Genomic DNA, 229,840 nt, shown 5'->3' with positions numbered 1-229,840 from the left:
ATCATCGGCATCTTGCTGTTCCAGGACTTGGCCGTCGTGCCCCTGCTGATCCTCATTCCCGCCCTCACGCGCGATTCGGACAACCTGGCCGAAACCCTGGCCTGGGCCGGCGGCAAGGCCCTGGTGGTGCTGATCTTGCTGCTGTTCATCGGCCAGAAGATGGTGCGCGGCTGGCTGACCATCGTCGCCAAGCGCCGCTCGCAAGAATTGTTCATGCTCAACCTGCTGCTGATCACCCTGGGCGCGGCCTGGATCACGGAGCGGGCCGGGCTGTCGCTGGCCCTGGGCGCGTTTGTTGCCGGCATGCTCATTTCCGAGACGGAATTCAAGCACCAGGTGGAAGAAGATATCAAGCCCTTCCGGGACGTGCTGCTGGGCCTGTTCTTCATCACCGTCGGCATGCTGCTCAATATCCGCGTGGTGCTCGATAACTGGTGGCTCGTGCTGCTCTTGCTGTGTGGCCCCGTGCTGCTGAAATTCGCCCTGATCGCGGGCCTGGCCCGGCTGTTCGGGTCCAGCAACGGCGTGGCCTTGCGCACGGGGCTGGGACTGGCGCAGGCGGGCGAGTTCGGCTTCGTGCTGCTGAACCTGGCCGGCGGCATCAAGCTGATGGACCCGTTCGTCGTGCAGGTGGTGCTCGCGTCGATGGTGCTGTCGATGCTGGTGGCGCCCTTCCTCATCGCCAAGTCGGACGCCATCGTCATGAAACTGGCAGCCAACGACTGGATGATGCAGTCGCTGGCCCTGACCAAGATCGCCACGCGCACCATGGCGTCGCAGAAACACGTGCTGATTGCCGGCTTCGGGCGCAGCGGACAAAGCCTGGCCACCCTGCTGGCGGAAGAAAAAATCGAATACCACGCGCTGGACCTGGACCCGGAGCGGGTGCAGGAAGCGCAGCTGGCCGGCGCGCATGTCTCGTATGGCGACGCGGGACGGCGCGAAAGCCTGGTGGCGGCCGGCATCTACCGGGCCAGCGCCGTGGTGATCACGTATGCGAACACGCCTTCGGCACTGAAGTTATTGCATTTGCTTAACGAAATGGCCCCGACCTTGCCCGTCATCGTGCGCAGCCACGACGATACCGACCTCGACCAATTGAAGAAGGCGGGCGCTGCCGAAGTGGTTCCGGAATTGATGGAAGGCAGCCTGATGCTCGCTTCGCATGCGCTGATCATGATGGGCGTGCCCCTGCGCCGCGTGGTGCACCGGGTGCAGGCGGCGCGCGAGGAGCGCTATGCGTCACTTCGCGGCTATTTCCACGGCTCCAGCGACGCGGGCGACGATGCCGAACTGGAACGCCTGCATACGGTCACCGTCAGCGAAGGCGCGCACTGCGTGGACTTGCCCTTGAGTGCGATCGACGTGGCCGGCTGCGGCGCGTTTGTCACGGCCATCCGCCGCGGCCGAGGCCGCCTCGATGTCACCCCCGAGACGCAACTGGCCAGCGGCGACGTGGTGGTGCTGCGCGGCACGGCCGACGCCGTGGCCAAAGCAGAAACATTACTACTTAAATAATTAACCTGACTGCGCCTGCCAGCTGATGACCTTGTTGCGGCCATCGGCCTTGGCCTGGTACAGGGCCTGGTCGGCGTGCGCCACCAGTTGCTGCGCCACCGTTTCGATGGGGAGTAGCGCCGCGTCCGCTTCCAGGCTGGCCACGCCGATCGACACGCTGACCCACGCTTGCGCGCTGCCCGGCAAGTCGAACATGGTGCCGGCGATGCTGGCGCGGATGCGTTCGGCCACGAACGTGGCACTGTCGAGGTCGGCGTCGATCAGCAGCACGACGAATTCCTCACCGCCGAAGCGGCCCAGCGCATCGGAGCGGCGCAATTCCGTGCGGATGCGCGTGGCCACTTCGCGCAGCACTTCATCGCCGCCCTGGTGGCCATGCGTGTCATTGACCAATTTGAAATGATCGATGTCGATGTACATGCATGAGATGCAATAATTCTGGCGCCGCGCGCGGGCGATTTCTTCCAGCAGGCGGCGGTCGATATAGCGGCGGTTGTAGACGCCCGTCAGGGAATCGGTCAAACCGATGTATTTGAGCATTTCATTGCTGATCACGTTTTCCAGGCAAATGGCGATGATGGACGCCATGTGCTTGATGAAATCCGTCCCCAGCGCGGGGGTAAAGCGCGTCACGTCGCTGCTGGCCAGGTTCAGGCTGCCAATCAGGCGCTTGTTGCGCAACAAGGGCACCAGCGCCACGCTGCGCAGAGCGTCGATCTGCGGAAAACGCGGGCCATGCACGGTCGCATCAAAGGCGCCCAGCAGCGGCAGCGGCGGCAAGGCCGCTTCCCCCTCGGCCACGGGCTTTGGTGCGGCAAAACCCAGCTCCCCCACGGCATGCACGAACAGCAACTGCGGGAAGGCGCTGAAATCGACGCCCAGCTTTTCCATCACCAGCACGATATCGTCATCCTCGTCGAGCAGGCTCAAGGTAACGCCGTCGAGGTCGGAAATCACGGGCAAGGTGCGGAAGATGGTGCCGATCAGTTCGGGAAACGTGGACGCGCTGACAATTTCCAGGTCAAACGCCTGGTGGCGGCACATGATGTCGTGGTTGCGCTCGACCTGTTCCAGCAGGAAAGCCATGCGCGCCCGCAGGGCCTGGTTTTCGGCTTCGAGGCTGGCAATGCGCGGGTCCGGCGGTATTGCTTGATTCATAGAAACCTTAAACCCTTCTGTGCGGGCGCCATGCTTAAAATGCCAGTTCGAAACCGATGTCCTGCCCCACCACGATACGCTCATCGCCGCCATCGGTGACGATGGCGTTCATGCCGAAGCAGATGGCGCCGTCGAGCTCGGGCTTGGCGCGATAGCCATGCATGACGTCGAGCGGGTCCGGTCCGGGCACGCCCGTGGCCTGGTCCACCGACGGGATCGGGCAGCGCGAGCACGGCTTGACGGGTTTTAACACGGTCGCGCCGAATTGCAGGAAGTCGGCGTAGTCTTCCTCGAAGGCGCCGATCTCGCCGATGACGAGGTTGGGGCGGAAACGGTTCATCGGCAGCACTTCGCGGCCGGCGGCGCGCAGCTTGTCATTCACGTCGGCTAGCGAAGCGGCACCGGCGATCAGCACCGGGTAGCCATCGGCAAACATGGTCGCGGCAGCCACGCCGTCCGTCCATTTGGTGCTGGTGGCGCGCACCACGTCCGGGTGAAAGCGCACCAGGCGGCACGGCACGCCGATGGCGTTGGAAAACCAGGTGGCCGTGACGTCGTCGCAATCGTAGGCGCGCACGCTATCGTCCCACACTTGCACGTCCAGCATCGGTGCCAGTTGCGGATGCGGCAAGCCCAGCTCGATTTCCAGCCGCAACATGCCCGGCGCGCGCAATTCCAGCGTGGTGGCCTTGATGGATGGCACGATCAGCGCCATGCGCGGATGTTCGCGCTGGGTCAGGAAGCGGCCTTGCGCGTCCACCACCATCCATTCGCGGTCGAACACGTGCTCGCTCATCAGCCCTGAACGCGTCAGGACGGCCTCGCGCAAATGGATGCCGGCGCACGATTTGATCGGATACAGGATGATGTCGGACAGGATAGCCATGAACCAGTGACAAGGAACAGTGTTGCTGCTTCTGCCAGGAAGTTATTCAGAAGCGAAGTATGGCAGCAAAGCGGGCAAGCGTAAATCGGCCAGGCTCAGCCAATAAGGCTGGCCTGGCATGAGAAGGATCAATACGTGTAGAAAATACGCTGGATTTCTTGCGTGCTATTCGTTTTGGTCAAAGCCAGCATCAGCAGGATACGGGCTTTTTGCGGGTTCAGGGTGTCGGACACGACACTGTCGAGTTCATCGTCGTTGGCTTCGCCATTGCGCGCCACGATGCCCTGGCCGACACGGCTCGAACGCACGATCAGCACGCCCTTCTGGCGCGCTTCCACCAGGGCCGGTTTCATTTGCGCGGCCACGCTGCCATCGCCCACGCCCGCGTGGATGATGCCCTTGGCGCCGGCGGCAATGAAGGCGTCCATGCCGACACGGTTCATGTTGGCGTAGCCATACACAATGTCCACTTGCGGCAGGGCATCGAGCTTGCTGATGTCAAATTCCGATTCCAGCGTGTGCTTGCGCGTCGACTGGCGGTAGAAAAAGGCCTTGCTGCCCTGGATATAGCCGAGCATGCCCAGTTCCGGCGACTTGAAGGTGTCGGTGGTCGAAGTGTTGGTTTTAGTCACTTCGCGCGCAGCGTTGATCTGGTCGTTCAAGGCCACCAGCACGCCCTTGCCCACGGCTTCCTTGCTGCCTGCCAGCATCACGGCGTTGTACAGGTTGATCGGACCGTCAGCCGAGATGGCCGTCGACGGACGCATGGCGCCCACCACGACGACCGGCTTGTGGCTTTTCACGGTCAGGTTCAGGAAATACGCCGTTTCCTCGATGGTGTCGGTGCCGTGCGTCACGACCACGCCATCGACATCGTTCGAGGCCAGCAGCACGTTGATGCGCTTGGCCAGGGCCAGCCAGTGGCTATTGCCCATGCTTTCGCTGGCGATCTGGAACACTTGCTCGCCTTTCACGTTCGCCACTTTTTTCAATTCCGGCACGGCCGCGATCAGGCGCTCGACGCCCACGGTGGCCGAGGTGTAGCCGACGGTGGTGGTGCTGTCGGCACCGCTGCCGGCGATGGTGCCGCCCGTGGCCAGAATCACCACATTCGGCAATTTGACGGCCGCCTGCTGCGCGCGCGCGGGGGACGCGGCGATAAAGCCCATCAGCATGGTAGCCAGCATCAGCTGTGCACAAGAATGGAATTTGCGTGAAAACATGGTGCTCCCGTGAGGTGTACTGTCAAAAATAACAAAGTCGTGTGCAAATTATATGTCATCAGTGCCGCACGAATCCCCCAATTCATGCGTCCCGCGCAAACGTGTGCGCCTTCCCATGCGCTACAGTGGCGCCATGTCCACACTACTCCCCCTCCGCGCCTGCCTCGTCCTGCCGCTCGTCCTGATGGCGCTGAGCGCCTGCTCCACGCAAATCGAACTGCGCACGGCGGCGCAACAGGAACAGTTCGCGCAGGAGGCGGCCAGCCAGGGCGACTGGGAGCGGGCCATGCGCAGTTACGCGGCCGCGGCCGACAATGCCGAACTGGGTCACGGAGATGCCGCCTGGCAAGCTCACCTGCACCACCAGGCGGGACGCGCCGCCAGCGGGGCCTGCCGCTACGATGCGGCCGAATTTCATTTCCGCCAGGCCATCGCGCTGGCAAAGAAAAGCGGTCAATCAAGCGCGCTCAGCGACAAGGCGCTGGAATCGCTACAGGCCGGCAAACCCTGCGGAGTTCCTCGATGAATATCGCACGCACCTTGCTGGCCGCCGGCGCCCTCTTCGCGGCGATGGCGCCGGCGCGCGCCGCCGAACCACCGCTACCCTTATGGGAAGCGGGCGTGTTTGGCGGCACGGCCGTCACGCCCGCCTATCCGGGCGCCAGCGAACGCTCGACGCGCAGCCTGGCCCTGCCCTATCTGATTTATCGGGGGAAAGTGTTACGCGCCGACCGCTCCGGCGTGGGCGCGCGCCTGCTCAATACGGAGCGATTCGATTTCGATATCGGTTTTGCCCTGTCCTTGCCGGCCCGCTCCAGCGACGTGCCGGCCCGGCGCGGCATGCCGGACCTGGGCACCCTGGTGGAGTTTGGCCCGCGCCTGAAAATCAAGCTGGCCGAGCCGACGCAGCACAGCCGCCTGGGTCTGGAACTGCCCTTGCGCGCCGTCATCGAGGCGCGCGGCGGCCTGCGCCGCCAGGGCGCCACGTTCGAGCCGCGCCTCGTGTACGGGCTGCAAGGCGAGCAGCAGGCGTGGCACGTCGATGCCAGCCTGGGCGCCGTGCTGGGCAATACCGCCATCAACGATTACTTGTATGGCGTCAGCCCCGCGTTTGCCACCGGTCAGCGCCCCGCGTATGCGGCAAAAAGCGGGCTGATGCTCACACGCGTGGGCCTCGGCGGTTCGTACCGGCTGCAGCGGGACTGGCGTGCCTTTGCCTTTTTGCGCTACGACAACTACTCAGGCGCCGCCAACCGCGCCAGCCCCCTGCTGCGCCAGAACAGCGGCACCTCGGCCGGCATCGGCCTGCTGTGGACGTGGCGCCGCTCGGACAGTCTGGCAAGGGGCCCGGACGAGTAACGGCAAGACGGCTTAAAACTCCGTCGTGGCCGACAACATGACGGTGCGCGGTGCGCCCAGGCCCAGGCTGGTCCATTGGGGCAGCGCCCAGTACGCCCGGTTGCCGACGTTCGTCATGCTGGCGCGCACGGTCAGGGGCCGGCCAGCCGCCTGCGTCGCATAGCGGGCGCCCAGGTCAAACACGGTGCGGCCCGGCACGGACATCGAATTGTCGGCATTGATGTATTGCTTCGATGCCGCCGTCGCATTCGCCGTCAGGGTCACGCCGGGGATGGCGGGCGTATCCCACTCGACGCCCAGCTTGGCTTGCAGCTTGGGCACGCCCGTGGCCTGCTTGCCCTGGTTGCTGCCGCCCACGGTCTTGCTCAAGACGGGGTCGACATACGCCACGCCGCCCATCAGGCGCACATCGCGCAGGGGCGAACCGAAGAAGCCCCAGTCGACGCCACGGTTGCGCTGTTCGCCACCGAAGGAAAAGAGATTGCTGACAGGATCGACATAGCTGCTGGGCCGCTTGATTTCATACAAGCTGAGCGTATGCGCGAACTCGCCCAGGTCGACCTTGACGCCAAGCTCCGCCTGCTTCGACTTGTAGGGCGCAAAGACTTCGCCCGAGTTGGCCGCCGTCAGCGGCGCCGTGGCGCCCTGGCTCAAGCCTTCGATGTAATTGCCGTACAGAGAGATAGTCTTGCTGGCCTTGACCAGCAGGGCGACGGCCGGCGTGGTGGCGCCTTCGTCATAGCGCGAAGTGCGCGCGCCCGTCTTGATGTTGAAGTTATCGCTGAGTACTTCCTGGCGGCGCAAGCCCACCGTCAGCTGCACGGTATCTTGCGCAAAAGAAAGCGTGTCGACCAGGCCGACACTGGCCAGGCGCAGTTCCGCCTTGGAAATTTGCGGCGCGTCGAAGCGCGTCGCCGGTCCCCAGACGGGGTTATAGATATTCGTGATCCAGTCTTTCGCCAGGGTATTGCGGCGTCCGTACTGCTTGTCCGTGTGGTGGTAATAGGTGGCGTTGACGGCCCATTGATGGCCGATATCGCCCGTGCGCAGCTTGCCCCGCAAACCCGCTTCCGCCGACTGCTTTTCCACGTCAAAACCCAGGTCGGCAAGATTGGTGCGGTAGTCGCCGGCCGTATTGAACACCTGGATCAGGTACGCGCCCGTCGACTGGTAATCGGCCCGGCTGGCGCCCACGGCGGCATACGCCATCACCTGCGCGTTCAAGTCCAGCTCGCCACGCAGCATGGCACCCTTGTCCTTGGTATCGTAAAACGCCCAGCTGGGATTCAACAAGGTTTCCGCTTTCGGCGGACGCGGCACGGGCAAGCCTGGCGCCAGGTTGACGCCCCGGTTCAAGCCATCGGCGCGGTCCTCGCTGTGATACAGGTCGGCGGACAGGCGCGCGCCGTTGCCACGCCAGTCCAGGCCCACGGAAACGAGCCGGGTCTTCTTTTTCTGGTGGTCGATGGCGCCGTCGCCATCGCGGTAGACGCCGTTGACGCGGATGCCGAACTGTTTATGCTCGCCAAAGCGCTGACCCAGATCAATATGCCCACCGAACTGCGAATCCGACATATACGATGCCGTCATGCGCGCCAACGGCACGTCACCCGCGCGCTTGGGCACGAGGTTGATGCTGCCGCCTACCGAGCCGCCCGGTGGCATGCCATTGAGTAATGCTGACGGTCCCTTCAGCACCTCGATGCGCTCGAACATTTCAGGCGAGGTGCGGTAGTAGGGCGAGATGCCGTACAGCCCGCCAAACGCCACATCGCCGATATTCGAGCTGAAGCCCCGTATCGAATAATTCTCGCCGATGATGCCCGTCATGCCGCTGCTGAAAACGGTAGGGTCGGTGGCGGAAATCACATCGGTGATGTCGCGCGCCTGGCGGTCTTCGATGAATTTATCCGTATAGCTGATGGTGTTGAACGGGGTTTCCATGAAATCCTTGTCGCCCAGGAATCCCACGCGGCCACCGGACGCCACTTGCCCGCCTGCATAGGCATCCGTCACCGTGTTGCCCTTGCCCCACACCGTCACGGCCGGCATGGTCGCGGCGGCCTCGGCGGCGGCGCTGTGCGCCGGTTCACGGCGCAAGGTATAGCTGCCATTACCCTCGCGCACAGCTTGCAAGCCGTGGCCGCGCAGCAATTCGTAAAAGCCTTCGGGCACGCTGTAACTGCCGGACAAGCCGGCGCTGTTCTTGCCTTGCAGCAGGCTAGCCTCGACCGTCAATTCCACGCCCGCCTCGGCGGCAAAGGTATTGAGCGCCTGGCCCAGCGAGCCGGCCGGCACGCTGAACGCTTGCCGGGCCTGCCCCGCCCCCGCTTGTGCAAAGGCCGGCGGAGCCGCCACGCCCAGCGCCCCCACGGTCAAGCCCGTAATGAGCGCCAATTGCACGGCGGTGGCGATGCGGCTCAAATTCAAGGCGGGAAGGTGGCGCGTTGCCATGCGGTGTGTCATACGATAAATCCTTTCAGATGGGATGATTGCTTGTTCTCACCCTATCTCCCGAACGAAAAGGCAAAACCCTCAATCTAAATACGACTCATTACGAAATATGGCGATTACTGATAGCCTTTCAGCACATCGTCGATCACCCGCTTCAGCGACGTCACGCTGGCCGCCGTGATGTACCAGGCGTCCGCATCGACGAAGACCACGCGGCCGTTCTTCCAGGCATTGGTCTGGCGCAGCAGCGGATTGGCCATCTGCTCGGCCGTCATGACGGGACGGTGTTCCATCACGGCCGTGCGGTCCACCACATAGATGATGTCGGGGTTGGCTTGCTGGATGAACTCGCTGGAAATCGGCTGGCCATGCAAGCCCGCTTCGATGGCCGAACTGGCAGGTTTCACGCCCAGCGCATCGAAGACAAAACCGTAGCGCGACTGCACGCCGAATGAACTGAAGGCGCCATTGTTGTGCAAGACGATCAGCGCCTTCTCGGGACGTTCCTGCGTCACCTTGCGCGCGTCCGCCACCTTCGCGTCAAGCTCCTGCGCTTTCTGGCTGGCGAGGTCTTCCTTGCCGAAGATGCGCCCCAGGGCCAGCAAGTGTTGCTTGACCACCTCGATGTGCTTGCTCTCGCTGTTCTGGTAATCCACGTCGAAATGCAAGGTCGGCGCGATCTGGCTCAGTTCCTTGTAATGGTTGGCCTGGATCGACGTCATCAGTATCAGATCGGGCTGGAGCGCGTGGATATGCTCGAGATTGGGCTGCACGATGGCGCCCAGGTCGCGGATGTTCGCGTCATCCTTGTAGCGGGTGAGGAAATGCGGCACGTAATCCTTCACCATGCCGGCCACTGGCACGCCCAGCTGGTCGAGGAAATCAACTTCGTTCATGTCCAGCACGGCCACGCGCTGCGGACGCTGTTTGATCACCGTCGTGCCCAGCTTGTGCTCGATTGTGATCGGAGTAAACGCCGAGGCAGGCGCTGCTGCCGTCGTCGTGCTCTTGTCGGTGCAGCCTTGCAGGGCGGCCATGGCGGCGAGCAGCACGGCGATTGCCAGACGGGGTTTGTTCCAGATCATCTCAAGCTCCTGTGGGGGTAAAGTAATTACAGACGCAGCCGCGCTCATTGCGCACAATGTGGAAATCGATGTCGTACAGCGCGCGCAAGCGCTCCTCGGTGACGACCTCATGCGCGGGGCCACTGAAGCGCACGGTGCCGCCCTGCATGGCGACGATGTGGTCGGAATAATTGGCTGCGAAATTGATGTCGTGGATCACCAGGATCACGGTGCGGCCCTGCTCGTCGCACAGGCGGCGCAGCGCGCGCATGATCTGCACGGCGTGTTTCATGTCGAGGTTGTTGAGCGGCTCGTCGAGCAGCAAAATATCCGTCTGCTGGGCGATCGTCATGGCCAGGAAGGCCATCTGCCGCTGGCCGCCGCTCAGTTCATCGACGTAGGCGGCGCGCAAATTTTCCAGCGACAAAAAGGCGATGGCGTCATCGATCGCTTGCCCGTCCTGCGTCGTCAGTGCGCCACGGCTGTAGGGAAAGCGGCCAAAGGCGACCAGCTCTTCCACCGTCAGGCGCAAGTGAAAATCGGGCGACTGGCGCAAGGTGGCCACTTGCCGCGCATAGTCCTGGATCTTGATGGCCGCGATGCTACGCCCGTCTATCGTGATCTCGCCGCCATTCGCTTCCTGCAGGCGCGCGATGAGCATCAGCAAGGTGGTCTTGCCGGCGCCATTCGGGCCGATCAGGGAAGTCACTTTTCCCTTGGGAAACTGCGCGCTGACCTTGTCCAGCACGCACCTGGCGCCGTAGCTTTTTTCAATCTGTTTGACGTGGATCATGCGGTGCCTCGGGTGCGGACCATGAGCGCGAGGAAATACGCGCCACACACCAGATTGACGAGGATGCCGACCGTGGTCCGGTAATTGAAAACGTGCTCGACCAGCAACTGGGCGGCCAGGAAGATGGCGATGGCGATGGCGCAGCCCAGCGGCAAGGTGACGCGGTGGCGCGCCGTGCGGGCCAGGGCATACGTTGTGTTCGCCACAAAGATACCCATGAAGGCCGTGGGGCCCAGCAAGCTGGTCGACACGGCGACCAGCACGGCGATCAGCGCCAGCTGCAGCTGCACCATGCGCCGGTAATCGATACCGAGCGATATCGCCTGCTCGCGCCCCAGCGCCAGCACGTCGAGCGCCGGCAAGGTTTTCAGCACAGCCATGCAGGCGGCGCCCGCCAGCACGGCCGAGGTCAGCAATTGTGCGGGCTGCGCCTTGTTGAACGAGGCCTGGCTGAAGCCTTGCAAGATGGCGAACTCGCCCGGACTGATGCGCAGCTGGATGAACTGGGTAAATGTGCCGATCACCATCGTCAGCACGAATCCCAGCAGCAACAGGAAATACACGTTGTTCTTGCCATCACGAAACAACCAATAGTGGATGGCCCAGGAATACGCGAGCATCAGCGCGATGGACACGACAAAATTGCCGTTCTGTCCCAGTAGCACCACGCTGTGCATGCCCATCGCCAGGATCAGCAACGATTGCAGCAGCAGGTAGACGGCTTCGTAACCCATGACGGCCGGCGTCAGTATCCGGTTGCCGGCGATGGTCTGGAACACGATCGAGGACACGGCCACGCAAACGCCGCCGATGGCGATGGCAGCCAGCCGCGACAGGCGCTTCGGGATGACGTAATCGAAGTCAAGATTGGCGCCAATGCAGAGGAAAGCCACGGCCAAAACAAGCACGGCCAGCCACAGCGTCCGCTGCTTGAATAGCCGCCTCATCGCCGCCCCCGGATGATCAATGTGAGGAACAGCAGCCCACCCACGCCGCCCGCCGTCAGGCCAATCGGCACTTCGAACGGGTAGATCAGCAAGCGCCCGGCGATGTCGCAAGCCAGCAGCAGCGACGCGCCGCACAGGGCGACGAGGGGCAAGGTGCGGCCCAGATTGTCGCCGTAGCGCAAGGCCACCAGGTTGGGGATGGCGAGGCCGACAAACGGAATCGCCCCTACCGTGATCACCGTGGCCGCCACCGTGACGGCCACCAGCATCAGGCCCAGCGCCACTGTGCCCGCATAGTTCAGGCCCAGGCTGGTAGCCATGCCCTCTCCCATGCCCAGCACGGTAAAACGCTGCGCGTACACATACGTGAGGACAACGATGGGCAGGATCAGATAAATGATTTCATAGTTGCCCTGCACGATGCGGGAAAAATCGCCGAGCAGCCAGCCCTGCATGCTTTGCAACATATTGTTGCGATAGGCATAAAACTCGGCCACGGCGCCGAGCACGCCGCCATACACGAGACCGATGACAGGCACCAGGATCGTGTTCTTGAAGCGAATGCGGCGGATCAGGGCCACGTACAGTACGCTGGCGGCAAGGCAGAAGGCCAGCGCGAACGCCATCTTGCCGGCCGTGCCCGCCGCGGGCGCCACGGTCAGCGCCACGAGGATGCCCAGCTTGGCCGCGTCGAGGCCGCCCGAGGTGGCCGGCTCGACGAATTTGTTGCGCACGATGTGCTGCAGGATGACGCCGCACACGGACAGGCCGACACCTGTCAGCACCAGCGCCGCCAGACGCGGCAGCCGGCTGGCCGTCAGGGTCAGCCAGGTATCGTCGGACAGCGCGCCGGAAGACAACGATGGCGACCACAGCTGTGCCCACTCCATCTGCCTGGCGCCGACCAGCAGCGAGGCGCAGCACAGCAGGAAGAAGACCAAAAACAAACGTGCGCGTGTCAAATGCCGGACTCCGGCGCAGGCGCGGCGATGCGCCAGCCCTTGGCCGCCTGGCGCTGGGCCAGGAAGTGGGCATACAGGCCGCCCTGCTCACGCAAGGTGGCTGGCGCGCCCTGCTCACGGAGCATGCCGCCATCGAGCACGACGATCTGGTCGGCCATGGCCACCGTCGACAGCTGGTGGGCGATGACGATCACCGTGCGCTTGCCGCGCAGCCGCGCCAGCGCTTCGGCGATGGCGGCCTGGTTTTCCGCGTCGAGCGCGGCCGTCGCTTCATCGACCAGCAGAATCGGTGCATCCTTGACCAGCGCGCGGGCAATCGCGATGCGCTGGCGTTCGCCGCCGGACAGGCGCGCGCCGCCCTCGCCGACCAGGGTATCGAGTCCCTGCGGCAAGCGGGCGATGATCTCGGCCACGCCCGCCTGGCGCGCCGCTTCCAGCACCTCGGCCTCGGTCGCATCCGGTTTGCCGATGCGGATGTTGTCGCCGATGCTGCCCTGGAACAAATAACTGTCCTGGAATATCTGGCTGATCTGGCCAGCCAATTGCTCGCTGGACATATTCCGCACATCGACGCCGCCCACCTGCACCGTGCCTGCACTGGCGTCAAAGAAGCGCGCCATCAGGCGCACCAGGGTCGTCTTGCCGGAGCCGGAGGCGCCGATCAGCGCCGTCATGCTGCCCGGTGCGATGTACAGGTTGATGTCCGTCAAGACGTCCGGCTGATCCTGTGCATAGCGGAAAGCCACGTCGCGCAACTCAACGGAACCATCGCGCGGCGCTTGCGGCTCGTGTACCTCCGGCAGCGGTTGCACGGCGAAAATATCGCGCGCCGCATCGAGCGGACCGCGCGCGCCGCGCAGCACTTCGCCATAGCTGGCCACTTCCTGCAGCGGGTCGACAAAGCGCACCACCAGCAGCAAGGCCACGATGATGGCGATGGCGTCTGCCACCGCTACCGTACCGAGCAGGCTCGCGGAGGCGGCCAGCAAGGCGGCGAAGATGGCTTGCACGGTCCAGGCATTGAGCACGGAAGACAGCGCGGAAAGATAGATCAGCCGCGTGCCTGAGTGGCGCTGCGCGTCGATGGCTTGCTTGAGGAAACGCGTGCCACCATCCACATTTTCACCGTTAAATGCACGCAGTACCGACTGGGCTTGCGCAAACTCCACAAGGCGCTGGCTGGTCTGGGCAAAATGATGGTGGTAGGCATCGTCCGCGCGCTGGCCCAGGTGCGCCGTGAGCCGCAAGGCGCCCGCCAGCAGGGGTAGCGCCAGCAGCGCGATGAGACCCAGGTGCCAGTGCAGCGCAAACAGCGCAGCGGCCATCACGACGGGCGTGACGGCGCCGCAGATGACGGGTGTGAGCACATGGGCAGGCAGTTGCGCCACATTCATCATGCCTTGCGTAATGACGTGACCGAGTTTCGCCGTGTTGTCCGGCGTGAACCAGCCGACGGGCAGGCGCGCCACATGGTCGCCCAGGCGCTGGCGCGCGCCCTGCAAGACCGTCACGCCCACGCGCACGCCCGCCTTTTCCACCTGGCGCCGCCAGGCCCAGCAGGCGACCAGCCCGGCCAGCAGCACCAGCAGCCACAGGGCCGCGCCGTCCAGGTCGCCAGCCAGCAGCCGGCCCAGGGCCAGCACCAGCGCCGTGATCGTCAGCCCGCTGAGCACGCCATACGCGAGTGCCATGGCAACATAACGGCGGAACACGGGTGCATCATCGCCCAGCAATTGAATGAATGTTTTCAGCATGGGAGCACCGTTTCTTCCGAGGTGGCTTGGTAGCCGCCCAGCGCCCACAGTTGCGCATAGCGGCCCTGGTGGGCAAGCAAGCCGGCATGGCTGCCCTGCTCGACGATGACGCCGTTCTCGACCACGACGATGTTGTCGGCATGCATGATGGTGTCGAGCCGGTGCGCGATCACCAGCAAGGTGCGGCCTTGCGCAAAGCGCGACAAGGCGTCCTGGATTGCCACTTCGTTTTCCGCATCGGCCGCCGCCGTCGCTTCATCGAGCACCAGCACGTTTGGATCGAGCAGCACGGCGCGGGCAATGCTCACGCGCTGCAACTCGCCGCCGGACAGTTGCGCATCCTCGCCGATGACGGAATCGTAGCCGCGTGGCAAGGCCAGGATGCGCTCGTGGATATTCGCCAGGCGCGCCGCCGCTTCGATCTCATGCGTGCTGGCAGATGGCCGGCCCAGCGCGATGTTTTCGCGCACGCTGGCATGGATCAGCCGCACTTCCTGCAGCACGAAACCGATGCGCCGGTACAACTCGGGCGTGGCGATGTGCCGCAGGTCGACGCCACCCAAGGTGATGCGTCCTTCGGTCGGATCAAAAAAGCGCAGCAGTAGCCGCGCCAGGGTCGACTTGCCGGAACCGGAAGCGCCAACGATGGCCGTCACCGTGCCAGGTTGCAAGGTCAGCGTGATGTCCGACAGCACCTTGTTCTGGCCATCGTAGGCATAGCCCAGGTTCTCCATGCGGATCTCCGTGCCGATGGGTAACTGCTGCTGCCCGGGCGCCGGCTGCGCCAGCACGGGCGTATCGAGCAAGGCTTGCACGCGCTGGGCCGCGCCCGTGGCGTTGTTGAGGTCATGCGTGAGGTAGTGCAGCAGCAGCATCGGTGCGGAAATGCCGGGCGCCACGAGGGCGAACGGCAGGATATCGACGGGCGCCATCCAGTCCAGGGCCACGAAGGCCGTGCCGGCAAGCACCACCACGCCCAGCACGGCGACGGGCGCGATCAGCGCGTTGGCGTTGGCCATGGAACCGACCAGCGGACGCGTAAATGCGGCAAACGCGTCGGCAAACGCATCGACGGCCGCGCGGTAGCTGCCGTGTGCGCGTCCTGTGGCGCCAAAGGCCTTGACCACGGGAATGCCGTTGACGAACTCCACCACGGCATTGTTGATGCGTCCCATGCCGGCGACGAATTGTTCCATGTTGCCGCCGCTGGCCTTCATGGCGCGGCCGAAGAACAGGAAAAAGCCGGGAAATGGCAATATCGAAACGATGGCCAGGCGCCAGTCCATGGCGAACAAGTAAATGACGGAGATGGCGATGGCGCCCACGGCTCGCCCCGTCGTCGTATAGAAGTGGGCGGTAAGGCTGTGCAAGGTATTGATGTCGTCCTGCATCGCCTGCTTGACCTCGCCCGAGGCGCGGCTGGTGAACCAGCCCAGCGGCACCTGCCCCAGGCGCTGCATGGCTTGCAGGCGCAATTGATGGGTGAGGCGGTTGTCGGCCAGGTGTGCGGCCAGCTCGCCCAGCGAGATCAGGGCCATGCCGGCAAACAGGCAGGCGACGCTGACGAGGATGATCTGCCACACATCGCCCTGCGCCAGCGCGGGGTTCAGGGCGATGTGCGCGAGCTGCGCGATGCCGGCCAGCGGCACCAGGGTCAGCATGGAACCCGTGCCGGCCAGCACGGCGGCGGCGATCAGGCGTCCGCGGATGGGCTGGAGTATCCGGCTGATCGGGCCGGCCTGGCGGCTTGGGCTACTCATGGGAAAGGCGGGGGAAAACGTGCATAAGGTCAATGATTAAGGGTGGCTCTCACCCTATATCCCGAACGAGAATGCGAAACCCTCAATCGGGCCCGCGAAATTGTCAGGCAGAGGCTTAGGGTATGGCTTGCACGGTCACCCAGTAGCGCGTGCGCGCGACGATTTGCACGGGCAAGGCCAGCGCCAGGTTGTGCAGGGCGCGGTCCGTGTCGCGCAGGGAAAACACGCCGTTGACGCTCAAGCTGGCCACGGCCGGGTCGCAGCGCAGCAGGCCGGGGCGGTAACGGGCCAGTTCCGCAAGCAGATCATCGAGGCGCATGTTGTCGGCCACCAGCACGCCCTTCGTCCAGGCCGCCGCGCTGGCAGGCGCGGGGGCGGCCGATTGCACGATGTCCGCCGAGAAGATGGCACTGTAGCCCGTGGCGATGCCCACGGCGTGGCCCGGCGCATGCGCGAGGCGTATTTCGACGGCGCCCTCGAAGACGGCCACGCGCGACGTGTATTCGTCTTGCCGCAAGGTAAAACGCGTACCCAGCGCCTGCACCGTGCCGTGGCGGCCCTGCACGCGGAAAGGCCGCTGCGCCGGGTCGGGATCGTGCGCCGTGGTGACGAGGATTTCGCCGCTGCGCAGGATCAGCAAGCGCTCGCTGGCGTCGAAGCGCACATCGATGGCGGAAGCGGAAGCGAGCATCACGCGCGTGCCGTCAGGCAAGGTCATCTCGCGGATCTCGCCCGTGTCGGTGCTATGCCCTGCCGTGGCCACTTGCCAGGCATCCGTGCCGCGCAGCAGGTATGCCATGCCGCCCACGGGCAGCAACACGGCCAGCAGTTTCAGGGCACGGCGGCGGTTCAGGTAGGCGGCCGGCGCCGGTTCGCGCAGCGCGTGCCGGGCCGCGTCGCGCGGCACGCTGTGCAGCTTGCCTTCGAACGCCTGCAAACGCTGCCAGGCGATGGCGTGATGCGGATGGGCGGCACACCAGCGGGCACAGGCATCCCGGTCCGCGTCGCTGACGTCATCGGACCACAGGCGCGCCATCCACTGGGCTGCCTGCTGCACGATGGCCGGTGCAATCACCACCTCCATGGCTCAGGCTACCTGGGCGTGCATGGCCTGGTAGCAGGCCAGCAAACCGGCGGCGATGTATTTTTCGACGGACGAGACGGACACCTGCAATTCGGCGGCAATGTCGCGGTAGCTCAGGCCATCAAGTTTGCACAACAGCAAGGCCTTGCGCGCCTTGGCGGGCAGCTGGTGCAGCACCGCGTCGATTTCCGTCAGCGCCTCGATCACCAGCGCGCGCTCCTCCTCGGACGGCGCCAGCGCTTCGGGCACCAGGGCCAGCACTTCCAGGTAGGCCGTTTCGATCTGGCGGCGGCGGTACAGGTCGATGACCATGCCGTTGGCGATCTGCGTCAGGTGGCGGCGCGACTCCCCGGCCGGCGGCACCCTGCCCGTCTTCATCAGGTGCAGGTACACATCGTGCGCCAGGTCGGCCGCATCGAAGGCATTGCCCAGTTTACGGCGCAGCAAGCCACGCAGCCAGTGATGGTGGTCGGTGTACAGACTGCTGACTTGCTGCTGAAGCGCTAACTCGGCGGTGCTCACGATACCCTTCCTGTCGCCAACGGCCGGCAAGCACAGGCGCATCGGATTATAAATGAGAATTATTCTCATTGTACGCGGAGTAAGCAGGAAAACGCAAGACGGCGACAGGCGGCAAACGCTGTCAGCCCTGCTGGCGGACGGGCTTGAGCAGCCTGAACGCGGCCTGCAGCGAAGGCCGGCAGACGTACAGTACGGCCACCAGCAGCACGCCCCACGCCAGCGGAGCAAGGGCCCCCAGGCGCTGGGCAAAAACCGCGTGGCCCGCCGCCAGCAGCGACAGCAGGAAGGCGCTCAGGTACAGCGAACGGCGCGGCAGCGGACGCCAGACGCGCATGCCCAGCTCCGTCTTGACGACAAAATACACGAGGAAACCCAGCAGTTGCGAGACGGCGGCGCCCGTGGCGCCACAACGTGGCACCAGCACGGCGCCCGCCAGCAAGGTGCCCAGCAAGCCTGCCGCAAAGGCGGCGATGGAGCATGCTGGACGGCGGGCCAGATTGATGCCGACACCGCTCACTTCGGCCAGCGCATACAACAGCGGCTGTCCCACGGTGGCCACCGCCAGGTAGGCGACGCCATGATAGTTGGAAGGCAAGACCCAACCGATCAGCCAGGCCAGGGCGCCCGCCAGGCAAAAGCCCACCACCACGACGGCTTGCGCATGACGGCAAATGGCCGCGATATTCGACAGGTCGCCGCCGGCCGCGGCCCATTTGTGTACTTGCGGTATCCACACAATCGTAAAAATCGACTGCACCAGCCAGGCGCCGGCGGCCACGCGCGTGGCCAGTGCATAAATACCGAGCTCGTCAAAGCCGGCAAAGAAACGCAGCAAGCCCATGCCGGCCGACAACATGGAAAGGTGGCCAATGGCGCTCACCAGCAGGGGCGCCGCCTCGGAAAGCAGGCGCCGCAGCAGCACCCGGTCCACGGCGGCGCTCCACGCTTGCGCCAGCGATGCGCGCGCATGCCACAACAGCCATAGCGTGACCAGCCAGGTGCTGGCCACGACCAGGCTTGCCAGGTGCACGAAATTGCGCTGCGGATCCCACCACAGCACAGGCAGCAGCAACAGCAGCGACATTTTCGGCAAGACCTGCGCCAGGCTGAATACCCAGGCGCGTTCCTGCATGCGGAAGAGCTGCGCGATCAGGCGATTGGTCAGGGCGCTCAGCATGCCGGCAGCGAACAGGACAGCCAGTGCAGGTTGCGCCACATCAAATAACAGTTGTGCTACCGGCGCGGCAAACACGAGTATCACGGCCAGGGCCACGGGCGCGAGCAGCAGGGCCGGCAACAGGCACGCTTTCAGCAAGCCGCTACGCGTGGTGCTGTAATGGTACTCATGCAGGAAAGCCTTATCCAGCCCCAGCGACAGCAACAAACCGGCCACCGTGCACGCGGTCATGAAGAAATCCAGCTTGCCGATGTCGGCAGGCGGAAACAGCCAGGCCACGGCAGGCACGGTGGCAAGCCCGCACAGCAGCGACAAGATGGGGCCGGCTGAAAAACCCGCGAGACGGATCAGGCGCATCGTTCAGCCGGGCCCGGCATCTCAGCCATGCCTGTCGTTGGAGAAACGATACGGCACCGTGTCCGAATCGGCCGGCACGCGCCAGTGATCCGGCGCATCATAGCGATACGCATGGTCCACCGCATTGACGAGGATGGCCGGCGTGCTGCAGTAATTCTGCACGCCATGCCAGACGCGCGGCGGCACGACGAGCAGGCCGGGGCGCTTGGTGCCCAGCTTGAATTCGTTGAGCATGCCAAAGGTCGGCGAATCCGCGCGCGCGTCGTACAGCACCACGCGCATCTGGCCCGCCGCCACGAACAGGCGGTCCGTCGTGATGGCATGCGCATGCCAGGCGCTCAGTCCGCCCGGCTCCAGGGTCGAGGCGAATATCTGGCCTATCTGCGCCGCACCAGGCACCCATTCAGTACGGAAAATTTCAGTCAGACTGCCGTACGCCGTCAACACAGGCTTGATTTCCTGAAAGATCACGCCATCGATCAAGGACGGCGTCGTCGGCTTCCATTCCTTGGTAATGCTTTCGCCATCCTGCTTCGCGCCAGCCAACAACCAGTTATCTTTCTCAGCCACCAGATCTACCCCCAGAAATTTTATAAAAATGCTCTTATCTATCGCCGCGGCATATCCTTCAATCCCCTGCGGCGGCGTAATTCACGCAAGTATGTACCTTTACGCCAATACTTGAGCCAGAAACTGGGACGCGGCGGCCACAATCCCAACAGGTAACAGAGGCGGCGCGACAGTGCTTTCATGGTCGTTATGGCAGACTGTAGCGGCGCAATCAAGCGCTCCTGCCCCACCTTGCCATGGAGTTTGGAGACGGCCTGCAGGATATTGAGCGGATCTTGCATTTGCGCCCACCAGAACGCATGCTCGCTGTGCTGCCGCTCCAGATAGGCATTGCTGCGGCTGCCAGACTGGATCAGGATGGCGCCGATGCGGGGATGGGCCAGCATCGGCCGACCCGCGCGATACACGCGGTGCAACCAGGCTTGCGATGGCCAGCACCGCACTTCCCATGATGGCTGCCATGGGCCGATCTGCCGGGCCAGCTCACGCCGCATGACCCACAGAGTGGCCGGCACGTCCATCCACGGACGGTAAGGCTGCACACCGTCAGCCAGCGCCCCAACCATGTGATATTCCATTGGCAAGACCACCAGTCCCTGGCCAAAAACCAGGTCAGCCCCGGTGCGCTCGAGGACATCGATACTGCTTTGCAAATGATCGGGCAACCATAGGTCGTCGTGGTTCAGGAATGCGAGATAGGTGCCGCGCGCCAGGCTGACGCCGAGATTGTTGGGCCCCGTCTGTTCGCCGTAATTGGTTTCCAGATTCACAAAGCGGATGCGCGCGTCGCCGAACGCGGCGACCACCTCGGCGGTATCGTCGGTGCAGCAATCGCCGACAATAATCAGCTCCCAATCCTGCACGGTGCTGGCGAGTACCGATTGAATCGCATACCCGAGGATATTGCTCCGGTTATACGTGGCCATGACAATGGAAACGAGCGGTTGTCTCTCTGACTGCATGGCAAGCCTTTCACATCACAGACAAAAAAATGCCGCGCAGGTCACTGAGCGGCATTTCGCAATGGACGAATGCAGTATGTTGCTGGCGCTCGCCAGCAAGCATCTGTCCTTAGACGTTGAACAGGAAATTCAGCACGTCGCCATCCTTGACGACATATTCCTTGCCTTCGGCGCGCATCTTGCCCGCTTCCTTGGCGCCCGCTTCGCCCTTGTAGGCGATGAAGTCGTCATAGGCGATGGTTTGTGCGCGGATGAAGCCGCGTTCGAAGTCGGTGTGGATCACGCCGGCTGCTTGCGGCGCCGTGTCGCCCACATGGATGGTCCAGGCGCGCACTTCCTTCACGCCAGCCGTGAAGTAGGTTTGCAGGCCCAGCAGTTTGTAGGCGCCGCGGATCAGGCGGTCCAGGCCTGGCTCTTCCATGCCCATGTCGGCCAGGAAAGCGCCCTTGTCGGCGTCGTCCAGGTCGGCGATTTCCGCTTCCAGCGCCGCGCAGATGGCGACGATAGGGGCGTTTTGCGATTGCGCATACGCCGTCAGCTGGTCCAGCAAAGGGTTATTCGTGAAGCCCGTGTCGGACACGTTGGCCACGAACATGGCCGGCTTGGCCGTGATCAGGCACAGCGGCTTGATCAGTTCCATTTCGTCGGCGTCCAGGCCCATGGCGCGCACGGGCTTTGCATCGTTCAGGTAAGGCATCATGCGTTCCATGATGGCCAGCAGCTTGGCCGCGTCCTTGTCGCCCGAACGGGCTTTCTTGTTTTCGCGGTGGATGGCTTTTTCCACGGTGCCCATGTCGGCCAGTGCCAGTTCGGTCTGGATGACTTCGATATCGTCGAGCGGATTGATCTTGCCGGCCACGTGGATGACGTTGTCATCTTCGAAGCAGCGCACGACGTTGACGATGGCGTCCGTTTCGCGGATGTGCGACAGGAACTGGTTGCCCAGGCCCTCGCCCTTCGATGCACCAGCCACCAGGCCGGCGATATCGACGAATTCCACGATGGCGTTGACCATGCGTTCCGGCTTGACGATGGCAGCCAGCGCATCCATGCGTGGGTCCGGCACTTCGACGACGCCGACGTTCGGCTCGATGGTGCAGAACGGATAGTTTTCAGCCGGGATGCCGGCTTTCGTCAGTGCATTGAACAGGGTGGACTTGCCGACGTTCGGCAAGCCGACGATACCGCATTGGAGACTCATGGAAAACCTTTAATAATCAAAGCACATGGCGCCGTCTATCGGCGTGCTTGCCGTGCTGTTAGGGAAAACGGGACGATGCTTCGCCCTTTTCCGGGGATAGTGCGTGTGCTGCATTTCAAGGGGTCAATTGTACCCGTGTCGCGCGCGCTTCAAAAGCCCGATGATGGGCAAATGACGCCAAAACAGCCGTATCGTGACGCCATCAGGCCCTGTTCTCAGGCAGTATGCAGCTTCATGGTTGCGGCCTCGAACTTGCCTTCGATGATCTGCGGCATGACCTGCAAGGATTTTTCTATCGCTTGCTCGATCAGTTCCTGGTCTTCGCGGCGCGGGCGGTGCAGCACGAAGTCGGCCACCTGCTGCTGCAGGCTGAGGGTGCGCGGGTGACCGATACCCAGGCGCAAGCGCCAGTAATCCTGCGTACCCAGCGCGGCCGTGATGTCTTTCAAACCATTGTGGCCACCGGCCGAGCCGCCCTTTTTCAGGCGCGCGATACCGGGCATCAGATCAAGTTCGTCGTGCACGACCAGCACTTCATCGGCGGCGATCTTGAAGAAACGCGCCAGCGCGCCCACGGACTGGCCCGAGCGGTTCATGAAGGTCAGCGGTTCGAGCAGCCACACTTCGTTGCCGCCAATGGAAGTCTTGGCCAGCATGGCGTTATAGCGCGAATCGCGCTGCAAGCGCGTGCCGGGCAAGCTGTTGGCAAGGTTGTCCACCAGCCAGAAGCCGGCATTGTGGCGGGTTTGTTCGTATTCGGGTCCCGGGTTGCCGAGGCCGACGATCAGGCGTATGGGCATGGCTGTGTCTGCAGTGTAAAAACGTATTATCGGTGAAAACGGGCAGAAAAAAACCCGTCCGGAGCGAACCGGACGGGTTTTTCCTTGCGACTACCGCATTGCTGCGGCAGCAGAATTACTTCTTGTCAGCAACAACTTCAGCAGCAGCGGCTTCAGCAGCAACGTGGCCAGCCGGTACCGAAGCGGTAGCGATGGTCAGGTTGGCGCCGTGGGTGACAGCGGTCACGCCAGCTGGCAGGACCAGGTCGCCAACGTGCAGCGAGTGACCGACGTCGATGTTCGACAGGTCAACGTTGATGAATTCTGGCAGTTGGCCTGGCAGGCACGAAACTTCGATTTCGTTGGCTACGTGGCTGATGGTCGCGCCGTGCAGTTTGACTGCTGGGGAAACGTCAGCGTTTACGAAGTGCAGCGCCACTTTCACGTGGATAGCTTGCTTAGCATCAACGCGCTGGAAGTCAGCGTGCAGAACCAGTTGTTTGTATGCGTGGACTTGGAAGTCGCGCAACAGAACTTGCTGGGAAACGCCGTCGATTTCCAGATCCAGGATCGACGAGTGGAACACTTCTTTTTTCAACGCGTGGTACAGGGCGTTGTGATCCAGCGAGATCAGCACAGGGGCTTCAGCGCCACCGTAGACGATACCAGGGGTTTGGCCGGAAATGCGCAGGCGGCGGCTCGCTCCGGAACCTTGCAATTCGCGTTTAAATGCGATAACTTTCATGTGAAACTCCAAGAAGAACAAGGCTTGCGCCTTGTGTTATGAAGACTCCCGCGACCAGGAATCCTCGAAAATGGGTGCAAAACACCCCGAAAACTAAAACACTGCGGCGCAACAGGCAAAAAGCCGGTCGCGCCGCAGGCATTACGTCTGTTGCTGCTCTTACCGAATTAATCGATGAACAGCGAGATGACCGAGTCACCCTTGATGATGCGTTTGAACGTCTCGGCCAGCAGCGGCGCGCACGTCAATTGACGGATCTTGCCGCAGGCCAGGGCCGCTTCGGACAGGGGGATCGTATCGGTCACGACCAGCTCATCGAGTGGCGAGGCCGAAATACGGTCGATCGCCGGGCCCGACAGCACTGCGTGCGTGCAATACGCCACGACTTTTTTCGCGCCGCGCTCTTTGAGCACTTCGGCAGCCTTGGTCAAGGTGCCTGCCGTGTCGACCATGTCATCCATGATCACGCAGTTGCGGCCTTCGACTTCACCGATGATGTTCATCACTTCGGACACGTTCGCTTTTGGACGACGCTTGTCGATGATGGCCAGGTCGCAGCCCAGGCGTTTTGCCAGGGCGCGCGCACGTACCACACCACCGACGTCCGGCGACACCACCAGCAGATCCTGGTAGTTTTTCTTTTGCAGGTCACCCAGCAAAATTGGCGAAGCGTAAATATTGTCGACTGGGATATCGAAGAAACCTTGAATCTGGTCAGCGTGCAAGTCCATGATCAGGACGCGCTCGACACCGGCTTCTTCCAGCATGTTCGCCACCACCTTGGCCGAAATCGCCACACGCGCGGAGCGGGGACGACGGTCTTGGCGGGCATAGCCGAAGTAAGGAATTGCGGCGGTGATACGGCCAGCGGAAGCACGTTTCAAGGCATCAACCATCAGCATGATTTCCATCAGGCTGTCGTTGGTTGGAGCACAGGTGGATTGCAAAACAAAAACATCCTTGCCGCGTACGTTTTCGTTAATCTCGACCATTACTTCGCCGTCGGAGAATTTCGAAACGTTTGCTTTACCGAGAGGGATGCCGAGGTTTTTTGCGACCCCCTCTGCCAACGCTGGATTCGCGTTGCCGGTAAAAACCATCAGGTTTTCGTAAGCCATGGGAGTCCCAAGAGGTGATATAGAAGTCTTGAAAAGCACTAACCGGGCATAGGCCCGGTCAGTCATTGTTTAGAATATGCCGCGTGGCGACACATCTGCTTTTTCCCGTACTGGACGCTAACTTCGCATCGACAGACTACGGTGAAATGGTGGCAGGGGAAGAAGGATTCGAACCTTCGCATGCTGGAATCAAAATCCAGTGCCTTAACCAGCTTGGCGATTCCCCTACGTTACTGACTGCTTGCCGTCATGTTGGCCAGTATTATACCGACTATTTGACGCTAAGCAAAATCTTTTTTTGCTCTCTACAACATGGTGAGCATCGGGTGGTGATTCAGCGCTTTTGCCTTCCAGGCGATCCAGACTGGTGGCACATTGCTGAGCACCGCATCCGCTTCTTCCTGACTATCAAACGCACTAAACACACAAGCACCGGAACCAGTCATCCTGGCCTCACCGTAAGCACCCAGCCATTCTACCGCATCTGCTACCGGCTTGAAAAGACTGCATGCCACTTGCTGTAAATCATTCTTACCAAACCCGCCCGCATCGTTTCCTTCTGCGAGGTGCCTGGAAAAGTCCGCTATTGTGACGGGTTCGGTATTTCTCGTCAAGCCTTCCGCGCAAAAAATTGCGGCGGTAGGCACTTGCACGCCCGGCTCGATCACCACATACCAGCATTCGGGCGTGGCGACGGACTGCAGGGCTTCGCCCACGCCTTCGGCAAAGGCGTTTTCGCCAAAGATGAAAAACGGGATATCGGCGCCCAGCGGCAAGCCCAGCGCCATCAATTCCTCGCGCGTCAAACCGGCCTGCCACAGACGATTGAGCGCCATCAGGGCCGTGGCCGCGTCGGACGAACCGCCACCGAGCCCGCCGCCCATCGGCAGCACCTTGTCGATGGCGATATCGACGCCGCGCGGCAAGGCGCCCGTACGGCACAACACTTCGGCCTGCAACAGTTTCGCGGCGCGGATGATCAGGTCTTGCTCTTGCGGCACGCCGGACAGTTCCGTCACGCGGTGGATCGCCGTGTCGTCGCGCAGCGCGAAGTGCAGGGTGTCGCCATGGTCGAGCAACTGGAACACCGTCTGCAGCAGATGGTAGCCATCGGCGCGGCGGCCGTTGACGTGCAGAAAGAGGTTCAGTTTGGCCGGTGCCGGGCAGTTATTCAGGGTCGTCAATGTCATGGTGCAGGTACGGATGGGGCGGGATCGAGCACGATGCGCAGCGAGACGGCATCGGCCTGGGCGCTGGCATTGCGTTCGGCATCGATACGCCGCGGTTGGGGCAAGGCGCCCGGTGTATTGTCGGCCGCATTTTGCCCTACTTCTTGCCACGACACATAGCGCAGGCGCCAGCCGTCTTTGGTCGTCACGCTGTCGTTGGCCGGTGAAGCGACGAAGCGCTTGCCATCGGCGCCCACGGCATAACCTTGCAGCCAGTCGCGCAAGCCCGACACGGGCAAGGACCAGCCCAGCATCTGCGCGCTCAGGGTATCGACATCGGGCGCGCTGCGCGGCGCCTTGCCGCTTTGCGTCAACACGGCTTGCTGCGGCGTGACGGCGATCGTCGCCAGGGTGCTGCCGACGGGCGAGTACAAGGTCACATCCGTGCGCTGCGCCGTCTGCTGCCAGTTGAAATTGACGGTGGCCGATTCCGGCTTGTCATCTTTCTGGTACACCACGTTTAAACGGCCCGTCAGCTCGACCTGTTCGCGGTAAGCAGCGACGGTTTTACCGGAGGGTGCGGCGCCGGACGAAAAGGGGGCGGTCAGGGTCGAGCAGGCCGAGAGGGACAGGCAGACCAGTGTGAGGGGAAGGAGTTTTTTTAACATGGGCACAAGGAAAAACCAGCGCCATGGCGCTGGTTTTTTATAGTTGAGTTAATCGGTTCAATCACAAACTGACATTCAAGCGCGCCAGGGTACTTTTCAGCGCGTCGTTTTTCGGGTCCTTGCTGCGCGCTTCGCGCCACAGTTTTTGCGCTTCATCCTTGTCGCCCTTCTGCCACAGCACTTCGCCCAGGTGGACGGCGATTTCCGGGTCGCTGCGCACGGCATACGCGCGGCGCAGCGCGTTTTCCGCGGCGGCCAGGTTACCCATGCGGAACTGCACCCAGCCCATGCTATCCATGATGAACGGGTCGCCCGGCGCCATCTGCAACGCTTTTTCGATCAACGCATGGGCCTCCTCAAGGCGGATGCCCCGTTCGGCCAGCGAGTAGCCCAGGGCGTTATACGCATGCTGATTGTCGGGCGCCAGCGCCATCACGCGGCGCAGGCTCGCTTCCATCAGCTCGAGTTTATCCAGGCGCTCGGCCAGCAAGGCGTAGTCGTACAGCAGTTCCGGATTGTCGGGGAAGCGCAGCAAGGCGTTTTCCAGCACCGTATAGGCGCTTTGCACGTAGCCGGCATCGCGCAGGAATTGCGCGTCGACCAGCAGCACCTGCGCCTGGCTTGCCGGATCGTCCGTTTCGATTTCCGTCAGCGCCTTGCGCGCCGCATCGAGATTGCCGCCACGGGCGATCAGCTGGGCGCGGCGCAAGCGCGCCTCGACATAACCAGCGGAAGCGCTGTTGTCGACCTTGTCCAGCCAGGCGATGGCGCCGGCCGTGTCGCCGCGCGTCTCGGCGATCTGCGACAGTATCATCAAGGCCTTGAACGGATCGCGCGCGTCGCCAGGATTTTTATCCAGCACGGCCAGGAAGCGCTTGAAGTACTGCTCCGCGCCCTTGGTGTCTTCCAGCTGCAGCGCCACGATGCCCAGCGCATACAGGCCGCCCACGTTATCGGGCTGGCTTTTCAACAGCAGCAGGAACTGGTCGCGCGCCGGCTCCAGCTGTTTTTGCTCGACCAGCAGGCGCGCGTACGCGCCGCGCACTTCGACGGCGTCCGGATTCTTTTGCAGGAACGTGGCCAGCACCTTGTTTGCCGCTTCGGGTTCGCCCGTCACCTGCGCCAGGGTCAGTGCGGCCAGCTCGGAGTTCGGCTTGATCGACAGTGCCTTGTTCGCTTCGCCGATGGCGCGTTCACGCTCGCCAAGCGACAAGGCGCCCTGCGCCAGCACCAGATGCGCTTCGAACATGTCCAGGTAAGGCTGCACCAGGCGCGTGAGCATGGCATACGCAAACAGCTTGTCATTCGAGCGCGACAGGATCTGCTGCATCTGGAACAGGGCCACGCCGCGCGCCCCCCCTGGCGCATTGGCCAGGCGCTCGGCGAAGATCGGTTCCGCTTCTTCGATCTTGTCCGTCAATACGACGAAGCCGAGGAAGAACTGGGTCGCCTCATCGGATTCGGGCGCCAGGTCGCGCCACAGGCGGATGGCCGCCAGCGCCTCGCTGCCCTGCTTGGCGGCCAGCGCCATTTCGGAAGCGCGGCGCGCCAGGCGCGGGTCGCGCGTCTGCTGCGCCGCCACCATCATCGTCACGTACGGCCCTTGCCACTGGCCGCTCTTGAATTCCATTTCAGCCTTGGTCAGCTTGTACAGCAAATCGCTGCTCAACTCGACCTTGGGCAGCTTCTCGCCCTTGGCGTCGTCGCCGGACTCGGTACCGGGCGCTTGCGGCGCAGCGGCCGCAGCGGGACTGGCCGCCCCATCGACAGGGGCAACAGGCGTCTGTGCCATGGCATGCGTGGCCATCAGGGCGGACAAGGTTACAATGGCGAAAGCGTTTTTCAAAGGCGGATCCTGGCTAAACGGCAAAGTCTGATTCTACGCCCAACGCGGCTATCGCGTACTTCACGTATGTAACGAAATATATACGTCGTGGCGGCGTAGCCTGCCCGGGCCAGCCATCGGCCGGCGACCCGCCTGTTTTTTACCCGGTTTTCCACCATTCGAGCCCTATGCCAGAATTGCCAGAAGTCGAAGTCACACGGCGCGGTGTCGCGCCCCATCTCGAAGGGCGCGCCGTGCGCTCCGTCGTGCTGCGCCGCGACGGCCTGCGCTGGCCCTTTCCCCCTGCCCTGGGCGAACAATTGTCCGGGCAAACCATCGGTCTGACGGGACGGCGCGGCAAATACCTGCTGATCCACTTCCGCCACGGCACCCTGATCATCCACCTGGGCATGTCTGGCCATTTGCGCGTGCTGCCCACGGGGACGGAAGCGCAAAAACACGACCATTTCGACCTCGTCGTGGAAGACGCGGACGGTGGCAGCCAAGTGCTGCGCATGACGGACCCGCGCCGCTTCGGCGCCGTGCTGTGGCATGACGAAGCCGACGGCCCGCTGGACGGCCACGCGCTGCTGCGGGGACTCGGCACGGAACCGCTGGAAGGCGGCTTCACGGGCCAGCTGCTGTTCCAGAAAACGCGCAACAAGGGCACCAACATCAAGCAGGTGCTGATGGCGGGCGACATCGTCGTCGGCGTGGGCAATATCTATTGTTCCGAAAGCCTGTTCCGCGCGGGGATCAACCCGAAGACGCCAGCCCGGCGCATCGGCCTGGCCCGCTATGAGAAACTGGCGCAATCGATCCGCGACGTGCTGGCCGAAGCCATCGTGCAGGGCGGCAGCACCCTGCGCGACTTCATCGGCGTGAACGGCCAGTCCGGCTACTTCCAGCAGACGTACTTCACGTACAACCGCGCGGGCAAGCCCTGCCGCGTGTGCGGCGCACCGATCCGCCAGATCGTGCAGGGACAGCGTTCCACGTTTTACTGCGTGAATTGTCAGAAATAGCGGTCAAAAGTAAGTCATGGAAAAAGGGAGCCAGATGGTCAGGGACTTGGAACAATACAGCGCGTGGCGCCAGGACGTGCAGGCCGCCTTGCAGGCATACCGGCAAGCCGCCAGCGCGGCGGGCCTGGTCGACGGCGCCTCCGCGCTGCGCCTGGCGCGCTGTGTCTCCCGCCTGACTGACGACCGTTTATCTGTTGCCTTCGTGGCGGAATTCTCGCGCGGCAAATCCGAGCTGATCAACGCCATCTTCTTTGCCGGCTACGGCCAGCGCATCCTGCCCTCGGGCGCGGGCCGCACCACCATGTGCCCCACCGAGCTGCTGTACGACGCGGCCTGGCCGCCATCGATCCGGCTGCTGCCCATCGAGACGCGCGCGCAAAACCTGTCGACCAGCGACTACCGCGACCTGCCCGCCGCCTGGACCGTGCTGTCCCTGAACATCGAGGCGGGCGGCGACATGCAGGAAGCCATCCGCCAGGTGAGCCTGACGAAAAAAGTCAGCGTCGAGGAAGCGGCACGCTACGGCCTGTACGACGCCGACGACGCGGACGCCCCCGCCATGCTCGACGAGGACGGCCAGGTGGAAATCTCCATGTGGCGCCACGCCATCATCAACTTCCCCCATCCGCTGCTGAAACAGGGCCTGGTGATCCTCGACACGCCCGGCCTGAACGCCATCGGCACGGAACCGGAACTGACCCTGAACCTGATCCCGAACGCGCACGCGGTGCTGTTCATTTTGGCGGCCGACACGGGCGTCACGCGCAGCGACATCGAGGTATGGCGCAACCATATCGGCGCCGGCGCGGGGCGCCTGGTGGTGCTCAACAAAATCGACAGCATGTGGGACGAATTGCGCGGCGATGCCGAGGTGGCGCAAGCGATCGAACGCCAGCAGGCCAGCGTGGCGCATCTGTTGACACTGGACCCTGGCCAGGTATTCCCCGTCTCCGCGCAAAAAGCCCTGGTGGGCAAGATCAACCACGATGCGGCGCTGCTGGAAAAGAGCCGCTTGCAGGCGCTGGAGACGGCCCTGTTCGAGGAGCTGATCCCCGCGCGCAAGGACATCATCCGGCGCCAGCTGGCGTTCGACCTGGACGCCATCGAAGCGGCGCAGCAGGTGCAGGCGGCGGCCCGCGCGCGCGGCATCGCCGAGCAGCTGCACGAGCTGCACAGCCTGCGCGGCAAGAACCAGAGCGTGATCGCACACATGATGCGGCGCATCGATATCGAGAAGAAGGAATTCGACAGCAGCCTGTTCAAGCTGCAAGCGACGCGCGCCGTATTTACGCGCCTGTCGACGGAGCTGTACACGAGTCTCGGCATGGACATCGTGCGCGACGATATCGATGGCGTGCGCGCGGCCATGCAGCGCAGCCGCTTTTTCACGGGCCTGCGCGAAGCCGTGCGCCAGTATTTCGAGCGCATCGCCAGTAACCTGGACCGCTCGGAAGGCAAGACGTCCGAGATCACGGAAATGATGAACGTGATGTACCGCAAATTCGCTTCCGAGCATGGCCTGGCGCTGGCCTTGCCGATGCCGTTTTCACTGGCCCGCTACCGCCAGGAAATCGCCGACATCGAAGCCGTCTACCATAAGCAATTCGGCACGGCGACCCTGCTCACCACCAGCCGGGTCGTGCTGATGGAAAAATTCTTCGACACCATCGCCTCGCGCGTGCGCCGCAGTTTCACCAACGCCAACGACGACGCCAGCGCCTGGCTGAAAGTCATCATGGCGCCACTCGAAGCGCAGATCGTCGAATACAAGGAACAGCTGAAACTGCGCTTTGCCTCGATCCAACGCATCCACGACGCCACGGGCAGCCTGGAACAGAAAATCGCCGGCTTTGAAGCGAGCCTGGCGGCGCTTGAACGCGACAAGGCGCAGCTGGTGCAATTGCTGGCCACCTTGCGCGCCGCCAGCGCAAGCTGAGCGCAGCACCAGCACCAGCACCAGCACCAGCAACATCCAACAACAGAACACTGGAACCCTGCATGAAACGTTTGCTGCATCCGCTCTCGCCCGTCACGGGCGCGGCACTTTTTGAAGATTACGTCGACCCGACTTTTTCCGCCACCATCATCGCCTGGCAAAAGCAGCACGGCCGCCACGCGCTGCCATGGCAAAACACGCGCGATGCCTACCTGATCTGGCTGTCCGAAATCATGCTGCAGCAAACGCAGGTCACGGCCGTTCTGGGCTACTACGCGCGCTTCCTCGAACGCTTCCCCACCCTGCGCGACCTCGCTAGCGCGCCCGTCGAAGACGTGATGGCGCAATGGAGCGGCCTTGGTTACTACACGCGGGCGCGCAACCTGCACAAGTGCGCGCAGCGCGTGGTGGCCGAATACGACGGCGTGTTCCCCAGCGACCCGGCCCTGCTGGCCGACCTGCCCGGCATCGGCCGCTCGACTGCGGCCGCCATCTCCGCGTTTTCCAGCGGCACGCGCGCGGCCATCATGGACGGCAACGTCAAGCGCGTGTTCGCGCGCACGTTCGGCATCGATGCCTATCCCGGCGAGAAACGGGTCGAGGAAGCCATGTGGCGCCGCGCAGAAGCGCTGCTGCCTGAAACAGGTATCGAAGCCTACACACAGGGCTTGATGGACTTTGGCGCCACCCTGTGCACGCGCAGCAGTCCCGACTGCGGCCGCTGCCCCTTGCAGCCGCGCTGCGTGGCCTACGCCACCGGCCGCACCAAGGATCTGCCGGTACGCAAACCGAAGAAAACCAGCCCGGAAAAGCACGCCGTCATGCTGGTCATCATCGACGATGGTCAGGTGCTGCTGGAGCAGCGCCCCGGTTCGGGTATCTGGGGCGGCTTGCTGTCCTTGCCCGAACTTGATGGCCACGTGCTGGCCGGAGAGGAGTGTCCGCGAGAAATAAACGAGGATGCTCTCATGCGCGCCGTGGCCCCGTTTGGCGCAATCGAAACGCAGGAACGGCTGCTGCCCATCGTGCACGTGTTTACGCACTACAAACTGCACATCGTCCCCTGCCGCATCACCCTGGCGCGGCGTTTGGCGCTGGCCGGGGAAACCACGCACGTCTGGTATGACGGCGCGAAAATCGCGGACGCGCCGCTGCCCGCCCCCATCAAAAAACTGCTGCTGGATCTGTTCGGCGATGCGCGTTCGGCGCAGCGCAGCATGTTCTAGTGCGCAGGCTTGTCCTACTGGCGCTGGCGCTCCTGCTCGCGCCAGTGCATGCCGACACGGCACTGCCGGAGGTACGCATTGGCGTGCTGGCCTACAAGGGCGGCGACGCCGTGCAGCAAGACTGGTCGTACGTGACGCGCCACCTGCAGGCCAGCATCCCCGGCATCCGTTTCATCCTGGCCGACTATGACCAGGCGGGCCTGACGCGCGCCGTGCAGTCGCAAGCGATTGCCTTTGCCATCACCAGCAGCGGCCACTACGTGGCGCTCGAACACAGCGACGGCGCCAGCCGCATCGCCACCCTGGAATCGCCGTGGACGGAGTCACCGCGCCAGGCCATCGGTTCGGCCATCGTCGTGCGCAGCGCGTCGCCCCTGCATGACCTGGCCGACCTGGCGGGCAAGAACGTGATGGCCGTGGCACCTGACGCCTTTGGCGGCTACCAGATCGCCGCGCGCGAATTGCGCGAAGCGGGCATCGACCCCACGCATGATTTTTCCAGCCTGCGCTACAGCGGTTTTCCCTCGCAGCAGATCATCGACGCCGTGCGTGCGGGGCGCATGGATGCGGGCATCGTGCGCACCTGTTTGCTCGAACAGATGGTGACGCGCGGCGAAGTGCGCGCCGATGAACTGCGCGTGATCACCACGCGGCCGATTCCCGGTTTTCGCTGCGCCAGCTCGTCGCGGCTGTATCCGGACTGGCCCTTTGTGGCTCTGCGCCAGACGCCGCCCGCGCTGGCGAAAAAAGTGGCGCAGGCCCTGCTGGCCATGCCGCGCACCGAAGAAGGCTATAGCTGGACGGTACCCAGCGATTACCAGATCGTCGATGAACTGTTCCGCGACTTGCACATCGGCCCCTACGCCTATCTGGACAAGCTGACATTCGAGACGGCGCTCCGCCGCTACTGGGGCTGGATGCTGCTGGTGCTGGCCCTGCTGGTCGCCTGGGCCGTGCACACGGTGCGCGTGGAATACCTGGTCAGCCGGCGCACGGAGCAATTGCGCGCGGCCCAGCACCAGCAGCGCGCGCTGGAAGAGCAGGCGCGCCAGCGCCAGGCCACGCTCGATCACACGGCGCGCCTGGCGATTCTGGGCGAGATGGCCAGCGCCATCGCGCACGAATTGAACCAGCCGCTGGCGGCCATCGGCAATTTCGCGCGCGGCATGGCGCGCCGCATCACGGCGGGCAGGCTCGATGCGGCGCCGCTGCTCGACGGCGCGCAGGAAATTGCCACGCAAAGCGAGCGCGCGGGCGCCATCATCCGCCACATCCGCGCCATGGCGCAAAAGCGTCCCGCGCACAGCACGGCCTTCGCCCTGGCCGACGCTGTGGAGCAAGCGGTATCGCTGTTCCGCGCGGCCCATCCGCAAGCGAAGATAGCCTGGAGCCACGACAGCGCCAGCCCTGACGCACGCGTGCTGGCCGACCCGCAGCAAGTGCAGCAGGTACTGCTCAATTTATTGAAAAATGCGCTCGACGCGCAGGTGGAAGGCGACAATCCCGTACACCTCATCGGCGTGCTGCTGCACCGTGAAAACGGCGCCTGCACGGTGGCCGTGCGCGATGCCGGCTGCGGCCTCGATGCGGCGCAGATGGCCCGCCTGTTCGAACCGTTTTTCACCACCAAGGCCGAAGGCCTGGGTCTGGGCATGTCGCTCAGCAAAAGCATCATCGAATCGTTCGGCGGCAGCCTGTCGGCGCACGCCAATGCCGATGCGCCCGGCTTGACGGTCTGGTTCCGCCTGCCCGAAGATAGCGGCATGGACGCGCACAAGGAAAGACAAGAGAAAACACCATGAATGAAAGCGATGCGATCATCTTTGTCGTCGACGACGACGCCGCCATGCGCCGCTCGCTGGCCTATCTGTTCGATTCGGCTGGATGGAAAGTGGAGACGTTCGAGTCCGCGCGCGACTTCCTGCAGCGCTACGAGGGCCATGCGCCTGGCTGCTTGCTGCTCGACGTGCGTATGCCCTTGATGAGCGGGCTGGAACTGCAACAGGAGCTGTCGCGCCACGCCATCGCGCTGCCCGTGATTTTCCTCAGCGGTCACGGCGACCTGGCCATGGCCGTGCAGACGATGAAGGCAGGCGCCTGCGATTTTCTGGAAAAACCGTGCAAGGACCAGGTACTGCTGGATGCCGTCTCGCGCGCCGTAGCCCGCAGCGTGGCAGAAAGCCGCAGCGCCGCCAGCGCGAATACGGCGCAAGCGGCGCTGGCGACACTGACGGCGCGCGAGCGCGAAGTGGCGCTGCTGATGGCCGAAGGCAAAGCCTCGAAAGTCATCGCCCGCGAACTGGGCATCAGCGACAAGACGGTGCAGGTGCACCGCCATAACACGATGGAAAAACTGGGCCTGCATTCAGCAGCCGAGGTGGCACGGCTGCTGATGGCCAGCGGAGAGATTTAAGCCCGCACGATGCGCGCCGGCAGTCCCTGCCGCACCGACGTGCCCGAGACGGGATCGACAAACACGTTCTTGTCGCCGCGGCTCGGATCCGTCAAGCCCAGGTCGTTGAGGTTGATGCCGGCGCCGATGGCCGGTTCATCGGGCTGGCGTGACTTGCCGATACGGTGGGCGCGCGCGCCGTGCTCCTTGTGGCCAAAACCGTGTTCGATGGCGATCACGCCCCGCTGCACGCCATGGCGCAGCATTACCGTGGCCCTGGCCCTGCCGCCCGGCGTTTCCAGGTAAATTTCATCGCCATTGTGCAGCTTCAAGCGCGCCGCATCGTCGGGGTGCACAGCGACCGGGTTGTCGGGATGGATGCCGCGCAAACGCCGCGCGCCGATGCTGTACGAGTTTTGCAGCGCGGATTTAAAACTGATCAGTTCGAACGGCCATTCGCTGGCCGGATAAGTCTTGCGCACGGGCGTGCCGTCGGCAAACGCCGCGACCCGCCACGCGGGCGTACCGGGGAAACGCTTGCCGCTCAGGCTATTCTTGCTCACACCCAGGCCCTCGTTGTACAGCATCATCGGTTTCAGATAGCGGTGCGTGGACCAGTCCTGCGGATATGGCGTCTCGTCGATCACAGGTGCAGGAGCTGCCGGCGCCTTGGCATTCGCCGGTGGCGGCAGGCGCAGGCCGAACATCTCGCCATAGCTCTGGTAGCGGCCTCCCCGCGCCAGCATGAAGGCCACCTTGCGCCACTCTTCCGGCTTCAGGGTGCGCTCCAGTTCGGGGCGGATGCGCGCCACGCCGGACAGGTCGATATCGTCGTCGCTGGCGTCAGGCACGGACGTTTTCCCTTGCCAGGCGATGTTGGCGCCGCCGCGCAGATACCAGTCTTCCGCGCGCTGCAGGGGGAAGCGCTGGCCATCCATGTCTTGCAATGCGTCCGGGCCAAAGCCGGGCAAGGCCATCGTTTTCGCCAGCGCGATGAAGAACGACTCCATGCAGATGGTCTGGCCGTCCGGTGTCTTTTGCACGCGCGGTTCGACCACGGGCCAGCGTGCCGTACTCATTTTGACGGGCATGCCGCCCCAGGCGCCGGCCCAGCCCCAGCTTTCATACAACAAGGTATCGGGCAGCAGGTAGTCGGCAAACGCCGAGCTTTCATTGATGAAGGGGTCGATGGCGACGATCAGGGGAATCTTCTTCGGATCGGCCAGTTCCTTGCCGATCTGCGCGCGCAAGCCCGTGATGCCGTAGACGGGATTGCAGCTCCACAGGATCAGCGCCTTCAAGGTATACGGATAGCCGTTCATGGCGCTGGTAAGCCATTCGGTCGCCAGCGCGGGCGCATTCGGATACCACGGCGCCTTGGCCGGATACGCCTTGCCCGCTTCTTTCTTCAGCTTGAATTCCGACGTTTTTTCATACGGCACATTGCGTCCGATCGGCATGCCGGCCGCCTTGATCTCGCCGTCGAAACTCTCGAGGTTGTAGCGCGGACCGGGTCCCGCATCCTTGAAGCTGCCGCCATTGACGAGGGTGCCGCCCTTGCGGTTCAAATTGCCGATCAGGGTATTGAGCATGACCAGCGCATACGCGTTATAAAACCCGGCGCCCGACATCATGCCGCCGTGCGCATTGACGGCCGCGCGCTTGCCATGGCTGGTCAGTTCCTGCGCCAGGCCTTCGATGATGTCGCGCCCGATGCCACAGGCAGCCGAGTATTCGTCCATGCTGTGGCGCTGCGCTTCTTCGTTCAGCATCGTCATGGCCGTCTTCAGGTGCAGCGGCGCGCCAAGCACGTCCAGCGGGCCGTCGAAGAACAAACGCCCTTCTCCCTTGGCGGCATTGTGCGGCACGATGGCTTGCGTGGCGGCGTCGATCACGCAGTAGGCGTCGCCATCCTTGTAGCGCTCTTCTTCCGCCAGTTCCACGGCGCCGATGTCCGACGCGCGCAGGTAGCGGCCGTCGCGCGCGTGGCCCTTCTCGCTGATGATCAGGTGCGTAGCATTGCACCAGGCGGCTTCGCCCGCCGCTTCCGCCACCTTCAGGTTCGGCTGCACGAGGAAGTTGCGGTCATAGCGTTCGTGCTCGATGATCCAGCGGATCATTGCCATGGCCAGCGCGCCATCCGTGCCCGGCTTGATCGGCACCCAGCGGCTGCGGTCGCCCGCGGCCAGGCTGTCCGCATTCGTCAGCACGGGGTCGACGACGACGTAGCTGAATTCGCGCTTGCCTGAACGGGCCTTGGCGATCAAGGTGCCCTGGCGTTTGAACGGGTTGCCCGCATTGCCCGGCGCCGTGCCGACGAAAATGCAGAACTCCGTGTTTTCCAGATCCACTTTCGCGTGCGGCATTTTCTTCATGTCGCCGAACATGGCGCCCGAGCCGCTGCGGTAGGCGCCACCGCAATACGAGCCGTGGTTGACCAGGTTCAGACTGCCGTACGACTGCTTGAAAAAGCGCGTGCCGAACGCCAGGCGGCCATCATCGGTGCTGCACATCAGGCCCACCTGATTGACTTGCGGGCCCAGTTCCGGCTGCGCCGGATCGATCTGCTTTTCCAGCTCGCGCAAGGCGCGCAGTCCCTGCACATGGCCTTCGCCAAACAGGTCGCCGCCTTCCGTCACTTCCTTGACCAACTGGTCAAAAGCGATCGGCTCCCACTGGCCGCCGCCGCGCGGACCCACGCGCTTCATGGGTGCCAGCACGCGGAACGGCGACTCCATCTGTTCCAGCACGCCGTTGCCGCGGCCGCAAGCGGTGGAGCGCCCTTTCAAACCCTTTTCCTGGAAGCGCGACAGCGACACAAAGCTGTCGCGTATCGAGGTTTGATATGGCAGCGCCGGGTCGGCCGACAGGGGGCTGTATGGATTGCCCGCCACGCGCAAGACCTTGCCGCTTTTTTTATCGAGGCGCACGCGCACGCCGCAAAACGTGGTGCAGCCCATGCACATGGTGTAGCTGACCTGCTGGTCCGGATTGACGGTCAGCTTGCCCGTGGCCGTGTCGACGGAAAACTCGGGCGGCAGGGAATTGCCATGCAGTTTCTGCACAGGCTTGTCCTTGCCCAGCGCGTGGTCGACCATGCGGCCGGCCGTCGTGGAAAAGCTGGCGGCAAACGCGGCCAGGCCGCCGCCGATGGCGCCGTAGCGCAGCAGCTTGCGGCGCTTTTCGTTTTCGTCTTCAGGGCCGTCGTTGCGGTCGTCGTTGTTTGTGCGTTCGTTCATTTTTGACTCCTCAGTGCGTGGCCATGGCGGGACGGTTGCGCAGCATGCGTCCCGCCCATGGCAAAAATTCCAGCATCAGCAACAGCAGCGCGATCCACAGGCCGGCCGTGCCGATAATCCCCATCAAGCCATCGTTCCCCATCGGCAGGTGGTAGTCATACAGGCCGGCGCCCGTTTTCGGGATCGTCTGGCCGCCGATGAAAATCGTCCAGCGCATCATCCAGGCGCTATGCAGCGCGATCAGGCCATTGGCCAGGCCGCTCGTGGCCGGGCGCCAGATGGCCAGCGCCATCGGCACGATGGACGACAGCACGGCCCAGACGGCCGTGAACTGCCATTGCGGCATGCCAGCCACCTGGGTAAAGGCCATGCTGTGGCTGGCGCTCACGCCAGAGAGGCTCACGAACAGCCAGCCGCCGCCCAGGGCCAGCACCAGCGCCAGCGACAGGGCCAACGCCCGGTTCAGCGACACTTCCAGCGCCTTGTCGCGACCCGGCAGGAAGCGGTTGAACAGCAGCGCCAGACCCACCGCTCCCACGAATGCCGTGGCGGCAAATTGCGCCGGCAGGAATGGCGTGAACCACAGGGGCCTGGCACGCACCACCATCACTTCCATGCCCGTGTACAGTCCCACCACGAAGGCGGCCAGCAAGGTGAAAGCGGCGGCGGTGACGATGGCCTTGCGCGATGCGGCGCCACCGCGCCCGGCCAAGCGGTAAAGGAAGGCCAGACGGTCCTGTCCCTGCCCCCGCGTGGCGAAGTCCACGCGCAGCGCCAGCCACGCGTACAGCATCAGACAGCCCAGATACAGGGGAATGAAGAACGAGCCCCACGACATCCACGACTGCGGCTGGAAGTAAATATAGAAATGGTAGAAGCGGCCCGGCCCGTGCAGGTCGGCCAGCAGCGCCACGGGCGCCGTCATGCCGCAGACGAGGGAGGCCAGCAGCGCGATGCGCCCTAGGCGTTCATACGCCTTGCGGCCGAAAACGAAGTACGGCAGGGTCAGCATGAAGCTGCCGTAACTGAGGCCGATGAGGAAAAAATACTGCACCGCCCACGGCAGCCATGCCGCCTCGCGCGTGACGTTGAGAATTTCGGTGATGTGGCTGTCCATGGTTTATTTCCCGTGTTTGCTCGGTTGCCAAAGAGTCGCTTCGCCTTCGACGTGGCCGGCGAAGCGCGTGTCCAGTCCCAGGTAGAACACGTGGGGCTGGGTGCCCTGCTCGGGTTTCAGCACCTTCACCTTGTTCTCGGTCAGCAGCTGGTGCACCATGCTTTCCGGGTCATTCAGGTCGCCGAAGATGCGCGCGCCGCCCACGCAGGTTTCCACGCAGGCCGGCAGCAAGCCTTCGTCGACCCGGTGCGCGCAGAACGTGCATTTGTCGGCCTTGCCCGTTTCGTGGTTGATGAAGCGCGCGTCGTACGGGCACGCCTGCACGCAGTAGGCGCAGCCCACGCAGCGGTCGCCATCGACGACGACGACGCCATCCTTGCGCTGAAAGGTGGCGCCCACGGGACAGACGGGAATGCAGGGGGGATTGGCGCAGTGGTTGCACAGCCGTGGCAGCATATAGGTGCCGCAGCGGTTTTCTTCCTTGACTTCATAGGTCGAGACGACGGTGCGGAAGCTGTTTTCCGGCACGGCGTTTTCCATGATGCAAGAGACCGTGCAAGCCTGGCAACCGATGCATTTCTGCACATCGACCACCATCGCCCAGCGCTGGCCGCCTTCGCCCTTCGTTGCGGCCTTGCTGGGCAGCGGCGCGATGGCCACCCCGATGGTTACGGCTGGCAAGGCGCGCAAGAAACTGCGGCGCGATTCAATCATGACACTCTCCTTGACTATGGGCGGCAAGCCCTTGTTGACTTGCTGCCATGATAGAAAAGAAGGTGCTGCGGGGATATTGGGGTGATCGGGTGGGGACCTAGATGATCATGCCAATTGACAGAGGAGAGGAATGGGGGTAATGCGCTTACAGCTCGTCGAGCGAATACAGCCTGCGGTGCTCGCGAATCGCGTAGCGGTCTGTCATGCCGGCGATGTAGTCGGCGATCTTGCGCGCCTGGTGCGTGACGTCGCCATCCTTGAGTTGATAGTCGGGCGGCAGCAGGGCAGGTTCGGCCATGAAGCTGTCGTACAGTTCGCGCACGATGCGGCTCGCTTTGACGCGCATGCGGTTGACCTGGTAATGGCGGTACAGGTTCGCCCTTAAAAAGCGTTTCAGTTCCGTCGCATCCTTGCGCATGGCATCCGAAAAACGGATCAGTGGGGCACTGGCGCGCACTTCACTGACGTCGCGCGGCGCCGCGTCGAGGATCAACGCATTCGATGTGACGATCAGATCGTCGGCCAGGGCCGTGATCAGGCGGCGCAGGGTTTCGTAGATGGCGCGCCGGCCCGACAGACCCGGGAACGCCTGCTGCACCTCGCGCCACAGGCGGCCGAAGAATTCCACCTCTTCCAGCTGGGCGATGGTGATCAGGCCGGAACGCAGGCCGTCGTCGATATCGTGGCTGTTGTAGGCGATTTCATCGGCCAGGTTGGTCAGCTGTGCTTCCAGGGTCGGTTGCGTGCGGTCGATGAAGCGCTGTGCCACGGGGCCCAGTTCGCGCGCATGCGCCAGCGAGCAGTGTTTCAAGATGCCTTCGCGCGTCTCGAACATCAGGTTCAAGCCATCGAAGGCGCCGTAGTGTTCTTCCAGCGTGTCGACCACGCGCAGGCTTTGCAGGTTGTGTTCGAAGCCGCCATGCTCCTGCATGCATTCATTGAGCACGTCCTGGCCCACGTGGCCGAACGGCGTGTGGCCCAGGTCATGCGCCAGCGCGATGGCTTCGACCAGGTCTTCGTTCAGGCGCAGGTTGCGTGCGATCGAACGCCCCACTTGCGCCACTTCCAGGCTGTGCGTCAGGCGCGTGCGAAACAGGTCTCCCTCGTGGTTGAGGAACACCTGCGTCTTGTATTCGAGGCGGCGGAAGGCCGAGGAATGGATGATGCGGTCGCGGTCACGCTGGAACTGGCTGCGCGAGGCGTGCGGCGCCTCGGCAAAGCGACGTCCCTGCCCCTGTGCCGAGTGGGCCGCATAGGGAGCGAGGAAGTCTTCGGGCATCATGATCAAGCCACTCCGGCGGCCAGTGTGGCCAGCACCAGTTCATGCGGTGCGGACGTGATGCTCGGGCTGCCCAGGGGTTTCAACAGGATGAATTTGATGGCGCCGCCCTCGTTCTTCTTGTCGACCTCCATCAGTTCCAGCCAACGCTCGACACCGAGGTCCGGCGCCTTGACGGGCAGGCCGGCGGCGGCGACGAGTTTGCGCACGCGTTCGACGGCCGCCTGGTCGATATAGCCCATGCGGCACGACAGGTCGGCCGCCATCACCATGCCGCAGCCGACGGCTTCGCCGTGCAGCCAGTGGCCGTAGCCCAGGCCCGCCTCGATGGCGTGGCCGAAGGTGTGGCCGAAGTTCAGGATGGCGCGCAGGCCGCCTTCACGTTCGTCCTGGCGCACCACATCAGCCTTGATTTCGCACGAGCGGGCGATCGCATACGCGAGGGCGCCCTTGTCGCGCGCCATCAGCTTGGCCATGTTCGCTTCGATCCAGTCGAAAAACGCGGCATCGATGATGGCGCCATGCTTGATCACTTCGGCCAGGCCCGCCGACAGCTCGCGCGCCGGCAGGGTTTCCAGGGTCGAGGTGTCGGCGATCACGGCGCGCGGCTGGTAGAAGGCGCCGATCATGTTCTTGCCCAGCGGGTGGTTGATGCCCGTCTTGCCACCGACGGAGGAATCGACCTGCGCCAGCAGGGTGGTCGGCACCTGCACGAAGCCGATGCCGCGCATGTAGCTGGCCGCCGCGTAGCCGGTCAGGTCACCGATCACGCCGCCGCCCAGGGCCACGAGGGTGGTCTTGCGGTCGCATTTATTGGCCAGCAGCGCGTCGAATATCTGCATCAGGCTGGCCCAGTTTTTATACTCTTCGCCGTCAGGCAGGACGATGCTGATCACTTCGCGGCCATCGCTGGCCAGCGCCGCCTGCAGGCGGCCCAGGTACAGGGGCGCGACGGTAGTATTGGTGACGATGGCCACCTTGTGGCCGCTGATATGGCGCAGCAGCGCATCGGCGTCGGCCAGCAGGCCGGGACCGATGGCGATCGGATAACTGCGTTCGTCGAGGTCTACGCTCAACAACATTTTGGATTGCTCGTTCATCGAAGGCTCTGCATGAATGACGCAGTTGGGCGAAGCCTCGCATTCGAGGCTGGCCAGCTGCATCAGGATGGTCTGAACCATCGATTGTACGTTAGGACGGCCCGTGTCGATCACAATGTCGGCCACTTCCATGTAATGGGGTTCGCGCTGCGACGTCAATTCTTCCAGCTTGCGGCGCGGGTCGGCCGTCTGCAGCAGGGGGCGGTTCTTGTCATGGCTGGTACGCGCCAGGATGTTGCTGACGCTGGCGCGCAGGTAGACGACCGTGCCCCGTTCCTTCAGGTAAGCCCGGCTGTCGGCGTTGAGGATGGCCCCGCCGCCCGTGGCCATGACGATGCCTTCCTGGGCGCTCAGGTCGCGAATGACCTCGGCCTCGCGCCGGCGAAAGCTGGCCTCGCCCTCGATTTCAAAGATCCACGGGATGGTCGCCCCCGTGCGTGCCTCGATTTCGTGGTCGGAATCGACAAAGCGCAAGCCCAGCTTGCGGGCCAGGATGCGCCCGATCGTGGTTTTGCCTGCACCCATGAGGCCTACTAAAAACAGATTTTGCATGTGCTGCGACAATTAATTTGGATTACGACAATCAGTGGCTTGCCCATACGGACTAATGACGCCTGGAGGTGAAACATCCACGCGGTTAAAGTCCGTCGCCAGCCCCGGAAGCAAAGTGTAACCGACATAAGTTGCCTCCGTCCCGGAACTATTGCCACGAATCGTCAATTCGACGTCCAGCCAGTTCGCTCTGTCGCGCGGATAAGTCAGGGTGACGATCGCTGTTCCCGAGCTGTCGGTCTTGCCGCCGGTCGACAGATTGAGCGGAATGCCCGGGTCGAGACGGCCGTTGAGGTTGAAGTCATTATTCGGATTGAAGGTGCCGCTGCGGTCCCGGTCTTCATTGTCACATGCGTTCGCTGTCCTCACGACCAGCCACGACTGGGCAGCCTGGGAATACTGCAAATACCCCTTGTAATAATAGCGGGGCCAGGCGGCGGCCGTGATGATCACGTCCGGCACAGGGTTGCCGGCGGCGTCCGTCACAAACACGCTATACGATTTGCGATAGGTGCTGCTGTCGGAGGCGTCGAGCGCATTGCCGCTGCCGGCGCTGATGAACAGCGATTTTTTCGTCACCGTCAGCTTGACCGTGGCGGCATTGCTCGACACGCCCTGCAGTTGCGCCTTGACAACAACGCCATCGACACCGGTGGTACCCTGCCCCGCGATATAGCTGACCGTGGCCACGCCATCGCTGTCGGTGGCGACCAGAGAAGGCGAACTCAGGGAACCATTGCTGGCATCGGACTGGATCGAGAAGCTCACCTGTGCATTTTTGACCAGGTTGTTTTCCACCGTGCCATCGCGCACGATGGCGCGCAAGGCGCTGCGCTGCGCGGTGCTGCCGGCCGTATTGGCGCCGATGACCGCCGGGTCGGCTTGCAAGCTGATCGTGGCCTGCGCCGTCAGTGGCGCAACAAACTCCACTTCTGACTGCACCGAGGCGCCGCTGCCTTCATACTTCGCCGTCAGGGCGGTCAGGCCGGCGCCGCTGGCCTGCACGTAAGCGATGGCATTGCCTCCCACCAACGCCAGCGGCGCCAGCAATGGCGTTCCGCAGGCGGCATCCTGATAGATGGCGCCGCGCGACGTGCTGAAACGCACGCTGCCCGTTTGTGGCACGCCAGCCACATCGCTATGCACCGTCACCGCATAGCAGGTATTCGTGCTCAAGGTGGTCAACGCCACGTTGCCGCCCGACACGGCATTGATCGTGAAGTTCGATGCATTAATTGCAATAGGCAACACAACGCTGTCGCCCTGCGCCTTGACGCTGATGCTGTCGCTGCTGCCCGCCTGGGCGTTGTAGCTCAACACCAGTTGGCCGTTGTTGTCGGTCAGCGCGGGACTGGCGCCGCCACCCTTGACCGTAATCGCATTGCTGCGGGCGCTGAAGGTCACCGGCTTGCCGACGAGGGGATTGCCGCTCGAATCGACCAGCTTGACCACCATGTCGGTGTTCGTATTGAGGTTCACCGTCGAAAAGGCACTGATGACCAGCCGGGTGCCGCTGACGCCAATGTCCGTGCTGGCCGTCTGCGCGCCGGCGCTGGCCGTGACCTTGATCGTGCGCAAGCTGGCGTCGCCGCCTGTATTCAGGCTGACCTGAGCCTGTCCCTGCGCATTGGTATTCACCTTGGTCGCGCCCAGCGCGCCCGAATCAGCACTGAATGTCACGCTGGCATTGGGCACGACGGCATTATTGGCGTCCTTGACAAAGGCGATCATGTTGACGGCCGTACCGCCCGACGAGGCCAGGGTGCCGCCGGAAGACGTCAGCAGCAAGCTGGCAATGCCGGAGGTCACGGGCACCACTTTCACCACCACGGGGACCGATTCAACGCCGCCGCTGCTGGCCTTGATGGTAATGTCGCGCAAGCTCGCATCGCCTTTGACGCTGAGCTTTTCCGTCACCGTGCCATTGGCATCCGTCACGCGGTTGGTGTTGCTGATGATGCCGGAACTGGCGGTGAAGGTCACCGTCTGGGCTGTCATGGCATTGTTGCCGGGATTTTTCACCACTGCCGTCAGCACGACTTCCGTGCCGTCCGCGCCCGAGGCAGCAATCGTTGTTGCGCCAGCAACCAGTACCACACTGCCGACGCCGGCATTCGCGCCATCCTTGACGCCCAGGGTCGGATCACCGCCACCGCCGCCACATGCGGCCAGCAAGGTGCCCAGCGCCAGCAAGACCAGCCAATTCGATACCCTACTCCAATAAGTGTTGCCACAAGATACATTCCGCATAGTCGCCATCAGTCCGCTTTCGTTTGCATTGTTACTTAAACGTAAAGATGTGACATTAACGTGTTGCTGGCCGATCTGCCACTATTTTCGGCGTAATAAACACCATCAGTTCCGTTTTTTCTTGACTGCGGCCCGTGCTGCGAAAAAAAACACCGAGCACGGGGATGTCGCCCAGCAGCGGCACCTTGCTGTCCGTACCCCGCTCGGATTGCTGATAAATGCCGCCCAGCACCACCGTGCCGCCGTCTTCCACCATCACTTGCGTGCGCACATGCTTGGTGTCGATGGCAAAGCCGGAACGGGTTTCCTGGCCCACGCTATCCTTGTTGACGTCCACTTCCAGCACCACGTTGCCGTCCGGCGTAATCTGCGGCGTCACTTCCAGGCGCAGGTTGGCTTTGCGAAACGTGATCGACGTGGCGCCGCTGCTGGTGGCCACCTGGTACGGCAGCTCGATGCCCTGCTCGATCAGCGCCAGCACCTTGTCAGCCGTCACCACGCGGGGACTGGAAATAATCTTGCCCCTGCCATCTGCTTCCAGCGCGGACAGTTCCAGGTTCAGAAAACGGTTGGCGCCCGCCGAAAACAGGCTCAGGGCGAAACTGGCCGGCTGCAAGCCATTGATGCTGGCGGCCGGCAAGTTGACGAATTGCGTGTTCGGCACGAAAGCGCCGGCGCCGGCCACCGTTTGCCCCGTCGCCTCGCCCACGCCCTGGTAACTGCCGCCGATGGCCGCGCGGCGCCCGCTGCCGCCCAAGGAAAAGCCGGGCAGCTGGCCCGCCGCCAGGCGCTGGTCCGTAAAACCCAGGCGCGCGCCCAGGTTACGGCTGAAGCTGTCATTCGCCTCGACGATGCGCGCCTCGATCATCACTTGTCGCGTAGCAATATCTGTCTTCGCGATCAGCTGACGAATCTGCTCCAGGCGGGCCGGTACGTCGGTGACGAACAGCTGGTTCGTGCGCGGCTCGATCAGCACGCTGCCACGGCGCGACAGCAGCCGGCTGCGCCCTTCCCCCGCGTCCAGGCCGAATACGCTGCGAAACGCTTCGGCCTTCTGGTAATTGAGCTGAAAGATGGCCGACTGCAAGGGTTCCAGTTCCGCGATCTGCGCGCGCGTTTCGAGCTCCAGCTTCTCGCGCGCCAGCATTTCCTCGCGCGGTGCGATCCACAGCACGTTACCATTGCGCCGCATGTCCAGCCCTTTCGCCTGCAGCAACACATCGAGCGCCTGATCCCACGGCAAGTCGCGCAGACGCAGGGTCACGTTGCCCGCCACGCTGTCGCTGGCAACGATATTTTGCCCGGACGCATCGGCCAGGATATGCAGGGCCGCGCGCACGCCCACATTCTGAAAGTCGACGGAGATTTTCTCGCCCGCATACAAACGCGGCGCCGTCACCAGCACCACGGCTTCCTGGGCAAGGCTGCTGGCATGCCAACACAGCATGGCGGCCAGGAGCATGCGGCGCGGCCTCATGGCGCCGCCTCGGGCAAGCTGGCCTTCGCACTGGCCCCCGCCACCTGCAAGGCCAGGCTGCCGCGCCGCTCGCGCCAGGGGCCATCGGCCTCGCGCAGCAGTTCACGGTAGTGCACGGCCTGTTCAGTGATGTCCGTCACCACGCCGTGGTCTTGCCCCAGGTACTGGCCCACCGCCACCCGGTACACGCGCTGGCCCGCCAGCAGCAGCGCGTTCAGGCGCCCGTCCTGCTGCACGCTGCCGACCATGCTAATGGCCGGCAAGGCCACGCTTTCCAGCGCTTCGCGCACACGGCGCGCATCAGGCCCCGCCACGCCGCCACGCTGACCGGACTCGGGCGTTGGCGGCAATGCATGAAAAGGATCGGCCAAGGCGGCCGCCGCGTAGGGATGCGGCGCGACAGCGGCAAGCGGGCGCCATGCCGCTGCAGCTGCGGGCGCACCCGTCTTGTTCAACAATGCCGCTTGCGCCGCCCGTTCCCCCGCTTCGGGCAAGCGATACGCGTGCAGCACGGCATCAAGGGTCAGCAAACGATCCTTGCCGAGGCTCAAGGCCAGCTCATGCACCGTGACGATGCGCGGCAGGCGCGCCAGGTCCGCCAGCAGCGCGCCCATGGCGTGGTAGCCGCCGCGCAACTGTATAGCGATCGGCAAGGCGACATACGGCGCTTGCGGCTGGGCCGCACCGGGCTTGAACAGGGAAAATTGCAAGCCGCGCGACTGGCCTGCAGCATTAATCTGCGTCAACAGCAGCGCCATCGCCTGCTGGTCGGGCAGTTGCTGTTCCAGCAGGGCCAGCTCGGCGCCGGCCTGGCGCTGCTGTGCGCGCCAATGCGGCAACTGTTGCGCCCTGGCTTGGGCCGACAGATAAGCGGCGCGCACGCGGGCCTCCTCGCCTTGCCCCGCCTGCACGGCCGCCAACAGTCCATCAAGCCACGCAAGGTACAGCAGGGCCGTCACCAGCGTACCGGCCAGGGTGGCGCAAGCGAGGCGCGCGGGTAGCGGCCACAGCGACGCGGTCTTCAAGCTCAGCATGATCAACCTCCACCACTAAGATTGCCCATCGGGTGCCAAAGCCAGCCGTATCGTCCATTCCACGGCGCCATCGGCCGCGCCGCGCACTTCCAACACTTCCGGGCGGGACCAGGGCGCCGCCTGTTCGAGCGCCAGCAGCAATGCCGCGACCTTGTCCTGCGACGCAGCGTGCCCCTGCAAGCGCACCATCGCCGTTTCCTGGCGCACACTGTGCAAGGCCACGCCGGCCGGCATCGCCCGCGCCAGCGCGTCCAGCATGCGCACCCAGGCATTGCGTTGCTCTTGCAAACTGGCAATGGCTTGCTGGCGCAGCAACAGCGCCGCCGTCTCGCCCTGCACCCGCTGGCCAGCGACAAGCATGGCATCGACTTGCTGCATGGCACTGCGCCAGCCTTCCTGGCGGCGCGACTGCGCGTCGAGCTGGTAGCGCAGCCAGGCGCCTGCCGCCACGGCCAGCAGCAATCCCAGCAGCGCCCCGCCCGCCAGTTGCCACAGCAGCAGCTGAATGCGCCTGCGCCGTGCCGCGGGGCGATGCGGCAACAAGTTGATGCGCTGCACTGGCGCCCGGCCCGTCATCGGGCGTACCGGTGCAAGGCCAGCCCCCAGGCCAGCTGGTAGGCCTCGCCACCGTCGGGCAAGGCTTGCCAGCCACCTTGGGCGAGCGCCGCCTGCAAGGCCAGCGCCTCGCTATCCATGACGACGGCCAGCAAGCCCGCCGCCCTGGCCGCATCGAGACGGCGCTGCACGCTAGCGCGCCGCGCCGCCACCAGCAGCACGTCGACTTCCTTGCCTGTGGTGCCGGGCAGCGGCGGCGCGGGGCCGAGAATGAAAAAATCCAGGCTGGCGTCTTCCAGCGCGAACGGCATGTATTGCGCCGCTTCCAGTTCCACGAGGATTTCCAGCTGTTCTTCCGGCAATCCGGCAGGCAGGCGGATCGCATGCGTGATCAGGGCCGTGGCCGGCATGGCCAGCGCCACCCGCGTGCAGGCGCTGCCACTGTCGCGGCAGGCCTGGCGCAGGGCATCGGCCAGGCCCTGCAAGTCTTCGACATTGCCCTCCAGTATCACGCCGGGCGCCAGCGCGGCGGCAGCGCAATGCCGGCACGACAGTTTTCCACGCCGGCGCCGCAACTCGACCACGCGCACGGCATCGTCCGCGATGTCGACGCCCAGCAAGCCGATGCCAAGCAAACTGCTGATGGACATGTTTTTCATAGAGAAACGTCAGCGTGGGAGGGGTTCCTGCCATCCGAAAGCCTAGTCCCGGCAGCGCTGGCTTGTAAACGGATTTCACGCCGGAGTCTGCGGCGTGTGGCGCCTATCTGGCCAGACCGTGATCTGGCGCAGAATAATTGTTACCAAATCCTGGTTGCCAGCGGGCCAATACACGCTTATATAGAGTATCGGCAAGTTTCGACTATCCCTCCGGCAAGCGCCACGGCGCGCTGCCACCCCGGCAAGCTCGCTTATAATTGGCCGGCATAATTAACCGAAAGACATACGACGCATGACATCTTCAAAATCCGCTGGCCCCGCTGGCTCGAAGCCGCCCACCAAGGGCAGCAAACCCAAACGTTTCCTGCTGATGGCCCTGGTATCGCTGCTGGGCCTGGGCATCGTCGGCGTCTTGCTGGTGGTCTTTGGCCTGGCCATGGCCTATCCGAACCTGCCGGCGCTCGATACCTTGACCGATTACAAGCCCAAGATGCCGCTGCGCGTGTTCACGTCCGACAGTGTGCTGATCGGCGAGTTCGGCGAAGAGCGGCGCAACATGGTGCACATCAAGGATATTCCCGATGTCATGAAGAAAGCCGTGCTGGCCATCGAAGATGACCGCTTCTATGAACATGGCGGCGTCGATTACCTGGGCATCACCCGCGCGGCCCTGCACAACCTGACGGGCGGCGCCAAGCAAGGCGCCTCGACCATCACGCAGCAGGTGGCGCGCAATTTCTTCCTGTCCAGTGAACAGACCCTGAAGCGCAAGGCGTATGAAGTCTTGCTGGCCTGGAAGATCGAGAAAAACCTCAGCAAGGACCAGATCCTCGAAGTGTATATGAACCAGATTTATCTGGGACAGCGCGCCTACGGCTTCGCCTCGGCCGCGCAAATCTATTTCGGCAAGAACATCCAGGACCTGACCGTGGCCGAAGCGGCCATGCTGGCCGGCTTGCCAAAGGCGCCGTCGGCCTACAACCCCGTCGTCAATCCGAAACGCGCGCGCATGCGCCAGCAATACATCCTGCAGCGCATGGCGCAGCTGGGCTACATCACGCCGGAGCAATACACGGAAGCCAAGAATGAAGAGCTGAAAGTGAAAACCGACAGCAGCGCCTTCGGCGTGCACGCGGAATATGTGTCGGAAATGGCGCGCCAGCTGGTCTACGAGCAATTCAAGGAAGACACGTATACGCGCGGCCTGAACGTCTACACCACCATCACCAAGGCCGACCAGGACGCCGCCTACATCGCCTTGCGCAAGGGCGTGATGGATTACGAGAAACGCCACGGCTACCGCGGCCCGGAAGCGTATATCGAGATTCCGAAAACCAAGGCCGAAGCCGATGACGCGATCGAGACGGAACTGGCCGACCACCCGGACAGCGACGACATCATCGCCGCCATGGTGCTGCAAGCATCGCCCAAATCGTTGCAGGCAGTCACCTCGGCCGGCGAGGAAATCACCATTACCGGCCCCGGCCTGACCTTCGGCGCGGCCTGGCTGTCGGACAAAGCGGCGCCGAACCGCCGCATCAAGCGCGGCGCCGTGATCCGTGTCATGCAGGAAGGCAACACCTGGGTCTTGACGCAGATGCCGGAAGTGCAATCGGCGTTCGTCTCGGCCAGCACCACGGACGGCGCCATCCGCGCCATGGTGGGCGGCTTCGATTACAACCGCAACAAGTTCAACCACGTCACACAGGCGTGGCGCCAGCCCGGTTCGGCCTTCAAGCCCTTCATCTATTCCGCGTCGCTGGAACGGGGCCTGTCGCCGGCCACCATCATCAACGACGCGCCCATCTCGTTCGACGCGGGCCAGACTGGCGGCCAGGCGTGGGAACCGAAGAACTACGACAGCAAATACGATGGTCCGATGACCATGCGCAAGGGTTTGATGAAATCGAAGAACATGATTTCCATCCGCATCCTGCACAAGATCGGCGCCAAGTATGGCCAGGAATACGCGACGCGCTTCGGCTTTGACGCGGACAAGAACCCGCCGTACCTGACCCTGGCCCTGGGCGCCGGCAACGTGACGCCGCTGCAGATGGCGGGCGCGTACGCAGTGTTCGCCAATGGCGGCTACAAGATCAACCCGTACCTGATCGCCAAGGTGACCGATAGCGACGGCAATATCTTGTCGCAAGCCAAGCCGGACCTGGCGGGCGAGGAAGCCAACCGGGTCATCGACGAGCGCAACGCCTTCATGATGAACAGCATGCTCAACGACGTCGTGCGCTTCGGCACGGCGAACAAGGCCATGGCCTTGAAGCGCCCTGACCTGGCCGGCAAGACCGGTACCACCAACGATTCCATCGATGCGTGGTTCGCCGGCTACCAGGCCAAGCTGGTGGGCATCGCGTGGATCGGCTACGACCAGCCGCGCAACCTGGGCAACCGAGAAACGGGCGGCGGCCTGGCCTTGCCGATCTGGATCAGCTACATGGCGAAAGCCCTGAAGAGCATTCCCGTCGAGGAACGCGCCGTGCCGGAAGGGCTGATCCACGTGGGCGACGAGTATTACTATGCGGAAAATCCGCCGGGCACGGGCGTCGGCAGCCTGGAAGGCGCGGCGCGCGGCACGCCGGAGGAAGAGAAAGCCAAGGAAGCCGTGAAGAACGAGCTGTTCTAAGTTCGTTTGACGCAAAAAGGGCAGCCTGAAGAGGCTGCCCTTTTTTATTGCGCGCGGCTAAAACAATTACTTCAGCACAACGGGAGCACCCGCCTGCTCGCTGGCCATGGCCGACAGGGCCGCAAACAGTTCCGAACCGTCGCGCGTGTTGCGCCATTCGTCATCCACGCGCTTGTAGTGGAAACCGCCGGAACGGGCGGCTACCCACATCTCGCGCATGGGGGCCTGGCTGTTGACGATGATTTTCGTGCCGTTATCGATGAATTCGATTTCCAGCACATTGCCGCTGCGGCTGCATTCGACGTCGAGCACGTCTTCATCGTTCAGCCGGTCCAGCGCCGCCTCGATCTGGGTCAGGGTGGCTTCGGCCAGGGCCAGGAATTCCGATTCGCTCATGCTACACTCCAAAGATCTTAATCAAACCGTGATTCTAATCGTGAAGTCATCCTCAGCGTTTTATATCGGCACCGCCATTGTGGTTTCTAGCGTCCTGGCCGGCTGCGGCCAGCCTGGCCCCCTGTACCTGCCCAAGCCGCCAGCGGCCAAGGGTGCGCCAGCCAAAGGCCCCGTAGAACCGGCGCCCGTGCCGCCGCCACCGGTGATCGTGCCGGCAACCTAAGTCGAGCGTACCGGGGTGGCTGCCTTGGCCGCCCTGACGCTCTTCTCCCGCTTGCTCCAGGCGAAAACCACGCGTATTAACAGCAGTAGCGCGACGATACTACCAAAAAGTATCGGTTGCGCGAAATTATGCTTGCCCGCCTTCATCCACCAGAAGTGCAAGATGCCCAGCGGCGCGATGATGTAGATCAACCGGTGCAGCCACTGCCAGCGCTTGCCCCCCAGGCGTTTCACCATGCCGTTCGTGCTCGTCACGGCCAGCGGAATCAGCAAGACGAAGGCGATGAAACCCACGGTGATGAACGGCCGCTTGAGCACATCCTTCCACATTTCCTGCACATCAAAAAAGTGATCGAACCATAAAAAAGTGGTGAAATGCAGGGCCGCGTAGAAAAAGGCGAACAGGCCCAGCATGCGCCGCAACTTGATCAGCCAATTCCATTGCGTGAGGCGCCGCAAGGGTGTCACCGCCAGGCTGATGCACAGGAAATACAGGGTCCAGTCACCCGTACCGCGCGTGATGAATTCCAGCGGCTCCACCAGTTGCCCCGTGTACGTCAGCCACACCATGCGGGCAAACGGCAGCAGTGCCAGCAAAAAAACCAGACTTTTGAATAGCGACAATTGTCTCGGCGTGGGGTTGAAGGCCATGGTCTTTCCTTAAAAGAACTTCTTCAGATCCATGCCCGCGTACAAGGAAGCGACATCGTTGTAGCCATTGAACATCAGGGTCTTGCGCTTGCGCGTGAGAAAACCGTCTTCGCCGATGCGCCGCTCGGAAGCTTGCGACCAGCGCGGATGATCGACGTTGGGGTTCACATTCGAGTAAAAACCGTATTCGGACGGCGCCGACAGGTTCCAGGACGTGCGCGGCTGTTCCTTGACGAAACGGATCTTGACGATGGATTTGGCTGACTTGAAACCATATTTCCACGGCAACACCATGCGCACGGGTGCGCCATTCTGGTTCGGCAAGGTTTCGCCATACATGCCCAGGGTCAGCAGGGCCAGCGGATGGTTCGCCTCGTCGATGCGCAAGCCTTCCGTATACGGCCACTGCAGCACTCTGCTGCCCACGCCCGGCATCTGCTTCTTATCGGCCAGGGTGATGAATTCCACGTACTTGGCATTGCCCGTCGGCTCGACCTTCTTGATGATTTCCGAGAAGGAATAACCGACCCACGGGATAACCATCGACCAGCCTTCCACGCAGCGCAGGCGGTAGACGCGCTCTTCCAGCGGCGCCAGCTTCAGCAGCGCGTCGAGGTCCAGGGTCATCGGTTTCTTGACTTCGCCTTCGATGCTGACCGTCCACGGCCGCGTGCGCAGGGTGCCCGCGTTTTGCGCCGGATCGCTCTTGTCCGTGCCGAATTCGTAGAAATTGTTGTAGCTGGTGGCGTCTTTATAGGCCGTCTGCTTTTCCAGCGCCGAATAGGCGGGATTGAGCCTGGCTGCCAGCTTGGGATTGGTGCCTTGCGCGAACGCTTCGCGGCTGGCCATTTCCAGCAAGGCCGCGCTGGACACCGAGCCCAGCGCCACTTGCTTGATGAAGCTGCGGCGCGATTCAAACACGGCGCGCGGCGTGATTTCGGAAGAATACGGCAACTCAATGCCGTTGGGACTGCGCTTGATCAACATGGCGGCTCCGGGAAAAGGTGATTATTTGTACCTTACACCAGTTTTCCCGAGCCGTTCATGACGCTTCTGTCATGCAAAAAACAATTAAAGCTTGCCGTAAGAATGTAATCCAGAAAGGAACATATTCACGCCCAAAAACGCGAAGGTCGTCACCAGCAAGCCCACCAGCGCCCACCACGAGGCGACGCGGCCGCGCAAGCCTGTCATCAGGCGCATGTGCAGCCAGGCTGCATAGTTGAGCCAGACGATCAGCGCCCACGTTTCTTTCGGATCCCATGACCAGTAGCCGCCCCACGCTTCGGCCGCCCACAGGGCGCCCAGGATGGTCGCTACCGTGAAGAAAGCGAAGCCGACGGAAATGGCCTTGTACATGACGTCGTCGAGCACTTCCAGCGACGGCAGGCGGTCGACCAGGTAGCCGCTCGACTTGAGCAGGTAGGCTGCGGCCACCATGGCCGACAGGGCGAAGGTGCCGTAGCCGATGAAGTTGGCCGGCACGTGGATCTTCATCCACCAGCTTTGCAGGGCCGGCACCAGCGGCTGGATTTCGGCCGCGTCGCGCGTGACCGTGTACCACATCAGGAACACGACGGCCGCCGAAATGACCAGCATGACGAAGGCGCCCAGCTGGCGCGTCGCATAGTGCTGCTCGTAATACAGGTAGAACATGGCCGTGATCAGGGAAAACAGGATGAACACTTCATACAGGTTCGACACGGGGATATGGCCCACGTCGGCGCCGATGAGGTAAGACTCGTACCAGCGCACCAGCATGCCCGTCAGGCCCAGCACGACGCCGGCCCAGCACAGCAGGGAGCCGACGGATGAGCCGAATTCCGAGCGCGCCACCAGGCCGATCCAGTAGAACAGGGTCGACAGCACGAAAAGCGTGCCCATCCACAGGATGGCGGACTGGCTCGACAAGATGTATTTCAGGAAGAATTTCTGGTTCGCCATTTCCAGGTGGCCCGCGTACAACTCGATGGCGAACAGCGACAGCACGGCTGCCACGGGGATCAGCCAGCGCACGGGCTTCCAGTACCAGCCCAGCCAGGCGAACGTGGGCGCCGCGGCCAGCAGGATGGCTTTTTCATAGATATCCATGAAGGCGCCAAAGCGCATCAGGCCGAACAGGGAGGCCGCCAGCAAGCCTGCGCCATACAGCCAATCGATCAGGCTCAGGCGCTTGAAAAATCCTGGTTCCTGCGTATATATTTGCTTGTTTGCCAATTCCATCATTTTCTCCATTCCCGGCGACGCGCAAGCGTCCCAGACACAGCGCAGCTTACGCCGATTGCGGCAGCTTTGCCTTCAAGTTCTCAAATTCTTTTTCAAAATCCAGGGTCTTGCGTTGCGTGCTCATGGCCATCAAGGCTTCGCTGCCGCCCTCGCCATCCTTGATCCACACCCACAAGCGGCGCTCGCGAATATAAAACATGGAAAACACGCCGATCACGAGGAACAGGCAACCGAGGTAGACGACGCTCTTGCCCGGCGAACGCGTCACCTGCAGCACGGACGCCTTGATTTCCGTAAAGTCATCGAGTTGCAGATACACGGGCGCGCCATAGAAGAAGCTGTCGGACAGCGCATTCGTGGCCAGTTGCAGGAAGCGGCCGTGCTTGTCATCGGCCTCGATGGCTTTCAAGCCATCCTGGGCGCGCGCCGCCTGCCACAAGTCCCATAGGCTGCCATTCAGGATTTTCATGAAGATATCGGCCGCTTTTTCTTGCTCAGCGGCAGGAATTTTCTCCAGGAATCGCGAAATGGCGAGGAAACCGCCCTCTTGCCCATTGCCGGCAAAGATGCCCAGGCTTTTCGCCGCCGATTCCTGCAACTGGCCGCGCAGGGCTTCCGCGCCCGCCTGCGGCATGGCGCGCGCCGCATAGCGCGTGGCGGCTTGCTGGCGCAGCGCGGGATCTTGCAGCGCGGCACGCAAACGCATCCATTCATTCACGCTGTAATTGTCATCGGCGGGAATGCGCAAATAGCTGAACGGATCGCTGGGGTTGACGCGCATGCCGGCCAGGAACACCGTCGTGCCATCCACGGTGACGGGCTGCATGTAGTTCTGGTACTCGCGCGCCTGGCCCGTCTTGTCGCGCAATTTGTATTGCACCGAGGGACCGACGTTCTTGAGATCCTTGTTATTCGCGTTCTTCGCGGCCGAGCCGAGGCGTTTATCGAGGCCGACGGCGAATTTATCGTTGAAACTTTCCGCCTTGCTGACGGCGCGCACATCCTGGCCCGCGCTGAGGTTTTCCACGTTAAACGGGCGGAAACCCGACCATTCCACCGTATAGGAATTGCCATCGCTGCGCTCGAGCGGCGTGCTGCCGCCCACTTCGCCGCCGATATCGAAGCGTTTCGTCGTCTTGCCCGTCATGGGAAAACCCGTCAACTTGAGCTTGCTGCCGCCATCCTCAAAGCTGGACTGGTACAGGGCCAGGCCCTTGTACAACAGCGGCTGGTTGACTTTGATGGTTGCAGGGAAACTTTCACCCGTTACATGGTCGGTGATGACGACATCGCTGGCAAACAGCTTCGGCATGCCCGTGCTGTAGAAATCAATGTGGAATTTTTTCAGCAGGATGGTGATGGGCAGATCCTGGATCAGTACGCCATCGGCCTGAGGAATGATGGCCGTATTGCTCGACGAGCCTTCCGGAATCATGGTATTGCCACGGAAAGTGGGGTTCGACAGGCTCAGGCGGTGCTGGGCGGGAATATCGGCGATCACGCCGCTGCCGGAAAACGGCGTCTTGCCAAAGAACCATTGCTGTACGCGAATCGGCATTTCCGAATCGAGCAAACCGCCGACGCAAATGATGACGATGGCGCCGTGGGCAAAAATATAGCCCCATTTATTGGCGGCGCCCCGCTTGGCGGCGACCAGGGTGGCGTTGTCCTTCTCGACTACCTTGGCCGCGTAGCCGGCGTCTTTCAGGCGCATCACCATCTGCTGCGCCAGCACGGCGCGCGGCAGCGGCGCCTGCCATTCCAGCTTGTGGTGGAAATTGCGCAGCGATTGCTCGCGCACGGTTTCGCGCCAGCTGCGCATGTCCTTGAGCATCTTCGGCGCATTGCGTACGATGCACAGCGAGGTCGAGGCGACGAGGAAACCCATGATCACGAGGAACCACCAGGCCGAATACACGGAGTACAGGCTCAGCTTGTCGAAGACGGCAAACCAGAACGGCCCGAACTGGTTCACATAATTGGGCATGGGCTCGTTTTGCTTGAGCACGGTGCCGATGATGGACGCGACGGCGATCAGGGTCAGCAGGCTGATGGCAAAGCGCATCGACGAGACCAGCTCGACGAATTCAGCCAGGCTGCGGCGTTGGGTCTTTAACTCGATTCCGGTCGTGCCTGTGCTCATACGTTGATACTCATACGGGATATGCAATCTTCAAGAAAATGTAGGCATGGAACAGTAGTTTCTCCGCGCAAGGCGGCAGCATACTCCTGTTTGGCCCTTGCCATAAAAAAGGGCAGCCCGTTGAGACGGCCGCCCTTGTTCATGCGCGCTGGTGCGCCTGGCAATCGCTTGCCACTATGAAAACTTACTTCAGGCCGGCGATGTAATCGGCCACGGCGGCAATCTCGTCATCCGACATGCGGGCGGCGATGGTGTGCATTTGCGCGCTGTTCTTGCGGGCATCAGCCTTGGTGCTGCGGAACATGGCCAGCTGGGCCACCGTGTAGTCCTGATGCTGGCCGGCGATGCGCGGATACTGGACGGGAATGCCATTGCCCGTCGCGCCATGACAGCTGGCGCAGGCAGCAATTTGCTTCGAAGCAATGCCACCACGGTAAATTTTCTTGCCCAGGTCGATCGTGTCCTTGTTTTTCGCGGCGCCCGGCTTGGACAGCTGCGCACCCAGGTAGGCGGCGATATTTTTCTTGTCGGCGTCGCTGAGCATCTTCGCGTACGTCGTCATGACAGGCTGGTTGCGCTCCGGCGTGGTGAAGTCGACCAGTTGCTTGTAGATATAGCTTTCGTGCTGGCCGGCCAGTTTCGGATTGACCGTGATGGTCGAATTGCCGGCCGCGCCATGGCAGGAGACGCAGGCAGGCAAGCCGCGCGCCGCATCGCCATCGGCGTACAGGGTAGCACCCTTGGCAGCATCGGCCTTGACGGCCGGTTTCGGTGCTTCGACCGCGGAGGCAGTTGCCGATACAGCCAGCAAAGCGAGCAGCATGGATTTGAACAACGGTGAAAACGCACGATTCATTCAGGCACCCTGAGACAGTGAGAAATTAGTGGTGGACATTGCCGCGCCCTGTGGATTTTTGCTTTATTTTCAGGGCCGCAAGCCGCATCGCTGCTACGCCGGCAACAATAAACAACCCCTTATTGTACAATAGCTTCTTGGCGTTATCGCTCCCTTATCGCTCCCTTTTGTTGCTTTACTACTCCCATGTCAAAACTCTGGCAAGCCCGCTTCTTTACGACCGTCAACCAATTGCGTGACCTGCCCGATACCACGGTGCCGGAAATCGCCTTTGCCGGCCGCTCCAATGCCGGTAAATCGACCGCCATCAACATCTTGTGTAATCAGAAAGGCTTGGCGTTCGCCTCCAAGACACCTGGCCGTACCCAGCACATCAACTACTTCTCCATCGGCGGCGCCCACGTGGCGCAGCACCGCAAGGATGCCACCATCGTCGAAGAGATCGAATGCCTGCTGGTCGACTTGCCGGGCTACGGCTACGCGGAAGTCTCGGGCTCGGCCAAACTGCACTGGCAGCGCCTGCTGGGCGACTACGTGCAGCGCCGCGAGCAATTGGCCGGTTTGATCCTGATCATGGATTCGCGCCGCCCGTTCACCGACCTGGACATTCAGATGCTGGAATGGTTCGCCCCGACAGGCAAGCCGATCCACTGCATCCTGACCAAGGTCGATAAACTGAACCGTAATGAATCCGTGAATGCCTTGCGCCAGGCGAAAGCCAAGCTCGACAGCTACGTGGATGAAGACGGCGTCGGCTTCCCGTTCACCGTGCAACTGTTCTCGGCCCTGAAGCGCGTCGGCATCGACGAAGCCAACGACAAGATCATGGAACTGGCCGGCATCAGCGAAGATGGCGCGGCCCAGATGGTCGAACTGATCGACATGGAAGACGACGTCGAGCCGGAAGCGGGAACCGACAAACCGGCTTGATAGAGATCAACGCTGCGTAAAAGAGGCTGCCCGTTCACACGGTGCAGCCTTTTTTATTGCCGTCAGTTTTCCGAGCGCCTAGCGCCGTCCCGGCCCTGAGCGTTTTTCGGAAAAGAATTCCTGGCGCAGGAAGGCCATCAGCTCGGCCGTATCTTCCACGCGGGCGCTGAGGTTGACGTTGCGCCCCAGGCGCCGCGATTCCCAGACGAAATCACCAGGCTTTTCAGCACGGATCAGCTGGATCATCTTTTTCACGATGGCCGTTTCGATATCGGGCTCATTGCCCAATTCCACTTTTTCCTGCTTCAGCCAATTGCGCTTGAAGTTGCCGTTCCAGCCCTTGAACTTGACTTCCGCGCTGAACGAAGTCTGGTTGACGATGGAAAACACGCCGCCCGAATCCTCGCGGTCGCTGCCGGAATTGCGCCCCTGGGCGCCGGCGATATTCGCCTTGGCCACGCGCATGGCGCGGTCGTTTTCGCTTTCCTCGGCCGGCGGCGCAGGATTTTGCGCCTGGCGCTGTTTGCGGCGCTGCTCAATCATCGAGCTCATGTCTTCAGCGGGCGGCGGCGGCAACGGCACTTTCGACACCAGCGGCGGCGTGAAGGTTTCCAGTTTCGGCTTGTCGCGCGGCACGTCCTTCGTCACTACGCGCTTGCTCGGCGCCGGCGGCGGTTTCACCTTGGCCACTTTCGTGTCCTTCGGTTTCGGCGTGGGTTTCGGTTGCGGCTTCGGTTGTGGCTTGTCTTTCAGCGGCGCGATGTAGACCATCGCGCTTTCCTTCTTCGGCGGCGGGATTTTTTCGATCGTGTCGCTGCGCAACAGGACATACGCCGCCAGCAGCACGTGCAGCAAGACGGACACGCCGAGCGCCACCTTGCGCATGGTGCTGGTCCTGGACCCGTAGGCCGGTGGTGGCTTGATCACTTGCCCGCAGGTGGGGCAAACATCGGAATCGGCAGCCATCAAATGGGTCGTGTCATGCAAAATGAATCGTGCTTTCTGTGTAGCGACAAAAGTAATCTTACAGGGCAGCCATAGTGCCAGAGTCCCTTGCTTTTGGGAACACTTCCTCGGCATTTCCAACCCGAAGCGTACAGGATAGCGACATTCCTTGCAGCGGTATCAGAGTACCCGAGCCGTGCCTTGACGGTTGTTACCGTATGTATCACGGCCCATACAAAACCGGCGCCGCATTCACGCAGGAACGGGGCGCCGGTGGTGGCCGTGTGGCGGCTCAGGACTTGTTGTCGAGCGCCACCAATTGCTCGTCCGTCAACGGTCCCGTGCCGCTGTACTTATCGAGGAACAAATAGATCACGGGCGTGATGAACAGGGTAATCACTTGCGAAAAAAGCAAGCCACCGACCACGGCCAGGCCCAGCGGCTGGCGCAATTCGGCGCCGGCGCCCAGGCCCAGGGCGATCGGCAAGGCGCCCATCAGCGCCGCCGCCGTGGTCATCATGATGGGGCGGAAACGCAGGATGCACGCCTGGCGGATGGCCTCGGCCGGCGCCAGCCCGTCGTTGCGCTGCGCATGCAGGGCAAAGTCGATCATCATGATGGCGTTTTTCTTGACGATACCGATCAGCATCAAAATGCCGATGATGGCGATCATTGTCAGGTCTATGCCGAACAGGCGCAGGGTCAGGAGCGCCCCCACGGCCGCCGACGGCAAGCCGGCCAGGATGGTCAGCGGATGGATGTAGCTCTCATACAGCACGCCGAGCAGCACATAGATCACGGCCAACGCGGCAATGATGAGGATGATCTGGCTCGATTGCGAGCTCTGGAACACGGCCGCATCACCGCCGTAGCGCGTGATGATGGAAGCCGGCAAGTTCATGTCCTTGGCCATCACATCGATCTTGCCCGTGGCGATACCGAGCGGCACGTCCGGCGCCAGGTTGAAGGCGATGGTGACGGCCTGCAACTGCCCCTGGTGATTCACGGACGTGGGACCGATCGTGCGTTCCACGTAGGCAATACTCGACAGTTTCACCAGTTCGCCCGTCTTGCTGCGCACGGACACGCGCGTGAGCGCATCGTCATACTGGCGGTCGGCCGTGGCCGCTTCCAGGATCACGTAATAGCTGGCGGCCGACGAATAGATGGTCGACACTTGCCGCTCGCCAAAGGCGCTGTACAGGGCCGTGCGGATGTCGGACATTTGCACGCCCAGCAGGTTGGCCTTGTCGCGGTCGATCCTGAGCGACGCCTGCAAGCCCTTGATCTGCGAATCGCTGGTAACGTCGCGGAAGGCGGGATCCGTGCGCATGCCGGCGATAAACTTTTCCGCCCAGTCATTCAAGGCGTCGGGGCTGACGCTTTGCAGGGTGTACTGGTAGCGGCTCTTGCTCTGGCGTCCGCCCAACTGCAAGTTTTGCACGGGACGGAAATACACGGCCATGCCGGGCACGGTGCTCGTCGCGCGGCGCAGGTTTTCCAGCACCACGGGCATTTTCGGCCGCTCGCTGCGCGGTTTCAAGACCATGAACATGCGGCCCGTGTTGCCGCCGCCGACGAACGAGGTCACATCCTGGACGCTGGGATCCGCCTTGAGCACGGCCGCCACGCGGGCTTGCAAGTCCTGCAGTGCCGCCGAGGAAATATCCTCCGACGCTTCCGTATTGACCTGGATCTGGCCCAGGTCTTCCTCTGGGAAGAAACCTTTCGGTATCGTCGCGTACAACAGCACCGTCAGCGCAAAAGTACACACGGCAACGAACAGCACCACATTGCGGTGCGCCAGTGCCTTGTCGAGCAGATGCACATAACCGTTGCGCAATGCCGTGAAACCCGCTTCGAAATGGCGGCCGATAAAGGTTTTTTCGCCATGACTGGGGTCGCTGTCATTGTGCTCGCGCGAATCGGCCGGCAGGAAGCGGCTGGCCAGCATCGGCACCAGGGTCAGCGACACAATGGCGGATACCAGCACGGCCAGCGAGACGACAACGGCGAACTCATGGAACAGCAAGCCGATCACGCCCGGCATGAAGAAGATGGGGATGAACACGGCCACCAGCGAGACGGAAATCGAGATGATGGTAAAGCCCATCTCTTTCGCCCCTTCCAGGGCCGCGCGTATCGGTTTCTTGCCCATCTCGATATGGCGCACGATGTTTTCCAGCACCACGATGGCATCGTCGACAACCAGGCCCACGGCCAGGGTAATGCCCAGCAGCGAGACGTTGTCGAGGCTGTAGCCGAGCCAGTACAGCAGGGCCAGGGCGCCGAGCAGGGAAATCGGCATGGTGACGGCGGGAATGAAGGTGGCTGCCGCGCGGTGCAGGAACAGGAAGATCACCAGCACCACCAGCACCACCGTCAGCGCCAAGGTCAGATTCACGTCGTGGATGGCTTCACGGATCGACAGCGAACGGTCGTTGACCAGGCTGATCTGTATCGATTGCGGCAATTGCTCCTTGAAACCTGGCAACAAACGACGCACGCCATCGACCACTTGCACGGTGTTGGCGTCCGGTTGACGCTGCACCATCAGGCTGATCGAACGCTCGCCATTGAAACTGCCGACGGACTTGATCGATTGAAAACTGTCTTCCACCTCGGCCACGTCTTTCAGCCGCACGGGCTGGCCATTGCGGCTGGCGACGATCAATTCGGCAAAATCGGCCGCTTTCATCATTTGCGGATTGCCCTGGATGGTCAGGGTCTGGCTCGGACCGTCAAGGATGCCCAGCGGGGAATTCGTGTTCGAGGTGCGCAAGGCGGTGGCCAACTCGTCCATCGTCAGGTTGCGCGCATTCATCAGGTCGGCACGGGCGCGCACGCGCACGGCAAAGCGTTTCTGGCCATTCACGATGACCTGGGCGACGCCAGGCAAGGTCGACAGGCTGGGCGCGATCAGGTTTTCCGCATAATCATTGAGGTCCGACAAGTTCAGCGACGGCGACGTCATCTGGATGAACAGCACGGGCGCATCGGCCGGATTGACCTTGCGGTAGGACGGCAAATCCGTCATTTCCGTCGGTAACTGGCGCTGCGCGCGCAGCAGGGCCGCCTGCACGTCGACGGCCGCCTCGTTGACGTTGATGCTGGCGTCAAACTCCAGGGTCAGCGAAGTATTGCCCAAGGTACTCGTGGACGTGATCAGGCTGAGGCCAGAAATGGTGGAAAACTGCTTTTCCAGTGGCAAGGCCACCGACGAGGCCATGGTTTCCGGGCTGGCGCCGGCCAGGTCGGCGCTGACGTTGATGACGGGCGTGTTGTAGCTCGGCAAGGCCGCCACGGGAATTTGCAGATAGGCCAGCACGCCGGCCAGGATGATGGAGAGGGACAGCAGCACCACCATGACGGGGCGGCGGATGCTCAGTTCGGACAGGTTCATGCTGGCTTGCCCTGCGGTGCGGCGGCGCCATCGGCAGCCTTGTGTTTTTCCACCAGGCGCACCTTGCTGCCTGGGCGCAAGTTCTGCTTGCCATCGACGATGACTTTTTCATCGCCTGCCAGACCGGTGACGACGGCGCTCGGTCCGAATGCATACACGCGTGTCACCTTGCGCATCTTGGCCGTACTGTCCGCTTCCATCGAGTACACGAAGGTGCCGGAGGTACTTGTGATGATGGCATTCTGCGGGATCACCAGCGCATCCTTGAGGGTGCGCACGGTCAGCTGCGTATTCACGTACTGGCCTGGCCACAAATCGGTGCCGCCATTATTGAAACGCGCCTTGATCCTGATCACACCCGTGGCGGGATCGACGGCATTGTCGATGAAGTTCAGTTTGCCATCGAGCTGCTTGCCGCCCGCATCGGACAACAGCGCCGTGACAGGCACTTCGCCCGCCTTTTGCGCCGCCAGCAAGCCGGACAGGCTGCTTTCCGGCAAGGTGAACGACACGTCGATCGGGTCGAGCTGGGTGATGCTGGTAAGCGACGTGGTCGGCTGCACCAGGCTGCCTGCGTAGACATTGATGGCGCCCACCCTGCCCGCCTGCGGCGCGCGCAGGACGGTGTAGCTGGAATCGACCTGGGCGGCGCGCAAGGCGGCCTGGTCGGCGGCCAGCAAGGCACGAGCCGCGTCGAGCTGGCTTTGCAGGGTATCGACGGCGCCCTGGGCGATGAAATTCTTGCTCAGCAAATCCTGGTTGCGCTTGAGCTGGCGCTCGAAGTCCTGCACCGAAGCGCGGTCGCGCAAGACCTGCGCCTGCGCCTTGTCGACATTCGCGTGCTCGCTGCGCGCGTCCAGCGTGAACATCAGCTCGCCCTGCTTGACGAACTGGCCTTCGCGGATATGCACCTTGGTAATCGTGCTGGTCGTCTGCGGATGCAAATCCACGCTGCTGATGGGCATCACGCTGCCATTGGCTTGCAACACCATCGGCACATCCTCGCGCACGGGCGTGACCACGCTCACCGTCGTCGGCGCCTGTCCACCCTTGCCCCCTTTGCCATCCTGTCCGCCGCTCGCCGCGCCGGACTGATGATTGAAATACCAGATGCCGCCACCGATACACAGGGCCGCACCCACGAGGATTGCCAGACTAGTCTTTTTCATTGTTCTGTCACGCTGTTGCAGCGCAGGGCTGCAGGTTGAAGGTAGTTGCCAGGGGGCATAAAGCACAATATTGTCGCACGGAAATGCTCACTTTCCTGCGTAATACTCTGGCACGATCAGGGTGACTTCCAGTCCACCGTCGACATGATTGAGCAGTGAAACCGTGGCGCCGTGCTGCTCGGCAATATTGCGCGCGATGGTCAGGCCCAGGCCCGTGCCGCCAGATTCGCGCGAACGCGAAGTCTCGATGCGGTAAAACGGTTCGAACACTTTCGCCAGCTGATCTGACGCAATGCCTGGCCCGCCGTCGCGGATGCGGATGCGCGCGGCACCGGGAATGCGCTCGACGGTGACCTGCGCGTACAGGCCATATTTGACGGCATTGTCGATCAGGTTCACCAGGCAGCGTCGCATGGCGATCGGGCGCGCCATCAGGGCCATGCCTGCCTGTCCACCAAGGGTGACTTTCTGGCCGGCATCTGCCGCATCGGAGCAGACGCTGTCTAACAGGGAATCGAGATCGAGCGCCTGCATCGCTTCCGTGCTGTCCATCGAACGGGCCAGATCCAGCCCTTCCTTGACCATGCTTTGCATGGCCGACAGATCGCCCACCAGGCGGTCATACAATTCCGTATCCGCCACTTTTTCCAGGCGCAGCCGCAAGCGCGTCAGCGGCGTCTGCAAGTCGTGCGTGATGGCTGCCAGCATCTGTGTCCGCTGGGAAATATGCTGACGGATGCGCGCCTGCATGGCATTGAAAGCGGCGCTGGCCTGGCGGATTTCGCTGGCGCCCGACAGGGTCAGCGGCGGGTGGTTGATGTCATTGCCCAGGTCTTTCGCCGCCTGCGCCAGTTGCTTGAGCGGGCGCATGGTCATGCGCGTGACCAGGTAGGCGAGGATGGCGATACTGATCAGGAAAGGCAGCAAGGTCATCCAGTCGTTATGTTCATTGAACGGTGGCTGCTGGCGCGGCGGCAAGACCATCAGGCGCAGCACGTGGCCATCCTGCATGCGCACGTCGAGGTTTTCGCACGTGCCGCCCCATGGCTTGGCGGCAAACATGCCCGGCGTCTGGCGCGGCTTGACGCAGGCGGCCGGACGTTCGGCCAGCGCGCTGACCTTGAAGCCCTCGCCCAGCTTGGCTTGCAGGGCAGTGGAAAATTCCGTCGGCGCGCCGGGCGTATGTTCCGTATCGGGACGCAATTCCAGGCGCACGCTGCCCTTGTTGGCCACCTTCAGGTAGGCGGCGCGCGAGGCCAGGGGCACCACGTCGGCCGCCATCACCAGCTGCTCGGCCCGCTCGACGGCGTGATAGTCACGGTATTGCTCGATGGCGCGCTGGCGTTCGCCCACGGCCAGCCACTGCGTCAGCGCGGCCGAGGCGACAATGCCGATCAGCAGGAACATGAAGACGCGGCCCGTCATCGATCCCAGGAAGGCCTTCACGCGTGCGGCTCCACGTTGACCTGGCCGGCCAGCACGTAGCCGCCGTTGCGCACGGTCTTGATGATTTGCGGCAAGCGGGCATCTTCACCGAGTTTTTGCCGCAAGCGGCTGATCTGGATATCGATCGAGCGGTCGAACGGGTCGGCGTCGCGGCCCTGCGTCAGGTTCAGCAACTGGTCGCGGTTGAGCACACGGTTCGGATGCTCGAGGAACACGCGCAGCAAGCGGAATTCCGCGCCCGACAGCATGATCACCAGGCCGCTGGGATTGAGCAAATGGCGCGCCGTCAAATCCAGCGTCCAGCCAGAAAAGCGGATTTGCTGCGCCTTGTCCGACGGCACGTTCGACGGCATGGCATGGCTGCGGCGCAGCACGCTGCGTATGCGCGCCAGCAATTCACGCGGCTCGAACGGCTTCGGCAAATAATCGTCGGCGCCCATTTCCAGGCCCAGGATGCGGTCCAGCGGTTCATTGCGCGCCGTCAACATGATCACCGGCACCGTCGATTGGGCGCGCAGCTTGCGGCACAGGGTCAAGCCATCGTCGCCAGGCAGGTTCAAATCGAGCACGATCAGATCGGGCCGCGTTTCATCGAGGATTTTCCACATGGCCGTGCCATCTGCCGCGCCCAAGGTGCGGTAGGCGTTCGTTTCCAGGTAGTCCGCCAGCAAGCTGCGGATATCGCGGTCATCGTCGACGATGAGAATTGTAGAAGTGGGTTCCATGATTCGAATTATCCCCACTTCCCCCGGCCTTGCACAGCGCATTTGTATCGTCTTGTATATAGGAGACCCGAAGAAACATATAGATACAAACTGTCTGGCAGCGGACACTTCGGGGAAACATGGCGCGTCCAACATGGATTCATGTGCAGCAACATGTACATCCCTCACTTTTACAAAGGAATCCAGATGAACGCCTCAATGACAACCTTGCGCAAGAATTTGATCATCGCCATGAGCGTACTCGGCATGGGTGCGGCATCGCTGACCGTCCACGCCCAGGAAGCGGCCGCCAGCGCGCCTGCCGCCAGCACCAAGATGCAACATGAAGGCCAGCGCGGCCAGCACCGCGCAAGCAACCCGGCCGAGCGCATGGCCAAGTACCAGGCCCGCCTGCACGACAAGCTGAAGCTGACAGCCGCGCAAGAACCGGCCTGGGCCACCTTCACGGCCGCCAATGCGCCGAAAAAGCCGATGGGCGACTGGAAAGCCAAGCGCGAAGCGATGGCCAAGCTGTCGGCGCCGGAACGCATGGAGCAATGGATCGCCATGTCGAAGGAACGCATCGCCAGCCAGGAAAGTCGCCTGGCCTCGCTGAAAACCTTCTACGCCGTGCTGACGCCCGAACAAAAGAAAGTGTTTGACGACAGCGTGCCTGGCGGCAAGCACGGTGGCCACCACCGCGGCGGGCACCATGGCATGCATCCGCAGCCCAAAGCTGGTTAAGTTTTAACTGGCGCAGAAACAGAAAAAGCCTGCATTGCAGGCTTTTTCTTATTCGCGAGACAAGCGACCGCTTATTGCCCGTCGAGCTTACGCAACGAGGTCAGGAAAGTGGCGGCGTTCTGGAAGCCGATCACGCGCGACTGGGCAATTTCCTGCCCTTGCTGGTTGAACATGATGATGCCCGGCGGGCCGAACAGCTGAAAACGTTTCAGCATGGCCTTGTCGTCCGCATCATTGGCCGTCACGTCCACTTGCAGCAGCACGGCTTGTCCCATTTTCTCGCGCACGGCGGGATCGACGAAGGTCAGTTTTTCCATCTCGATGCACGACACGCACCAGTCCGCATAAAAGTCCAGCAGGGCCGGCTTGCCGTTCAGCTGGGCCAGCGCCGCATCGAGCTGCGCCACGGTCTTTACGCGCGTAAATGGTTGCGCGTGCACCTGGCCACCGCCGAGGTGCGCCAGTGGCGCCAACGGGTCGCGGCCACCGCTGGCCACGCCCACCAACTGCATCGCCCCCAGCACGGCAAACACGAGGCCAAAGGCCTTGGCGATCCAGGCGTTCTGCGCGCCGCTCTTGCCCACCAGCAGATACATGCCATAGCCGACGAACAGCACCGTCCAGCCCAGCATCTGCACGGCGCCAGGCAGCACGGGCGAGACCAGCCACCAGGCCACGCCCAGTTGCAGCACGCCAAAGAAGCGTTTGACGGCATCCATCCAGGCGCCGGCGCGCGGCAGCAAAGTGCCGGCCGACACGCCCACCAGCAACAAGGGCACGCTCATGCCCACGGCCATGGCAAACAGGGCGCTGCCGCCGATGACGACGTCGCGCGTCTGGCTGATGTACAACAAGGCGCCGGCCAGCGGCGCGGCCACGCAGGGTCCCACGATCAGGGCGGAAATGGCGCCCATGACGAACACGCCCGCCAGGCGGCCCGACGATTGCTGGTTCGACACGGACGTCAGCTTGCCTTGCAGGAAAGCCGGCACTTGCAATTCATAAAAACCGAACATCGACAGCGCCAGGGCAGCCATCAGCAAGGCAAAGAAACCCAGCACCCACGGGTTTTGCAGTTGCGCCGCCAGGCCTTCGCCCGCCAGGCCGGCCGCCACGCCCAGCGCCGTGTAGACGATGGCCATGCCCAGGGCGTACGTCAGCGACAGCAGCAAGCCGCGTGAACGGCTGACCTTGGCGCCATCGCCGATGATGATCGACGACAAGATCGGCACCATCGGCAGCACGCACGGCGTAAAGGCCAGGCCCAGGCCCAGCAGCATGAACAGGGGCACGATGACGAGCAATCTGCCGCCCTTCAGTGCCGCTTCGATCTTGCCCATCTCGCTTTGCGCGGGCGCGGAACTTGCCGCCACGGGCGCCGCCGCCACCGGCTCGGGCGTGCTGGTGATGTTCGCCTGGGGAATGCTCAGCACGGACACGCCAGGCGACGCCTGCGCCTGCGGGCCGTTGACGGCCGCCGTGTCGACTGCGGGCGCGGCCGGCAGGGCGAATTTCGACGGCAGACCTGCGCCCGGCGCGATGCTCTGGCCGCCGCCACCGCCCATCAGCTGGGCCGTGGCATCCTGCGGCGCATAGCACAGGCCCTTGTCGGAGCAGCCCTGGCCCGTCGCCTTCAGGGTGAACGCGCCTGCCGCGTCCACTGGTATCGTGATGGTAAGGGTCTTGCGGAAGGTTTCCACGTTCTTCTGGAACGTGTCGTCGAACTTGACCTTGCCAGCCGGATACACGGGTGTGCCCAGCTTGGCACCCACAGCTTCAAATTTAAAACGTTCGTGGTACATATAGTAGCCATCGGCGATCACATACGTGACGGCGATGGTGGACGGATCCTGCATGCGGGCGGAAAACTTGAAGGCCAGTTCGGGATCGAGGAATTCATCATCGGCACGGGCCTGGCTTGCGCCAAAGACGGCCATGACCAGCAGCAGACAGGTGGCAAACCAGAGCAGCAGTTGATGCAGGGGAGCGGCGCGCGCGGTGGCGCTGGAGGGGAAACGGGACATGAACGACCTTTTTCTGCGGCAACAGCTGTGCCATTCGACAAGAGTCGCGCGGAGCAGGCAGCGCTTGTGCCGGGCCGGCGCGAAAGAAGAATAGTACACCGCAGCAAGGATAGCTGCAGCAGAAAACAAAAAAGCCAGGCTAGGCCTGGCTTTCTCAGATGCAATTACTGGGATTACTCGCCAGCAACTTCAACTGCTTCGGTCGTATCTGGACGATCCATCAGTTCAACGAACGCCATAGGAGCGTTATCGCCGACGCGGAAACCCATTTTCAGGATACGCACATAACCACCGTTACGGTTGGCGAAACGTGGGCCCAGTTCAGCGAACAGTTTGACGACCATTTCACGGTCGCGCAGGCGGTTGAAGGCCAGACGCTTGTTTGCCAGGGAGTCGGTTTTGCCCAGGGTCAGAATTGGCTCGACAACGCGGCGCAGTTCTTTTGCTTTTGGCAGGGTGGTTTTGATCGCTTCGTGACGCAGCAGCGATACTGTCATGTTGCGCAGCATTGCCAGACGATGGGACGAGGTACGATTCAGTTTACGGAGGCCGTGACCGTGACGCATGATAAATCCTTTCGGTGAGTGTTTAAATTCCAGTTCTTCGATCAGCTGAGAGAGAAACCCCTTACAGCCGCGGACCGGTTTGGTACTACAAAATAAAAGCCTGGGACACCTGTCCCAGGCAGTTTGCTACAACTACGAATTACTTTTCCAGGCCGGCAGGCGGCCAGTTTTCCAGCTTCATGCCCAAGGTCAAGCCGCGCGATGCCAGCACTTCCTTGATTTCGTTCAGGGACTTGCGGCCCAGATTTGGCGTTTTCAGCAGTTCGTTTTCCGAACGTTGGATCAGGTCGCCGATGTAGTAGATGTTTTCCGCTTTCAGGCAGTTTGCCGAACGCACGGTCAACTCCAGGTCGTCGACTGGACGCAACAGGATAGGATCGACCAGCGGAGCGCGCGATGGCGCTTCGGCGGCGGCTTCCGTGCCTTCCAGGGCTGCGAACACATTCAACTGGTCCACCAGGACGCGGGCCGACTGGCGGATCGCTTCTTCCGGCGAGATCACGCCGTTGGTTTCGATATTGATGATCAGCTTGTCCAGGTCGGTACGCTGTTCAACGCGGGCCGATTCAACGAAGTACGATACGCGGCGCACTGGCGAGAACGATGCATCCAGGATGATGCGGCCGATGGTCTTGTTCGTGTCTTCCGACAGGCGACGCACGTTACCAGGAACGTAGCCGCGGCCTTTTTCAACCTTGATCTGCATGTCCAGCTTGCCACCAGCGGTCAGGTGGGCGATCACGTGGTCAGGGTTGATCAGTTCGACGTCATGCGGCAGGTCGATGTCGGAGGCCAGGATCGCGCCTTCGCCTTCTTTTTTCAGGGTCAGGGTTACCGAATCGCGGTTGTGGACTTTGAAAACCACACCCTTCAAGTTCAGCAACAGATCGACGACGTCTTCTTGCACGCCATCGAGGGAGGAATATTCGTGGACGACGCCAGCGATCGTCACTTCGGTCGGCGCGTAGCCTACCATCGACGACAGCAGAACGCGGCGCAACGCGTTACCCAATGTGTGGCCATAGCCGCGCTCGAACGGTTCCATCACGACCTTGGCGTGACCTGCACCGAGAGCTTCAACATCGATAATACGTGGCTTCAACAAACTGTTTTGCATGAAATGTCCTTTTCAATACCCTCGGCTCATTACACCGATAAGGCTGATGGCATTAGTAAAACGCCCACCCGAAAGAAAACGAGTGGGCGGTGATGGTGCTAACTGCTATTAACGCGAGTACAGCTCGACGATCAGCGATTCGTTGACGTCGTTAGCGATTTCGTTACGCTCTGGCAGGGACTTGAAGGTACCTTCCATTTTCTTGGCATCAACCGAAACCCAGCTAGGCATACCAACTTGTTCAGCCAGCGACAGTGCTTCAACGATACGCACTTGCTTTTTCGATTTTTCACGAACAGCAACGATGTCGCCAACTTTGACTGCGTACGAAGCGATGTTCACAACGATACCGTTCACGGTGAACGCTTTGTGGCTGACCAATTGACGCGCTTCAGCGCGGGTCGAGCCAAAGCCCATGCGGTAGCAAACGTTGTCCAGACGCGTTTCCAGCAACTTCAACAGCGTTTCGCCGGTGTTGCCTTTACGACGGTCTGCTTCAGCGAAGTAGCGGCGGAATTGACGTTCCAGCACGCCGTACATGCGCTTGACTTTTTGCTTTTCGCGCAGTTGGTTACCGTAGTCCGAGGTGCGGGCGCCGGATTTGACACCGTGCTGGCCTGGCTTGACGTCCAGTTTGCACTTGCTGTCCAGCGAGCGACGTGCGCTCTTCAGGAACAGGTCTGTACCTTCACGGCGGGAAAGTTTTGCTTTAGGTCCGATATAACGTGCCACGATACTTCCTTTTTTTAAATGATAACGCCCCAGCCACATGCATGATCAAACACACTGATGCGGTTAGGCGCTAGTCTGATTTGGTTTCAATCAGACGGTGGCTGAAAACGAAAAACCCGTCAAACAGGATTTGACAGGCAAGAACAGCCGGGCAGTATAACCGTTTCCGGCTCCCTGCTCCAGCGTTTTCACACAACTGTACTGAGTTACAACAGACAGCAAAGCAGCTGGCGCCGAAGCGCCCTCTGCAACACTATCTTAGATACGACGACGTTTCGGTGGACGGCAACCGTTGTGCGGTACCGGCGTCACGTCCTGGATCTCGGTGATCTTGATGCCCAGGTTGTTCAGCGCGCGAACGGCGGATTCACGACCAGGACCTGGGCCCTTGATACGTACTTCCAGGTTCTTGACGCCACACTCAACAGCCACTTTACCAGCGGCTTCCGCGGCGACCTGCGCTGCGAACGGGGTCGATTTACGCGAACCCTTGAAGCCTGCACCGCCGGAGGTAGCCCACGACAAGGCATTGCCTTGACGATCGGTGATGGTAATGATGGTGTTATTGAACGAAGCGTGGACATGCGCGATGCCTTCAGCGACGTTCTTTTTAACTTTTTTACGCACGCGTGCTGATGCGGCGTTATTTTGCGACTTAGCCATAATTATTCCCTAGCGGATTATTTTTTCAGCGATTGAGCGGCTTTACGCGGTCCCTTGCGGGTACGTGCGTTCGTACGCGTACGCTGGCCACGGCAAGGCAGACCCTTACGATGACGCATGCCGCGGTAGCAACCCAGATCCATCAAACGCTTGATGTTCATGGACAGTTCACGACGCAGATCGCCTTCGACGATGAATTTACCTACTTCATCGCGCAGCTTTTCCAGTTCGCTGTCATCCAGATCTTTGATCTTTTTGTTGGTTGCTACACCGGTCGATGCACAGATTTTCTCTGCGCGTGGACGGCCCACACCGTAGATGGCCGTCAGGCCGATAACGGTATGCTGATGATTTGGGATATTAACCCCTGCAATACGTGCCATTTGTTATTCCTCGATTAACCTTGACGCTGCTTGTGACGTGGTTCCACGCAGATAACGCGGACTACGCCTTTGCGCTTGATGATCTTGCAGTTGCGGCAGATCCGCTTGACTGATGCGAGAACTTTCATTTTTGGGCTCTTTCTTTCGCTTCTTTGGTTTGATTCAGTGTGTTACTTGGTACGGAACACAATGCGGGCTCGGCTCAGGTCGTACGGCGTTAACTCCACCGTCACCTTGTCTCCAGGGAGAATGCGAATATAGTTCATCCGCATTTTACCTGAAATATGCCCGAGCACCACGTGTCCGTTCTCCAGCTTCACTCGAAATGTTGCATTTGGGAGATTCTCAAGAATCTCGCCCTGCATCTGTATGACGTCGTCTTTTGCCATTCGGTATGTTTACCGCGCTTAACGCGTCGGAATTCCGCCCTTGAAATTTGCTTTGCGCAGCAGCGAATCATATTGCTGCGACATCACGTAGTTCTGTACTTGCGCCATGAAATCCATGGTGACAACTACAATAATCAATAAAGAAGTACCGCCGAAATAGAATGGTACTTTCCACTGGGCTTGCATAAATTCCGGCAATAAACACACCAGGGTGATGTAGACTGCGCCGGCAAGTGTCAAGCGTGTCAGGATCTTGTCGATGTAACGGGCTGTCTGTTCGCCTGGACGGATCCCGGGAATGAACGCACCGCTTTTCTTCAAGTTATCCGCTGTTTCCTTGCTGTTAAAGACCAGCGCTGTATAGAAGAAACAGAAAAACACGATCGCCACTGCGTACAACAGCGCATGGATAGGCTCACCAGGCCCCATCGATGCTGCCAAATCTTTCAAGAACCGCACCGCAGGGTTAGCGTTGTCGGCGCCCTTTGAAAACCAGTCCACGATAGTGGCCGGGAACAAGATGATCGAAGAAGCAAAGATCGGCGGGATCACGCCGGCCATGTTCAGCTTCAACGGCAAATGGCTGGTTTGACCGCCATAAATCTTGTTGCCTACCTGGCGCTTCGCGTAGTTGACCAATATTTTGCGCTGACCACGTTCGACGAATACGACGAAGTACGTTACCAGTGCTACCAGGATCACGATGAAAATCGCGCTGAAGCTGCCGATCGAGCCATTCGACACTTGAGTGAACAAGCCACCCAACGCCGACGGCAGACCTGCTGCAATCCCGGCAAAAATGATGATCGAGATGCCATTCCCCAAGCCACGCTCGGTAATTTGCTCACCCAACCACATCAAAAACATTGTTCCGGTCAACAAAGTGACGACCGTCACGAAGCGGAATGCAAGACCAGGTTCCAACACCAGACCAGCTTGCGACTCCAGTGCGACTGCAATGCCTAACGCTTGGAACAGTGCCAGGGCAACCGTGAAATACCGGGTGTACTGGGTGATCTTGCGACGACCTGCTTCGCCTTCTTTTTTCAACGCTTCCATCTGCGGTGACACGATCGACAGCAATTGCATGATGATCGAGGCCGAGATATAAGGCATGATACCCAGCGCAAACACTGTAAAACGAGACAAGGCACCGCCCGAGAACATGTTGAACATGCCCAGGACGCCGCCTTCGTGCTCCTTGAACAGCGAGGCTAATTGTGTCGGGTCAATCCCGGGAACCGGGACGTGAGCACCGATACGATAAACCACCAATGCGCCAAGCAAAAACCAGAGCCGTCCCCAAGGGAAACCGGCCGCTGCACTTTTAGCAAGTTGTGGATTAGTCGCCAATTTTCGCTCCGATCAAGCTGTTAGCGGTCAACTCAGGCTACCGAGCCGCCGGCTGCTTCGATGGCTGCTTTCGCGCCAGCGGACACTTTCAAGCCCTTCAAATTCACCGCTTTGGTGATTTCGCCGGACAAGATCACGCGCACGTCACGGGCCAACACGCCCAGAACGCCAGCTTGCTTCAAGACCAGAATGTCGACATCGCCAACAGCCAGGTTGTTCAGATCGGACAGGCGCACTTCAGCTTTGAAGGTTGCGTGCATCGATTTGAAACCGCGCTTAGGCAGACGGCGTTGCAGAGGCATCTGACCGCCTTCGAAACCGACTTTATGAAAGCCGCCCGAACGCGATTTCTGACCTTTGTGACCACGACCCGAGGTTTTACCCAGGCCGGAGCCGATACCGCGACCGACGCGACGCTTGTAGTGCTTAGCGCCTTCGGCTGGTGCAATAGTATTCAATTCCATGATTTGCTCCGTTCGTGTAAGCCCGAAGGCTTACCCGACAACTTTAACGAGATACGATACTTTATTGATCATGCCGCGTACGGATGGGGTGTCTTGCAATTCGGAAACCGAATTTACACGACGCAGACCCAGACCGCGCACGGTAGCGCGATGCGATTCGCGCGTACCGATCAAGCCCTTGACCAATTGCACTTTGACTGTGTTTGTCATTTTGTCCACCTTAAGCCAGAATGTCTTCGACCGACTTGCCGCGTTTGGCAGCGATATCGGAAGCAGTGCTCATTTTCGACAGGCCGTCCAGCGTAGCGCGCACCAGGTTGTATGGGTTGTTCGAACCGGTGGATTTCGCCACCACGTCCGTCACGCCCATCACTTCGAAGATAGCGCGCATTGCGCCACCAGCGATAACGCCAGTACCAGGCTTAGCTGGGTTCATCAGGACCTTGGAGGCGCCGTGACGACCAACAACCGTGTGATGCAAGGTACCGTTTTTGAGCGGTACTTTGATCAGGTTGCGACGGGCTTCTTCCATTGCCTTCTGCACGCCAACTGGCACTTCTTTCGATTTGCCCTTGCCCATGCCGACGCGGCCATCGCCATCACCAACTACGGTCAGCGCGGCGAAACCCATGATACGACCACCCTTGACCACTTTGGTCACGCGGTTGATCGCGATCATTTTTTCGCGCATGCCATCATCCGGCTTGTCGCTTTGCATTTTTGCTTGCATTTTTGCCATGATTGATCCTTAGAACTTCAGACCGGCTTCGCGTGCGGCTTCTGCCAACGCTTTCACACGGCCGTGGTAACGGAAACCGGAGCGGTCAAACGCAACTTCGGTAATCCCTGCTTTCAACGCTTTTTCAGCGACGCGCTTGCCGATCAAGGCTGCAGCAGCGGCATTGCCGCCTTTGCCGGATTGGCCTGCCAGTTCAGCGCGAACTTCCGCTTCAGCCGTCGAGGCCGAAACCAGGACTTTAGCGTCCGGGCTGATCAGGTTGGCGTAAATGTGCAGGTTGGTGCGATGCACCGACAAGCGATTTACTTTCAATTCCGCAATCTTGATGCGGGTTTGGCGTCCGCGGCGAAGCCGTGATTCTTTCTTATCCATCGTCAGCCCCTAATTACTTCTTCTTGGTTTCTTTAAGCTTAACCACTTCGTCCGCATAGCGAACGCCCTTGCCTTTATAAGGCTCAGGAGCGCGGTAAGCACGAACTTCAGCGGCTACCTGGCCAACCTGTTGACGGTCGATACCTTTAATCAGGATCTCGGTCGGGGTTGGTGTTGCGCAGGTAACGCCAGCTGGCATGTCATGCACTACAGGGTGCGAGAAACCCAGGGACAGATTCAGCTTGTCGCCTTGAGCTTGCGCCTTGTAACCCACGCCTACCAGGTTCAGCTTTTTCTCGAAACCCTTGGTGACGCCAACAACCATGTTGTTGACCAGTGCGCGCAGCGTGCCGGACATGGCATTGGCTTCGCGGCTGTCGTTCGCCACGTCGAAACTCAGGGTTCCTGCATTGTTTTCTACTTTGACCTGACCGGTAAGGGCCTGGGAAAGTACGCCCAGCGGGCCTTTTACGGTGATCGCTTGTGCGGAGATGGCGACTTCGGCGCCAGCTGGCACTACGATAGGCATTTTAGCTACTCGAGACATGTGTAACTCCTTAAGCCACGTAGCAAATAACTTCGCCGCCGACACCGGTAGCGCGTGCTTTGCGGTCAGTCATGACGCCTTGCGGAGTCGACACGATCGCCACACCCAAGCCATTCATCACAACAGGGATCTCGTCTTTACCCTTGTAGACGCGCAGACCCGGACGGGACACGCGCTCCAAGCGCTCAATGACGGGACGGCCAACATAATACTTCAAACCGATTTTCAGTTCCGCTTTGCCACCAGCTTCGGCAACAGCGAAATCTTCAATGTAACCCTCGTCCTTCAGGACGCTGGCAATCGCAATTTTGACTTTCGACGATGGCATGGCCACGGTCGTCTTTTGCACGCCTTGTGCATTGCGAATGCGGGTCAGCATATCGGCGATAGGATCGCTCATACTCATTGCATATTCTCCTATTACCAGCTTGCTTTTGTCATACCCGGAATTTCACCACGCATGGCGAATTCACGGAGCTTGATACGACCCAGACCGAATTTACGGAATGTGCCGCGCGGACGACCAGTGATGGCGCAACGGTTACGTTGACGCGTCGGGTTCGAGTTACGTGGCAGCGCCTGCAATTTCAGGCGAGCTTCGTAGCGCTCTTCTTCCGATTTCGATTGGTCATCGACGATGGCCTTGAGAGCTTCGCGCTTAGGGGCGAATTTCGCCACCAGGTCAGCACGCTTGATCTCACGATTAATCAGTGACAGTTTGGCCATGATCAGTTCCTGAAAGGGAATTTAAAGGCGGCGAGCAAAGCTTTGGCTTCGTCATCGGTCTTAGCGGTTGTCGTGATGCTGATATTCATACCGCGCAACGCGTCAATCTTGTCGTATTCGATTTCAGGGAAAATGATCTGTTCCTTGACACCGATGTTGTAGTTGCCACGACCATCAAATGCACGGCCGTTCACACCACGGAAATCGCGTACGCGCGGCAGAGCCACGGTAATGAAGCGATCCAGGAACTCGTACATGCGAGCGCCGCGCAGGGTGACCATCGTACCGATCGGGTAACCTTCACGGATTTTGAAGCCTGCGATCGCTTTGCGGGACTTGGTGGTCACTGGCTTCTGGCCGGCGATCTTGGTCAAGTCAGCAACTGCGTGCTCGAGAACTTTTTTATCCGCGATAGCCTCACCAACACCCATGTTCAGGGTGATCTTGGTCAGGCGTGGAACTTCCATTACCGACTTGTAACCAAACTTGCTGGTCAGGTCGGCAACGACTTTTTCTTTATAGAATTCTTGGAGACGTGCCATGATTTCTTAAGCCTTCACTACTTCGCCGGAGGATTTAAAGATGCGAACTTTCTTGCCGTCCACTTCTTTGAAACCCACGCGATCTGCCTTGCCAGTCGCTGCATTAAACAATGCAACGTTGGACACGTGAATTGGCATGGTCTTATCGACGATACCACCAGTTACGCCAGTCATCGGGTTTGGCTTAGTCGCTTTTTTAGCGATGTTAATGCCGTCAACCACGATATGTTCAGCATCGATACGCTGCTGTACCACACCACGTTTGCCCTTGTCTTTCCCGGTCAGAACGATGACTTCGTCGTTTTTACGAATCTTATCCATTACGACTCCTTACAGGACTTCCGGTGCCAGGGACACGATTTTCATGAACTTCTCAGTACGCAGTTCGCGTGTGACAGGTCCAAAAATACGGGTACCGATCGGTTCCAGCTTGGCGTTCAACAGAACGGCGGCATTGCCGTCGAACTTCACCAGGGAACCGTCTTGGCGGCGAACACCTTTAGCGGTGCGCACAACCACGGCGTTATAAATTTCACCTTTTTTGACACGGCCACGTGGCGCAGCAACCTTAACGGTTACCTTGATCACATCGCCAATGCCAGCATAACGGCGCTTGGAGCCGCCCAATACCTTGATGCACATTACTTCTTTGGCACCGGTATTGTCAGCCACTTCGAGCCGGCTTTCAGTTTGAATCATAGTATTCTCTTTCCCAACTTAAGCCGAAGAATCCACACAATGTAGACCCACGGTCAGTCTTGGTCCCGCCAGAGCCGCCCTGCTGGGCTTCACTGTTTGGGTGCATGACCTTCATACATCAACTGACCGCGAATGCTACTGTCTGTGGCCAGACACTTTGCGGCGTTACATGAACGAAGCCCGCAAGTATTACATACAATTTGCGGGCCTGCAAGTACTAATTAAAAGCCACCGCCGAAACGGTGGTTTTTATTTAAACGGCTGGTGCGGCTTGAACCACACGTGTCACCGTCCATGCCTTCGTTTTGGAGATCGGGCGACCTTCCTGGATCTCGACCGTGTCACCGGCCTTGACTTGGTTGGTCTCGTCATGCGCGTGATACTTGTTCGAGCGCATGATGATCTTGCCATACAAAGGATGTTTTACGTGGCGCTCGATCAGAACGGTAACGGTCTTGTCCATCTTGTCCGAAACCACTTTACCGATCAGCGTGCGCTTGAGCGACTGTTTCACTGGTTCGTTCATTTGGCTTCCTTCAGATTCATTACCGTCTTCACACGCGCGATATCGCGGCGTACCTTCTTGAGCTGCGAAGTGTTGCTCAGCTGCTGCGTAGCGATTTGCATGCGCAGGCCGAACTGTGCCTTCAACAGGTCATTCAGCTCTTTTTGCAGAGCTGGCTGGTCCTTGCCGCGGAGTTCAGATGCTTTCATATACAACTCCAATTATTGGCCGACTTGGCGGATGACAAACGTCGTCGCCAGTGGCAGTTTAGCGGCGGCAAGACGGAATGCTTCCCGTGCCAGCGCTTCATCAACGCCATCCATTTCGTACAGTACTTTGCCTGGCTGAATTTCAGCGACGTAGTACTCAGGATTACCTTTACCGTTACCCATACGGACTTCAGCCGGTTTGTTCGAAATCGGTTTGTCCGGGAAAATACGGATCCAGATACGGCCACCGCGCTTGATGTGACGCGTCATTGCACGACGCGCCGCTTCAATTTGACGCGCAGTGATACGACCGCGCGCAACTGCCTTCAGACCGAATTCGCCAAACGACACGGCGGTGCCGCGGCTGTGCGAAATACCGGTATTACGGCCTTTCTGCTCTTTACGATACTTTCTGCGTGCTGGTTGCAGCATGATTATTCTCCTGCTTTCTCAGCTGGTGCTGCTGCGGCGGCCGGTTTAGCGGCGGTACGCACACGTGCACCTGGTGCTGTGGATGGTTTCGCACCGGCACCGGCTGGACGTGGACGGCCAGCTGGCTTGCCATCGTCACGGCGTGGGCCGCGGCTTTTCTTCTCGTCAGCTGGGGTATCGATGACTGGTGCATCGCCGTTAGGCGCGCGGTCACCTTTATATACCCACACCTTGACACCGATGATGCCGTAGGTGGTCGACGCTTCGCTGGTACCGTAGTCGATATCGGCGCGCAGGGTATGCAGAGGCACGCGGCCTTCGCGGTACCACTCTTTACGCGCGATTTCGATACCGTTCAGACGGCCGGACGACATGATCTTGATACCGAGAGCACCCAGGCGCATTGCATTTTGCATTGCACGCTTCATGGCGCGGCGGAACATGATCCGTTTTTCCAGCTGCTGAGCGATCGAATCGGCGATCAGTTGCGAGTCGATTTCTGGCTTGCGAATTTCTTCGATGTTCACGTGAACAGGTACGCCCATGATCTTGGTCAGCGCGGACTTCAGTACTTCGATGTCTTCGCCTTTTTTACCAATGACCACGCCTGGACGCGAGCTGTAGATCGTGAAGCGCGCGTTCTTGGCTGGGCGCTCGATAACGATGCGGCCAACGGAAGCGTTCTTCAGTTTCTTTTTCAGGTAAGCACGTGCTTTCAAGTCTTCGTTCAGCATGGCAGCGAAATTACCGTTGCCTGCATACCAGCGCGAAGCCCAGTTACGGGTGACCGCCAGACGGAAACCGGTTGGATGAATTTTCTGACCCATCGTGGCTCCTTAGTTACCGACAGTCACGTAAACGTGACAGGATTGTTTCGAAATACGGTCGCCACGGCCTTTTGCACGCGCGGTGAAGCGCTTCAGGACCGGGCCCTTTTCGACGTAGATCGTTTTCACGAACAATTCGTCGATGTCCGCGCCATCATTGTGTTCCGCATTGGCGATTGCCGATTCCAGAACACGCTTGATGATCGCAGCACCTTTTTTCGGGCTGAATTGCAAGATGTTGAGTGCAGCGTCAACTTTCTTGCCACGGATCAGGTCAGCAACCAGGCGGCCCTTTTGGTCCGACAGGCGCACACCTTTGAGGATAGCTTTAGTTTCCATTATTTCTTAGCCTTTTTGTCAGCTGCATGGCCCTTGAACGTACGGGTCAGTGCGAATTCGCCGAGCTTGTGACCAACCATGTTTTCGGAAACATAAACCGGCACGTGCAGCTTGCCGTTATGAACCGCGATCGTCAGGCCGATGAAGTCAGGCATGATTGTCGAACGACGCGACCAGGTTTTGATTGGCTTTTTGTCTTTGGCTGCTTGCGCGGCTTCAACTTTTTTCACCAGGTGGGCGTCACAGAACGGCCCTTTTTTCAATGAACGTGTCATGTGCTACCCCTTATTTCTTGCCGCGGCGCGAGACGATCATGGAAGTCGTACGCTTGTTGCTGCGTGTTTTCTTACCCTTGGTCTGTTGGCCCCATGGCGAAACTGGATGACGACCAGCTGCTGTTTTACCTTCACCACCACCGTGCGGGTGATCGACCGGGTTCATGACCACACCGCGAACGGTAGGACGAACACCGCGCCAGCGCATCGCACCAGCTTTACCGATTTTACGCAGGCTGTGCTCGGCATTGCCGACTTCACCAACCGTTGCACGGCACTCGATGTGCACGCGACGTACTTCACCCGAGCGCAGACGCACTTGAGCGTAGGTACCTTCACGTGCCATCAGCACAACGCCAGCGCCGGCGGTACGTGCCATTTGGGCACCTTTACCTGGCAGCATTTCGACGCAATGCATCACGGTACCGACCGGGATGTTACGGATTGGCAAGCAGTTACCCGATTTGATCGGTGCTTCCGAACCGTTCATCACGCTGTCGCCAACGGCCATGCCTTTGGTTGCGATGATGTAGTGACGTTCGCCGTCGGCGTAGCACAACAGAGCGATATTCGCGGTGCGGTTTGGATCGTATTCGATACGTTCCACTTTCGCTGGAATACCATCTTTGGTGCGCTTGAAGTCGATCAAGCGGTAGTGTTGCTTATGACCACCACCGATATGACGGGTGGTGATGTGACCGTTGTTGTTACGACCAGCGGTCTTGGATTTCTTTTCAACCAGGGCAGCGAATGGACGACCTTTGTACAGGTCAGCATTCACCACCTTCACCATGCCGCGACGGCCTGGCGAGGTTGGTTTCATCTTAACGAGTGCCATTATGCAGCCTCCTCGGAGAAGTTGATTTCCTGGCCAGGCTTCAGGCACACGAAAGCACGCTTGGTATGGTTACGACGACCGTTGAACTTGCCGGTGCGCTTTTGCTTACCTTCGCGGTTTGCAGTTTGCACGGACAGAACTTCAACCTTGAACAGCAGTTCGACCGCTGCCTTGATTTCAGGCTTGGTTGCATCCGGCAGTACGCGGAATACAATTTGCTCGTTCTTTTCCGCGACCATGGTGGCCTTTTCGGAAATCACGGGCGCCAACAGCACCTTCATCAAGCGTTCTTCGCTATGTTTCAAAATCGCGCTCATGCCAGCATCTCCTCAATCTTGGCCAATGCAGCTTTGGTGACCAGGATCTTCTTGTAGAACACCAGGGACATCGGGTCTGCGTGACGTGGCTCAACGACGAGTACGTTAGGCAGGTTGCGCGATGCCAGTTCCAGGTTTTCGTTCAGAACGTCGGTGATGATCAGAACCGAATCAAAGCCCAGGCCGTTCAATTTTTGCGACAGCAGCTTGGTTTTTGGCGCGTCGATCGTCAGATCGTCGATGACGATCAGGCGCTCTTCGCGAGCCAGCTGCGACAGGATCGAGCAGATACCTGCGCGATACATCTTTTTGTTCACTTTGTGGGTGAAGTTTTCGTCAGGCGAGTTCGGGAAAATCCGACCACCGCCGCGCCACAGTGGCGACGACGACATACCAGCACGAGCGCGGCCGGTACCTTTTTGGCGCCATGGCTTTTTCGTCGTGTGGTGAACTTCTTCACGGTCTTTTTGCTTGCGGTTACCACTACGTGCATTCGCTTGATAAGCGATGACGACTTGGTGGATCAGCGCTTCATTGTAGTCACGGCCGAAAATCGTATCGGCTGCAGCAACGTTCGAGGCGGCTTGACCTTGCGCATTCAGAAGCTTGAGTTCCATCGTTTAAGCTCCCTTCTTGGCTTTGGTTTTGATGGCTGGCGAGACAACTACCTGGCCATTTTTCGCACCTGGAATCGCGCCTTTGACCAGCAACAGCTGACGGTCGGCATCGATACGGGCGATCACGAGGTTCTGGATCGTACGGTTAACGTCACCCAGATGACCGGTCATGCGCTTACCAGGGAAAACGCGACCTGGATCTTGTGCCATACCGATGGAACCTGGAACGTTGTGCGAACGCGAGTTACCGTGCGTTGCACGGCCAGAAGCGAAGTGGTAACGTTTGATAACGCCTGCATAGCCTTTACCGATGGTAACGCCTTGCACGTCGATCTTTTGACCGACTTCGAACAGGGAAGCAGCGACAACATCGCCAGCTTTCAGTTCAGCGGCTTTGGCAGCGTCGACACGGAACTCTTTCAACAGAGTACCGGCTTCAACACCAGCTTTAGCGTGATGACCAGCAACAGCTTTGGTCACGCGGGAAGCGCGACGTTGACCGAATGCGACCTGAACAGCGGAGTAACCATCTGTTTCAGGGGTTTTGATTTGCGCAACACGGTTGTTCGATACGTCCAACACGGTGACCGGGATCGAATCCCCTTCATCCGTGAAAATGCGCATCATACCAACCTTGCGACCGAGAAGGCCTAGGCTCATTTTTTCTCCATTCCCACCTGCGATTGGGCGGGGCTTGTTTAACTACAAAGTAACGTAGGACTCAAAAAAGACGAATCCATACCGAAGCCGGCTAGTATATAGCACAAAAACCCTTGACGCAACAAGTTAACACGAGGTATGTCAAAGTGTTGCAAGACGCCCCTGCGGGAGTTGTCGGCGCGCCTGAAAAACGCTGCCGCAAGGCAATTTAACGGCAGCAAAGCACGGCGGCATGCGGCCTGCCGCACCGGGCGCCACCGGCGGCAAGTCAGTGGCAGCCGCGGAAACAACAAGGGCGCGTACACGGCGTACGCGCCCCTTGCCCTCCTCCATCCTGCCCTCCTGTATCAGGCCTGGCGCCCGGCGGAGGGCGACTCAGCTCAGACCTTGCACTGCTCGATGCAATGCTGGTAGACCATCTCGCAAATCGGGCTCGAGGCCGAACCGGGCATGCCGCCCGAGCACGTATTGGCCCGGATGGCGCACTCCAGCGTGCAATCATTGCCAGCCATGGCATACGAGGCGCTGCAGCCGATGGCAAACAGGAATAACGCGATTTTCTTGTACATGCATGTCTCCAATTGTGTTTTTTTCAGGAATCAAAGCGTACCCAGGCAAGCTGCCGGGAGCAGGTGCTTACTTCTGGCAATTGGCCAGACAATGCTCGTACAAGTCCTCGCAGATGGGGCTGCCACCGAGGTGCGCCCGGCAATTGGCCACCTTCTGCCCGCACTCGCTATAGCACTGCGTGACATCGCCGGCGGCAAATGCATACGAGGCGCTCAGGCCCAGCGCAAACAGGAAAGCCATCGTCTTCTTGATCATATTTCATCTCCGTTTATCAGATGGAACAACAACCAGGACGACACGCCATCCTCGCACCGCCCCGGGCCGGCGCCACGGCGCCCGCCATTACCTAAAAAGCAATGCCAATAGAATACCGTAAACAATACCAACCAACTACCAATTATTGTGCCACCTTCGTTCCGGCCAAATAAAAAGCCAGCCAGGACACATCACCGTCATGGCTGGCTGCAAATGCGGAGGCGCATGGCGCCCGGATGGCCCCTATTCCTGCGGCGCTCCTTTGCCAATCTGATACCAGTCAACCTTGCGCGTCGCCACCATGATGGCGGCCAGGACGGCGAACAGCAGGATGCTGCCCATCACCAGCGCATTGTTTTCCGAGTTCAGCAATCCGTACAGGGCGCCATACAGCATGGTCAGCGCCACGCCGAAGCCGATGCCGCGCCAGGCGTTGTGCAATACATGCGCCAGGTAAAAACTGGTCAGCGCGATACAGGCGGCGCTGGCGATCAGGTAAGCGGCAAGGAAAGCGATATGCTCGGCCAGGCCCACCAGCAGCAGGAAGAAGATCACCAGCGACAGGCCCACCAGCAAATACTGCACCGGGTGGATCGGCAGACTTTTCAAAATTTCAAAGATGAAGAAGGCGGCAAACGTCAGCGCCACAAACAGCAAGCCATACTTGGTGGCCCGGTCCGACTGCGAATACACATTGATCGGCTCGATGAAGCCGACGCTGAAACGGTCCACCTGGCCCAGCGGTGCGCTGTCGGGCACCTTGAACTCGCCCTCGATCGTGCTCAGCTGCGTTTGCGCATTGCTGGCCAGCGACGAGATATTCCATTCGACCTGAAAGCCATCGGCATTGATCTGGCGGTGTTTCGGCGACGGCAGGAAGCGGCCGCCAAACTGCGGATGGGGCCAGTTCGACTTGATGCTGATCTGGCTGTTTTTCGCCACCGGCACGAAATGCTGGCGTTCGATGCCGTCCAGTCCCAGGTCAAAACTGAATTTCACCTGCTGCGCTTGCGCCAGCGGCATGGCGCCCAGGGGTGCATGCAGGCCGCTGCGGAAGGCAAACAGGTCGGTGCCCTGTTCGAATTCGATCTGGCGCCCGCCCCAGTCGATTTTCGGGATGTTGCGGATGCCGCGCACGTCCTCGATGGACAAGGCAACAAACGGCTCGCCCAGGGTCACGCGCGCGTCCGGCGTCTTGCGCGGCAACTGCTCAAGACTGGGCACCGTGAAGTCGCCCTTGAACGCATGCTGGCCGCTGTACACCAGCACCTGGTGGATGCCACGGTAGCGGCGGTCGGTCTCGATGGTGCCTTCCTGCAGCAAGAGGTTCGGGTACACCAGCAAGCGGCGCTGCATGACGCGGCGCTGCACCTGCGTCTGCGCCGGCACGCTGCCTTTCTGCTCCTTGTCGACGGCGATCTCGACCCGCTCGTCATATTGCTCCACATACGGGATCACGAGGATGGGACCGATGATGGTTTGTTCGCGCACCGAATCGGCGGCGATGCTGTTGACGGCTTCCTGGCGGAATTCCATCCGCTCCTTGATCGTTTCCTGAATCATCAGCAAAGGCAGGCCGATCAGCAGCATCAGGCCGAACACGATCAACGCTTTGACTAACAGAGTTTTTTGCATGGCGCATCCTTGAAGTAAGGCGGCCAGTGTAAAAAAGCTGTGTGCGCTGACGATGCAGTCTGTGTGAAGCCAGTAAATAAAGTGCGCTAAGCCAGCAGCGGCAGACACAGGCGCGCACAGGCGCCGCCCTCCGCATGATTGAGCACCTCGACCGTGCCGCCATGCAGCGAGGCCACCTCGCGCACGAAGGGCAAGCCCAGGCCCGTGCTCTTGCCGGCGCTCGGGCGCGGCAGGGAATAGAAACGCTCGAAGACGCGTTCCAGCGCATACGCGGGGATGCCCGCGCCACGGTCGCGCACGGCAATTTCGACCTGGCTGCCCTGGCGCCGCGCCGTCAGGTCGATGCAGCTGTCCGGTGGCGCAAAGCCGGCCGCGTTGTCGAGCAAATTGCCCAGCGCCTGGCGCAGCAGCAAGGCGTCCCCGGCCACACTGCCCTCTTCCGCCTGCAACTGCAGGCGCACGCCGCGCGCCGCCAGGGTGGCGGCCGCATCCTGCTCCACTTGCGCCAGCAATGGCCCCAGCGCGATGCGCTCGGGATGATCCAACCGTTGCTGTTTTTCCACGCGCACGAGGGCCAGCAGCTTGTCGATCAGCTGCCGCTGGCGCGCATTCTGTTCCAGGATGCTGGCGAGAAACTGGCGGCGCTCGGCCGGCGGCATGTCTTCCTGCAGCAGCTCGGCCGAGGCCTGGATGGCGGCGATCGGGCTTTTCAATTCATGCGCCAGGGTGTGCATCAGCTGCTCCACGTATTCCTTGCCTTCCAGGCGCGTGCGCATCGCCTCGAGCGCCCGCCCCAGAGTGCCGATCTCGTTCTTTCCCAGCGCCGGCAGCGCCACCTTGCGCCCCGCTTCCACGTCGCCGATGTAATGCATCAGCTTGCCCAGCGCATGGTGCAGCCACCAGGCGAATGCCAGGCCGATCAGCAGCGACAGCAGCAACAGGATGGCGCCGCGCTGCAATATCTTGCGTTGGCTGCGCTCGACAAACGCTTGCACGCTGGCGTTCGGCTTGGCCACCGTCAGCACGCCGATCACCTCATTGCCGTCGCGAATCGGCGCGGCCACGTGCATCACCGTCGACATCTCGTCGTCGGGCCGGCTGCGCGTGCTGCGCGCGCCATACTTGCCCTGCAAGGTGAGGTACACGTCATTCCAGCGCGAATAGTCGCGCCCCACGTCGCGCCCGCTGGAATCGAACAGCACGATGCCGTGCCGGTCCGTGATGGTGATGCGGTAATCGAGGGTGCGCTTGCGCACGCCATTGATATTGACGTCCACGCCATGGCGCGCGTAATCCTGCATGCGTTCGGCCACGGGCGACTGCGCCAGCGTGCCCGCCTTCAGGTCGGGCGCCACCAGGCTGGCCAGCAGCTGCGAAGTGTCGACCAGGGTGTCTTCCAGGGTCGAACGCACGCCGGGCTTGACCTGCTCCATGAAGACATTCAGCAGGAACCACGCAGCCAAGCCCACGATCAGGAAGTAGCCGAGCAGGATGCGCAGGCCGATCCTCATGCGCCGGCCAGGCTGTAGCCGAGGCCACGGTGGGTGTGGATGGGATCGACCTGCGCATCGACGGCACGCAGCTTGGCGCGCAGCGATTTGACGTGTGCGTCGACTGTGCGCTCAAGCGTATCGGGCGCCCCGCTCCACACGCGCTCCATCAGCTGCGCGCGCGACAGCACGTGGCCCGGATGCTCGAGCAGGGTTTTCAGTAACAGGTATTCATAGCGGGTCAGGTCCAGCGGCTGGCCGTGAAAGAGCACTTTCGCCTCCAGCGCGCGCAACTCGAAGCGCGCCGGCGCGGCGGCAGGCGCGGCTATCGTCATGCCAGTCTCGCGGGGAGCTTGCGCGACACCCGCGCGGCGCAGGATGACGCGGATGCGCGCCACCAGTTCGCGTGGCGAAAACGGCTTCGTGACGTAATCGTCGGCGCCGATTTCCAGGCCGACGATGCGGTCGATCTCGTCGCTGCGAGCCGTCAGGAAGATCACCGGCACCTCGGAAAACTGGCGCAGCCGGCGGCACACTTCCAGCCCGCTCATGTCGGGCAAGCCCACGTCAAGCACTACCAGAACGGGCATCTGCGCGGCTTCGCCGGGCGTTGGGCGCAGCGCGGCCAGGGCGTGCTCGCCCAACATCACATGGCGCGGCGTAAAGCCGTCCGTGCGCAAGGCATAGGCGATGCTGTCGGCAATCGCCTGTTCATCTTCCACGATCAGGACAGTCTTGGACATGGCGGCGGCACGCATTAGTGGACAGACCCGGAGTATCCCTGAAGCACGCAAGCGGCGTCAATCGCGCGCCTTGCCACGCGCCGGCAAAAAGCCACCCGCTCGAAAAAACTTATAGTATATTTATCGCAGCATGACTCCACCGATACACCGTGTTTGACACCCGTCCGAGGAGACTATGAAGAACCATACCATCAGCCTGCTATGCGCTGTCAGCCTGCTGGCCGCCTGCGCGGCGCCAGCGACGATCACCACCTCCAATGAACAGCAAGACGCCTGCAACGCGGCCGAGCTCAAGGGCCAGTTTGGCGAAGCGGAACTGGCTTGCGTACAGGCCCTGCACAGCGCCGAGCAGGCCGGGGCCAGCGCGGACATCCTCTCGCAGCGCCAGTACAACCTGGGCCGCATCAAGCGCTTGCAGGGCAAGAATGCCGAAGCGGAGCAGCTGTACCGGCAAGCGCTGGCCACAGAAGAATCGGCGCAGCCACGCAGCGATGCGCGCGTCGGCCGCCGCATGGTGGAACTGGCGTCGGCCCTGGCCGCGCAAGGCAAGTGGCAGGAAGGCACAGGCTATCTGGAACGCGTGCTGCCGTTGCTGCCGAAGCTGTCGCCCGCCTCGCGCACGTATTCGGCGCAAGTGCTGCGCCAGTACGCCAGGCAGCTGCAAGGCGGTCCGCAGGCTGCGCTCGGCAATCGCTTCGACGCGGTGGCGGCCAGCCTGTAATAAGCAAACCCCGGAGCCCGGCCTACGGCTGGGCGACGTGGATGCTGGCCTTGATGTGCTTGAGGTGGGCCACGATGGTGAACGTCATCACCACCAGCAGCGACCAGGAGCTCCATTTGCTGACATGCACGACCGACCAGGCGCCAAGCTGGTTCGGATAGCGCCACACGCCCCAGAAGGTACTGATGTTTTCAGCCAGCCAGATGAAGAAGCCAACCAGCACGAAACCGAGCAGCAAGGGCATGCTGCGGTCGCGGTCGAGCGGACGAAATACCACCGTGGTGCGCGCGTACAAACCCAGCGCGCAGGCGGCCAGATACCAGCGATAGTCGCCGATGTAGTGATGGGTGAAGAAGTTGGCGTAGATCAACACGGCGATCAGCACCGCCATCCAGTACGGCGGATGATGACGAATCCGCATGTCGAGCAGGCGCCAGGTCTGGATGATGTAGCTGCCGACGGCCGCATACATGAAGCCGGAAAACAGGGGAACGCCGAACACCTTGGTATAGGCAAAGTCGGGATAGCTCCACGACTGGATCGTCCCCGATACCTTGAACACTTCCAGCGCGAAGCCGACCGCATGGAACAGGCAGATGGCCTTCAATTCATCCCACGTTTCCAGTCCGCTCCAGACCATCGCGCCCTGGATCGCCAGCGCCACCAGCAGCAATACGTCATAGCGTGGCAGGCCGAACAGGCCGGCGCGCGGCACCAGGAACACGGCAGCAAAAAACAGTCCCACAAACAGGCACGACCTTGCCTCCTTGATGCCGAAATACAGGAATTCGGTCAGGAAGCGCGGCCAGCCGCGCAAGCACTGACGGGGAGTGGCATTTAACAGGTGGGTATCGAGGGCATTAAGCATGCAGCAACTTTATCGGCCGGCCGCGGCACTGTAAAGCGATTTTGCAGAGATGCGCAGGCACCAATAGCTGGGGCCGGGCGCACTCACGATCGTGAGCAGGCCCGGCCCCATCATCAGGCAGCGGGACACCACGCCGGCCTGCTTAAAAACGATTATTGCAGTTTGATTTCGACATCAACACCAGCTGGCAGGTCCAGCTTCATCAGCGCGTCAACGGTTTTGTCCGTTGGGTCAACGATGTCCATCAGGCGTTGGTGCGTACGGATCTCGAACTGATCGCGCGAAGTTTTGTTGACGTGCGGGGAACGCAGCACGTCGAAACGCTGAATACGGGTAGGCAGTGGTACTGGGCCTTTGACGACAGCGCCGGTGCGCTTCGCGGTTTCAACGATTTCCAGAGCGGACTGGTCGATCAGTTTGTAATCGAAAGCCTTCAGGCGGATACGGATTTTTTGGTTTGGTGCCGACATGATATTTCCTTAAAAGAACGAACCGCGCGGTCTGCACGGCAATGAGGTCATACGGGAATTTCTGACGCAACAACCGTCAGGGTCGACATGATAGCACCAAAATGCTTGCCAACCCCGGCAGTTGAATAAAAAGAAGGGCGCCGGGCGACGACGCGTCTTCTTTTATGCAGGCTTAAGAATTAAGCCAGGATTTTTGCAACAACACCAGCGCCGACGGTACGACCGCCTTCACGGATAGCGAAGCGCAGGCCTTCTTCCATCGCGATCGGGTTGATCAACTTGACGGTGATCGACACGTTATCGCCTGGCATGACCATTTCTTTGTCTGCTGGCAACTCGATCGAACCAGTTACGTCCGTCGTGCGGAAGTAGAACTGTGGACGATAGTTGTTGAAGAATGGCGTATGACGGCCGCCTTCGTCTTTCGACAGAACATAGATCTCGCCGGTGAAGTGCGCATGCGGCTTGATCGAGCCTGGCTTGGCCAGAACTTGACCACGTTGCACGTCTTCACGCTTGGTGCCGCGCAGCAGCAGACCAACGTTGTCGCCAGCTTGACCTTGATCCAGCAGTTTGCGGAACATTTCCACGCCGGTGCAAGTCGTTTTGACGGTATCGATAATACCGACGATTTCGATCTCTTCGCCGACTTTAACAATGCCGCGCTCGATACGACCGGTCACCACGGTACCGCGACCCGAGATCGAGAACACGTCTTCCACTGGCATCAGGAAAGCACCGTCAACAGCGCGCTCTGGCGTTGGGATGTACGAATCGAGGGCATCGGCCAGACGCAGCACTGCGTCAACGCCCATTTCGCCTTCTTTGCCTTCCAGCGCCATACGGGCCGAACCTTTGATGATAGGCACGTCGTCGCCAGGGAACTCATACTTCGACAACAGCTCGCGTACTTCCATTTCAACCAGTTCCAGCAGCTCTGCGTCGTCGACCAGGTCGCACTTGTTCAGGAACACGATGATGTATGGAACGCCAACTTGGCGGGCCAGCAGGATGTGTTCGCGGGTCTGTGGCATTGGGCCGTCAGCTGCGGAGCATACCAGGATCGCGCCGTCCATCTGGGCAGCACCGGTAATCATGTTTTTGATGTAATCGGCGTGGCCTGGGCAGTCAACGTGCGCGTAGTGACGCGATTCCGTTTCGTACTCGACGTGGGCGGTGTTAATCGTGATACCGCGCGCTTTTTCTTCTGGTGCTGCATCGATCTGGTCGTATGCTTTAGCTTCGCCGCCGAATTTCTTCGACAGAACCGTTGCGATTGCAGCGGTCAGCGTGGTTTTACCGTGGTCGACGTGGCCGATGGTGCCGACGTTGACGTGCGGCTTGGTCCGTTCGAATTTACCTTTTGCCATTTTATTCTTCCTTAGAACAATGATTTAAATGTAGGGACCGGCATTCTCGTGAAAGCCGGCCCGGAACTTCTATTACTTAGCTTTCGAGCTTACGATTGCTTCAGTCACATGCTTAGGTGCTTCAGCATAGTGCTTGAATTCCATCGTGTAAGTCGCACGACCTTGGGTCGACGAACGCAACGACGTAGCGTAACCGAACATTTCCGACAGAGGCACTTCGGCCTTGATGATCTTGCCGCCACCGCCAGCAATTTCATCCATACCTTGCACCATGCCGCGACGCGACGACAGATCGCCCATCACGGTACCGGCGTAGTCTTCCGGTGTTTCCACTTCCACGGCCATCATTGGCTCCAGGATGACTGGCGATGCTTTGCGGCAGCCATCTTTGAATGCCATCGAAGCGGCCATGCGGAATGCATTTTCGTTCGAGTCAACATCATGGTACGAACCGAAGAACAGCGTGACTTTCACGTCGACGACTGGGTAACCAGCCATCACGCCCGAAGTCAGCGTGTCGCGCACACCTTTTTCAACTGCAGGGATGTATTCGCGAGGAACGGTACCGCCCTTGATCGCGTCAACGAATTCGAAGCCCTTGCCCGGTTCTTGCGGTTCGATCTTCAGAACCACGTGACCGTATTGACCACGACCACCCGATTGCTTGACGAATTTGCCTTCCGACTCTTCGCACACTTTACGGATCGTTTCGCGGTAAGCCACTTGTGGCTTGCCGACGGTCGCTTCAACGTTGAATTCACGCTTCATACGGTCAACGATGATGTCCAGATGCAACTCGCCCATACCGGCGATGATGGTCTGGCCCGATTCTTCATCGGTACGCACGCGGAACGATGGATCTTCTGCTGCCAGGCGGTTCAGCGCCAGGCCCATTTTTTCCTGGTCGGCCTTGGTTTTTGGCTCGACTGCCTGCGAAATCACTGGCTCAGGGAAGACCATGCGCTCCAGAACGACGCTTGCCTTCTCGTCGCAAAGCGTATCGCCAGTGGTGGTGTCTTTCAGACCCACGACAGCGGCGATGTCGCCAGCGCGCATTTCCTTGATTTCTTCGCGTTCGTTCGCTTGCATCTGCACGATACGGCCGATACGCTCTTTCTTCTGCTTCACGGAGTTCAACACCGAGTCGCCCGAATTCAGGGTACCCGAGTAGCAACGGATGAAGCACAGCTGACCGACGAACGGATCGGTTGCGATCTTGAACGCCAATGCCGAGAATTTCTCATTGTCGTCAGCGGCGCGCTCGACTGGCTGCTCGTCCTCGTCCAGACCTGGGACAGGTGGAATGTCGATTGGCGATGGCAGGTACTCGATGACCGCGTCCAACATGGCTTGTACGCCCTTGTTTTTAAAGGCGGTACCGCACAACATTGGAACGATTTCGCTGGCGATGGTACGCTGACGCAGGGCAGCCTTGATCTCTTCTTCCGAGAGGTCGCCTTCTTCCAGGTACTTGTTCATCAGGTCTTCCGACGCTTCAGCAGCGGCTTCAACCATGTTCTCGCGCCACTTGGCAGCATCAGCAGCCAGGTGTGCAGGAATCTCGCCGTATTCAAACTTCATGCCTTGCGAAGCGTCGTCCCAGATAACCGCTTTCATCTTGACCAGATCGATAACACCGGTGAAGACATCTTCAGCGCCGATAGGCATCTGAATAGGTACTGGGTTGGCTTTCAGACGCGAACGCATCTGATCGTAGACCTTGAAGAAGTTGGCGCCGGTACGGTCCATCTTGTTCACGAAGGCCAGACGTGGCACTTTGTACTTGTTAGCCTGACGCCATACCGTTTCCGATTGTGGCTGCACGCCGCCGACTGCACAGTAAACCATGCAGGCGCCATCCAACACGCGCATCGAACGTTCCACTTCAATGGTGAAGTCAACGTGGCCTGGGGTGTCGATGATGTTGATGTGGTGAGCTGGGAAGTTGTTTGCCATGCCTTTCCAGAAGCACGTAACAGCAGCCGAGGTAATCGTGATACCGCGCTCTTGCTCCTGTGCCATCCAGTCGGTGGTGGCAGCGCCATCATGGACTTCGCCCAGCTTGTGGTTCACGCCTGTGTAGAACAGGACGCGCTCGGTCGTGGTCGTCTTACCTGCATCGATGTGAGCGGAGATACCGATATTACGATAGCGCTCAATGGGGGTCTTGCGGGCCATAATTAATCCTAAATGAATGGACAAAACCGAGCAGCATTTTTTTGCAAAAATGAGCCCGGCCTCGAACAACAGATGCTTGACAGCCGCCTTGCGGTAGCTGGCTTTATATTAGAAGCGGAAATGCGAGAACGCTTTGTTCGCTTCAGCCATACGATGGACTTCGTCGCGTTTTTTCATCGCGCCGCCGCGGCTTTCAGCCGCTTCCATCAGCTCACCGCCGAGGCGTTGTGGCATCGATTTTTCGCTGCGCTTGTTAGCAGCTTCACGCAACCAACGCATGGACAGAGCCATACGACGGACTGGGCGAACTTCGACCGGCACCTGGTAGTTTGCACCACCGACGCGACGGGATTTCACCTCAACCAACGGCTTGGCGTTGTTGATTGCGGTAGCAAAAACTTCGAGTGGATCTTTACCCGATTTTGCTGCGATGTGCTCGAAAGCACCGTAGATGATGTTTTCTGCAACCGATTTCTTACCGGACAGCATCAGCACGTTTACAAATTTAGCGACATCAGTGTTGCCGAATTTTGGATCTGGCAAAATTTCGCGCTTGGGTACTTCACGACGACGTGGCATATCAATTCCTTTCAATCTTCAGTTGAGCGCGCGTTCTTCGCACACTCGCGGACGACCATCATAGTCTTCCACTTACTCGACCAGATGCGGTCGACTACATTCACTTAGCTAGTTGCCACTGAGCGAAACTTGGGTTTGCTGCGTACAACTTATTACTTCTTGCCAGCTTTAGCGCGCTTGGTACCGTACTTCGAACGCGATTGCTTACGGTCTTTAACGCCTTGGGTATCCAGGGCACCGCGAACCATGTGGTAACGCACACCCGGCAAATCCTTGACGCGACCGCCGCGCAACAGCACAACACTATGCTCTTGCAGGTTATGGCCTTCACCGCCAATGTACGAAATGACTTCGAAACCATTGGTCAGACGAACTTTAGCGACTTTACGCAGAGCCGAGTTAGGCTTCTTTGGAGTCGTGGTGTAAACACGTGTGCAGACGCCACGTTTTTGCGGGCTGTTTTCCAGCGCCGGCGATTTGCTCTTCACGGTCAAAGCGACGCGTGGATTGCGAATCAATTGATTGATGGTTGGCATCGTTATAAATCCAACAAAAAACTACGATTAATAACCCGGGCAAGATGCCCGGCGACTAAAACCTCGTCCCGCTTTCATCTACTGCGCACCGGAGGCGCCCGCAGCCACTCGATAAGGAGCGGCCATGAAATGCCAAGCAATACGTAAACGATGAGCAGAATAAAATCGAGAACTCGCTAGTTTAGACCTTGTGTTACAGGGGGTCAATCGGTTTACCGCTTTTTGCTATAAAAAAAGGCAAAAAAGCGCGACTTTTGTGGCATTTTGACTAATTTTTGACCGCAGCACGCGGATGCCGGCACCTCGCGGCGCTTGATGATTTGGCATTCTTTCCCTGCAACCAAGCATCGGGCGCGCACATTCTTGTATGACCGCAAGACAACAAAAGGATTGATAATAGCGGACATTTTTCGCTGCCCTCCCCTTATGCGCTCCTTGCTTCGCCCTGACTATCTGTTCCTGCTCCTGACGTATGCCTTGCTGACGGCCGTGCCTTTCGTCCCCGCGCTGCTGGGGCGTGCGCCCGAGCATCCCTGGCAGATGCTCACCTTCGAGCTGCTGGCCTGGCTGGCCGTCTGGAGCGTGTTTAAGCGTCCCGCCTGGTTCCACTGGCTGCTGGTGCCGGCCTTCCTCGCCCTGCCGACAGAAATCTACCTGTTCATCTTCTATGGCCAGGGCATTTCCACGCACCACCTGGGGATCATCTTCGAAACCAGCCCCAAGGAAGCAATGGAATTCCTCGGACAAAAGGTCTGGCTGATGGGCGCCGTCATGCTGGGCGTGAGCGCCTGGTGCGCGCTCAGCTGGTATGCGGCCACCCGCACGCGCAACCTCGACTGGCGCGGCAAGACGCGCCCGGCCGCCTTCGTGCTGCTGCTCCTGCTGGGCGGCTTCTGGTGGTATGGCTACGAATTCGGTTTCGACGCCAAAGTCCTGCACAGCACCCCAGCATCAGCCAAGGCCAGTCAACCGGCGGCCAGCGGCAAGGCGGGCGCCTCAGGCTTCGGCGACGCCAGTTCGGCCGACGACGACACGGCCGAGGAAGACGAGGAAAGCAGCAAGCCGGAGAACGCCAGCATCGCCGGCGCCGACGAGACGGGCCTGGGCTGGCCCAGCCTGCCTCATTGGGCTCGCCTGCCCTACGCCTTCGACACCGTCAGCAATTCCTGGCCCTTCGGCCTGGCCGCGCGCGGCTTCGACTTCTATAAAGAACGCCGGTACCTGGCCGAACTGGGACAGAAAAGCAGCAGCTTCCGTTTCGGCGCGCACCAGCAACAGCCCGATCCCCATCCGGAAGTGGTGGTCATGGTGATCGGCGAATCGTCGCGCTACGACCGCTGGAGCCTGAACGGTTACGAGCGCGACACCAATCCCCTGCTGAAACAGGAAAGCAACCTGGTGCCGCTGGCCGACGTCATCACGGCCGTTTCCGCCACGCGGCTGTCCGTGCCCGTCATCATCTCGCGCAAACCGGCCACGCAAAGCCTCAAGGATGGTTTCTCGGAAAAATCCTTCCTCACCGCCTACAAGGAAGCGGGCTTCAAGACCTACTGGCTGTCGAACCAGATCTCGTTCGGCCAGTTCGACACGCCCGTGTCCGTGTTTGCCAAGGAAGCGGACGTGGTGCAATTCCTGAACCTGGGCGGCTTTACCAACAATTCGAACTTCGACCAGATCCTGTTCGACCCGTTCAAGAACGCGCTGGCCGACCCGGCACCGAAAAAACTCATCGTGCTGCACACCCTGGGCAGCCACTGGAACTACAGCCAGCGCTATCCGAAGGCGTTCGACAAGTGGCAGCCGTCGCTGTTCGGCGTCGACAAGCCCGTCTACACGGACACGGCCATCAAGCCGCAGCTGAACAACAGCTACGACAGCTCCATCCTGTACACGGACTGGTTCCTGTCGAACGTGATCGGCATGCTGAAGGACGACGGCCAGCGCACCGCCCTGCGCAGCTCGCTCGTCTACGTGGCCGATCACGGCCAGACGCTGTACGACGGCACCTGCCGCCTGGCCTTCCACGGCCACAACACGCAGTTCGAATTCCACGTGCCCGCCTTCGTCTGGTATTCGCCGCAATTCCAGCAGCACTATCCGGACAAGGTCACGCAGTTGCGGCGCCATCAAAAGGCCCGCCTGTCGACGGAAAACATGTTCCACACCCTGCTTGACCTGGGCGACATCCGCTTTGCCGGCGAACAGCCCGAATGGAGCATCGCCAGCCCCCGCTTCAAGCAGCACAAGCGCTACGTCGACAGCTATGGCTGGACCAACTACGACAACGCCATCATCCGCGGCGATTGCCGCGAAGTGATCGACAAGAGCACGCCCGAAAAGCAGGAAAAGTAAGCCCGGCCCTCAGGCCCGTTCGAGCACGCCGCCGCAATCGGCCGGTTGCGCCATATGCGTGCTGAGCCAGTCGAAGACGCGCCCCGCCTTGTCCGCGATGCCGGCGTCAAAACCGCGCTGTGCCAGCAAGGCGATGCCATTCGTCGCTTGCAGCACGCCGGGCGCCAGTAGCAGCGCACCGGCGTCATCGCGGCGCACGCACCACGGCGCCAGGCAGTCTTCCAGCAAGGGTCCCAGCACCAGGTTATGCGACGAGACGATCACCAGGTGGCCCGCGGCCAGGCTGTGCAACACGGCGGCCGCGGCCGCCACGGATTCAAGGTGGTTCGTGCCGCGGAAGATTTCATCGATCAGGAACAGCGCCGGCGCGCCCTTCTCGGCCAGCGCCAGCAATTCGCGCGCGCGCCGCAATTCGGCGATATACAAACTTTCGCCGCCATCGAGCGAGTCTTCATTCTGCATGCTCGAATACAAGGGCAGCATGGGCACCAGGGCCGCCTGCGCATAACAAAAGCCGAAAGCCCGCGCACTGATCAGATTGAGCCCCACGCCGCGCAACAGGGTACTTTTGCCCACCGCATTCTGCCCCGAAATGAACGCGCCACGGCCATCGAGCCGCAGCGACAGGGGCTTGGCACCTGCCAGCAACGGATGGACCATGGCATCGAGCGACAACTGCCGCGCATCGCTTTCCTGCGCCCAGCAAAACTCTTCGCGACCGCGCAGATGGCGCGCCAGGGCCAAGTCCGCCTCCAGGTCGGCCAACAGCAGGAAACTCTGGCGCAGGAAGGCGCGTTCGCGCCGCACCACGCGCAGGCTGTGAAAATAGCGCCGGATATTGCCCAACATGAGCCAGTCGTCATATTCGCTCAGCAAGGGAACCATCTTGATCCAGCGCACTGGCGTAATCTGCCGACTGATCACGCCGGCAGCCCGTCCGCCTTCTCGCAGCTCCGCCGTGAATGCCGTATCGAGCGCCCCCAGACGGCCATGCACCAGCAGTATCTGCTGCAAGGTAAAGACGCTGCGCTCCCACGGCTTGCAACGCTCGTAAAAACGCATCTGCAACGCCATCAGCGAGAACCAGACGGCCACCGCGACGGCCCATGCCAGCGGCGCAAACAGCCACGCAGTCAGCAGCGATGCCAACAGCGCCAACGGCGGTAGCAGCAGCCAGCGGCTCCACCACGGCGGCGCGGGCGGCGCGGCACCACACAGCAGCGCAGCCACTTCCACGTCTGCCGTGCGCAGCGGCAGCATGGCTTGCTCGATCACCGCCTGCTGTGCCGGCGCGGCCAGCAAGGCCGCGATGCGCGCACACGATGCGGCGTCCGCCGTGCCGCTGGCCAGGCGCTGATGCAAGCGCTGCTGGCCAAGAATGCTGGTCTGCGTGGCCAGTTGCGCATGGTAGGCATCCAGCAGCATTTCATTCCACGTCTGGCTATCGAGCTGGGGCACACCACCGTCGATGCGCTGCAGCATGGCGATGTCGCTGGCGGCAAATGGATAATCGAGTTCCGGCGGTTCGGGCAGGCTGGCAAACTGGCGCAACCAGGGACGCAGGCGGGCAAAAAGAGAGGGCGAAGGCGACATCATGCTCCAAAAAAGGGCCAGCATGGCGCCGCGCGCCATCACTGCCTGTGCCGCAGATCAGGTCGATTGCCAGAATATCAAGATCCATGCGCAAACGCCGCGACAGTGCGGCGCCCGCGGACATGCTGGACAGCGCGGACACGGCGGACAACCGGACGCCAAATTTTTTTACCATTCAAATCAATGACTTAACAACTGGCATGGATCGTGCACTGGAAACGACATCCTTCACGAGACATGACCATGATCCGCGATACTTCCTCCCAAGACGCCGTACTGTCCGCCCCGCCGGGCCAGCGCCACAAGCAACGCGCCCTGCTGCTGGCTGGAGCCGTCATCGTCATCGGCGGCGCCATCGCTGTCGTTGCCGGCTGGCGCAGCAGCGAGCATTCCGTCAACAGCAACCGCCTGCGCATCGCCGAGGTCACGCGCGGCACCCTGATCCGCGACGCGGCCGTCACTGGCCGCGTGGTCGCCTCGATCAGCCCGACCTTGTACTCGACCACCGTGGCCACTGTGACCTTGAAAGCCAAGGCGGGCGACACGGTGAAAAAGGGCGATATCCTGGCCGTGCTGGAGTCGCCGGACCTGTCCGACGCCCTCAAGCGCGAACAATCGAGCGTGCAGCAGCTGGAGGCGGAAGTGGCGCGCCAGCAGATCCTGGCCAAGAAGCAGAAGCTGCTGGCGCGGCGCGAAGCCGATACGGCCGAAATCGAGCGCCTGTCCGCACAGCGCACGCTCGAACGCTACGAAAGCGTGGCGCAAGTAGGCATCATTGCCAAGATCGATTACCAGAAGGCCAAGGATGCCTTGAATTCGGCCGATATCCGCAGCAAGCACGCTTCGCAGGCGGCAGGACTGGAAAGCGAAGACGTGACCCTGGCCCTGAAAACAAAAAGCAATGAACTCGAACGCCAGCGCCTGAGCCGCGACAACGCTCAGCGCCGGGTCGACGAGCTGACCGTGCGCGCGCCCGTCAACGGCTTTATCGGTACCCTGTCGGTGGCCAACCGCAGCGTGGTGCAAGCCAATACGGCTTTGATGACCCTGGTCGACCTGTCGCAGCTGGAAGTCGAACTCGAGGTGCCTGAAACCTATGTGGCCGACATCGGCCTGGGTATGCGCGCCGAGATCGAAACGGGCGTCATCAAGGCGACCGGCAAGCTGTCGGCGCTGTCGCCCGAAGTGGTCAAAAACCAGGTGCTGGCGCGCGTGCGTTTCGATGGCGCGCAACCGGCCGGCCTGCGCCAGAACCAGCGCGTGGCGGCGCGCCTGCTGATCGATGAAAAACCGAATGTGCTGATGCTGGCGCGCGGCTCCTTCGTCGAAGCCGAAGGCGGCCGTTTCGCCTACGTCGTGCGCGATGGCGTGGCGACGCGCACACCGATCAAACTGGGTGCGACCAGCGTGTCGGCAGTGGAAATCCTCGACGGCTTGAAGCTGGGCGATAAGGTGGTCGTCGCCGGCACGGAAAACTTCGAGAACGCTGCCCGCATCTCGCTCAACTGACACATCATTCAACTTATATCCTGAGAGGCCCTCCATGTTGCGCATGCAAAACCTGAGCAAAGTCTACCGCACCCACATGATCGAAACCCACGCCCTGCGCGGCTTCGACATCCATGTGCGACAAGGTGAATTCGTCACCGTCACGGGGCCGTCCGGCTCAGGCAAGACAAGCTTCCTGAACATCGCCGGCCTGCTCGAGGAATTCACGGACGGCGAATACATCCTCGACGGCGTCAACGTCAGGGGCATGGACGACAATGCCCGCTCGCGCCTGCGCAATGAAAAGCTGGGCTTCATCTTCCAGGGTTTTAACTTGATTCCCGACCTGTCCCTGTTCGACAATGTCGACGTGCCGCTGCGCTACCGGGGCTTCAACCGCGCCGAGCGCAAGGAGCGCATCGAGGAAGCACTGGCCAAGGTCGGCCTGGCGTCGCGCATGAAACATTATCCGGCCGAATTGTCGGGCGGACAGCAGCAGCGCGTGGCGATCGCGCGCGCGCTGGCCGGCTCGCCCAAGCTGCTGCTGGCCGATGAACCGACGGGCAACCTCGATACGCAGATGGCGCGCGGCGTGATGGAACTGCTGGAAGAAATCAACGCGCAAGGCACCACCATCCTGATGGTCACGCACGATCCGGAACTGGCGCTGCGCAGCCAGCGCAATGTGCACATCATCGACGGCCAGGTGTCGGACCTGGTGCAGCACCGCGCCACGCTGTCGGCCAAGCCGCAGCACCCCGTGACAGCGTAAGGAGAGACCATGTTCCGCTACTATTTCACGCTGGGCCTGCGCAGCCTGCGCCGCAACCGCGCCCTGACGGCGCTGATGGTGCTGACCCTGGCCGTCGGCGTGGCCGCCAGCGTGTCCACCGTCACCATCCTGCACGCCATGTCGGGCGATCCGCTGCCGCACAAGAGCGACCGCCTGTTCGTGCCGATGATCGACATCCTGCCCGTCAAGGGCTACGTACCCGGCGACAAACCCAGCTTCGCGCAATCCCAGATGAGCTATATCGACGCGCGCAATTTCATGGCCAGCAAAGTGGGCGTGCGCCGCACCGTGATGTACGGCGTGGCCGGCCCGGTCGAGCCCTTGCGCAAGGATATCGGCGTCTTCAATGCGCAGGGCATGGCGCCCACGCGCGACTTCTTTGCCATGTTCGAGCCGACGTTCCTGTACGGCCAGCCATGGAGCGAAGCCGACGACGCCAGCGGCGCCGATGTGATCGTGCTGAGCCGCGCGCTGTCCGAAAAGCTGGTCGGCAGCAGCAATCCGGTCGGCCAGCGTGTCACGGTGCTGGGCCGGCCCTACATGGTGACGGGCGTGCTGGCCACCTGGGATGTAGTGCCACGCGCCCATCACATTATCGGCAGCAAGGGCGCATTCGGCCCGGAGGATGAATTCTTCATTCCGTTTGCCAGCGCCATCCGCCACGAAACCGAGCACGATGGCGGCATGAGCTGCAACGGCGACAATAACGCACCCGGCTACCAGGGCAGGCTCGCGTCGGGCTGCACCTGGCTGCAGTTCTGGTTCGAAATGGCCAGCAGCGGCGAGCGCGGCCAGCTGCAGCAGTACCTGGACGCCTATGCGGGCGAGCAGCGCAAGCTGGGACGCATGAAGCGCAACGCGCCGAACAGCCTGTACGACCTGAACGAGTGGATGAGCTTTTTGCAGGTAGTCGACAACGACAACAAGCTGGCGGCCTGGCTGGCCTTCGGCTTTCTGCTGCTATGCCTGGTCAATACCATCGGCCTGCTGCTGGCGAAGTTTTCCGTGCGCGCCAGCGAGGTGGGCATCCGCCGCGCGCTGGGCGCCACGCGGCGCGACATCTTCCGCCAGTTCCTGATCGAAAGCGGCGTGATCGGCCTGGCCGGCGGCGTACTGGGCTTGCTGCTGGCGCTTGGCGCGCTGGCCGTGGTCAGCCGGCAGTCCGAGGACCTGGGCACCGTCGCGCACATGGATGTACCGATGCTGTTGCTGACGTTTGCCATGTCGGTGCTGGCGGCCCTGATGGCCGGCCTGTTGCCCACCTGGCGCGCCTGCCAGGTGACGCCGGCTATCCAGCTCAAATCCCAATGAACATCCTTTACCCTACATGAGGTCCAGCATGGAAATCCGTCCCATCCTGTCGGCGCTGATGCGCAGCAAAACCGGCGCCGTCCTGGTGGCCGTGCAGGTCGCGATCAGCCTGGCCATCCTGGCCAACGCCCTGTATATCGTCAACGTACGCCAGGCCGTCGCCGCGCGGCCCAGCGGCGTGGCTGCTGAAAACGACGTTTTTTACGTCAATATCCAGAACCTCAATCGAGGCAGCCATGAGCGCCAGCTCGCCGAACAGAAGCGCCAGGCGGCACTGCTGCGCGCACTGCCGGGAGTGATGTCGGTGGCGCAAACGTCACAGGCGGTGCTGTCGCGCTCAGGCCACTCCACCAGCGTGTCGGCCAAGCGCGGCCAGGCCTCGGCCAGCGCCGAAGTGTCCACCTATGTCAGTCCCGATTCGCTGATCAGAACGTATGGTTTGCAATTGGTCGAAGGGCGCGATTTCCAGCCCGACGAGGTGCCCGAAATCAACGAAGACGTCGACGAGAGCTCGCCCAAGGTGCTGATACTGACGCGGGCGGCGGCGCAAAAGATCTGGCCCGGCGAGGCCAGCTTTGTCGGCAAGACCTTGTACCAGGGCACCGGCTCGGATGACCCGGAACTGCGCGTGGTGGGCGTCGTCGAGCGGCTGCAGACCCAGGGAGCGCAAACCAAGCCCCGTGGCGAATACTCGGCGCTGCTGCCGGCGCGCCTGACGGGCGGGCGTGGCCTGCTGCTGTACGCCGTGCGGGCAGAACCTGGCCAGCGTGACCGGCTGATGCAGGAGGCGGAACAGGCCATCCGCACCTCCAGCACGGACCGGCTGCTGGTCACCACCGACACCCTGGAACAGCATCGCAAGGCGCGCTACCGGGCCGACCAGGGCTTGTCATGGATGCTGATCTCCGTATCGACCCTGCTGCTGCTGGTGACGGCCAGCGGCATCGTCGGCATCGCCAGCCTGTGGGTGACGCAGCGGCGCAAGCAGATCGGGGTACGCCGTGCACTCGGTGCGCGCCGCATCGACATCCTGCGCTACTTCCTGACCGAGAATTTCATGATCACCAGCGTCGGCGTGGCGTGCGGCGTGCTGCTGGGATTGGGCTTGAACCAGCTGCTGGTGAGCCAGCTGGAAATGGCGCGCCTGCCACCCGGCTATCTGCTGGCCGGCGCGCTCGTGTTCTGGCTGCTGGGCGTGGGCGCCGTGTACGGCCCGGCCTGGCGCGCGGCCAGTATTTCGCCGGCCACTGCCACCCGCAGTACCTGAGCCGGCACCTGAGTGATATGCTGCGCGCATGCCTACCGTACTGATTATTGACGACAATGCCGCCGTGGCCATCGCGCTCGACGTGCTGTTCTCCTTGCACGAGATCGACGCCGTGCGCGCCGCCTCGCCCGAGGAAGGCCTGCAGCTGCTCGAACGCCACGCCATCGACCTGGTGGTGCAGGACATGAACTTCACGGCCGACACCACATCGGGCGAGGAAGGCAGCGCGCTGTTCCACGCCATCCGCGCGCGCCACCCGGACCTGCCCGTGATCCTGCTGACGGCATGGACCCAGCTCGATGCGGCCGTCGACCTGATCAAGTCCGGTGCGGCCGATTACCTGGCCAAGCCGTGGGATGACCGGCGCCTAATCGCTTCCGTGCAGAACCTGCTGGAACTGGGACAGGCCAACCGCGCGCTGCGCCAGCGCGTGGTGGCCGAGCAGCGCCAGCGCCACACCCTGGAGCACGACTTCGACTTGCGCGGCATGGTGTGGCAAGACCCGGCCACGGAAAGAGTCGTGCACCTGGCGTGCCAGGTGGCGCGGGCCGACGTGGCCGTGCTCATTTCGGGGCCGAACGGCAGCGGCAAGGAACGCATCGCCGCCATCGTGCAAGCCAATTCCCACGTTGCCAGCGGCCCCTTCGTCGTGCTCAATTGCGGCGCCGTGCCGGTCGAGCTGATCGAGGCGGAACTGTTCGGCGCCGAAGCGGGCGCCTACACGGGCATCACGCGCGCGCGCGACGGCAAGTTCGACGCGGCCGACGGCGGCACCTTGTTCCTCGACGAGATCGGCAACCTGCCGCTGGCCGGTCAAATGAAACTGCTGCGCGTGCTGGAAACGGGACGCTTCGAGCGCCTCGGCTCGAACCGCGAGCGGCAGGTGAAAGTACGCGTCATCAGCGCCAGCAACGCCGACCTGCCGGCGATGATCAAGGCCGGCACGTTTCGCGAAGACCTGTTCTACCGCCTGAACGTGATCGAACTGCGCCTGCCGCCGCTGGCCCAGCGCCCGCTTGACATCCTGGTGCTGGCGCGGCATTTCCTGGGCAGTGAAAAAACCCTGGACGCCCAGGCCGAGGCCACCCTGCTGGCCCATGGCTGGCCGGGCAATGTGCGCGAACTGAAAAACGTCATGCAGCGCGCCAGCCTGCTGACGGCCGGTCCGGTGATCGGCGCGCAGGAGACGGGCTTGCCGCTGGCCGGTATGCCGTCGCTGCGCGCGCCGCAGGATGCTGCCGTGACGGAGCCGGACCGCGACAGCGTCGCCGCGGCGCTCGCGCGCGCGCACGGCGTGGTGGCGCAGGCGGCGCAGGAACTGGGGCTGTCGCGCCAGGCGCTGTACCGGCGCATGGAACGCCTGGGCATCGCGCGCGGCTGATGGCCTACCGCCCCATGCGTCTCTCCCTGCTCACGCGCTGGACGGCGCTGATCATCACCCTGCTGGTGCTGGGCATCGTCATCGCCCTGCTGCTCGCGCATTTTTTACCCGGCCAGCCGCTGCTGGTGCTGGCGGGTACCCTGCTGTGCGTGCTGCCGGTCGCCGTCATTACCATCCGCGCGCAGCTGCAATCGATGCTGTCGCTGTTTCGCGCCTTGAGCGGCACGGTCGCCAGCTACCAGGACGGCGACTTCGGCTTCAGCTTGCGCTGGCAGCAGAACGATGAACTGGCCGACCTGGTGGCGGCCCACAACGCGCTCGGCGACGTGCTGCGCAAACAGCGCCTGGACCTGGTGCAGCGCGAACTGCTGCTCGACACCATGGTGCAAAACACGCCGGTGGCCATGCTGCTGGTGGCCGAGGGCAGCGCCATCGTCTACGCCAACCTGGCCGCGCGCCAGTTGCTGCATCAGGGGCGCCGGCTCGAAGGGCGCCACCTGGCCGATATCGTGCGCGAGGCATCACCGGCCCTGGCCGAAGCGCTGGCGCGCCGCAACGACGGCCTGTTTACCAGCGGCGAGGGGGAACAGGAAGAGGTGTATCACCTGGCGCGGCGCAGCTTCAGCCTGAACGGGCGCAAGCACGAACTGCTGCTGTTGCGCCAGCTGACCCTGGAACTGCGCCGCCAGGAAGTGCAGACCTGGAAAAAAGTCATCCGCGTCATCAGCCATGAACTCAACAACTCGCTGGCGCCTCTGGCCTCGTTGGCCCATTCCGGCGCCGAGCTGGTACGCCGCGGCCAGACGGAACGCCTGCCGCAAATCCTCGCCACCATCGAGGAGCGCACGCGCCACCTGGAAACCTTCATCCTCGGCTATGCGCGCTTTGCCAAGCTGCCCGCGCCGCGCCTGGCGCCGTGCGAGTGGCAGCCTTTCCTCGACAGCCTGGCCTCGCAGGCGGCCTTCACGCTCGACGGCCCGCCGCCCGCGCAGGCGGCCGTGTTCGATGCGGCGCAAATGCAGCAGGCACTGCTGAACCTGCTCAAGAACGCGCTGGAGTCCGGCTCCAAGCTCCAGCATATCGGCCTGCACGTCAGCCAGGCGCAAGGGCAGCTGCGCATCGAAGTGCGCGACCGCGGCCCGGGCATGAGCGGCGCCGTGCTGGAAAACGCGCTGGTGCCGTTCTATTCCACCAAGCGCAGCGGCACGGGACTGGGCCTGGCCCTGGCGCGCGAAATCGCCGAAGCCCATGGCGGGCGCATCACGCTGGCCAACCGCGAGGACGGCGGCCTGGCGGTGACCTTGATTCTTCCCTTGCTGGACAGAAATTAGTTACTGGTGTAACGATTTTTTCATCACACGCTGGGCAATTATTTTTCAGTATTATATTGATAATTAGAGTTTTTAATATTGCAACATCGCGAGCGCCATGCCCGTGTGTTAGAAATAAGCTATTTAAGTTTGCATAATGATATAAAAATAGCTCATTGACAATGAAATGTCCTGGCGATAATTTATCTGAGCGGCACGGTTTTTTTGAAACATCAATCGTTTTTTCGCGGGGATAAAAATGAAACTGAAATCACTCATCGCAGTAGCACTCTTGAGCGCGGCTTCCATCGGCGTAGCCCAGGCAACAGCGTACAACGTGGACCTGACCAACACCACTGGCGACCTGTGGACGGGCGGCTTCAACGCCACGCCCACTCCGCTCGGCGGCTTTACCGATACGTTCACCTTCACTCCCGACGCCACTTTCGGCTCGACCGCGCAAGCCTTCCTGGCCAACCTGTCGGTCACGGGAAGCGATGCGGCCTCCATCAACTTCAGCGGCGCCAACCTGAACGGCATCGCGCTGACGGGCTTTGGCGGACCCACCGTCTTCGGCTATGCCCAGGGCGAGGTGCTGGCGCAAACCAGCCTGCTATTCAACGGTCCGATGGTTCTCACCGTCATGGGCAACAGCAATGGCGGCAGCTATGGCGGCACCTTCAACCTGAACCTGGCCCCCGTTCCTGAACCGGAAACGTATGGCATGCTGCTGGCCGGGCTGGGCGTACTGGGCTTCCTGGCGCGCCGCCGCAAGCAATCTTGAGCTCTCCCCCAAAAAGACGCTGCGGCGTCTTTTTTTCGGCCGGCTGCTAAACTGGCACCATGACGACCGACTTTACCTCCACCACCCATACCGCTTTCAGCCACCCGGGCCACCCGCCTGCCACCACCACAGAACACCGCGGCATCCGCTACCTGCACCTGGGGACCAAATGGGTACAGGGCGCCATGCGCCTGGACAAGCCCGACGCCATCGAGCTCGAATACGTGCAGATGATGATGATGTGGATGCTGTTCAAAACGCAGCCCAAACGCATCGTGCAGCTGGGTCTGGGCAGCGCCGCGCTGACCAAATTCAGCTACCGCCGCTTCCCCGATGCCACGGTCACGGCCATCGAACTCAATCCGAACGTGATCGCCATCTGCGGCGCCCAGTTCGCACTGCCGCCGAACGACGCGCGCCTCGACGTGCGTGAAATGAATGCGCTCGACTTCGTGCTCGATCCGGCCAACCACGGCACGGTCGACGCGCTGCAAGTGGACCTGTATGACGAAGACGCGCGCGGCCCCGTGCTCGACACCCCCGAGTTCTACCAGGCTTGCCACGACTGCCTGACGGACGACGGCATCATGTGCACGAATGTCTTCGGCGACTTCCCCAACTACGACAAGAATTTGCAGGCGATGGAACTGGTCTTCGACGCCGTCGTCTGGGTGCCGGAAATGGAAGATGAAAACATCGTCGTTCTCGCTTTCAAAAAATCGCCATCGCTCGACTTCAGCGAGCTATACGAGCGCGCCGCCACCATCAGGAAGCAGTTCAACCTGCCGGCCAAGAACTGGGTTAACGGCTTGAAACAGTGGATGCAGGACCAGCAATAAGGTAGTTGCATCACGCCGGCAGCAGCGCGCCCAGGCGGCGCGCCAGGCCATCCATGTTCTCGGCCGGCACCTGGGCATAACCGAGCAGGAAACCGTTCCAGCCCGCCCCCTCGCCCGTGCCATGCGCAGACAGCGCCAGCGCCACGATGCCGTCCTGCGCGGCGCTGCGGCTCAGCGCCAGGTCATCCCATGCGCGATCGTGAAAACGCAGCGCCAGGTGCATGCCAGCCGTGCCGCCATGAATGGCCGCGCCGCCGCACGCATGGCGCTGCAGCGCCTCGCCCAAGGCGTCGCGGCGCTGGCAATACAGCCTGCGCATGCGGCGCACGTGGCGCGCAAACAGGCCGCTGCGCAGGAAGTCGGCCAGCGCCAGCTGCTCGGCCACGCGGCCACGCGCGGCGCCCTGCGCCTGCATCTGCGCGAAGGCGCCGGCCAGCGCGGCCGGCACGACGATAAAGGCGATGCGCAAGGCGGGAAACATGGTCTTGCTGAAGGTCCCAAGGTACACGACGGGCGCGTCGGCCACCAGTCCCTGCATCGCGGCCAGGGGTGGGCGGCCATGGCGAAATTCGCTGTCGTAATCGTCTTCGATGATCAGGGCGCTGACCGCGCGCGCGCGTTCGAGCAGCGCCATGCGGCGCGCGGGACTGAGCACGCTGCCCGTCGGATACTGGTGCGACGGCGTCGTGTAGATCAGGCGCGGCGGCGTGTCGCGCCAGTCGTCATCCGTCGGCGCGATGCCGTCCATGTCGACGGCGATGCCAGCCACCTGCAAGCCGGCGCCACGGCCCGCCGCCAGCGCGCCACCATAGCCGGGATGCTCGATCCAAAAGGTGTCGCCCTGGTCGGCAAAGGCGCGCAGGCAAACATCGAGGCTGCTTTGCGTGCCGTCCGTGATGAACACCTGGCCTGCATCGCAGACGACGCCGCGCGCGGCGCGCAAATGCTCGGCGATGGCCATGCGCAGCTGCGGCTCGCCGGCCGGATCGCCGTAATTGAGCTGGCGCGGCGTCAGCGCGCGCCACGCACGGTCCAGCATGCGCCGCCACTGCGCCAGCGGAAATTCATCAAGCGCCGGCACGCCAGGCGCGAATGCGCCCATGGCATCGGCGGGAAACACCAGCGCCGCATTCACATCCTGTCCCGCCACGCCACGCAAATGCCGGGCGCGGCGCGACAAGCCATCATGGCCACCGCTCACTGACGATACCACCGGCACCCCGGCGCTGCCAGCGACGACGGTGCCGCGCCGGTCCGGCAAGACAAACCCTTCGCTGGCCAATTGCTCATAGGCGTACAGCACGGTATTGCGTGCCAGGCCCAATTCGACCGCCAGCACGCGCGTGGCGGCCAGCCGCTTGCCGGGCGCCAGCTGGCCGCAGCGGATCGCCGCGCGCAGGCATTCATGCAGCAGGCGCTGGCGCGGCCAGCCCCGCTCGCGGTGCGTGCGCTCGAATGCACTGAGCAGCAAAGCAAAATCCATATATGTCCTTCAAGCGTGGCTCTATATTATTTATCGGCTCTGGATCTTTTTTCAGGGCCAGATGCCGATTATAGTGCGGCCTGCTTCTTCAACCAACGGGATTTCCGCCATGACCGCTACCGCCCTGCCCCCCAGCCCCCGTACCCGCGTGCGCCGCGTCGCCGAACTGGCCAGCTACGAGCAAGCCAGCCTGTACGACATCCTCGACGCCGCCTATCTATGCCATATCGCTTTCCAGGACGAGCACGGAAACCATTGCATCCCGACCGCCTGCTGGCGCATTGGTGGCCACCTGTACATCCATGGCTCGAACGGCAGCCGCATGCTCAAGCAGCTGCTGCGCGATACGGACGTCTGCGTGACGGTGACCCATCTCGACGGCCTAGTGCTGGCGCGCTCCGCCTTCAATCATACGATGAACTACCGCTCGGCGATGGTATACGGGCAGTTTGAAAAAGTCAGCGACATCGGCCAGCAGCATGCGGCGATGGATGCGTTGATGGAGAAGCTGGCGCCGGGACGCCTGGCGCACGTGCGCGGCGGCAGCGCCAAGGAATACGCGGCCACCACCGTGCTGCGCATCGCGCTCGACGAATGCGCCATCAAGCAGCGCAAGGGCGGCCCGCTCGACGACGCGGACGACATGGCGCATGCCGTCTGGACGGGCGAGCTGCCGTTTACACACGGCCGTGGCGCGGCCGTCGCCGATGCGCTCAACACCAGCGAGATGCCCGCGTATGCCGCCGCATGGGGGACGGAATCCGCTTGACCGGCCTGCGTGCTTGACCGATGATCGGCGTTGATGGCGATCGCCACCAATTGACCAACCGATCCAATCACGCATGGAGCATATGATGATGAAGCGAGTATCCCTGGCCACGGCCCTGACGGTCATGCTGGCCTGTGGCGGCAGCGGTGCGGCCCTGGCCGCCGAGGCGGGCGACGCGGCCCTGAAGGCAGCCATCGCCGGCAGCGCGCGCACGCCGGCCAACGCGCTGCGCGACAGCGCCCGCCACCCGTATGAAACGCTGACGTTTTTCGGCATCAAGCCGACCATGACGGTGGTGGAACTGGCGCCTGGCGGCGGCTGGTACACGGAAATCCTGGCGCCCTACCTGCGCGACAACGGCAAGCTGATCGCCGCCGGCAACGATCCTCAATCCGCCAGCGAAAGCGCGCGCCGCGGCGCGGCGCGCTTCCAGCAAAAACTCGACGCCAACCCGGCAGCTTTCGGCAGGGTGGAGATCGGCGCCTTCGCGCCACCCACCACCTACCGCATCGCGCCCAAGGGCACGGCCGACATGGTGCTCACCTTCCGCAATATCCACAACTGGATACCGATCGGCGAAGCGGGCATGCAGACCCTGTTCAAGGAAGTGTATGACAGCCTGAAACCGGGCGGCGTATTTGGCGTCGTCGAGCACCGCCTGCCGGCGAACAAGGCGCAAGATGCCACGGCCAGCAGCGGCTACATGCACGAAGCGTATGTGATCAAGCTGGCCGAAGGTGCAGGTTTCAAACTGGCGGGCAAATCGGACATCAACGCCAATCCGAAAGACACGGCAGACCATCAGGGCGGCGTGTGGGCGCTGCCGCCCACCTACGCCAACAAGGATGTGGACCGTGCCAAATACACGGCCATCGGCGAGAGCGACCGCATGACCTTGAAATTCGTCAAGCCATAGCGACTGACAGGCGGTGCGCCTGCCTGGCGCGCCGCCAACTGAGGTGATGCCTACACGTGGATGCCGTACACGCCGCACAGGCGTTTCACCAGAGCACAATCGTTTTCATTGCCGTTGGCGAGACAGGAGTCGCGGGCTTCTTCACACGCTTCACGCGAAGGCAAGGCATAAGCGCTGGAACTGATGGCGCCGGCAAAACCGACGGCGGCGCAAAAGACAAATACGGCTTTTTTCACATTGATCATTTTTATCCCGTTCCCAAAGAGTTGAGTTGTTATATAAAACCACTGGAAGACAAAGACGCCAGCCGCCAGAAACTGCCTGTCGAGAGACGAATTTCATGGCGCACGGAAATAGTAACACCTTGAAAAGTTAATAAATACGCAAACAAGAAAACAAGATAACGTTTCTTTTTCATCCCATTTCATGGAATAAAAACTGGCCCGCCGCCCTCCTGCCGTGCATTTGCATGGAAACAGGCGAAAAAAAACCGCAGCACAGGCTGCGGTTTTGGTATCGAGCTTTATTTCTTCGCTTCTTTCGGCTTCACCGGCGCCAGGCTCAGATCCTGGAAGTCGTAGCTGAAATCCGTCTCGGCCGACACGGGCGCCATCTTCACCCGGTCGATGCTGCCATCGGGATTGAGCGAGAACGTCACGTAGGCGTCGGCGTTGAAATTGCGCTCTTTCCAGCGCACGATGAAGGTGTCGTGCTGCCAGTGTTCCAGCTCGCCCGTCAGGTCCGGCGTGCGCGTGAAGCTGAGGATGTGTTTTTTCCCTTCCGGCTTGATCACGACTTTGCCATACCAGGCATCTTCATACTCGCCATCGTACGCCGCCAGCGGCAACGATGGCTGCGATTTCGCCGCGCGCGCGCTCGACGCCTTGCCCTGCTTTTTCACTTCCTCCGCATGCTGATCCTGTTCCACCTTGGCCACCAGGGCCAGCCAGTCCGACGGTGCCGCCTGCAGGTAATGGTCGAGGATGCGCCATTGCAGTGCCGTCATGGAACCGCCATTTTCCGCATTGGTCAGAATGGCCACGCCCAGTTTCGCTTCCGGCACCATCACCACGCGCGAATAAAATCCCTGCAGCGCGCCGCCGTGCATGGCCACTTTCATGCCCTTGTAGTCGCGCAACTGGAAGCCCAGGCCATACGCGCTGAAATTCGGTTTCGTCGCGGCCAGCGCCGGCTTTGGCTCGGAAATCTTGATCGGCGTTTGCGCCGTCCACATTTCGCGGCCCTGCTTTTCGCTGAACAGACGCGCGTCCTTGCCATCCTTGTCCTTCACGCCGGCGATCTTGCCGCCATCGAGCAGCACCATCATCCACTTGGCGATATCTTCCGCATTCGTGTTGATGCCGACGGCGCCCACGGCGTTCGGCACGGGCATCGATTTGACGGCGGCGATCTTGCCGTCGATCTTGCTGTGCGCACTGGCGACGTCGGACTTGCCCGCATTTTCAGCCAGGCTGGTGGTGGTGCCCGTCATGCCCAGCGGCGCCAGGATGCGTTCATGCATGGCCTCACCCCAGCTTTTCCCCGCCTTGTCGGCGATGATCTTGCCGGCCACGATATACAGCAGGTTATCGTAGGCATAGCTGTTGCGAAAACTCGTGGCCGGACGGATGTAGCGCAGCTTCTCGATGATCTCGTCGGTGCTGAAGGTGGTGGTCGGCCACCACAACAAATCGCCGGCACCCAGGCCCAGCCCACTGCGATGCGTCAGCAGATCGCGCACGGTCATGGCGCCCGTCACGTAGGAATCGTGCATCTGGAAGCCGGGCAGGTGCTTGGTGACGGGATCGTCCCAGGCCAGCTTGCCATCGTCGACCAGCATGGCCAGCGCGGCGGCCGTGTAGCCTTTCGAGTTCGAGGCCACCTCGAACAGGGTCTGCGCATCGACGGCCGCCGGCTCGCCCAGCTTGCGCACGCCAAAGCCCCTGGCGGTGACGACTTTACCGTCCTTGACGATGGCGATCGCCATGCCGGGCACGTCGAACACTTTCAAAGCGGTGGCGACGTCGCGGTCAAGATCGAAGGCGGGCGCAGGTGCCGGTGCGGCGGCAACGACGGGGGCAGCGTCAAAAGCCAGCGCCGGCACGGTGATGCTGGAAAACGCCAGCACGATGGCGGCGGCAAGACGGTTCATGGTATGCATGGTCAGGAGTTCCAAGGAAGGTTCAATGCGCTTGCGCGGCCATCAATTTATCGACGCTTTCCTGCGTCACCGGGTGGTAGCGTTCACGCGCCTTCGCATACACGTCCTTGGCCCAGGCATGGCCTTGCGGCGTCTTCATCAAGGCGCTGTACAGGGGCACGACGAACTTCTGGCGGCCCACGCTCATCAGGAACGTCTGCAAGGGCTGGTGCACATCGTAGCCGGCGTTCACGGAGGCCAGATAGAAGCGGTAAGCGACTTCATTGTTGCCGCTCTTGCCCACGCCGTAGACCTGGTCCAGCTCACGCAATTGCGCCGCGCTGGCCTTGTTGTTGATGTCGTTCAGGAAGTGCATCGATTCGATGGCAATCCACTTGTCCATGCCCAGGTCCTTGGTCGCCAGCTCGCCCTTGAGCCAGGCGTCGCGGTGCTGGTCGAGCAGTGCCAGGCGCGGCGAGACGACGCGCTGCGCGCTGGCCGGCACGCCCGTGCCATACAGCCATTCATCGAGTTCCGCTGCCGGCATGACGTCCGGATGCTGCGCCAGCAAATTCTTGCGCAGGTAGGTAATGAACTGCTCCGTCGTCACGCTCTGAAACGCGTGCTGGTCGAACCAGCCGCGCAGGAAGGGGTCGAACACGGCACGGCCCGCGCGGCGCTCCATGGTGGCCAGGAACCAGGCGCCTTTCGGGTAGATGATGCCGTCGTCCGTGTACGTTTCGGCCGGGTTGGCATCCGCATCGCGCGTGATCAGCGCCGTTTTCGCCGCCGGCAATTCACGGATCGAAGCGGCCAGTTCTTCCTGGTCGACCTGCACGCCCATCTGCGCCACTTCGCTGCCATACAGCTGCTCGACGATGCGCGTGGTGACGTAGGTGGTGAAACCTTCGTTGAGCCACATGTGCTTCCACGAGGCGTTGGTGACCAGGTTGCCCGACCACGAGTGGGCCAGTTCATGCGCGATCAGGTCGACCAGGCTGCGGTCGCCCGCGATCATGGTCGGCGTGAGGAAGGTCAGGCGCGGGTTTTCCATGCCGCCGTAAGGGAACGATGGCGGCAGCACGATCATGTCATAGCGTCCCCATCCATACGGACCATACAGCGCTTCGGCTGCCTGTATCATTTTTTCCGTGTCGGCCAGCTCGTATTCGGCCGCCTTGATGCGCGGCGGCTCGGCATACACGGCGGAGCGGGGACCGAGTTTGCGCACTTCCAGTTCGCCGATGGCGATGGCCAGCAGGTACGAGGGAATCGGCTGCGGCATCCGGAATTTCCAGCCGCCCTTGCCCGTCGCCTTTTCATCGTTCTCGGCGCTCATCACGACGCGCATGCCCGCTGGCGCATCGATGCGCGCGCTGTACGTAAAGCGCACGGCCGGCGTATCCTGCGACGGCACCCACGAACGGGCGTTGATGCTTTGCGACTGGCTGAACATGAAAGGCAGCTTGCCCGACATGGTTTGCTGCGGCGTGAGCCACTGCAGCGCGATGGCGTTCGGCGCCGTGTGATAGTAGACGCGCACCTTGCCCGGCTGGCCCGTAGTGGTGATGCGCAGTGCCTGGCCCTTTTCCGGGTCGGCCTTGTCCAGCTGGTACGGCGCCATCTGCCAGGCGCCGCGCTTGTCCTGTACCTGCACTTTCGCAATCGACAGGTCGCGCGTATCGAGCACCAGGGTGCGCGCCGCCGGGTCGATCCAGTTCAAGGACAGCTCGGCATAGCCGGACAGCGTCTTTTGCTTGAAGTCCGCTTTCAGGTCCAGCTGCAGGTCGCGCGTGCGCACCTGGTCGTAGCGCGCATAGCTGAGGGGGTCGGCGTGCGCGGCCAGGGTTACCTGGCAAAGTAGCGCACAGCCCAGCGCGCGCAGGAAGGTCAAAGTTTGCATGGTCGTCTTTTGAATGATTTGCGAAAGCCCCGGTCCGTGTGCGCCGAGGCGTCGCGCAGAATAGCACTTCCGGCGCAGGCCGGCAGAAAAAAGCGCCGGACCGGCCGGCGCTTTTTCCTTATTTTGTCTCGGCCTTGGCCTCGGGCGCCTTCAGCGGCGTATTAACATCCTTCATCAGGTTGTTCTTGTCGCGATCGAGCTTGAACAGCTCCAGGCGCGATGGCGTGATTTTTCTCGGCCATGCATTGTTGCTGGTGTCGATGTCGGCCGTCTCCCAGTACGGGTCCTGCACCAGGCCCACCATCGGTTCATCCGTGATGATCACCTTGCTGATCTTGTGCGGCGCATAGCGCCATACTTCTGCCGGCACGCGCTCGATGATCTTCTTGCCGCTTTTCAGTTCGATTTCCAGGATCAGCGGCATCACCAGTCCGCCGAGATTCGAAAAGTCGACCAGGTACAGATGCTTGCCCATGTTGCGCTGTTCCAGCAGCTTGCGCTCCCACGGCTCCAGCGTTTCCTGTTCTTCCGCATAGCTGTTGCGGTCCTTGTTGGTGACCGTGAAGTCATCGTGCTGGTTGTAGAAATCCTTCAGCGCGGGATCGATGTCGACCTTCTTCGGCAGCGCCTTGTTGCGCTGGTCCGAGATCGATATCGGCTGGGCCGCCTTCTGCGCCTTCTTCCACGCCTTCTCGACTTCCGGGTTCTTCGTGCTCACGCCATATTCGCTGATGCCGTCGATACTAATGTCGACCGCGTCGGTGGTATAGAACCAGCCGCGCCAGAACCAGTCCAGGTCCGTGCCGGAAGCGTCTTCCATGGTGCGGAAAAAGTCGGCGGGCGTCGGACGCTTGAACTTCCAGCGCAATGCGTACTGCTTGAAGGCGAAATCGAACAGTTCGCGCCCGAGGATGGTTTCGCGCAGGATGTTGAGGGCCGTGGCCGGCTTGTCGTAGGCGTTCGCCGTGAACTGCAGCAAGGACTCGGAATTGGTCATGATCGGTACCTGGTTCTGGCTGCGCATGTAGTCAACGATCTTGCGCGGCTCGCCACTCCAGGACGGAAAGTGCTCTTCCCACGCCTGCTCGGCCAGGTACTGCAGGAAGGAATTGAGGCCCTCGTCCATCCACGTCCACTGGCGCTCGTCCGAATTGACGATCATGGGAAAATAATTGTGGCCCACTTCGTGGATGATCACGCCGATCAGGTCATATTTGGCCGTCTTCGAATACGTGCGTTCGCCCGTCTTCTTGTCCTTCACGGGGCGCCCGCCATTGAACGAGATCATCGGATACTCCATGCCGCCCACGGCGCCGTTGACGGAGATCGCGTTCGGATACGGATAATCGAAACTGTACTTGTTGTACTGCTCGATCGCGTGCACGACGGCGCGCGTGCTGTACTGCTGCCACAGCGGGTTGCCCTCGTTCGGGTAATACGACATGGCCATCACGCGCTTGCCGCCGCTGTCCAGGCCCTGCGCATCCCAAATGAACTTGCGGCTCGACGCCCACGCCACGTCGCGCACATTAGCCGCCTTGAAGTGCCAGGTTTTCATGCCCGCCGCCTTGCCCTTTTCCGCCGCCAGCGCCTCGGCGGGCGTGATCACCAGCAGCGGCGTATCGCTGTTTTTTGCGCGCGCCAGGCGTTCGCGCTGCACGGAGCTCAGCACGGCGGCAGGATTTTGCAGCTCGCCCGTGGCAGCCACCACGTGGTCGCCCGGCACCGTCAGATACAGCTCGTAATCGCCAAACTCCAGCGTGAATTCCCCGGAGCCGAGGAACTGCTTGTGCTGCCAGCCGACGGCGTCGTAGTAGGCGGCCATGCGCGGGAACCACTGCGCGATCTGGAAAATCGCGTTCTTGTCGTCTTCAAAATACTCGTAGCCGGAGCGCTCGACCAGCACCTTCTGGTCATTGATCTGATACGTCCAGTCGATGTTGAACGTGATGCTCTGGCCGGGCGCCAGCGCCGCCGGCAGATCGATGCGCAGCATGGTCTGGTTGACGACATGCGGCAGCGGCTTGCCGCTGGCCGCCTTCACGGCGGTGAGCTTGAAGCCGCCGTCGAATTCGCGGCCCGCATGGATGGCGCGCAAGTCCTCGAACTTCAGCGCTTCGTCTTCGCTGCCGCTCAGCCAGGCCTGGCGCGAGGGCGCGCTCAGCACGCGGCGCTGGTCGGCATCCTGGCGCAAGCCATTCTGGTCCAGCTGCAGCCACAGATACGCGAGGCTGTCGGGCGAGCGGTTGTGATAGGTGATCTGTTCGCTGGCCGTGATGGCGCGCCGTGCCTCATCGAGCGTGGCGCGGATCACGTAATCGGCGCGCTGCTGCCAGTAGGCATGGCCCGGCGCGCCGGACGCCGTGCGATAGGCATTCGGCGTGGGCAGCAGTTCCTCCAGTTGGCGGAACTTGTCGTCGAAGGGCGCGGCGGCGCACAGGCCGGGCAAGGGAGCAAACAAGGTCAAACACAAGGCAAGCAAGCGGACAAGGACCGGCATGGCGCATTCCATCTGGGAGTCGTGGACAGACTGCATTCTAAGGCGAGTCTGTTTGCAAATCGATCATTGTTGTCGAAGTCCCACACACCAGGCCGTGTTGTGCCCCGGCAGTACTGGCGCCGGCGCGGGCATTGGCGTATGATGCGCCTCGAACATTGGGGAGTAGTCGTCCCGCGGTCCTGCCGCGGGAACCTGTATCAACATAATTGGCCCGCAGGCCATGGTGCAGGTGGTTGCAGAACTTGACGAGACCATTGATCCAGGGCGGCCGCATGGGCCGGAGTCGCCCGTGGATCATTGGTTAATTCGTCCGGCCCACGTACCTCTTGCAATCTCATGGAAGCATTCCTCATCTCCACCGGCATCGTCGGTCTCGCTGAAATCGGCGACAAAACCCAACTCCTGGCCTTTCTGCTGGCCGCCAAATTCCGCAAGCCCTTGCCCATCGTGCTGGCGATTTTCGTCGCCACCATCGCCAATCACGCGTTTGCCGCCGCCGTCGGCGCCTGGATCACCAGCATGCTGGGGCCCGACGTGCTGCGCTGGGTGCTCGGCGTATCGTTCCTCGCCATGGCCGCCTGGACCCTCATCCCCGACAAGCTCGATGAAGACGAGACGAAGCTGGCAAAATATGGCGTCTTCCTGACCACCCTGATCGCCTTCTTCATGGCGGAAATGGGAGACAAGACGCAGGTCGCCACGGTGGCGCTGGCGGCCCGCTACCACGACATTGTTTCCGTCGTGCTGGGCACCACCTTCGGCATGATGCTGGCCAACGTGCCAGCCGTCTACCTGGGTGACAGGATCGCCAACCGCGTGTCGCTGCGCCTCGTGCACGGCATCGCGGCGCTGGTCTTTGCCGTGCTGGGCGTGGCTACCCTGCTCGGTGCGGGTGCGGCCCTGGGGTTTTGACATAACATGAAATAATTTCTCATTTACAATGTTCATGTCTATAATTACAATGTCGCCGACATGAACACTGGCGCGCCTGTCCCGAGCGGCCAGCGCGCTTTCTTGAGGAATGTATGTATTTGAATGGAAAGATCGCGGCGCTGTGCCTGGCCGCCTGCGCCAGCCAGTTCCCCGCCGCCATGGCGGCACCCTTGAACTCCCCCCCTCAGACGACAACGCAATCCGAGCCCGAAGTCCGCACGCGCGACCTGTTGCTGCTGGGCGCCGGCCTGATCCTGCTGCTTGGCCGGCGCCGTCCCGATTACGACACCTGGCAAGACTAGAGCAGCAATAGCACCGCATACTCGCGGCCCTCGTCGCGCAGGGCGATGCTGTTGCCACCCTGCGCCACGCCATCGAGCGACAATCCCGCAGGCCGCCCCTGCGCCGGCTCCACCGTGATGGCATAGCTGCTGGCGCCGAAGCGGTAATGCAGCTTGAAGCGGTCCCACTCGGCCGGCATGACCGGCGCCACGCGCAGCACGTCCGCTTCGCGCGTCAGGCCAAGCAGGGATTCGACGATCAGCCGGTACAGCCATCCCGACGATCCCGTGTACCAGCTCCAGCCGCCGCGTCCCACGTGCGGCGCCACGGCATACACGTCGGCCGTCACCACATACGGCTCGACCTTGTAGCGTTGCACCGCCTGCGCATCCACGCCATGGCGCACGGGATTGATCATGCGCAGCAGTTCCCACGCTTTTTCGCCATCGCCCAGGCGCGCAAACGCCATCGCCGTCCAGATGGCCGCATGTGTGTACTGGCCGCCGTTCTCGCGCACGCCCGGCACGTAGCCGCGGATGTAGCCCGGATTCAGGCTGGATTTATCGAATGGCGGATCGAGCAGCTGGATCACGCCGGAATCACGGCGCACCAGGCGCGCATCGACCTGGCGCATGGCGCCGGCCACCCGTTCCTGGTTGGCCGCGCCCGACAGCACGCCCCAGCTTTGCGAAATCGAATCGATCTGGCATTCCTCGTTCGTGTGCGAACCCAATGGCGTGCCGTCGTCGAAGTAGGCGCGCCGGTACCACTCGCCATCCCACGCATGTTCCTCGACGTTGGCCGCCAGTGTCACGGCTTCGTCGCGGCAGAACCGGGCAAACGCCGCGTCGCCGCGCAGCACGGCCACTTCGGCGAAACGCTGCAGCACTTCGTACAGGAAGAAGGCCAGCCACACGCTCTCGCCCTTGCCATGTTCGCCCACCTTGTCCATGCCGTCGTTCCAGTCGCAGGAACCCATCAACGGCAAGCCGTGCACGCCCAGGCGCAGGCCATGGCGGATGGCGCGCACGCAGTGCTCGTACAGGTCGGCCGACTCGCCTGAACGCACGGGCAAGTCATAGTAGGAATCTTCTTCCGGCTTGACGGCCCGTCCCTCGATGAAGGGCGCCACTTCCGACAGCACATTGACGTCGCCCGTGGCGATCACATAGCGGCAGGCGGCCAGCGGCAGCCACAGGTAATCGTCGGAGCAATGCGTGCGCACGCCCCGGTCCGATGGCGGATGCCACCAGTGCTGCACGTCGCCTTCGACAAACTGGTGCGCCGCGCACAGCAGCAGGTGGCCACGCAGCAGTTGCGGCGCCGTGTGGATCATCGCCATCGCGTCTTGCAGCTGGTCGCGGAAGCCGTAGGCGCCACCCGACTGGTAATAGCCGCTGCGCGCCCACAAACGGCAGGCGATAGTCTGGTACATCAGCCAGCCATTGGCGATCACATCGAGCGATGGATCGGGCGTCTCGATGCGCACGGCGCCCAGGGTGCTGTCCCAGTGCGCGCGCACGGCATCGAGCGCACCGCGGGCCGCTTCCTTGCCAGCATGGCGCTGCACCATGGTGCTGGCGTCGGCATTGCGGCGCCCGCCCACGCCGAGGATGAAGACGATTTCGCGCTCCTGCCCCGGTTGCAGTTCGAACGGCACCTGGATCGCCGCGCACGGATCCAGCCCCGTGCCCGCCTTGCCGGACAGGCGCACGCGGCGCAAGGCAGCCGGCTGCGCCAGGCTTCCGTTGCGGCCGATGAATTCATTGCGGTCGCAGGTGATGGAACGGATGCTGGCGTCCGTATTGAAAAAGCCGACCCGGCCCGAAAACTCCGTGTTGTAGTTATTGCGCGCAAACAGGGCCCCGCTGATCGTGTCGACTTCGGTGGCCACGTGCATGCCGGACTTGGCGCGCAGGTCGGCCATCACCCATTCCACATAACCGGTGACGGACAGGCGGCGCGGCACGCCGCTGTCGTTGCGCACCTTGATCACCGAGTATTTGACGGCCGCATCGAGCGCCACATAGGTGCATAATTCCGTGGCGATGCCGCCCTCGCTGTGTTCAAACACGCTGTAGCCGAAGCCGTGGCGCGTCACGTAGTCGCCGCTGCCGCGCGCGGGTAGGGATGAGGGCGACCAGAACTGGCCGGTTTGCTCGTCGCGCACATAAAACGCTTCGCCGGACAGGTCGGACACGGGGTCGTTCTGCCATGGCGTGAGGCGGAATTCATGCGCATTCTCGCTCCAGGTATACGCCTGGCCGGCTTCGGACACCACCGTGCCGAATTGCGCATTGGCCAGCACGTTCGACCACGGCGCCGGCGTCTGTTTTTCTTCACCCGTGGTGATCACATATTCGCGGCCGTCGGGCGTGAAACCGCCGAAGCCATTTTCCAGGATCAGCTCGCGCCTTGGCGCCCGGTGCGGCACGCCGCCATGCTCGCGGGCCGGATCCTGCAGCAGCGGCGGCATGCGCAGGACGGGACTCGGTGGACGCTTGACCTGCTCGGCCAGGGTGCCGCGCAGGTCGCTGATAATGGCGCGCGCCACCGACTGCAGCAAGATGCGGTCTTCATTGGCGATCTGCTCGGCCAGGCGCACGAAGATGCCGCCCGGGCGGTCGATCGCCTGCGCATCGATGCCCGAGGCGATCAAGCCCATGATCTGGTCGTGCAGCAGTTGGCGGTAGCCCGATTGCTCTTCATACCAGATCACCAGGTCGACGATCAGCCCCTTCAGCCGCCAGTAGGCATGTGCCTGCACCATCTGGCGCGCCAGCTCGATATTGGCCGCGTCGCGTATCTGCAGCAGCACGATGGGCAGGTCGCCGGAAATGGCATACGCCCACAGGCCGGACTGGCCGCGCTGGTTCTTGATCAGGATGCTGGCCTCGGCGCGCAGGGCCGCATTCGGGTAGATCACGGCATTTGCCAGGCGCGCATACAGCTGCGCGTCCGCTTCGCTCGCGTTCAGCTGGCGCAGCACCACCTGGCTGTGCGTCCAGGCCAGTTCAAACACGCGGTCGGCCAGGTGACGGTCCTGGTATTTGTCGATCAGGTGCAGCGCCGCCTCGCGCTGCTCGACCATGCCGGTGACGCTGTCGACAGTGATGGCCTGATCGGGTTCGAGCGTGATGACGTAGCGGATGGCCACGATGGGGTCGAGCACGGAACCGTGGCTGCCACTGAGCGGCCCACTATCCTGCAGCGCCTGCGGCAGCTGCGCCGTGTTGCCGCGGCCGATGAAGCGCGCGCGGTCCGTCTCAAACGATACCTCGTAGCGCTCGATATCGTGCACGGTCATCACATGCAGCAGCCACGGCATCTGCTCGTCTTTCGAGCGAGGCCGGCGCGTGCATAAAATCGCGTTTTCATGCGCGAGGATTTCCGTCTGCACGAACAGCTTGCTGAACGCGGGATGGGCAGCATCGGCCGCCGCCGGCGCCATCACCACTTCGGCAAAACTGGTGATCTCGATGCGCCGCTGGCGGTTCGAATTATTGCTGATGCGCGTGCGGCGGATTTCGATGTCGTCTTCGGGCGAGACGACGATTTCCGTGTACAGGTCGAGGCCATGGTCGGCACGGCGGAACTCGGCCCTGCCCTCGGAAAAGATCACTTCGTATTTCTTCGGTTCGGCCAAGGTCGGCTGGTACATGGTGGACCAGACGGCACCATCGTCAAGGTCGCGCAGATAGCAGAAATTGCCCCAGTTGTCGCGCGTGCAGTCTTCGCGCCAGCGCGTCACGGACAGGTCTTTCCAGCGGCTGTAGCTGCCGCCCGCATTGCTCACCATGACGTGGTAGCGGCCATTCGACAGCAGCTGCGTTTCCGGCACGGCGCTGTTGGCTTGCGTGAGGATGCGCATCGGCATGGCCTGCTCGGGCGCGCCGCTGCGCAGCACCGCCAGTTCGGCCGTGTTCGAGTAAAACGCGCCAGCCTGCGGCGTGCGTTCCTGCAGCACCAGCAAGGCCGATTGCAGCAGCGGATCGGACTCGAAACGGCGCTGCATCGGGCGGTCGTGCAGCAGATAGCTGAGGGCCAGAAAACCCATGCCCTGGTGGTGCACCATGAAGGAGCGGATGATGGCGCTGCCCTGCCCGCGCGGCAGGCGCGCCGTGGTGAAATCGATCGCTTCAAAAAAGCCGTAACGGCCCATGTAGCCAGCCGCCTGCATGCGCTGCAAATTCTGGCACGACGCCTCCGGCTGGACCATCAGGCCCATCATGCTGGCATACGGCGCCACCACCAGGTCGTCGGCCAGACCCCGCTTCAGGCCCAGCCCCGGCACGCCAAACGCGCGGTACTGGTAATTCAGGCTGGCGTCGACCGTGTTGTAGCCGGACTCGGAAATCCCCCATGGCACGTCGCGCTGACGTCCGTAATCGATCTGCGCCTCGATGACGGAGTGGTAGGTCTGGTCAAGTAACGTGTTCGGATAATTCGGCATCACCAGCAGTGGCATCAGGTACTCGAACATCGAGCCGCTCCACGACAGCAGCACGGGCTGGCCAGCCACCATGCACAGCTGGCGGCCCAGGGCGAACCAGTGCTCCTGCGGCAGCTGGCCTTGGGCGATGGCGATAAAGCTGGCCAGGCGCACTTCGGAAGCGAGCAAATCGTAGTAGCTGGGATCCAGGCGCCGTTCGCTGACGTTGTAGCCGATGGCCAGCAGTTTTGTCGATGGGTTGTACAGGAAACCGTATTCGATCTGCGCAAAGTCGCGCGCCTGGCCCGCCGCATGGGCGATGTCGCGCATGTGGCGGCCCGCCTGGTCGCGGCCCTGCGCCAGCAAGGCGGCCAGCTCGGAAGGCAGGTCTTCCGGCGTTTCCAGGTTGGCCAGTTCGCGCAAGGTCGGCACGCGCAGCCACGCCGCATCGACACCCGTTTGGGCCGCCCACGGCGCCAGTTGCAGCAATTCGGCCAGCGCCGCGCGGCACTGGCGCGCCAGGGCGCCCGTCCACATCGACAGTTCGCCGTCCTCACTTTGCAAGGTCAGCGACAACAGCGCATCGGCCGCGCCATTCACGGCGGCGAGATAAGCATGCCATTCGGCCAGGCTGGCGGGTGCCGCCTGCGCCTGCAGCAAGTGCATGCTCTCGCGCATGGCCTTGCCTTCGCCTTCGGCGGCGATAAATTCCTGCAGCACCTGCGCCGTCGTGCGTATGCCCTGCACCACCTGCGCGCCGATGATGGGAGTGTCGTACAGTTCCACCAGTCCCGGTTGCAAGGTCAACAGATGGCCCGCCAGGTTGCCGCTGTCGACGGTCGAGATGTACATCGGCTGCAGCGCCTTGAGCGTTTGCGTGTCGTACCAGTTATAGAAGTGGCCCTGGAAGCGTTCCAGCTCGCCCATGCTGTGCAAGGTAGCGCGGCTGCGCTCGATCAACTGGCCCAGGGTGAGGTAACCGAAATCGTAAGCCGTCAAATTGGCCAGCAGGGCCAGGCCGATATTCGTCGGCGAGGTTCGGTGCGCCACCACCAGGTTCGGATGCTCCTGCATGTTATCGGGTGGCAGCCAGTGGTCATCCGGGCCGACGAAGGTATCGAAGTACGCCCAGGTCTTGCGCGCCACGCCATGCAGGAACCGTCCCTGCTCCATCGACAGGCGCGCCACGGCCCGCTCGATGGGGCGGCTGATCCACCAGGCGATGGCAGGTGCGGCTAGCCACAGCAGCAGCACCACGGCGGCGGCAGGCAAGGCTGCCGGGCGCCAGGCCAGCAAGACGCCAAAGGTGGCCAGCGCCAGCGCGGGCGAGCACCACATGGCGCGCCAGCTATCGGTCTGCGAGCCTGACGATGTGTGCAGGTTCGAGGCGCGCCAGTCGAGCAAATGCTTGTGCGAGACGCCCAGGCGCCACAGGGTGCGCACGATGGCGTCCAGGCTGAGCCACGCTTCGTACGGCAGGAAGACGAGGGTCAGCATGGCGTGCGAAAACTGCACGCCGCAGCGCCGCTCGAAGGCGGCCAAGTGCTGGCGCCACAGGGTGTCGCGCGGTTTGCGCAGCAAATCGTAGAGGGCCGAAAAGACGGGCGGCAGGAAGATGATGGCCAGCACGGCCGCGCTCCAGAAGGCCACGTGCGGCAGGAAGCCCCACACCAGCAGCAGGGATAAAGTGGTGGCAGGCGCCACGATGCTGCGGCGCAGGTTGTCGAACAGCTTCCAGCGCGACAGCATCGACAGGGGATTGCGTTCGCGCTTGCCGGCGCGGCCCGGCACCCGGCCCAGCAGCCAGCCGACCAGTTGCCAGTCGCCGCGTATCCAGCGCTGGCGGCGGCTCACGTCGGCGTCGTAGCGGGCCGGGTATTCCTCGTACAGCTGCGAGTCGCTCAAGAGGCCCGCGCGCAGGTAACAGCCTTCCAGCAGATCGTGGCTGAGGATTTTATTGTCGGGCAGGCGCTGGCCCAGCACGCGCTCGAACATGTCGAGATCATAGATGCCCTTGCCGATGAAGGAGCCCTCGTAAAATACGTCCTGATACAGGTCAGAGACCGTGCGCGTGTAGGGGTCGATGCCCGGCTCGCCGCCGCACAGCAGTTCGTAGCGCGAGGCGTTCGCGCTGGGCAGCGCCACGGCCACGCGCGGCTGCAGGATGCCGTAGCCGGCCACCACGCGCGTGCCGGCCGCATCCAGCACGGGACGGTTCAGCGGGTGCATCATGGTGGCGATGAATTCGCGCGCCGCGTCGCGCGGCAACTGCGTATCCGTGTCGAGCGTGATCACGTATTTGACCGTGCGCAGACCGCGCAACTCGCCTTCCACCAGCGAGAATTTGTCGCGCGCGCCGCCGCGCAAAAACGCGTGCAGGTCGGACAATTTGCCGCGCTTGCGCTCCTGCCCCATCCACGCATTCTGCTGCGAATTCCACAGGCGCGGACGGTGCAACAGCAGGAACGGCCCCACATGGCCCAGCTCTTCGCGATCGGCCGGGTCGCCGTTTTCCTTGAACGCGACGCCCTCCACGCGGTACTTCTCGTTCAGGCTGCGGATAGTCTCCTGCGCCTGGCGCAGCAAGGCGTCGTCGCCTGGCATCGTTTGCGCCTCGGCGTCGACGAAGTCCGTCAGCAGGCAAAAGCGCAGGTTCGGATCGCGGTTGGCGAGATAGCGCACTTCCAGCGCCTCGCACAGGGCCGCCACGTTGTCCTCACTGTAGATCAGGGTCGGCACCACGACGATGCCGCGCGCATCCGACGGAATGCCGGCCTGGTAATCCATGCGCGGCAGCGGGTGCGGCGACGTCATCAGGGTCGCCAGCCAGTTCACCACGGCCACGGCCAGCTGGCTGCTGCCCAGCAGCGCCAGCGCGCCCAGCGCCGCCAGGGGCCAGCCCTGCACGTCATGGCGCACGGCGCGTTCGAGCAGCAGCGCGCTCGTCGCCAGGGTCAGGAACGAGATCGCGCCCAGGTAGACGGCCAGCGGCGCGGCGCGCGCCGTATGCTGCAGCGCCTCGATGAAGGGCAGCCTGGCGCCGGCCTGCTTTTCCAGTACCAGCACGCCGCGCCCCACCAGGTAAAAGCCGATGTGGCCGCGCCGCGCATCATTGCCGTTGCCGTGCGTGTGCGCCAGCTGCACCACCATCTCGGCCACTTCCACTTCGCTGCGCGCGCTGCGCCTGGCGATGCGTTCGATGGCGTGGCGGTAGCTGTCGCGCGTGGCGAAATCCATCAGGCTATAGGTACCGGCCGGGTCCAGGCGCAAGGTCTGTTCGACCACGCTCATGGTCTCGACGAATTCCTGCCAATCCATGGTGCCGAGAAAGCGCAGGCTGCCGATACTGTTGGCGATCGATACCTGGTCGGCCGCCTGCTGCCCGATTTCGGACTGGATCTGCTGCTCGATGGTGAGGCCCGACTCGGCCAGCTTGTGCGTCAGCCACGACAGCGCCAGGGTCAGCGAGGAACTTTGTCCCTGCAGGCGGCGCGACAATTCGGCCACGAAGGCGCTGGTCATGGGCGGGTTCGAACGGGCCATGTCGGCCACCAGCAGGATCAAGCCGCTGGGATTGCGCTCGGCGATGTCCGTCATCTGGTCGGCCCAGGTATTGGCCAGGTCGCGCTGCATGCGGTCATCGGCCACGCGCACGGCGACGCGGCGCAGGTTTTCAATCAGAGCCAGGCGCAGCATGATGGGCACGGCCCACAGTTCACCCAGGGTCAAGGTGGCCACGTCCTGGTAAGCCTCGACGAAGTGGCACAGGTTTTCCAGGTCGACGCGGCCATCGCCGTGCGAGATGATTTCCAGCGCAATTTTATACACGCGCGGGCAGCCCGCGTCCGCGCCGGAGGTCAGGCGTGGCAGCTCCTTGCTGTAGTTCTTCGGCAAGTGGCGCCGCGTGGTGCGGATCTGCTCTTCGATCAGGTAGAAATTATCGAGCAGCCATTCCGAGGCTGGCGTGACCTGGCGCCCGCTTTTGACGGTCGCCGTCAGCTCGTTGACGGTGGCCGTGATCAGGGCCGCATTGTCGGCCAGGCGCGCCAGCAGGCGGTCGCGGCCGTGATGCCGCCCTACCGCATGGCCGGCGGCCACGTGCTTGCCGTGGGCGGCCATCTGCATGGCGCTGAATAATTCGGAACGCAGGGGCAAGGCATCGTCGCGCGCGGCGTCGAAGGTGTCCGGTGCAAAGGAATGGTCGCGGAAGATTTCCTTGACTTTGGAAATCTGTTCCTTGATCTGCTGCGTGACGACTGCGGTGTACTCTTTCAACTTGGCCTCGCTAGGTGCGCGCAGGCAGCCAGCGGCCGCCGTCACGCTGGCCCAGTCTGGAAGAACACGATCGGACACTGGCGAAGACGGAAAGCGAAGCGCCGGAGCGTTGCGACGAATCTCAGGGTATAGGGAGATTTTCTGAACTTCATCGTAGGGGCGCCCTGCGCGCAAGACCGTGCGCTAGCGTACATACCCGGCGCTTTAGGGGCGTACCGGCAAAGAAATCAGCGCGTCAAGCGGGAGAAAAATGCCTGGAGGAAATGAACGGAGGGAAAGGCGTAGCAGCACCGTGCCAATGATGGCACGGTGCAATATTTCAAGGAAGAAAATTCAAGCAGCTCATGCAGCGATGGCCAGCGGGTGACGCGTCGCCTCCGCCATTGCCATGCCGCCGTTGAGTTGCCATGCCGCGCCATGACCGAGACGGCGCAGGCAGGCGGCGGCGCGCGCGCTGCGGTTGCCGCTACGGCAGAAAAAGACCAGCGGACGCTGCGGCTGCTGCAACCATGCGGCCACCTGTCCCGCCAGACGGCTCAGCGGTACGCTGCGCACCTCGCAGCCCTCGAATACCGTGCCGGCGCAAGCCGCGTGTTCATACGCTTCGCGCACGTCGACAAGGATGGCATCGGGATGCTGGCGCAGGAAGGCGGGCAAGGCGGCCGCATCGAGCTGCAATTCGGCGGCCGGCACGATGCCGTCCCGCACGGTGCGCACGGTAGCGCAAATGCTGCCGTCGTCGCATGCGGCGCACAGCACGGTATCTTGCGTCACCAGCGCCGCATCCAGCAAGGGCGTCAGCGCCTCGGGCGCCAGGGTACCGATAAAAGCGAAGCGCTGCCCCAGCACATACACATGGTTTTCGCCACACTCGACGCGGAGCAGGCGCTGCTGGCCCAGTGACAGCTCACCGTCGATATCGATGCGGCCCACCTGTTCGATGGCGAGTTCCTGCAGCAGCGACAGGCGCGCCACGCCATGGTCGGCTGGCGCCGTCGTGTGCACGATGGCACGCAAGGTCAAATGCTGGCAGCGGATGAAGGCCGCCAGGCGCGGCACGAGCGCGGCGACGGGATCGATGACGACGCAGCTGGCGCTGGCAGCGTCGCTGAGCAACCAGGTGCACTGGCCATCGACGCTCAGCTGGATTACGCCGTCCTGCGCGCCGTCCTGCGGCGATGACGCCAGCACTGACGGCAGCAAACAACTGCTGCGCAAGGCCTCGCCGCAACGCTCGATGCGCGCGCAGGCAGCGGTAATGGTCGCCGCATCGATCAGGGGGCCGAACGACAAACGAATGGCCGAGCTGGCGCGCCATTGCGGCACGTGCATCGCTTCCAGGACATAACTGGGGAGAGCTTTGGCGGCGGAACAGGCGCTGCCCGAGCTGACGCGCACGCGCGCCGCGTCGAACAGGTCGAGCAGTTCTTTCGACGACAGTCCCGGCACGGAAAAATTGAGCGTCGTCGGCAAGGACAAGTCAAACGGCATATTGAAAACGATGCCGGGGAAAGCGCGTTCCAGGCTGGCCACCAGCTGCTCGCGGAACGCGGCCAGGTCGGCGTGGCTGCGGAAGGTCTTGCCATCGTCGAGCGCGGCCAGCACGGCGCCCAGGGCGGCGATGCCGGCCATGTTTTCCGTGCCCGAGCGCAGGCCCGCTTCCTGGCCGCCGCCCATCATCAGGGGCGTAAAAGGCGCGCCGGCGCGCACGTACAGCATGCCGATGCCCTTGGGCGCATACAGCTTGTGGCCGGAAAACGGCGCGTAATCGATGCGCGTGGCGGCCAGGTTCAGTTTCAGCTTGCCCAGCGCCTGCACGCAATCGACCATCCAGTAGGCATCGGCGCCGCGTTCCTGCAGCAGCTGGGCGATGGCGGACAAGTCGCTGACGACGCCCGTTTCATTATTCGCCGCCATCGTGCACAGCATGGCCGCGTCGCCGATCAGCGCACCGAGCGCCTGCAGATCGTGGCGCCCCTGCGCATCGACGGGCAGCTTGCGCACTTCCAGGTTCAAGCCCAAGAGCCGGTTCCAGTGCGCCAGGCTTTCCGGCACGGCCTTGTGCTCGGTCGCGCCATACAGCAGCAGGCTGCCGATGCGCTTGCCGGCATCGCGCCGTTCGCGCAGCGCGCACAGGGCCGACAGCACGGCCGTCTGGATGCCTTCGGTGGCGCCGCTGTTGAACATCAAGCGGCCGTCGCCCACGCCCAGCAGGTCGCTGGCGCGCCGGCGCACGCCATCCATCATGGCCTTGGCCTGCAACCCCGTCGCGTGGGTGCTGCTGGGATTGCCATAACCCTGCTCCATCGCTTGCCGGGCGGCGGCAACGGCGGCGGGCAGCACGCAAGTGGTGGCATTGCTGTCGAGGTAGATTTCTTTCATGATGGCAGTCTGAGTATTCTATAAAAAGGGCACAGCGCAGGCGGCTGGTACGTATGGATAGTCTACCGGCCTGCTCCCGTGAAGATATGCCAAAAAATACTTCAAACAAGGTACCATGCAGCATGTTCATGCCACAAAACACGGAATAAAAAAATGAATTCACCAAGTACTCAGCTCGACAAATTCGACTGCGCCATCCTGGCCGCCCTGCAGCAGGACGGCACCTTGTCGATCGCCGCCCTCAGCGAGAAGATCGGCCTGTCGAGCACGCCGTGCTGGAAGCGGGTCAAGCGCCTGGAGGAAGAGGGCTATATCGAAAGCCGCGTGGCCATCGTCAACCGGCAAAAAGTGGGCTTGCCCGTGACGGTGTTCGTCAGCGTGCGCACGGGCCAGCACGATGAAAAATGGCTGCGCCGCTTCGCCGCCGCCGTCATCGTCTTGCCCGAGGTACAGGAATTTCACCGCATGAGCGGCGACATCGACTACCTGCTGAAAGTCGTCACCACCGATATCAAGGGTTATGACACGTTTTATAAAAAGCTCATCAAAGCGGTGCAATTGACGGGCGTGTCGTCCGCTTTTTCCATGGAGCAAATCAAGTGCAGCACGGAATTACCGTTGGAATTGATCGCCCACGGCTTGCCTGCCTGAGGCGTTTTCCGGCCATGCCAGGCGGAGGTGAAAAATCGCGTTGCTGCAATGCAACATAAATGAACGAAAAGCAGCAATGGTGAGGCGGGACGCGCTGCGCGGCCGGTATACTGTCCCCTTGCCTGCCCGCTTTTCTTCCTCTTGCGCAGGCCATCGCACAAGGTCTTCCATGTCTCTGCTCCGCCGCCTCTCCATCCAGAAAAAACTCCTGTTCAGCATGGGCTTGTGCCTGCTGCTCTTCATGACGATCTCGTCTTTCCTTAGCGTACGCATGAGCAGCGATTACGTGCGCGAACGCGTCGTCAGCCAGGAATTGCCGGCCCAGGTGGGCGAGATCCGTAACGACGTGCTGCGCCAGATCAGCCAGCCCCTGTCCGTGGTGCAGACCATGGCCAACGATATCTATCTGCAAGACTGGGAAGATGCTGGTTTGCCCGACAGCGGGATCGCCACCTTCCAGCGCTACGCCAGCGTGCTCAAGGAAAAGAACAAGGCCGCCTCGATCAACTGGGCCTCGGCCAGCACGGGCAAGTATTTCACCACCGAAGGCTTGTTGCGCACCCTGGACAAGAACCAGGCCGCGGACCAGTGGTTTTATGGCTTGCTGGCCGGCGACAAGGCTTATACGCTCGACATCGACAAGGCGGAAAACTCCAGCGACCTGATGCTGTATCTGAATGCGCGTGGCCAGACGGCGGGCGGCAAACAGATCGCGGCCGGCCTGGGCCTGTCCATCAATGCGCTGGCCGACACCATCCGCAGCTACAAGATCGGCCAGACGGGCCATGTCTATCTGGCACGCGCGAATGGCGTGCTGCTGGTGCACCGCGACACGGCCCTGGCCGATGGCAAGCATCAACTCAAGGATTTGCCGGGCTTTAGCGATCCCCTGAGCAAGAGCCTGCTGACAGGCAACAAATACGCGTACGCCATCTATGCCGCGCCCGCGGGACGCCAGTTCGTCGCCGCCTCCTTCGTGCCGGAACTGAATCTGTATGTGATGGCGGAAGTGCCGGAAGCGGAAGTGCTGGGCAATGTCACGCGCTAGGCCCTGATCGCCGCGCTGATCGCCGGCCTGGTCGGTGGCGGCATTGCCCTGCTCATCATTTATGTCATCAGCCGCGCCATCGCCGCCCCCGTCGCAAGGGCTGCCGACATGCTCAGCGAGATCGCCAGCGGGAATGGCGACCTGAGCCGCCGCATGCCCGTGGAATCGGAAGACGAGGTCGGTGCGCTGGCCGCCGCCTTCAATCGCTTCGTCGCGTCGCTGAACGTGACGATACGCGAAGTTCGCGACAGTACCGGGTCGATTGCCAGCGCATCGAGCCAGATCGCGTCGGGCAACCTGGACCTGTCGGCGCGCACGGAAGCCCAGGCGTCGAGCCTGGAAGAGACGGCGGCCGCCATGGAAGAACTGACATCGACCGTAAAACAGAACGCGGACAACGCGCGTCAGGCAAACCAGTTGGTGGTGTCGGCCTCGAGTCACGCCGTCAAAGGCGGAGAAGTGGTCGGACAAGTCGTGCAGACGATGGGCGCGATTACGGAAAGTTCACGCAAGATCGCCGACATTATCGGCGTGATCGACGGGATTGCCTTTCAAACCAATATCCTCGCCCTGAACGCTGCCGTCGAGGCGGCCCGCGCGGGCGAACAGGGGCGCGGCTTTGCCGTGGTGGCAACCGAGGTGCGCAATCTGGCACAGAGGTCAAGCCAGGCGGCCAAGGAAATCAAGGATTTGATCGTCGATTCGGGCAGCAAGGTGGAAGCGGGCAGCAAGCTGGTCGACTCGGCCGGCGCCACCATGCAGGACATCGTCGTCTCTGTGCAACGAGTCGCCGACCTGATGGGAGAAATCGCTTCGGCCAGTCAGGAGCAAAGCCAGGGCATCGCGCAAGTCAATGCCACGGTGACGCAGATGGATGACGCCACCCAGCAAAACGCGGCCCTGGTGGAAGAAGCGGCGGCGGCGGCCCAGTCCTTGCAGGATCAGGCCGGCCGCCTGGCGCAGGTGGTCAGCGTCTTCAAGCTCGAAGAGATTACATCGCCGGCGCTTTCACGCTTGCCGCTTGCTTGAAGAAGTCATAAATACCGCTCTCGCTCATGCGACGGGCATTCGCCAGTTCGCCGCCCTTGGTGGCGTACAGCACCTGGTTGTTGTCGCTCGATACGAGCACGGCAGCCGGGATGCCTTTCTTGAGCGGATTGCCATAGGCTTGCGCCACGTCAAGGTTATGGTCGAAGTTACCCACGTCGACCTTGACGACCTTGAACTGCTGTTGCATCAACTCGGCGTTCTTGCCTTCCTTCAATGCCTTGTCCAGCGCGCGGCAATCCTCGCACCAGTTGGCGCCAAAGATCAGCAAGACTGGCACGTGCGCCGCCTTGGCTTCGGCCAGCGCGCGGGCCACGTCGGCCTTGGCGTCGGCCGCCGCGTTGTACGGCAAGTGCGGCGTGGCGACAGGGTTAGCCGGTGTGGGGGCGGCGGCAACGGCGGTGCCGGCAAGCAGCAGGCTGGCAAAGAAAATAGAAAGGCGCATGCGGGACTCCTGAGAAAAATCGTGAGGCCAGCTGAACAGCTGCCAGCGGGCGTGATTGTCTAGAATATGCGTACCTGTAGGAAATATCCACCATTTAATTACACTGTGCTTATGCGAAAAACGTATAAGCACGCCAAGGAGAAGCCGCTTGAGCATGCCAGATACCCTGCCCCCGACATTGTCCGGCGCCGCGCGCATGCTATGCAGTGCCTATCCCGGCGGCATGCCAGACACGGCGTATTTCGCCGTACTGGCCCTGCTGTATGAACACTTTTCCGACCGCAACCTGGCCGAGCTGATGGCCGCCGTCACGGGCAAGGATGCGGCGCTGGTCCTCAATGACATCTATGCCTGCGCCAGCAGCAAACCGGCGCCGTCCGCCATCGCGGCCGTCAGGAACTTGCTGGCGCGGCACGGCTTGCAAGCCGTCTGCGCCGAGGATTAATGCCCGCAGGCAGCGAAATGGAACGCATGGGATAATATCGGGCTCACACAGAGCAACGCGGCCCGAACGCGCCCTCCCCATGACGACTTCTTTCCTGGCACGCTGGCTGCCGCAACCGAACAACGGCAGCCGCCGCGAACAATTGCGCGCCTGCGCGGGCGCCATCTGCGGCCTGCTGCTGACCGGACTCATCTGCCATTTCCTGCTGGCCCCCGACAGCGCCAGCGTCTACCTGATCGCGCCCATGGGTGCCTCGGCCGTATTGCTGTTCTGCCTGCCGGCCAGCCCGCTGGCGCAACCGTGGTCCGTGGTGGGCGGCAACGTCGTCTCCGGCCTGGTCGGCATGGCTTGCGTCAAATGGCTGGGATCGAGCGTGGGCGTGGCGGCGCTGGCCGCCTGCCTGGCCATCGGCGCCATGTTTGCCCTGCGCTGTTTGCATCCGCCGGGCGGGGCCGTGGCGCTCACTACCGTGGTCGGCGGCGCCAGCGTGCATGCGGCCGGCTTTGAATTCGTCTTCATCACCGTGCTGTTCAATTCCGCCGTGCTGGTCGCCTGCGCCGTGCTGTACAACAACCTGACGGGGCGCCGCTACCCGCACATCCAGCAACTGGTCGCGCCGCATCCGCACGCCACCAAAGATGACGTACCCAGCAATCGCCTGGGCTTTTCGCCGGACGACCTCGATGCCGTCTTGCGCCAGCACAGCGAAGTGCTCGACATCAGCCGCGACGATTTGCAAGCGATCTTCCTGCAGACGGAAATGCGCGCCTACCAGCGCCGCTTCGGCGTCGTCACCTGCGCCGACATCATGTCGAAGGACGTGCTCAGCGTGGAATTCGGCACGCCGCTCGATGTGGCCTGGCGCACCATGCGCGAGCACCAGGTGGGCGCCCTGCCCGTGCTGAACCGGGCGCGCCGCGTCATCGGCATCATCACGCAGACGGATTTCCTGCGCCATGGCGGCCTCGACGATTATCAGGGCATGCGCCAGCGCCTGCGCGGCTTGCTGCAGCGCAGCGGCCTGTCCCACAGCGACAAGCCGGAAGTGGTGGGCCAGCTGATGACGCCGTCGCCGCACACGGCCCGCCTGGGCACGCCCATCATCGACCTGGTCCCCCTGATGGCCGATGCCGGCTACCACCATATTCCCATCCTCGACGATGAAGAGCGCCTGGCCGGCATCATCAGCCAGTCCGACCTGATGGCGGCCCTGTACGAAAGCCGCTTTGCCGAGGCGGCGGCATGACACCCTTCCAGGCACTGCTGACCGGCCCCGACGGCTGCCCGGCCGGCACGGCCGTCAGCGCGCATTTTTTCGGTGCGCAGCTGGCCATCGATGCGCCCGGCCATGGCGTCGATGTGGCGCAGCTGGTTGTCAGCGTGGGCGGTGTCGATGGACCGGAACTGTTCCTGAACTGGCTCGATGGCCAAGGCCGGCAAGCGTCGTTGCAACCGCTGACGGCGAGCGACATCGCCATCGTGTTAAAAGAAGCGCCGGCGGCGCTGCAGCCGCAATTGCAGCGCTTGTGGGGCGAACGCCAGCGCAACCGGCGGCAAGTGTCGGGCTGGCTGGCCGGTTTGACGGGCGCGGCCGTCGTCGCGGCCGCCCTGCTGTGGTGGCAAGGCGGCCATGCCGTCGGCGCGCTGGCGGGATGGATACCCCTGTCGACGGAAAAGCAGTTGGGCGAGCTGGCCCTCGCGCAAGTGCGCGCGCAGGGCGGCATCAGCGAGAGCGGCGTGGCGCAGCAGACGGTGCAGGAAATTGGCCGCAAGCTGACGGCCGGTTCGCGCTACCAGTACCGCTGGCTGGTCAAGCAGGACGATACGGTCAACGCGTTTGCCATGCCAGGCGGCATCATCGTCGTGCATACGGGCTTGCTGCGCCAGGCAGCCGATCCGGGCGAACTGGCTGGCGTGCTGGCGCATGAAGTGCAGCATGTGGAGCAGCGCCATTCGCTGCGGCAAATGATCAGCAGCCTGGGCTGGGGCGCCTTGGTGGGCGTGACTATCGGCGACATCAGCGCCGTGGCCGCCATGCTGGCGCACCAGGCCGGCACCCTGTATTTCAGCCGCGACATGGAAGAGGAAGCTGACCGCCTCGGTTTGCTGGCCTTGCAGCGCGCGCAGATCCGCCCCGACGGCATGCTGCGCTTTTTCCAGAAGCTCGATAACAAGGACAAGGCCAAGGTGCCGGGCTGGATTTCCTCGCACCCGCAAACGGCGGCGCGCGCGCAGCAGATCCGCAGCCTGATCGCCGCCACGCCCTGCCCCGCCTGCGTCCCGTTGGCCAGCCAGCACTGGCAGGCGATGAAAGCCTTGCTCGCGCCGGCAGACAAATAGCAACATTCCTCCCGCACAATTTATCCAAACGTACTGGGCAATGGCGTATGCTTACGCCCCGGCTGTTCCTCACGACCGGCCACCCCGACCTCGCTAAGCCTCCGTTCATACCCTCCTTACAAAGGACATCGCGCATGAAGCATCGTTTTGCCGCCGGCACCCTCGGCACCCTGGCCATCTCCCTGTTGCTTGCTTACGCGCCCATGGCGCAAGCTGCCCAGCCCGCAGCCAAAAGCGTGGCCGTCAGCGCGCCGCAAGCCAAGCAGCGGTTGCAGGTCGTGGCCGATCAGTACTACGATGCGCTGGCCCGTTTCGAGCCGATCAACGCCACAGAGAGCGGCGACAACCGTTTTGACGACCAGCTCGGTTCAGCCATCGTCCCTGCCGCGCGGGCAAAGCAGTTCGCGCTGTACCGCCAGTACCAGAAGACCCTGCGCAGCATTGCCCGCGCACAGCTGTCGCACCAGGACCAGATCAACTACGATATCCTCGACTATGAACTGGCCACGGCGCTGAGCTTCGAGCGCTTCCCCGAATACCTGCTGCCCTTGAACCAGATGGACAGCATGCCCGTCACCCTGGCCAATTATGCGGGTGGCGAGGCATCGCAGCCTTTGACCACCGTCAAGGAGTATGACGCTTACCTGAGCCGTATCGGCCAGTTGCCGGGCTGGATAGACCAGGCCATCGCCAATATGCGCGTCGGCATGCAAAAAGGCATCGTGCTGCCGAAGGCGCTGACGGAATCGGCCTTGCCGCAATTTAAAAAGCTCGTCAGCGCCACGCCGCAGGACAGCGTCTATTACACGCCCGTCAAGAACCTGCCGGCCAGCTTTTCCGACGCGGACAAGGCGCGCCTGACGCAAACCTACACCGTCATCATCGAAGCCAAGCTGATGCCTGCGCTGCAGCGCCTGTCCACCTTCATGGAACGCGATTACCTGCCAGCCAGCCGCGCGAGCAGCGGCTGGAGCGCCCTGCCCGATGGGGCTGCCTGGTACCAGGCGCGCGTGGCCAGCAGCACCACCACGGATCTGAAACCGGAGCAGATCCACGCCATCGGCTTGAAGGAAGTGGCGCGCATCCAGGAACAATATGCGATCGTGGGCCCGAAGATGGGCTACAACGGCCCGGCCGCCGGCTTGCCCGTGTGGGTGTCGCAGCAGGAAAAATTCCGCCCGTTCAAGACGGAGCAGGAAGTGCTCGACGTCTATCGCAAGCTGAACGTGCTGCTAGACAGCAAATTGCCCGCCCTGTTTACCCTGGTGCCGAAGGCGCCGCTGGACTTGCGCCTGGAACCTGAACTGAGCCGCGACACGGCCGCCGACCACTACACGGCGCCGGCCGCCGATGGTTCGCGCCCTGGCGTGTTCTGGTCCGTCGTCACGGATCCGAAACTGTATGGCGACACGGGCATGACCACGCTGTTCCTGCACGAAGGCAAGCCTGGCCACCATTTCCACCTGGCGCTGGTGCAAGAGATGGATTTGCCGAACTTCCGCCGCTTCGGCGGCAACAATGCCTTCACGGAAGGCTGGGCCCTATATGCGGAAACCCTGGGCAAGGAAATGGGCCTGTTCGACGATCCGGCCCAGTATTTCGGCCACTTGAACGACGAGATGCTGCGCGCCGTGCGCCTGGTGGTCGACACGGGCTTGCACACCAAGGGCTGGACACGCGAGCAAACGATCAAGTACATGCGCGACACCCTCGGCTATGACGCCGTGGCGAAAAGCGAAACGGAACGCTACATGGCCTGGCCGGGCCAGGCGCTGGGTTACAAGATCGGCTCGCTGAAAATCGTCGAACTGCGCCAGCGCGCGCAACTGGCGCTGGGCGACAAGTTCAGCCTGCCGAAGTTCCACGAAGTCGTGCTGAGCGACGGCACCCTGCCCCTGAAACTGCTGGAAGCCAAGGTCGACCGGTGGATCGCGCAGCAGAAATAAGCGGCGGCGCCTGAAAACAAAACGGCAGCACCTCGATGGCGCTACCGTTTTTCTTGCCGCTGGCGTTTCCAGCTACACCAGCAACGCCGCACTCATCGAGCGCACTTCCTCGGCCGATTCGGCCAGGATGCTTTGCAAGGTCTCGTTGTCGATAATGAAATCGATGACGGAATCGGAGGGCGTGAGCATTTCCACGTACGTCACCTGCAAGGGCGACGGTACGGGCGACAGTTGCTTAGCCAACAACAAGGTATCGAGCAGGGAGTCGGGCGGGATGGACAGCAAGCCATCGCGCAAGCCTTCGATGGCTTCGCTCACGGCCAGCGGGATCAGCAGTTTCTTCATGACTTCGCGGGAAATGATCTCTTCGGCGGACTCCATCCAGTGATCCGTATCGTCGTCGAGCAGGCCGGGAAATTCATCGGCACGTGACAGCAGGTAAAAACCGCCCACCTCATGCACGATACCGGCGAACAGCGCCGTGTCGGCATCGACGTGCGTCACGCGGCGGGCCAGCACGTGCGCCAGCGCCGCCACGTGCGCCGTGTGCTCCCACAGCTGGGTCGCCTTCTGGCGCAGGATGGGGTCGATGATCTTGCTGCCGAACTGGCGCACCACCATGGCCGCCACCAGCGCATACAGATTGCGGTAACCCATGCGCATGACAGCGGCGCGCACGCTGGTCACGGGTGGCGCATCGCCGCGGCTGTACACGGCCGAGTTGGCCAGCGCGACCGTGCGCGCGGCCAGCAAGGGCTCGGCCAATACCAGTTTGATCGCATGGTCGATATGGCAGTCCGGTTCAGCCAGGGCCAATTGCAATTGCAATGCGGAATTAACACTCGTGGGAAACGTTAATTCTCCGCGCACCGCCTGAGAAACAATCAAACCGAAAGCCTGCAGTTTATTCATCATACGATCAATCCGCCTCAGATATTATTCTGGTCAACAATTTCATGCATCAGAAATTGAATGCCAGGCCCGGCTTTCAGAATACAGATGGCGTGCCAATCGCTTGCATTGAGGAATCTGGCAATGCCAGCGCATGCAATTGCGATTCATCGCCGATGACAAACAACTTTGGCTGCTGTAATACCTGCAGCAGGAATGGCTGGCCTTCACGCAGACGCCGGCGATAATCGGCCAGCGTATATAAGTTGGGATTGATTTTACGCCTTAAGGTTCGCTCGGCCGGCGCCAATCCCGTCAACAGATCGCCATAATTGGCTTCTTCACCCACCAGCAGCAAATCGATGGCGCTGCCAGGCATGTCCTGTCCCTTCGCCGTGGCACCCGACACGAATGCCAGGTGCAACTGGTCGCGCAAGGGCGCCAGAGTCATGCTGAGGACGCCAACGATGCCGAAAGTTTTCTGCACCAGTCCGCTCAATTCCGGATACACGAGGCTTTCCTTGTTGGGCCAGAAGCGCCGCACATTGCCGATCCGCTCCGACGTGATCAGGCCTGACTCATGCAAGCGACGCAGTTCCCGTTGCGCCGACGCGCTGCCAAGGCCGGTCAGGCGCATGATCTCGTTCAAGTGAAAGCCTTCATTCACGCGGACAAACAACAATCCCAGCAGTTTCTGCTGAGCGGGGGTAAACAGGGCTTGGGCAATCATGTGCCAAATCTTAGCATGAATAAACTGACAATTGGCGTGGCCCGGCCATGAGCGGGCATTTGCGCAACACGTGTTCCGGCCGCGACCAGTGCCGGCAGTGCTGGCGACACTCGGCATCGCCGGACAGGCCACGGCAGATCCACAATGGTGCCGACGAGGGAAACCAATGTGAGTGCTCACTATAAGCGAACAAGGCAACAATAAAATACGCGGCAAAAGAAGGAAAATGATCGAATATACCCGACAATAAAAATACACAGCTGTCAGACAGATTAACTCTATATACCCTGATTTGTTTTAATTTTTTCCTGCAAGCCGATCATAATCAAATCGAGGCCCGCATCAAAACGATCATCGATATCCGCATTAAAAATAGCATCCATAGAAGCGAGCACGTGCGGATAATTATCGGCCGCCATGGCCGTGAAATCGGCGCGCCGGCTCGATAATGCATTCATGGCGGCGCTCCCCGGTCCCGCGCCTTGCGCTTCCATGACAAAACCGAGCACATAATATAGCAGCGTAAATGCGCTCCAGCTGGCCAGTTTCTCCGATGCCCCAGCTGCACGCATCGGGCCGATTAACGCTTCGGCGACGCGAAACACATTTTCCGATATCACATAGGTACCGCCAAAGACGTGCACGCCATCGCGGCGGGCCGATAACGCCGCGCGCATTTGCGCCGCCACCTGGCGCAGCCGCGCATCCCAACCCGCCCCCTCATCGACGTTCCTTGCCACATCTTCGATCAACACGTCGGCCATGCCATCGAGCAAAGCCTGCTTGTTCGCAAAATGCCAGTACAACGAAGCGGCCTTGATGCCCATCGCATCGGCCAGGCGACGCATGGTCAAGCCCTCGATACCCACTTCGTCCAGCAACTCGAGCGCCCTGGCCACCACGGCTTCGCGTTGAATTTTCATTTTCCTGTCATTTCCCTTGAAACTCTAACGTCGTTAGTTTACCATTTTGCGTAGACTAACAACGTTAGATTGAGAGTGACATGCACAATAGCGATATCGAAGTCATCATCGTGGGCGCCGGTCCCGTCGGCCTGACCCTGGCCTGCGAATTGCGCCTGGCCGGCATCCGCGTGGCCATCCTCGAGCGGCGACCGCAACGCAACGCGCATTCGCGCGCGCTGACCATCCATGGCCGCACCCTGGAAATGCTGGGCTTGCGGGGTCTGGACCAGCGCTTTGTTGCGCTGGGCACGTCCTTTTCCAGCGGCCATTACGCGGGCCTCGATACTCGGCTCGACTTTTCCGGCTTCGACACGCCCCATCCCTACACCTTGTTTCTGCCGCAAAGCACGACAGAACGCCTGCTGGAAGAGCAATTGCTGGAAGACGGCGTGGCGATTGTTCGCGGCGCACTCGTGGAACAGACACAGCAGGATGACGATGGCGTCACGGTGGCCGGCACGCATGACGGCGTCCCCTTCTGCCTGCGTGCCCGTTACCTGGTCGGCACCGATGGCGGTCGCAGCCTCGTGCGCCAGCAGGCAGGCATCGCCTTCGACGGCGTGGCGGCCACTTGCAGCATGCTCATGGGAGATGTACAGCTGCGCCATCCGCCCGCGTCACCCATGCTGTCCCTGACGAACGCAGCCGGCAGCCTGATGATCGTGCCGCTGGGGCAAGGCCGCCACCGCGTCATCACCATGAATGCACGTCGTCCCCAGCCCGCGGCAGCGGAAGCGGCCAGCGTGGAGGAATTGTCGCAAGCCAGCACGACCATCGCGGACTACGATTTCGGCCTGCATGACGCCAGTTGGCTGTCGCGCTTCAGCGATGAAACACGGCTGGCCGGGCGCTACCGCCAGGGGCGCGTCTTCCTGGCCGGCGATGCCGCCCACATCCACATGCCGGCAGGCGGCCAGGGCATGAACGTGGGCATGCAGGATGCGATGAACCTGGGCTGGAAGCTGGCCGGCGTGCTCAAGGGCTATGCACCGGACAGCCTGCTCGACAGCTACCATGCGGAGCGCCATCCCGTTGGCCTGTCTGTGCAGCACAATACCCTCGCGCAAACGGCCATGCTGACGCGTTTTGACGCGCGTACCCTGGCCCTGCGCGCCACCATCAGCGACATGCTGGCGCAGCCGGACGTCAACCGCGCGCTGGCCAGCGAGTTATCGGGCTTTGGCGTGCGCTATCCCATCTCGCTGGGCGCTGACGCGAGCACCGGCAGCGCAGACTGGACCGGCCGGCGCGTGCCCGACTGGCTGCTGCGTCTGGCCGACGGCACGGCCGTGGGCATCCATGAACTGCTGCATGCGGGAAAATGGCTGCAACTGGCCGTTGGCGATGCCGCCCACGCGACACCAGCGTATCGTTTCGACGCGGCCTGGCTCACTTCGCTGACCATCAAACCCGGCTGCACGCAACTGGCCGGCATCAAGAGCCTGCTGATCCGTCCCGACGGCTATGCGGACCACGCGGTCTGATTGACTTATCTCAAGACGAAAAAAAACGGCACCCGAAGGTGCCGTTCTTGTCAGCTAGCAGCGCAAATTACGCTTCGTCGCCGTGGTGTTGCTGAGTTTCGATGTCCTGCAACGCTTCGGCAGCTTCGCCAGCCATCGAGGCTTTCTCGGCCAGCAGCAGTGCTTGACGCTCTTCCACTTCCCACGCTTCTTTTTCTTTGCGTGCGCGGTGGAAGGCCAGGCCCGTACCGCCAGGAATCAAGCGGCCGACGATGACGTTCTCTTTCAGGCCGCGCAAACCATCGCGCTTGCCCATGATCGCCGCTTCGGTCAGCACGCGGGTGGTTTCCTGGAACGATGCCGCCGAGATGAACGAATCGGTCGACAGCGATGCCTTGGTAATACCCAACAAGACGTTTTCGTAGGTCGCTGGAATCTTGTTCTCAACGGCCATGCGATCGTTCTCGTCCAGCAGTTCCGAACGCTCTACCTGCTCGCCAACGATGTAGTTGGTGTCGCCGGCATTGACGATCTGAACACGGCGCAGCATCTGACGCACGATCACTTCGATGTGCTTGTCATTGATCTTCACGCCTTGCAGACGGTACACGTCCTGCACTTCGTCAACGATGTAACGTGCCAGCGCTTCGATACCCAGCAGGCGCAGGATGTCTTGCGGATCGGCCGGGCCGTCCACGATCATCTCGCCCTTGTTCACGACTTGGCCGTCATGCACCAGCACTTGTTTGTCCTTGGTGATCAAGAACTCATGCTTGTTGCCGTCCATGTCCGTGATTTCCAGACGCTGCTTGCCCTTGGTTTCTTTACCGAACGCAACCGTACCCGTGACTTCCGCCAGCATACCGGCATCTTTCGGCGAGCGCGCTTCGAACAGTTCCGCAACACGTGGCAGACCACCGGTAATATCGCGCGTTTTTTGCGATTCGGTAGGAATACGTGCCAGCACCTCACCAACCGATACCTGTTGACCGTCCTTGACCATGATCAGCGCGCCGACCTGGAAGCCGATCGCCACCGAGTGTTCGGTGCCGGCGATCTTGACTTCTTCGTTCGCGTCGTTGATCAGCTTGACTTGCGGACGCAACGTTTTCGTCAACGAACCGCGACGTTTCGCATCGATCGCCACCAGGGTGGACAGACCGGTCACTTCGTCGACCTGACGGGCTACGGTGACGCCTTCTTCGACGTTCTCGAAACGCACTTGACCGGCGTATTCGGTAATGATCGGACGGGTCAGCGGATCCCACGTTGCCAGGGCCGTACCGGCCTTGATGACCATGCCGTCCTTGACGATCAGGGTCGCACCGTACGGTACTTTATGACGCTCACGCTCACGGCCATGGTCGTCGGTAATCAGCACTTCGCCGGAACGGGAAATGACGATTTGCGCGCCCTTGCCGTTCGTCACGTAACGCATGGTTGCCGTGAAGCGGATGGTACCGTTCGACTTGGCTTCCACCGACGATGCCACTGCTGCACGCGATGCCGCACCACCAATGTGGAACGTACGCATGGTCAGCTGGGTACCAGGCTCACCAATCGACTGCGCTGCCACCACACCGACGGCTTCGCCGGCGTTGACCAGCATGCCGCGGCCCAGATCGCGGCCATAGCACTTGGCGCACAGGCCGAAGCGCGTGTCGCAAGTCAGTGGCGTGCGGACCTTGACTTCATCGATGGACAGACGCTCGATCTCTTCGACCATGTCTTCGTCCATCAGGGTGCCGGCTTCGTACAGCGTTTCCTGGGTTTCAGGATTGACGACGTCATGCACCACCACGCGGCCGAGGATACGGTCACGCAACGGTTCGATGACTTCACCACCTTCGACCAGTGCCTTCATGACGGCGCCGTTCATGGTGCCGCAATCGTCCTCGATCACCACCAAGTCTTGCGTCACGTCAACCAGACGACGCGTCAGGTAACCGGAGTTAGCCGTTTTCAGCGCCGTATCGGCCAGACCTTTACGCGCACCGTGGGTCGAAATGAAGTACTGCAAAACGTTCAGACCTTCGCGGAAGTTCGCGGTAATCGGCGTTTCGATAATCGAGCCATCCGGTTTGGCCATCAGACCACGCATACCGGCCAACTGGCGAATCTGGGCTGCGGAACCGCGCGCGCCGGAGTCGGCCATCATGTAAATGGCGTTGAACGATTCTTGCGTCGACTTGGTGCCGTCGCGGCGGATCACGTCTTCGACTTTGAGCTGGTCCATCATGGCCTTGCCGACTTCATCGGAGGTCTTGCCCCAGATATCGACTACCTTGTTGTAACGCTCGCCGGCGGTCACGAGACCCGAGGCGTATTGCTGTTCGATCTGCTTGACTTCCGATTCGGCCGTCGCGATCAGGGTAACTTTTTGAGGCGGTACCAGCATATCGTCGACGCAGATCGAGATACCGGCGCGTGTCGCCAGGCGGAAACCCGATTGCATCAGTTTGTCTGCGAACACCACGGTGGCGCGCAGGCCGCACTTGCGGAACGACGTGTTGATCAGCTTGGAAATTTCTTTCTTTTTCAGCGCGCGGTTCAGGACGGAGAACGGCAAGCCTTTAGGCAGAATTTCCGACAGGATCGCACGGCCGATCGTCGTTTCGTAGCGGGTTACCGTTTTCTCGAATTCGCCCGTTTCGGCGTTTTTCGGGTATTCGGTAATACGCACGGTAACGCGGGTCGTCAGTTCGACTTCCTTGTTGTCGTAGGCGCGGATCACTTCCGACACGTCAGGGAACATCATCCCTTCGTTCTTCGCATTGATCGCTTCGCGGGTCGCGTAGTACAGACCCAGCACGATATCCTGGGAAGGAACGATCGATGGTTCGCCGTTCGATGGGAACAGGATGTTGTTCGATGCCAGCATCAACGTGCGTGCTTCCATCTGTGCTTCGATCGACAGAGGAACGTGGACCGCCATTTGGTCACCGTCAAAGTCGGCGTTGAATGCGGCGCAGACGAGCGGGTGCAACTGGATGGCCTTGCCTTCAATCAGGACTGGCTCAAAGGCCTGGATACCCAGACGGTGCAGCGTAGGTGCGCGGTTCAACATGATCGGATGTTCACGGATCACGTCTTCCAGGATGTCCCACACGACCGGCTCTTGAATCTCGACCAGCTTTTTCGCGGCCTTGATCGTGGTAGCCAGACCCATCAGTTCCAGTTTATTGAAAATGAATGGTTTGAACAGTTCCAGCGCCATCAGTTTCGGCAAGCCGCACTGATGCAGTTTCAATTGCGGGCCCACGACGATGACCGAACGACCGGAGTAATCGACGCGTTTGCCCAGCAAGTTTTGACGGAAACGGCCGCCTTTACCTTTGATCATCTCTGCCAGCGACTTCAGCGGACGCTTGTTGGCGCCGGTCATCGCTTTGCCGCGACGGCCGTTGTCCAGCAGCGAATCGACTGCTTCTTGCAGCATGCGCTTTTCGTTGCGCGTGATGATCTCTGGAGCGCGCAGCTCCATCAGGCGTTTCAGACGGTTGTTACGGTTGATGACGCGGCGATACAGATCGTTCAGATCCGAGGTCGCGAAACGGCCACCATCCAGCGGTACCAGCGGACGCAGTTCCGGCGGCAGCACTGGCAGCACTTCCATGATCATCCAGTCAGGCTTGATGCCCGAACGCTGGAACGCCTCCAACACCTTAAGGCGTTTGGCGTATTTCTTGATCTTGGCTTCGGATTTCGATTCCTTCAGTTCCACGCGCAGGGTTTCGGCATCGCGGTGGATGTCGATCGAGCGCAGCAGTTCACGGATACCTTCGGCGCCCATGAAGGCGGTGAAGTCGTCGCCGTACTCTTCGTACTTGGCGGCGTAGTCGTCTTCCGACATGATCTGGCACTTCTTCAGCGGGGTCATGCCTGGATCGGTCACGACGTATGCTTCAAAGTACAGCACGCGTTCGATGTCCCGCAGGGTCATGTCCAGGACCATGCCCAGACGCGACGGCAGCGACTTCAGGAACCAGATGTGCGCGGTCGGCGAGGCCAGCTCGATGTGGCCCATGCGCTCGCGGCGCACTTTGGCCAGGGTGACTTCGACGCCGCACTTTTCGCAGATCACGCCGCGGTGTTTCAGGCGCTTGTACTTGCCGCACAGGCATTCGTAATCCTTGATCGGGCCAAAGATCTTGGCGCAGAACAGGCCATCGCGCTCAGGCTTGAAGGTACGGTAGTTGATGGTTTCCGGCTTCTTGACTTCGCCGTAGGACCACGAACGGATTTTCTCAGGCGAAGCGAGACCGATCTTGATTGCATCGAAGGTCTCGTTGGTCTGTACTTGCTTGAATAGATCGAGCAGTGCTTTCATGTATCACTCCAGAGGTGATTAAATTTCTATATTCCTGAGACTACATTGCCCGGCGTGGTTTCCCAGCCGGGCTTTGTGTTTCCCAAACCAAATGACAGGGTGCTGTCGTTTAGTTGCGTTCGAGGTCGATATCGATACCCAGCGAACGGATTTCCTTGACCAGCACGTTGAACGATTCCGGCATGCCGGCGTCGATCACGTGGTCGCCCTTGACGAGGTTCTCGTACACTTTGGTACGGCCATTCACGTCATCGGACTTGACGGTCAACATCTCTTGCAAGACATACGACGCGCCATACGCTTCCAGTGCCCAGACTTCCATCTCACCGAAACGCTGACCACCGAACTGGGCTTTACCGCCCAGTGGCTGTTGCGTCACCAGCGAGTAAGGACCGGTCGAACGCGCATGCATCTTGTCATCGACCAAGTGATGCAGTTTCAGCATGTGCATGACGCCGACAGTGACCTTGCGCTCGAACGCTTCACCGGTGCGACCGTCATACATGGTCACCTGGTTTTTCGAAGCGGTCATGCCCAGGTTCTTGGCGATGTCGTCCGGATACGCCAGGTCCAGCATGCGGCGGATCTCCTCTTCATTGGCGCCGTCGAACACTGGCGTGGCGAATGGAACACCTTTTTTCAGGTTTTCCGCCAGCTTCATGATCTCTTCGTCGTCGAAGTTATCCAGATCTTCCGCGCGGCCATTGTCGTTGTAGATCGTCGTCAGGTACTTGCGCACTTGTTCGACCTTGGTTTGCGCCTTCAGCATTTCGCCTATGCGGATACCCAGACCCTTGGCAGCCCAGCCCAAGTGAGTCTCGAGAATCTGACCAACGTTCATCCGCGAAGGAACGCCCAGCGGGTTCAGCACAACGTCGGCTGGCGTGCCGTCGGCCATGTATGGCATGTCTTCCACAGGAACAATACGGGAAACCACACCCTTGTTACCGTGGCGACCTGCCATCTTGTCGCCCGACTGCAGGCGGCGTTTCACGGCCAGGTACACCTTGACCATTTTTTGCACGCCTGGTTGCAGCTCATCGCCTTGCGTCAGTTTCTTGCGCTTCTCTTCGAAGGCCAGATCGAACTGGTGACGCTTCTCGTTGATCGATTCCTTGATCGCTTCCAGCGCTACCGCTGCATCGTCGTCCGCAGGGCGGATGTCGAACCAGTGGTATTTGTCCAGATCGGCCAGGTAATCCTTGGTGATCTTGGCGCCTTTGGCCAGCTTTTTAGGGCCGCCGTTGACAACTTTGCCGATCAGCATTTTTTCCAGACGCTGGAAGGCATCGCCTTCAACGATACGCATCTGGTCGTTCAGATCCAGACGGAAGCGTTTCAGTTCGTCATCGATAATTTGCTGGGCACGCTTGTCGCGCACGATGCCTTCACGGGTGAAGACTTGCACGTCGATCACGGTACCGATCATGCCCGAAGGCACGCGCAGCGACGTATCTTTCACGTCCGAAGCTTTTTCGCCGAAAATCGCGCGCAGCAGCTTCTCTTCCGGGGTCAGCTGGGTTTCGCCTTTTGGCGTCACCTTACCAACCAGGGTGTCGCCGGCTTGTACTTCAGCGCCGATGTAGACGATACCGGATTCATCCAGACGTGCCAGCTGGTTTTCAGCCAGGTTCGAGATGTCGCGCGTAATTTCTTCCGCGCCCAGTTTCGTGTCACGGGCCACCACCGACAACTCTTCGATGTGAATCGAGGTGTAGCGGTCGTCCTTGACGACGTTTTCCGAGATCAGGATCGAATCTTCGAAGTTCAGACCATTCCATGGCATGAAGGCCACGGTCATGTTCTGGCCCAGCGCCAATTCACCCAGGTCGGTCGATGCGCCATCGGCGATCACGTCACGCTTGGCAACACGGTCGCCCACTTGCACGATAGGACGCTGGTTGATGTTGGTGTTCTGGTTCGAACGGGTGTACTTGATCAGGTTGTAGATGTCGACGCCCACTTCACCAGCGGTTGCTTCGTCATCGTTGACGCGAATCACGACACGGCCCGCATCGATGTAATCGACGATACCGCCACGCAAGGCTTGCACGGTGGTGCCCGAGTCGACCGCAACGGTGCGTTCGATACCGGTACCGACCAGCGCTTTTTCCGGACGCAAGCAAGGCACAGCCTGGCGTTGCATGTTGGCGCCCATCAATGCACGGTTCGCATCATCGTGTTCGAGGAACGGAATCAGCGAGGCAGCGACGGAAACGATCTGGCCAGGTGCCACGTCCATGTACTGGATGCGCTCCGGGGAGACCAGGATGGTTTCGCCGGCTTCACGGGCCGAGACCAGTTCATCGGACAGCATGCCTTCGTCGCTGATGGTCGCATTCGCCTGAGCGATGATGTAGCGGCCTTCTTCGATGGCGGACAGGTAGTCGATCTGATCGGTAATCTTGGAGCCTTCGACCTTGCGGTACGGGGTTTCCAGGAAGCCATATTCATTCAGGCGGGCATACAGAGCCAGCGAGTTGATCAGACCAATGTTCGGACCTTCCGGTGTCTCGATCGGGCAGACGCGGCCGTAGTGGGTCGGATGCACGTCGCGCACTTCAAAGCCGGCGCGTTCGCGTGTCAGACCGCCGGGTCCCAGAGCCGATACGCGGCGCTTGTGGGTAATTTCCGACAGAGGATTGGTTTGGTCCATAAACTGCGACAGCTGGGACGAACCGAAGAACTCGCGAATCGCGGCCGAAATCGGCTTCGAGTTGATCAGGTCGTGCGGCATCAGGTTATCCGCTTCGGCTTGGCCGAGGCGTTCCTTGACGGCGCGCTCAACACGCACCAGACCGGCGCGGAATTGATTCTCGGCCAGTTCGCCTACGCAACGTACGCGACGGTTACCCAGGTGATCGATATCGTCGACTTCGCCGCGGCCATTGCGCAGTTCCACCAGGATCTTGATCACGGCCAGCACGTCTTCGTTCGACAGGGTCATGGCGCCGGTCAGTTCATCGCGGCCAATGCGGCGGTTGAACTTCATGCGGCCCACGGCCGACAGGTCGTAGCGGTCCGAGTTGTAGAACAGGCCATTGAACAGCGCTTCAACGGAGTCTTCCGTTGGCGGTTCGCCTGGACGCATCATGCGGTAGATCGCCACTTTCGCAGCCATCTGATCGGCGGTGTCGTCGATACGCAGGGTTTGCGAGATGTAGGCGCCCTGATCCAGGTCGTTGGTGTACAAGGTCTGGATTTCGGAAATGTTGGCGTCGCGCAGGCGGCCCAACAGGTCTTCGGTCAGCTCATCGTTCGCGGAAGCGACGACTTCACCGGTATCGCCATCGACGATGTTCTTCGCCAATACGCGGCCCAGCAGGTAGTCTTCCGGTACGGAAATGTGCTTGATGCCGGCAGCTTCGATATCACGCACGTGTTTCGCGTTGATACGCTTGTCTTTCAGCACCAGGGTCTTGCCCGACTTGTCGACGATGTCGAAACGCGCCACTTCGCCGCGCAGACGCTCGGAGACGAATTCCATTTCCGCGCCTTCGGAGCGCAGGTTGAAATTGTCGAAGACGAAGAAGTTCGCCAGGATTTGCTCATGCGACATGCCGATAGCTTTGAGCAGGATCGTCACTGGCATCTTGCGGCGGCGGTCGACGCGGAAGAACAGGATGTCTTTCGGGTCGAACTCGAAGTCCAGCCACGAACCGCGGTAAGGAATGATACGCGCGGAGAACAGCAGTTTACCGGACGAGTGAGTCTTGCCGCGGTCGTGCTCGAAGAACACGCCAGGCGAACGGTGCAACTGGGAAACGATAACCCGCTCCGTGCCGTTGATGACGAACGAACCGGTGGTCGTCATGAGCGGCAATTCGCCCATGTAGACTTCCTGTTCCTTCATCTCTTTGACGACGGGCTTGGTTGGCGATTCCTTGTCCAGGATCACCAGGCGCACTTTCGCGCGCAGCGGCGACGCGAACGTCAGGCCACGTTGTTGACATTCTTTGACGTCAAAGGCAGGATCGCCCAGAACGTACGACAAGAATTCGAGACGCGCAAAACCATTGTGCGACACGATAGGGAAAATCGAAGTGAAAGCCGACTGCAGGCCATCATTCTTGCGGCCGGACGGTGCTATGTCCTCTTGCAAGAAGCTATGATAAGACTCGAGCTGGGTCGCCAGCAGGAACGGAACGTGGTGAACGTTGGCGCGCTTCGCGAATGATTTGCGAATGCGTTTCTTCTCAGTAAATGAGTAGTGCATGGACACTCCGTGAGTGACAGAAAGGATAGAAAATTCAGGTTTTGCAAGTGTTCGTTTGCACCGCTGCGTGTGACACAGACGAAACCTCAAGGCTCTGCTTTCCGGCTTGAATCGAATAAAAACTGCTGCTACAACTACATGACAAATACGATGCAGACGACAAAGGAGCCAAAGTCGGATTTCCCCCCTTGCGAGGGGAAACCTCAGACTTTGACTCGGGCGCTAACTGCCGCCGGTACAGATATTACTTGATCGAAGCGGTTGCGCCGGCTTCTACCAGTTTCTTCTGTGCTGCTTCAGCGTCAGCTTTCGACACTGCTTCTTTCACAGTTTTTGGTGCGCCATCGACCAGGTCTTTAGCTTCTTTCAAGCCCAGGCCGGTGATTTCGCGAACTGCTTTAATAACGCCAACTTTGTTTGCGCCGAAGGTGTCAAGGATGACGTTGAATTCGGTTTGTTCTTCAGCAGCTGCTGCTGGGCCTGCTGCAGGACCGGCCGAAGCCATTGCTGCTGCGGACACGCCGAATTTTTCTTCGAATGCTTTAACCAGGTCGTTCAGGTCCATTACGGACATGGCGCTAACTGCTTCCAGGATATCGTCTTTGCTAATTGCCATTTTGAAACTCCTAAATTTATTACGTTAGTTACATCAGATTGGTACTGAGAGAAAAAAGCGCGCGCAATTAAGCGGCTGCTGGGGCTTCTTCTGCTGCTGCTTCTGCAGGAGCTTCGGCGCCTTCGCCTTTTTTCGCTGCCAGGGCAGCCAGACCACGTGCAAAGCCCGAAACCGGAGCCAGCATAACGCCCAACAACTGCGAAATGAGGACTTCACGGCTAGGAATGCTCGCCAACGCGGTGACAGCAGCTGTATCCAGCGGCTTGCCTGCGTAGTTACCTGCTTTGATGACCAGTTTGTCGTTGGTTTTAGCGAAGTCAGCGATGACTTTAGCTGCTGCAACGGCATCGGCCGAGATCGAGTAGATCAACGGGCCGGTCATGGCATCTGCCAGGCTGGCGAATGCGGTACCTTCAACGGAGCGACGAGCCAGAGTGTTTTTCAACACACGCAGGTACACGCCTTGGGCACGCGCTTTAGCACGCAGTTGCGTCAAGTGACCAACCTGGATGCCACGATATTCGGCCACGACGATCGTTTGCGCATTTGCTACTTGTGCGGAAACTTCGGCGACGACGGCCTTTTTGTCATTCAGATTGAGACTCACGGTCAACCTCCTTAAATGATGTTCGGCAATCACAACCGAGTGGTTGAGCGCCTTGCATCGGTTCGAACACGGCGTCCGAAGTCAAGAAGTACTAAACTGAGCGGATGGATTCACGCAGCATGAGGACTACAAAACTTGTTCGGGTACACCATCTGCGTTGGGCACCTGCCGTTGCCGGCAAGCCTATTAACCTTCTGCATGTGCCATCGCAGTCGGCCCAACGGTCTTTGATTGTCTGCCGGCCTGGTGCGAACACCGGGCCGACAGCCCAAAGATGCGCCCACAGCGCCCGAAGGCGCGTGGGACTTGATTCTGTTACTTAAGCTGCCAGGCTAGCCTGGTCAACACGGACGCCAGCGCCCATGGTCGACGACAGCGAAACTTTGCGCAGGTACACGCCTTTGCTCGATGCTGGCTTGGCTTTGTTCAGTGCGTCGATCAGTGCGACCAGATTCGACTTCAGATCTGCGTCAGCGAACGATTTACGGCCGATGGTAGCGTGGATGATACCGGATTTGTCGGTACGGTACTGAACTTGACCGGCTTTCGCGTTTTTCACGGCGGTAGCGACGTCAGGAGTAACAGTGCCAACTTTCGGGTTAGGCATCATGCCGCGTGGGCCCAGGATCTGACCCAGGGTACCAACGATACGCATGGTATCTGGCGAAGCGATAACGATGTCGAAAGGCATGTCGCCGGCTTTGATCTGCTCAGCCAAGTCTTCCATACCAACGATGTCGGCGCCAGCTGCTTTGGCAGCTTCCGCTTTTTCGCCCGACGCGAATACAGCCACGCGTACGGTTTTGCCGGTACCAGCTGGCAGCACGACGGAGCCGCGCACCACTTGGTCGGATTTCTTAGGATCAACACCCAGTTGTACCGATACATCGATCGATTCATTGAACTTGGCCGTTGCGCACTCTTTGATCAGAGCGACAGCGTTGTCGAAAGCGTACACTTTGGTACGGTCGACTTTGGCTTTCAAAGCCTTGATACGTTTGGATAACTTAGCCATTATACAACACCTTCCACCGTGATACCAATCGAACGAGCGGAACCAGCGATGGTGCGTACAGCAGCATCCATGTCGGCAGCGGTCAGATCAGGGGTTTTCAATTTAGCGATTTCTTCAGCTTGTGCGCGGGTCAGCGTACCGACTTTGTCGGTATGTGGCTTCGGCGAACCTTTGGTGATCGCAGCAGCTTTTTTGATCAGGTAGGTTGCTGGAGGCGTCTTCATCACGAAGGTGAAGGACTTGTCAGCGAACGCGGTGATCACGACTGGAATCGGCATGCCTGGCTCCAGACCTTGGGTCTGTGCATTGAAGGCCTTGCAGAATTCCATGATGTTCAGACCACGTTGACCCAGAGCTGGACCGATTGGTGGGGATGGGTTTGCTTTACCAGCTGGCACTTGCAGCTTGATAAAACCAATGATTTTCTTTGCCATGATGGCTCCTATCTTGGATTGAGTAGTAGCGCCCCGCCGATCCTACCCTGGCGGGGCTCCTCTGACCGGATTTTGCTGAGACTGCCGCAACGCTCCTGGTGGCGCTTGCTAATGCTTAAACTTTTTCGACCTGGCCGAATTCGAGCTCTACCGGAGTAGCGCGACCGAAGATGGTGACCGAGACGCGTACTTTGGATTTCTCGTAGTTGACTTCTTCGACATTGCCGTTGAAGTCGGTGAACGGGCCATCCTTGATGCGGACTTGCTCGCCCACTTCGTACAAGGTTTTTGGACGGGGTTTTTCAACACCTTCCTGCATCTGCTTCATGATGCCGTCGATTTCGCGCGCGGAGATCGGCGTCGGCTTGTTCGACTTGCCACCAATGAAACCGGTAACCTTGCTGGTGTTCTTGACCAAGTGCCAGCTCTCGTCCGTCATTTCCATTTCAACCAGCACATAGCCAGGATAGAAACGACGTTCGGTGACGGACTTCACACCATTCTTGACTTCGACAACTTCTTCGATCGGCACCAGGATCTGGCCGAACTGGTCTTGCATGCCCGCGCGCTCGATGCGCTCGGTCAGCGCGCGCATGACGCTTTTTTCCATGCCGGAATAAGCATGCACGACATACCAGCGCTTGCTGCTCACTGGCACGCTCAGCGCTGCACCAGTGTCCGCTACCGGAGCGTCGCCCGGAACGGACTCGTCCGCCGCTTCATCATGCACATTTTCGCTCATTATTTTTTCCAACCCAGAATTACGTCATACAACAAAAACTCGAGCAATTTATCCGTGCCCCACAGGAAAATCGCCATGACCAGCACAAAGGCAAACACGATCGCAGTAATCTGCGTGGCTTCTTTGCGGGTAGGCCAAACGACTTTCTTGGTTTCGCGCACGGCTTCTTTGGCGAAATTGAGAAATTCACGGCCGGTCGTCGAGATATACAAGAGCGCAACAGCAATAACCAAACCAGCCACAAGCGCGCTTGCACGCACCAGAGCTGGTTGGCCTGCCAGGTAATAAAACCCGACTACTCCTGCAATCGCAGCCACTATTGCCAGCGCGACTTTTATCTTGTCACTCGACGTGCTAACGGTTTGCACGGATTGATTTGACATTTTTCTACTTTCGGTGCCCTGCACCTTGACGGTGGCAGGGACGGAGGGCATCGAACCCCCAACCTTCGGTTTTGGAGACCGACGCTCTGCCAATTGAGCTACGTCCCTACGTAAAACTTTCGAGGAGTGCTATTCTACCACCCAGGACGCCCCAGGTGGAAGCATAACATTTCCTTATGCGAGGATTTTTGCAACCACGCCGGCGCCGACGGTACGACCGCCTTCACGGATAGCGAAGCGCAGGCCTTCTTCCATCGCGATCGGGTTGATCAGCTTGACGGTGATCGACACGTTATCGCCTGGCATGACCATTTCTTTGTCTGCTGGCAACTCGATCGAACCAGTTACGTCCGTCGTGCGGAAGTAGAACTGTGGACGATAGTTGTTGAAGAATGGCGTATGACGGCCGCCTTCGTCTTTCGACAGAACATAGATCTCGCCGGTGAAGTGCGCATGCGGCTTGATCGAGCCTGGCTTGGCCAGAACTTGACCACGTTGCACGTCTTCACGCTTGGTGCCGCGCAGCAGCAGACCAACGTTGTCGCCAGCTTGACCTTGATCCAGCAGTTTGCGGAACATTTCCACGCCGGTGCAAGTCGTTTTGACGGTATCGATAATACCGACGATTTCGATCTCTTCGCCCACTTTAACAATGCCGCGCTCGATACGACCGGTTACCACGGTACCGCGACCCGAGATCGAGAACACGTCTTCCACTGGCATCAGGAATGCACCGTCAACAGCGCGCTCTGGCGTTGGGATGTACGAATCGAGGGCATCGGCCAGACGCAACACTGCATCCACGCCCATTTCGCCTTCTTTGCCTTCCAGCGCCATACGTGCCGAACCTTTGATGATAGGCACGTCGTCGCCAGGGAACTCATACTTCGACAACAGCTCGCGCACTTCCATTTCGACCAGTTCCAGCAGCTCTGCGTCGTCGACCAGGTCGCACTTGTTCAGGAACACGATGATGTATGGAACGCCAACTTGGCGGGCCAGCAGGATGTGTTCGCGGGTCTGTGGCATTGGGCCGTCAGCTGCGGAGCACACCAGGATCGCGCCGTCCATCTGGGCAGCACCGGTGATCATGTTTTTGATGTAATCGGCGTGGCCTGGGCAGTCAACGTGCGCGTAGTGACGCGATTCCGTTTCGTACTCGACGTGGGCGGTGTTGATCGTGATACCGCGCGCTTTTTCTTCTGGCGCTGCATCGATCTGGTCGTATGCTTTAGCTTCGCCGCCGAATTTCTTCGACAGAACCGTTGCGATTGCAGCGGTCAGCGTGGTTTTACCGTGGTCGACGTGGCCGATGGTGCCGACGTTGACGTGCGGCTTGGTCCGTTCGAATTTACCTTTTGCCATTTTGAACTCCTAATGATTTGATTAGATTGCTCAGGCACACGCCCGACGGTCTGGTTTGAATTGCTTCTGTGCTGCCTGCTGCGAATTCTGGTGCCCTTGACGTGGATCGAACACGTGGCCTCTCCCTTACCAAGGGAGTGCTCTACCACTGAGCTACAAGGGCTGTAATTTGTTGCATGCGATGCATCAAGCATCTGAACGGAAACTGGAGCGGGTGAAGGGAATCGAACCCTCGTCGTAAGCTTGGAAGGCTTCTGCTCTACCATTGAGCTACACCCGCGAGGTATCGTTCACTTTATCTTCACTTGCTTTTTGCTACTACCCAGTTTTCCTTGCAAAAACTTGGTGGAGGGGGCTGGATTCGAACCAGCGTACTCATAGAGAACAGATTTACAGTCTGTCGCCTTTAACCACTCGGCCACCCCTCCGCGGGAACCGCAGAGTATGAAGCATCTACTCACAACTGTCAACCTTATTTGCTGATGCCTGACTGCTGCATTTGCGTATAAAGAAGAAGTTGGCTGCTTCGGGGCGTGATTATAAGCTCCCGATTTGAGAATGTGCAAGGGTTGGCGCGAAAAAGTCGACTTTTTTCGCATTTTTTTTATCACCCCTGGCGGGAAGCCGCATTTTCCCGTCATGCACCCCGCATTTTTTCCATTTACCGGGCGTCAGGCGGATGCATCCAGGAGTTGCCCAGCGGCTTATATTTGCGCAGCAACTGCTGATGCAGGCCCGACAGCACGGGCAATTTGGGGTTGCGCGGGTCCAGGCGTCGCACGCCGGCGATAAACGTCAACGCCTGCTGCCCCATGCGTTCATCCCAGCCTTCGTGCTCCAGGCATTTCAGCACGGCCACGGCCGCATTGAAGACCACTTGCGGATTGTCGGGCAGGCGCGTAACGGCCTCGCCCATCAGATCGACAGCGCCGCGGAAATCGCCCTCTCCCGCCCTGGCGGCGCCGGCTGCCACCATGTCCGCCACTTCCTGGCGGCTTTGCCGCGCCAGCGCCTTGGCCAGCTCTTCGCGCCCGGCATGCTCGAAGACGGCCATGGCGCGCGTCATGGCCGCGCTGTCGGGCGCGTTGCGCATGACTTCGCGCATCACCTCGGCGGCGCCATCCTCGCGACCATGCGCCAGGCAATGGCGCGCCAGTTCCGTTTTCACCATGTTCGAGCCGCCCACGCTGTGGCGGTTGGCGGCCAGGGCCGCGTCCAGCGATTGCTGCAGGCGTTCCTCATTACCCGTATGCGCATGCAGCATGGCGCTGCACAGGGCGCTGCACAATTCCGCATTCTTTTGCCCGCCCATCGACTTGTCGAGGTCGCGGATCACGGCGCCCACCTGCAGCGGGTCGCCCTTGCGCACGAGGGTCTGCACCAGGCGCACATGGTCTTCCGGGTCGCGGAATTCCGAATACTTGGCCTTGCTGACGACCAATTTGAGGGATTTTTCCGCCATCTCGATATCGTCGGCCGCCAGGGCCGCCTCACCCAGGCGGCGCAAGCGGCGCACGGCGTGCGGCGACAGGGCCACCGCTTCGCTCAAGGCGGCCTGCGCCAGTTCCGGCTTGCCTTGCGCCAGGTGCGTGCGCGCCAGCCAGTCATACGCGTCGAGAAAACGCTTGTTGTTTTCCAGCAGCCCTTCCAGGGTGCCCTGCGCCGCTTCGTACTCGCCCAGCAGGAATTGCGTCTTGGCCTGTCCCAGGCGTGCCCAGCCGATAGACTTGGCTTCATACAGGCCCGCGTAGATCGGCTCGGCGTCGGCCGCCTCGCCCAGCAGCAAATGCAATTCCGCGCGCAGGCGCAGGAAATCCGTGGCGTAGCGGGGATACAGGCTGGCGCCCTCGGCGCAGGCGGCAATCGCCGCGCGCTCATTGCCCACGTCGATCAGCTCATACACGGGCACGAAGGCATTGCGCTTGTCCAGCGCGCGGCCGATGCGCTCGAGCATGTTGTCAGCGGTAAAAGGCTTGAGGATGTAATCGGTGGGCAAGAGTTCGACGGCGCTGACCACCTTGGCGAAGCTGCCTTCGCCCGTGACCATGAAGAACATGGTCGACGCGTGCATCAATTTGTGGTGGCGCAAGTCTTCCAGCATCTGCTGGCCATCCTGCCCGCCATCGAGATCGTATTCGCACAGGATCAGATCATACGATTTGCTGCCCAGCATGCGGATCGCCTGGCCGGAGCTGGCCGCGTCGTCGATCTTCGCCAGGCCGCACAGGTTGAGCATATTGTGCAGGCTGGCGCGCATGCCCGGATGCGGCTCGATGATCAGTGCGCTAAGGCCCTTGAGTTCTTTCATGTCGTGATGTCCGAAAACTCCGCGGCGCGCCACACTGGTGCGTGGCGCCAGCCAGCATGAGGCTGCCGAGTATATGACGGCGCCGCGCGCAAGGGAATGGCGGCGTGCCGAAAAAGGCCGACGAAGTTGCTGCTCAAGCGACAGCGCGCTCCGGATGCCACAGTTGCGGCTCATGGTCGATCAGCTCCAGCAGCGCCGTCACCACTTCCGGATCGAACTGGCTGCCGCTGCGCTGCTCGATGTATTCGCGCACCTGCGGATACGGCCACGGTTCCTTGTAAGGCCGCTCGTGCAGCAAGGCGTCAAAAACATCGACCACGGCAACGATGCGCGCAGCCACGGGAATGTCGCGCCCTTTCAGGCCGTTCGGATAACCGGCGCCATCGAAGTGTTCGTGGTGGCCGCCGGCAATCTGCGCGCCATACGTCAGGTAGCTGACGCCGTCGACCATGTTGGCGGCCCGTTCCAATATGGTGCGACCGACGCTGGCGTGCAGCTGCATCTGCGCCCGTTCCTCATCCGTATGCTTGCCCGGCTTGAGCAGCACGGCGTCCGGCGTGGCCACCTTGCCCACATCGTGCAGGATGCTGGCCAGGCCGATCATGTCGAGCAACTGCGGGCTGAGCTCATCGGCGTAGACGCCGCGCTGCTGCATGCGCCGGGCGATGGCGTCGGACAACAGCTGCACCCGCCGCACGTGGCCGCCCGTGTCGCTGTCGCGGAACTCGGCCAGGTCGGCCAGCGCCACCACGGTCGCCTCCTGCGCCTTGCGCAGCTGGCCGAACATGTACAGGTTGTCGAAGGCGGCGGCGATACGCTGGCAGAACACTTCCAGCAAGTCGCGCTGGATCTGCGCCAGCGGCCACGGCGGCGTAACGGAAATGGCCAGCTCGCGATTGCCTTCCGTGTGGATGAACAGCACATTGGCCGGATGCTCGAACTGACTGCGCTTTTCCGCGAACGCCTTGTCGATGGTGGCGGTGAGCGCATGGTCGGCCGGCAAGGCTTCCGACTCGGCCAGCATGGCATAGGTACCCGTGGCGGCCACCACCTCGGGTCGCCCGGCGCCGCCCTGCATCAGGCACAGCACGCCGTCGGCGCCCACGTCGAGGATGGCGCTGACCTGGTTCAGCACACCGGAAGCGAATTCGCGCAGGGAATGGATCTGGTACAGATTGGTGGCGCCGGCGAGGATCTTGCCCAGGCCGATGCGGCTGCGTTCGAGCATCATCAGGCTCTCGTAGGCGCGCAGGGCCGAAATGACGGTGGTAAACAGCTTTTGCGTCGTCAGTTCCGTCTTGGCCTTGTAATCGTTGATGTCGTATTCGATGATGACACGCTGCTCGGGCGCCTGGCCCGGCTGGCCCGTGCGCAGCACGACGCGCACGATGGAGTTGTTCAGGTCGGCGCGGATGCGCTTGGCGAGGATCAGGCCGGCGTCATCCGTTTCCATCACCACGTCGAGCAGCACCAGCGCAATATCGGGCGTGTCGCGCAGGATGTCGTACGCTTCGCGGCCGCTGTAGGCGGAAAACAGTTCCAGCTCGCGCCCCTTGAAGCTGACATTGCGCAGCGCCAGCCGCGTGACCGCATGCACGTCGACGTCGTCATCGACGATCAGGACACGCCACAGGCGCTGGTCAGGCGCGGCAAGCCCGGCTGGACTGGCCACCGGCTCATCTTCGTCGAGCAGCCAGTTATCATCTGCATCGGCTTTGAGGTCGGTCATGAATACTCCTAATGGATAAGTTCGATGTGGACGCTGCGTTGACGCATATCAAGCATAATCAGATTAGATGCTGCTTACAACAGGATTCTGCGTACCGCCTTCGCTGGCGGACGGCGACGATGCCGAGGCACCGCTGCGCGTGGCGCCGCCGCAATTGTCCTGGCCGGGCCCGACGGCCTGGTAACGCACTTCATACTTGCCCGCGCTGAGCTGCTCCACCAGCAGCTTGTCATACGCAAGGATGTACAGGTAGCGCACGTTCGAGCGCCGCTCCGTGTCAAACAGCTTGACGAACACGGGCGCGGCATTGCCGCTGTTATCGATGCTCACGGCCAGCTCATCGCCCTTGTTACCGATCGGGAATCCATCGACATAGCCGGAATGGGCCGGCCAGGGTTCGCCATTTGGCGCCACCAGCGATGGGGACTCGGCCTTGCCTGCACCATCGCAGGCGGGCTGGCTGGCTTTCAAGCTCAGCTGGGAGACGGCCAGCACGCGGATTTCGGGCGTCTTCGCTTGCGGGGGTTCGGGCGCGTACGGCTTGCCCACGGCCCAGCTATCGACTGCCACGGCCTCGCCTTTCGGCGAAGACGCGGCACTGGCCGCTGGCGTGGCCGCTTCCGCATGGGGCTTGGCGCCATCGCGGGCCAGGCCGCTCCAGGCCGACGCCAGCGCGGCAGGCACGGGCTGAGACGTGTCGAGCATCAGCAAGGCGCCCAGCCAGCCCAGCAACAGGCAGACTAGCAAACTCAACCACCAGCGCCAGTTGCGCCAGACGGGCGGCAAGCCGCGCCGCTCCTTGCCTTTCGACGGGGGAACGTCCTGCGCCCAGGCGTGTTCATGCGACTGGGCATGGCCTTTCGCGCGGCCATCGCGGCTCTTGCCTTCTTCCTGGTGGGTGCTTTCCAGCCATTCGATTTCCCACTCCTCGGCGGCGATCCACTCGTCGTGTTCCTTTCGGCGCTGGGGATCGGACAAGGTGCCATAGGCGCTGTTGAGGATCGCCATGATGCGGGCGGCCTTTTCGTCGCCGGGATTCTTGTCCGGGTGGTATTTCTGGCTGAGGGCTTTGTACGCGGCACGTATGACTTCCTGCGGCGCCAGGCGCGCCACCTTCAGGTTGTCATAGTGTGTATGTATCTTTCCCATCGTTCTATCTTGAAATCGGTGCGCGGCGACGGGTTCTTGCAGGATGGAACCGTGCTGTGTCGGTCATCATATACGATATGACAAGATAATAACCACCGGCGGACAGGAAATTGCAGGGCAACACTGCCCTGCCTTGATATTGCAGGCGCTTACAAGCGGTGACTGCGGTCGCTGGACAACAGCGCTTCCGGCAACGCCACCTGGTGCCCCACCACCAGCACCTTGAACAATTCCCCCATCTCGGCGGGCGACACCAGCTTTTGCACGGCGCTGGCTTGCGGCAAATAGGTCTTGACCTGTTCCGGATCGGTGCGCAGCAGCAAGTCGCCGAGGCCCGCGCCCAGCAGGAAGGACGCCTGGTTCATATAGGCGAGCACATCGAGGCCGGCATCCTGCGCCGCCACCGCTATGGCCGTGAAATCCACGTGGGCCGTGATGTCCTGCAAGCCGGGCAGATAAAACGGTTCCGCGTGGGCGTGATGGCGGTAATGGCACATCAGCGTGCCCGTGGCGCGCAAGTCCAGGTAATACTCATGCGCGGGGAAACCATAATCGAACAGCACGGCCGCGCCACCCTTGCCATTGGTCAGCATGCGCGCCAGCGAGCGCATGAAGCCGCAGGCGACGCCATGAATTTCCGTGACATAGCCGACCGGCAATGCATCGGCATCCGGCACCTGGGCGGCGATCTGCGCGGCCACGTCCGCGCCGGCAGGCCGTTCGACAAACACGAACTGGCCATCGGCGATACTGACGTCGAGTTCGCACCAGCCGGCGGGCGTCTTGCTGATCAGGTTGACGGGCATGGCGTCCAGCACTTCATTGCCGAACACGGCGCCCTCGAAACTGTCGGGAAAGCCGTCGAGCCACACCACTTGCGGGAAGGCGGCCAGGGCCAGCTCCTGGCGCGCGCGCAATTCGCCGGACAATTCGACGATCGCATACTGTTCGATAGCGATGCCGGCATTCGCCGCTTCCGTCAGGATATCGCAGGCCAGCTTGCCCGTGCCGGCGCCGAATTCGAGGATGCGCGGGGCCGTTTGCGCCATAATAGCGGCAGCCACATGGGCCAGGGTGGCGCCGAACAGGGACGAAATCTCCGGCGCGGTTGTAAAATCACCATCTTTGCCCAGCTTGGCGGCGCCGCCGCTGTAATAGCCGAGGTCAGGCGCATACAGCGCCAGCTCCATGAAGCGGACAAAGGGAATGGCGCCGTCATTGCGCGCGATTTCGGCGGCAATCAGGTGCTGCAAGGCATGGGACGCGGCCAGCGCGTCGCTATCGGGTGCGGGAAGAGACATTCCCGCATTGTAGCGAATCGGCGGCGCATGCCGCCAGTGTGGCGTCCACCGAATATCTCAACCATAGCAAAGACATGACAGAAGCAACGACAACGCCATTCGACAGCACTCCCCGCGTCGCCCTCGTCACGGGCGCCGCGCGCCGCATCGGTCGCGCCATCGCGCTGGGCCTGGCGCGCGACGGCTGGGATATCGCCGTGCACTACCGCGACTCGCGCGACGAGGCGCTCAGCCTGGTGGCGGACATCGCCGCGCTGGGCCGCCGCGCGCATGCGTTCCCTTGCGACCTGGCGCAGGAAGAGGCCGTGCGCCAGCTGCTGCCGCAGGCGCAGGCGGCGCTGGGGCCGGTTACTTGCGTGGTCAACAACGCATCGTTGTTTGAATACGACAATGCGGGCAATTTTTCCTTCACCGCCCTGGACGCCCACATGCACGCCAACCTGGCCGCTCCCATCCTGCTGGCGCAAGCGCTGTACCAGGCCACCCCGGCAGGCGGGCAAGCCGTGGTCATCAACTTGCTGGACCAAAAACTGTACAATCTCAATCCTGATTTTTTGTCGTACACCCTGTCCAAGGCGGCGCTGCTGTCGGCGACCACCATGCTGGCCCAGGCGCTGGCGCCGAAAGTGCGCGTGGTGGGCATCGCACCCGGCATCACCATGGTCTCCGGCGAGCAGACGCAAGCGAACTTTGCCAAGGCGCATGAAAACACGCCGCTGGGACGCTCCAGCACGCCCGAGGATGTGGCTGACAGCGTCTGTTACGTGGCCGGCGCGCGCGCGCTGACGGGCACGACCCTGCTGGTCGATGGCGGCCAGCATTTGATCGGCTTGCCGCGCGACGTTATGTTTTTGACCAAATAATCAGCAGCCATACCAAACAACCAGCATTCCAGCATCCCCTAAAAGGTAAAACCTATGTCGTCCGCCCTGTCCCACCCTCGCCTGGCCGATTGCCGCCGCCTGTTCCTGCGCAATTACGAAGTCCTCATCAACATCGGCGTCTACGACTTCGAGAAAAAGGGCGAGCAGCGCGTCCTCATCAACGTCGACCTGTACATTCCCCTGGCCCTGTCGACACCGAAGGATGACCAGCTGGAAGAAGTGGTCGACTACGACTTCATGCGCGAGACCATCGCCAGGCGCATGGCGCAGGGCCACGTGCAGCTGCAGGAAAGCCTGGTCGACGACGTGCTCGCCGCCATGCTGGCCCACCCGCGCGTGCGCGCGGCGCGTGTATCGAGCATGAAACCGGACGTGTATCCCGACTGCGAAGGCGTGGGCGTGGAAGTATTCAAGATCAAGGGTGAAGCATGAGCAATATGAACGACACCGCAGTACTGGAAACGACGACAACGGCTGTGGAATTCCCGGCCAATGTGGAAGCGCAGAAACTGGCGCGCAAGAAGGCGGAAAAGATCGCCCTGGAAAACAACAAGCTGCACAAGCGCTTGTGCCGCCTGGTGGGGCAAGCCATCGGCGATTTCAACATGATCGAAGACGGCGACAAGGTGATGGTGTGCCTGTCCGGCGGCAAGGATAGCTACGCGCTGCTGGACATTTTGATGACCTTGCGCGAACGCGCGCCGATTCACTTCGATATCGTCGCCGTCAACCTGGACCAGAAGCAGCCGAACTTCCCGCCGGAAATCCTGCCCGCCTACCTGACGGAACTGGGCGTGGCCTTCCACATCGAAAACCAGGATACCTACAGCATCGTCAAGCGTCTGATCCCGGAAGGCAAGACGACCTGCTCACTGTGCTCGCGCCTGCGCCGCGGCATCCTGTACCGCGTGGCCGACGAGCTGGGCGCCAACAAGATCGCCCTGGGCCACCACCGCGATGACATCCTGGAAACGTTCTTCCTGAATATGTTCTTCGGCGGCAAACTGAAAGGCATGCCGGCCAAGCTGCAATCGGACGACGGCAAGCACATCGTCATCCGCCCGATGGCGTATGTGAAGGAAGAAGACACGCAGCGTTATGCGGAAGTCAAGGGCTTCCCCATCATTCCATGCGACCTGTGCGGTTCGCAGGAAAACCTGCAGCGCAAGCAGATCAAGGGCTTGATGCGCGAATGGGACAAGAAGTTCCCCGGCCGCGTGGAAAGCATCTTCTCGGCCCTATCGAACGTGGCACCATCGCATTTGATGGATCCGAAACTGTTCGGCTTCAAGGACTTGAAGGCGGACGGCGTGGCCAGCCCCATGGGCGACATCGCATTTGACGAAGAGCCGTGCTCGACACCGACCACGTTCGGCACCATCGCGCTGCAAGCGCTGCAAGCGCTGTAAGCCGCTGTTGTAAGCCCGTGTTGTTTTCGCCGCCACCGCCCAGGTGGCGGCATCCCTCCTCTTTCCCCCTGCGTCCATTTGATGTACCGTAGTCAGCTCTGCCGGTACGCGATGTGTCACGCGCGCATTCCTGCCCGGCGGTCAGCACGCATTCTTCCGACAACCTCACTGGAATGAACCATGACGCCATCCGCGCTCAAGCGCCCCCTGCTGTTCTCCCTGCTGGCCCTCGGCCTCGCCACCGCCTCTGCCGCTCCCGCCGACCGCCAGGCCGACCGCTGGGACCTGACGGCGCTGTATCAAAACGACGCCGCCTTCGACGCCGACGCGAAAAAGCTGTCGGCCCAGCTGCAGCAACTGGGCGCCTGCAAGGGGCAGTTGAAAGCCTCGCCCGCCCGCCTGAAAAGCTGCCTGGGTCTGGTCGCCGAGGCGCGCAAGCGCGTCAACACGCTCAGCACCTATGCGGCGCAGTATTACGACCAGGACACGGGCGACAGCAAGGGCAACCAGCTGAACCAGCGCGCCGCCCTGCTGGGCAACGACTTTTCCCAGGCGACGACCTTTTTGCAGCCGGAAATCCTCGCCCTGGGCAGCAAGCGCATCGACGCCATGCTGGCGCAAGACAAGGACTTGCAGCTGTACCGCTTTCAACTGAGCAACATGCTGCGCAGCGCGCCGCACACGCTCGACGCAGCAGGCGAACAGTTGGTGGCCCAGTTCGGCCTGGCAACAAGCTCGGCCGCCAGCGTCTACCGCACCCTGGCCAATGCGGAAATCGCGTGGCCCACCGTCACACTGTCGGACGGCACGCAGGTGCGCCTCGACCAGGCGGCCTATACCAAGTACCGCGACGACGACAATCGCGGGGACCGCAAGCTGGTGTTCGACGCCTTCTTCGGCAAGTGGAAAGAGTATGAACGCACGTTCGGCGAAACCCTGTACGGCCAGTTGAAGACGGACGCCGCCTACGCGAAAGTGCGCCGCTATCCCGACTCGCAAAGCGCCGCGCTCGACGCCGACCATCTGCCGCCGGCCGTCTACCAGACCCTGATCGCGCAAACCAACGCCAACCTGCCCACCCTGCACCGCTACTTCAAGCTGCGCGCGCGCATGCTGGGCGTCAAGGACCTCGCGTATTACGACATCTATGCGCCGCTGCTGAAAAGCGACCGCACGTTCCCGCTGGCCGAAGGCAAGCAGATGATGCTGGCCTCCGTCGCGCCGCTGGGTCCCGACTATGTCAAGGCATTGAGCGCCGCCGTGGACGCGCGCTGGATGGATGTGTACCCGCGCCCGCGCAAGGTGGCGGGCGCCTACATGAATGGCGACGCGTATGACGTGCACCCGTTCGTGCTGCTTAACTACACGGACAATTACGAAGCCGTCAGCACCCTGACGCACGAATGGGGCCACGCCATGCACTCGGTGCTGGCCAACAAGGCGCAGCCATCGATCTATGCGCCATACAGCATCTTTGTCGCGGAAATCGCCTCGACGACGAACGAGGCGCTGCTGCTCGACGCGCGCCTGAAGCAGGCCAGGGATGACGACGAGCGCCTGCTGTACCTGGGCGCGGCGCTGGAAAACCTGCGCGGCACCTACTTCCGCCAGGCCATGTTCGCCGAATTCGAGGCCGCCATCCACGGCAAGGTGGACAAGGGAGAATCGCTGACGGGTGAAGAAATCACGGCCATCTATGCCGGCATCCTCAAGCGCTACCATGGCGAAGCGCAAGGCGTCATGACCATCGATCCCGCCTACGCGCTGGAATGGGCCTATGTGCCGCATTTTTATCACGGCTTCTACGTGTTCCAGTACGCCACCTCGATCGCGGCGGCACAGGATTTCGCGCAGCGCATCCTCGACAAGGAACCCGGCGCGCTGGCTGCCTACCTGAAGATGCTCAGTGCGGGCGGCTCGGCCTACCCGTATGAGCTGGTGAAGGCGGCCGGCGTCGACCTGGCTTCGCCAAAACCGTACCAGGCGCTGGTGGCGCGCATGAACGGCATCATGGATCAGATCGAGGCGATTGAGAGCAAACGGGGGAAATAAGACCCCAACGTCTGAACGGCTGGGGTCAGACCCCCTCTATTGTTAGCGCAAGCCTCTGCGTTAGCGGTGTTGAGGGTCTGACCCCGGTTCTTCCACCTTCTCTGCCGCAAACGCCGCCGCATCGCTCTCGAACATGTCTTCCAGTTCCTCGCGCGCCTGGCGCGTGAGGGACATGACTTTTTGCTGGTCCTGGAAGTGCGGCGCCACTTCCAGCAGGGTTTTCAGGTTATGCCGGCCAAAGATGCCGGCCGCGCGCTGCGCCCGCTCCGCGCTGAAGCCCACCTGCTGCAAGGTCTGCTCGCCCAGCAGCAGGGCCGCGGCAAACGTCTCGCGCTCGATCAGGGTCACGCCCCGCTTCATCAATTCATAGTAATGCGTGACGTTGCGCGCGCGCGCCAAAATCGTCAGTTCCGGCAGGCGCAGGCGCACGGCGTCGACCAGGGCCAGGCTGTCTTCCACGTTGTCGATGGCGATCACCAGCGCCCTGGCCTTTTCGATGCCGGCCGCCACCAGCAAGTCCACGCGCGTGGCGTCGCCATAAAATACTTTAAAACCGAACTTGCGCAGCAGGTCGATCTGGTCCGGATCGTGATCGAGCACCGTCACGCCGATTTTATTGGCTGCCAACAGACGGCCGATGATCTGGCCGAAGCGGCCAAAGCCGGCGATGACGATGGGATTGTCCTGCGCCTCGATATGGTCGTCGGGGCGGCGCTTCTTCTCGCTCTGCAGGCGCGGCGCGACGAATTTGTCGTGCGCCAGCAGCAGCAAGGGCGTGGCCACCATCGACAGGGTCACCACCACGACCAGTAGCGCGGCCGTCTCTGGCGCAAACACGTGCGCGGCCTCGGCGGCGGCAAACACGACGAAGGCGAATTCGCCGCCCTGCGACAGCAGCAGCGCAAAGAACAGCTGCTGGCCGCGGGGAATGTCGACAAACTTCGACAGCACATACAGCAAGGCGATTTTCACCGCCAGCAGGCCCGCCACCAGGGCCAGGATCAGCAAGGGCTGCGCGCGCAGCACGCCGAAATCGACGGACATGCCAACGGCGATGAAGAACAGGCCCAATAACAGGCCCTTGAACGGCTCCAGGTCGGAAATGAGCTCATGGCGGTATTCGGAGTCGGCCAGCAGCACGCCCGCCATGAAAGTGCCCAGCGCCATCGACAGGCCCACCGATTCCATCAGCACGCAGATGGCGATCACCAGCAGCAGGGCGAAGGCCGTGAAGATTTCGCGCAAGTCCGTGCGGGCGATGAAGCGCAGGATGGGGTTCACGAGGAAGCGCCCGCCGATCACCAGCGCCGCCAGCACGGCCGCCAGCTTGGCCACGCGCAGCCAGCCCGGTTCGCCACTGTGCGTGACGAGGCCGCCCAAGAGGGGCACCAGCGCGATCATGGGAATGGCGGCGATATCCTGGAACAGCAAGATGGAAAAGCCGGCGGAACCGGCCGGCGTGCTCATTAATTTACGTTCACCCAGGGTGGCCAGCACGATGGCCGTCGACGACAGCGACAGCCCCAGCGCGCCGACCAGCGCCGTGCGCCAGTCCACGCCAAAGGCCATGGCCACGGCGCACAAGCCCGCGCTGACGACGCCCACCTGCGCCCCGCCCCAGCCGAAAATCGGGCGGCGCAGCAGCCACAATCGCTTCGGTTCGAGTTCCAGCCCGATCAGGAACAGCAGCAGCACCACGCCGAATTCGGAAAAGCTGAGGATGACCTCGACGTTCTTGATCAGGCCCAGGCCCCACGGTCCGATGACGACGCCGGCCACCAGGTAACCCAGCACGGCGCCCATGCCCAGGCGCTTGGCCAGCGGCACCATGATGATGGCGGCGACCAGGTAAAACAGTATGTTGATGAGAAAGCTGTGGTGTTCCATGCGGATTCCGGAAAAACGTGATTGGAATCGCAATCATGCCTGAAGTGGCGCGCCAGCGGGGTATCAGGGTTGCGGCGCATCGATACGTGCGCGTAGTTCGTCCACATTCACGCGCTTGAGGTAGCTTTCGATATTTTTCCACACGGCGTGGTAGCCATAGCCGCCATTTTTCAGCTCGTCTATCGCCTTCTCGCGCGGCCAGCCCTGGTACAGCATGCGGTACATGGCGGCCATCATGCCCGTGCGGTCGGCGCCGTGCAGGCAGTGCAGCAGTACGGGTCCCTGCTGTCCGGCGGCGCGGATGGCGCGCATGGTGTCGATCACGTGCTTGTCGCGGATGGCCCAGGTATTGATGGGAATGCGCACGGCGCGGATGCCGCTGCCATCGAGCACCTGCGTATCGGAGTGGAAGGAGCGCAGGCTGATCACCGTCTTCACGCCCAGCGCCTGCAACTGGGCCACGTCGGCGCTGTCCAGCCTGGCGCTGCGGTACAAGACGGGCGTGACCTGGTGCAGGTTCGACACCTGCGGCAGCGGCGTGGCCCAGTCAGGGTGGCGTGGCGGCGATGGCTGTGCCCCGGCCGGCACGGCGGCCAGCCCCAGGGCGAGGGTCAAAAGTACGACATGCAACATCATGGCTTCCTTGTTATTGAAGAACGGCGTCAGCGCGCAGCACCTGCGCCAGCACGTCCAACGCGGCGCGCGGGCGGCCCAGGGCCAGCGCTTTCGCGCGCATGGCTTGCAACTGTTCAGGATGATCGAGCAACAGGCGCACGCGGTATTCCAGGGTCACGGCATCGAATGCCTTCAGGGCCACGCCCTGCTCCAGCAGATAGTCGGCATTGCGCTCTTCCTGGCCGGGAATCGGCGAGTTGACGATCATGGGCAAGCCCAGCGCCAGGCATTCCGAGGTGGTCAACCCGCCCGGCTTGGTGATCACCAGGTCGGCACACGCCATCAGGCGCTCGACTTCGCTGGTAAAGCCTTGCGCCAGCAGGCGGCCCGGATACTGGCCAGCCAGTGCCTGCAGCGCCGCCAGCGCGGCGGCGTTCTTCCCCGCCAGTACGATCAGCTGGAAGTCGCCCGGCAGCGCCAGCAGGCGCGCGGCGACCGTTTCAAGGCTGCCCAGTCCCGCCCCGCCGCCCATCAGCAGTATCGTCGTGCGCTGCGGGTCGAGGCCAAATGCCTGCGCGCTCTGCACGCGTCCGGGTGCCTGCGCAAACGCGGGCATGATGGGGATGCCCGTCACATGGATGCGTTCGACGGGGATGCCTTCGTGGCGCATGCGAAACGCCACTTCGTCGGTGGCGGCGAAATAGCCCTGCATCTGCTCGTGCACCCACATGCGGTGCAGGTCGAAATCCGTGACCTGCACCCACACGGGGCAAGCCAGCTGCTGCTGGCGCAGTGCGCGCGACAGCAGTTCGGCCGGCAGGAAATGCGTGCAGATGATGGCGTCGGGCTGGAAGGCGGCGATCTGCGCCATCAGCGCACGCGTGTTGAGGCGCTCGACGGCGCGGCGCAGGCGCTGCATCGAGCTGTCGCGCGGCGCATCGTGGGTGGCGTGATACAGATAGCCCCACAGCGCGGGCGCCTTGTTGACCAGCTTGATATACACATCCGTGTACAGCTTGCGAAAGGCGGGCGTGACGAAATCCATCACGTCGAGATGCAGAGCCTGCGCCGCAGGGCCGCCGCCACCGTGGTCATCGCGCGCCGCATACGCCTCGATGGCTTGCGCCGCGCGCATGTGGCCGGCGCCGGCCGAAACGCTCAGGAGCAGAATTTTTTGTGTCATGAAAAACCGATGCGTGAACAGGTTGCGCGTGGATGCGGAAGATGCATAGTCAGGATAACATCGCTGCAGGCTGGCCGACTTGATCTGGTCCTGCGCGCGTGCACGCTAGCCAATGACGGGGACAGGCAGGGCCGACACTTTCCAGCTGCCTTTGAGCTTGCGTTCCATCAGGGCCGGCAAGGCGCTGGCGTCGGGCGCGCCTTTTTTGGTGAACGCCACCGGCACCAACAGATAGATGGTGACCTTGTCATCGTCGGCGATGTCGTCTTCCTCCGGCGCCGGATTCCAGCGCTTGTCGATGGCCAGCAACGCATCGACGCCGTCCGGCCAGGCCAGGTCCGCCAGGTGTGGATCGTCGCGCCGCAGCAGCTCGCCCGCCGCCAAGCTGGCCAGGTCGAGCGTGCGCCGTCCCAGGCGCGCCAGCAGCGCCACCGGAAAGCGCCAGGGGCTGTGCTCCGCGAAGCCATGCACGGTCAGCGGCCAGCGGGCCGGCAGGCAGATGGCCAGTTCGGTCATCGGCGATTGCTGGAACAGGCCGGCCGTAAACAACAGCTTGAAATCGCGCTTGCCGCCGATGCAGCTGATGCCCAGCGAAAAGCGCGCGTCGCCGCTGTCCGGGCTGAACACGGCCGGCAGCACCCAGCCGGCGCTGTTGTGCATGAAGGTGCGGATCGCTTCCTGCGGCGAGGCGGCCGCTTGCTGCGGCACGTCGAGTATGCTGACACCGCCGGCGGCAGCGAGCAATCGGGCGATGCCGGGGAAGCCCCAGCCGGTGGCGATATCGACCGGCGCCTGGTTCCAGCGCGTATGCAGGCGGTTCGGATTGGCGCCCCGCTGCAGCAGCAATGCGACCACGTCCTGGTGGCCGCCAACGCAGGCACTGTCCAGCGGCGACAGTATATTGTCCGGCAAGCCATCGACGGCGGCGCCCTGCTCGAGCAGCCAGCGGCAGGTATCGAGGTGGCCATGGCTGGCCGCCGCATCCAGCGGCGTAAGGTTGCGGTAACCGGGCAGGGGCAGATCGACGTCCATGCCCAGCGATACGAGCAGGGCGCAGACCTCGCGGCTGCCGCCGGCCGCGGCCAGATGCAGCAGCGATTCGCCGTCATCCATGTTGTAGCGGCGCAAGGTCAGCAGCGGCGGCGTGGCCTCGAGCAGGCTGCGCACCTGTTCCACCTGATTCTCGCCGACGGCGTCGCAGAGGCGAAAAAACGCCTCGCGGTACTGGTTGTAGAGTGTCTTGTCGACCATGCATGTTCCCTGCTCGTGGTGGCGGCGCCAGCATCGAGCGGAGAATAGCATTTTCTTTCGATTAATCTGCGCGATTTGACAACTTCGGTGTGCACCGTGCGGCGACGCGCGTATTGGCGTTACAAATCCATGAAACTGACAGGCGCGACGTCGACGCGCATGACCGGATACAGATTCAGCCGCTCATCCCACGAGGCGTGGCGGCGGGCGAAAAACTCCAGGCGCGCGCGTGGATTCTTTGCAAACTCGGGCTCGTCGGCCAGCTTCTGCCGGAACTGCGCCGCCAGCGCCGGATCGGCCGCCAACTGCGCGCGCGCCACATCCTCGGCCACATAGTCCTCCATGTATTCCTTGCGCTCGAACGCCGTGTTGAAGCTGCCCCAGGCCAGCAGCGAGTCGGGCGCGCGCGGTTCGAGCAGCGCCACCACCAGGCGCGCCTTCGGCTGGTTGACGGGCACGTACAGCGCGCCGGCATCGACGAGGCGCTCCTCTTTCTGCCACTCGCCCTGTACCGCCGCCGTCTGGCGTCCCTCGAACGACTGCGCGCCAAACTTGACGGCAGTGGCGCGGAAGACTTCCACATTCTGCCGGGCGAAGATGCTGCGCATTTCCTTGTAGGCGATGCCGTGCTGGCGCAGCTTGGCGCCCACCATGGCCGCCTCCGCGCGCGGCACCAGGTAACCGGCCTTCGGTGCGGCCAGCTGCAGGTCAGGCACGATCTCGTCGCGCAGCGGCACATTCCAGATCTGCGGTGTCTTTTCGTCATAGCGCGTCATCAGGGCGCCCGACACCTCGGACGGCGTGCGCGTATACGCATAGCCGCGAAACGCGATCATGCGGCTTTTCTCCGTGGTCTTGTAGCTGAGGGGCAGCGCACTGCCGGCCAGCTGCGTCGCCCGCTGGTCCGCCTCCGTGGCGGTTTGCCGCCACTGCGCGCCATGCTGCGCCATCTGCGAAAGAAGGGAAATGATGGTGTTGCGCGTGATGCGCACGCGGGTCGGGTAGTCCTTCCACGAGTGGGTTTCCACCAGCACGCCGAAACGGTTACGCAACAGGAAATAGCCGTGCGAAAAGCGCGGGTTCGGCGTCGAATCGACAAAACCCGACTGCGGATTGTCTTCTTCGGCAAATGACATGTAGAACGGCTTCGGATCGGAACCCTGCTTTGCCAGGTCGGCCAGCACACCGTCGCGCAGCGCCGTTCCCGCCGCGCGCAAGGCCGCATCGCCCGCATGCACGGGTTCGACCTGAATCGAGATATCGGGTTCGAACTGGGCGCCATCGGTGACGTGCAGGTCGACATACGCCAGCGGATCCCAGGCGTTCACCAGCGCCAGCATGTGCTGCATTTCGGGCGTATCGGCCTTCATGTATTCGCGGTTCAGATTGTAGTTTTGCGCCGTGCTGCGCCAGCCCATTTCCACGGGGCCGCGCTGGTTCGGACGGTTCCACTGGCCGAAGCGCTCATGGCCATCGACATTGAAGACCGGCACGAACAGCAGCACCTGCTTGTCCAGCGCGCCGGGCGCCGCCTTGCCCTCCAATACTTCGCGCAAGGCCAGGAAACCTGCATCCTTGCCGTCGATTTCCCCCGCATGGATGCCACCCTGCACCAGCAGTACCGGTATCTTGCGCAGCCTGGCCGCGTCCGGCGTCAGCGCACCCGTGTTGGAAACGGCCAGCGCCAGCATGGGGCGGTTTTCCGGCGTGCGGCCAAATTCAAAGCAGCGCACCTGTTTCGGACGGTGCTCCTCGAAGCGCCGGCACAAGGCTTCCACTTCCTCGTAGCGGCCCGTATTCTTGAAGCCCGAGTACTCGGCCACCGTTTTCAGGGAAGACAGCCGCATATCGCGCGCGGCATGCGCATTGACGGCAAACAGGGAAAACAAGGCGGCGGACAGCAGGGCGTGGCGTAGCATGGGTCAAACTCCATCGAGAGAGGACAAGCGGGCAATTATAGAGTGGCGGTCAGGTAAAAACGCCGTGGCAAATAAAAAAGCCGGAACAGCGTCAGCTGCTCCGGCCTTGCTCTGGCAAGCGTGAATTACGAGCCAAAGTGGTAGTTGAATTCGACCCATCCCTGGCGGCCTTGCGGGCTGTAGTTACCGATCGGGTAGTACGGCCAGCCGTTGCTGGTATCGCGCTTGATCTTGTCGAACACGTTGTTGACGATCAGCGACACGGTGGCGCGGTCGTTGATGCGGTACACGGTGCTGATGTTGGCCAGCGCCGTCGGCGTCAGGTAGCCCTTGCCGGCAGAGTTAGGCACCTTGCCGTAGCGGCTGACCAGCAAGGTATTCGACCAGTCGCCTGCGCCCCAGTTGACGCTCAGGTTCAGCTTATCAGGCCAATCCCTGTTCGTCATCGATTTGGTTTCATCGGTCTCTGCGTCACCGGCGAATTGCTGCGATTTCTTGCTCAGCACCCGCGCGTAGTTGGCCTTGAAGGCGAAGCGGCCATAGTCTGTCGTGCGCAGCAAATACTTCAGGCTGACGTCGATGCCGCTGCTGCTTTGCTTGGCCGCGTTGATCGGATTGACGGTGATGGTCTTGATCTCACCCGCCTTGTTCAAGGCATTGGCCGCGTAGCGCTCGATGCGGCCCAGGGTGTCGATACAGGTCGGCGAGCCAATGTCGGCCTTGCCCAGGCGGCAATCGGATTCGTCGCGCAGCAGCTTGTCGGCGTCCAGGTTCGTCACCAGGTCGTCGATCTTGATGTTCCAATAGTCGACCGAGACGTCGAAATTGGCACTCGGCGACCAGACGGCGCCCACGCCGAAGGACTTGCCCTTTTCCGACTGCAGGTCGCGGCTGCCGTTCTGCACGTAATCGGCGCCCGGCGATTTATTCGCGTACTCGCAGCCGTCGATGGCCTGTCCGGCGGCGTCGCAACGGTAGTAGTCGGTGGTGCTCGCATAATAGCCTTTGCCGCGGGCCTGGTAGATGTAGTTCATGTCCGGCGCGCGGAAGCTGGTGGCGTAGTTGGCACGGAACAGCAGGTCCGGCGTCGGGCGCAGTTCCAGCCCGCCGTTGTAGGTGAACTTGCCTTCCTTGCGGCCGGCAAAGCTGTAGCGGTCATAACGGCCAGCCACGGTAGCGGTCAGCTTCTCATGCAGCGGCACATTCAATTCCGCGCCCAGCGCATAGCGCGAACGGGTGCCGGCCGTGGTGCCCGAACCGGTAGCGATATTGAAATAGCCCTGGTCGATGCGCGCGTCGGGTTCGTTGCTGAAGCCCTGCTTGCTCGCCTCGGCAATCGTGGCGACTTTCACCGTGCCGGCAGGCAGCTGGAACAGGTCGCCATTCGTAGCCAGGCTCAGGGTATTCGTCCAGGCCTTGTCACGGCTGTCGCTGTAGCCCGTAATGCTGTCGAATTCGGCAGCCGTCAGGCGGCGCGACAGGCGCGCCGCATCCGGCGCGTAAATGGCCACGCCCTTGGCATCCGTGCCCAGCTTGGGTCCCAGGAAGAAGCTGTCGATGTTCGACAACATGCGCGGCGTATGGCCTTCGCTCTTGTAGATGGAAGCGTTGTAGTTGGCTTCATACTGCCAGGCGGTGCCAGAAATACGGCCCTTGGCACCCAGCGAGATGGCCGTGGCCAGGTCCTCCCAGCTGCGGTTGTAGCGCTGCACGCCGCCGATTTCCTCGGGCGCCATGAAGCGGGTCCACTCTTCGTAGGCGCCGGTGTTCTGGTTCAGGAAAGAGCCGCCGTTCAGCGATGCCGAGGTCCACGACGGGCCGCGTGTATTGTTGACGGTCTTGTTCTTGCCAAGCAAAAAGTCGGCAAACAGGGTCGTATCGGCATCAAGCTCGTAATTGGCGCTGCCGAACACGTTCTGGCTGCTGTTCTTGGTCTGCGTGGTCCAGTAGGTCGGACGGGCTTTCGGGCTGGCGCAATAGCTGCCATTCTTCGCCTGGTACTTGACGACGCTGCCGCCGAACATGTCGCCGAACTGGTTGCAGGTGTCGCCCAGGTCGACATAACTGCCGGACGTGCCGGAGGCCTGGGTGCGGCGCGAAGCAACCGTGGTCGGCACGCCGGAGCGGCTGGTCATGAAGTCGCGGTCCATGCTCCACAGCGGATCGCGTTCACTCAGCTCCACGCTGAACAGGGTATGCAGCTTGTCAAAATTGCCGCCGCCCGTCAGTTGCACGCGCTGGTTGCCGGCGCCGCCGCGCGAGGTACCGCCAACCTTGACGTTGATATCGAAGCCTTCCGCCTGTTTTTTCAGGATCACGTTGACCACGCCGGCGATCGCGTCCGAGCCATAGATGGCCGAGGCGCCGCCGTTGAGGATCTCGATGCGGTCGACAATGCTAGCCGGGATGTTCGCCAGGTTGGTGAAGTTGACGGCGCCGTCATAGGCGATGGGGAAGTCGGCCAGGCGGCGGCCGTTCAGCAGGATCAGGGTATGGTTCGGACCGAGGCCGCGCAGACTGATGGTATTGGCCGACGGCGTGAAGGTATTGCCGTAATCCTCGCCTTGCGTAAAGCCGCTGTTCTGCACCTGGCTGGTCAGCGCGTCAAAGACGTTCTTGTAGCCCTGCTTGGTGATTTCATCGCCGGTCAGGATGGTGACGGAAGACGGGCCTTCCAGGCTGGCGCGGGGAATGCGCGAACCGGTGACCACGACGGCTGGCGGGGTGGCCGCCGGCTGCTGATCCGCTGCGGGCGCTTGCGTTTGCGCGTGCGCCTGCCATGCGGTGCCGCCCAGGATGGCCAGTACGCCAAGGCTGAGCGGGGTTAACTTGAACTGTTTCGACATCGTTGCGCTTCTCAAGGTGGGAGAAAAGCGGCAAGATAGCAAAATGCCAGTCATTCCAGAACGAATGGATTCATCTTTCTATATACCGAAATTGTTATATAGAAAGATTCATGAGCAGGAAAACGCCACGCACCTGGCTCGACACATGGCAGGAACATGCGCCTTAACGGCGCATGATGGCAATTTCCTTGTGCAATGGCCGTAACAGGCGCGTAGCCGTGTCGGCCGGACTCTCGATCGAACTCAACAGCCTGATGGCGCCCGTGGCCGGCGTGCAGCTGCCGCTGCTGCGGTAGCGCAGCGCCGCCGCCAGCATGCCTTCCGCCGGATCGCCCAGCTGGTGCTGGTAATCGTCGGCCACGTCGCAGGTCGGCGCCATGCCATCGGCAAAGTCGCCGAAGCCCTTGGCATTGACGCCCTGGAACTGCACGGCAAAATACGTGGTGCCGCAATTCGGCGCGGGAAAGAAACCGTAGGGCTTGCCGCACGTCGTGCCGCCGATCAGGTTGACTTGCACGTCCACGCCGCGCAAGCCGTTGATGATCGCTTCGCTGGCCGAACAGGTATTGCCGGTTGTCAGCAAGGTCACGCGCTTGAGACCCAGGGACGGCAACGGCGTTCCCTTGGCGAGGGGATTCGGGCCGCCGAAGCCCTGGCTTTGCGCATGGAATGGCACGGGCGCTTCCGGCCGGGTCTTGTCATTGAAGAGCACCTGCTCGAAGGTCTTGCCGGCAGTAACTTGCGGGCCGGCAATCATGTAGGCGAGTTCGCTGGCGACATCCAGATAACCGCCGCCGTTGTAGCGCACATCGAGCACCAGGTCGCTGATGCCGGCCGCCTGGAAGCGGGTCATGGTCTCGACCAGTTGGCGTTCAGCCACGTTGTTATGCGTATTGAAGGTCAGGTAGCCCACCTTGCCCGTGGGCGTGTCGATGATGCGCTCGTTCTGCACGGCGCTGGTGTTCACGTCCACCGCCGTCAGGCTCCTGGACAGGGGCGCGCCGTTGCGGCTGAATCCCAGCGTGTGCGTGCCTTGCGCCGTGGGGAACAGGCCCGCGTTGAGGATATTCACGCTGGCCGTGTCGGGGGCATGGACGAAATCGACGCCATCGACGGTTTGCAGCACGTCGCCACGCCGCAAGCCCGCCAGGTCGGCTGGCGAGCCTGGCTCGATGATCGAGATCACGGCCGTGCGCGGCGGCGTGGTGCGCGTCAGCGCCAGCAGCATGCCGTAACCGAGTTCCACGCCGTTGAGCGAGTCTTCCCACTCTGCCGTCGACAAGGTGAAATGGAACTGGTCCTTCGGTTTGCCGGATGCCGTCGTGGCCGTCGTTTTCAGCACATCGAAGTACGCCTTGGCCGTGGTGAAGCTTTGCGGCTGGTAGGTGGTCGGCACTTCGCGGTACCACAGATACGTTTCATCGATCCAGCTGCGCACCCACGTCTGCTCATCGAGCAAGCTGCCCGGCTTGTCGATACTGCTGCCGCTGCGCGGCGCCTCGCAGCGGTTCGCCACCGTCGAGGAAGCGACCAGCGCCGTCGGGCCCGTCGGCGTCACGGGCGGCACGACAGGCGCGCTGTCGCTGCCGCCGCCTCCGCCACAGGCACTCAACAACAATACGAGAGGAACGGCCAGGGACGAGAGGCGCAGGGCAGGCATGACGAACTTTCCGAAAAGAAATTATCGAAAAATTATAAGACTTTTTACAAACAGGCGTTGTTTTCTTTGATACAAAAAAAATGGCGCCCGCAGGCGCCATTGCTACAGCGTGAAGTTCACCGCATCACGCCACGGTGGCCGCCACGGGCGCCGCCACGACGGGCGGCAGCGGCGTCGGCGCGTTAAAGGCGATCAGCAAACTGGCTTCCTTCTCTTTCGCCGCCTTCAAATGACGCTCCTTCACGTGACCATAGCCGCGGATGTCTTCCGGGATGCTGGCGATCGCCACGGCTTGCGCCAGCTTGGCCGTCGTCAGTTTCGGCAGCAAGCCGCCCACCGTCGCGCGGTATTCGAGAATCAGCGCACGCTCCATCTTGCGCTCGGCCGTATGGCCGAACACGTCGAAAGCCGTGCCGCGCAAGCCCTTGAACTTGGCCAGTACGCCGAACGCCTTCATCATCCACGGGCCGAATTCCTTCTTCACCAGGTGGCCCTGGGCGTCCGTCTTGGCCATGATCGGCGGCGCCAGGTGGAACTTGAGCTTGATGTCGCCTTCGAACATGGCGGCGATCTTCGCCTGGAAGGCGCCGTCCGTGTACAGACGCGCCACTTCATACTCGTCCTTGTACGCCATCAGCTTGTAGAAGTAGCGGGCCACGGCTTCCGTCAGACGCAAGTGCGGGCCATTCAGGGCGCTTTCGGCGGCGCGCACCTGTTTGATGAAGTCCAGATACTGCTGCGCATACGCGCGGTCCTGGTAGGCCGTCAGCAGGGCCACGCGTTTTTCGATCAGGTCGTCGAGCGTTTCGATGCGCTTGAATTCCACCACTTTCGCCGGTGTGGTCATGCGCACCAGGCTGGCCGTATCGTGAGCGCCCGCGCGGCCCCAGTTGAAGGCGGCCTTGTTGAACGCCACCGAGACGTTGTTCAAGTCGATGGCCTTCATGATGGCCGCTTCGCTCAATGGCACCTTGCCCTTTTGCCAGGCATAGCCCAGCATGAACATATTCGTGGCGATCGAGTCGCCCATCAGCGCCGTGGCGATCTGGCCCGCGTCGATGAAGTCCACGTGGTCGCTGCCGCACGCCTTTTCGATTTCCATGCGCGCGGAAGCACCGGGGAATTGCCAGTCCGGGTTCTTCACGAAGGCGGCCGTCGACGAGCTGGTCGAGTTGATCATGGCCCAGCTGCGCCCTTCGCCCATGCGCGACAGCGCGTCACGGCTGGCCGTGACGATCAGGTCGCAACCGATCACCAGGTCGGCCGCGCCCGTGCCGACGCGCGTCGAGTGGATGTCTTCCTGGCGGTCCGCCAGACGCACGTGCGACATCACGGGGCCGCCTTTTTGCGCCAGGCCGCTCATGTCGAGCACGGAACAGCCCTTGCCTTCCACGTGGGCCGCCATGGCCAGGATCTGGCCGACGGTCACCACACCCGTGCCGCCGATGCCGGTGACCAGGATGCCGAACGGCTCGGCCGTCGAGGGAATGTTTGGCGTCGGCAAGGCCGGCACGGCTGGCGCGTCCTTGTCGGCGGCAGCTGCCTTCTTCGGCTTTTTCAGGCCGCCGCCTTCCACCGTCACGAAGCTGGGGCAGAAACCCGTCGTGCACGAAAAATCCTTGTTGCAGGACGACTGGTTGATCTGGCGCTTGCGCCCCAGTTCCGTTTCCAGCGGTTCCACCGACAGGCAGTTAGATTGCACGGAGCAGTCGCCGCAGCCTTCGCAGACGGCTTCATTGATGACGGCGCGCTTGGCCGGATCCGGGTATTCATTGCGTTTCCGGCGGCGGCGTTTTTCCGAGGCGCAGGTCTGGTCGTAGATCATGGCCGACACGCCCGGCATGTCGCGCAGTTCGCGCTGCACATCCATCAGTTCCGAACGGTGGCGCACGGTGACGCCTTCCGCCCAGGCGTAATCGTCCGGGTATTTTTCCGGTTCGTCCGTGACGACGATGATGGGGCCCACGCCTTCGGCGGCGATCTGGCGCGAAATGATGGCCGGAGACAAAGGACCGTCGAATTCCTGGCCGCCCGTCATGGCTACCGCATCATTGAACAGGATTTTATAGGTGATGTTCACCTTGGCCGAGACGGCGGCGCGGATGGCCAGGATGCCCGAGTGGAAATACGTGCCGTCACCGAGGTTGGTAAACACGTGCTTTTCATTCGTGAACGGCGCCTGCCCCACCCACGTGACGCCTTCGGCGCCCATGTGGGTAAATGTCGACGTTTCGCGGTCCATCCACAGCACCATGTAGTGGCAGCCGATGCCGGCCAGCGCGCGCGAGCCTTCCGGCACTTTCGTGGAACTGTTGTGCGGGCAGCCGGAGCAGAAGAACGGCGTGCGGTCCTTTTGCGGATCGGGTTTCACGCTGATCGCTTTGAGCACATTCTCTTTGGCTTCCAGGTAGGCGATGCGCTCCTTCACGCGCTGCTCGACCGGGTGGCCCGCGTAGTAGCGCGAGATACGGCTGGCAATCGCGCGGGCGATCATGGCCGGGTTCAGCTCATACGTGGCCGGCAGCAGCCAGTCGCCGTGGCCGGTGCCCTTCTGGTTGCTCCATTCGCCCGTGTCGTCGAACTTGCCGACCACGCGCGGACGCTCGCCGTCTTTGAGGTTGTAGAGTTCTTCCTTCAGCGCGTATTCGAGGATTTGCCGCTTTTCTTCCACCACGAGGATTTCATCGAGGCCCTTGGCAAATTCGTGCACGCCGTCCGCTTCCAGCGGCCAGGTCATGCCGATCTTGTACAGGCGGATGCCGATGTCGGACGCCGTCTGCTCGTCGATGCCCAGGTCGGCCAGCGCCTGGCGCGTGTCGAGATACGATTTGCCGGCCGTGATGATGCCGATGCGCGCCTTCGGGCTGTCCCAGATGATTTTATTGAGCTTGTTGGCACGCGCATACGCCAGCGCCGCATACCATTTATAGCTGTTCATGCGTACTTCTTGTTCCAGCACCGTGTCGGGCCAGCGGATGTTCAAGCCGCCGGCCGGCATCTCGAAGTCCGTCGGCAAGGTGATCTGCACGCGGTCCGGGTCGAAATCGACGGCGGCGCCCGACTCGATGATGTCGGTCACGCATTTCATCGAGACCCATAGTCCCGTGTAGCGGCTCATGGCCCACGCGTGCAAGCCATAGTCGATGTATTCCTGCACCGACGACGGGTACAGCACGGGGATGCCGCAGGCATTCAGGATATGGTCGGACTGGTGTGCCGTGGACGAGGATTTGGCCGCATGGTCGTCGCCGGCCAGCACCAGCACGCCGCCATGCTTGGCGGAACCGGCGTTATTGGCGTGCTTGAACACGTCGCCGCAGCGGTCGACGCCGGGGCCCTTGCCGTACCACATGCCGAACACGCCGTCGTATTTGGCGTCTTCGAACAGATTCGTTTGCTGCGTGCCCCAGACGGCCGTGGCGGCCAGGTCTTCGTTCAGGCCAGGGTGGAATTTGACGTGGTGTTCATCGAGGTATTTCTTGGCCTTGATCGCCGTCATGTCGACGGACGTCACAGGCGAACCGCGGTAACCGGTGATGTAGCCGGCCGTATTCAGGCCAGCCTTCAGGTCGCGCTCGCGCTGCAGCATGGGCAGGCGGATCAGCGCTTGCGTGCCCGTCATGAAGGCACGGCCACGCTCCAGCGTGTATTTGTCGTTTAGCGAAATTTCAGACGCGTGCGCGCCCGGCTCAAGACTCGAGCCCTTGATTGGTGCATTCATTACTTGTCTCCATTATTCTCTGTGCTACGCGTGCAAAGTCGGTTGAACTCACACGTACCGGCTGTGCCTTGTGGACAATGCCGGTGCGGAAAAATGACTTGTTTGTCGTAGACTACCACAGGAATGCGCGCAGTTCTTTGCTGCGCTGCACTCCTGTGTTCTTACCTTTTTGCTGCTGTTTTTACTACCGTTTATTACAAAGCAACATTACACCGCGTTCGTATCTTTCAGCACGCCGCGCTTGATCTGGTCCAGCTCGATCGACTCGAACAGGGCGCGGAAGTTGCCTTCGCCGAAGCCCTGGTCGCCCTTGCGCTGGATGATCTCGAAGAAGATCGGGCCGATCACCGTCTGCGTGAATATCTGCAGCAACAGTTCGCGTTCGGTTTCCGTGCTGTGGCCATCGATCAGGATGCGCAGGCGGCGCAGTTCTTCCAGCTGCTCGCCGTGGTTCGGCAGGCGGCGGTTGACCAGCTCATAGTACGTTTCAATCGTGTCCTGGAAATCGATACCCGTATCGCGCATGCCTTGCACGGACGCGTAGATATTGTCCGTACCCAGCGCGATGTGCTGGATACCTTCGCCATGGTACTGGTCCAGGTATTCGGCGATCTGCGACTTGTCGTCCGACGATTCATTGATCGGAATGCGGATCTTGCCGCATGGCGAAGTCATCGCCTTCGATTTGAGGCCCGTCAGCTTGCCTTCGATGTCGAAATAGCGCACTTCGCGGAAGTTGAACAGGCTTTCATAGAACGTCGCCCATTCCTTCATGCGGCCACGGTGCACATTGTGCGTCAGGTGGTCGATATACGTCAGGCCATGGCCGACGGGGTTGGCGACGGCGCCGGGAATGGCGACGAAGTCGACGTCATAGATGCTGATGTCGCCGATGCCGCCCGGTGCGGCCGCGTCCGGCTTGTCGGCGCCCTTGCCGCGCCAGCGGTCGACGAAGTACAGCAGCGAATCGCCCACGCCCTTGATGGCGGGGATATTCAGCTCCATCGGACCGGTTTTATTGTCGAAACCCCAGGCGCCCAGTTCCAGCGCGCGGCGGTAGACGAAAGCCGCGTCGTCGACACGGATGGCGATGGCGCACACGGACGGGCCGTGATGGCGGGCAAAACGCTGCGCGAACGAATCTTGTTCGGCATTGATGATGAAATTGATGTCGCCCTGACGGTACAGGGTCACATCCTTGTGGCGGTGGCGCGCGATGGCCGTGAAGCCCATGTTCTCGAACAGCTTGCCCAATGCTTTTGGGTCTGGTGCTGCATACTCGACGAACTCGAAACCATCGGTACCCATCGGGTTATCCCAAGGCTGAAATTGCATGATGTCTCCTCCAAGAAGTAGCGCACAGTATAGGCGCGGTCTGTGGGCATTAAATGCCAAAGATCTCCCGAACAATCATGATTTGCGCAATAATATTGCGTGAAACAAGAACCACCGGAGGAAGCATGAGCAAAATTACGCTGGATAAAACGGATCGCAAGATCCTCGCCGTCCTGCAGGCCGATGGCCGCCTGTCGAACCAGGACGTGGCCGAGCAGGTCAGCCTGTCGCCGTCGCCATGCTTGCGCCGCGTCAAACGGCTGGAAGAAGCGGGCGTGATCCGCCAGTACGTGGCCCTGCTGGACCCGGAAAAGATCGGCCTGGGCCTGCTCGCCTATGTGAACGTGCGGCTGGAAAAGCACAGCGATGCCACCGCCCACAGCACGGCAAGGGTGCTGGCACCGAACCTGGTGACGAACACCTCGCCGCGCGCCGACTTCGCCGTGGCGGTGGCGCAATGGCCGGAAGTGGTGGCCTGCTATGCGATGACGGGGGAGATGGATTACCTGCTGCGCGTGCACGTGGAAGACATGGAGCACTTTTCGCGCTTCATGATGGCGACCCTGCTGCGCCACCCGGCCGTGCTGGATGTGAAATCAAGCTTTGCCTTGCAGCGCATCAAGGATACGACGGCCCTGCCCTTACTGTGACGGCGGTGCCGGCGATCCGGGCTTCTTCTTGCGCCCCGGCAAGCGATCCCACAGTTTGAACGCGGCGCGCGCATTCGCCTTGAACGTGTAGTCGAACATGGCGAACTGCTCCTGCACGGCTTCCTGCAGCATGCTGCTCGGGTTCGGCGGCAACAGTTTCAGATAGGCATCGGCTTCGCCATAGTCGCGCTGGATTTCCATGCCAGCCTTCTTGGCAATATGCATCATCGTCTTGTTCGACGACAGACAGTGCATGTACAGGGTATCGACATCGTTGTTGCGGCAGTGAATCGCCGCCCGCTCGAACAGTTTTGACCCGACCCCCATGCCACGCATGGATTTTGACACGGACACGCCAAACTCGGCCACCTGTTCCTTGTCCGTGACGACACTTTTCGCCGGCGACGTGTCCTTCGGCGCGAACGCCAGATGCCCCACGCCCACCAGCTTGAACAGGCTGTTGTAGACGCCATAAATCATGTCGCGCGAGAAATCCATCTTTTGCACGTACTGGGCCACCAATTCATCGGGCAAGGCGCTGCCGAAGCGCAGCAGGCGGTCGCTTTTCTCCAGAGAAAGAAAATGCTTCATCATGCGGCGCCGGTCGCGCTCATGCAACTGTTTGACGAGCACACTCGGACGCCCGCCGCCGCTACGGCTCAGCCAGCGGCGAAACGGGTTCTGGAACAATTTGGGCAGGGTCATGGGAGTTCCGTACGGCTGATCACGTTCGTGACGGCCTCCACGCGCGCCGCATGGATGACGGCCGGAATGCGTTTCGGTTCCTGTGCGCAAGCTTGTGCCAGTGCTCCCGCATCGACACCGCGCACGGCCGCCAGCATGGCTTGCAGCCACGCGGACTGTGGAAATACAGGATCCTGTGCATGCACATCGCAGGCGATGGCGTCCAGCATCTGCACGAAACGCTGCGGCTTGCGCAAGCCGTCGCAGCGCTCGCACAAGCTCACCAGTTCTTCGGCGCTCAGCGCCAGCGCGCCGTTGATATTATGCAACTCGCGCGCCGCCATGATGGCCAGTTCGCGGCACTCGTTGGGCACGCGCAGGCGCTCGCTCAGCTGTTCGATGGCATCCTTGCTCATATGCAGCATCAAGACGGCAAAGCGCACGGGCAAGTCATGACCTTGCACGGCGGCATGGTCGATCACTTGCAGCAAGCGTTCGCTGATGCTGATTTCGCCCATGATGCGCGCCAGCGCGCCGCATTCGTGCAGCACCGTCAGCATGCGCGACGGCCGCGCTTCCATCAATCCTTTTGCCACTTCCTGCCACACGCGCTCGGCCACCAGGGCGTCGACTTCGCCGTCCTGCACCATCCGGCGCATCAGTTCCATGGTGGCCGGTGCCACAGTGAAAGTATGAAAACGGGCGGCAAAGCGGGCCAGGCGCAAGATGCGCACGGGGTCTTCACCGAACGCATCGGAAACGTGGCGGAAGATTTTGTTCTCGATATCCTGAATACCGCCGAACGGGTCGGTCAGGCTACCGTCCTCGGCTTGCGCGATGGCGTTGATGGTGAGATCGCGCCGCACCAGGTCGTCTTCCAGGGTGACGTCGGGCGCCGTGTGGAAGACGAAGCCCCGGTAGCCGGGCGCCGTCTTGCGTTCCGTGCGGGCCAGCGCGTATTCTTCCTGCGTCTTCGGGTGCAAAAACACGGGGAAATCCTTGCCGACGGGCCGGAAGCCCCGGCGCAGCATGTCTTCCGGCGTGGCGCCGACGACAACGTGGTCGTGGTCTTTCACGGGCAAGCCCAGCAGTTGGTCGCGCACCGCGCCACCGACCGTGTATATCTTCATAACACTCTTTTCTTAATCAGGCAGTTCCGCATCGTGCTTGGCAGCAACTTCCGTCTCCGCCAGCGCTTCCATGATCCAGCGGGCCACGGCCGGGTGCGCCTGCACGCGCTCGCAATACGCGTTCAGGGCCGGCGCCAGGCTCACGCCATACGTGCGGAAACGCATGACGACGGGGGCGAAATACGCATCGGCAATGGAAAAGTCGCCAAACAGGAACTGGTGGTGGCCAAAGCGCGATAAACACTCTTCCCAGATTTCACTGATGCGGCCGATGTCCGCCTGCGCGGCGGCCGTGCGGCCACGTCCCGGCAACTTCGCCTTGATATTCATCGACATATCCGTGCGCAAGCCCGTGAAACCCGAGTGCATTTCCGCGCAGACACAGCGCGCCATGGCACGCGCGGCCACGTCTTGCGGCCACATGTGTTTATCGGGAAACTGCTCGGCAAGGTATTCGCAGATGGCCAGGCTGTCCCAGATCGTGATCTCGCCCGCCAACAGCACGGGGACCCGGCCGCAAGCCGAATATTCGGCAATTTTGGTGGCCGTGTCGCTCTGGTCGAGCAGCACGCGCACTTCCTGGAACGGGATGCCGAACGCTGTCATGGCCACCCAAGGGCGCATCGACCAGGACGAGTAATTCTTGTTGCCGATGATGAGGGTCAGGCCCGGCTCGCGCGCGGCGGCCAGGGTTTGCGTCAGGCTGGGATCAAGGATGGTCGTTTGCATGGTCGGCGAGCTTTAGTTGGATGATGGCAAATCGGCAGAAACAGCGCTGTTTTTCGGGCCCACGGTACCCAGGCGGGCTTTCAGCGATTGCGGGCTCTTCTCGAACAGGGCCGCATAATAGGTGGCGTTGGCCATCACGTTTTTCACGTAGCCGCGCGTTTCCGTGTACGGAATGATCTCGGCAAAGACGGCGCCTTCCAGCGGACGCGTCATGGTGGCGCGCCAGATGCGCAAGCGCCCCGGCCCCGCGTTGTAGGCGGCGCTGGCCAGCACTTGCGAACCGTCGAGACCGCCAAGCACCATGTTCAGGTAATTCGTGCCCAGCAACACGTTGGTGCGCACGTCGCTCAAGGTTTCCGTAACGAAATCGGTGAGGCCGATCTTCTTGGCGACGTAACGGGCCGTCGACGGCATCACCTGCATCAGGCCGGACGCGCCCACGTGCGACTGCGCATCCATGATGAAGCGCGATTCCTGGCGGATCAAGCCATACACCCACGCCTTGTCCAGGCCCAGGGTTTGCGTGGCCGGGTGCATGACGTCGTCGTGCGGCGTCGGGTAGCGCTGCGTGTAGTCCACTTCCAGGCGCGTGCGGTCCGAGGTGTTGACCATGCGGTCGAGCACATTGTTCTGGCGCGCAAATTCCGCAGCCGCCAGATGTTGCCTGTCCGTCATCGAACGCAATTCCCAGTTCCACTCGCGCGTGCCTTCGAAGCGCAAGCGCATGTTGAAGAATTTCAAGGCGCGCTGCAAACCCGGATTGGCGGCCATGGCGGCGATTTCCGCCGGCGTGATCGGCTGGCCCGGCGGCGGCAAGACCAGGTGGTTGCCCAGCTCTTCATTGGCCAGCAAGCCGTAGAAATTCGATTGTTCACTGATCGTGCGGTACAGGGCGTCCGCCTGCGCGTTCGGGCGACCCGGCGTTTCCGCCTGCTGCGCGCGCGCCAGCCAGTAGACCCAGGTCGGGTCGGCGCGCAGGGAGGCCGGCATGGCCTGGATGGCAGCCTTTACCAGCGGCCAGTTGCCTTCGCGCAAGGCAATACGCGCCTTCCACTGCATCTGCTCCTGGGTCAACGGTGCGCCATTGGTTTTTTGCCAATATTCAAATGCTTCCGGGGCAAGCGAGTACGACGCTTGCAGGGCCAGGCTGGCCCAGCCGATGGCCTGTTCCTGCGCCGTCAGTTGCGCACTGGCCTTTTGCAAGGCCACCACGCCCAGTTTCAAGGTGCTTTTTGCCATGCGGCCGACGGCCACCAGGTACATCTCGTGGTCGGCGCGACTTAGACCCGCCCCCTTGGCCAGCACCAGCGCGGGCAAATCGATGGCTTGCGCCATCTTCGCGTCGGACGCGCCCAGCAGCAGCGCGATGCGGCGCGCCGGGCCCGTGGCATTCGTCTGGCCCGCCAGGCGGATCTGCGCCCACAGGTCGTTCGTGTCGAACTGGCCATTTTGCGCCAATGCCGCGATCAGGCTGCCACACGCTTCGCCATAACCAGGCGGCGAGACGAGCAGGTTGCGCGCCTCGGACGCCACGTTCTGGCCCTTGGCCGCGCGCGACATCAGCGCGTAGCACTTGAGCTGGGTGTCGTCATCGAGGGCGAATTGCGGGTATTGCTCATCGAACACGACCCAGTCGCGCTTGCGGCCCAGTTCCAGCAGCCAGTCGTTGCGGAAACGGTCGGCGATGGCGCTGCCCTTGTAGCGGTTCAGGTAATCGCGAAATTGCGCCTCGGTCAGCAGTTTGATGCGCGGTTTCAGCCGATAATAGTCAACATACGATGGAATCTGGTAATTCGTCAGGCGCCCCGCATAAAAGTCGGCTTTTTCGACGTCATCCTTGCGCGCGGCGTCGCGCAGCAGCAGGAAGGCATCGTCCTCGCTGCGCGTGTCGGGCGCGGCTGGGGATGCGGTGGTCGATACCTGGGCCAGGGCGGCCAGGGGAGACAAGGCCGATGCAACACACAGCATCGTGCCGGCAATCCATTTCAGTGGGGAAATCAATGTACGACTCTCAATCTTAACTTGATGGTGATATGAATAGCGACCCTAGAATAACATGCGATCCGGCTGCACGGCCACCCATTGCGCCACAGGAAAAAGCCGGCTTGCGCAAAGCCTTGCTGACGGCCCGGCGCGCCCTGCCCGACGCCACGCGCGCGCAATGGGATGCGGCCATCGCGCAGCGCCTGCTGGACTGGTGCGCGCAGGAAAATGTCGAGGAACTGGGCGTGTACTGGCCCCTGCACGGCGAGCCGGACTTGCACGGCGCCTATGCGCAACTGGCCGCGCGCGGCGTGCAATTAAGCTTGCCGGTGGTGCTTGAAAAGCATGCGCCGCTGGCATTCAGCAATTGGACGCCCGGTGAAGCCATGGTGAAGGATGGCATGGGCGTGGCCGTGCCGGCCCAGTTGCGCCTGCGTGCGGCGCCCGCCACCCTGCTGGTGCCCTGCCTGGGTTTTAACCAAGAACGCTTTCGCCTCGGCTATGGCGGCGGCTACTATGACCGCACCCTGGCGGCCACGCCCCGTCCGCGCACCCTCGGCATCGCCTATGCCTGCCTGTCTGCCAGCTTTCCCAACGGCGAATACGACATCGCCCTCGATCACATCGTGACCGAGGGCGATCTTTTTTAACGCGTCAGGACGGTTTATTTCACCAGGCGCTGCCACAGTGCGGTCGTGGGCGCCGCCTGGTTCATGCTATAGAAATGCAAGCCTGGCGCGCCGCCTTCCAGCAGACGTTCGCACAAGCCCGTCACCACGTCCAGGCCAAAGGCCTTGATCGACGCGCTGTCGTCGCCGAAGCTGGCCAGCTTCAGACGCACCCAGCGAGGAATTTCCGCACCGCACATGTCCGAAAAGCGCATCAGCTGCGTGTAATTCGTGATCGGCATGATGCCGGCCACGATCGGCACGTTGATGCCCATCTTCTGCGTCTGCTCGACAAACTGGAAATACGCGTCGGCATTGTAGAAATACTGGGTGATGGCCGCGTCGGCACCGGCCTGCACCTTGCGCGCGAACGCGTTCAAGTCATCCTGCGGCGAACGGGCTTGCGGATGCACTTCCGGATAGGCGGCCACTTCGATATGAAAATGGTCGCCCGTCTCGGCGCGGATGAATTCCACAAGCTCGTTGGCGTAGCGGAACTCGCCCGAGGCGCCATAGCCGCTGGGCAAGTCGCCCCGCAAGGCCACGATACGCTTCACGCCGGCCGCCTTGAAGTCGGCCAGCACGGCGCGGATCGATTCGCGCGAGCCGCCCACGCAAGACAAATGCGGTGCGGCCTGTTCGCCGGCCGCCAGGATCTCGCGCACGGTGTCCAAGGTACCCTGCTGCGTGGTGCCGCCGGCGCCAAAGGTCACCGAGAAATACTTCGGATGCAACTCAGACAATTTGACACGCGTGGCACGCAGCTTTTCCGCCCCTTCCGGGGTTTTCGGCGGGAAAAACTCAATACTGAAATTATGCTTTTCCATCGTCGTTACTCAAAAGTAAGGTCGACAGGGCCCAGGAAATGATGCTGTACAAAATGGCACCGCCCACGGCAGACCAGAAACTGGCGACATGGAAACCATCGATCATCTGCGCCACCAGCCAGAACATGAAGCCGTTGATGATCAAGATGAACAAGCCCAGCGACAAGAACGTCACGGGCAGGGTCAGCAGGATCAGCAAGGGACGGATCAACGCATTGACCAGCCCCAGCACGGCAGCGGCCAGCAGCGCCGTCCAGCCGCTGCTCATCGTCACCGAGTGCATCAGGTAGGGGACGGCAAACAGGGCTGCCGCATTGATAAACCAAATCAGTAGCAAGCGCATTTCTCTAGCCTGTCAAAAATAGGGTCAGGCCGGCGGCAGGCGCCGGCCCTCAGAGGGTGAGTTACAGCCCAGAGCTACCGATTAATAGCGGTAGTGTTCAGGCTTGTAGGGGCCTTCTTGACGCACGCCGATATAGTCGGCTTGCTCTTGCGTCAGTTCCGTCAGCTGCGCATTCAACTTTTTGAGTTGCAAACGGGCGACTTTTTCGTCCAGGTGTTTTGGCAGGGTGTACACGCCGACCGGGTAGTTGGCCGTGTTCGCGTACAGCTCGATCTGGGCGATCGTCTGGTTGGCGAACGACGAGCTCATCACGTACGACGGGTGGCCCGTGCCGCAACCGAGATTGACCAGGCGGCCTTCGGCCAGCAGGATGATGCGGCGGCCCGACGGGAAGATGATGTGGTCGACTTGCGGCTTGATGTTTTCCCACTCGTATTGTTTCAACGAAGCAACGTCGATTTCATTGTCGAAGTGACCAATGTTGCAGACGATGGCCTGGTCTTTCATGCGCGTCAGGTGATCGTGCGTGAGGATGTGATAGTTGCCCGTGCAGGTGACAAAGATGTCGCCGTGTTCGCAGGCGTAATCCATGGTCACGACGCGGTAGCCTTCCATCGCCGCCTGCAGTGCGCAGATCGGATCGACTTCCGTTACCCACACTTGCGCCGACAGGGCGCGCATGGCTTGGGCCGAACCCTTGCCGACGTCACCGTAACCGGCGATAACGGCCACTTTACCGGCGATCATCACGTCGGTGGCGCGCTTGATGCCATCGACCAAGGACTCGCGGCAGCCATACAGGTTGTCGAACTTCGATTTCGTGACGGAATCGTTGACGTTGATCGCAGGGAAAGCCAGCTTGCCTTCCTTGTGCATCTGGTACAAACGGTGCACGCCGGTGGTGGTTTCTTCCGTCACGCCGAGGATTTCCGGCAGACGCTTCGAGTACCAGGTCGGGTCGGCCAGCAGATGACGCTTGATCGAGTTGAACATGCAGATTTCTTCTTCCGAACCCGGATTCGCCAGCACCGACAGGTCGGTTTCCGCGCGCACGCCCAGGTGCAGCAGCAGGGTAGCGTCGCCGCCATCGTCGAGGATCATGTTCGAGTAGACCGCCTTGCCGTCCACGTTCGGCCATTCGAAGATGCGGTGCGTGTATTCCCAGTAGTCATCCAGCGACTCGCCCTTGATGGCGAACACAGGCGTGCCAGCGGCAGCGATGGCGGCGGCAGCGTGATCTTGCGTGGAGTAAATGTTGCACGATGCCCAACGCACTTGCGCGCCCAGTGCTTCCAGGGTCTGGATCAGCACGGCGGTCTGGATGGTCATGTGGATGGAACCGGTGATGCGCGCGCCTTTCAAAGGCTGCGCTGCCGCGAATTCTTCGCGGATGGCCATCAGGCCAGGCATTTCCGTTTCAGCAATCTTGATTTCTTTGTCGCCCCATGCAGCCAGAGTGATATCGGCGATGGTGTAGTCGTGTTGCGATTTGAGTACGGCGTTCATCACGCCCTCCTTTCAGTTGAAAAAGGTACGTGAGCGCAGTTGCAGGATATTCCGAGCCTGGCGAATTTCTTCGTCGCAACGCTCCTCGGACTGTGGATTTTAACATTGGCAAGGCCGGCGCGCCAGTTTGTTCGCCATGTATTGCCATGTAACAACACATAAAAAAAGCGCCCGCGGCCAGAGGCCGGGGCGCTTTTCTTGCAAGTCTGACTAGATTACTTCAGGCCGGCGGCGTCGCGCAGCAGGGCGACCTTGTCCGTGCGCTCCCACGTGAATTCCGGCTCTTCGCGGCCGAAATGGCCGTAGGCGGCGCTCTTCTGGTAGATAGGGCGCAGCAGGTCGAGCATTTGCACGATGCCTTTTGGACGCAAATCAAAGTGCGCCAGCACCAGCTTGGCGATTTCCGCGTCGGGAATCACGCCCGTGCCTTCCGTGTAGACGGTGATGTTGATCGGCTTGGCCACGCCGATGGCGTAGCTGACCTGCACCTGGCATTGGCGCGCCAGGCCGGCCGCGACGATGTTTTTCGCCACGTAACGGGCCGCGTAGGCTGCCGAACGGTCGACTTTCGAAGGATCCTTGCCCGAGAACGCGCCGCCGCCGTGCGGCGCTGCGCCACCGTAGGTGTCGACGATGATCTTGCGGCCGGTCAAGCCGCAATCGCCTTGCGGGCCGCCGATGACGAAACGGCCCGTCGGATTGACGAGGAATTTGGTCTCCGTCAGCCATTCGCGCGGCAGGATCGGCTTGATGATTTCTTCGATGACGGCTTCTTCGATCTGCTTGTGCGAGATTTCCGGCGCATGCTGGGTCGACAGCACGACCGTGTGCACGCCGACGGGGCGGCCATCGACGTAGCGCAGGGTCACTTGCGATTTCGCGTCCGGACGCAGCCATGGCAGACGGCCATCCTTGCGCAGCTGCGACTGGCGCTCGACCAGGCGGTGCGCGTAGTGGATGGCGGCGGGCATCAGCTCGGCCGTTTCATCGCAGGCGTAGCCGAACATCAGGCCCTGATCGCCAGCGCCTTGATCCAGGTCAATCCCCGCACCTTCATCGACGCCTTGCGCGATGTCCGGCGACTGCTTGTCGTAGGCCACCAGCACGGCGCACCCCTTGTAGTCGATGCCGTATTCCGTGTTGTCGTAGCCGATGCGTTTGATGGTTTCGCGCGCAACTTGAATATAATCCACATTGGCGTGGGTGGTAATCTCGCCAGCCAGCACCACCAGACCGGTGTTGCACAGGGTTTCGGCAGCCACACGGGCGGCTGGATCCTGGGTCAGGATGGCGTCAAGGATGGCGTCGGAAATTTGATCGGCAACCTTGTCGGGATGGCCTTCCGAAACGGATTCGGAAGTGAAGAGATAGTCGTTTGACATTGCAAGCTCCTGTTTACTATGTGAATGTTCTGTCGCAGTAAAGAGGATTTTGCCTGCGACGCTTTAGCGAGATTTATATTCCGCATCGCAAGTTGTCTATTAACTCAGCGGTTACTGCATACGTGGTATTTTACGCTTCTTAAAAAATTTTGGCACGGCAACACGCCATTCCTGGAAACCGCTTATACATGTTAGTCCCAATTTTCCGCTTCTTATCGATCTTTCCCCTGCCCGTCCTGCATGGCCTGGGCGCTGCGCTCGGCTGGGTGATTTACGCCATTTCCCCGTCCTACCGCCGCCGCATGCGCGAGAACATGCAAGGTGCGGGGTTTTCGCAACACTTGCACACGGCCGTGGCCGAAGCGGGCAAAAGCGTGCTGGAATTGCCCTTCATCTGGTGCGCGCCAGCCGAACGCGTGGCGCGCCATGCAACGGTGGAAAACTGGGAACTGGTGGAAAAAGCGCTGCAGCACGGCCGTGGCATCGTCTTCCTGACGCCGCACCTGGGCTGCTTTGAAATCGTCGCCCAGCAAATCGCGCTGCGCACGCCGCTCACCGTGATGTACCGCCCGCCCAAGCGCGCCGCCCTGAAACCGCTGATCGAAGGCGCTCGCGCGCGCGAAAACCTGATGCTGGCGCCAGCCAATATGTCGGGCGTGCGCATCTTCGCCAAATGCCTGAAAAAAGGACAACCGATCGGCCTGCTGCCCGACCAGGTGCCGCAAGAGGGTGAAGGCGTGTGGGCCGATTTCTTCGGCCGTCCCGCCTACACCATGACCCTGCCCGCCAAGCTGGCGCAGATGGGCGGCGCCGAAGTCATCATCACTTACGCGGAACGCCTGCCGGGCGGGCGCGGCTATGTCGTGCATTTCGTTCCCTTCACCGAGTCGCTAGCCAGCACCTCGGCCGAGCAGGCGCGCACCATCAACGCGGCGATGGAACAATTGATCGCGCGCAGCCCGGCGCAATACCTGTGGAGCTACAATCGCTACAAGGTGCCGCGCGGCGCGCCGCCGCCCACGCCCGCCACGTCCGATGCCGCCAAGGAGCAGGCATGAGACTGCTGATCGCCTTCATGTGGCTGCTGCACTGGCTGCCCTTGCCCATCCTCGGCCGTTTCGGCGTGGCCGTCGGCAGCCTGCTGTTCATCGCCATGCCCACGCGCCGCGACATCGCCCTGACGAATCTGCGCCTGTGCATGCCGGAGCTGACGGAAAAGCAACGCGTGGCGCTGGCGCGCCAGCATTTCCAGGCGTACTCGCGCAGCGTGTGGGAACGCAGCATCCTGTGGTGGTCGTCGGAAGCACGCCTGAACCGCCTGATCAAGAAGGTGCCCGCCTTCCCCGGCCAGCAGATCGCGGCCAAGCCGACCATCCTGCTGTGTCCGCACTTTGTCTGCCTCGACGTGGCCGGCGCCGCTACCGCCATGGAGATCTCCGCCTCGTCGATGTATGTGCAGCAAAAGAACGCCGCCTTCGACCAGGCCTTGCGCAACGGCCGTTCGCGCTTCAAGCCGCCCAAGCTGTTTACGCGCCAGGACGGCATCAAGACGATTCTGCGCGCACTGCGCGACGGCTTGCCATACTTCATGCTGCCGGACATGGATTTCGGCGAGAAGGATGCGGAATTCGTGCCCTTCTTCGGCGTGCCCGCCGCCACCCTGACGGCCACGGCGCGCCTGGCGCTGGCCGCCAAGGCGCAAGTCATTCCCGTCATCGCCACCTTTTTGCCCAATTACCAGGGCTGGCAAGTGACGTATTACCCGGCCTGGGACGACTATCCGGGCGACGACATCACGGCCGCCACGCGCCGCATGAACGAATTCATCGAGGAGCGCGTGCGCGAAGCGCCGGCCGAGTATTTCTGGACGCATAAACGCTTCAAGACGCGTCCGGAAGGCGAAGCGTCGTTCTATAACCAGCACAAGTGATACGGCAGACCATGAAACTTCAATTTACCAAGATGCATGGCGCCGGCAATGACTTCATCGTCATCGATGCCATCCATCAAGATATCGACTTCACGCCGACCCAGTGGCAGCGCCTGGCCGACCGCCGTTTCGGCATCGGCGCCGACCAGATCCTCGTGGTGGAAAAGCCGCGCCTGCCCGGCTGCGACTTCCGCTACCGCATCTATAACAACGATGGCGGCGAAGTCGAGCAATGCGGCAACGGCGCGCGCGCCTTCGTCAAGTTCGTCAGCGAAAAGGGTTTATCGACCAAGGACAGTATCCGCGTAGAAACCATGGCCGGCATCATCGCGCCGCGCCTGGAACTCGACGGCAGCATCACGGTCGACATGGGCGCGCCCGTGCTGGAGCCACAGCTGGTGCCGTTCGATGCCAACGGCATCGATGGCGTGGCGCAAGGCAACGACACTGTGTGGCCGCTGGACCTGGCCTTGCCGGGCCAAACCTCTCCCGTGCTGGTATCCGTCGTGTCGATGGGCAATCCGCACGCCGTGCAAATGGTCGATGATGTCGAGGCGCAAGACCTGGAAGTGACGGGTCCGCGCATCGAGCACCATCCGCGCTTTCCCCGCAGGGTCAACGCCGGCTACATGCAAGTCGTCGACCGCCATCATGTGAAACTGCGCGTATTTGAACGGGGCGCGGGCGAAACCCTGGCGTGCGGCACGGGCGCCTGCGCCGCCGCCGTGGCCGGCATCCTGCGCGGCTTGCTCGATTCCCCCGTGCGCATCAGCGCGCGCGGCGGCGAACTGTCGATCGCCTGGCAAGGCCCCGGCCAGCCCGTGCTGATGACGGGCCCGGCCGTGACCGTGTTCGAAGGCACGATCGAGTTGTAGACGGGTGAAAGTGAACAGTAAAAGTCAGGCCGCCAAAAACTGCTGTTCCTGCGCGACATCAAGTTCCGCCAGGTAGCACTTCAGGCGGTACAGGCGCTGCCGGTAATTGCCTTCCGGCCCCGCCACGCCGCAATCGACGCGCTCGAACAGGCGCACCGCCTGGTCGAGCAGCTGGCGCTCCTGCGCCGTGCGGATCAGCACCAGGCGCCGCTTGCCGCGCCCATGCGTGGCGCTGATATCGATCAGCAAACAATGCCCCTGGTCGGCTGCATGGATATCGAGCAGCAGCGCCTCGGCACGCGACAGATGAAAGCAGCGCGCCAGTGCCAGCCGCGCCGCCAGCAGGGGGTGGCTCTGGCCCAATTGCCGCAAGTGCCCATCGGCGTGCATGGCGGCGCACTGGCCCCAGTCGCCGGGTTCGCCTTGCGGCGCAATCTTCGCCAGCGCCGCCTCCGCTTCACGACTGCCTTGCGCCTGCGCCTGCAGCAGCCAGTACGCGGCCCGCACATCATTGTTGACGCCGTCGCGGCGATTGCGCCAGGCATGCATGCCGCACTCGAGCTGGGCCGGGCCATGCCCCAGGTCGGCGGCACGCTCCAGGCAGGAATGGGCTTCGACCACATTGCGTTGGGAAAATTCCGGTTTCGTATAGATGCGCGACAGCACGAACCAGGCTTCGGCCAGTCCCTGCTCGCCAGCCTGCGTCAGCCAGCGCACGGCCCGCTTGAAATTGGCCGCGCCATTGCGCGTGGCCAGGCGCTGGCCATGCGCATCCATGCGCGCATAGCCGAGCCCCAGCTCCAGCTGCGCCGTGCGGTCGCCGCCATGCGCGGCCAGCTCGCAACACTGCCATCCCTCGGCATCGCCGCCAGGCGCCAAGGCCTGGGCGCACCGCGACAGCAACAACACCTGCTGCGCGTCGAGGGCGATCGTGCGCGCCCCGGCCGCTGCCTGGCGTTGCAGCAATTCGCGCGCCAGCGGCAAGCCTTGCGACAGGAAGCCCGCATGGTTGCCCTGGCTCCATGCCTGCTCCAGCCAGGCGTACAGCGGCGCGTCGCCATCGAAGGCGTGCTCGCCAGCCAGGCTGGTGGCCGGCCCGGAAGCGGCAAGCGATCCCTCTTGCATGGATAACAACCATTGCGCATCGGGCAAGCCGGCGCGCACGGCGGCGTCCAGCGCCACGCGCGCCTTGGCGCGCATGGTTTCACAGTGGCTGGCGGCATTGCCCAGCACCAGCTGCGCCAGCACCAGGCCCGCCTGCACCAGGCCCGCGTCGAACGCCTGCGCGTAATACGGGATCAGCGCCTTGGCTGCCGGTTGCGCCACTTCGAACGGCACGTGCGTGCCGATCAGCAGGCACGCTTCCTCGCTATCCTCCTGGGCCGCCCGCGCCAGCCAGTGCAAGGCCGTGGGCAAGCTTTGCGGCACACCCTGTCCAAACAGATACACGCGTCCCAACGCCAGCTGGCAAGCAACATCGCCCGCGCGTGCGCCCTTGATCAATCCTAATGTTTCGCGATTTGCCATCGATTCTCGATATTGAGTCAATGATTCTAATAATAGTGAGTCGTCTCCAGGCCCATCAATGCAGGCCGTCCCTTAGTGTAACGTCCTTGTGTCATAAATCCGCCAAAGCCGGCTTAAGAACTTGATTCAACGCAACAATGTCCTGGCCCGGACACGCCAAGATGACGAGGCGCGGCTGGCGTGACGATGGGGAAACGCGTGCCCCCGGCGCAGGACCGGTAGAAACCGCGCGTTACAAAAATACAACAGGGGCATGCAGTTATGCCGCTTTTCACCAATCTTTTCACGCACATTTGACCAATCCCGCACGTCTTGCGCGCCGACGAATTAAGGTTCATTCATCGAAACGCGACAGTTAGCGTGTTTCAATCTGCTCGGATCTCGGACGGAACTCACTTTTAATAGGGAATAAGACATGAAAAAATCACTCGTTGCCCTCGCACTCTTCGGCGCCTTTGCCGCAACCGCACAAGCGCAGTCGTCCGTCCAAATCTACGGCACGATCGATGCAGGCCTGGGCAAAGCGACTGGTTCGACCACCGCTGTCACCAAGCGCGACAACAACAAACTGGGCTTCAAGGGCACGGAAGATCTGGGCAATGGCTTGAAAGCTATTTTCCAACTGGAAATTCGCTATGAATCCGACACCGGCACCGTAGAAAACACGTCGGGCGCCAATTCGCGTCCCCTGTTCCAGGGTCAAAGCCGCGTCGGCCTGCAAGGCAACTTCGGTACCGTGCGTCTGGGCCGTGGCCTGACCGCCTTCCAGGAATCGAGCACCGCGTTTGAACCATGGTCGGGCATGCCTACGCCAGCCGGTTTCCAAACCGACCTGACCGTTGCCGCCTACAGCAGCGATCCGCTGAGCGCGCCAGGCAACTCGCGTAACCGCTTCTCGAATGCCGTGTTCTACAACTCGCCAGTCATCAGCGGCTTCCAGTTCAACGCCACTGTCGCCGCCAAGGAAGCCAACGGTAACATCGCGGTTCCTGCGACGGCAGGCAACTACTTCGTGCCAGCCAATGCCGTGCCAGCGTCGAATCCGTACTCGGTCTCGGCTACGTACAACTACGGCCAGTTCGCCGGTATGGCCGCGTATGAGCGCAATGGCCTGCAAGCCAAGCTGTGGTCGGTTGCAGCATCGTTCAATCCGGTAACGGAACTGAAACTGATGGCATCGTACCAGCATCAGGATGATGGCAACTTCAAGATCATCAACACCGACACCAAAGCATGGCTGGTTGGCGCCAACTACGACGTCGGCCCAGGCAAGATTCGCGCTGGCTACGGTCAAAAAACACCAGACGGCGTGACCAAGACCAAACAAGCATCGCTGGGCTACGACTACAACCTGTCGAAGCGCACCTACCTGTACGCGGACATCTCGAACCGCAAGGATGCTGTTTCGAAGACCTACATCGGTCTGGGCTTGCATCACAACTTCTAATGGCCGACCAGTCACCCTCCACGGGTGATTGCTGAGCCAGGAGTACAAGGCGGCATGGGCAACCATGCCGCTTTTTTCATGGGCGCACGGAAAATGCATCGCTACCGTCCCCTTTGCGCCTATGGCGCCGCACTCTCGGTTAGAATGAAGTGTTCAACTTTCACTGACAGATATTCTCAATGACCGCCACACTCGATTCCAGCACCGTCGCCCAGTACCTGAGCGAGCACCCGAATTTCTTCGAAGAGCATACCGCCCTGCTCGGTGAGGTCAAGCTGAGCAGCCCGCTGACGGGACGCACCATCTCGCTGCAGGAACGGCAGATGGAAGTGATGCGCGACAAGTACAAGGCGCTGGAACTGCGCATGTCCAAGCTGAGCCGCCTGGCCGAGGAAAATGGCGACATCGCCAGCAAATTCCACGGCTGGAATCAGGCCATGCTGCAAGTGCGCAACGATGCAGACATGCCGCGCGTGCTGGTCGATGCCTTGCACAGCAATTTCGACGTGCCTTACGTCAGCCTGCGCCTGTGGCAAGTGCTGCCGGAACACGCCAACGGCTGGTTCACGGAAGATGTCACGGCCGATGTGCGCATGTTCGCCAACAGCCTGCAAACGCCGTACTGCGGCAGCAACCGCGATTTCGAAGCCGTGCACTGGTTGCAAGCGGATAAAATCGAATCGGCCGTCATGATCGCCCTGCGCGCGCCTGGCACGACGGGCACTTTCGGCTTGCTGGTGCTCGGTTCGCCCGACAGCGAACGTTTTACCTCGAGCATGGGCACGGACTTCCTCGTGCATATCGGCGCCACGGCCAGCGCCGCCCTGGCCGCGCTGCGCGCCGGCTCGCCTGCCTGAGTCAGCCATGAACGAGGCGCGCGGCAAGGCCGAGTGGCTCGACGCCTACCTGGCGCAGCTGGCCACGCAGCGCAAGCTGTCGCCGCATACCTTGGACGCCTACGGGCGCGACCTGCGCACCTTGCTGGACCTGAGCGGCAACACGCCCTGGATGGCGCTGGCGCACAACGAAGTGCGCCGCTACACGGCCAAGCTGCATGCCGGCGGCCTCGACCCGCGCTCGATCGCCCGCAAGCTGTCGTCGTGGCGGGGCTTTTTCAACTGGCTCAGCGGCGAGACGGCGCTCGACGCCAATCCCGTCGACGGCATCCGCGCCCCCAAGCGGGCCAAAACGTTGCCCAAAGCCCTGTCGGTGGATGACGCCGTGCGCCTCGTGGCGCCCGCGCAACACCAGCAAGGCGCTGCCGAACCGGAACAACTGTGCAACCGCGCCATGTTCGAACTGCTGTACTCGAGCGGCCTGCGCGTGTCCGAACTGACCAGCCTGGATACCCATTACTGCAAGGCGGAAAATGGCCAGCCCGCCTCGCTGGGCTGGCTCGACATGGCCAGCTTCGAAGTCATCGTCACGGGCAAGGGCAGCAAGATGCGCAAGGTGCCCGTCGGCAAGGCGGCCCTCGTGGCCCTGACCGCCTGGCTGGGCGTGCGCCCGCCAGCGGCCGATGGCAGCGCTGCCTTGTTTTTAAGCACGCGCGGCACGCGCATCTCGCCCCGCGTGCTGCAACTGCGCCTGAAGGCGCACGCGCTGGCGACGGAAATTCCCGCGAATGTGCACCCGCACGTGCTGCGCCACTCGTTCGCCTCGCACGTGCTGCAATCGTCGGGCGACTTGCGCGCCGTACAGGAAATGCTGGGCCATTCCAGCATCACCTCGACCCAGGTCTACACGGCCCTCGACTTCCAGCACCTGGCGCACGTGTACGACCAGGCGCACCCGCGCGCCAAGCTCAAGTAGGCGGCCGCACCAATGGGGCAGCCTGATCCATATCAAGCGGATGGGCGCGCATTTGCAAGCTTTTGCAAAATTCCGGCATAATCGTCCGCATTCTTCCGCTTGCGCGGCGGCACCACCGATTACAAGGCATCTCTCATGGCACTGATTCCAACCACCATCCTCACCGGTTTCCTGGGCGCAGGCAAAACCACCTTGCTCAACCGCATACTGCAGGAAGAGCATGGCATGCGCATCGCCGTGATCGAAAACGAGTTTGGCCAGGAAAACATCGACAATGAAATCCTGGTGCAGGATAGCAACGAACACATCATCGAGATGAACAACGGCTGCATCTGCTGCACCGTGCGCGGCGACCTGATCGTGGGCCTCACGGAACTGGCGCGCAAGCGCGACGCCGGCTTGCTGGCCTTCGACCGCGTCGTCATCGAAACGACGGGCCTGGCCAATCCCGGCCCCGTGGCGCAAACCTTCTTTGTCGACGAAGAAGTGGGCAGCCACTACATGCTCGACGCTATTATCACGGTAGTCGATGCCCGTCATGCCATGAAGCAACTGGACGAATACGAGGAAGCCCAGCGGCAAGTGGGTTTTGCCGACAAGCTGCTGCTGTCGAAAACCGACCTCGTCAGTGAAGAGGACGTGACCACGCTGACGCGCCGCCTGAAGCGCATCAATCCCCGCGCACCGATCGCCAAGGTCGATTTCGGCCGCGCCCCGCTGGCCGAAGTGCTCGACATCCGCGGTTTCAACCTGAATGAAAAGCTGGAACTGGACCCGGATTTCCTGGCCACCGAAACGGCGCACGTGCATGATCATGACCATGCACATGACCACGAACACGAACACGAACACAAGCATGAGCACAAGCATGACCACGCACATGAGCACACTGCGGCCTGCGCCACCGATTGCGGCCACGCGAACCTCCACCATGCGCAGCACAGCGACGATATCGCCGCCTTTGTTTTCAAGAGCACGCAACCGTTCGACAGCGCCAAGCTCGATGAGTTCCTCGGCGGCCTGGTGCAAGTGTATGGCCCGCGCATGCTGCGCTACAAGGGCGTGCTGCTGATGCAGGGCGCCGAACGCAAGGTGGTCTTCCAGGGCGTACACCAGTTGATGGGCAGCGACCTGGGCGCCAAATGGGGCGAAAACGAAGTGCGCGGCAGCAAAATGGTGTTTATTGGCAAGAATCTACCAAAAGACATTTTTATTCGCGGACTCGAACAATGTTTGGTATAAACTAGCCGGGTTTTGCAAAGTATCCGTTGCAAAGCAGAAACAAAAGGGAAAGTTAAGCACGCTTTCCCGCTGTCTGACACCCGTCTTGCTGGCATAAACCAACAAGTAGCCGTTTCTGATCGGCTAGTCAACAAATCGGGATGGCAATATAAAGCAAAGCGTGCCAAAATCAGCGACGAAAACGGCCCATGTCGTTCGCCTGTCATGAAATGCTGGCAAACTGCCGCTGGCCGCATGCCAGGCATGCAACCGATCCACCCAACACGCCTGTTGACGCGCGCATAGCGCGACTGGCATAGAGCGGTAAAAAGTTATCAACATGGCACCTTAGCCGGCCGGTAGTCCTGGCTTTCGCCGGCAAGCCAAGGTCGCACGCAGTACAGCGGGACAGCAATGCCAAGCGGAACCTGTACAGTTGCTCGGTATCGCCGCATCAACTGATCAATTTGAAAACTCTGTCGTATCGAAGGTAAGCGAAGTTATGACCAAAACTAATAAATCGACCCCGGCCGCCAACCAAGACATCCCTCTCATCAGCGAAGACCAAATTCGCGCCATGAGCGAAGATGACTACATGAATCCGGCACAACTGGCATTCTTCAAGGCGCGCCTGCAGCAGCTCGAAAAAGACCTGCTGAAAAACGCCGGCGAAACCACGGAACACTTGCGTGAAACCGTGCTCGTACCGGACCCTGCCGACCGCGCCACCATCGAGGAAGAGCATGCGCTGGAACTGCGTACGCGCGACCGCGAACGCAAATTGCTGAAGAAAGTGCAGCAATCGATCGCCAGCATCGACGCCGGCGACTATGGCTGGTGCGAAGAAACGGGCGAGCCTATCGGCATCCCGCGCCTGATCGCCCGTCCAACGGCCACCCTGTCACTGGAAGCCCAGCAACGGCGCGAACTGAAGCAAAAGCTGTACGGCGACTGATCGCCCTCCCCTTGCGCGGCCGTCCCGGCGGCCCGCGATGGCGCATAAAAAAGCACACAACCTTCGGTTGCGTGCTTTTTTTTCGTCCCGCGCCGACTACACTGAAGCAGGCACTGCCGCTTGCAATTGCCTTTTCCATCCCCACTTTTGAGCCATGGGCGCGCAATCGCATGGCCTTGCACGCATCGGCACGAATCTTTTGAGGTCACTATGGAACAATTTCACGGCACCACCATCCTCTGCGTCCGGCGCGGCAAGCAAGTCGCCCTGGGCGGCGACGGCCAGGTAACGCTGGGCAACATCGTCATGAAGGGCACGGCCCGCAAAGTGCGTAAGTTGTATCAGGGCAAGGTCCTGGTCGGCTTTGCCGGCGGCACCGCCGACGCTTTTACCTTGCTCGATCGCTTTGAAGGCAAGCTGGAAAAACACCAGGGCAATCTGCTGCGCGCCTCCGTCGAACTGGCCAAGGACTGGCGCACCGACCGCGTGCTGCGCCGCCTGGAAGCGATGCTGCTGGTGGCCGACAGCGAGTCGACCCTGGTCATCACGGGCAATGGCGACGTGCTGGAACCGGAAGACGGCATTGGCGCCATCGGCTCGGGCGGCACCTATGCCCAGTCCGCCGCCAAGGCGCTGCAGGAAAACACGGACTTGTCGCCGGCCGAAGTGGTCAAGAAATCGCTGACCATCGCCGCGGAACTCTGCATTTACACGAACATGTCGCACATCATCGAGACCCTGGACTGAGTCCAGGCACGCCCGAGCACAGAATAGAAAGCCAACTATGATCATGAACATGACCCCGTCGGAAATCGTTACCGAACTCGACAAGCACGTGGTGGGCCAGGCCAAAGCCAAGCGCGCCGTCGCCATCGCCCTGCGCAACCGCTGGCGCCGCCAGCAGGTTGCCGAGCCCCTGCGCCATGAAATCACACCCAAGAATATCCTCATGATCGGCCCCACGGGCGTCGGCAAGACGGAAATCGCGCGCCGCCTGGCCAAGCTGGCCGAGGCGCCGTTCATCAAAATCGAAGCGACCAAATTCACGGAAGTCGGTTATGTGGGGCGTGACGTCGACACCATCATCCGCGACCTGATCGACATCGGCATCAAGCAGACGCGCGCGCTGGAAATGAAGAAAGTGCGCGCACGCGCCGAAGATGCGGCCGAAGACCGCGTCATCGACATCCTCGTGCCGCCGGCGCGCGACTTCGGCTTCACGCCGAATACGGCAGCGGCCGTGGACAGCGGCAGCAGCAGCGGCGACAGCACGCGCCAGACCTTCCGCAAGCGCTTGCGCCAGGGCGAGCTCGATGACAAGGAAATCGAGATCGAACTGGCCGAGGCAGGCCCGCAGATGGAAATCATGGCGCCGCCGGGCATGGAAGAAATGACGGAGCAGATCAAGTCCATGTTTTCGGGCGTGGGCGGGCAGCGCAAGAAGGCGCGCAAGGTCAAGATCAAGGAAGCCTTGAAACTGCTGGTCGAAGAAGAAGCGGCCAAGCTGCTCAACGAAGATGAGCTGAAGCAGAAGGCCATCCAGAACGTCGAGCAGAACGGCATCGTCTTCCTCGATGAAATCGACAAGATCGCCTCGCGCTCGGAATCGGGCGGCGCCGACGTTTCACGCGCGGGCGTGCAGCGCGACCTGCTGCCGCTGGTCGAGGGCACGACCGTCAACACCAAGTACGGCATGATCCGCACGGACCACATCCTGTTCATCGCCTCGGGCGCGTTTCACCTGTCGAAACCGTCGGACCTGATCCCCGAACTGCAGGGCCGCTTCCCCATCCGCGTGGAACTGGAATCGCTGTCGATCTCGGACTTCGAGCGCATTCTCACCAGCACCGACGCCTGCCTGACGATGCAGTACGAAGCCTTGCTGGCGACGGAGAACCTGAAACTGCAATTCGCGCCGGAAGGCATCACGCGCCTGGCCGAAATCGCCTATTCGGTAAACGAGCGCACGGAAAACATCGGCGCGCGCCGGCTGCACACGGTGATGGAAAAACTGCTGGAAGAAGTGTCGTTTACGGCCAGCGAAGGCAGCAGCACCACGGAAAACCTGCTGGTGATCGACGCTGCCTACGTCAACGAACGCCTGGAAGCGCTGTCGGTCAACGAGGACCTGTCGCGCTACGTGCTGTAGGAAGGAAGGGGGAAACCGATGGCAAACAAGGCCTTGGCGACGCGGCAGAAAATGCAGTTCCGCGTCGAACCCTCGCAAAAACCGCGCAATCCGGTCGCCACTGCCGCCCTGCAGCGCGCCGCCGGGGCGCACGTGAAGACCGTGTCAGGCCAGCGCCAGCAGGAAAAACGCCTGCTGGCGAAATTGCTGTTGAAAGTCGAAACGGACAACTAGGCCGCCCGCGGACACCCTGTTCATAGGGCGTCCGCCATCAGGCCACTCTGTGCCGCAGCAGCATCCCCTTAGAAACGGTAGGACGCGCCCAGCGAAAACATGTCGACCTTGGTCGTTTGCTTGCTGTTGTACTTGACCGGCACGCGGTCCCAGTCAAGGTGCAGCGACCAGTTCTGGTTCAGCGCATACGCCGCGCCGATGCCGTAGGTCAGGCCGATCTTGCTCTTCTTGTCCGAACCGCCGCCCAGATAATCGACCTTGCCCTGCGTGTAGGCAGCGCCGGCGCGTCCGCTCAGTGTAAACGCGTCAAACTGGTAACCGAGCACGCCCTGCATGCCGAGGCCCGTGAACTTGCCGCGGCCCGCGCGCTTGCCGGCGCCCGTGTCGAAACCGGATTTGACCTCGCCACCCGTGTACCCCACCAGCTCAATCGAAGGCAGGGCCACGCCGCCCTGAAACGGCAGCGCGTCGAAACTGTAACCCAGGTAGGCCTTGCCATTGCGCTTGCTGCTCTTGTCGCAATCGCTTTGTCCGGCGATGCAATCGAGGCCGGTGCTGGCGCGAAAGCCATAGCTGGCGCCCGCATAGAACGGACCCGGTGCCGGTTCGGCTGCGGCGGCATGCAGGGGAGCGATGGCGGCCAGCGCCAGCAGCGCTGCTGAAAAATGAAATTTGGAGAACATGGATAACCTCTACAAGTGGATGGATTGCCTGGTTGTAGCGCGCTGCGCGAGCCACAAGCGGGAGTGTCATCGCTTTCGCCGAAAAGTACTATCACCTTGTGCAAAGTGCCATTAACGGCTACATTCGGTACCGTCAACCGCTACCAAACTTGCATAAAGGAACTATCGTGAGTTCACCTGAACTGGTTTTGCGCGTGCTGCGCACCCAACTGCGCGCCGCCGGCATCACCTACAAGGTATTGGCCGAACGCATCGGCATGAGCGAATCGAGCGTCAAGCGCATGTTTGGCCAGCACGACATGTCGCTGTCGCGCCTGGCCCTGATCTGCAAGGCCTCGGGCATCGCCATGGAGGATGTGCTGCGCGGCGCGGCCGACATTACGCCGCATGCCGACACGCTCACCTTGGTGCAGGAAAAGTCGCTGGTCGCGCATCCGCGCCTGCTGCTGGTGGCGATCTGCTGCCTCGGCCACTGGAGCCTGGAGCAGGTGGTGGAAACGTATGCGCTGACGCAGGCCGAATGCATCGGCTGCCTGGCCGAACTGGATCGCCTGGGCTTGATCGAACTCAAGCCCCTGAACCGCTACAGCCTGCGCGTCTCGAACGCCTTCCACTGGCTGGCCGACGGCCCGGTGCAGCAGTACTTCCGCGAACACGTGGTGGCCGATTATTTCAGCGGGCATTTTGACGGCGCCGGCGAAACCCTGATGTGCATCCCGGCGCGCCTGTCGCTGTCGAGCGCGCAGGAGCTGGTGCAAAAGATCCGCCAGCTGGCCGAGGAACTGGCGCGCCTGCACCAGAACGACCGGCGCCTGGCACCCGCCGAGCGCGACGGCTTTACCCTGCTGCTGGGCTTTCGCTCATGGGAATTTGCCGCCTTCACGGCCCTGCGCCGCAGTACGGCCGCCCCCGCGGCGACCTACCAGACCGGCCCCAGGAACAGATAAAGCGTGCTCTCGCCGCCCTTGGTCGCGCCCGCCGCCACATACACAGGACCGAAGCGCGTGTCGACGGACACAAAGGCGCTGCTCGCCTGAGTGAATTTGCTGCTTTTCCAGCGCTCGCTCTGATCGAAGCCGCCGCCCATCTCCAGCGAAAAGCCGGCCCGCACCACGCCGCCCAGGGTACTCGGCAGGGAACCGATGCGGCGCGCCATCACGAAGCGCGCGAAGGCGATACTGCGTCCTCTCACCGATTCAAATTCCGTGCCGGACAAGCGCAGGAAACCACCGAGATTGAGAGGCGCTTCGTCACGCTGTGAGCGCGCCCATTCGCCATACACGTGACCGGCCCAGTTGCCGCGGCCAAAGGCCTTCAGGCCCGTGATGGACGATTGGCCCAGGGCCGCCTCGCCCACCCCCGTGGTCGTATCGCGCGCCCAGGTGGCCTCAAGCAGGACGCCGCGCGTGGGAAAGCCCGGCGAATCGAGCGTATCAGCGCGGAATCGCACGAACTGCGTGGTGCCCAGCGCGCGCGACTCCGGCTGCGTAGGGTCGGCCGGAATCGCCAGCTTGCCCTTGACTTCCGTACGAGCGACGCCGAACTGCAGATCGCCCCAGGTACCGAACTGGCGTCCCAGCACCAGTGCAGCTGTCTGGCCGTTATAGGCCAGGCGGGCGTTGCGCCGGCCCTTGTCGAACAAATCTATCGCCGACGAAGTGTATTGCAGCTGCGGCGCGATATACCACGGGTTGCCGGCCCCCAGCGGCTGCCAGAACTGCAGGCCATAGCCGCGCGTATTACCGATCTGCGCCGTGCTGCGCAACTCGCCGCCCCAGCTGTTCAGGTTCGAGCGCGCATGCAGCAGCTTCAGGGCGAAATTATTGCTGTCCCTGAAATCGCTGGCCAGTTCCAGGCCCACGCGCAGGCGGTTGCTGGCCCATGGCGCTTCGACCGCCTTGATGGTGACGGCGCGCTGGTCGCCGGAATCGACCACTTCCGTCTCCACGCGCGCCACGTCGCCGCGGCCATACAGCCTGGCCGCCGCCTTGAGCACATCTTCCTGGCTGACCGACTGTCCTTCCACCAGGCCCGATTGCGCCTGCAGGATGCGCGGATTGATATCGCCTTCGCTCTCCACGGCCAGGCGCGTGAGCGGCAGGGCCACGTCCAGCAGGGCCGGAGCGGCCAGGCGCAGCTGCTCGCGCGCCGCATACTGCTCCGGCGGCAGGGCCAGCGGCGCCAGACGGGCGGCCAGGGCCTGCGCCGCCTGCTCGCCGGCACGCATGGCGCGCGCATAGTTTTCAAAGTCGAGGAAACTGACGCCCGTCAAATCCGGCGCCACCAGGATATCCTGCGCCTGCAGTTCCTTGAGCGAGCGCTGCACGTTCTGCTCCGTGAGGATTTGCAGCATCTGCTGCGCCACGCCGATGGCGCTGCCCAGGTCTTTTTCCGGCGCCAGCGGCGTGCCCACGTTGACGGCGATGATGATTTCGGCGCCCATGGCGCGCGCCATGTCGACGGGCAGGTTGCGCACCAGGCCCCCATCGACCACCAGCCGGTTATTCACGCGCACGGGCGCAAACACGCCCGGCACGGCCAGCGAAGCGCGCATCGACAGGAACAGGGGCGTGTCCACCAGTTCCACCAGCTCGCCATTGACCAGGTCCGACGCCACAGAACGGAAAGGCAGCGGCAGCTGGCTGGCGGGGCGGTCGCGCATGCCGGCCGGCAGCAGCCGGTTCAAGGCCATCTCCAGTGCCGCATTACTGGCCGCGGCCGGCGGCGTGGAAATGCCATTGTGGCTCACGCCAAACTCGATGCGCGACGGCAGCAACAAATCTTCCTCGCGGCGGCGGAACGCCAGTTCGTCGCGCGGCGGCCGGTCAGCCACCACGCGCGCCCAGTTGGTCTCGCGCGCCATCTTTTCCAGGTCCGCCACGGAAGCGCCGGCCGCATACGCGCCGCCCACCACGCCACCCATGCTGGTGCCGACCACCATGTCGATCGGCACATGCAGCTCCTGCAGCACTTTCAATACGCCGATATGCGCGAGGCCGCGCGCGCCGCCGCCTGACAGCACCAGGGCGATGCGCGGACGCGCCGCCACGGGTGCGGGAACGGTCAGCGGGGCAACGGAGGCAGAGGCAGTGGCGGCAGCGGGGACGTCGGCTGCGGCAACTGGCGGCAAGGCGCACAGCGCCGCCACGCAGCCCGCCAGGACGGCACGGATCGGGAACATGAAGACTCCTGTGGCGATGGCGGCATGGCGCCATCGGCAAAATACGATAAAAACAGCGTTAATTCGACGGCGGCGGCACGCTGCCGCTCACTTGCGGCGTCGGCATCATGGTCGCCGGCCGCTGCTGCTCCATCGGCAGCGGCGGCGGCACCAAATTCGATGCCGGCGCAGGGGCCGGGGCCGGCGTTGGGGTGGCGGACACCGGCCCCGGCAAGGCCAGCGCCTTGTCGTCGGCCACCAGGTCGATGCGCTTGCTCACGCCACCATCGCGCAGCAGCACGTGGCGCGCATGCACCTCCAGCACCGTCACGCCGGGCACTACCTCGGCGCCTTCCGGCAAGGCCACGGAAGGCTTGCCATCGGTCGAGATGATGGCCACGCTGCCGCGACCATTACCGGCGGCCACCACGCCCTTGAGCTGGTAGTTGCTGGCCGTGGCCACGCTGACCTGGCCGCCGAACAGCGAAGCGCCCGCCTCCACGCTGGCATCCTGCACCACCGGATTGGGGGGCGGATTGATGGGGCGTTGCGGCGCCTTGAACAGCTGCATGGCCCAGTAGGCCAGCGACACGGACAGCGCCACGACGGCGAGCAAACTTGTAACTTGAGGCAAACGCTTCATGGCTTCCTTGGATTCTTATCTTACGAGCTGATTGATTTCGATAATCGGCATCAGCACGGCCAGCACGATCAGCAGCACCACCACGCCCATGGCCAGGATCAGGGCCGGCTCCAGCAGGCCCGCAATCGTCAGGGTGCGGCGTTCCAGGTCCTGCTCCTGCGCGCTGGCGGCGCGTTCCAGCATGGCCGGCAGCTCGCCCGTGATTTCGCCGGCGCGTATCATGTGGATCAGCATGGGCGGAAAATGCTTTTGCGCCGACAGCGCGCGCGCCAGGCTGACGCCTTCGCGCACGGCGCCGCTGGCCTCGGCCACCAATTCCTGCATCGCCACGTTGGTCAAGGTGTCGCGGCTGGTGTCGAGCGCGCGCAAGATCGGCACGCCGGAACCCGTGGTAATGGCCAGGGTGCTGGCGAAACGCGCCGTATTCAGGCTGCGCTCAAATTTCCCATACAAAGGCGCCGTCAGCAGCCAGGTATGCCAGCGGCGTTTCAGGGCCGGTTGCTGCAAGGCGCGGCGCCAGGCAAACCAGGCGCCGGCCAGGATCACGGCCACGATGAGGCCATAGTTGCGCACGAAGTCCGACAGCGCCAGCATGATCACCGTGAGCATGGGCAGCTTTTGCTTGGTATTGGCAAATACGGAAACGATCTGTGGCACCACATAGGTGAGCAGGAAAATCACGATGGAAAACGCCACCACCGTGACGATGGCCGGATAGGTAAACGCCAGCTTGACCTTCTGCACCAGCGCATTGCGCCGCTCGATATAGTCGGCCAGGCGCGAGAGCACGCGCGACAGATGGCCGATCTGTTCTCCCGACGCCACCAGCGCCCGGTAAATTTCCGCGAAGTCGCGCGGATGGCGCGCCAGCACGTCGGAAAACGCGGCGCCGCCGATCACTTCCGAGCGGATCGAGGCGATCAGGTCGCGCAGATACGGCCGCTCGGCCTGTTCCAGCAGGGCGGAAAAGGCCTGCTCCAGCGGCAGGCCCGCTTCCAGCAAACTGGCCAGCTGGCGCGTAAACAGGGCCAGCTCGGTGCTGGACAGGCGCTCGCCGAAGCCGCGCCGTTTGGTGACGCCCGCGGCGTCGACCTGCGCGGTGATCGGCTCGACGGCCAGCGGCACCAGGCCTTGCACGCGCAGCTCGGCGCGCGCGGAACGGGGACTGTCGGCATTGAGCACGCCCTTGCGGGTGGCGCCTTGCGCGTCGACGGCCTCATAGCGGAATGCGGGCATGGTGGCGGGCCTAGTCTTTGGTCACGCGCAGCAATTCAGCCTGCGTGGTGGTGCCGTCGCGCAGCCAGCGTTCGCCGTCGTCGCGCATGCTCGTCATGCCGTCCTGCAGGGCCACCGCGCGCACTTCCGCTTCCGACGCGCGGTTGTGGATCTGCGCGCGGATCTGCTCCGTCGTGCGCAGCAGCTCATACACGCCCACGCGGCCCTGGTAGCCCGTCTGGCCGCAATGCTCGCAACCGACCGCCTGCCAGTATTGCCCGTCGAAGGTTTTGCACGAACCGCACAACTTGCGCACCAGGCGCTGTGCCAGCACGCCCAGGAGCGACGACGACAGCAGGAACGGCTCGATGCCCATGTCGAGCAAACGCGTAACGGCCGCAGAGGCGTCATTCGTGTGCAGGGTCGCCAGCACCAGATGGCCCGTCAAGGATGCCTGCACGGCGATCTGCGCCGTTTCCAGGTCGCGGATCTCGCCGATCATGATCACATCGGGATCTTGCCGCAAAATCGCCCGCAGCGCCTTGGCAAATGTCATGTCGATGCGCGGATTGACTTGCGTCTGGCCAACACCGGCCAGGTCGTACTCGATCGGGTCTTCCACCGTCAGGATGTTCGTGGTGGTGGCGTTCAGCATCGACAGCGCCGCGTACAAGGTCGTCGTCTTGCCCGAACCGGTGGGGCCCGTGACCAGCACGATGCCGTGCGGCTGCGTGATCAGGCCGTCGAACTGCCCCAGCATGGGCGCGCTCATGCCCAGGTGCTGCAGGTCGAGGCGCCCCGCTTCCTTGTCCAGCAAACGCAATACGGCCCGTTCGCCATGCCCGGTGGGCAGGGTCGAGACGCGCACGTCGACGGGTTTGCCGCCCACGCGCAGGGTGATGCGGCCGTCCTGCGGCAAGCGCTTTTCGGCGATATCGAGCTGCGCCATGATCTTGATGCGCGAAATCAGCGAGCCGTGGATGGCCTTGCGGGGGCGCACCACGTCGCGCAGGCTGCCGTCGATGCGAAAGCGCACAACGGAGGTCTGCTCGAACGGCTCGATGTGGATATCGGACGCGCCTTCGCGCAGCGCCTGCGTCAGCAGCGCGTTGATCATGCGGATGACGGGCGCGTCGTCGGACGATTCCAGCAAATCCTCGATGGCCGGCACGTCCTGCAGCAGCTTGGTCAGATCGAGGTCGGCGTCGAATTCATCGGCCATCTGCGACGCGTCGCCGCCGCCGCCCGCGTAGGCGCCGGCAATGGCCGCATCGAGTTCGCCGCGCGGCAGCACCGTCAGCTGGATCTGGCCGAAACGGCGCGACACTTCGGCAATCGCCGCCGGCGCCGTCGATGCGGCCACCAGCACCTCGACGGGGGCACCGTCGACGGCGCCGGGCCGGGCCAGCAAGCCGAAATCGCGCGCGTAGGCGTAGGGAAGCAGATTACTCATGACTGTCCCATCACTTCTGCGGCTGCTGCGGTTGTTGCTGATATTGCTGCAGCAGCGACTGCGGCGGCGTGGCCGCGTTGGCCGGCGCGCCTGGCGGCGGCGTCGGTGCCGGCGGCACGGGACGCGTCACCATGTTGCCGCCCACCGGCTGGCCATCCTGCAAGGCAGGCAGCACGGGCGTGCCCAGGTCTTTCAGCATCAGATTGCCCGTGGCCGGCACGGCGGCCGTCTCGGCCGAACGCATGTAGTCGTAGCGGTCGGCCGCCAGGCTGCCGCTCTGTTCCTTGTTGCGCACGATGACAGGGCGCAGGAAGATCATCAGATTGGTTTTCTTGCGCTCGCGCGTCTGGTACTTGAACAGGTTGCCGATCAGGGGAATGTCGCCCAGGCCGCGCACTTTTTCCGCGTTGTCGCCCGTGCTGTCCTCGATCAGGCCACCGAGCACGATGATCTGGCCGTCGTCGGCCAGCACATTGTTCTCGATCACGCGGTTGTTGATGGTGATGCCGCTGACGGCTGTCGACGTGGATTTGTCGACGCTCGACGTCTCATGATAGATGCCCAGCTTGATCGTGCCGCCTTCGGAAATCTGCGGACGCACCTTCAGGGTCAGGCCCACTTCCTTGCGGTCGATGGTCTGGAACGGATTCGTGTTGGTGCCGGCCGTGCTGGTGTACTGGCCCGTCAGGATAGGCACGTTCTGGCCCACCTTGATGGTCGCCAGCTCGTTGTCCAGGGTGATCAGGTTCGGCGTCGACAGGATGTTCGCGTTGCCGTCCGATTCCAGCGCATGCGCCACGGCGCCCAGGCCCAGCGCGCCGTTGATCTGCTTGAAGATGCCCAGGGTCAGGCCGCCCGTCGGCAGCACCTTGCCGCCGCCCAGCGCCAGCTTGGCGATATTGTTGTCGGTGCCGCCGGCGAACGACTGCAGCGCGCCCACGCGGTAGCTGCTGCTGCTGTCGCCGGAAAGCCCCAGCCACTGCACGCCGAACTCGGACGCCTTGGCCGACGTCACTTCGACGATCAGCGCCTCGATGTAGACCTGGGCGCGGCGCACGTCGAGCTGGTCGATCACGGCGCGCAGGTTGCGGTAGACGGCCTCGTTGCAGGTCAGGATCAGGGTATTCGTCGATGCGTCGGCCTGGATGAAGCCGGCCGCGCCGCCCGACGACAGCTGCTGCGGCCCGTTGCTCAGCGAAGCGCCGCCCGTGGTGCCGCTTTGCGTATTGCCGCCCAGGCCAGTGCTGTTCATGCCGCCGCCCTGGTTATTCTGGTTATTCGTATTCAGGCTGTTGTTGCTCGGCTGCTGCGCCGAGGCGGCCGTGCCGTCCGACGTCACCACCGAACGCAGGGTTTGCGCCAGCTTGGTGGCGTCCGCATTTTTCAGGTACACCACGTGCACATTGCCCAGCTGCGTGGTCGGCTGATCCAGCTTCGAGATCAGCGACTTGGCCAGGTTGGCGCGCGCCGCCGACGGCGCGCGCAGCACCAGCGAATTGGTGCGCGGGTCGGCCAGCACGGACACCTTGCCCGCGTCGCCCCCTGCGGCGCCGGCCGCATTCCCGCCTTCCATCAGTTTATTCACCATCGAGGCCAGGTCGGACGCGATGGCATAGCGCACGGGAATCACGTCCAGGTCCGTCGAGGCGGGCACGTCGAGCGCGGCGATGATCTTCGCCAGGCGCTTGAGGTTATCCGCGTAATCGGTGATCACCAGCGAGTTGTTGCCCGGGTTGGCGTTGATCGTGTTGTTCGGCGAAATCAGGGGGCGCAGCACGGCAAGCAGGTTGGCCGACGATTCGTAGTTCAGGTAAAACACCTGCGTGGCGATCTGGTCGCCCTTCACCTGGCTGGCGCCGTTGCCCACCTGGGTCGGCACGGATTGCAGCTTGGCATCCGCTTCCGGCACCACTTTCGCATAGCCGTCGCCGGAAACCACCGCATAGCCCTGCAGGCGCAAGGCCGAGGCCAGCAGCGCGAACGCCTGCGTCTTGCTGATCGATTTTTCCGACACCAGCGTGATCGTGCCCTTGACGCGCGGGTCGATGACGAAATTGATGTTGGTGTAATGGCCCACCGCCTTGATCACCGACTCGATGTCGGCGCCGACGAAATTGAGCGCCGCTTCATCGCCGGGCGCGGCCCAGACGGGTGCCGGCATGCCGGCCACGGAACAGCACAGCAAGGCGGCGGCCGACAGGCGGCGCAGCGAGAAGGAGGAGGTAATTGGGCTCACGGATGGTTTTTTCATTGTCTGAACTCTAAGGCGATGATGTTTTTTTCGCTATTGCTACGGCGCTGTCCCAGCAAATTCAACAAACTCGCCAAGGTCTCTTCATATCCTGCTGCGGCCTGGGCCTGGCCGGAAAACTGCATGCGCCCCTGATTCAGGCTGCCGCTGCCGTCGAGCAGCAGCGGTCCCTTGATGGAACGCAAGGTCAACGTCGCCTGCTGCCCCTGCCAATCGAAATCAAGCTCGTAACTGCCCAACGGACGCAAGGATGACAGGCGCGAGGCCATGTCCGTCATCTGCAAGGTCGTGCGGCCGACGGCGGAAAACTGCTGTTGTTCCAGTGCCAGCTGCAAGGTGCTCCACGACAGGCGCATGCTGCCCGTCGGCGCCACGGTATTCAAAGGTGCGCCCAGGCCGCCCAGGCCATCGGCCGGCAGCAGCAGGGCCGCCGGGCTGACTTGCCAGTGCGACCACGAGCCGCGCAAATTGACGGCCTGCGACAGCGCCTGCGCATTCTGCAATTCCACGTCCACCGATCCCCACAGCACGGACGGCGAAATGCGCCAGCTGAAGCGCCCCGGCAGCAGCGGCGTCACGGCGCCATTCGCGCTGGCCGCCCCGCCGACAAAGGCCGAGCCGCGCCACAGGGTACCTTGCGCGTCGCCCAAGGTCAAACGTCCGCCCGTCTGCTTTTCCACGAGACTGGCCACCCAGCCGGCGGGGAAGAATACCAGCAGGGTAACGCAGACGCTGACGATGATGGCCAGCAGCCAGCCAAGCAGGCGCATCATCGCGCCGCGCCCGGGCTCTGGTGCAGGCTCAAACTGGCGTCGACCAAGCCCGCCTTGCCCTGCGCCGTGATCTTCGCTTCCTGCACCGCCACGCGGCCTTCGCGGCGCAAGCCATCGAGCCACAGCATGACGCTGGCGAACGGCACGCCGTTCAATTGCACGCGCGCGTATTCTCCCGTCAGCGACAGCGATTGCGGCGCCAGGCCGCGCGCCTTCAGCGACGCATCGAGGCTGTCACGGCTCATCGGCGCCACCTGCACGGGCGCCTGACGCGCCAGGTCGCCCGCTTCACGCGCCAGCGCCTGCAGCTGGGCCGCATTCTGGCGCAGCTCGGGCAAGCTCTTTTGCAAGGCGATGCGGCCCGTCCAGGCCGGCTCGAAAAACACGGCGTAAACGAGGGCCAGCCCCGCCACCACGCCGCCGATAGTCAGGAGCTTGCGCTCCTGCTGCGTGCGTTCGGCCCAGAAGGCCTGCACGGCCTGCTGCTGCCCCGCCCACGCGGCGCGCGCCTTGTTGACTGCTGCACTCATGCTTTTGCTCCCGTGACCGGCGTGATCTTCCACACGCCCGGCGCCGTTTCATTCAAGGCCAGTTTGCGCGCGGCCAGGCCATCGCGTACCTGCGCCTGGGCGCTGGCGTCGACCATGTCCGGCTTCAGCCTGACGATCAGGCTGCGCTCGCGGTATTCCAGCGAGGCCACCACGCCGCGCCCGGCCAGGCCGCCCAGCGCCTCGCCCAGGGCCGCGCTCATGCTCGTAAAATCATCCATGCTGGCCTGCCCGCCCTGCAGGCGGGCAGCGGCGATATTGCGCCGCATCTGCTCCGCTTCCAGGCCATACACGGGCGCTTCGTTCGGATACGCAGCCTTGAAGGTTTGCTGCATCGAGGTGCGCACGGTGGCGGCCTCGCGCTTCAGGCGCATCCATTCGATATTCATGCCGGCCAGGTTGACGATCACGGCCAGCAGCGCCAGGCGCAGCGGCCAGCGCCAGCGGCGCCATTCAGTGGCCGATCCCGTGGCCGTGCCCAGGGCGCCGGCCAGGTCCAGTCCCGCGCCCTTGGCGCCGGCGATCCAGTGCGCCCAGTGGTCCAGCTCCACCGTCACACCCTCCATGCCGGCGGCCAGCTGTTGATAGTGCGCCAGCTCGGCCTGTGCCACATACACCGTCAGCGGCACATCGCCGGCAAACGCGCGCGTCGTCAGCAGCGCCTGCTGCGGCTGGGGCGGCAAGACCAGGCCCAGGCCCTCTTGCGGCGCCTGGCGCAAGGCCAGTTCCAGGCCGTCGCCGCTTGCCTGCAAGGCGGCCGTCACGCTGCCCGGCTGCAAGGGCAGGCACAGCTGCGACGGCAGCAGCACCACCTTGCGCGCGCCCTGCGCCAGCAAAGCCTTGACGAGTACCTCGGCCCAGGCGCGCTGCGCCACGGCCACCGTGCGCATGCCGGCAGCGTCGGGCGCGCCGGCAGCCAGCAGGCAATCCTGCGCGTCGCCCAAAATGTGTTCTTCCACCAGGCCCGGCAAGGCTGCGCGCAAACGGGCGCCGGCCAGCGGCGGCATTTTCAGGCGCAGCAGGGTCACATCGGCCGCGGCCAGCAGCAGCAGCACCTGCTTCGCGCCGGCGATCAGCTGGCCCAGGCTGCCCAGCGGCGCGCTGCCCTGTTGCAACAGGGCGCCGCCGTCGCCGGCCAGCACAAAGGAGCAGGCAGGCGCGCTGTTGGTAGACGCCTTGGCCGGGTGACGGATATACAATATTGTCAAAGTGACTCGCTTTCAGCTGTTAATTTTCCCGCAGCCAGACCAGGCTGGTGGTGCGTTGCGGATCCGTTTTTCGATTGACGAGCGCCACGGCGTCCAGGGCGGCACGGTCCAGCCGCACGCGGATGACGGTGAGGAAGTAGCGGCTCTTCACATCGAGTTCCACGCCTTCAATCAATGCAGCATTAATATTATTCTGGAAATTTAACTTATCGACAAACTTTTTGCGCGGATTGCTCAAAGTCAGGGCGCTGGCCTCGGACAGCGACATCATCGTCACGGCCGCCAGCACCTCGGCCGGGGCCGTATTCACGTTCACGGGCGTTATTTCCGGCAATACGATGATGAAATCGCGCAGTTTTTCAATGATCTGTGGCGTGTAGCCGGGCACGGCCAGCAAATCCTCGATCTGCGTGAACGCCACCGGCTCGCTGCCGCCGCCCGATACGGGCGTGGCGGCGGGCGTCTTGCCATCGGTGCCGCTGGCAACAGTGCGCGGTTTCAGCTTCGCGCGCAGCACGGCATCGGCCGTCGCTTGCGCCAGGCCGCTATCGAGCTGCAAGTTGGATAACAGTCGCTGGTAGGCCAGCACCTGCTTCGCATTGATGCCGCCCGTGGCTTCAAGCAGGTTCGTAATATTGAAGCGCGCCTGCGCATCGAGTGCGCGGCCCGAGACGGTGGCGTCGAATTTTTCCGTGTCGACCTTTTCGCGGTCCACATAATCGTCGAGCCGCGCTTCCTCGATGGGCGTGGCCCACACGCCATCGAGCGCCGTCAGCATGGGATTGTCCTGCCGCAGCCAGAAGCGGGCGAAGTCGACCATGCCGCGCATGGCCCACTGCGTCTGCAGGCGCAGGCGCTGGTTTTCCATCGAACGCACTTGCACCTGCTGCTGCCAGAACAGGCTGGCGACAACGGTAATAGCCAGCGCCGTCAGCAGCAGGGCCGTGATGACGGCCACGCCGCGCTGGCGCGAGTGAAACTTGTAGCGCGTCATCCCGGCCCCAATAAAAAGACTTTCGACAGGCCCGCGTCCTGGCCCGGCATCTGCAGGGTCACTTCCAGCCCCGGCACTTGCGTGGAGATGGTGGCGCCCGCCGTCAGCACGTTCCAGGCGCCATTGCTCCAGCCGCGCATGACCATGCTGTCGACACCCTGCATCAGGGCCACGTCGGCGCTGGAGGTATCCGTATCGTCGCGCGCGGCCTGCCACAAGGTGTCGAGTACGGCCAGGTCGCGCGTGCCGTTCGACTCGCGCCGCGTCAGCACGCCTCCGCGCAGGCGGTAAGTGACCACTTGCAACTGTTGCGGTTCCTGTTCCGACGCGGCCAGGCGCACCAGGGTCAGGCGGTCATTTTCCGCCGACAGGTTGATGCGGCCATTGAGCAAACTCGTGCTCAAGCCGGCGCCGGCCAGGTGGTCGCAATCGCTCTGCATCTGGGCAAACGCCAGCTGCATGCCGCGCGCCTGTTCCAGCTGGCTGGTCAGCACTTCGCGCGAACGCATGATGCTGTCCAGGCCGCGCCAGCCCAGCACGGCGACCATGGCCAGGATGCCGATCGCCACGAGCAGCTCGATCAGGGTGAAACCGCCAGCAGGAACAGTGCGGCGCGCCATCAGTCGTTAAAGGAAAGTAACACCAGGCGCACGATGCGCCGGGCCGGATATTGCGCGTCATACACGTTGACGCGCACTTGCCGGATGCGGGGATTCGGCGTGGCCACCACTTCTTCTTCACAGATCAGTTTCAGGTCGCCCTGCGGGCAATCGACCGTGCGCTTGCCCGTCTGCGGGAACGTCTTCGCCAGGCGCAAGCGCACCAGGTGGTTTTCCGCCGACCAGGTGGCCATCATGGCGCTGCGCAAGCCATCGCTGTTCTGCGTCAGGCTGCCGACGGCGCGCAGCGAGGCGCCCAAGGCCGTACCGACGATGACGAGGGCGACCAGCACTTCCAGCAAAGTGAAGCCGCGCTGACGGCCATGACGTGGGAGCCGCATCATTGCTCGACCGTGAAGTGGCCGATGCCGTCGGCGCGGATGGCCACGCTGCGTTCGCCGCTGGCCAGGGTCAGCACGAAAGGCTTGTCGACCGGTTCGCGGCCGAAGATGATGCGCAAAGGCTGGGCCACGCTGTTCGACGGCTGCACGCTGAGCAGCATGGGCGTGTTGGCAAACGCCCGCTCGCGCAGCAAATCGTCCTGCGTCACGGGTTGCCACAGCTTTTCATTGAGGACCAGGAAACGGTATTGATTTTCGTCAGCCTCGAACGCCACCTGCCGGCTGCGCACGATGGCTTCATCGCGCGCCAGTTGCAGCAGCAGCGCGATGCGCTCGGCTTCCTTCTGCAGCGCTTGCTGGCCATTCGGCATGGCGTTCAGCGACACCAGGCCCAGGGTGACGCCAATGATGACCATCACCACCAGCAGCTCGATCAGCGTGAAGCCGCTGGCGCGGGGCCGGGGCAGTGCACGGCCGGTGGTCATGGCAGGCATGCAATGGAAAACTTACAGTTCCCAGGAGCCGATATCGGCATCGTCGCCGCTACCGCCAGGCTGGCCGTCGGCGCCCAGCGAAATGATATCGACTTCGCCTTTCACGCCCGGCGACAGGAACTGGTACGGGTTGCCCCATGGATCCTTCGGCATCTTTTCCAGGTAACCGCCCGCTTTCCAGCCATTCGCGGCCGGTCCCGTGGTCGGTTTTTCGATCAGCGCCTGCAAGCCCTGTTCGGTGGTCGGGTAGCGCTGGTTATCCAGGCGATACAGTTTCAAAGCTTGCATCACGGTGGCGATGTCGACCTTCGCCGCCGCCACTTTCGACTCACCCGTGCGGGCGATCAGCTTGGGCACCACCAGCGACGCGAGGATACCCATGATCACCACCACGACCATGATTTCGATCAAAGTGAAGCCGCGCGCACGGCGCTGGCGTATCGAACGGTTTGCTGCGTTTTGCATAAGAAAGAGAGAAGAAGGTGAGTAATGAGTGCAGAGTATAAAGCGGAAATATGACAAAGCCTGTCATATAGGGAAAAATTTCTGCGGGGGCTGTCAGGCCGGCAAGACCACTTCGCCGCAAACGGCGCAGCCGGGGTCGCGCGCGACGCGCATGCTGCTCCATTCCATGTGCAAACCGTCGAGCAGCAGCAGCCGTCCGGCCAAGGACTCTCCCGCGCCCATGATCAGTTTCAGCGCTTCGGCCGCCTGCATGGCGCCCACCACGCCCACCAGCGGCGCGAACACGCCCATGGTCGAACATGCCTCGTCCGTGAACTGCTGCTCCTGCGGAAACAGGCAGGAATAACATGGCTGCTTGCCCGTGCGCGGGTCGAACACGCTCACTTGTCCGTCGAAACGGATCACGGCGCCCGACACCAGCGGCACCCTGGCCGCCACGCAGGCGCGGTTGACGGCATGGCGCGTGGCGAAGTTGTCGGTGCAGTCGAGCACCACCGTGGCGGAGCAGACCAGTTCGGCCAGGCGCGCGCCGTCGAGGCGCTCCTGCAAGGCGATGATATCGATCTCGGGATTGATGCCGGTCAAGGTCTCGCGCGCCGACAGCACTTTCGGCTGGCCCACGCGGGCCGTCGTGTGGGCGATCTGGCGCTGCAGATTGGTCAGATCGACCGTATCGTCATCGACCAGGGTCAGCTTGCCGACACCGCTGGCGGCCAAATACATGGCCGCCGGCGAGCCGAGCCCGCCCGCGCCGATCACCAGCACATGCGCGTCGAGCAAGGCTTGCTGGCCTTCGATGCCGATCTGATCAAGCAGGATATGGCGCGAATAGCGCAGCAGCTGATGGTCGTTCATGGCGGCGACTACGGTTTTTGTACAGGAATCTTCTTGTCATCGGCCTTGATGTCGGAAGCAATTTCCGGCTTGGCGCCAATCTTCTCCGCCTTCGGGTCCACCTTGGCCAGCTGCACCGGCAAGCCCTGGAAATGGTTCAGCGCTTGCTGCAGCTGGAAATCATCCTTGGCGCCGTATTCCAGCGGCTTGCGCTTTTTCGCCGTGGCGATCAGGCGCTGCTCTTCTTCCAATTGATCCTGCATGCCTTCCATGGTTGGCTTGGCCGCTTCCGGCTTGCCGTCGTTGCTGCTCAGGTGTTTTTCCAGGTCCGCCTCGCGGATACGCAGGCTGTTCCAGCCGTCGCCCTCGGCCGTTTCATCGACCAGCAAGTCCGGCACGATGCCGCGCGCCTGGATGGCCCGGCCCTTCGGCGTGTAGTAGCGGGCCGTCGTCAGCTTGACGGCCGTGTCGGCCGTGATCTGGCGCAAGGTTTGCACGGAACCCTTGCCGAACGTTTGCGTGCCGATGACGGTGGCGCGCTGGTAATCCTGCAAGGCGCCGGCGACGATTTCCGAGGCGGAAGCGGAGCCGGCATTGACCAGCACCACCAGCGGCACGGTTTTCAGCCCTGCCGGCAGCTTGGCCAGCGGATCGGCCTTGGCGCCCGGCGGCGCATAGAATTCGCGGCGGCCATAGAACACCTGTTTCGACTCGGGCAACTGGCCCTTGGTGGACACGATCACGGAGTTACCCGGAAGAAATGCTGTCGCCACGCCAATGGCTCCCGGCACGACGCCGCCTGGATCGTTGCGCAAGTCCAGCACCAGGCCCTTGAGCTTGGGGTCTTGCGCATACAGGGCGTTGATCTTTTTGACCATGTCACCGACGGTCGGTTCCTGGAACTGGGCGATGCGCAGCCAGGCATAGCCGGGCGCGACCATCTTGGCCTTCACGCTTTGCACGCGGATTTCCTCGCGCACGATGGGGAACACCAGCGGCTTGCTTTCGCCCTTGCGCGACATCGTCAGCACCAGCTTGGTGCCCGGCTGGCCGCGCATCTTCTTGATGACTTCTTCCAGCTGCAAGCCTTTCAGCGGGATATTGTCGAGGCGGGTGATCAGGTCGCCCGCCAGGATGCCGGCCTTGGCGGCAGGGCTGTCCTCGATGGGCGAGACGACTTTCACATAGCCGTCTTCCATGCTCACTTCGATGCCGATGCCGACAAACTTGCCCTGCACGCTTTCGCGCATTTCCTTGAAGGCATTCTTATCCAGATACACGGAGTGCGGATCGAGCGACGAGACCATGCCGGAAATGGCTTCCGTTAAAAGTTTCTTGTCTTCCACCTTCTCGACGTAATCGGACTTGATCAGGCCAAAGACGTCGGACAACTGGCGCAGCTCGTCGAGCGGCAGCGGGGCATTCGTGATTTTTTGCGCCACGGCCGGGAACTGCAGCGACATGCCGATGCCGGCCAGGACGCCCAGACCGATCAGGCCGATACTTTTGACTTTGATACCCATGTATTCTTCGCAATCTACAAATTCGCTGCCGCAGCAATGGTGGGAACTGAATTAAAACTTCACCCAGGTGGCGGGGTCGAAGGCGCGGCCCTGATGACGCAATTCAAAGTATAGCCCTGATTCCTCGTTGCCGCCGCTGTTGCCCGCGCTGGCAATGGCGTCGCCGCCCTTGACGGCGTCGCCCACTCTTTTCAGCAGGGATTGGTTGTTGCCATAAATGCTCATGTACTGACCGCCATGGTCGACGATGATCAAATTGCCGAAACCGCGCAGCCAGTCGGAAAACACGACGCGGCCACCGGCGATGGCGTGGATCTCGCTGCCTTCGCCCGTGCGGATGAACACGCCCTTCCAGCTGGGGCCGTCACCGCGCTTGCTGCCGAAGCGGGCGGCGATCTTGCCCGCAACGGGGGCGCGCAGCTGCCCTTTCAGGCTGGCAAAGGCGCCAGCTGGCGCGGCCGGGCCCAGGCTCGGGCGTTCCGGCTCCGGTTCGGGCTTGGGTTCCGGTTTCGGCGTCACCTTGGCCACTTGCGGCGGCTCGTCGTCGTCGATCGGTTCCAGTTTCACGGGCGGCGGTGGCGGCGTTTGCGGCTTGATCTTGCCCGATTTGTTTTGTTGCTCTTTTGCAATGCGCTCGCGCTCGGCCTGCGCCTGGGCGGCCTTGGCGCGCGCGGCCAGCAGGCGTTCGCGTTTTTCCGCGGCAATCTTGGCGTCGGCGGCCGCTTTGGCGGCGGCACGCTGTTCGGCCAGCAATTGCTGGCGTTTCTTTTCCGCTGCGGCAGCGGCGGCCTGCTCTTCGATCAGTTTTGCCAGCTTGTCGACCAGGTTGCCCATGCGCTGTTCGTCGCGCTCGACATTGCCCACTTCCTTGCGCTGCGCCACCAGGCGTTGCGACAAGCTCGTCAGCAAGGCGGCGCGGCGCGCCTTCTCCTGCACCAGCAGGGCTTTCTGGTCGCGCTCTTCCTGCGCGATTTCTTCCAGTTCATCCTTGGCGTTCTGCACGTCCGCCTGGTTTTTCTCCACGGCCAGCAAGTTGGCGCGCAAGGCTTCCAGCAGGCGCGCCTGCGCCTGCGACACATACGCCATCAATTGCAGGTCGCGGTTGATGCGGTTCGGGTTATCGCCCGACAAGAGCAGCTTGATGCGGTCTTCATTGCCGGCGACATATTGTTCACGCAGCAACTTCGACAGCTGCGTCTTTTGTTTCTCGACGGTGGCCGTCAACTGCTGGTGCTCTTGCCCCAGCGCATTGAGTTTCACACCCGTCGCGCTTTGTTCCTGCGCCAGGTCGCGCAAGGCGCGGTTGGCATTGGAAATGGCCTCTTCCGACTCGGCCAGGGTATCGGCCGCGTCATCCTTGGCGCTTTCCGTGCGGCTGATGTCGCGCTTGAGCGCCGTCAGCTTTTGTTGCAGTCCTGCACGTTGTGCTTCCGCGGCCGCCTTCTGCTTACTGCGTTCGGTGGGCTTGGCGCCCTGCGCGGCACCGCTGCAAAGCAGCAGCGCCAGGCACAGCATGGCACCGGCGCGCCACGCCGGCAGGGGTCGTTCAGCAGAGGGGGCGATGGCTGTGCCGCGGAAGAAAGACGACAAGTTACTTGGCCTTCCCTTGGTTCGCCACGGCTGCTTGCGCTGCCGCAATCGCTGCCGGGTCGCCCAGATAATAATGACGGATCGGTTTCAGGTCGGCGTCCAGTTCATACACGAGCGGCTGGCCGTTCGGAATGTTCAGGCCGACGATGTCGCTGTCGCTGATGCCGTCGAGCATCTTGATCAGCGCGCGCAGGCTGTTGCCGTGGGCCGAAATGATGATTTTCTTGCCGGCGCGGATGGCCGGGGCGATTTCTTCATCCCAGGCCGGCATCACGCGCGCCACGGTGTCTTTCAGGCATTCGGTCAGCGGAATCGATGCTTGCGGCAAGCCGGCATAACGCGGGTCGTTGTACGAGGCGCGGTCGTCGTTCGCTTCCAGCGGCGGCGGCGGCGTATCGTAGCTGCGGCGCCATACCAGTACTTGCTCGTCGCCATACTTGGCGGCTGTCTCGCCCTTGTCCAGGCCTTGCAGGGCGCCGTAGTGGCGCTCGTTCAAGCGCCAGTCGTTCTTGATTGGCAAATACATCATGTCCATCTCGTCGAGCGCCAGCCACAGGGTGCGGATGGCGCGCTTCAGAACGGAAGTGTAGGCCACGTCGAACGTAAAACCTTCCTGCTTGAGGATCTGGCCGGCGGCCTTGGCTTCGTTGACGCCCTTTTCCGTCAGATCGACGTCGGTCCAGCCGGTGAAGCGGTTATCGAGGTTCCAGGTGGACTCGCCGTGACGCATGAAAACGATTTTGTACATAGTTCTATCTTCTCAAGGGGTTCAAATCAAAAAAGCAAAACGTAAAAAGACCTCGTCCAGCTTCTATTTTATAATGCGCGGATTGACTTAAACCATTGGACCCTACGTGAAATTCATTATCGACCACATTTTTCTGTTTGCCATCGTCATTATTTCCGGCGGCGCCCTCCTCTGGCCACTGCTGTCGATGCGCGGCAAGCGCGCGACCGTGCTGGAAGTCACGCAACTGATCAACCGCGGCAAAACCATCATCGTCGACGTGCGCAGCGCGGAAGAATTCGCCACGGGTCACTTGCCTGACGCAAAAAATATTCCGCTGCCGGAACTGGCAAAACGCCTGGGCGAGCTGGAAAAATTCAAAACGCGCCCCATTGTAGTGGTTTGCCAGAAAGGTTCGCGTTCGGCAACCGCCGTCGGCCTGCTGGGCAAAGCCGGTTTCGCTGAGGCAACGAGCCTGGAAGGCGGCCTCGACGAATGGAAAAAGCAGGGTTTACCATTGAAAACCTTGTCGCTGGCGAAATAAACCAGCATTAACTGAAGGAATCATCATGACCGTCCCAGTAATTGTGTATAGCACCGCCGTGTGCCCGTATTGCGTGCGCGCCGAGCGCCTGTTGGAATCGAAGGGCGTCGCCGTGCAAAAGATCCGCGTCGACCTCGACCCGGAAGAGCGCATCAAGATGATGGAACGCACGGGCCGCCGCACGGTCCCGCAAATCTATGTGGGCGATACCCACGTGGGCGGATTCGACGATTTGTATGCGCTCGATCAAGCTGGCAAGCTGGACCCCTTGTTAAATGGCACGGCAGCCTGATATAAAGCGGGTTCGAGAAATTGCTTGGTTTTTTGTCGTATTGTTTTGATACAATTGCCCTCGCACCTGATCTGGCCGCGCCTATCCGGCGCGGTTTGAATACCGCAAGCACCATATTTGAACGGTGTGCCGTTCTTGTCCTTTACAACGAAAGCGTTCCATGTCTGACGAAAATCTGCAACCAGTCTTCCAAATCCAACGCGTCTACCTGAAAGACATGTCGCTGGAACAACCAAATTCCCCAGCTATTTTCCTGGAACAAGAAGCACCAGCCATCGAAGTGGCACTGGACGTGGGCGCTGCGCCTCTGGCCGACGGCATCTTCGAAGCCACCGTGACCATCACCGTCACCGCCAAAGTCGGCGAAAAAGTCGCTTTCCTGGTTGAAGGCAAGCAAGCCGGTATCTTCGAAGCACGCAACATTCCTGCTGATCAACTCGATCCACTGCTGGGAATCGGCTGCCCGAACATCATCTACCCTTACCTGCGCGCCAACATCGCCGACGTGATCACCCGTGCCGGCTTCCCGCCAGTGCACTTGGCCGAGATCAACTTCGAAGTGTTCTACCAACAACGTCTGCAAGCTATTGCTGACGCCGCTGCCGCAGCTCCAGCAGCCAGCGAAACGCACTAAGCTCTTGCAAGACCCCGCCAGCCGTCAAGGCTGGCCTGACACGGCGGCCTGGCCGCCGTGTTTCGTTAAGGTTCAAAAATATCATGTTGAAAAGTGCGCTCTTGAGCAAGTTCCGCTGGATGGCCGGCGCCGTGCTGCTGCTGGCGACCGCCGCCAGCCACGCCGTCGATTTCAAAACGGTGGGCGCCGCTCCCGTGATCCTGTACGACGCGCCATCCTCCAAGGGAGGCAAGCTGTACGTGGCGCCACGCGGCATGCCGCTGGAAGTGGTGCTCAGCTACGGCGAATGGGTCAAGGTACGCGACGCCAGCGGCGAAATGGCCTGGACGGAAGCCAAGGGCCTGTCGGCCAAGCGCAACGTCGTGGCGCGCGCCGCGAACCTCAAGGTTCGCGCCAGCCCCGACGACATCGCCTCCCCCATCATCCTCGTCGACAAGGGCGTGCTGCTGGAAATGAGCGAGCAGCCGAGCTCCGGCTGGGTCAAGGTGCGCCACAAGGATGGCCAGAGCGGCTACGTCAAGACCAGCGAAGTGTGGGGCCTGTAAGCACCGCGTCCGTTCCCCCTGCCCCGTTGAGGTTGCATGCAAGTTTCTCCTGAAGTCACTCCCGATAATATTCCCGCCGCCCGCAAGATCACCATCCTGGGCGCCGGCGCCTGGGGCACGGCCGTGGCCATGGCCCTGGCTGGCCGTCATGACGTGCTGCTGTGGGGCCGCAACGGCGAGGCCATGGCCGCCATGGCCGCCAGCGGCGAAAACAGCTATTTGCCCGGTTTCCCTTTACCGCCGCAGCTGCGCATCAGCGCCGATTTCGACGCCGCCGTCGCGCATGCCAGTGGCGAACACGGCCTCCTGATCGCCGCCTGCCCTGTGGCGGGCTTGCGGCCCATGCTGCATCAGCTGAAAGACATGGCGATCGGCAACCTGGTGTGGCTGTGCAAAGGCTTTGAAGGCGGCACGGGCTTGCTGCCGCACCAGATCGTGCAGGAAGTGCTGGGCGACAAGATTCCCGGCGGCGCCCTGTCCGGCCCCTCGTTCGCGCAGGAAGTAGCGCGCGGCTTGCCGTGCGCGCTGACCATCGCTTCGCACAATGCCGCCTTGCGCGGCGCCGTCGTCTCGGCCTTGCATGGCGGCACCATCCGCGTGTATGCGAGCGACGACCTGGTGGGCGTGGAAGTGGGCGGCGCCGTCAAGAACGTGCTGGCGATCGCCACCGGCGTGGCCGACGGCCTGGGCCTGGGCTTGAATGCGCGCGCCGCGCTGATCACGCGTGGCCTGGCGGAAATCACGCGCCTGGGCACGGCCCTGGGTGGCCAGACAGAAACGTTCATGGGCTTGACGGGCATGGGCGACTTGATTCTGACGTGCACGGGCGACCTGTCGCGCAACCGCCGCGTCGGCCTGGGTTTGGCGCAAGGCAAGGCGCTGGACACCATCGTGGCTGAGCTCGGTCACGTGGCCGAAGGCGTGCCCTGCGCCAAGGCCGTACGCGAACTGGCGCGCCGCATGGGCGTCGACATGCCGATCACCAACGCGGTGGCCGGCGTGCTGTTCGATGGGGACTTGCCGCACGTGATGGTGCAGCAGCTGCTGTCGCGCGATCCGCGCGCCGAGGCGGCTTGAAGCACCCGGAAAGCTAGCGCCCCGCCTTGTGCATGAGTATGGTGAGCAATAACAGACTGTCTTCGCGCGCTTCCAGGGCGTGCGCCTGGCCGCCGAGCAGGTACAGCATCTGCCCCGATCCCAGCACCTGCACGCCGCCATGCGCCTCCACCGCCACCTGCCCTTGCAGGCACAGCAAGGTGATTTCGCCGAGCACGTGATGCTCGGGCATGGTCTTGCCCTTGGGCATGCACATGCGGATCAATTCCAGCTCATCCGTTTTGGCCAGCGCGATGGCGGAAAACTGCGACAGGTCGTCGCCGTCCCTGCGCAGCACCTCGATCACCTGTCCTGAACTTGCGTGCTCCAGTGCCATCATGTGCTCCTTCCGCAATTACTCGGTGACTTCCTCCGGCTCTTTCGCACCGCGCATCCACTCGACCAGCGGCCACGCATCCTTCAAGCCTTCCGCCAGGGTCGGCAGCAGTTTCTCGGGCGCGTTCACGGGCAGCGGCACTTCGGTCCAGACAAAAAAGCTCTTCAGCTTGATGAATTCGATATGTTCGGCGTCCGCGTCAAACCCCTTCGGCGGGCGCTGCAGCTTGCCTTCGTTCTGGATGGTGCCGAAACGGGCCTTCAAACGCTTATTTTTCAACACTTTGGAAAAGCCTGGCGCGTCGTTGAGCATATGCTCGCGCAGCGCCTTCAGGCGGCCCGGCGGCGGCATATATTCGCCGGCGCCGAACAGTAAATTGCCCTGGCCATCGATCTGCAGATAATACGTGGGGCCGCCCGCCTTGCTGGGACGGCGCATGTCGTTCGGCGCGATGGCGGCCGAAAAGCGCGTCTTGTACGGACTCTTGTCGTGCGCAAAACGCACGTCGCGGTTGATGCGGAACAAGGCCTTTTTCGGATTGCAGTACTTCACGGCCGGGTCGAACTTGCCCAACTCACCGATCAGGCTGGTGACCAGCGCGAGGAATTCCTCGCGCAGGATGTCGTAGCGGGGCTTGTTCATGACAAACCAGGGACGGTTGTTGTTGTCGCTCAGTTCACGTAAAAATTGGGTCAAATCACGCACATGCATGTGTCAAATTCCGATCAGCAACTATTTGGAAAGCTCTTTCGGGATGGGGCGCTTGCCTACCATCACGTCGAGCGCCGCTTCGCGATTCTTGCGCAGCACCGTCATTTTAGCTTTTCCGCCGGGCGGCAGTTGGGCGATCAGATTCAGCATTTCCGTCGTGTCGCCGACGGGCTTGCCTTCCACCGTCAGCAGGATGTCGCCGGGCACGATGCCCGCCTTGTCGGCCGGGCCGTTGCGCACCACGCCGGCGATGATGGCGCCGCTCGTGCGCTGCAAGCCGAAGCTTTGCGCCAGCTCGGGCGTGATGTCCTGCGTTTCCACGCCGATCCAGCCGCGCACCACGTGGCCATCCTTGATGATGGCTTCCATCACCGTCTTGGCCGTCGAGACGGGAATGGCGAAGCCGATGCCGACGGAGCCGCCGCTTTGCGAGTAGATCGCCGTATTGATGCCGATCAGATTGCCGCGCGTGTCGACCAGGGCGCCGCCCGAGTTGCCGAAGTTGATGGCCGCATCCGTCTGGATGAAGTTTTCAAAGCTGTTGATGTGCAGGTTGTTGCGGCCCAGGGCGGAGATGATGCCCATGGTCACCGTCTGGCCCACACCGAACGGATTGCCGATGGCCAGCACCACGTCGCCCACGCGCGCCAGTTCCGACTGGCCCAGCACGATGACAGGCAGCTTGTCGAGGTTGATCTTGATCACGGCCAGGTCCGTTTCCGGGTCCAGGCCGACGATCTTGGCGGGCGCCTTGCGGCCATCCGTGAGCACGACTTCGATTTCGTCGGCGCCTTCAACCACGTGGTTGTTGGTCAGCACATAGCCTTCATGGCTGACGATGACGCCGGAGCCGAGGCTGTTTTTCAAGTCGTCGTCATCCCCGTCGTCCGGGTCGCGGTCGCCGAAGAAACGTTTGAAGAAGGGATCGCGCGCCAGCGGATGGGCGCCGCGCTTGGGTACTTGCAGGGTGAGGATGTTGACGACGGCGGGCATGGCGCGCGCCGCCGCATCGCGGTAGGAACCGGGCGCCAGGCTGCTGGACGCCGTTTCCACCACGGGCACCGGCTTGGTGGGAGAGCCCAGTTGCTGTACCCGGCTGGCCGGGCGCAGCGCGCCGTACACAAAGTACAGCGCCAACGCGATCGTCACGGTTTGCGCAAACAATAACCAGAATCGTCGCATAGCACTCCACCCAG

Annotated in this window: 201 protein-coding genes, 5 tRNA genes, 2 pseudogenes and 2 riboswitches (1 of these 210 only partly in view); of the genes and pseudogenes, 56 read left to right on the top strand and 152 right to left on the bottom strand. The window is 62.0% G+C overall.

From position 1 onward, the window contains the following. On the top strand, positions 1-1,518 hold the 3' portion of the coding sequence (locus AC3IQ7_RS03550) for a monovalent cation:proton antiporter family protein (protein WP_099378485.1). The gene continues 462 nt to the left of window position 1, outside the view; 1,518 of the gene's 1,980 nt are visible here — the last part of the coding sequence; its start codon lies off the left edge, out of view; it ends in the stop codon at positions 1,516-1,518. Here the strand turns inward: AC3IQ7_RS03550 and AC3IQ7_RS03545 are convergent, their stop codons facing one another. The 3 genes from AC3IQ7_RS03545 to AC3IQ7_RS03535 form a co-directional block, all read right to left on the bottom strand. Continuing rightward, positions 1,519-2,676 carry a GGDEF domain-containing protein gene (locus AC3IQ7_RS03545; protein WP_489208378.1) on the bottom strand — a complete coding sequence of 386 codons (1,158 nt, stop codon included), beginning with the start codon at positions 2,674-2,676 and terminating at the stop codon, positions 1,519-1,521. Positions 2,677-2,710: 34 nt separating this feature from the next. Continuing rightward, positions 2,711-3,562 (bottom strand): MOSC domain-containing protein, encoded by an 852-nt coding sequence (locus AC3IQ7_RS03540; protein ID WP_489208377.1) that lies wholly within the window; start codon positions 3,560-3,562, stop codon positions 2,711-2,713. 128 nt (positions 3,563-3,690) lie between these two features. Further along, positions 3,691-4,785: a type II asparaginase gene (locus AC3IQ7_RS03535; RefSeq protein WP_099378482.1), complete on the bottom strand. Its 1,095-nt coding sequence runs from the start codon at positions 4,783-4,785 to the stop codon at positions 3,691-3,693. Positions 4,786-4,918: 133 nt separating this feature from the next. On the opposite strand from AC3IQ7_RS03535, the gene AC3IQ7_RS03530 reads away from it, so the two are divergent. After that, positions 4,919-5,311 carry a hypothetical protein gene (locus AC3IQ7_RS03530; protein ID WP_489208376.1) on the top strand — a complete coding sequence of 131 codons (393 nt, stop codon included), beginning with the start codon at positions 4,919-4,921 and terminating at the stop codon, positions 5,309-5,311. Beyond that, positions 5,308-6,144, top strand: coding sequence for a MipA/OmpV family protein (locus AC3IQ7_RS03525; protein ID WP_489208375.1), 837 nt, complete (start codon positions 5,308-5,310; stop codon positions 6,142-6,144). Before AC3IQ7_RS03530 ends, AC3IQ7_RS03525 begins: the two co-directional genes overlap by 4 nt. Positions 6,145-6,156: 12 nt before the next feature. On the opposite strand, the gene AC3IQ7_RS03520 is transcribed toward AC3IQ7_RS03525, so the two are convergent. From AC3IQ7_RS03520 to AC3IQ7_RS03425, 20 genes are all read right to left on the bottom strand, one after another. Next, positions 6,157-8,610, bottom strand: a complete 2,454-nt coding sequence (locus AC3IQ7_RS03520; RefSeq protein WP_489208374.1) for a TonB-dependent siderophore receptor — start codon at positions 8,608-8,610, stop codon at positions 6,157-6,159. Between the two features lie 104 nt (positions 8,611-8,714). Continuing rightward, the gene (locus AC3IQ7_RS03515; RefSeq protein ID WP_489208373.1) at positions 8,715-9,683 is read right to left on the bottom strand and encodes a siderophore ABC transporter substrate-binding protein; all 969 of its coding nucleotides are present in this window, start codon (positions 9,681-9,683) and stop codon (positions 8,715-8,717) included. A gap of 1 nt (position 9,684) precedes the next feature. Next, positions 9,685-10,455: an iron ABC transporter ATP-binding protein gene (locus AC3IQ7_RS03510; RefSeq protein ID WP_489208372.1), complete on the bottom strand. Its 771-nt coding sequence runs from the start codon at positions 10,453-10,455 to the stop codon at positions 9,685-9,687. Beyond that, the gene (locus AC3IQ7_RS03505) at positions 10,452-11,402 is read right to left on the bottom strand and encodes an iron chelate uptake ABC transporter family permease subunit (RefSeq protein ID WP_489208371.1); all 951 of its coding nucleotides are present in this window, start codon (positions 11,400-11,402) and stop codon (positions 10,452-10,454) included. The genes AC3IQ7_RS03510 and AC3IQ7_RS03505 overlap by 4 nt, the downstream gene beginning before the upstream one ends. After that, entirely contained in the window at positions 11,399-12,364 is a 966-nt protein-coding gene (locus AC3IQ7_RS03500; RefSeq protein ID WP_489208370.1) for an ABC transporter permease, read from the bottom strand. The genes AC3IQ7_RS03505 and AC3IQ7_RS03500 overlap by 4 nt, the downstream gene beginning before the upstream one ends. Next, on the bottom strand, positions 12,361-14,118 hold the full coding sequence (locus tag AC3IQ7_RS03495) for an ABC transporter ATP-binding protein (RefSeq protein WP_489208369.1): 1,758 nt from the start codon (positions 14,116-14,118) through the stop codon (positions 12,361-12,363). The genes AC3IQ7_RS03500 and AC3IQ7_RS03495 overlap by 4 nt, the downstream gene beginning before the upstream one ends. Next, on the bottom strand, positions 14,112-15,878 hold the full coding sequence (locus AC3IQ7_RS03490) for an ABC transporter ATP-binding protein (protein WP_489208368.1): 1,767 nt from the start codon (positions 15,876-15,878) through the stop codon (positions 14,112-14,114). The genes AC3IQ7_RS03495 and AC3IQ7_RS03490 overlap by 7 nt, the downstream gene beginning before the upstream one ends. Positions 15,879-15,993: 115 nt before the next feature. Beyond that, on the bottom strand, positions 15,994-16,962 hold the full coding sequence (locus AC3IQ7_RS03485; RefSeq protein WP_489208367.1) for a FecR domain-containing protein: 969 nt from the start codon (positions 16,960-16,962) through the stop codon (positions 15,994-15,996). A gap of 3 nt (positions 16,963-16,965) precedes the next feature. Next, entirely contained in the window at positions 16,966-17,484 is a 519-nt protein-coding gene (locus AC3IQ7_RS03480; RefSeq protein ID WP_099378628.1) for a sigma-70 family RNA polymerase sigma factor, read from the bottom strand. Between the two features lie 121 nt (positions 17,485-17,605). Further along, on the bottom strand, positions 17,606-19,018 hold the full coding sequence (locus AC3IQ7_RS03475) for a lipopolysaccharide biosynthesis protein (RefSeq protein ID WP_489208366.1): 1,413 nt from the start codon (positions 19,016-19,018) through the stop codon (positions 17,606-17,608). A gap of 21 nt (positions 19,019-19,039) precedes the next feature. Continuing rightward, on the bottom strand, positions 19,040-19,588 hold the full coding sequence (locus AC3IQ7_RS03470) for a dTDP-4-dehydrorhamnose 3,5-epimerase family protein (protein WP_489208365.1): 549 nt from the start codon (positions 19,586-19,588) through the stop codon (positions 19,040-19,042). A gap of 38 nt (positions 19,589-19,626) precedes the next feature. Continuing rightward, positions 19,627-20,550: a glycosyltransferase family 2 protein gene (locus AC3IQ7_RS03465; protein WP_489208364.1), complete on the bottom strand. Its 924-nt coding sequence runs from the start codon at positions 20,548-20,550 to the stop codon at positions 19,627-19,629. A gap of 109 nt (positions 20,551-20,659) precedes the next feature. Then, the gene (ychF, locus tag AC3IQ7_RS03460) at positions 20,660-21,751 is read right to left on the bottom strand and encodes a redox-regulated ATPase YchF (protein ID WP_034778348.1); all 1,092 of its coding nucleotides are present in this window, start codon (positions 21,749-21,751) and stop codon (positions 20,660-20,662) included. A gap of 215 nt (positions 21,752-21,966) precedes the next feature. Next, positions 21,967-22,551 carry an aminoacyl-tRNA hydrolase gene (pth, locus tag AC3IQ7_RS03455; RefSeq protein ID WP_099378468.1) on the bottom strand — a complete coding sequence of 195 codons (585 nt, stop codon included), beginning with the start codon at positions 22,549-22,551 and terminating at the stop codon, positions 21,967-21,969. Positions 22,552-22,666: 115 nt separating this feature from the next. Further along, the gene (locus AC3IQ7_RS03450; protein ID WP_128141099.1) at positions 22,667-23,275 is read right to left on the bottom strand and encodes a 50S ribosomal protein L25/general stress protein Ctc; all 609 of its coding nucleotides are present in this window, start codon (positions 23,273-23,275) and stop codon (positions 22,667-22,669) included. A gap of 167 nt (positions 23,276-23,442) precedes the next feature. After that, positions 23,443-24,393, bottom strand: a complete 951-nt coding sequence (locus AC3IQ7_RS03445) for a ribose-phosphate pyrophosphokinase (RefSeq protein WP_034753270.1) — start codon at positions 24,391-24,393, stop codon at positions 23,443-23,445. 150 nt (positions 24,394-24,543) lie between these two features. Then, positions 24,544-24,620, bottom strand: a tRNA-Gln gene (locus tag AC3IQ7_RS03440). A 78-nt stretch (positions 24,621-24,698) separates the two neighbouring features. Then, a complete protein-coding gene (gene ispE, locus AC3IQ7_RS03435) occupies positions 24,699-25,583 on the bottom strand; it encodes a 4-(cytidine 5'-diphospho)-2-C-methyl-D-erythritol kinase (RefSeq protein WP_489208363.1) in 885 nt (294 codons plus the stop codon). Continuing rightward, positions 25,580-26,230: an outer membrane lipoprotein LolB gene (locus AC3IQ7_RS03430; RefSeq protein WP_489208362.1), complete on the bottom strand. Its 651-nt coding sequence runs from the start codon at positions 26,228-26,230 to the stop codon at positions 25,580-25,582. Before AC3IQ7_RS03430 ends, ispE begins: the two co-directional genes overlap by 4 nt. Before the next feature lie 61 nt (positions 26,231-26,291). Further along, a complete protein-coding gene (locus tag AC3IQ7_RS03425) occupies positions 26,292-28,076 on the bottom strand; it encodes a tetratricopeptide repeat protein (RefSeq protein WP_489208361.1) in 1,785 nt (594 codons plus the stop codon). Positions 28,077-28,243: 167 nt separating this feature from the next. On the opposite strand from AC3IQ7_RS03425, the gene mutM reads away from it, so the two are divergent. From mutM to AC3IQ7_RS03400, 5 genes are all read left to right on the top strand, one after another. Continuing rightward, positions 28,244-29,080, top strand: coding sequence for a bifunctional DNA-formamidopyrimidine glycosylase/DNA-(apurinic or apyrimidinic site) lyase (gene mutM, locus AC3IQ7_RS03420; protein WP_489208360.1), 837 nt, complete (start codon positions 28,244-28,246; stop codon positions 29,078-29,080). A 34-nt stretch (positions 29,081-29,114) separates the two neighbouring features. Next, positions 29,115-31,016 carry a dynamin family protein gene (locus AC3IQ7_RS03415; protein WP_489210378.1) on the top strand — a complete coding sequence of 634 codons (1,902 nt, stop codon included), beginning with the start codon at positions 29,115-29,117 and terminating at the stop codon, positions 31,014-31,016. 62 nt (positions 31,017-31,078) lie between these two features. Continuing rightward, on the top strand, positions 31,079-32,242 hold the full coding sequence (gene mutY / locus AC3IQ7_RS03410; RefSeq protein WP_099378461.1) for an A/G-specific adenine glycosylase: 1,164 nt from the start codon (positions 31,079-31,081) through the stop codon (positions 32,240-32,242). After that, positions 32,242-34,044 carry a sensor histidine kinase gene (locus tag AC3IQ7_RS03405; RefSeq protein ID WP_489208359.1) on the top strand — a complete coding sequence of 601 codons (1,803 nt, stop codon included), beginning with the start codon at positions 32,242-32,244 and terminating at the stop codon, positions 34,042-34,044. The genes mutY and AC3IQ7_RS03405 overlap by 1 nt, the downstream gene beginning before the upstream one ends. After that, the gene (locus tag AC3IQ7_RS03400; protein WP_099378459.1) at positions 34,041-34,655 is read left to right on the top strand and encodes a response regulator transcription factor; all 615 of its coding nucleotides are present in this window, start codon (positions 34,041-34,043) and stop codon (positions 34,653-34,655) included. The genes AC3IQ7_RS03405 and AC3IQ7_RS03400 overlap by 4 nt, the downstream gene beginning before the upstream one ends. On the opposite strand, the gene AC3IQ7_RS03395 is transcribed toward AC3IQ7_RS03400, so the two are convergent. The 10 genes and pseudogenes from AC3IQ7_RS03395 to pilM form a co-directional block, all read right to left on the bottom strand. Continuing rightward, positions 34,652-37,873, bottom strand: a complete 3,222-nt coding sequence (locus tag AC3IQ7_RS03395; RefSeq protein WP_489208358.1) for a molybdopterin-dependent oxidoreductase — start codon at positions 37,871-37,873, stop codon at positions 34,652-34,654. The two genes, AC3IQ7_RS03400 and AC3IQ7_RS03395, sit on opposite strands and share 4 nt — an antisense overlap. A gap of 10 nt (positions 37,874-37,883) precedes the next feature. Then, on the bottom strand, positions 37,884-38,990 hold the full coding sequence (gene nrfD, locus AC3IQ7_RS03390; RefSeq protein WP_322426703.1) for an NrfD/PsrC family molybdoenzyme membrane anchor subunit: 1,107 nt from the start codon (positions 38,988-38,990) through the stop codon (positions 37,884-37,886). A 3-nt stretch (positions 38,991-38,993) separates the two neighbouring features. Beyond that, positions 38,994-39,704: a sulfate reduction electron transfer complex DsrMKJOP subunit DsrO gene (gene dsrO / locus AC3IQ7_RS03385; RefSeq protein ID WP_489208357.1), complete on the bottom strand. Its 711-nt coding sequence runs from the start codon at positions 39,702-39,704 to the stop codon at positions 38,994-38,996. Positions 39,705-39,849: 145 nt separating this feature from the next. Then, positions 39,850-40,986, bottom strand: coding sequence for a deoxyguanosinetriphosphate triphosphohydrolase (locus tag AC3IQ7_RS03380; protein ID WP_489208356.1), 1,137 nt, complete (start codon positions 40,984-40,986; stop codon positions 39,850-39,852). Positions 40,987-40,988: 2 nt separating this feature from the next. Continuing rightward, on the bottom strand, positions 40,989-42,608 hold the full coding sequence (gene aroKB, locus AC3IQ7_RS03375; RefSeq protein WP_489208355.1) for a bifunctional shikimate kinase/3-dehydroquinate synthase AroKB: 1,620 nt from the start codon (positions 42,606-42,608) through the stop codon (positions 40,989-40,991). Between the two features lie 39 nt (positions 42,609-42,647). After that, positions 42,648-44,828, bottom strand: a complete 2,181-nt coding sequence (locus AC3IQ7_RS03370; RefSeq protein WP_489208354.1) for a beta strand repeat-containing protein — start codon at positions 44,826-44,828, stop codon at positions 42,648-42,650. A 112-nt stretch (positions 44,829-44,940) separates the two neighbouring features. Then, positions 44,941-46,266 (bottom strand): annotated as a pseudogene (locus tag AC3IQ7_RS03365) (type IV pilus secretin PilQ); the annotation flags it as partial. Between the two features lie 92 nt (positions 46,267-46,358). Then, positions 46,359-47,396 (bottom strand): pilus assembly protein PilP, encoded by a 1,038-nt coding sequence (locus AC3IQ7_RS03360; RefSeq protein WP_489208353.1) that lies wholly within the window; start codon positions 47,394-47,396, stop codon positions 46,359-46,361. Between the two features lie 15 nt (positions 47,397-47,411). After that, the gene (locus AC3IQ7_RS03355) at positions 47,412-47,936 is read right to left on the bottom strand and encodes a PilN domain-containing protein (RefSeq protein WP_489208352.1); all 525 of its coding nucleotides are present in this window, start codon (positions 47,934-47,936) and stop codon (positions 47,412-47,414) included. 32 nt (positions 47,937-47,968) lie between these two features. Then, on the bottom strand, positions 47,969-48,601 hold the full coding sequence (gene pilM, locus AC3IQ7_RS03350; protein WP_489208351.1) for a pilus assembly protein PilM: 633 nt from the start codon (positions 48,599-48,601) through the stop codon (positions 47,969-47,971). Positions 48,602-48,902: 301 nt separating this feature from the next. Here pilM and AC3IQ7_RS03345 point away from each other — a divergent pair, with 301 nt between their 5' ends. Next, positions 48,903-51,248 (top strand): penicillin-binding protein 1A, encoded by a 2,346-nt coding sequence (locus tag AC3IQ7_RS03345; protein ID WP_099378449.1) that lies wholly within the window; start codon positions 48,903-48,905, stop codon positions 51,246-51,248. Positions 51,249-51,314: 66 nt separating this feature from the next. On the opposite strand, the gene cyaY is transcribed toward AC3IQ7_RS03345, so the two are convergent. Beyond that, the gene (gene cyaY / locus AC3IQ7_RS03340; RefSeq protein ID WP_099378448.1) at positions 51,315-51,644 is read right to left on the bottom strand and encodes an iron donor protein CyaY; all 330 of its coding nucleotides are present in this window, start codon (positions 51,642-51,644) and stop codon (positions 51,315-51,317) included. A 40-nt stretch (positions 51,645-51,684) separates the two neighbouring features. On the opposite strand from cyaY, the gene lptM reads away from it, so the two are divergent. Next, positions 51,685-51,867 carry an LPS translocon maturation chaperone LptM gene (gene lptM / locus AC3IQ7_RS03335; protein ID WP_034778304.1) on the top strand — a complete coding sequence of 61 codons (183 nt, stop codon included), beginning with the start codon at positions 51,685-51,687 and terminating at the stop codon, positions 51,865-51,867. On the opposite strand, the gene msrQ is transcribed toward lptM, so the two are convergent. The 5 genes from msrQ to AC3IQ7_RS03310 form a co-directional block, all read right to left on the bottom strand. Further along, on the bottom strand, positions 51,864-52,517 hold the full coding sequence (msrQ, locus tag AC3IQ7_RS03330) for a protein-methionine-sulfoxide reductase heme-binding subunit MsrQ (protein ID WP_099378446.1): 654 nt from the start codon (positions 52,515-52,517) through the stop codon (positions 51,864-51,866). The genes lptM and msrQ overlap by 4 nt on opposite strands. Positions 52,518-52,526: 9 nt before the next feature. Then, a complete protein-coding gene (gene msrP, locus AC3IQ7_RS03325) occupies positions 52,527-53,504 on the bottom strand; it encodes a protein-methionine-sulfoxide reductase catalytic subunit MsrP (RefSeq protein ID WP_099378445.1) in 978 nt (325 codons plus the stop codon). Positions 53,505-53,588: 84 nt separating this feature from the next. Continuing rightward, positions 53,589-54,740, bottom strand: a complete 1,152-nt coding sequence (gene ccsB / locus AC3IQ7_RS03320) for a c-type cytochrome biogenesis protein CcsB (RefSeq protein ID WP_034753239.1) — start codon at positions 54,738-54,740, stop codon at positions 53,589-53,591. A 49-nt stretch (positions 54,741-54,789) separates the two neighbouring features. Further along, a complete protein-coding gene (locus tag AC3IQ7_RS03315) occupies positions 54,790-56,886 on the bottom strand; it encodes a cytochrome c biogenesis protein ResB (RefSeq protein WP_099378444.1) in 2,097 nt (698 codons plus the stop codon). Positions 56,887-57,070: 184 nt separating this feature from the next. Beyond that, positions 57,071-57,742, bottom strand: coding sequence for a c-type cytochrome (locus AC3IQ7_RS03310; protein WP_489208350.1), 672 nt, complete (start codon positions 57,740-57,742; stop codon positions 57,071-57,073). A gap of 186 nt (positions 57,743-57,928) precedes the next feature. Between AC3IQ7_RS03310 and yihA the strand changes: the two genes are divergently transcribed. Next, a complete protein-coding gene (yihA, locus tag AC3IQ7_RS03305; RefSeq protein WP_034778293.1) occupies positions 57,929-58,672 on the top strand; it encodes a ribosome biogenesis GTP-binding protein YihA/YsxC in 744 nt (247 codons plus the stop codon). A 78-nt stretch (positions 58,673-58,750) separates the two neighbouring features. On the opposite strand, the gene AC3IQ7_RS03300 is transcribed toward yihA, so the two are convergent. From AC3IQ7_RS03300 to AC3IQ7_RS03280, 5 genes are all read right to left on the bottom strand, one after another. Then, positions 58,751-59,638: a hypothetical protein gene (locus AC3IQ7_RS03300; protein WP_489208349.1), complete on the bottom strand. Its 888-nt coding sequence runs from the start codon at positions 59,636-59,638 to the stop codon at positions 58,751-58,753. A gap of 271 nt (positions 59,639-59,909) precedes the next feature. Then, a complete protein-coding gene (locus AC3IQ7_RS03295) occupies positions 59,910-63,020 on the bottom strand; it encodes an efflux RND transporter permease subunit (RefSeq protein WP_489208348.1) in 3,111 nt (1,036 codons plus the stop codon). After that, the gene (locus AC3IQ7_RS03290; protein ID WP_099378440.1) at positions 63,017-64,189 is read right to left on the bottom strand and encodes an efflux RND transporter periplasmic adaptor subunit; all 1,173 of its coding nucleotides are present in this window, start codon (positions 64,187-64,189) and stop codon (positions 63,017-63,019) included. Before AC3IQ7_RS03290 ends, AC3IQ7_RS03295 begins: the two co-directional genes overlap by 4 nt. Before the next feature lie 87 nt (positions 64,190-64,276). Beyond that, positions 64,277-65,635, bottom strand: a complete 1,359-nt coding sequence (locus tag AC3IQ7_RS03285) for an ATP-binding protein (RefSeq protein ID WP_489208347.1) — start codon at positions 65,633-65,635, stop codon at positions 64,277-64,279. Next, positions 65,632-66,360 carry a response regulator gene (locus tag AC3IQ7_RS03280; protein ID WP_034753223.1) on the bottom strand — a complete coding sequence of 243 codons (729 nt, stop codon included), beginning with the start codon at positions 66,358-66,360 and terminating at the stop codon, positions 65,632-65,634. The genes AC3IQ7_RS03285 and AC3IQ7_RS03280 overlap by 4 nt, the downstream gene beginning before the upstream one ends. 186 nt (positions 66,361-66,546) lie before the next feature. On the opposite strand from AC3IQ7_RS03280, the gene AC3IQ7_RS03275 reads away from it, so the two are divergent. Next, complete coding sequence (locus AC3IQ7_RS03275; RefSeq protein WP_489208346.1) at positions 66,547-67,083, top strand: Spy/CpxP family protein refolding chaperone; 537 nt, start codon at positions 66,547-66,549, stop codon at positions 67,081-67,083. A 71-nt stretch (positions 67,084-67,154) separates the two neighbouring features. Here the strand turns inward: AC3IQ7_RS03275 and dsbD are convergent, their stop codons facing one another. The 34 genes from dsbD to creB form a co-directional block, all read right to left on the bottom strand. After that, positions 67,155-69,107, bottom strand: a complete 1,953-nt coding sequence (dsbD, locus tag AC3IQ7_RS03270; RefSeq protein WP_489208345.1) for a protein-disulfide reductase DsbD — start codon at positions 69,105-69,107, stop codon at positions 67,155-67,157. A 173-nt stretch (positions 69,108-69,280) separates the two neighbouring features. Further along, the gene (gene rplQ, locus AC3IQ7_RS03265; RefSeq protein WP_034753219.1) at positions 69,281-69,673 is read right to left on the bottom strand and encodes a 50S ribosomal protein L17; all 393 of its coding nucleotides are present in this window, start codon (positions 69,671-69,673) and stop codon (positions 69,281-69,283) included. A 139-nt stretch (positions 69,674-69,812) separates the two neighbouring features. Next, positions 69,813-70,790 carry a DNA-directed RNA polymerase subunit alpha gene (locus tag AC3IQ7_RS03260; protein WP_008444343.1) on the bottom strand — a complete coding sequence of 326 codons (978 nt, stop codon included), beginning with the start codon at positions 70,788-70,790 and terminating at the stop codon, positions 69,813-69,815. Positions 70,791-70,898: 108 nt separating this feature from the next. Beyond that, positions 70,899-71,522, bottom strand: a complete 624-nt coding sequence (gene rpsD / locus AC3IQ7_RS03255) for a 30S ribosomal protein S4 (protein ID WP_010394478.1) — start codon at positions 71,520-71,522, stop codon at positions 70,899-70,901. Between the two features lie 258 nt (positions 71,523-71,780). Next, entirely contained in the window at positions 71,781-72,185 is a 405-nt protein-coding gene (gene rpsK, locus AC3IQ7_RS03250; protein WP_010394475.1) for a 30S ribosomal protein S11, read from the bottom strand. 17 nt (positions 72,186-72,202) lie between these two features. Continuing rightward, entirely contained in the window at positions 72,203-72,568 is a 366-nt protein-coding gene (rpsM, locus tag AC3IQ7_RS03245) for a 30S ribosomal protein S13 (RefSeq protein WP_046681666.1), read from the bottom strand. A gap of 14 nt (positions 72,569-72,582) precedes the next feature. Further along, complete coding sequence (gene rpmJ, locus AC3IQ7_RS03240; RefSeq protein WP_010394471.1) at positions 72,583-72,696, bottom strand: 50S ribosomal protein L36; 114 nt, start codon at positions 72,694-72,696, stop codon at positions 72,583-72,585. A gap of 42 nt (positions 72,697-72,738) precedes the next feature. Further along, positions 72,739-72,957, bottom strand: a complete 219-nt coding sequence (infA, locus tag AC3IQ7_RS03235; protein WP_005663428.1) for a translation initiation factor IF-1 — start codon at positions 72,955-72,957, stop codon at positions 72,739-72,741. An 18-nt stretch (positions 72,958-72,975) separates the two neighbouring features. Then, entirely contained in the window at positions 72,976-74,310 is a 1,335-nt protein-coding gene (secY, locus tag AC3IQ7_RS03230) for a preprotein translocase subunit SecY (RefSeq protein ID WP_010394438.1), read from the bottom strand. Positions 74,311-74,342: 32 nt separating this feature from the next. Next, on the bottom strand, positions 74,343-74,774 hold the full coding sequence (gene rplO / locus AC3IQ7_RS03225) for a 50S ribosomal protein L15 (RefSeq protein ID WP_034753211.1): 432 nt from the start codon (positions 74,772-74,774) through the stop codon (positions 74,343-74,345). A gap of 30 nt (positions 74,775-74,804) precedes the next feature. Beyond that, on the bottom strand, positions 74,805-74,984 hold the full coding sequence (gene rpmD, locus AC3IQ7_RS03220; protein WP_010394435.1) for a 50S ribosomal protein L30: 180 nt from the start codon (positions 74,982-74,984) through the stop codon (positions 74,805-74,807). A 10-nt stretch (positions 74,985-74,994) separates the two neighbouring features. After that, on the bottom strand, positions 74,995-75,513 hold the full coding sequence (gene rpsE / locus AC3IQ7_RS03215) for a 30S ribosomal protein S5 (protein WP_010394433.1): 519 nt from the start codon (positions 75,511-75,513) through the stop codon (positions 74,995-74,997). 9 nt (positions 75,514-75,522) lie between these two features. Continuing rightward, on the bottom strand, positions 75,523-75,885 hold the full coding sequence (gene rplR / locus AC3IQ7_RS03210; RefSeq protein ID WP_010394431.1) for a 50S ribosomal protein L18: 363 nt from the start codon (positions 75,883-75,885) through the stop codon (positions 75,523-75,525). A 13-nt stretch (positions 75,886-75,898) separates the two neighbouring features. Next, positions 75,899-76,432 carry a 50S ribosomal protein L6 gene (gene rplF / locus AC3IQ7_RS03205; RefSeq protein WP_034778281.1) on the bottom strand — a complete coding sequence of 178 codons (534 nt, stop codon included), beginning with the start codon at positions 76,430-76,432 and terminating at the stop codon, positions 75,899-75,901. A gap of 10 nt (positions 76,433-76,442) precedes the next feature. Next, on the bottom strand, positions 76,443-76,838 hold the full coding sequence (gene rpsH, locus AC3IQ7_RS03200) for a 30S ribosomal protein S8 (protein ID WP_034753208.1): 396 nt from the start codon (positions 76,836-76,838) through the stop codon (positions 76,443-76,445). Positions 76,839-76,852: 14 nt separating this feature from the next. After that, entirely contained in the window at positions 76,853-77,158 is a 306-nt protein-coding gene (gene rpsN / locus AC3IQ7_RS03195) for a 30S ribosomal protein S14 (protein WP_010394423.1), read from the bottom strand. A gap of 2 nt (positions 77,159-77,160) precedes the next feature. Beyond that, the gene (gene rplE, locus AC3IQ7_RS03190; RefSeq protein WP_010394421.1) at positions 77,161-77,700 is read right to left on the bottom strand and encodes a 50S ribosomal protein L5; all 540 of its coding nucleotides are present in this window, start codon (positions 77,698-77,700) and stop codon (positions 77,161-77,163) included. Between the two features lie 6 nt (positions 77,701-77,706). Next, on the bottom strand, positions 77,707-78,021 hold the full coding sequence (gene rplX / locus AC3IQ7_RS03185) for a 50S ribosomal protein L24 (RefSeq protein WP_034753204.1): 315 nt from the start codon (positions 78,019-78,021) through the stop codon (positions 77,707-77,709). Between the two features lie 9 nt (positions 78,022-78,030). Further along, positions 78,031-78,399 carry a 50S ribosomal protein L14 gene (gene rplN / locus AC3IQ7_RS03180; protein WP_008444317.1) on the bottom strand — a complete coding sequence of 123 codons (369 nt, stop codon included), beginning with the start codon at positions 78,397-78,399 and terminating at the stop codon, positions 78,031-78,033. A 253-nt stretch (positions 78,400-78,652) separates the two neighbouring features. Continuing rightward, a complete protein-coding gene (rpsQ, locus tag AC3IQ7_RS03175) occupies positions 78,653-78,925 on the bottom strand; it encodes a 30S ribosomal protein S17 (RefSeq protein ID WP_489208344.1) in 273 nt (90 codons plus the stop codon). Then, positions 78,922-79,113, bottom strand: coding sequence for a 50S ribosomal protein L29 (gene rpmC / locus AC3IQ7_RS03170; RefSeq protein ID WP_010394412.1), 192 nt, complete (start codon positions 79,111-79,113; stop codon positions 78,922-78,924). The genes rpsQ and rpmC overlap by 4 nt, the downstream gene beginning before the upstream one ends. A 12-nt stretch (positions 79,114-79,125) precedes the next feature. After that, a complete protein-coding gene (rplP, locus tag AC3IQ7_RS03165; protein WP_034753201.1) occupies positions 79,126-79,545 on the bottom strand; it encodes a 50S ribosomal protein L16 in 420 nt (139 codons plus the stop codon). A 2-nt stretch (positions 79,546-79,547) separates the two neighbouring features. Further along, positions 79,548-80,372 (bottom strand): 30S ribosomal protein S3, encoded by an 825-nt coding sequence (gene rpsC, locus AC3IQ7_RS03160; protein WP_034753199.1) that lies wholly within the window; start codon positions 80,370-80,372, stop codon positions 79,548-79,550. A gap of 9 nt (positions 80,373-80,381) precedes the next feature. Then, positions 80,382-80,714, bottom strand: coding sequence for a 50S ribosomal protein L22 (gene rplV / locus AC3IQ7_RS03155; RefSeq protein WP_170840583.1), 333 nt, complete (start codon positions 80,712-80,714; stop codon positions 80,382-80,384). Beyond that, a complete protein-coding gene (gene rpsS / locus AC3IQ7_RS03150) occupies positions 80,711-80,986 on the bottom strand; it encodes a 30S ribosomal protein S19 (RefSeq protein ID WP_008444295.1) in 276 nt (91 codons plus the stop codon). Before rpsS ends, rplV begins: the two co-directional genes overlap by 4 nt. A gap of 10 nt (positions 80,987-80,996) precedes the next feature. Then, positions 80,997-81,824: a 50S ribosomal protein L2 gene (gene rplB, locus AC3IQ7_RS03145; protein WP_034753198.1), complete on the bottom strand. Its 828-nt coding sequence runs from the start codon at positions 81,822-81,824 to the stop codon at positions 80,997-80,999. Beyond that, positions 81,824-82,141: a 50S ribosomal protein L23 gene (gene rplW, locus AC3IQ7_RS03140; RefSeq protein WP_010394398.1), complete on the bottom strand. Its 318-nt coding sequence runs from the start codon at positions 82,139-82,141 to the stop codon at positions 81,824-81,826. The genes rplB and rplW overlap by 1 nt, the downstream gene beginning before the upstream one ends. Next, positions 82,138-82,758, bottom strand: coding sequence for a 50S ribosomal protein L4 (gene rplD, locus AC3IQ7_RS03135; RefSeq protein WP_034753197.1), 621 nt, complete (start codon positions 82,756-82,758; stop codon positions 82,138-82,140). The genes rplW and rplD overlap by 4 nt, the downstream gene beginning before the upstream one ends. Before the next feature lie 3 nt (positions 82,759-82,761). After that, positions 82,762-83,418, bottom strand: coding sequence for a 50S ribosomal protein L3 (rplC, locus tag AC3IQ7_RS03130; protein WP_010394393.1), 657 nt, complete (start codon positions 83,416-83,418; stop codon positions 82,762-82,764). A 380-nt stretch (positions 83,419-83,798) separates the two neighbouring features. Beyond that, positions 83,799-83,987, bottom strand: a complete 189-nt coding sequence (locus AC3IQ7_RS03125) for a hypothetical protein (RefSeq protein WP_489208343.1) — start codon at positions 83,985-83,987, stop codon at positions 83,799-83,801. A gap of 67 nt (positions 83,988-84,054) precedes the next feature. Further along, entirely contained in the window at positions 84,055-84,243 is a 189-nt protein-coding gene (locus tag AC3IQ7_RS03120; RefSeq protein WP_099378435.1) for a hypothetical protein, read from the bottom strand. A 243-nt stretch (positions 84,244-84,486) separates the two neighbouring features. Continuing rightward, positions 84,487-85,878, bottom strand: coding sequence for a cell envelope integrity protein CreD (creD, locus tag AC3IQ7_RS03115; RefSeq protein ID WP_176387682.1), 1,392 nt, complete (start codon positions 85,876-85,878; stop codon positions 84,487-84,489). 86 nt (positions 85,879-85,964) lie between these two features. Beyond that, positions 85,965-87,389, bottom strand: a complete 1,425-nt coding sequence (gene creC, locus AC3IQ7_RS03110; protein WP_489208342.1) for a two-component system sensor histidine kinase CreC — start codon at positions 87,387-87,389, stop codon at positions 85,965-85,967. Beyond that, entirely contained in the window at positions 87,386-88,111 is a 726-nt protein-coding gene (creB, locus tag AC3IQ7_RS03105; RefSeq protein ID WP_322426688.1) for a two-component system response regulator CreB, read from the bottom strand. Before creB ends, creC begins: the two co-directional genes overlap by 4 nt. Before the next feature lie 175 nt (positions 88,112-88,286). Between creB and AC3IQ7_RS03100 the strand changes: the two genes are divergently transcribed. Then, positions 88,287-88,832, top strand: coding sequence for a tetratricopeptide repeat protein (locus AC3IQ7_RS03100; protein WP_489208341.1), 546 nt, complete (start codon positions 88,287-88,289; stop codon positions 88,830-88,832). 22 nt (positions 88,833-88,854) lie between these two features. Here AC3IQ7_RS03100 and AC3IQ7_RS03095 read toward each other — a convergent pair whose 3' ends face one another. From AC3IQ7_RS03095 to rpsL, 6 genes are all read right to left on the bottom strand, one after another. After that, positions 88,855-89,700 carry a DUF817 domain-containing protein gene (locus tag AC3IQ7_RS03095; RefSeq protein WP_322426686.1) on the bottom strand — a complete coding sequence of 282 codons (846 nt, stop codon included), beginning with the start codon at positions 89,698-89,700 and terminating at the stop codon, positions 88,855-88,857. Between the two features lie 152 nt (positions 89,701-89,852). Beyond that, positions 89,853-90,170, bottom strand: a complete 318-nt coding sequence (gene rpsJ / locus AC3IQ7_RS03090; protein WP_010394389.1) for a 30S ribosomal protein S10 — start codon at positions 90,168-90,170, stop codon at positions 89,853-89,855. 179 nt (positions 90,171-90,349) lie between these two features. Next, complete coding sequence (gene tuf, locus AC3IQ7_RS03085) at positions 90,350-91,540, bottom strand: elongation factor Tu (protein WP_100875273.1); 1,191 nt, start codon at positions 91,538-91,540, stop codon at positions 90,350-90,352. Positions 91,541-91,612: 72 nt separating this feature from the next. After that, positions 91,613-93,718, bottom strand: a complete 2,106-nt coding sequence (fusA, locus tag AC3IQ7_RS03080; protein WP_099380512.1) for an elongation factor G — start codon at positions 93,716-93,718, stop codon at positions 91,613-91,615. A gap of 108 nt (positions 93,719-93,826) precedes the next feature. Further along, positions 93,827-94,297, bottom strand: coding sequence for a 30S ribosomal protein S7 (rpsG, locus tag AC3IQ7_RS03075; protein WP_010394377.1), 471 nt, complete (start codon positions 94,295-94,297; stop codon positions 93,827-93,829). A gap of 152 nt (positions 94,298-94,449) precedes the next feature. Continuing rightward, positions 94,450-94,833 carry a 30S ribosomal protein S12 gene (rpsL, locus tag AC3IQ7_RS03070; RefSeq protein WP_010394376.1) on the bottom strand — a complete coding sequence of 128 codons (384 nt, stop codon included), beginning with the start codon at positions 94,831-94,833 and terminating at the stop codon, positions 94,450-94,452. A 426-nt stretch (positions 94,834-95,259) separates the two neighbouring features. Here rpsL and AC3IQ7_RS03065 point away from each other — a divergent pair, with 426 nt between their 5' ends. Then, positions 95,260-97,185, top strand: a complete 1,926-nt coding sequence (locus AC3IQ7_RS03065) for a phosphoethanolamine transferase (protein ID WP_489208340.1) — start codon at positions 95,260-95,262, stop codon at positions 97,183-97,185. Positions 97,186-97,194: 9 nt separating this feature from the next. Here AC3IQ7_RS03065 and AC3IQ7_RS03060 read toward each other — a convergent pair whose 3' ends face one another. Next, complete coding sequence (locus AC3IQ7_RS03060) at positions 97,195-98,802, bottom strand: MutS-related protein (protein ID WP_489208339.1); 1,608 nt, start codon at positions 98,800-98,802, stop codon at positions 97,195-97,197. A gap of 219 nt (positions 98,803-99,021) precedes the next feature. Between AC3IQ7_RS03060 and AC3IQ7_RS03055 the strand changes: the two genes are divergently transcribed. The 8 genes from AC3IQ7_RS03055 (at position 99,022) to AC3IQ7_RS03020 (ending at position 107,951) form a co-directional block, all read left to right on the top strand. Next, entirely contained in the window at positions 99,022-100,287 is a 1,266-nt protein-coding gene (locus AC3IQ7_RS03055) for an efflux RND transporter periplasmic adaptor subunit (protein ID WP_489208338.1), read from the top strand. 34 nt (positions 100,288-100,321) lie between these two features. Next, positions 100,322-101,038, top strand: coding sequence for an ABC transporter ATP-binding protein (locus AC3IQ7_RS03050; protein ID WP_099380513.1), 717 nt, complete (start codon positions 100,322-100,324; stop codon positions 101,036-101,038). 9 nt (positions 101,039-101,047) lie between these two features. After that, positions 101,048-102,370, top strand: coding sequence for an ABC transporter permease (locus tag AC3IQ7_RS03045; RefSeq protein WP_099380514.1), 1,323 nt, complete (start codon positions 101,048-101,050; stop codon positions 102,368-102,370). A gap of 28 nt (positions 102,371-102,398) precedes the next feature. Continuing rightward, the gene (locus tag AC3IQ7_RS03040; protein WP_099380515.1) at positions 102,399-103,637 is read left to right on the top strand and encodes an ABC transporter permease; all 1,239 of its coding nucleotides are present in this window, start codon (positions 102,399-102,401) and stop codon (positions 103,635-103,637) included. Between the two features lie 28 nt (positions 103,638-103,665). Next, positions 103,666-105,018, top strand: a complete 1,353-nt coding sequence (locus AC3IQ7_RS03035; protein ID WP_489208337.1) for a sigma-54-dependent transcriptional regulator — start codon at positions 103,666-103,668, stop codon at positions 105,016-105,018. 14 nt (positions 105,019-105,032) lie between these two features. Beyond that, positions 105,033-106,349, top strand: a complete 1,317-nt coding sequence (locus AC3IQ7_RS03030; RefSeq protein ID WP_489208336.1) for a sensor histidine kinase — start codon at positions 105,033-105,035, stop codon at positions 106,347-106,349. A 238-nt stretch (positions 106,350-106,587) separates the two neighbouring features. Continuing rightward, positions 106,588-107,112 carry an FxDxF family PEP-CTERM protein gene (locus AC3IQ7_RS03025; RefSeq protein WP_099380518.1) on the top strand — a complete coding sequence of 175 codons (525 nt, stop codon included), beginning with the start codon at positions 106,588-106,590 and terminating at the stop codon, positions 107,110-107,112. A 59-nt stretch (positions 107,113-107,171) separates the two neighbouring features. Beyond that, complete coding sequence (locus AC3IQ7_RS03020) at positions 107,172-107,951, top strand: spermine/spermidine synthase domain-containing protein (RefSeq protein ID WP_322426681.1); 780 nt, start codon at positions 107,172-107,174, stop codon at positions 107,949-107,951. 10 nt (positions 107,952-107,961) lie between these two features. Here the strand turns inward: AC3IQ7_RS03020 and pdxR are convergent, their stop codons facing one another. Then, complete coding sequence (gene pdxR, locus AC3IQ7_RS03015) at positions 107,962-109,434, bottom strand: MocR-like pyridoxine biosynthesis transcription factor PdxR (RefSeq protein ID WP_489208335.1); 1,473 nt, start codon at positions 109,432-109,434, stop codon at positions 107,962-107,964. Positions 109,435-109,543: 109 nt separating this feature from the next. Between pdxR and AC3IQ7_RS03010 the strand changes: the two genes are divergently transcribed. Next, on the top strand, positions 109,544-110,203 hold the full coding sequence (locus AC3IQ7_RS03010; RefSeq protein WP_489208334.1) for a pyridoxamine 5'-phosphate oxidase family protein: 660 nt from the start codon (positions 109,544-109,546) through the stop codon (positions 110,201-110,203). 88 nt (positions 110,204-110,291) lie between these two features. Next, positions 110,292-111,119: a class I SAM-dependent methyltransferase gene (locus AC3IQ7_RS03005; RefSeq protein WP_489208333.1), complete on the top strand. Its 828-nt coding sequence runs from the start codon at positions 110,292-110,294 to the stop codon at positions 111,117-111,119. Positions 111,120-111,169: 50 nt separating this feature from the next. Here the strand turns inward: AC3IQ7_RS03005 and AC3IQ7_RS03000 are convergent, their stop codons facing one another. The 4 genes from AC3IQ7_RS03000 to AC3IQ7_RS02985 form a co-directional block, all read right to left on the bottom strand. Beyond that, positions 111,170-111,364, bottom strand: coding sequence for a hypothetical protein (locus AC3IQ7_RS03000; protein WP_219310361.1), 195 nt, complete (start codon positions 111,362-111,364; stop codon positions 111,170-111,172). Positions 111,365-111,642: 278 nt separating this feature from the next. After that, complete coding sequence (locus tag AC3IQ7_RS02995) at positions 111,643-113,280, bottom strand: serine hydrolase (RefSeq protein WP_489208332.1); 1,638 nt, start codon at positions 113,278-113,280, stop codon at positions 111,643-111,645. A gap of 22 nt (positions 113,281-113,302) precedes the next feature. Continuing rightward, positions 113,303-115,162, bottom strand: coding sequence for a M1 family metallopeptidase (locus AC3IQ7_RS02990; protein WP_489208331.1), 1,860 nt, complete (start codon positions 115,160-115,162; stop codon positions 113,303-113,305). Positions 115,163-115,280: 118 nt separating this feature from the next. Further along, the gene (locus AC3IQ7_RS02985) at positions 115,281-117,662 is read right to left on the bottom strand and encodes a M1 family aminopeptidase (RefSeq protein WP_489208330.1); all 2,382 of its coding nucleotides are present in this window, start codon (positions 117,660-117,662) and stop codon (positions 115,281-115,283) included. Between the two features lie 145 nt (positions 117,663-117,807). Next, positions 117,808-117,977: riboswitch (yybP-ykoY riboswitch) on the top strand. A gap of 21 nt (positions 117,978-117,998) precedes the next feature. On the opposite strand from AC3IQ7_RS02985, the gene AC3IQ7_RS02980 reads away from it, so the two are divergent. Together AC3IQ7_RS02980 and AC3IQ7_RS02975 are read left to right on the top strand one after the other, a co-directional pair. Beyond that, entirely contained in the window at positions 117,999-118,574 is a 576-nt protein-coding gene (locus AC3IQ7_RS02980; protein WP_058050181.1) for a TMEM165/GDT1 family protein, read from the top strand. A gap of 113 nt (positions 118,575-118,687) precedes the next feature. Next, positions 118,688-118,897 (top strand): hypothetical protein, encoded by a 210-nt coding sequence (locus tag AC3IQ7_RS02975; protein WP_322426674.1) that lies wholly within the window; start codon positions 118,688-118,690, stop codon positions 118,895-118,897. On the opposite strand, the gene AC3IQ7_RS02970 is transcribed toward AC3IQ7_RS02975, so the two are convergent. Together AC3IQ7_RS02970 and AC3IQ7_RS02965 are read right to left on the bottom strand one after the other, a co-directional pair. Next, a complete protein-coding gene (locus AC3IQ7_RS02970) occupies positions 118,894-127,521 on the bottom strand; it encodes a glycoside hydrolase family 94 protein (RefSeq protein WP_489210375.1) in 8,628 nt (2,875 codons plus the stop codon). The genes AC3IQ7_RS02975 and AC3IQ7_RS02970 overlap by 4 nt on opposite strands. A gap of 405 nt (positions 127,522-127,926) precedes the next feature. Continuing rightward, complete coding sequence (locus AC3IQ7_RS02965) at positions 127,927-129,966, bottom strand: aminotransferase class V-fold PLP-dependent enzyme (protein ID WP_099380525.1); 2,040 nt, start codon at positions 129,964-129,966, stop codon at positions 127,927-127,929. A gap of 153 nt (positions 129,967-130,119) precedes the next feature. Between AC3IQ7_RS02965 and AC3IQ7_RS02960 the strand changes: the two genes are divergently transcribed. Both AC3IQ7_RS02960 and AC3IQ7_RS02955 read left to right on the top strand, forming a co-directional pair. Further along, complete coding sequence (locus AC3IQ7_RS02960) at positions 130,120-130,617, top strand: Lrp/AsnC family transcriptional regulator (RefSeq protein WP_035823969.1); 498 nt, start codon at positions 130,120-130,122, stop codon at positions 130,615-130,617. Between the two features lie 169 nt (positions 130,618-130,786). Then, positions 130,787-132,694, top strand: a pseudogene (locus AC3IQ7_RS02955) (methyl-accepting chemotaxis protein). Here AC3IQ7_RS02955 and AC3IQ7_RS02950 read toward each other — a convergent pair. Further along, positions 132,657-133,157 (bottom strand): thioredoxin family protein, encoded by a 501-nt coding sequence (locus AC3IQ7_RS02950; protein ID WP_489208329.1) that lies wholly within the window; start codon positions 133,155-133,157, stop codon positions 132,657-132,659. The pseudogene AC3IQ7_RS02955 and the gene AC3IQ7_RS02950 sit on opposite strands and share 38 nt — an antisense overlap. Before the next feature lie 154 nt (positions 133,158-133,311). Between AC3IQ7_RS02950 and AC3IQ7_RS02945 the strand changes: the two genes are divergently transcribed. The 4 genes from AC3IQ7_RS02945 to AC3IQ7_RS02930 all read left to right on the top strand — a co-directional run bounded on the left by AC3IQ7_RS02945 (position 133,312) and on the right by AC3IQ7_RS02930 (position 137,888). Next, the gene (locus AC3IQ7_RS02945; protein WP_489210373.1) at positions 133,312-133,602 is read left to right on the top strand and encodes a DUF3349 domain-containing protein; all 291 of its coding nucleotides are present in this window, start codon (positions 133,312-133,314) and stop codon (positions 133,600-133,602) included. Positions 133,603-133,681: 79 nt separating this feature from the next. Next, positions 133,682-134,848, top strand: coding sequence for an HPP family protein (locus AC3IQ7_RS02940; RefSeq protein ID WP_176387664.1), 1,167 nt, complete (start codon positions 133,682-133,684; stop codon positions 134,846-134,848). Beyond that, a complete protein-coding gene (locus tag AC3IQ7_RS02935; protein WP_489208328.1) occupies positions 134,845-135,942 on the top strand; it encodes a M48 family metallopeptidase in 1,098 nt (365 codons plus the stop codon). The genes AC3IQ7_RS02940 and AC3IQ7_RS02935 overlap by 4 nt, the downstream gene beginning before the upstream one ends. 134 nt (positions 135,943-136,076) lie before the next feature. After that, on the top strand, positions 136,077-137,888 hold the full coding sequence (locus AC3IQ7_RS02930; RefSeq protein WP_099380530.1) for a DUF885 domain-containing protein: 1,812 nt from the start codon (positions 136,077-136,079) through the stop codon (positions 137,886-137,888). 72 nt (positions 137,889-137,960) lie between these two features. Here the strand turns inward: AC3IQ7_RS02930 and AC3IQ7_RS02925 are convergent, their stop codons facing one another. The 3 genes from AC3IQ7_RS02925 to AC3IQ7_RS02915 form a co-directional block, all read right to left on the bottom strand. Continuing rightward, the gene (locus AC3IQ7_RS02925; RefSeq protein WP_489210371.1) at positions 137,961-138,800 is read right to left on the bottom strand and encodes an HDOD domain-containing protein; all 840 of its coding nucleotides are present in this window, start codon (positions 138,798-138,800) and stop codon (positions 137,961-137,963) included. A 76-nt stretch (positions 138,801-138,876) separates the two neighbouring features. Continuing rightward, positions 138,877-139,626, bottom strand: a complete 750-nt coding sequence (locus AC3IQ7_RS02920; protein WP_489208327.1) for an ArsR family transcriptional regulator — start codon at positions 139,624-139,626, stop codon at positions 138,877-138,879. Between the two features lie 161 nt (positions 139,627-139,787). Further along, the gene (locus tag AC3IQ7_RS02915; RefSeq protein WP_489208326.1) at positions 139,788-140,432 is read right to left on the bottom strand and encodes a TetR/AcrR family transcriptional regulator C-terminal domain-containing protein; all 645 of its coding nucleotides are present in this window, start codon (positions 140,430-140,432) and stop codon (positions 139,788-139,790) included. A gap of 80 nt (positions 140,433-140,512) precedes the next feature. Here AC3IQ7_RS02915 and AC3IQ7_RS02910 point away from each other — a divergent pair, with 80 nt between their 5' ends. Continuing rightward, the gene (locus AC3IQ7_RS02910; RefSeq protein WP_489208325.1) at positions 140,513-141,958 is read left to right on the top strand and encodes an FAD-dependent monooxygenase; all 1,446 of its coding nucleotides are present in this window, start codon (positions 140,513-140,515) and stop codon (positions 141,956-141,958) included. Positions 141,959-142,025: 67 nt separating this feature from the next. On the opposite strand, the gene rpoC is transcribed toward AC3IQ7_RS02910, so the two are convergent. The 17 genes from rpoC to AC3IQ7_RS02825 form a co-directional block, all read right to left on the bottom strand. Beyond that, a complete protein-coding gene (rpoC, locus tag AC3IQ7_RS02905; protein WP_034753138.1) occupies positions 142,026-146,267 on the bottom strand; it encodes a DNA-directed RNA polymerase subunit beta' in 4,242 nt (1,413 codons plus the stop codon). A gap of 109 nt (positions 146,268-146,376) precedes the next feature. Beyond that, the gene (gene rpoB, locus AC3IQ7_RS02900) at positions 146,377-150,483 is read right to left on the bottom strand and encodes a DNA-directed RNA polymerase subunit beta (RefSeq protein ID WP_489208324.1); all 4,107 of its coding nucleotides are present in this window, start codon (positions 150,481-150,483) and stop codon (positions 146,377-146,379) included. Between the two features lie 244 nt (positions 150,484-150,727). Then, positions 150,728-151,099 carry a 50S ribosomal protein L7/L12 gene (gene rplL / locus AC3IQ7_RS02895; protein WP_034753136.1) on the bottom strand — a complete coding sequence of 124 codons (372 nt, stop codon included), beginning with the start codon at positions 151,097-151,099 and terminating at the stop codon, positions 150,728-150,730. 67 nt (positions 151,100-151,166) lie between these two features. Further along, the gene (rplJ, locus tag AC3IQ7_RS02890; protein WP_034753621.1) at positions 151,167-151,706 is read right to left on the bottom strand and encodes a 50S ribosomal protein L10; all 540 of its coding nucleotides are present in this window, start codon (positions 151,704-151,706) and stop codon (positions 151,167-151,169) included. Positions 151,707-152,025: 319 nt separating this feature from the next. Continuing rightward, a complete protein-coding gene (gene rplA, locus AC3IQ7_RS02885; RefSeq protein ID WP_034753134.1) occupies positions 152,026-152,721 on the bottom strand; it encodes a 50S ribosomal protein L1 in 696 nt (231 codons plus the stop codon). Next, positions 152,721-153,155: a 50S ribosomal protein L11 gene (rplK, locus tag AC3IQ7_RS02880; RefSeq protein ID WP_034753131.1), complete on the bottom strand. Its 435-nt coding sequence runs from the start codon at positions 153,153-153,155 to the stop codon at positions 152,721-152,723. Before rplK ends, rplA begins: the two co-directional genes overlap by 1 nt. Positions 153,156-153,270: 115 nt before the next feature. Next, positions 153,271-153,897 carry a transcription termination/antitermination protein NusG gene (gene nusG / locus AC3IQ7_RS02875; protein ID WP_034753130.1) on the bottom strand — a complete coding sequence of 209 codons (627 nt, stop codon included), beginning with the start codon at positions 153,895-153,897 and terminating at the stop codon, positions 153,271-153,273. Further along, positions 153,897-154,280 (bottom strand): preprotein translocase subunit SecE, encoded by a 384-nt coding sequence (gene secE, locus AC3IQ7_RS02870; protein ID WP_035823944.1) that lies wholly within the window; start codon positions 154,278-154,280, stop codon positions 153,897-153,899. Before secE ends, nusG begins: the two co-directional genes overlap by 1 nt. Positions 154,281-154,312: 32 nt before the next feature. Continuing rightward, positions 154,313-154,388: transfer RNA gene (locus AC3IQ7_RS02865), tRNA-Trp, on the bottom strand. Between the two features lie 66 nt (positions 154,389-154,454). Next, positions 154,455-155,645, bottom strand: a complete 1,191-nt coding sequence (gene tuf / locus AC3IQ7_RS02860; protein ID WP_100875273.1) for an elongation factor Tu — start codon at positions 155,643-155,645, stop codon at positions 154,455-154,457. 88 nt (positions 155,646-155,733) lie between these two features. Further along, positions 155,734-155,808: transfer RNA gene (locus tag AC3IQ7_RS02855), tRNA-Thr, on the bottom strand. Positions 155,809-155,851: 43 nt separating this feature from the next. Next, a tRNA-Gly gene (locus AC3IQ7_RS02850) sits at positions 155,852-155,925 on the bottom strand. A 63-nt stretch (positions 155,926-155,988) separates the two neighbouring features. Further along, positions 155,989-156,073 (bottom strand) — tRNA-Tyr (locus AC3IQ7_RS02845). Between the two features lie 233 nt (positions 156,074-156,306). Continuing rightward, positions 156,307-157,953, bottom strand: a complete 1,647-nt coding sequence (locus AC3IQ7_RS02840; RefSeq protein ID WP_489208323.1) for a response regulator — start codon at positions 157,951-157,953, stop codon at positions 156,307-156,309. A 133-nt stretch (positions 157,954-158,086) separates the two neighbouring features. Beyond that, positions 158,087-159,682 (bottom strand): DUF3369 domain-containing protein, encoded by a 1,596-nt coding sequence (locus tag AC3IQ7_RS02835; protein WP_099377894.1) that lies wholly within the window; start codon positions 159,680-159,682, stop codon positions 158,087-158,089. A gap of 63 nt (positions 159,683-159,745) precedes the next feature. Next, a complete protein-coding gene (locus AC3IQ7_RS02830) occupies positions 159,746-160,831 on the bottom strand; it encodes a J domain-containing protein (protein WP_489208322.1) in 1,086 nt (361 codons plus the stop codon). A 149-nt stretch (positions 160,832-160,980) separates the two neighbouring features. Then, complete coding sequence (locus AC3IQ7_RS02825) at positions 160,981-162,132, bottom strand: class I SAM-dependent methyltransferase (protein WP_489208321.1); 1,152 nt, start codon at positions 162,130-162,132, stop codon at positions 160,981-160,983. A 74-nt stretch (positions 162,133-162,206) separates the two neighbouring features. Here AC3IQ7_RS02825 and AC3IQ7_RS02820 point away from each other — a divergent pair, with 74 nt between their 5' ends. The 4 genes from AC3IQ7_RS02820 (at position 162,207) to pepF (ending at position 166,477) form a co-directional block, all read left to right on the top strand. After that, on the top strand, positions 162,207-162,995 hold the full coding sequence (locus AC3IQ7_RS02820; protein ID WP_489208320.1) for an SDR family oxidoreductase: 789 nt from the start codon (positions 162,207-162,209) through the stop codon (positions 162,993-162,995). Between the two features lie 54 nt (positions 162,996-163,049). Beyond that, a complete protein-coding gene (locus AC3IQ7_RS02815; RefSeq protein ID WP_489208319.1) occupies positions 163,050-163,448 on the top strand; it encodes a dihydroneopterin aldolase in 399 nt (132 codons plus the stop codon). A gap of 5 nt (positions 163,449-163,453) precedes the next feature. Continuing rightward, complete coding sequence (ttcA, locus tag AC3IQ7_RS02810) at positions 163,454-164,425, top strand: tRNA 2-thiocytidine(32) synthetase TtcA (RefSeq protein ID WP_489208318.1); 972 nt, start codon at positions 163,454-163,456, stop codon at positions 164,423-164,425. Between the two features lie 180 nt (positions 164,426-164,605). Next, the gene (gene pepF, locus AC3IQ7_RS02805; protein WP_489208317.1) at positions 164,606-166,477 is read left to right on the top strand and encodes an oligoendopeptidase F; all 1,872 of its coding nucleotides are present in this window, start codon (positions 164,606-164,608) and stop codon (positions 166,475-166,477) included. A 60-nt stretch (positions 166,478-166,537) separates the two neighbouring features. On the opposite strand, the gene kefC is transcribed toward pepF, so the two are convergent. The 9 genes from kefC to hppD form a co-directional block, all read right to left on the bottom strand. Continuing rightward, on the bottom strand, positions 166,538-168,364 hold the full coding sequence (gene kefC / locus AC3IQ7_RS02800; RefSeq protein WP_489208316.1) for a glutathione-regulated potassium-efflux system protein KefC: 1,827 nt from the start codon (positions 168,362-168,364) through the stop codon (positions 166,538-166,540). Positions 168,365-168,427: 63 nt separating this feature from the next. Further along, a complete protein-coding gene (locus tag AC3IQ7_RS02795) occupies positions 168,428-169,000 on the bottom strand; it encodes a dual specificity protein phosphatase family protein (RefSeq protein ID WP_489208315.1) in 573 nt (190 codons plus the stop codon). Between the two features lie 10 nt (positions 169,001-169,010). Then, on the bottom strand, positions 169,011-170,162 hold the full coding sequence (locus tag AC3IQ7_RS02790) for an MGDG synthase family glycosyltransferase (protein WP_489208314.1): 1,152 nt from the start codon (positions 170,160-170,162) through the stop codon (positions 169,011-169,013). Positions 170,163-170,267: 105 nt separating this feature from the next. Further along, positions 170,268-171,413, bottom strand: a complete 1,146-nt coding sequence (locus AC3IQ7_RS02785) for an ankyrin repeat domain-containing protein (RefSeq protein WP_489208313.1) — start codon at positions 171,411-171,413, stop codon at positions 170,268-170,270. A 119-nt stretch (positions 171,414-171,532) separates the two neighbouring features. Beyond that, the gene (locus AC3IQ7_RS02780) at positions 171,533-173,332 is read right to left on the bottom strand and encodes a M14 family metallopeptidase (protein ID WP_489208312.1); all 1,800 of its coding nucleotides are present in this window, start codon (positions 173,330-173,332) and stop codon (positions 171,533-171,535) included. A 125-nt stretch (positions 173,333-173,457) separates the two neighbouring features. Continuing rightward, on the bottom strand, positions 173,458-176,178 hold the full coding sequence (locus tag AC3IQ7_RS02775; protein WP_489208311.1) for a TonB-dependent receptor plug domain-containing protein: 2,721 nt from the start codon (positions 176,176-176,178) through the stop codon (positions 173,458-173,460). A 163-nt stretch (positions 176,179-176,341) separates the two neighbouring features. Beyond that, entirely contained in the window at positions 176,342-177,838 is a 1,497-nt protein-coding gene (locus AC3IQ7_RS02770) for a S41 family peptidase (RefSeq protein ID WP_489208310.1), read from the bottom strand. A gap of 124 nt (positions 177,839-177,962) precedes the next feature. Further along, positions 177,963-181,559: an indolepyruvate ferredoxin oxidoreductase family protein gene (locus AC3IQ7_RS02765; RefSeq protein WP_489208309.1), complete on the bottom strand. Its 3,597-nt coding sequence runs from the start codon at positions 181,557-181,559 to the stop codon at positions 177,963-177,965. A 207-nt stretch (positions 181,560-181,766) separates the two neighbouring features. Continuing rightward, positions 181,767-182,894, bottom strand: coding sequence for a 4-hydroxyphenylpyruvate dioxygenase (gene hppD, locus AC3IQ7_RS02760; protein ID WP_489208308.1), 1,128 nt, complete (start codon positions 182,892-182,894; stop codon positions 181,767-181,769). Positions 182,895-183,019: 125 nt separating this feature from the next. On the opposite strand from hppD, the gene AC3IQ7_RS02755 reads away from it, so the two are divergent. Then, complete coding sequence (locus AC3IQ7_RS02755; protein WP_034753092.1) at positions 183,020-183,544, top strand: Lrp/AsnC family transcriptional regulator; 525 nt, start codon at positions 183,020-183,022, stop codon at positions 183,542-183,544. On the opposite strand, the gene AC3IQ7_RS02750 is transcribed toward AC3IQ7_RS02755, so the two are convergent. The 4 genes from AC3IQ7_RS02750 to AC3IQ7_RS02735 are packed head-to-tail and all read right to left on the bottom strand — an operon-like array spanning position 183,536 to position 188,088. Further along, positions 183,536-184,249 carry a GNAT family N-acetyltransferase gene (locus tag AC3IQ7_RS02750; RefSeq protein WP_489208307.1) on the bottom strand — a complete coding sequence of 238 codons (714 nt, stop codon included), beginning with the start codon at positions 184,247-184,249 and terminating at the stop codon, positions 183,536-183,538. The two genes, AC3IQ7_RS02755 and AC3IQ7_RS02750, sit on opposite strands and share 9 nt — an antisense overlap. After that, positions 184,246-185,358 (bottom strand): tRNA nucleotidyltransferase/poly(A) polymerase-related protein, encoded by a 1,113-nt coding sequence (locus AC3IQ7_RS02745; protein WP_099377881.1) that lies wholly within the window; start codon positions 185,356-185,358, stop codon positions 184,246-184,248. Before AC3IQ7_RS02745 ends, AC3IQ7_RS02750 begins: the two co-directional genes overlap by 4 nt. A gap of 12 nt (positions 185,359-185,370) precedes the next feature. Beyond that, entirely contained in the window at positions 185,371-186,087 is a 717-nt protein-coding gene (locus tag AC3IQ7_RS02740; protein ID WP_099377880.1) for a glutathione S-transferase family protein, read from the bottom strand. 12 nt (positions 186,088-186,099) lie between these two features. Beyond that, complete coding sequence (locus tag AC3IQ7_RS02735) at positions 186,100-188,088, bottom strand: lytic transglycosylase domain-containing protein (RefSeq protein ID WP_489208306.1); 1,989 nt, start codon at positions 188,086-188,088, stop codon at positions 186,100-186,102. A 32-nt stretch (positions 188,089-188,120) separates the two neighbouring features. On the opposite strand from AC3IQ7_RS02735, the gene AC3IQ7_RS02730 reads away from it, so the two are divergent. Continuing rightward, the gene (locus AC3IQ7_RS02730; RefSeq protein ID WP_199534323.1) at positions 188,121-188,720 is read left to right on the top strand and encodes a 5-formyltetrahydrofolate cyclo-ligase; all 600 of its coding nucleotides are present in this window, start codon (positions 188,121-188,123) and stop codon (positions 188,718-188,720) included. Between the two features lie 14 nt (positions 188,721-188,734). Here AC3IQ7_RS02730 and metF read toward each other — a convergent pair whose 3' ends face one another. The 4 genes from metF to metK all read right to left on the bottom strand — a co-directional run bounded on the left by metF (position 188,735) and on the right by metK (position 192,796). Continuing rightward, positions 188,735-189,565: a methylenetetrahydrofolate reductase [NAD(P)H] gene (gene metF, locus AC3IQ7_RS02725; protein ID WP_035823894.1), complete on the bottom strand. Its 831-nt coding sequence runs from the start codon at positions 189,563-189,565 to the stop codon at positions 188,735-188,737. Continuing rightward, entirely contained in the window at positions 189,552-189,908 is a 357-nt protein-coding gene (locus tag AC3IQ7_RS02720; RefSeq protein ID WP_077398738.1) for a phage holin family protein, read from the bottom strand. Before AC3IQ7_RS02720 ends, metF begins: the two co-directional genes overlap by 14 nt. 81 nt (positions 189,909-189,989) lie before the next feature. After that, positions 189,990-191,414, bottom strand: a complete 1,425-nt coding sequence (gene ahcY / locus AC3IQ7_RS02715) for an adenosylhomocysteinase (protein WP_322426648.1) — start codon at positions 191,412-191,414, stop codon at positions 189,990-189,992. Between the two features lie 24 nt (positions 191,415-191,438). Next, positions 191,439-191,507: riboswitch (S-adenosyl-L-homocysteine riboswitch) on the bottom strand. Positions 191,508-191,629: 122 nt separating this feature from the next. Next, entirely contained in the window at positions 191,630-192,796 is a 1,167-nt protein-coding gene (metK, locus tag AC3IQ7_RS02710) for a methionine adenosyltransferase (protein WP_034783537.1), read from the bottom strand. Positions 192,797-192,984: 188 nt separating this feature from the next. Between metK and AC3IQ7_RS02705 the strand changes: the two genes are divergently transcribed. From AC3IQ7_RS02705 to dapF, 3 genes are read left to right on the top strand one after another with little or no spacing between them, the layout of a single operon-like run. Further along, positions 192,985-193,854: a lysophospholipid acyltransferase family protein gene (locus AC3IQ7_RS02705; protein ID WP_489208305.1), complete on the top strand. Its 870-nt coding sequence runs from the start codon at positions 192,985-192,987 to the stop codon at positions 193,852-193,854. Then, positions 193,851-194,726 carry an LpxL/LpxP family acyltransferase gene (locus AC3IQ7_RS02700; RefSeq protein ID WP_322426646.1) on the top strand — a complete coding sequence of 292 codons (876 nt, stop codon included), beginning with the start codon at positions 193,851-193,853 and terminating at the stop codon, positions 194,724-194,726. Before AC3IQ7_RS02705 ends, AC3IQ7_RS02700 begins: the two co-directional genes overlap by 4 nt. Before the next feature lie 11 nt (positions 194,727-194,737). Next, positions 194,738-195,601, top strand: coding sequence for a diaminopimelate epimerase (gene dapF, locus AC3IQ7_RS02695; RefSeq protein WP_489208303.1), 864 nt, complete (start codon positions 194,738-194,740; stop codon positions 195,599-195,601). Between the two features lie 24 nt (positions 195,602-195,625). On the opposite strand, the gene AC3IQ7_RS02690 is transcribed toward dapF, so the two are convergent. After that, on the bottom strand, positions 195,626-197,128 hold the full coding sequence (locus tag AC3IQ7_RS02690) for a tetratricopeptide repeat protein (protein WP_099377873.1): 1,503 nt from the start codon (positions 197,126-197,128) through the stop codon (positions 195,626-195,628). Positions 197,129-197,543: 415 nt separating this feature from the next. On the opposite strand from AC3IQ7_RS02690, the gene AC3IQ7_RS02685 reads away from it, so the two are divergent. The 8 genes from AC3IQ7_RS02685 (at position 197,544) to AC3IQ7_RS02650 (ending at position 204,925) form a co-directional block, all read left to right on the top strand. Beyond that, a complete protein-coding gene (locus tag AC3IQ7_RS02685; RefSeq protein ID WP_099377872.1) occupies positions 197,544-198,575 on the top strand; it encodes a porin in 1,032 nt (343 codons plus the stop codon). Between the two features lie 179 nt (positions 198,576-198,754). Then, positions 198,755-199,432 carry a DUF484 family protein gene (locus AC3IQ7_RS02680; RefSeq protein ID WP_099377871.1) on the top strand — a complete coding sequence of 226 codons (678 nt, stop codon included), beginning with the start codon at positions 198,755-198,757 and terminating at the stop codon, positions 199,430-199,432. A 7-nt stretch (positions 199,433-199,439) separates the two neighbouring features. Then, on the top strand, positions 199,440-200,387 hold the full coding sequence (locus AC3IQ7_RS02675; protein WP_489208302.1) for a tyrosine recombinase XerC: 948 nt from the start codon (positions 199,440-199,442) through the stop codon (positions 200,385-200,387). Positions 200,388-200,522: 135 nt separating this feature from the next. Next, a complete protein-coding gene (locus AC3IQ7_RS02670; RefSeq protein WP_489208301.1) occupies positions 200,523-201,629 on the top strand; it encodes a CobW family GTP-binding protein in 1,107 nt (368 codons plus the stop codon). A gap of 481 nt (positions 201,630-202,110) precedes the next feature. Beyond that, positions 202,111-202,563, top strand: a complete 453-nt coding sequence (gene dksA, locus AC3IQ7_RS02665) for an RNA polymerase-binding protein DksA (protein ID WP_034753066.1) — start codon at positions 202,111-202,113, stop codon at positions 202,561-202,563. A 210-nt stretch (positions 202,564-202,773) separates the two neighbouring features. Further along, positions 202,774-203,310 (top strand): ATP-dependent protease subunit HslV, encoded by a 537-nt coding sequence (hslV, locus tag AC3IQ7_RS02660; RefSeq protein ID WP_010394217.1) that lies wholly within the window; start codon positions 202,774-202,776, stop codon positions 203,308-203,310. A gap of 43 nt (positions 203,311-203,353) precedes the next feature. Next, a complete protein-coding gene (gene hslU / locus AC3IQ7_RS02655) occupies positions 203,354-204,712 on the top strand; it encodes an ATP-dependent protease ATPase subunit HslU (protein ID WP_322426640.1) in 1,359 nt (452 codons plus the stop codon). A gap of 18 nt (positions 204,713-204,730) precedes the next feature. Then, positions 204,731-204,925 (top strand): hypothetical protein, encoded by a 195-nt coding sequence (locus AC3IQ7_RS02650; RefSeq protein WP_322426639.1) that lies wholly within the window; start codon positions 204,731-204,733, stop codon positions 204,923-204,925. Between the two features lie 68 nt (positions 204,926-204,993). Here AC3IQ7_RS02650 and AC3IQ7_RS02645 read toward each other — a convergent pair whose 3' ends face one another. Next, complete coding sequence (locus AC3IQ7_RS02645; protein WP_099377867.1) at positions 204,994-205,608, bottom strand: outer membrane protein; 615 nt, start codon at positions 205,606-205,608, stop codon at positions 204,994-204,996. A 167-nt stretch (positions 205,609-205,775) separates the two neighbouring features. On the opposite strand from AC3IQ7_RS02645, the gene AC3IQ7_RS02640 reads away from it, so the two are divergent. Continuing rightward, a complete protein-coding gene (locus tag AC3IQ7_RS02640) occupies positions 205,776-206,555 on the top strand; it encodes a helix-turn-helix domain-containing protein (protein ID WP_489208297.1) in 780 nt (259 codons plus the stop codon). Here the strand turns inward: AC3IQ7_RS02640 and AC3IQ7_RS02635 are convergent. From AC3IQ7_RS02635 to gpmA, 17 genes are all read right to left on the bottom strand, one after another. Beyond that, a complete protein-coding gene (locus tag AC3IQ7_RS02635; protein WP_489208296.1) occupies positions 206,528-208,789 on the bottom strand; it encodes a patatin-like phospholipase family protein in 2,262 nt (753 codons plus the stop codon). The genes AC3IQ7_RS02640 and AC3IQ7_RS02635 overlap by 28 nt on opposite strands. 58 nt (positions 208,790-208,847) lie before the next feature. Further along, entirely contained in the window at positions 208,848-209,411 is a 564-nt protein-coding gene (locus tag AC3IQ7_RS02630) for a type II secretion system protein N (RefSeq protein WP_489208294.1), read from the bottom strand. Positions 209,412-209,426: 15 nt separating this feature from the next. Next, entirely contained in the window at positions 209,427-210,647 is a 1,221-nt protein-coding gene (gene gspF / locus AC3IQ7_RS02625; protein WP_489208293.1) for a type II secretion system inner membrane protein GspF, read from the bottom strand. Between the two features lie 10 nt (positions 210,648-210,657). Beyond that, positions 210,658-212,079, bottom strand: coding sequence for a type II secretion system ATPase GspE (gene gspE, locus AC3IQ7_RS02620; RefSeq protein ID WP_219310307.1), 1,422 nt, complete (start codon positions 212,077-212,079; stop codon positions 210,658-210,660). Between the two features lie 10 nt (positions 212,080-212,089). Next, positions 212,090-214,330 (bottom strand): type II secretion system secretin GspD, encoded by a 2,241-nt coding sequence (gspD, locus tag AC3IQ7_RS02615; RefSeq protein ID WP_099377862.1) that lies wholly within the window; start codon positions 214,328-214,330, stop codon positions 212,090-212,092. Beyond that, positions 214,327-215,103: a type II secretion system protein N gene (locus tag AC3IQ7_RS02610; RefSeq protein ID WP_099377861.1), complete on the bottom strand. Its 777-nt coding sequence runs from the start codon at positions 215,101-215,103 to the stop codon at positions 214,327-214,329. Before AC3IQ7_RS02610 ends, gspD begins: the two co-directional genes overlap by 4 nt. Then, positions 215,100-215,633, bottom strand: a complete 534-nt coding sequence (locus tag AC3IQ7_RS02605; RefSeq protein ID WP_099377860.1) for a type II secretion system protein M — start codon at positions 215,631-215,633, stop codon at positions 215,100-215,102. Before AC3IQ7_RS02605 ends, AC3IQ7_RS02610 begins: the two co-directional genes overlap by 4 nt. Further along, complete coding sequence (gene gspL, locus AC3IQ7_RS02600; RefSeq protein ID WP_489208292.1) at positions 215,630-216,859, bottom strand: type II secretion system protein GspL; 1,230 nt, start codon at positions 216,857-216,859, stop codon at positions 215,630-215,632. The genes AC3IQ7_RS02605 and gspL overlap by 4 nt, the downstream gene beginning before the upstream one ends. 19 nt (positions 216,860-216,878) lie before the next feature. After that, the gene (gene gspK / locus AC3IQ7_RS02595; protein ID WP_489208291.1) at positions 216,879-217,853 is read right to left on the bottom strand and encodes a type II secretion system minor pseudopilin GspK; all 975 of its coding nucleotides are present in this window, start codon (positions 217,851-217,853) and stop codon (positions 216,879-216,881) included. Beyond that, positions 217,850-218,473 (bottom strand): PulJ/GspJ family protein, encoded by a 624-nt coding sequence (locus tag AC3IQ7_RS02590; protein WP_489208290.1) that lies wholly within the window; start codon positions 218,471-218,473, stop codon positions 217,850-217,852. Before AC3IQ7_RS02590 ends, gspK begins: the two co-directional genes overlap by 4 nt. Continuing rightward, positions 218,473-218,856 carry a type II secretion system minor pseudopilin GspI gene (gene gspI, locus AC3IQ7_RS02585; protein ID WP_034783570.1) on the bottom strand — a complete coding sequence of 128 codons (384 nt, stop codon included), beginning with the start codon at positions 218,854-218,856 and terminating at the stop codon, positions 218,473-218,475. Before gspI ends, AC3IQ7_RS02590 begins: the two co-directional genes overlap by 1 nt. Further along, positions 218,853-219,347 (bottom strand): GspH/FimT family pseudopilin, encoded by a 495-nt coding sequence (locus tag AC3IQ7_RS02580; protein ID WP_046681998.1) that lies wholly within the window; start codon positions 219,345-219,347, stop codon positions 218,853-218,855. Before AC3IQ7_RS02580 ends, gspI begins: the two co-directional genes overlap by 4 nt. A 12-nt stretch (positions 219,348-219,359) precedes the next feature. After that, positions 219,360-219,812, bottom strand: coding sequence for a type II secretion system major pseudopilin GspG (gspG, locus tag AC3IQ7_RS02575; RefSeq protein ID WP_034783572.1), 453 nt, complete (start codon positions 219,810-219,812; stop codon positions 219,360-219,362). Between the two features lie 93 nt (positions 219,813-219,905). After that, complete coding sequence (locus AC3IQ7_RS02570) at positions 219,906-220,667, bottom strand: HesA/MoeB/ThiF family protein (protein WP_489208288.1); 762 nt, start codon at positions 220,665-220,667, stop codon at positions 219,906-219,908. Between the two features lie 8 nt (positions 220,668-220,675). Continuing rightward, a complete protein-coding gene (locus AC3IQ7_RS02565; RefSeq protein ID WP_099377854.1) occupies positions 220,676-222,169 on the bottom strand; it encodes a S41 family peptidase in 1,494 nt (497 codons plus the stop codon). A gap of 51 nt (positions 222,170-222,220) precedes the next feature. Further along, positions 222,221-223,684: a murein hydrolase activator EnvC family protein gene (locus AC3IQ7_RS02560; RefSeq protein ID WP_489210368.1), complete on the bottom strand. Its 1,464-nt coding sequence runs from the start codon at positions 223,682-223,684 to the stop codon at positions 222,221-222,223. A gap of 76 nt (positions 223,685-223,760) precedes the next feature. Continuing rightward, entirely contained in the window at positions 223,761-224,507 is a 747-nt protein-coding gene (gpmA, locus tag AC3IQ7_RS02555) for a 2,3-diphosphoglycerate-dependent phosphoglycerate mutase (protein WP_099377852.1), read from the bottom strand. A gap of 106 nt (positions 224,508-224,613) precedes the next feature. On the opposite strand from gpmA, the gene AC3IQ7_RS02550 reads away from it, so the two are divergent. The 5 genes from AC3IQ7_RS02550 (at position 224,614) to AC3IQ7_RS02530 (ending at position 227,578) form a co-directional block, all read left to right on the top strand. Further along, the gene (locus AC3IQ7_RS02550) at positions 224,614-225,030 is read left to right on the top strand and encodes a rhodanese-like domain-containing protein (protein ID WP_046681994.1); all 417 of its coding nucleotides are present in this window, start codon (positions 224,614-224,616) and stop codon (positions 225,028-225,030) included. A gap of 25 nt (positions 225,031-225,055) precedes the next feature. Beyond that, complete coding sequence (grxC, locus tag AC3IQ7_RS02545) at positions 225,056-225,322, top strand: glutaredoxin 3 (protein WP_034753025.1); 267 nt, start codon at positions 225,056-225,058, stop codon at positions 225,320-225,322. 160 nt (positions 225,323-225,482) lie between these two features. After that, positions 225,483-225,956 carry a protein-export chaperone SecB gene (secB, locus tag AC3IQ7_RS02540; protein WP_034783580.1) on the top strand — a complete coding sequence of 158 codons (474 nt, stop codon included), beginning with the start codon at positions 225,483-225,485 and terminating at the stop codon, positions 225,954-225,956. An 83-nt stretch (positions 225,957-226,039) separates the two neighbouring features. After that, complete coding sequence (locus AC3IQ7_RS02535) at positions 226,040-226,501, top strand: SH3 domain-containing protein (protein WP_099377851.1); 462 nt, start codon at positions 226,040-226,042, stop codon at positions 226,499-226,501. 36 nt (positions 226,502-226,537) lie between these two features. Beyond that, positions 226,538-227,578 carry an NAD(P)H-dependent glycerol-3-phosphate dehydrogenase gene (locus AC3IQ7_RS02530; protein WP_489208285.1) on the top strand — a complete coding sequence of 347 codons (1,041 nt, stop codon included), beginning with the start codon at positions 226,538-226,540 and terminating at the stop codon, positions 227,576-227,578. Positions 227,579-227,591: 13 nt separating this feature from the next. On the opposite strand, the gene AC3IQ7_RS02525 is transcribed toward AC3IQ7_RS02530, so the two are convergent. Genes AC3IQ7_RS02525 through AC3IQ7_RS02515 form a run of 3 tightly spaced genes read right to left on the bottom strand, consistent with a single transcriptional unit; the run spans position 227,592 to position 229,826 of the window. Next, positions 227,592-227,936, bottom strand: coding sequence for a cupin domain-containing protein (locus AC3IQ7_RS02525; RefSeq protein WP_233516124.1), 345 nt, complete (start codon positions 227,934-227,936; stop codon positions 227,592-227,594). Between the two features lie 15 nt (positions 227,937-227,951). After that, positions 227,952-228,644, bottom strand: coding sequence for a DUF2461 domain-containing protein (locus AC3IQ7_RS02520; RefSeq protein WP_099377849.1), 693 nt, complete (start codon positions 228,642-228,644; stop codon positions 227,952-227,954). 21 nt (positions 228,645-228,665) lie between these two features. Further along, positions 228,666-229,826, bottom strand: coding sequence for a Do family serine endopeptidase (locus AC3IQ7_RS02515; protein WP_489208284.1), 1,161 nt, complete (start codon positions 229,824-229,826; stop codon positions 228,666-228,668). Positions 229,827-229,840 lie beyond the last annotated feature (14 nt).

The sequence above is a fragment of the Janthinobacterium sp. GL_088 genome, assembly GCF_057837845.1.
The sequence above is the reverse complement of the archived record's forward strand: the minus strand, read 5'-3'. Positions and strand labels throughout refer to the sequence as shown.

What these genes read in the sequence shown, in the direction of transcription:
- AC3IQ7_RS03545 (WP_489208378.1), bottom strand. Translation starts at nt 2,676, where the DNA reads ATGAATCAAGCAATACCGCCGGACCCGCGCATTGCCAGCCTCGAAGCC.
- AC3IQ7_RS03540 (WP_489208377.1), bottom strand. Translation starts at nt 3,562, where the DNA reads ATGGCTATCCTGTCCGACATCATCCTGTATCCGATCAAATCGTGCGCC.
- AC3IQ7_RS03535 (WP_099378482.1), bottom strand. Translation starts at nt 4,785, where the DNA reads ATGTTTTCACGCAAATTCCATTCTTGTGCACAGCTGATGCTGGCTACC.
- AC3IQ7_RS03530 (WP_489208376.1), top strand. Translation starts at nt 4,919, where the DNA reads ATGTCCACACTACTCCCCCTCCGCGCCTGCCTCGTCCTGCCGCTCGTC.
- AC3IQ7_RS03525 (WP_489208375.1), top strand. Translation starts at nt 5,308, where the DNA reads ATGAATATCGCACGCACCTTGCTGGCCGCCGGCGCCCTCTTCGCGGCG.
- AC3IQ7_RS03520 (WP_489208374.1), bottom strand. Translation starts at nt 8,610, where the DNA reads ATGACACACCGCATGGCAACGCGCCACCTTCCCGCCTTGAATTTGAGC.
- AC3IQ7_RS03515 (WP_489208373.1), bottom strand. Translation starts at nt 9,683, where the DNA reads ATGATCTGGAACAAACCCCGTCTGGCAATCGCCGTGCTGCTCGCCGCC.
- AC3IQ7_RS03510 (WP_489208372.1), bottom strand. Translation starts at nt 10,455, where the DNA reads ATGATCCACGTCAAACAGATTGAAAAAAGCTACGGCGCCAGGTGCGTG.
- AC3IQ7_RS03505 (WP_489208371.1), bottom strand. Translation starts at nt 11,402, where the DNA reads ATGAGGCGGCTATTCAAGCAGCGGACGCTGTGGCTGGCCGTGCTTGTT.
- AC3IQ7_RS03495 (WP_489208369.1), bottom strand. Translation starts at nt 14,118, where the DNA reads ATGCTGAAAACATTCATTCAATTGCTGGGCGATGATGCACCCGTGTTC.
- AC3IQ7_RS03490 (WP_489208368.1), bottom strand. Translation starts at nt 15,878, where the DNA reads ATGAGTAGCCCAAGCCGCCAGGCCGGCCCGATCAGCCGGATACTCCAG.
- AC3IQ7_RS03485 (WP_489208367.1), bottom strand. Translation starts at nt 16,962, where the DNA reads ATGGAGGTGGTGATTGCACCGGCCATCGTGCAGCAGGCAGCCCAGTGG.
- AC3IQ7_RS03475 (WP_489208366.1), bottom strand. Translation starts at nt 19,018, where the DNA reads ATGCGCCTGATCCGTCTCGCGGGTTTTTCAGCCGGCCCCATCTTGTCG.
- AC3IQ7_RS03465 (WP_489208364.1), bottom strand. Translation starts at nt 20,550, where the DNA reads ATGCAGTCAGAGAGACAACCGCTCGTTTCCATTGTCATGGCCACGTAT.
- ychF (WP_034778348.1), bottom strand. Translation starts at nt 21,751, where the DNA reads ATGAGTCTCCAATGCGGTATCGTCGGCTTGCCGAACGTCGGCAAGTCC.
- pth (WP_099378468.1), bottom strand. Translation starts at nt 22,551, where the DNA reads ATGCCCATACGCCTGATCGTCGGCCTCGGCAACCCGGGACCCGAATAC.
- AC3IQ7_RS03450 (WP_128141099.1), bottom strand. Translation starts at nt 23,275, where the DNA reads ATGAAAGTTATCGCATTTAAACGCGAATTGCAAGGTTCCGGAGCGAGC.
- AC3IQ7_RS03445 (WP_034753270.1), bottom strand. Translation starts at nt 24,393, where the DNA reads ATGGCTTACGAAAACCTGATGGTTTTTACCGGCAACGCGAATCCAGCG.
- ispE (WP_489208363.1), bottom strand. Translation starts at nt 25,583, where the DNA reads ATGACATTGACGACCCTGAATAACTGCCCGGCACCGGCCAAACTGAAC.
- AC3IQ7_RS03430 (WP_489208362.1), bottom strand. Translation starts at nt 26,230, where the DNA reads ATGTTAAAAAAACTCCTTCCCCTCACACTGGTCTGCCTGTCCCTCTCG.
- mutM (WP_489208360.1), top strand. Translation starts at nt 28,244, where the DNA reads ATGCCAGAATTGCCAGAAGTCGAAGTCACACGGCGCGGTGTCGCGCCC.
- AC3IQ7_RS03415 (WP_489210378.1), top strand. Translation starts at nt 29,115, where the DNA reads ATGGTCAGGGACTTGGAACAATACAGCGCGTGGCGCCAGGACGTGCAG.
- mutY (WP_099378461.1), top strand. Translation starts at nt 31,079, where the DNA reads ATGAAACGTTTGCTGCATCCGCTCTCGCCCGTCACGGGCGCGGCACTT.
- AC3IQ7_RS03400 (WP_099378459.1), top strand. Translation starts at nt 34,041, where the DNA reads ATGAATGAAAGCGATGCGATCATCTTTGTCGTCGACGACGACGCCGCC.
- AC3IQ7_RS03395 (WP_489208358.1), bottom strand. Translation starts at nt 37,873, where the DNA reads ATGAACGAACGCACAAACAACGACGACCGCAACGACGGCCCTGAAGAC.
- nrfD (WP_322426703.1), bottom strand. Translation starts at nt 38,990, where the DNA reads ATGGACAGCCACATCACCGAAATTCTCAACGTCACGCGCGAGGCGGCA.
- dsrO (WP_489208357.1), bottom strand. Translation starts at nt 39,704, where the DNA reads ATGATTGAATCGCGCCGCAGTTTCTTGCGCGCCTTGCCAGCCGTAACC.
- AC3IQ7_RS03380 (WP_489208356.1), bottom strand. Translation starts at nt 40,986, where the DNA reads ATGATGCCCGAAGACTTCCTCGCTCCCTATGCGGCCCACTCGGCACAG.
- aroKB (WP_489208355.1), bottom strand. Translation starts at nt 42,608, where the DNA reads ATGGGTGCAGGCAAAACCACGATCGGGCGCATCCTGGCCCGCAAGCTG.
- AC3IQ7_RS03360 (WP_489208353.1), bottom strand. Translation starts at nt 47,396, where the DNA reads ATGCTGAGCTTGAAGACCGCGTCGCTGTGGCCGCTACCCGCGCGCCTC.
- pilM (WP_489208351.1), bottom strand. Translation starts at nt 48,601, where the DNA reads ATGTCCATCAGCAGTTTGCTTGGCATCGGCTTGCTGGGCGTCGACATC.
- AC3IQ7_RS03345 (WP_099378449.1), top strand. Translation starts at nt 48,903, where the DNA reads ATGACATCTTCAAAATCCGCTGGCCCCGCTGGCTCGAAGCCGCCCACC.
- cyaY (WP_099378448.1), bottom strand. Translation starts at nt 51,644, where the DNA reads ATGAGCGAATCGGAATTCCTGGCCCTGGCCGAAGCCACCCTGACCCAG.
- msrQ (WP_099378446.1), bottom strand. Translation starts at nt 52,517, where the DNA reads ATGGCCTTCAACCCCACGCCGAGACAATTGTCGCTATTCAAAAGTCTG.
- msrP (WP_099378445.1), bottom strand. Translation starts at nt 53,504, where the DNA reads ATGTTGATCAAGCGCAGTCCCAACGGCATTGAGTTGCCGTATTCTTCC.
- ccsB (WP_034753239.1), bottom strand. Translation starts at nt 54,740, where the DNA reads ATGGAATTGGCAAACAAGCAAATATATACGCAGGAACCAGGATTTTTC.
- AC3IQ7_RS03315 (WP_099378444.1), bottom strand. Translation starts at nt 56,886, where the DNA reads ATGAGCACAGGCACGACCGGAATCGAGTTAAAGACCCAACGCCGCAGC.
- AC3IQ7_RS03310 (WP_489208350.1), bottom strand. Translation starts at nt 57,742, where the DNA reads ATGAATCGTGCGTTTTCACCGTTGTTCAAATCCATGCTGCTCGCTTTG.
- yihA (WP_034778293.1), top strand. Translation starts at nt 57,929, where the DNA reads ATGTCAAAACTCTGGCAAGCCCGCTTCTTTACGACCGTCAACCAATTG.
- AC3IQ7_RS03300 (WP_489208349.1), bottom strand. Translation starts at nt 59,638, where the DNA reads ATGGCTGCCGATTCCGATGTTTGCCCCACCTGCGGGCAAGTGATCAAG.
- AC3IQ7_RS03295 (WP_489208348.1), bottom strand. Translation starts at nt 63,020, where the DNA reads ATGAACCTGTCCGAACTGAGCATCCGCCGCCCCGTCATGGTGGTGCTG.
- AC3IQ7_RS03290 (WP_099378440.1), bottom strand. Translation starts at nt 64,189, where the DNA reads ATGAAAAAGACTAGTCTGGCAATCCTCGTGGGTGCGGCCCTGTGTATC.
- AC3IQ7_RS03280 (WP_034753223.1), bottom strand. Translation starts at nt 66,360, where the DNA reads ATGGAACCCACTTCTACAATTCTCATCGTCGACGATGACCGCGATATC.
- AC3IQ7_RS03275 (WP_489208346.1), top strand. Translation starts at nt 66,547, where the DNA reads ATGAACGCCTCAATGACAACCTTGCGCAAGAATTTGATCATCGCCATG.
- dsbD (WP_489208345.1), bottom strand. Translation starts at nt 69,107, where the DNA reads ATGTCCCGTTTCCCCTCCAGCGCCACCGCGCGCGCCGCTCCCCTGCAT.
- rplQ (WP_034753219.1), bottom strand. Translation starts at nt 69,673, where the DNA reads ATGCGTCACGGTCACGGCCTCCGTAAACTGAATCGTACCTCGTCCCAT.
- AC3IQ7_RS03260 (WP_008444343.1), bottom strand. Translation starts at nt 70,790, where the DNA reads ATGCAAAACAGTTTGTTGAAGCCACGTATTATCGATGTTGAAGCTCTC.
- rpsK (WP_010394475.1), bottom strand. Translation starts at nt 72,185, where the DNA reads ATGGCTAAGTCGCAAAATAACGCCGCATCAGCACGCGTGCGTAAAAAA.
- rpsM (WP_046681666.1), bottom strand. Translation starts at nt 72,568, where the DNA reads ATGGCACGTATTGCAGGGGTTAATATCCCAAATCATCAGCATACCGTT.
- rpmJ (WP_010394471.1), bottom strand. Translation starts at nt 72,696, where the DNA reads ATGAAAGTTCTCGCATCAGTCAAGCGGATCTGCCGCAACTGCAAGATC.
- infA (WP_005663428.1), bottom strand. Translation starts at nt 72,957, where the DNA reads ATGGCAAAAGACGACGTCATACAGATGCAGGGCGAGATTCTTGAGAAT.
- rplO (WP_034753211.1), bottom strand. Translation starts at nt 74,774, where the DNA reads ATGGAATTGAATACTATTGCACCAGCCGAAGGCGCTAAGCACTACAAG.
- rpmD (WP_010394435.1), bottom strand. Translation starts at nt 74,984, where the DNA reads ATGACAAACACAGTCAAAGTGCAATTGGTCAAGGGCTTGATCGGTACG.
- rpsE (WP_010394433.1), bottom strand. Translation starts at nt 75,513, where the DNA reads ATGGCAAAAATGCAAGCAAAAATGCAAAGCGACAAGCCGGATGATGGC.
- rplR (WP_010394431.1), bottom strand. Translation starts at nt 75,885, where the DNA reads ATGGATAAGAAAGAATCACGGCTTCGCCGCGGACGCCAAACCCGCATC.
- rplF (WP_034778281.1), bottom strand. Translation starts at nt 76,432, where the DNA reads ATGTCTCGAGTAGCTAAAATGCCTATCGTAGTGCCAGCTGGCGCCGAA.
- rpsH (WP_034753208.1), bottom strand. Translation starts at nt 76,838, where the DNA reads ATGAGTATGAGCGATCCTATCGCCGATATGCTGACCCGCATTCGCAAT.
- rpsN (WP_010394423.1), bottom strand. Translation starts at nt 77,158, where the DNA reads ATGGCCAAACTGTCACTGATTAATCGTGAGATCAAGCGTGCTGACCTG.
- rplE (WP_010394421.1), bottom strand. Translation starts at nt 77,700, where the DNA reads ATGGCACGTCTCCAAGAATTCTATAAAGAAAAAGTCGTTGCCGACCTG.
- rplX (WP_034753204.1), bottom strand. Translation starts at nt 78,021, where the DNA reads ATGGATAAGATTCGTAAAAACGACGAAGTCATCGTTCTGACCGGGAAA.
- rplN (WP_008444317.1), bottom strand. Translation starts at nt 78,399, where the DNA reads ATGATTCAAACTGAAAGCCGGCTCGAAGTGGCTGACAATACCGGTGCC.
- rpsQ (WP_489208344.1), bottom strand. Translation starts at nt 78,925, where the DNA reads ATGAACGAACCAGTGAAACAGTCGCTCAAGCGCACGCTGATCGGTAAA.
- rpmC (WP_010394412.1), bottom strand. Translation starts at nt 79,113, where the DNA reads ATGAAAGCATCTGAACTCCGCGGCAAGGACCAGCCAGCTCTGCAAAAA.
- rplP (WP_034753201.1), bottom strand. Translation starts at nt 79,545, where the DNA reads ATGCTGCAACCAGCACGCAGAAAGTATCGTAAAGAGCAGAAAGGCCGT.
- rpsC (WP_034753199.1), bottom strand. Translation starts at nt 80,372, where the DNA reads ATGGGTCAGAAAATTCATCCAACCGGTTTCCGTCTGGCGGTCACCCGT.
- rpsS (WP_008444295.1), bottom strand. Translation starts at nt 80,986, where the DNA reads ATGACACGTTCATTGAAAAAAGGGCCGTTCTGTGACGCCCACCTGGTG.
- rplB (WP_034753198.1), bottom strand. Translation starts at nt 81,824, where the DNA reads ATGGCACTCGTTAAGATGAAACCAACCTCGCCAGGCCGTCGCGGCATG.
- rplW (WP_010394398.1), bottom strand. Translation starts at nt 82,141, where the DNA reads ATGAGCGCGATTTTGAAACATAGCGAAGAACGCTTGATGAAGGTGCTG.
- rplD (WP_034753197.1), bottom strand. Translation starts at nt 82,758, where the DNA reads ATGGAACTCAAGCTTCTGAATGCGCAAGGTCAAGCCGCCTCGAACGTT.
- rplC (WP_010394393.1), bottom strand. Translation starts at nt 83,418, where the DNA reads ATGAGCCTAGGCCTTCTCGGTCGCAAGGTTGGTATGATGCGCATTTTC.
- AC3IQ7_RS03125 (WP_489208343.1), bottom strand. Translation starts at nt 83,987, where the DNA reads ATGTACAAGAAAATCGCGTTATTCCTGTTTGCCATCGGCTGCAGCGCC.
- AC3IQ7_RS03120 (WP_099378435.1), bottom strand. Translation starts at nt 84,243, where the DNA reads ATGATCAAGAAGACGATGGCTTTCCTGTTTGCGCTGGGCCTGAGCGCC.
- creD (WP_176387682.1), bottom strand. Translation starts at nt 85,878, where the DNA reads ATGCAAAAAACTCTGTTAGTCAAAGCGTTGATCGTGTTCGGCCTGATG.
- creC (WP_489208342.1), bottom strand. Translation starts at nt 87,389, where the DNA reads ATGAGGATCGGCCTGCGCATCCTGCTCGGCTACTTCCTGATCGTGGGC.
- creB (WP_322426688.1), bottom strand. Translation starts at nt 88,111, where the DNA reads ATGTCCAAGACTGTCCTGATCGTGGAAGATGAACAGGCGATTGCCGAC.
- AC3IQ7_RS03100 (WP_489208341.1), top strand. Translation starts at nt 88,287, where the DNA reads ATGAAGAACCATACCATCAGCCTGCTATGCGCTGTCAGCCTGCTGGCC.
- AC3IQ7_RS03095 (WP_322426686.1), bottom strand. Translation starts at nt 89,700, where the DNA reads ATGCTTAATGCCCTCGATACCCACCTGTTAAATGCCACTCCCCGTCAG.
- rpsJ (WP_010394389.1), bottom strand. Translation starts at nt 90,170, where the DNA reads ATGTCGGCACCAAACCAAAAAATCCGTATCCGCCTGAAGGCTTTCGAT.
- tuf (WP_100875273.1), bottom strand. Translation starts at nt 91,540, where the DNA reads ATGGCAAAAGGTAAATTCGAACGGACCAAGCCGCACGTCAACGTCGGC.
- fusA (WP_099380512.1), bottom strand. Translation starts at nt 93,718, where the DNA reads ATGGCCCGCAAGACCCCCATTGAGCGCTATCGTAATATCGGTATCTCC.
- rpsG (WP_010394377.1), bottom strand. Translation starts at nt 94,297, where the DNA reads ATGCCACGTCGTCGTGAAGTACCCAAGCGCGAAATTTTGCCAGATCCA.
- rpsL (WP_010394376.1), bottom strand. Translation starts at nt 94,833, where the DNA reads ATGCCAACCATCAATCAATTGATTCGCAATCCACGCGTCGCTTTGACC.
- AC3IQ7_RS03065 (WP_489208340.1), top strand. Translation starts at nt 95,260, where the DNA reads ATGCGCTCCTTGCTTCGCCCTGACTATCTGTTCCTGCTCCTGACGTAT.
- AC3IQ7_RS03060 (WP_489208339.1), bottom strand. Translation starts at nt 98,802, where the DNA reads ATGCTGGCCCTTTTTTGGAGCATGATGTCGCCTTCGCCCTCTCTTTTT.
- AC3IQ7_RS03055 (WP_489208338.1), top strand. Translation starts at nt 99,022, where the DNA reads ATGATCCGCGATACTTCCTCCCAAGACGCCGTACTGTCCGCCCCGCCG.
- AC3IQ7_RS03050 (WP_099380513.1), top strand. Translation starts at nt 100,322, where the DNA reads ATGTTGCGCATGCAAAACCTGAGCAAAGTCTACCGCACCCACATGATC.
- AC3IQ7_RS03045 (WP_099380514.1), top strand. Translation starts at nt 101,048, where the DNA reads ATGTTCCGCTACTATTTCACGCTGGGCCTGCGCAGCCTGCGCCGCAAC.
- AC3IQ7_RS03040 (WP_099380515.1), top strand. Translation starts at nt 102,399, where the DNA reads ATGGAAATCCGTCCCATCCTGTCGGCGCTGATGCGCAGCAAAACCGGC.
- AC3IQ7_RS03035 (WP_489208337.1), top strand. Translation starts at nt 103,666, where the DNA reads ATGCCTACCGTACTGATTATTGACGACAATGCCGCCGTGGCCATCGCG.
- AC3IQ7_RS03030 (WP_489208336.1), top strand. Translation starts at nt 105,033, where the DNA reads ATGCGTCTCTCCCTGCTCACGCGCTGGACGGCGCTGATCATCACCCTG.
- AC3IQ7_RS03025 (WP_099380518.1), top strand. Translation starts at nt 106,588, where the DNA reads ATGAAACTGAAATCACTCATCGCAGTAGCACTCTTGAGCGCGGCTTCC.
- AC3IQ7_RS03020 (WP_322426681.1), top strand. Translation starts at nt 107,172, where the DNA reads ATGACGACCGACTTTACCTCCACCACCCATACCGCTTTCAGCCACCCG.
- pdxR (WP_489208335.1), bottom strand. Translation starts at nt 109,434, where the DNA reads ATGGATTTTGCTTTGCTGCTCAGTGCATTCGAGCGCACGCACCGCGAG.
- AC3IQ7_RS03010 (WP_489208334.1), top strand. Translation starts at nt 109,544, where the DNA reads ATGACCGCTACCGCCCTGCCCCCCAGCCCCCGTACCCGCGTGCGCCGC.
- AC3IQ7_RS03005 (WP_489208333.1), top strand. Translation starts at nt 110,292, where the DNA reads ATGAAGCGAGTATCCCTGGCCACGGCCCTGACGGTCATGCTGGCCTGT.
- AC3IQ7_RS03000 (WP_219310361.1), bottom strand. Translation starts at nt 111,364, where the DNA reads ATGATCAATGTGAAAAAAGCCGTATTTGTCTTTTGCGCCGCCGTCGGT.
- AC3IQ7_RS02995 (WP_489208332.1), bottom strand. Translation starts at nt 113,280, where the DNA reads ATGCATACCATGAACCGTCTTGCCGCCGCCATCGTGCTGGCGTTTTCC.
- AC3IQ7_RS02990 (WP_489208331.1), bottom strand. Translation starts at nt 115,162, where the DNA reads ATGCAAACTTTGACCTTCCTGCGCGCGCTGGGCTGTGCGCTACTTTGC.
- AC3IQ7_RS02985 (WP_489208330.1), bottom strand. Translation starts at nt 117,662, where the DNA reads ATGCCGGTCCTTGTCCGCTTGCTTGCCTTGTGTTTGACCTTGTTTGCT.
- AC3IQ7_RS02980 (WP_058050181.1), top strand. Translation starts at nt 117,999, where the DNA reads ATGGAAGCATTCCTCATCTCCACCGGCATCGTCGGTCTCGCTGAAATC.
- AC3IQ7_RS02975 (WP_322426674.1), top strand. Translation starts at nt 118,688, where the DNA reads ATGTATTTGAATGGAAAGATCGCGGCGCTGTGCCTGGCCGCCTGCGCC.
- AC3IQ7_RS02965 (WP_099380525.1), bottom strand. Translation starts at nt 129,966, where the DNA reads ATGAAAGAAATCTACCTCGACAGCAATGCCACCACTTGCGTGCTGCCC.
- AC3IQ7_RS02960 (WP_035823969.1), top strand. Translation starts at nt 130,120, where the DNA reads ATGAATTCACCAAGTACTCAGCTCGACAAATTCGACTGCGCCATCCTG.
- AC3IQ7_RS02950 (WP_489208329.1), bottom strand. Translation starts at nt 133,157, where the DNA reads ATGCGCCTTTCTATTTTCTTTGCCAGCCTGCTGCTTGCCGGCACCGCC.
- AC3IQ7_RS02945 (WP_489210373.1), top strand. Translation starts at nt 133,312, where the DNA reads ATGCCAGATACCCTGCCCCCGACATTGTCCGGCGCCGCGCGCATGCTA.
- AC3IQ7_RS02940 (WP_176387664.1), top strand. Translation starts at nt 133,682, where the DNA reads ATGACGACTTCTTTCCTGGCACGCTGGCTGCCGCAACCGAACAACGGC.
- AC3IQ7_RS02935 (WP_489208328.1), top strand. Translation starts at nt 134,845, where the DNA reads ATGACACCCTTCCAGGCACTGCTGACCGGCCCCGACGGCTGCCCGGCC.
- AC3IQ7_RS02930 (WP_099380530.1), top strand. Translation starts at nt 136,077, where the DNA reads ATGAAGCATCGTTTTGCCGCCGGCACCCTCGGCACCCTGGCCATCTCC.
- AC3IQ7_RS02925 (WP_489210371.1), bottom strand. Translation starts at nt 138,800, where the DNA reads ATGAATAAACTGCAGGCTTTCGGTTTGATTGTTTCTCAGGCGGTGCGC.
- AC3IQ7_RS02920 (WP_489208327.1), bottom strand. Translation starts at nt 139,626, where the DNA reads ATGCCGAGTGTCGCCAGCACTGCCGGCACTGGTCGCGGCCGGAACACG.
- AC3IQ7_RS02915 (WP_489208326.1), bottom strand. Translation starts at nt 140,432, where the DNA reads ATGAAAATTCAACGCGAAGCCGTGGTGGCCAGGGCGCTCGAGTTGCTG.
- AC3IQ7_RS02910 (WP_489208325.1), top strand. Translation starts at nt 140,513, where the DNA reads ATGCACAATAGCGATATCGAAGTCATCATCGTGGGCGCCGGTCCCGTC.
- rpoC (WP_034753138.1), bottom strand. Translation starts at nt 146,267, where the DNA reads ATGAAAGCACTGCTCGATCTATTCAAGCAAGTACAGACCAACGAGACC.
- rpoB (WP_489208324.1), bottom strand. Translation starts at nt 150,483, where the DNA reads ATGCACTACTCATTTACTGAGAAGAAACGCATTCGCAAATCATTCGCG.
- rplL (WP_034753136.1), bottom strand. Translation starts at nt 151,099, where the DNA reads ATGGCAATTAGCAAAGACGATATCCTGGAAGCAGTTAGCGCCATGTCC.
- rplA (WP_034753134.1), bottom strand. Translation starts at nt 152,721, where the DNA reads ATGGCTAAGTTATCCAAACGTATCAAGGCTTTGAAAGCCAAAGTCGAC.
- rplK (WP_034753131.1), bottom strand. Translation starts at nt 153,155, where the DNA reads ATGGCAAAGAAAATCATTGGTTTTATCAAGCTGCAAGTGCCAGCTGGT.
- nusG (WP_034753130.1), bottom strand. Translation starts at nt 153,897, where the DNA reads ATGAGCGAAAATGTGCATGATGAAGCGGCGGACGAGTCCGTTCCGGGC.
- secE (WP_035823944.1), bottom strand. Translation starts at nt 154,280, where the DNA reads ATGTCAAATCAATCCGTGCAAACCGTTAGCACGTCGAGTGACAAGATA.
- tuf (WP_100875273.1), bottom strand. Translation starts at nt 155,645, where the DNA reads ATGGCAAAAGGTAAATTCGAACGGACCAAGCCGCACGTCAACGTCGGC.
- AC3IQ7_RS02840 (WP_489208323.1), bottom strand. Translation starts at nt 157,953, where the DNA reads ATGAAAGAACTCAAGGGCCTTAGCGCACTGATCATCGAGCCGCATCCG.
- AC3IQ7_RS02835 (WP_099377894.1), bottom strand. Translation starts at nt 159,682, where the DNA reads ATGACCGACCTCAAAGCCGATGCAGATGATAACTGGCTGCTCGACGAA.
- AC3IQ7_RS02830 (WP_489208322.1), bottom strand. Translation starts at nt 160,831, where the DNA reads ATGGGAAAGATACATACACACTATGACAACCTGAAGGTGGCGCGCCTG.
- AC3IQ7_RS02825 (WP_489208321.1), bottom strand. Translation starts at nt 162,132, where the DNA reads ATGTCTCTTCCCGCACCCGATAGCGACGCGCTGGCCGCGTCCCATGCC.
- AC3IQ7_RS02820 (WP_489208320.1), top strand. Translation starts at nt 162,207, where the DNA reads ATGACAGAAGCAACGACAACGCCATTCGACAGCACTCCCCGCGTCGCC.
- AC3IQ7_RS02815 (WP_489208319.1), top strand. Translation starts at nt 163,050, where the DNA reads ATGTCGTCCGCCCTGTCCCACCCTCGCCTGGCCGATTGCCGCCGCCTG.
- ttcA (WP_489208318.1), top strand. Translation starts at nt 163,454, where the DNA reads ATGAACGACACCGCAGTACTGGAAACGACGACAACGGCTGTGGAATTC.
- pepF (WP_489208317.1), top strand. Translation starts at nt 164,606, where the DNA reads ATGACGCCATCCGCGCTCAAGCGCCCCCTGCTGTTCTCCCTGCTGGCC.
- kefC (WP_489208316.1), bottom strand. Translation starts at nt 168,364, where the DNA reads ATGGAACACCACAGCTTTCTCATCAACATACTGTTTTACCTGGTCGCC.
- AC3IQ7_RS02795 (WP_489208315.1), bottom strand. Translation starts at nt 169,000, where the DNA reads ATGATGTTGCATGTCGTACTTTTGACCCTCGCCCTGGGGCTGGCCGCC.
- AC3IQ7_RS02790 (WP_489208314.1), bottom strand. Translation starts at nt 170,162, where the DNA reads ATGACACAAAAAATTCTGCTCCTGAGCGTTTCGGCCGGCGCCGGCCAC.
- AC3IQ7_RS02785 (WP_489208313.1), bottom strand. Translation starts at nt 171,413, where the DNA reads ATGGTCGACAAGACACTCTACAACCAGTACCGCGAGGCGTTTTTTCGC.
- AC3IQ7_RS02780 (WP_489208312.1), bottom strand. Translation starts at nt 173,332, where the DNA reads ATGCTACGCCACGCCCTGCTGTCCGCCGCCTTGTTTTCCCTGTTTGCC.
- AC3IQ7_RS02775 (WP_489208311.1), bottom strand. Translation starts at nt 176,178, where the DNA reads ATGTCGAAACAGTTCAAGTTAACCCCGCTCAGCCTTGGCGTACTGGCC.
- AC3IQ7_RS02770 (WP_489208310.1), bottom strand. Translation starts at nt 177,838, where the DNA reads ATGCCTGCCCTGCGCCTCTCGTCCCTGGCCGTTCCTCTCGTATTGTTG.
- AC3IQ7_RS02765 (WP_489208309.1), bottom strand. Translation starts at nt 181,559, where the DNA reads ATGAATGCACCAATCAAGGGCTCGAGTCTTGAGCCGGGCGCGCACGCG.
- hppD (WP_489208308.1), bottom strand. Translation starts at nt 182,894, where the DNA reads ATGCAATTTCAGCCTTGGGATAACCCGATGGGTACCGATGGTTTCGAG.
- AC3IQ7_RS02755 (WP_034753092.1), top strand. Translation starts at nt 183,020, where the DNA reads ATGAGCAAAATTACGCTGGATAAAACGGATCGCAAGATCCTCGCCGTC.
- AC3IQ7_RS02750 (WP_489208307.1), bottom strand. Translation starts at nt 184,249, where the DNA reads ATGACCCTGCCCAAATTGTTCCAGAACCCGTTTCGCCGCTGGCTGAGC.
- AC3IQ7_RS02745 (WP_099377881.1), bottom strand. Translation starts at nt 185,358, where the DNA reads ATGAAGATATACACGGTCGGTGGCGCGGTGCGCGACCAACTGCTGGGC.
- AC3IQ7_RS02740 (WP_099377880.1), bottom strand. Translation starts at nt 186,087, where the DNA reads ATGCAAACGACCATCCTTGATCCCAGCCTGACGCAAACCCTGGCCGCC.
- AC3IQ7_RS02730 (WP_199534323.1), top strand. Translation starts at nt 188,121, where the DNA reads ATGAATAGCGACCCTAGAATAACATGCGATCCGGCTGCACGGCCACCC.
- metF (WP_035823894.1), bottom strand. Translation starts at nt 189,565, where the DNA reads ATGGAAAAGCATAATTTCAGTATTGAGTTTTTCCCGCCGAAAACCCCG.
- AC3IQ7_RS02720 (WP_077398738.1), bottom strand. Translation starts at nt 189,908, where the DNA reads ATGCGCTTGCTACTGATTTGGTTTATCAATGCGGCAGCCCTGTTTGCC.
- ahcY (WP_322426648.1), bottom strand. Translation starts at nt 191,414, where the DNA reads ATGAACGCCGTACTCAAATCGCAACACGACTACACCATCGCCGATATC.
- metK (WP_034783537.1), bottom strand. Translation starts at nt 192,796, where the DNA reads ATGTCAAACGACTATCTCTTCACTTCCGAATCCGTTTCGGAAGGCCAT.
- AC3IQ7_RS02705 (WP_489208305.1), top strand. Translation starts at nt 192,985, where the DNA reads ATGTTAGTCCCAATTTTCCGCTTCTTATCGATCTTTCCCCTGCCCGTC.
- AC3IQ7_RS02700 (WP_322426646.1), top strand. Translation starts at nt 193,851, where the DNA reads ATGAGACTGCTGATCGCCTTCATGTGGCTGCTGCACTGGCTGCCCTTG.
- dapF (WP_489208303.1), top strand. Translation starts at nt 194,738, where the DNA reads ATGAAACTTCAATTTACCAAGATGCATGGCGCCGGCAATGACTTCATC.
- AC3IQ7_RS02690 (WP_099377873.1), bottom strand. Translation starts at nt 197,128, where the DNA reads ATGGCAAATCGCGAAACATTAGGATTGATCAAGGGCGCACGCGCGGGC.
- AC3IQ7_RS02685 (WP_099377872.1), top strand. Translation starts at nt 197,544, where the DNA reads ATGAAAAAATCACTCGTTGCCCTCGCACTCTTCGGCGCCTTTGCCGCA.
- AC3IQ7_RS02680 (WP_099377871.1), top strand. Translation starts at nt 198,755, where the DNA reads ATGACCGCCACACTCGATTCCAGCACCGTCGCCCAGTACCTGAGCGAG.
- AC3IQ7_RS02675 (WP_489208302.1), top strand. Translation starts at nt 199,440, where the DNA reads ATGAACGAGGCGCGCGGCAAGGCCGAGTGGCTCGACGCCTACCTGGCG.
- AC3IQ7_RS02670 (WP_489208301.1), top strand. Translation starts at nt 200,523, where the DNA reads ATGGCACTGATTCCAACCACCATCCTCACCGGTTTCCTGGGCGCAGGC.
- dksA (WP_034753066.1), top strand. Translation starts at nt 202,111, where the DNA reads ATGACCAAAACTAATAAATCGACCCCGGCCGCCAACCAAGACATCCCT.
- hslV (WP_010394217.1), top strand. Translation starts at nt 202,774, where the DNA reads ATGGAACAATTTCACGGCACCACCATCCTCTGCGTCCGGCGCGGCAAG.
- hslU (WP_322426640.1), top strand. Translation starts at nt 203,354, where the DNA reads ATGAACATGACCCCGTCGGAAATCGTTACCGAACTCGACAAGCACGTG.
- AC3IQ7_RS02650 (WP_322426639.1), top strand. Translation starts at nt 204,731, where the DNA reads ATGGCAAACAAGGCCTTGGCGACGCGGCAGAAAATGCAGTTCCGCGTC.
- AC3IQ7_RS02645 (WP_099377867.1), bottom strand. Translation starts at nt 205,608, where the DNA reads ATGTTCTCCAAATTTCATTTTTCAGCAGCGCTGCTGGCGCTGGCCGCC.
- AC3IQ7_RS02635 (WP_489208296.1), bottom strand. Translation starts at nt 208,789, where the DNA reads ATGTTCCCGATCCGTGCCGTCCTGGCGGGCTGCGTGGCGGCGCTGTGC.
- AC3IQ7_RS02630 (WP_489208294.1), bottom strand. Translation starts at nt 209,411, where the DNA reads ATGAAGCGTTTGCCTCAAGTTACAAGTTTGCTCGCCGTCGTGGCGCTG.
- gspF (WP_489208293.1), bottom strand. Translation starts at nt 210,647, where the DNA reads ATGCCCGCATTCCGCTATGAGGCCGTCGACGCGCAAGGCGCCACCCGC.
- gspE (WP_219310307.1), bottom strand. Translation starts at nt 212,079, where the DNA reads ATGAGTAATCTGCTTCCCTACGCCTACGCGCGCGATTTCGGCTTGCTG.
- gspD (WP_099377862.1), bottom strand. Translation starts at nt 214,330, where the DNA reads ATGAAAAAACCATCCGTGAGCCCAATTACCTCCTCCTTCTCGCTGCGC.
- AC3IQ7_RS02610 (WP_099377861.1), bottom strand. Translation starts at nt 215,103, where the DNA reads ATGATGCGCCTGCTTGGCTGGCTGCTGGCCATCATCGTCAGCGTCTGC.
- AC3IQ7_RS02605 (WP_099377860.1), bottom strand. Translation starts at nt 215,633, where the DNA reads ATGAGTGCAGCAGTCAACAAGGCGCGCGCCGCGTGGGCGGGGCAGCAG.
- gspK (WP_489208291.1), bottom strand. Translation starts at nt 217,853, where the DNA reads ATGACGCGCTACAAGTTTCACTCGCGCCAGCGCGGCGTGGCCGTCATC.
- AC3IQ7_RS02590 (WP_489208290.1), bottom strand. Translation starts at nt 218,473, where the DNA reads ATGGCGCGCCGCACTGTTCCTGCTGGCGGTTTCACCCTGATCGAGCTG.
- gspI (WP_034783570.1), bottom strand. Translation starts at nt 218,856, where the DNA reads ATGATGCGGCTCCCACGTCATGGCCGTCAGCGCGGCTTCACTTTGCTG.
- AC3IQ7_RS02580 (WP_046681998.1), bottom strand. Translation starts at nt 219,347, where the DNA reads ATGCCTGCCATGACCACCGGCCGTGCACTGCCCCGGCCCCGCGCCAGC.
- gspG (WP_034783572.1), bottom strand. Translation starts at nt 219,812, where the DNA reads ATGCAAAACGCAGCAAACCGTTCGATACGCCAGCGCCGTGCGCGCGGC.
- AC3IQ7_RS02570 (WP_489208288.1), bottom strand. Translation starts at nt 220,667, where the DNA reads ATGAACGACCATCAGCTGCTGCGCTATTCGCGCCATATCCTGCTTGAT.
- AC3IQ7_RS02565 (WP_099377854.1), bottom strand. Translation starts at nt 222,169, where the DNA reads ATGGGTATCAAAGTCAAAAGTATCGGCCTGATCGGTCTGGGCGTCCTG.
- AC3IQ7_RS02560 (WP_489210368.1), bottom strand. Translation starts at nt 223,684, where the DNA reads ATGCTGTGCCTGGCGCTGCTGCTTTGCAGCGGTGCCGCGCAGGGCGCC.
- gpmA (WP_099377852.1), bottom strand. Translation starts at nt 224,507, where the DNA reads ATGTACAAAATCGTTTTCATGCGTCACGGCGAGTCCACCTGGAACCTC.
- grxC (WP_034753025.1), top strand. Translation starts at nt 225,056, where the DNA reads ATGACCGTCCCAGTAATTGTGTATAGCACCGCCGTGTGCCCGTATTGC.
- secB (WP_034783580.1), top strand. Translation starts at nt 225,483, where the DNA reads ATGTCTGACGAAAATCTGCAACCAGTCTTCCAAATCCAACGCGTCTAC.
- AC3IQ7_RS02535 (WP_099377851.1), top strand. Translation starts at nt 226,040, where the DNA reads ATGTTGAAAAGTGCGCTCTTGAGCAAGTTCCGCTGGATGGCCGGCGCC.
- AC3IQ7_RS02530 (WP_489208285.1), top strand. Translation starts at nt 226,538, where the DNA reads ATGCAAGTTTCTCCTGAAGTCACTCCCGATAATATTCCCGCCGCCCGC.
- AC3IQ7_RS02525 (WP_233516124.1), bottom strand. Translation starts at nt 227,936, where the DNA reads ATGATGGCACTGGAGCACGCAAGTTCAGGACAGGTGATCGAGGTGCTG.
- AC3IQ7_RS02520 (WP_099377849.1), bottom strand. Translation starts at nt 228,644, where the DNA reads ATGCATGTGCGTGATTTGACCCAATTTTTACGTGAACTGAGCGACAAC.
- AC3IQ7_RS02515 (WP_489208284.1), bottom strand. Translation starts at nt 229,826, where the DNA reads ATGCGACGATTCTGGTTATTGTTTGCGCAAACCGTGACGATCGCGTTG.